Origin of the sequence: Paenibacillus kobensis NBRC 15729 (assembly GCF_004000825.1) — a bacterium.
Lineage (GTDB): Bacteria > Bacillota > Bacilli > Paenibacillales > Paenibacillaceae > Paenibacillus_T > Paenibacillus_T kobensis.
Genome location: NZ_BILZ01000001.1, coordinates 230,686 through 397,820, shown reverse-complemented (window position 1 = coordinate 397,820; position 167,135 = coordinate 230,686). Strand labels below are relative to the sequence as shown.

The 167,135-nt window shown below is 51.1% G+C and carries 108 protein-coding genes, 1 riboswitch and 1 other annotated feature (1 of these 110 running past the window's edge); of the genes, 84 read left to right on the top strand and 24 right to left on the bottom strand.

Going from position 1 to position 167,135, the window contains the following annotated elements:
* Positions 1 to 1,232 (bottom strand): collagen-like protein (locus tag PKO01S_RS29580; RefSeq protein ID WP_164779417.1); only part of this gene is annotated, 1,232 nt, incomplete at its 3' end.
* Between the two features lie 6 nt (positions 1,233 to 1,238).
* Positions 1,239 to 2,849 (bottom strand): glycosyltransferase family A protein, encoded by a 1,611-nt coding sequence (locus tag PKO01S_RS01655; RefSeq protein ID WP_127529528.1) that lies wholly within the window; start codon positions 2,847 to 2,849, stop codon positions 1,239 to 1,241.
* Positions 2,850 to 3,137: 288 nt separating this feature from the next.
* On the opposite strand from PKO01S_RS01655, the gene PKO01S_RS01650 reads away from it, so the two are divergent.
* From PKO01S_RS01650 to PKO01S_RS01635, 4 genes are all read left to right on the top strand, one after another.
* Positions 3,138 to 3,779, top strand: a complete 642-nt coding sequence (locus PKO01S_RS01650) for a hypothetical protein (RefSeq protein ID WP_127529527.1) — start codon at positions 3,138 to 3,140, stop codon at positions 3,777 to 3,779.
* A gap of 65 nt (positions 3,780 to 3,844) precedes the next feature.
* Positions 3,845 to 4,456 (top strand): histidine phosphatase family protein, encoded by a 612-nt coding sequence (locus PKO01S_RS01645; RefSeq protein WP_127529526.1) that lies wholly within the window; start codon positions 3,845 to 3,847, stop codon positions 4,454 to 4,456.
* A 151-nt stretch (positions 4,457 to 4,607) separates the two neighbouring features.
* The gene (locus PKO01S_RS01640; protein ID WP_127529558.1) at positions 4,608 to 4,925 is read left to right on the top strand and encodes a cupin domain-containing protein; all 318 of its coding nucleotides are present in this window, start codon (positions 4,608 to 4,610) and stop codon (positions 4,923 to 4,925) included.
* Positions 4,926 to 5,099: 174 nt separating this feature from the next.
* Positions 5,100 to 5,288, top strand: a riboswitch (Lysine riboswitch).
* Positions 5,289 to 5,450: 162 nt separating this feature from the next.
* Positions 5,451 to 6,842, top strand: coding sequence for an amino acid permease (locus tag PKO01S_RS01635; RefSeq protein ID WP_246070409.1), 1,392 nt, complete (start codon positions 5,451 to 5,453; stop codon positions 6,840 to 6,842).
* A 71-nt stretch (positions 6,843 to 6,913) separates the two neighbouring features.
* Here PKO01S_RS01635 and PKO01S_RS01630 read toward each other — a convergent pair whose 3' ends face one another.
* On the bottom strand, positions 6,914 to 8,545 hold the full coding sequence (locus PKO01S_RS01630) for an S-layer homology domain-containing protein (protein ID WP_127529524.1): 1,632 nt from the start codon (positions 8,543 to 8,545) through the stop codon (positions 6,914 to 6,916).
* A gap of 103 nt (positions 8,546 to 8,648) precedes the next feature.
* Between PKO01S_RS01630 and PKO01S_RS01625 the strand changes: the two genes are divergently transcribed.
* Positions 8,649 to 9,704: a D-2-hydroxyacid dehydrogenase family protein gene (locus PKO01S_RS01625; RefSeq protein WP_246070402.1), complete on the top strand. Its 1,056-nt coding sequence runs from the start codon at positions 8,649 to 8,651 to the stop codon at positions 9,702 to 9,704.
* Between the two features lie 59 nt (positions 9,705 to 9,763).
* On the opposite strand, the gene PKO01S_RS01620 is transcribed toward PKO01S_RS01625, so the two are convergent.
* On the bottom strand, positions 9,764 to 11,332 hold the full coding sequence (locus PKO01S_RS01620; protein ID WP_174818534.1) for an FMN-binding glutamate synthase family protein: 1,569 nt from the start codon (positions 11,330 to 11,332) through the stop codon (positions 9,764 to 9,766).
* Positions 11,333 to 11,480: 148 nt separating this feature from the next.
* Positions 11,481 to 11,746: a binding site (T-box leader), on the top strand.
* Between the two features lie 155 nt (positions 11,747 to 11,901).
* Here PKO01S_RS01620 and asd point away from each other — a divergent pair.
* Positions 11,902 to 12,987, top strand: a complete 1,086-nt coding sequence (asd, locus tag PKO01S_RS01615; protein ID WP_127529522.1) for an aspartate-semialdehyde dehydrogenase — start codon at positions 11,902 to 11,904, stop codon at positions 12,985 to 12,987.
* Positions 12,988 to 13,119: 132 nt separating this feature from the next.
* Here the strand turns inward: asd and PKO01S_RS01610 are convergent, their stop codons facing one another.
* Together PKO01S_RS01610 and PKO01S_RS01605 are read right to left on the bottom strand one after the other, a co-directional pair.
* Entirely contained in the window at positions 13,120 to 13,407 is a 288-nt protein-coding gene (locus PKO01S_RS01610) for a hypothetical protein (RefSeq protein ID WP_127529521.1), read from the bottom strand.
* Positions 13,408 to 13,545: 138 nt separating this feature from the next.
* Positions 13,546 to 14,409, bottom strand: a complete 864-nt coding sequence (locus PKO01S_RS01605) for a LysR family transcriptional regulator (RefSeq protein ID WP_127529520.1) — start codon at positions 14,407 to 14,409, stop codon at positions 13,546 to 13,548.
* 164 nt (positions 14,410 to 14,573) lie between these two features.
* Between PKO01S_RS01605 and PKO01S_RS01600 the strand changes: the two genes are divergently transcribed.
* Both PKO01S_RS01600 and PKO01S_RS01595 read left to right on the top strand, forming a co-directional pair.
* The gene (locus PKO01S_RS01600; protein WP_127529556.1) at positions 14,574 to 15,056 is read left to right on the top strand and encodes a GNAT family N-acetyltransferase; all 483 of its coding nucleotides are present in this window, start codon (positions 14,574 to 14,576) and stop codon (positions 15,054 to 15,056) included.
* Between the two features lie 167 nt (positions 15,057 to 15,223).
* A complete protein-coding gene (locus PKO01S_RS01595) occupies positions 15,224 to 17,125 on the top strand; it encodes a sensor histidine kinase (RefSeq protein ID WP_127529519.1) in 1,902 nt (633 codons plus the stop codon).
* A gap of 41 nt (positions 17,126 to 17,166) precedes the next feature.
* On the opposite strand, the gene PKO01S_RS01590 is transcribed toward PKO01S_RS01595, so the two are convergent.
* The gene (locus PKO01S_RS01590; RefSeq protein WP_127529518.1) at positions 17,167 to 17,409 is read right to left on the bottom strand and encodes an NHLP leader peptide family RiPP precursor; all 243 of its coding nucleotides are present in this window, start codon (positions 17,407 to 17,409) and stop codon (positions 17,167 to 17,169) included.
* Positions 17,410 to 17,658: 249 nt separating this feature from the next.
* Between PKO01S_RS01590 and PKO01S_RS01585 the strand changes: the two genes are divergently transcribed.
* Complete coding sequence (locus tag PKO01S_RS01585) at positions 17,659 to 19,542, top strand: sensor histidine kinase (RefSeq protein ID WP_127529517.1); 1,884 nt, start codon at positions 17,659 to 17,661, stop codon at positions 19,540 to 19,542.
* 61 nt (positions 19,543 to 19,603) lie between these two features.
* Here the strand turns inward: PKO01S_RS01585 and PKO01S_RS01580 are convergent, their stop codons facing one another.
* Positions 19,604 to 20,542 (bottom strand): hypothetical protein, encoded by a 939-nt coding sequence (locus PKO01S_RS01580; protein WP_127529516.1) that lies wholly within the window; start codon positions 20,540 to 20,542, stop codon positions 19,604 to 19,606.
* Positions 20,543 to 20,811: 269 nt separating this feature from the next.
* Here PKO01S_RS01580 and PKO01S_RS01575 point away from each other — a divergent pair, with 269 nt between their 5' ends.
* The 3 genes from PKO01S_RS01575 (at position 20,812) to PKO01S_RS01565 (ending at position 25,543) form a co-directional block, all read left to right on the top strand.
* A complete protein-coding gene (locus tag PKO01S_RS01575; protein WP_164779416.1) occupies positions 20,812 to 23,082 on the top strand; it encodes a CIA30 family protein in 2,271 nt (756 codons plus the stop codon).
* A gap of 356 nt (positions 23,083 to 23,438) precedes the next feature.
* On the top strand, positions 23,439 to 24,917 hold the full coding sequence (locus PKO01S_RS01570) for an Lsa family ABC-F type ribosomal protection protein (protein ID WP_127529514.1): 1,479 nt from the start codon (positions 23,439 to 23,441) through the stop codon (positions 24,915 to 24,917).
* 59 nt (positions 24,918 to 24,976) lie between these two features.
* The gene (locus PKO01S_RS01565; protein ID WP_127529513.1) at positions 24,977 to 25,543 is read left to right on the top strand and encodes a GNAT family N-acetyltransferase; all 567 of its coding nucleotides are present in this window, start codon (positions 24,977 to 24,979) and stop codon (positions 25,541 to 25,543) included.
* A gap of 53 nt (positions 25,544 to 25,596) precedes the next feature.
* Here the strand turns inward: PKO01S_RS01565 and PKO01S_RS01560 are convergent, their stop codons facing one another.
* Positions 25,597 to 27,078, bottom strand: a complete 1,482-nt coding sequence (locus tag PKO01S_RS01560) for a chitinase (RefSeq protein WP_127529512.1) — start codon at positions 27,076 to 27,078, stop codon at positions 25,597 to 25,599.
* 287 nt (positions 27,079 to 27,365) lie between these two features.
* Here PKO01S_RS01560 and PKO01S_RS01555 point away from each other — a divergent pair, with 287 nt between their 5' ends.
* The 4 genes from PKO01S_RS01555 (at position 27,366) to pyrE (ending at position 32,366) form a co-directional block, all read left to right on the top strand.
* Entirely contained in the window at positions 27,366 to 28,997 is a 1,632-nt protein-coding gene (locus tag PKO01S_RS01555) for an RNA polymerase sigma factor (RefSeq protein WP_127529511.1), read from the top strand.
* 75 nt (positions 28,998 to 29,072) lie between these two features.
* Positions 29,073 to 30,515, top strand: coding sequence for a VOC family protein (locus PKO01S_RS01550; RefSeq protein ID WP_127529510.1), 1,443 nt, complete (start codon positions 29,073 to 29,075; stop codon positions 30,513 to 30,515).
* Positions 30,516 to 30,723: 208 nt separating this feature from the next.
* Positions 30,724 to 31,782, top strand: a complete 1,059-nt coding sequence (aroC, locus tag PKO01S_RS01545) for a chorismate synthase (protein ID WP_127529509.1) — start codon at positions 30,724 to 30,726, stop codon at positions 31,780 to 31,782.
* A gap of 53 nt (positions 31,783 to 31,835) precedes the next feature.
* Entirely contained in the window at positions 31,836 to 32,366 is a 531-nt protein-coding gene (gene pyrE, locus PKO01S_RS01540) for an orotate phosphoribosyltransferase (RefSeq protein ID WP_127529508.1), read from the top strand.
* A gap of 95 nt (positions 32,367 to 32,461) precedes the next feature.
* Here pyrE and PKO01S_RS01535 read toward each other — a convergent pair whose 3' ends face one another.
* Positions 32,462 to 33,175 carry an MBL fold metallo-hydrolase gene (locus PKO01S_RS01535; RefSeq protein ID WP_307719798.1) on the bottom strand — a complete coding sequence of 238 codons (714 nt, stop codon included), beginning with the start codon at positions 33,173 to 33,175 and terminating at the stop codon, positions 32,462 to 32,464.
* A 235-nt stretch (positions 33,176 to 33,410) separates the two neighbouring features.
* On the opposite strand from PKO01S_RS01535, the gene PKO01S_RS01530 reads away from it, so the two are divergent.
* The 21 genes from PKO01S_RS01530 to PKO01S_RS01425 all read left to right on the top strand — a co-directional run bounded on the left by PKO01S_RS01530 (position 33,411) and on the right by PKO01S_RS01425 (position 58,696).
* Entirely contained in the window at positions 33,411 to 34,331 is a 921-nt protein-coding gene (locus PKO01S_RS01530) for an ATP-binding cassette domain-containing protein (RefSeq protein WP_127529507.1), read from the top strand.
* Positions 34,328 to 35,068, top strand: a complete 741-nt coding sequence (locus tag PKO01S_RS01525) for an ABC transporter permease (RefSeq protein WP_127529506.1) — start codon at positions 34,328 to 34,330, stop codon at positions 35,066 to 35,068. The genes PKO01S_RS01530 and PKO01S_RS01525 overlap by 4 nt, the downstream gene beginning before the upstream one ends.
* A gap of 17 nt (positions 35,069 to 35,085) precedes the next feature.
* Positions 35,086 to 35,769: a response regulator transcription factor gene (locus PKO01S_RS01520; RefSeq protein WP_127529505.1), complete on the top strand. Its 684-nt coding sequence runs from the start codon at positions 35,086 to 35,088 to the stop codon at positions 35,767 to 35,769.
* A 10-nt stretch (positions 35,770 to 35,779) separates the two neighbouring features.
* The gene (locus tag PKO01S_RS01515) at positions 35,780 to 36,688 is read left to right on the top strand and encodes a sensor histidine kinase (protein ID WP_127529504.1); all 909 of its coding nucleotides are present in this window, start codon (positions 35,780 to 35,782) and stop codon (positions 36,686 to 36,688) included.
* Between the two features lie 265 nt (positions 36,689 to 36,953).
* Positions 36,954 to 38,147, top strand: a complete 1,194-nt coding sequence (locus PKO01S_RS01510; protein ID WP_246070401.1) for a GTP-binding protein — start codon at positions 36,954 to 36,956, stop codon at positions 38,145 to 38,147.
* A gap of 219 nt (positions 38,148 to 38,366) precedes the next feature.
* Positions 38,367 to 39,044 carry a hypothetical protein gene (locus PKO01S_RS01505; RefSeq protein ID WP_246070400.1) on the top strand — a complete coding sequence of 226 codons (678 nt, stop codon included), beginning with the start codon at positions 38,367 to 38,369 and terminating at the stop codon, positions 39,042 to 39,044.
* Positions 39,045 to 39,415: 371 nt separating this feature from the next.
* On the top strand, positions 39,416 to 40,228 hold the full coding sequence (gene bacA, locus PKO01S_RS01500) for an undecaprenyl-diphosphate phosphatase (RefSeq protein ID WP_127529501.1): 813 nt from the start codon (positions 39,416 to 39,418) through the stop codon (positions 40,226 to 40,228).
* A gap of 109 nt (positions 40,229 to 40,337) precedes the next feature.
* Complete coding sequence (locus PKO01S_RS01495; RefSeq protein ID WP_127529500.1) at positions 40,338 to 40,850, top strand: metallophosphoesterase; 513 nt, start codon at positions 40,338 to 40,340, stop codon at positions 40,848 to 40,850.
* 100 nt (positions 40,851 to 40,950) lie between these two features.
* Positions 40,951 to 41,913 (top strand): acetylxylan esterase, encoded by a 963-nt coding sequence (locus PKO01S_RS01490; RefSeq protein WP_127529499.1) that lies wholly within the window; start codon positions 40,951 to 40,953, stop codon positions 41,911 to 41,913.
* A gap of 427 nt (positions 41,914 to 42,340) precedes the next feature.
* Positions 42,341 to 43,852: a malate:quinone oxidoreductase gene (locus PKO01S_RS01485; protein WP_127529498.1), complete on the top strand. Its 1,512-nt coding sequence runs from the start codon at positions 42,341 to 42,343 to the stop codon at positions 43,850 to 43,852.
* A gap of 136 nt (positions 43,853 to 43,988) precedes the next feature.
* A complete protein-coding gene (locus tag PKO01S_RS01480; RefSeq protein ID WP_127529497.1) occupies positions 43,989 to 45,383 on the top strand; it encodes a spore germination protein in 1,395 nt (464 codons plus the stop codon).
* Between the two features lie 45 nt (positions 45,384 to 45,428).
* On the top strand, positions 45,429 to 46,529 hold the full coding sequence (locus PKO01S_RS01475) for a GerAB/ArcD/ProY family transporter (protein WP_127529496.1): 1,101 nt from the start codon (positions 45,429 to 45,431) through the stop codon (positions 46,527 to 46,529).
* Complete coding sequence (locus PKO01S_RS01470; RefSeq protein WP_127529495.1) at positions 46,526 to 47,644, top strand: Ger(x)C family spore germination C-terminal domain-containing protein; 1,119 nt, start codon at positions 46,526 to 46,528, stop codon at positions 47,642 to 47,644. The genes PKO01S_RS01475 and PKO01S_RS01470 overlap by 4 nt, the downstream gene beginning before the upstream one ends.
* Positions 47,645 to 47,825: 181 nt before the next feature.
* Positions 47,826 to 48,335, top strand: coding sequence for a P-loop NTPase family protein (locus tag PKO01S_RS01465; protein WP_127529494.1), 510 nt, complete (start codon positions 47,826 to 47,828; stop codon positions 48,333 to 48,335).
* Positions 48,332 to 48,814, top strand: coding sequence for a GNAT family N-acetyltransferase (locus PKO01S_RS01460; protein ID WP_218031442.1), 483 nt, complete (start codon positions 48,332 to 48,334; stop codon positions 48,812 to 48,814). Before PKO01S_RS01465 ends, PKO01S_RS01460 begins: the two co-directional genes overlap by 4 nt.
* On the top strand, positions 48,811 to 49,107 hold the full coding sequence (locus PKO01S_RS01455) for a DUF952 domain-containing protein (RefSeq protein WP_281278821.1): 297 nt from the start codon (positions 48,811 to 48,813) through the stop codon (positions 49,105 to 49,107). Before PKO01S_RS01460 ends, PKO01S_RS01455 begins: the two co-directional genes overlap by 4 nt.
* 185 nt (positions 49,108 to 49,292) lie before the next feature.
* Positions 49,293 to 52,562: an NHL repeat-containing protein gene (locus tag PKO01S_RS01450; RefSeq protein ID WP_127529493.1), complete on the top strand. Its 3,270-nt coding sequence runs from the start codon at positions 49,293 to 49,295 to the stop codon at positions 52,560 to 52,562.
* 14 nt (positions 52,563 to 52,576) lie between these two features.
* A complete protein-coding gene (locus PKO01S_RS01445; RefSeq protein WP_164779415.1) occupies positions 52,577 to 54,589 on the top strand; it encodes a pentapeptide repeat-containing protein in 2,013 nt (670 codons plus the stop codon).
* A 411-nt stretch (positions 54,590 to 55,000) separates the two neighbouring features.
* On the top strand, positions 55,001 to 57,118 hold the full coding sequence (locus tag PKO01S_RS29220; protein ID WP_246070398.1) for a lytic polysaccharide monooxygenase: 2,118 nt from the start codon (positions 55,001 to 55,003) through the stop codon (positions 57,116 to 57,118).
* Between the two features lie 902 nt (positions 57,119 to 58,020).
* On the top strand, positions 58,021 to 58,290 hold the full coding sequence (locus PKO01S_RS01430) for a CD3324 family protein (protein WP_127529491.1): 270 nt from the start codon (positions 58,021 to 58,023) through the stop codon (positions 58,288 to 58,290).
* Between the two features lie 211 nt (positions 58,291 to 58,501).
* The gene (locus PKO01S_RS01425) at positions 58,502 to 58,696 is read left to right on the top strand and encodes a hypothetical protein (RefSeq protein WP_127529490.1); all 195 of its coding nucleotides are present in this window, start codon (positions 58,502 to 58,504) and stop codon (positions 58,694 to 58,696) included.
* 157 nt (positions 58,697 to 58,853) lie between these two features.
* Here the strand turns inward: PKO01S_RS01425 and PKO01S_RS01420 are convergent, their stop codons facing one another.
* Positions 58,854 to 59,669 (bottom strand): DUF2935 domain-containing protein, encoded by an 816-nt coding sequence (locus PKO01S_RS01420; protein ID WP_127529489.1) that lies wholly within the window; start codon positions 59,667 to 59,669, stop codon positions 58,854 to 58,856.
* Positions 59,670 to 59,776: 107 nt separating this feature from the next.
* On the opposite strand from PKO01S_RS01420, the gene PKO01S_RS01415 reads away from it, so the two are divergent.
* Positions 59,777 to 60,235, top strand: coding sequence for a GNAT family N-acetyltransferase (locus PKO01S_RS01415; protein WP_127529488.1), 459 nt, complete (start codon positions 59,777 to 59,779; stop codon positions 60,233 to 60,235).
* 140 nt (positions 60,236 to 60,375) lie between these two features.
* Here PKO01S_RS01415 and PKO01S_RS01410 read toward each other — a convergent pair whose 3' ends face one another.
* The 9 genes from PKO01S_RS01410 to PKO01S_RS01370 all read right to left on the bottom strand — a co-directional run bounded on the left by PKO01S_RS01410 (position 60,376) and on the right by PKO01S_RS01370 (position 83,886).
* Positions 60,376 to 61,977, bottom strand: a complete 1,602-nt coding sequence (locus PKO01S_RS01410) for a phytoene desaturase family protein (protein ID WP_127529487.1) — start codon at positions 61,975 to 61,977, stop codon at positions 60,376 to 60,378.
* 169 nt (positions 61,978 to 62,146) lie between these two features.
* Positions 62,147 to 65,878 (bottom strand): hypothetical protein, encoded by a 3,732-nt coding sequence (locus tag PKO01S_RS01405; protein WP_127529486.1) that lies wholly within the window; start codon positions 65,876 to 65,878, stop codon positions 62,147 to 62,149.
* Positions 65,875 to 68,178: a hypothetical protein gene (locus tag PKO01S_RS01400; RefSeq protein WP_127529485.1), complete on the bottom strand. Its 2,304-nt coding sequence runs from the start codon at positions 68,176 to 68,178 to the stop codon at positions 65,875 to 65,877. Before PKO01S_RS01400 ends, PKO01S_RS01405 begins: the two co-directional genes overlap by 4 nt.
* Positions 68,175 to 73,055, bottom strand: a complete 4,881-nt coding sequence (locus PKO01S_RS01395) for a DUF6603 domain-containing protein (protein ID WP_127529484.1) — start codon at positions 73,053 to 73,055, stop codon at positions 68,175 to 68,177. The genes PKO01S_RS01400 and PKO01S_RS01395 overlap by 4 nt, the downstream gene beginning before the upstream one ends.
* 5 nt (positions 73,056 to 73,060) lie before the next feature.
* On the bottom strand, positions 73,061 to 75,517 hold the full coding sequence (locus PKO01S_RS29025) for a hypothetical protein (RefSeq protein ID WP_174818531.1): 2,457 nt from the start codon (positions 75,515 to 75,517) through the stop codon (positions 73,061 to 73,063).
* A gap of 67 nt (positions 75,518 to 75,584) precedes the next feature.
* Positions 75,585 to 77,828, bottom strand: coding sequence for a hypothetical protein (locus PKO01S_RS01385; protein ID WP_127529483.1), 2,244 nt, complete (start codon positions 77,826 to 77,828; stop codon positions 75,585 to 75,587).
* Positions 77,829 to 77,843: 15 nt separating this feature from the next.
* Positions 77,844 to 79,805, bottom strand: coding sequence for a hypothetical protein (locus PKO01S_RS01380; RefSeq protein WP_127529482.1), 1,962 nt, complete (start codon positions 79,803 to 79,805; stop codon positions 77,844 to 77,846).
* 1 nt (position 79,806) lies between these two features.
* Complete coding sequence (locus PKO01S_RS01375) at positions 79,807 to 81,792, bottom strand: hypothetical protein (RefSeq protein ID WP_127529481.1); 1,986 nt, start codon at positions 81,790 to 81,792, stop codon at positions 79,807 to 79,809.
* A gap of 123 nt (positions 81,793 to 81,915) precedes the next feature.
* The gene (locus tag PKO01S_RS01370; RefSeq protein WP_127529480.1) at positions 81,916 to 83,886 is read right to left on the bottom strand and encodes a hypothetical protein; all 1,971 of its coding nucleotides are present in this window, start codon (positions 83,884 to 83,886) and stop codon (positions 81,916 to 81,918) included.
* A 286-nt stretch (positions 83,887 to 84,172) separates the two neighbouring features.
* Here PKO01S_RS01370 and PKO01S_RS01365 point away from each other — a divergent pair, with 286 nt between their 5' ends.
* The 4 genes from PKO01S_RS01365 (at position 84,173) to PKO01S_RS01350 (ending at position 86,503) form a co-directional block, all read left to right on the top strand.
* Positions 84,173 to 84,607, top strand: a complete 435-nt coding sequence (locus tag PKO01S_RS01365) for an NUDIX hydrolase (RefSeq protein WP_127529479.1) — start codon at positions 84,173 to 84,175, stop codon at positions 84,605 to 84,607.
* Positions 84,608 to 84,694: 87 nt separating this feature from the next.
* Positions 84,695 to 85,291: a hypothetical protein gene (locus PKO01S_RS01360; protein WP_127529478.1), complete on the top strand. Its 597-nt coding sequence runs from the start codon at positions 84,695 to 84,697 to the stop codon at positions 85,289 to 85,291.
* Between the two features lie 178 nt (positions 85,292 to 85,469).
* Positions 85,470 to 85,973, top strand: coding sequence for a DinB family protein (locus tag PKO01S_RS01355; RefSeq protein ID WP_127529477.1), 504 nt, complete (start codon positions 85,470 to 85,472; stop codon positions 85,971 to 85,973).
* 161 nt (positions 85,974 to 86,134) lie between these two features.
* The gene (locus PKO01S_RS01350) at positions 86,135 to 86,503 is read left to right on the top strand and encodes a hypothetical protein (protein WP_127529476.1); all 369 of its coding nucleotides are present in this window, start codon (positions 86,135 to 86,137) and stop codon (positions 86,501 to 86,503) included.
* 262 nt (positions 86,504 to 86,765) lie between these two features.
* Here PKO01S_RS01350 and PKO01S_RS01345 read toward each other — a convergent pair whose 3' ends face one another.
* Positions 86,766 to 88,337 carry a BtrH N-terminal domain-containing protein gene (locus PKO01S_RS01345; RefSeq protein ID WP_164779414.1) on the bottom strand — a complete coding sequence of 524 codons (1,572 nt, stop codon included), beginning with the start codon at positions 88,335 to 88,337 and terminating at the stop codon, positions 86,766 to 86,768.
* A 404-nt stretch (positions 88,338 to 88,741) separates the two neighbouring features.
* Here PKO01S_RS01345 and PKO01S_RS01340 point away from each other — a divergent pair, with 404 nt between their 5' ends.
* The 13 genes from PKO01S_RS01340 (at position 88,742) to PKO01S_RS01280 (ending at position 116,495) form a co-directional block, all read left to right on the top strand.
* On the top strand, positions 88,742 to 93,244 hold the full coding sequence (locus PKO01S_RS01340; RefSeq protein ID WP_164779413.1) for a non-ribosomal peptide synthetase: 4,503 nt from the start codon (positions 88,742 to 88,744) through the stop codon (positions 93,242 to 93,244).
* A 45-nt stretch (positions 93,245 to 93,289) separates the two neighbouring features.
* Positions 93,290 to 94,762 carry a SagB family peptide dehydrogenase gene (locus tag PKO01S_RS01335; RefSeq protein WP_127529473.1) on the top strand — a complete coding sequence of 491 codons (1,473 nt, stop codon included), beginning with the start codon at positions 93,290 to 93,292 and terminating at the stop codon, positions 94,760 to 94,762.
* Positions 94,763 to 94,771: 9 nt separating this feature from the next.
* A complete protein-coding gene (locus tag PKO01S_RS01330; RefSeq protein WP_127529472.1) occupies positions 94,772 to 96,025 on the top strand; it encodes a macrolide family glycosyltransferase in 1,254 nt (417 codons plus the stop codon).
* Positions 96,022 to 99,174 (top strand): cyclic peptide export ABC transporter, encoded by a 3,153-nt coding sequence (locus tag PKO01S_RS01325; protein ID WP_127529471.1) that lies wholly within the window; start codon positions 96,022 to 96,024, stop codon positions 99,172 to 99,174. Before PKO01S_RS01330 ends, PKO01S_RS01325 begins: the two co-directional genes overlap by 4 nt.
* 25 nt (positions 99,175 to 99,199) lie before the next feature.
* Positions 99,200 to 103,012 (top strand): non-ribosomal peptide synthetase, encoded by a 3,813-nt coding sequence (locus tag PKO01S_RS01320; RefSeq protein WP_127529470.1) that lies wholly within the window; start codon positions 99,200 to 99,202, stop codon positions 103,010 to 103,012.
* Positions 103,009 to 104,103 carry a MupA/Atu3671 family FMN-dependent luciferase-like monooxygenase gene (locus PKO01S_RS01315; protein ID WP_127529469.1) on the top strand — a complete coding sequence of 365 codons (1,095 nt, stop codon included), beginning with the start codon at positions 103,009 to 103,011 and terminating at the stop codon, positions 104,101 to 104,103. The genes PKO01S_RS01320 and PKO01S_RS01315 overlap by 4 nt, the downstream gene beginning before the upstream one ends.
* Entirely contained in the window at positions 104,096 to 105,391 is a 1,296-nt protein-coding gene (gene fabD / locus PKO01S_RS01310; protein ID WP_127529468.1) for an ACP S-malonyltransferase, read from the top strand. Before PKO01S_RS01315 ends, fabD begins: the two co-directional genes overlap by 8 nt.
* 5 nt (positions 105,392 to 105,396) lie before the next feature.
* On the top strand, positions 105,397 to 112,515 hold the full coding sequence (locus PKO01S_RS01305; RefSeq protein WP_127529467.1) for an SDR family NAD(P)-dependent oxidoreductase: 7,119 nt from the start codon (positions 105,397 to 105,399) through the stop codon (positions 112,513 to 112,515).
* Positions 112,516 to 112,532: 17 nt separating this feature from the next.
* On the top strand, positions 112,533 to 112,793 hold the full coding sequence (locus tag PKO01S_RS01300; protein WP_164779412.1) for a phosphopantetheine-binding protein: 261 nt from the start codon (positions 112,533 to 112,535) through the stop codon (positions 112,791 to 112,793).
* Positions 112,794 to 112,869: 76 nt separating this feature from the next.
* Positions 112,870 to 114,012, top strand: a complete 1,143-nt coding sequence (locus PKO01S_RS01295) for a radical SAM/SPASM domain-containing protein (RefSeq protein ID WP_127529465.1) — start codon at positions 112,870 to 112,872, stop codon at positions 114,010 to 114,012.
* A gap of 273 nt (positions 114,013 to 114,285) precedes the next feature.
* Complete coding sequence (locus tag PKO01S_RS01290; RefSeq protein ID WP_127529551.1) at positions 114,286 to 115,314, top strand: ROK family transcriptional regulator; 1,029 nt, start codon at positions 114,286 to 114,288, stop codon at positions 115,312 to 115,314.
* Between the two features lie 121 nt (positions 115,315 to 115,435).
* Positions 115,436 to 116,254 carry a protein kinase domain-containing protein gene (locus tag PKO01S_RS01285; protein WP_127529464.1) on the top strand — a complete coding sequence of 273 codons (819 nt, stop codon included), beginning with the start codon at positions 115,436 to 115,438 and terminating at the stop codon, positions 116,252 to 116,254.
* Complete coding sequence (locus PKO01S_RS01280) at positions 116,241 to 116,495, top strand: TerB family tellurite resistance protein (RefSeq protein WP_127529463.1); 255 nt, start codon at positions 116,241 to 116,243, stop codon at positions 116,493 to 116,495. Before PKO01S_RS01285 ends, PKO01S_RS01280 begins: the two co-directional genes overlap by 14 nt.
* Positions 116,496 to 117,172: 677 nt before the next feature.
* On the opposite strand, the gene PKO01S_RS01270 is transcribed toward PKO01S_RS01280, so the two are convergent.
* Positions 117,173 to 118,069, bottom strand: coding sequence for a tyrosine-type recombinase/integrase (locus PKO01S_RS01270; protein WP_281278825.1), 897 nt, complete (start codon positions 118,067 to 118,069; stop codon positions 117,173 to 117,175).
* A 505-nt stretch (positions 118,070 to 118,574) separates the two neighbouring features.
* Between PKO01S_RS01270 and PKO01S_RS01265 the strand changes: the two genes are divergently transcribed.
* Both PKO01S_RS01265 and PKO01S_RS01260 read left to right on the top strand, forming a co-directional pair.
* Positions 118,575 to 119,540, top strand: coding sequence for a hypothetical protein (locus PKO01S_RS01265; RefSeq protein WP_127529460.1), 966 nt, complete (start codon positions 118,575 to 118,577; stop codon positions 119,538 to 119,540).
* 19 nt (positions 119,541 to 119,559) lie between these two features.
* Entirely contained in the window at positions 119,560 to 120,090 is a 531-nt protein-coding gene (locus PKO01S_RS01260) for an SMI1/KNR4 family protein (protein ID WP_127529459.1), read from the top strand.
* 73 nt (positions 120,091 to 120,163) lie between these two features.
* On the opposite strand, the gene PKO01S_RS01255 is transcribed toward PKO01S_RS01260, so the two are convergent.
* A complete protein-coding gene (locus PKO01S_RS01255; protein WP_246070395.1) occupies positions 120,164 to 120,802 on the bottom strand; it encodes a TetR/AcrR family transcriptional regulator in 639 nt (212 codons plus the stop codon).
* Between the two features lie 192 nt (positions 120,803 to 120,994).
* On the opposite strand from PKO01S_RS01255, the gene PKO01S_RS01250 reads away from it, so the two are divergent.
* Positions 120,995 to 121,744: an SDR family NAD(P)-dependent oxidoreductase gene (locus PKO01S_RS01250; RefSeq protein WP_127529457.1), complete on the top strand. Its 750-nt coding sequence runs from the start codon at positions 120,995 to 120,997 to the stop codon at positions 121,742 to 121,744.
* Positions 121,745 to 121,810: 66 nt separating this feature from the next.
* Here PKO01S_RS01250 and PKO01S_RS01245 read toward each other — a convergent pair whose 3' ends face one another.
* Positions 121,811 to 122,395, bottom strand: a complete 585-nt coding sequence (locus tag PKO01S_RS01245) for a TetR/AcrR family transcriptional regulator (protein ID WP_127529456.1) — start codon at positions 122,393 to 122,395, stop codon at positions 121,811 to 121,813.
* Positions 122,396 to 122,541: 146 nt separating this feature from the next.
* Between PKO01S_RS01245 and PKO01S_RS01240 the strand changes: the two genes are divergently transcribed.
* The 26 genes from PKO01S_RS01240 to PKO01S_RS01115 form a co-directional block, all read left to right on the top strand.
* Entirely contained in the window at positions 122,542 to 123,942 is a 1,401-nt protein-coding gene (locus PKO01S_RS01240; protein WP_218031441.1) for an MFS transporter, read from the top strand.
* A 21-nt stretch (positions 123,943 to 123,963) separates the two neighbouring features.
* Positions 123,964 to 124,563: an isochorismatase family protein gene (locus PKO01S_RS01235; protein WP_127529455.1), complete on the top strand. Its 600-nt coding sequence runs from the start codon at positions 123,964 to 123,966 to the stop codon at positions 124,561 to 124,563.
* Positions 124,564 to 124,644: 81 nt separating this feature from the next.
* Positions 124,645 to 124,830 carry a hypothetical protein gene (locus PKO01S_RS01230; RefSeq protein ID WP_127529454.1) on the top strand — a complete coding sequence of 62 codons (186 nt, stop codon included), beginning with the start codon at positions 124,645 to 124,647 and terminating at the stop codon, positions 124,828 to 124,830.
* Entirely contained in the window at positions 124,811 to 125,110 is a 300-nt protein-coding gene (locus PKO01S_RS29710; RefSeq protein ID WP_407669603.1) for a DUF3888 domain-containing protein, read from the top strand. Before PKO01S_RS01230 ends, PKO01S_RS29710 begins: the two co-directional genes overlap by 20 nt.
* A 118-nt stretch (positions 125,111 to 125,228) precedes the next feature.
* A complete protein-coding gene (gene selD / locus PKO01S_RS01220) occupies positions 125,229 to 126,281 on the top strand; it encodes a selenide, water dikinase SelD (protein WP_127529453.1) in 1,053 nt (350 codons plus the stop codon).
* 29 nt (positions 126,282 to 126,310) lie between these two features.
* Positions 126,311 to 127,357 carry a tRNA 2-selenouridine(34) synthase MnmH gene (gene mnmH / locus PKO01S_RS01215; RefSeq protein ID WP_127529452.1) on the top strand — a complete coding sequence of 349 codons (1,047 nt, stop codon included), beginning with the start codon at positions 126,311 to 126,313 and terminating at the stop codon, positions 127,355 to 127,357.
* Positions 127,358 to 127,730: 373 nt separating this feature from the next.
* A complete protein-coding gene (locus PKO01S_RS01210) occupies positions 127,731 to 129,737 on the top strand; it encodes an extracellular catalytic domain type 1 short-chain-length polyhydroxyalkanoate depolymerase (protein WP_246070394.1) in 2,007 nt (668 codons plus the stop codon).
* 223 nt (positions 129,738 to 129,960) lie between these two features.
* Positions 129,961 to 130,359 (top strand): VOC family protein, encoded by a 399-nt coding sequence (locus PKO01S_RS01205; protein WP_164779410.1) that lies wholly within the window; start codon positions 129,961 to 129,963, stop codon positions 130,357 to 130,359.
* A 169-nt stretch (positions 130,360 to 130,528) separates the two neighbouring features.
* A complete protein-coding gene (locus PKO01S_RS01200) occupies positions 130,529 to 131,707 on the top strand; it encodes a copper amine oxidase N-terminal domain-containing protein (RefSeq protein WP_164779409.1) in 1,179 nt (392 codons plus the stop codon).
* Positions 131,708 to 132,160: 453 nt separating this feature from the next.
* Positions 132,161 to 133,252 (top strand): polysaccharide deacetylase family protein, encoded by a 1,092-nt coding sequence (locus PKO01S_RS01195; RefSeq protein ID WP_127529449.1) that lies wholly within the window; start codon positions 132,161 to 132,163, stop codon positions 133,250 to 133,252.
* Between the two features lie 283 nt (positions 133,253 to 133,535).
* On the top strand, positions 133,536 to 134,099 hold the full coding sequence (locus PKO01S_RS01190; RefSeq protein ID WP_127529448.1) for a histidine phosphatase family protein: 564 nt from the start codon (positions 133,536 to 133,538) through the stop codon (positions 134,097 to 134,099).
* A 71-nt stretch (positions 134,100 to 134,170) separates the two neighbouring features.
* Positions 134,171 to 134,641: a GNAT family N-acetyltransferase gene (locus tag PKO01S_RS01185; protein WP_127529447.1), complete on the top strand. Its 471-nt coding sequence runs from the start codon at positions 134,171 to 134,173 to the stop codon at positions 134,639 to 134,641.
* Positions 134,642 to 134,820: 179 nt separating this feature from the next.
* The gene (gene argC / locus PKO01S_RS01180; RefSeq protein WP_127529446.1) at positions 134,821 to 135,774 is read left to right on the top strand and encodes an N-acetyl-gamma-glutamyl-phosphate reductase; all 954 of its coding nucleotides are present in this window, start codon (positions 134,821 to 134,823) and stop codon (positions 135,772 to 135,774) included.
* A 77-nt stretch (positions 135,775 to 135,851) separates the two neighbouring features.
* The gene (locus PKO01S_RS01175) at positions 135,852 to 138,341 is read left to right on the top strand and encodes a choice-of-anchor A family protein (protein WP_127529445.1); all 2,490 of its coding nucleotides are present in this window, start codon (positions 135,852 to 135,854) and stop codon (positions 138,339 to 138,341) included.
* A 61-nt stretch (positions 138,342 to 138,402) separates the two neighbouring features.
* Complete coding sequence (locus PKO01S_RS01170) at positions 138,403 to 138,576, top strand: hypothetical protein (RefSeq protein ID WP_174818530.1); 174 nt, start codon at positions 138,403 to 138,405, stop codon at positions 138,574 to 138,576.
* Between the two features lie 90 nt (positions 138,577 to 138,666).
* Positions 138,667 to 139,650 carry an aldo/keto reductase gene (locus PKO01S_RS01165; protein WP_127529444.1) on the top strand — a complete coding sequence of 328 codons (984 nt, stop codon included), beginning with the start codon at positions 138,667 to 138,669 and terminating at the stop codon, positions 139,648 to 139,650.
* Between the two features lie 158 nt (positions 139,651 to 139,808).
* Entirely contained in the window at positions 139,809 to 140,579 is a 771-nt protein-coding gene (locus PKO01S_RS01160) for an aminoglycoside adenylyltransferase domain-containing protein (protein ID WP_127529443.1), read from the top strand.
* Positions 140,580 to 140,600: 21 nt separating this feature from the next.
* Entirely contained in the window at positions 140,601 to 141,209 is a 609-nt protein-coding gene (locus PKO01S_RS01155) for a GNAT family N-acetyltransferase (RefSeq protein WP_127529442.1), read from the top strand.
* 79 nt (positions 141,210 to 141,288) lie between these two features.
* Entirely contained in the window at positions 141,289 to 142,200 is a 912-nt protein-coding gene (locus PKO01S_RS01150; protein WP_127529441.1) for a permease, read from the top strand.
* Complete coding sequence (locus tag PKO01S_RS01145; protein ID WP_127529440.1) at positions 142,197 to 143,144, top strand: TIGR03943 family putative permease subunit; 948 nt, start codon at positions 142,197 to 142,199, stop codon at positions 143,142 to 143,144. Before PKO01S_RS01150 ends, PKO01S_RS01145 begins: the two co-directional genes overlap by 4 nt.
* Before the next feature lie 807 nt (positions 143,145 to 143,951).
* The gene (locus PKO01S_RS01140) at positions 143,952 to 146,612 is read left to right on the top strand and encodes an NHL repeat-containing protein (RefSeq protein WP_246070393.1); all 2,661 of its coding nucleotides are present in this window, start codon (positions 143,952 to 143,954) and stop codon (positions 146,610 to 146,612) included.
* Between the two features lie 2 nt (positions 146,613 to 146,614).
* Positions 146,615 to 148,528, top strand: a complete 1,914-nt coding sequence (locus tag PKO01S_RS01135) for a pentapeptide repeat-containing protein (protein ID WP_127529438.1) — start codon at positions 146,615 to 146,617, stop codon at positions 148,526 to 148,528.
* Positions 148,529 to 148,841: 313 nt separating this feature from the next.
* The gene (locus PKO01S_RS01130; RefSeq protein ID WP_127529437.1) at positions 148,842 to 149,066 is read left to right on the top strand and encodes a hypothetical protein; all 225 of its coding nucleotides are present in this window, start codon (positions 148,842 to 148,844) and stop codon (positions 149,064 to 149,066) included.
* A gap of 259 nt (positions 149,067 to 149,325) precedes the next feature.
* Entirely contained in the window at positions 149,326 to 156,867 is a 7,542-nt protein-coding gene (locus PKO01S_RS01125; protein ID WP_127529436.1) for a SpvB/TcaC N-terminal domain-containing protein, read from the top strand.
* A gap of 32 nt (positions 156,868 to 156,899) precedes the next feature.
* Positions 156,900 to 165,104, top strand: coding sequence for a Tc toxin subunit A-related protein (locus PKO01S_RS01120; protein ID WP_127529435.1), 8,205 nt, complete (start codon positions 156,900 to 156,902; stop codon positions 165,102 to 165,104).
* A 20-nt stretch (positions 165,105 to 165,124) separates the two neighbouring features.
* A protein-coding gene (locus tag PKO01S_RS01115; protein ID WP_127529434.1) for a Hint domain-containing protein crosses the window boundary here: on the top strand, positions 165,125 to 167,135 show its 5' portion. 146 nt of this gene lie beyond the right edge of the window; the window shows 2,011 of its 2,157 coding nt (coding positions 1-2,011); it begins with the start codon at positions 165,125 to 165,127; the stop codon falls past the right edge of the window.

Here is a 167,135-nt window from a genome sequence, read left to right as displayed (position 1 = left end):
GCACCTGTTTCACCAGTAGCGCCCGTCGCACCGGTCGCACCTGTTTCACCAGTAGCGCCCGTCGCACCGGTCGCACCTGTTGCACCAGTGATGCCTGTCGCGCCAGTTTCACCAGTAGTGCCCGTCGATCCGGTCGCGCCCGTTATCCCAGTGGTGCCCGTCGCACCAGTTTCACCAGTCGCACCTGTTGCACCTGTTGCACCAGTAGCTCCTGTCGCACCTGTTATTCCAGTGGTGCCTGTCGCACCTGTTGCACCAGTAGCTCCTGTCGCACCGGTCGCGCCTGTTGCACCAGTAGCTCCTGTCGCACCGGTCGCGCCTGTTGCACCTGTAATACCGGTGGTACCCGTGTTACCCGTGGTACCCGTCGTGCCTGTTTCACCAGTAGAACCAGTTGCGCCAGTGATGCCTGTCGCCCCTGTTGAACCAATGGCTCCAGCAGTTCCAGTCGTACCAGTTTCACCAGTGGTGCCTGTCGCACCAGTGGTGCCTGTCGCGCCCGTCGCACCTGTCACGCCCGTCGTGCCGGTTGCTCCAGTAGTACCTGTCGCGCCAGTGTCACCAACCCCGGGGCCTGTCGCACCTGTTGCACCTGTCGCGCCAAAGCCCGTTGCACCAGTAGCACCAGTAGCACCTGTCACACCTGTAGGCCCCATCGTTCCTGCGGGTCCAGCGGAACCGGGGTGTCCTGCAGCGCCAGGCGGTCCGGCGACCCCTTGCGGACCGGGCGGTCCTGCAAGTCCAGCAATACCGGGAGGGCCAGCTAAACCAGCAGGCCCGGCAGGGCCAGGAGGCCCAGTTGGACCTGTAGCTCCGCTGCTGCAAGGTGCACATTTTAATCCAAAAAAGATAGCTAGCTGTTGCTGATTAGAGCGAATTAGGCTGAACAGTAAATCCTTCTTGCCCGGGGTCGTGCAGAATAACAAAATCACGGCACCAAGCTCGTTCAACAAATCTTCAAGCAGAACAGCCATGCCGAGCGGGGCGAAAGGGTGCGTTTCGATCAGTGTGATCATATTTTCCAAATGTGCAAGCAGAGTGGCTTCTTGAGTGCTCGTGAAGTCTATTTCGAACACTAGAGCACGCAATTCACGCATTAGTGCGTTCATTTGTGCAATGGTAGAAGGCGTTGGCGAGTTAAGCACAGCCGGAGCAATTGCTGCTAAACGCCCCAGTATTCCCTTGAGCATCTCCAATTGGGCCAACGTAATCGGAATCGTGCCTTTCGCCATCTCCAATCACCTCGTGATTTCAATGGTGCCGGTTGGCAGGGTGAAGGCATCTATCATCTCCGTTTCTCGCCAATCGATTAATCGCGGACGGGAATCGAGAATCGATTCATATTGCTCTTTCCAACCGTATCGAGCATCTGGATCGAGCCTTGCGTAGCGGGCAGCCTTCAACTGCCTGTCGCTTTCCCGTGCCCAGCCCCAATGTTTGAGCCGAAGCGGCGACTGCGTTGACGGCATGTCGAACAGATTGCGCGGGAATCGCCCGCAATGCTGCCGCATCTCGTTCCATTGGTATGGATACCCGGCAATATACCGCAATAGAAATGGCCGATACGTTCGATGCGCCTGCCAAAATGAATCTTCCCGGTATTGCGTCTCGTTCCAGAAGTCATAGAGCCGGAAGCAGTACAGATGAGCGTCCGAATGATCGATCAGTCCGCGAACTTGATCAGTAAACCGGTCTTCGAAGTATTCGTCTGCATCCAAATTGAGGATCCACTGAGGATTCAGTTGAACGGTTTTGTTCCATTGCTGCAATCGGAGCTCAATCTCGTTCGTGAATTTAGTCCGCTCGTTACGAACGTAATAGAGTGGGATGCCTTGCAGACGGTCGTGAATAATGTCAGCTGTCGCATCTGTACTGCCGTCGTCTATCACGACGGCTGCGTCGATATATTCCCGGTGGCGAAGAAGAGCGTCGCTTAAGTATCGGCCTTCTTCATTGGCAGCAGACATCGATAACACGAGCCGCGGTCCAGCACGTTTTACCAAAATATCCGGAACTCGAATCACGGCATTGGATGACGGTTCTGTCTTGCGCATATAGTGTTGAGCATTTACTAATTCCGACTCGCGGTACATATGGAAGGCGGGGTAATGGGTATCGACCGCCAATGGAATCCCAAGTGAAGCTGCACGTACGCAAAAATGCCGATCCTCGCCCCATAAGGACAAGTTCGGAATACGGCGGAATGATATTGGCATTGCCAATGCTTCCATACGAATAAGCGTACAGGCGCCAAGTCCACCAACGGAATACACGCCTGGCGTTCGGTATTGTTCCAGCAAACGTACTTGCTCCGATTCGGCAGCCGAATCACCTGGGGGATGCTGCCATGGCCAATAGTGGTCCTTCAGCCACACTTGCGGCAGTTCTGGACTACCCGGCGTCCACTTCGTCCAGAAGATGCAGGAAATGAGCGGTTGTTCCGATGCAAGGAGCGATTCGATCGTGTCCGGATGGAGCAGCAAGTCGGAATCGAGCAGGAATAGCGCCTCGTAGTGGCCGTCTCTCGCTGCTGCTATAAAATCGTCTTTCCAATCGGCAATTTGATCGATTAACTCATCGTTCCAATAATGCGTCGTCTCGTCCCGATAATATGTGGGCTTCGAAAGTCGACCGGGAAGAAAAGTAACGCGAGACACCTGTTCTTCGTTCACAGCATCCGAGAACTGCCGAAGCAGTACGCTTGAGGCAGCATCATCGTTGTCGTCAATGAACAAGAAGTCGCACGTCCAAGTGCCTTGCCGCAGACGCAATAATGACTGCAGGAATAAGGCAAGCATGTCTTTGTTCAGACGAATAGGGCTGGCAATCAGAATGCGTCGTCGGCTCATTGCACCACTCCCGTCAATCATAATCTTAACGAAAGATATGTACCCTATAGTAGTGATATTCATGATTTTAGAGTCTTCTGGCCGAGCCGGATCGAAGGACAACACCAATTGCTTGATCATTTCATAATGATTCATAAGATGTTCTTGTACGTCTTGTTAGTTGTTCCTTGCCTAAAATTTGATTTAATTTGCTAGAATGCGATATGGAAATATAGTATACTTCTTCCATGTTTGCGTCGGTTGGTTTGTTTGTCAGAGAGAGAAAGGATAAGCGGGGAGGTTCAAACGTTGTTTGATTTTATAGCGGAACACATCTGGCAGTTTCTTGTCATTGCCGAGGCGATATTCTGGATTACGATGCTTACGGCGATTACATTGAAGTATTGGTTCGGCCATAAAAAAGCAGCCTTCTCAGTGTTTGTGTTCACGATCGTAAACGAACTATGGATTTTATTCCTCGGTATTGTGGATATGCGTCAGTCGAATGAGCTAACCGGCTTTCAGATCATCATTATTATTCTGCTGTTGTACACGTTGTTGCTAGGCAAGCATCAAATGCAGAAGATAGACCGATCCCTATATCGCGTCGTCGCACGGATTAAGAAAGAGCAGACTCCCGCGCATGTGCGTGAGGTGAAATACGGGAAGGACAAAGCGATTGAAGAGATGAAGCTGTTCGGACTGCACGTTCTTTTATTCCTGTCCGCGCATGCCGTATTTTATTTATTCGTCTATTTCGGTAACCGGGAGCTGAATCCCGTACCGTCCGGACATCTGATCGATTGGCTGCGGGGGCAATTCCAGCTTAATGAATCGCTAGTCCAGATGAACAAAATATGGTCTGTAGTTCTGCTATTGGATGCCCTAATCAGCTTCTCGTATCTCTTCTTACCTAAGAAGCCGGACGAGACGAAAGATCTGAGCCAATAGATGAAACAGATAGTTAAGATATAACTACCATTCGTAGACTCGAATAGAAGAAAGGGAAGAGCAGCATGACGACAACGATCTATTTAACGAGGCATGGCGAGACGCAGTGGAATATCGAGCACCGAATGCAAGGCCATTTGGATTCCCCTCTTACGGACAAGGGCAGACGGCAAGCGCAGTCGCTTGGCGAACGGTTGAGCGATACCCATTTCGCCGCAGTTTATACCAGTTCAAGTCCAAGAGCAGCAACAACCGCGGAGTTAATTATCAGTGGCAGGGATATTGCGATCCACAAGAGTGACGCGCTTCGCGAAATCCATATGGGAGAATGGGAAGGCCGCTCGGACGTTCGAGAGGCTTTTCCGGAAGACGACGTATTGTTCTGGGAGCGTCCTCACCTCTATGTTCCGAACAATGGCGGAGAAGGCTTCCAAGATGTTCTCAACCGCGCTGTACCATTCATGCAGACTATCGCTGCTAGACATGCCGGCGAGGAAATATTGGTCGTCTCTCATACGGTGACATTGAAATTGTTGATGAGTCATTATGAGGCGCGGCCGATGGAGAAACTATGGGAGCCTCCTTTTGTCCATCCGACAAGCCTTAGCAAAATCATCGTCTCCAGCAGTGGAGCCAGAATCGAATATTATGCCGATATGTCGCACAGCAAGGAGTAGCAGGCAGACAGATGGAAACGACTGATCTTGTGCGGATCGTATGCTTCCCATAGAATAAAATTCTACGACATAGCGTGACGGAACTTTCGCCGCAGCAGAACGCGTGATTGATCAACATGAAGAAGGCGGGAAGCTTATGAAGCAAGGACAGATGCACAGAATAAATCTATTCGAGGCGACGAAGAACATTCACGACTATTCGAACTTCGTCGTCAGTGAAGTGAACGATCATGTGCTTAGAGCAGCCGTCATCGACGGGGAATTTCATTGGCATAAACATGAGGAATGCGATGAGCTGTTCCTCGTATTGGAAGGCGAGCTGATTATCGATTTCGAGGATCGTACGGAAGTGCTTCAACCGGGTGATGTCTACACGATTCCGCGCAATGTGATGCACCGCACCCGTTCGAATGGCAGAACGGTTAACCTTTGCTTCGAGAAAGCAGATAACGATATTACAGGAAGTTAGTCCGATCAATCATAGAGTCTTGAAAGCCGCGTGATCACGCGGCTTTTTGGCATGTCCACGACTTCATACTAGGTATAGAATTGTTGGGAGGATTCACCTGTTGATTTGTTAACTGCACCTATTTAATATAATTAAATGTTGAATCACAATTAAATAATAGACCCTCATCTATTGAGATGAGGTAGAGGTCGCGATGTTGAAGAGTACGTTGGAGGAGGTCCAGTATTGACTGAGGATTCCGGCGAAAAGGCACCATCGCCGAAGCTGCGCGGCTTACTGGCCGTGCATGCTGGGGCCGTTGCCGAAAGGGACGGAACTGTCATCTTGTATGATCCGCATACAGGATGTTGAGCTATCTTGCATCAGGAGATATGAGAGGGAGTAGAGGCTGCCTTCCTATAATGAGAAGGGCAGTCTTTTTGTGTTTACAGCTGTACATTTCGGAGCATCTTAAGTTCAACACCTAGAGGGAGAGTTTAGAAATTGGAATCGAATAAATTGCGAAGAGGCTTAAAGTCCCGCCACATGGCGATGATCTCGCTCGGCGGTTCGATCGGAACCGGTCTGTTCTTGGCAAGCGGCAGCGCCATTCATACCGCCGGACCGGGCGGGGCGTTGCTGGCTTACAGCATTATTGGTATTATGGTCTATTTTCTCGTAACGAGTCTGGGCGAAATGGCGACCTATATGCCGGTATCGGGAACATTCAGCACATATGCGACCAGGTTCGTCGATCCTTCGCTCGGCTTCGCGCTCGGTTGGAATTATTGGTACAACTGGGCCATTACGATTGCGGCAGAGTTGTCCGCGGCGACATTGATCATCAAGTTCTGGCTGCCGGACAGCCCTTCGTTTCTGTGGAGCGCGTTGTTTTTGGCTCTGATGGTGGGCCTAAACCTGCTTTCTGTCAAAGGGTACGGCGAATCTGAGTATTGGTTCGCCTTGATCAAGATCGTCACTGTTATCGTATTCATCGGCATTGGATTGCTCATGATCGTAGGCATTTGGAACGGCGATGCCGTAGGGTTCCGGAACTTTACGGCAGGCGATGCGCCGGTGTCCGGAGGATGGCTGGCCGTACTCGGCGTCTGTATGGCGGCGGGCTTCTCGTTCCAAGGCACGGAACTCGTCGGAATTGCCGCAGGCGAATCGGAGAATCCGCGCGTCAATGTACCGCGTGCGATCCGCAGCGTGTTTTGGCGTATCTTGTTGTTTTATATTTTGGCTATTTTTGTTGTTGGCCTGCTGATTCCATTCACAACGGATACGCTTGCCAGCGACAGTGTAGCGGCAAGTCCGTTCACGATTATATTCGAGAAGGCCGGCTTGAGCATCGCCGCTTCCGTTATGAATGCGGTCATCTTGTCTTCGGTCTTGTCGGCTGGCAATTCGGGCATGTACGCTTCTACTCGGATGCTGTGGGTGTTAGCGCAAGAAGGCAAGGCGCCTAAGCTGTTCGCCAAGCTCAACAAGCGCGGAATTCCGGTCTACTCGCTAATCGCGACAGCCGCGCTGGGCATGCTCGCTTTCCTCGCGTCATTCTTCGGCGACGGCCAAGTGTATATTTGGCTGCTGAACGCGTCCGGCATGTCAGGGTTCATCGCATGGCTGGGCATTGCCGTAAGCCATTACCGGTTCCGCAAAGCGTACATCGCGCAAGGACACGATCCGGCAAGTTTGCCATACCGCTCCATATGGTTCCCATTCGGACCTATATTAGCAGGGGTAATGTGCATGATCGTCATTATCGGACAGAGTATCAGCGCCTATTCAGACGGCCAAGTCGATTGGATGTTTATGCTGGCTTCTTATATCGGCATCCCATTCTTCCTGCTCTTATGGCTCGGATACAAATGGAAGTATAAGACGAAGTGGGTGAAGCTGGAGGAGTGCAACCTGGATCCGACGATCGATTAACCTTCTATTCTCTGCAGCAAACAGGGATTGCCCGATTCCATCTAGATGATGGGGGGCAATCCCTGTTTTCTTTAAGGAGTGTAAAGGGTCGATTGAAACCGGATCGCATTGCGTACGCTTGTCCATAGATCGGCGCTTTCGCCACCCATATACCAATAAGCATATCCGGCGACGGCATGTGATTCCGTAAGGCTCATCTTACGCGAAATCGAGCGGCCGTCTTCCAGCCAAATCTGATGATGCGCTCCTAGCGAATCGTCGTATTCGGAGAAGTACTGGCCTAGTCGATCGTCCCATTGCAGCGTCGCGCGATTCGTAAGAATGAGCTCGTTCTGCTTCTGTAATTCGATATCGGATGCGACCGTGCTGCCTTCACTGGTTACGGTCCAGTCGCGCGTATATAGCGGAAAGCCGGCAATAATTTGACGGGAAGAAACCTTCTTTAACAAAGCTTCGAGCCCTTGCTGCAGCCAGGGAAGCGATGAGACCGAACCAGCTTGCGGCGAAGTGCTCCAATGCTCATCATAGCCCATAAGCACGATATATTCGGCTTGCAAACCTAATGCGGCATAATCGAATACGTCAGTCCAATCGGTACCGAAATCAGGCGAGACGTTCACCGATAGAACAGCGTGAACCGCGAGCAGTTGTTTATGCAGCTCGGTGATGAATAAGGTGAACGAATCCCGGTCCTGCGCCATCATATTCTCGAAATCGATATTTAGCCCGTCGATGCCGTAACGGCTGACACGATCGGTCAACTGCTGGACGAAAGCATTGCGCTGGTCCGGATTGGACAACATTTGATGCGTCGATCGCTCATCTGACCGGTTGCCGACCATGGCCCATACGTTCTTGCCTCTTTGGTGCGCCCAGTTAACGAGGGAAGAGTCGGTACAATCTTCGAAAGCGCCAGTGGGGCTTAAAAAAAACCACCGTGGAGACAACGTATTCACCTCAGACTGAAGGATTTGCTGTTCGAACTGTGCCGTCGTCAGGCCGTATTGCCAGCCAAGATGGATTCGAGACGGTGCGCTTGCGGTGATCTGCTTCGCCCAGTCTGGATGGGACCATACCCGGTCTAGAAGCACCGCAGCCTCCTGCCGGGTTATGGAATCGTGTGGACGGAACCCGTCCTTGTCGCCGCGCATCAGATTTAACTGATACATTCGAATCACAGACGGAAGTGCCCAATCCGCAATCGTTTTCTGATCTTTATAGACGGAGACGGAACGGTCCGATGCTGTGTCTGCTGGCTGCTTCAATGCGCGTGACAGCAGGACAGCCGCTTCTTCGCGCAATACCGGGCGATTCGGTTCGAACCGGCTCGCGGATATGCCCTGTGCGATGCCGAGTTGAACCGCTGGCTGAATCCATTCGTAATGCCAAGCATCAGATGGCACGTCTTCGTAAGTCAAGAGAGGCGCGGACAACGGCTGGATACCGAGCGCACGGTCTAGCATCGCTGTCATCTCCGCACGCGTAACCGGTTTATTCGGCTCAAACCGCCGATTGCCTGTCCCGTTCATAAGATGGTTCTCCGTAACACTGATAATGGCCGATTTCGCGTAGTTGTTTCCTATATCATCATAGGGCAGATCCGTCGCTGCCTGTGCCGCAAAGGTTGGAGCAGCTTCTGCTCCGATAACGACGATTCCCATTAGAGAGGCCAGCATGCCCAAGACGGTTCTAAGAACGGTCATTTCTTGTAATCTCGCTTTCGATTCAGAATTATAGAAAAGTCTATCCTTCTATCGTAATGATTCGGTCGCGGATTCTACACCCTCAATTAATGGGAACATAATTATGGAGGATTATTCCTATACAAAAGCACCGGTGCGTGAGATGATGTTGTCCAAACGATTCGAAATTCGGCAATCGAAGAAAGGGCGAGCAGTCATGAAGTGTGCGGTATTGGACGATTATCAGAACGCAGCAATGTCGATGGCGGATTGGTCTGTTATCACGGATCGTATAGAGTTGAACGTGTATCATCAGCATTTTGACGATGAGGATGAACTGGTCGCTGCGATCGAGGACTGCGAGATCGTCGTAATCATGCGGGAGCGTACGCCGTTTCGCAGCGGATTGCTGAAGCGGCTGCCAAGGCTGAAGCTGCTTGTGACGACGGGAATGCGCAATGCCTCGATTGATCTTGTTGCGGCAGTCGAACAAGGTATTGTCGTATCCGGAACGCGAGGGGGAGGAGAGGGGACGACCGAACTGACGTGGGCGCTCATTCTCGGGTTGACCCGGAAGCTTGTTCAGGAAAATGAGGCGCTGCGGACCGGCGGTCCTTGGCAAAGCACAATCGGGGTCGATCTGTCCGGCAAGCGGCTCGGTCTGCTCGGACTTGGCCACATTGGAAGCAACGTCGCTCGAATCGGACAAGCTTTCGGGATGGAGGTAGCTGCTTGGAGCGCTAATCTGACGGCGGATCGAGCGGCTGCGGTGGGTGCGACGCTTGCCTCATCCAAAGAGGAACTGCTCGCAAGCAGCGATTTCATTTCCATTCATCTCGTTTTAGGCGACCGGTCAAGAGGGCTGATCGGCGCTCGCGAGCTCAACCTGATGAAGAAAACGGCTTATTTGATTAATACATCGCGTGCGCCAATCGTGGACCAGGATGCCTTGATTCAAGCGCTGCGCAGCAGTTCGATTGCAGGTGCAGGATTGGATGTGTACGAACAGGAGCCGCTTCCGGCAGATGACCCGCTGCGCACACTACCGAACGTGTTCGCAACGCCTCATATCGGATACGTGACAGAGGCGGCTTACCGTAATTTCTTCCGCGGAATTGTTGAAGATATCGAAGCCTATCTGAACGGCTCGCCGATCAATGTCCTAAAGCCGCAAGTATAAAATGTAATAAACCTCCTGCGCCATAAGCTAATGAGCTGTGGCATCGGAGGTTTATTATTTTATGTCTCTTCAGGATAAGGGAATAAATCTGCAATTCGCGTCGTCTGGCCGTTTGTATTCACGAACACGACATGCTCGCGGCGCAGCTCTCGAGGGCTTGTCAATCCGCATGCTGCCGAGAGGGAAAACAATCCTTCGCGCATCTGCAAGATATAGTTCATGACTCGCCATTGCTTCTCTTCGGGGGCGAGCGCTTGCTGGTACTTGGAGTCGGTCGTCGTAATGCCGGTCGGGCATTTGCCCGTATGGCACTGAAGCGCCATGATGCAGCCGTTCGCCATCATGAAGCCGCGTGCGGAGTTGACGCAATCGGCTCCTAAAGCCAGCGCGATCGCTACTTTGTCCGGTGTAACGAGCTTGCCGGATGCGAAGATCCGGAACCGATCGCGAATGCCATATTTTCTGGCCGTATCGTCAAGAATAAGGAGGCCAGCAAACAGCGGTAAGCCCATGCTGTCAGCCATTGCTTTGAACGTTGCGCCCGAGCCGCCTTCCGAGCCGTCCACCGTTATAAAGTCAGGATAAATATCGAGTTCTTTCATCGCATTGAACAGCGGAACGAGACGATTGGGGTCGCCTACAACAATCTTAATGCCGACCGGTTTGCCGCCTTCTACCTGCAGCGTGCGGATGAACCGAAGCGCCTCGTCCGGATTGCTGAGCAGCTCGAACCGGTTCGGTGAGTTCACGGATTTGCCAACCGGCACCCGGCGAGCAGCCGCGATTTTCTCGTTCACTTTCGAGCCTTCTAGATGGCCGCCGCGAATCTTAGCGCCTTGATGGAACTTCAGCTCGAATGCTTTAATGTTGTCGATTGCTGCTTTCTGCTTAAACTCTTCGATCGAGAACCGGCCTTCGTCGTCGCGGAACCCGAACATGCCAGGACCGATCTGCGAGACGATATCGGCGCCGGTATCCAGATGGACGTCAGCAACGCCGCCTTCGCCCGTATTAATCCAAGAACCGCCTGCCATCTTGGCTCCGCTGCCGGTCGATTGAATATAGTGCTCGCCGACGGCTCCGTACGAGGTTGCGGATGCGCCGAACAGACCTTTCAACCGCCAAGGGTATTTGCGGTTCTCGCCGACAATGATGGCGTCATCGTCAGGGAGCAGCCATTTTTTAACTTGATCGTCAATCATTTTTTCTTTGCGTGTGAACACGCCTTCTTCGGTAATGACATATTTCTTACCCGGTACGGTTGTGTCATTATCGATCCGCAGCTCTTGGGCGAGCTTCGGAAACATCGCGTTGGACAAATAATAGCCTGGCTTCTCATAATCTCGTTTGCCCCCGAACGAGATCAGATCGGTCCGGTATTTGGCTGCGAATACGAGACCGACGAAATCAGCACGCGAGAACGGTCTGCCGTCCGTATCGTTATCGAACCAATATTGGCGGAATTCAGGTCCCAGTTTCTCGAGCAAATATCGAAGCCAGCCTAGAAATGGATGTGCACGAAGGATTGAATGTTTCGGTTTCTTCGACAGAACATACATATAACCGAGGAATCCGACGGGAACCAGCAGCAACAATACGACAATTAATATGATGATTAGAAGTACAATGGACACCAAAAACCCTCCCGCAGCTTATTGTTGTAAAGATGTGCCAGTTTTATTATCGCACATTTCCAGTTGGAGGGATGCAGAGTTTCTTTTTTTTCAAAATTTATATTTACCTGACCACCATTTTTTGATACGATATTCGCAACGTTCAAATGCGATGAAGAGACGAGTAAATAAATAAAATTCTTTTCCAGAGAGCCCCATTATGCTGAGAAGGGGTAAAGAATTGTTTATTGAACAAAGACTCTGAGCAGCGCGCCGGAAGCCGATTCGAGCAGGTGGCGTGCCAGGAGCTCCTGTTACAGAGCTAAAGTATAAGCATTACTGACGTAATGCCGTACTTGAAGAGGTTGATACGGTGACGTGTCGACGAATTTAGGGTGGTACCACGAGGAATCTAATCTCGTCCCTGAGACTATGGAGAAGTCTTGGGGGTGGGATTTTTTTGTTCATAGAAATTGGAAACTGCTTTGTATTTTCGACATAAGGTACATGAAGTAGTATCCATTGATAACGTTTAAGCAGTCTTGATACAATGAATATGCCTAAATGAAAGGATTGAATAGATCATGTCAGCAAAATTGAAAGTAGGTATCGTCGGAGGAACGGGTATGGTAGGGCAGCGCTTCGTCGAGCTGCTCGATCAGCATCCATGGTTTGAGGTAACGGGCATTGCAGCAAGTGCAGGCTCCGCAGGCAAAACGTACGAAGAGTCGGTTAAAGGAAGATGGAAGCTGTCCACTCCGATTCCGGAAGCAGTGAAGAACATTGTCGTGAAGGACGCTTCGAAGGTTGAAGAAGTAGCGTCTGAAGTTGATTTCATTTTCTGTGCTGTTGATATGAACAAGAAAGACATTCAAGCGTTGGAAGAAGCGTATGCCCGCACGGGAACGCCGGTTGTCTCCAACAACTCGGCTCACCGCTGGACAGCGGACGTGCCGATGGTTATTCCGGAAATCAACGACAATCATCTAGAAGTAATCGCTGATCAGCGCAAACGTCTGGGCACGACGACGGGCTTCATCGCGGTTAAGCCGAATTGCTCGATCCAAAGCTATGTGCCGGCACTTAACGCGCTGCTTGATTTCAAGCCTACGGAAGTTGTCGCTTCGACATATCAAGCAATTTCCGGAGCGGGCAAGAACTTCACTGACTGGCCGGAAATGCTCGATAACGTGATTCCGTACATCGGCGGTGAAGAAGAGAAGAGCGAGCAAGAGCCGCTGCGCATTTGGGGTACGGTCGAGAACGGCGAAATCGTAAAAGCAAGCGCACCGCATATTACGACGCAGTGCATTCGCGTTCCGGTAACGGACGGCCACTTGGCGACGGTATTCGTGAAGTTCGAGAACAAGCCTTCGAAAGAAGAAATTCTCGCACGTTGGTCGCAATTCGCAGGCAAGCCTCAGCTGCTTGAGCTGCCTAGCGCTCCGAAACAATTCATTACGTATTTCGAAGAAGAGAACAGACCGCAGACGAAGCTGGACCGTGACATCGAGCGCGGCATGGGCGTATCGGTCGGCCGTCTCCGTGAAGATTCGCTGTACGATTACAAATTCGTCGGCTTGTCGCATAACACGGTACGCGGCGCAGCAGGCGGCGCTGTCCTGATCGCTGAGCTGTTGAAAGCGGAAGGCTACATTCAAGCGAAATAATCAAGAATATACGTTATAAATACAATAGGGCTATCCCGTAAGTCATCTTCGAATGGCTTGGGATAGCCCTTTTTTCTATTTTATCAAGAAAAAAGCTCTGGAAACCACGTTCCAGAGCAGTCGTGTATACGGTTACAATTTGCTTTTCAAAGAAAGCAAATACTTGAGAACTAACCCAAGAGCACCGACATAATAGCCGACCGATACGAGCCAACCCGTCTTGTCAAGCGCGGAAAGGCTGGCAAGCAGCAGAAGCGGAAGGACGTAGTACAGCATGTCTTGCAAGTAATCGAGGATCAACGAAGGAGAGAATTTGCTAGTGCGAAGAGATTTGTAGAGGCCGGCCAGGAAGTCAAGAGCCATGAAACCAAGCACGATCCAAAGCGAGTAAAGCATCCAGTCTGTGAGCAACATTGTCATATTGATCACCTCCTCGCTGGAGGATCTATTTGTTTATGTGCTTTATCATATGCCGCTTGACACTGATTCGTAATAGGACATCGTCATTATTTTAATAATTTCGTTAAGAATAACGCTCCGTTAGGGCAGGACATACTGTCATTCCGCTTCAATTGGATATTCAATTCCAAGCATGCTTAAGCCAAGCTTCACATTCGCCTGTTTGAGTTGTTCCGTCAGCACGGTTGCATAACCCCGAATCTTCGGCATTTCGAATCCATGCTCCGCTAGGAACAGTTTCTTCTCATCGAGATAGGGCTGAACGGCAGTGCGGCTGAGGAAACCGAACATTTCGCTCTTGAGCATAAGTGTAACTATTATGCCGGTATGATCGAGCTGCATGGACGGGATATATCCAGGACCGACGATGCTCTCGAACCAATCTGGAATGTCGAAGCCGGCATGGCAGTAGTTCGGCGAGAAGAAATCGTCCCGTTCGACCTGAAGTCCTTCTTGTGCCGACACGAGTACAAGTTCATCTTCGAACAACGGGATATTCGTTATGCGAGGATGCTCATGCGGATCGAACCGGACCGCAATATGAACGATGCCGTCGAGTAAAAGATCGCGGATCATATACTCAGCATCGATATAGCTGAATATTTTCAGCGCGATGGTCGGATGGCTGCGGCGGAACGCAATCACATGTTTCAAATAACGATGATGCCAGACGGCTCCCGGGCCGCTAAGAACGATGTATTGATCGAACTGCTCGGACAGAGTCAGCTTGCTCTCCTCATACAGTTGAACCATTCTTTCCGCGTACGGATAGAAGGAGAGACCGGCTTGCGTCAATCGAACGTTGCGGTTATCCCGAGCGAATAATGGCTTGCCGACCGTAAGTTCCAATGCTTTGATTCTGGCGGTTATGGCTGACTGGGAGATGAACAAATGCTCGGCAGCTTTAGTAAAATTGAGTGTCTGTCGTACGGCAAGAAACGCCTCGAGCTGAGCGAAATCCATAAATCCACTCCTCCTATCATTCATATTATGAATGATTATAATGCGAATAATGCGTTGTACAAATAATAACCCAAAGCATTATGCTAGTCCAAGAAGCATCAAACGCAATGAAATTTTTGTGATTGGATGGTGGATGATTGATTAATAAGCCATATTCGATCGAGATGGTGACGACAAAGATGGAACGTCTTGATGAGTTAGCTCAGTTGCTCGTCGACGTCGTAGAGGATGGGGCATCGGTCGGATTCTTGCCGCCGCTGAGCTTGACTGAAGCGGCCGATTATTGGCGGTCCGCCATTGATCCGGACGTTAGTCTGATTATCGCAACGGTCGACAATCATGTGGCGGGTACGGTTCAAGTGCAATATTCCGTTAAGGCAAACGGAGCGCATAGAGCCGAAATTGCGAAGCTAATGACGAGCCCCAAGTATCGACGCCGCGGGATTGCCCGTGCACTTATGCAAGAGGCTGAGCGAATAGCGAAGGAGAGAGGCATATCGCTGCTTGTGCTCGACACAAGAGAAGGGGACCCTTCCAATAAGCTCTATCAATCGATGGGATATGTGGCTGCAGGATCCATTCCGGAGTATGCACGATCTGCCGATGGAGGATTGCATGCTACGAACTTTTATTACAAAAAACTGTAAAAGCTAAAAACAAAACAAGGCCGCGCGATGTACCCTGCGGCCTTGTTTTGTTTTTAATAAGGTCAGCTCGTGTCGAAAAATTTACTGGAAAATAATATCGAAAAGAGAAGGTTTGCATCGAAAGATGTCGAAAATGTCAGTATGACATAATTCAAGGGGAACTGACAGTGAACTTTTGGATATTTTCAACACGATTATGTATGGTCACCGTGATTTTATTCGTCATGCTAATGCCAGTAATGCATGCAGAACAGGCAGGCGATCAGTCTTCCGTTCGATACATCAACAATTGGCTTCAGCGTTGGCAGACCCAATCGCAAGATACGCCTGGCGGGCAATGGACATCGGTTCGATTGTCGGAAGAACGTGCACCTGAGCTGCCTAGCGACGCGAAATCGGTCTGGATCCGGTTCGACCTGCCCCCAAGCAGCGAAGAAGAAAGCCTCTTTATTCCGAATTTGTACGCGAAGGAAGTATCGATTACGATGAATGGCACGCTCGTCTATCATTCCTCGCGATCCTACTCGTATGACAAATATCGGATCGTCACCGCGCTTCCCGATCTGTCGAACGGCGGCGAAGTTATGATTCATGCCGAGACGGACCGCGACCGGGCAGGTCTTAGTAAAGGCTTCTATGTAGGCCCGCATGAATCGATCGAACAAATGAATGCGAGAGCGAACATTCGAGATATTGTGCTTGGCGGAGGCTTTATATTCGTCTCGCTCGTCATGTACGCATGTATGTGGTTTCTGAAGCGCAACCAATGGGGGCCTTGGCTGTCACTTAGTACGATGATTCTCTCCATCGGTGTGATGATGATTACCTATGCGCCATCGATTTATATGTATTTTAACAGCTTCGGAGAATGGTTCTATCAGATGTTCGATACATCGCTTGTATTCTTTCTTCCTGCTCTTACCTATTTCTTCGAACAAATATTCGGTCCGGGCAAGTACCGTTTCTTCACCCGGTTCCGGAAGGCGCAGATCGCTTACTCGTTGTTCTTATGCGCTGCATTGGTGACGAATATTTTGACGGACGGACAATATTTCTCCATCTATTACTTCTTCGCAGTAACCGTACTGGGCATTATTATGATCATTCAATTCCCGCTTATCTTAATCGCTACTATCGTCTATGCCAAGCGGGGGAATAAAGATGCAGGCATATTAGCAGCAGGAATCGGAGCGTTCGCCGTAATCGGTACGGGGGAACTGATCTGGTTCTATATGCAGGAGAAAGCTTATGATCTGTATCTGTGGAAGCTCGGAATCGTACTGTTTATCGGATCTCTCATTATTCTGCTCGGCAGAAGGATGGCGGACAACCATAAGAAAGTGATTCAATATTCGAAGGAGCTTCATGAGTACATCGGTAAGATGCAGCATTCGGAAAAAATCGGAGCCATACATGAGCTGGCGCCTTCGATTGCACAAGAAGTGAACGAACCGCTTGGAAAGACGAAGGAACTACTGCTCCAAATCGCTGGACGCGCAGAGCAGGCTAGAGAGAGCGGTCACATCAAGCTTGCAATCGAAGAACTGGAACGTGCCTCATCGATATTGAGCAACTACTTCAATCTGATGGACGGGTCTGAAGCCGAATCCAGCCATCTGCATATTCGAGAAGAGCTTGAACAAGTCAGTGATATCGTTCAGCCGTTTGCCATGCTTCAAGGAGGCTTCATTGAGTTGGATGCAGCGGACAATTTGTATGGGTACGGGAATCGTGACCAGTTCAGACAGTCTCTGCTTAATCTCATCAAGAACGGGTTGGAAGCTTTGGACGGAGAAGGACGAATTCGTCTCAGCGCCTACTTGGAACTGGATTCGATTGTAATACTCGTTGCGGATAACGGAAGAGGAATGGACGAACAATCCTTGAACCGGTTGGGGAATCCTTACTTCACTGCCGGTAAAGCCAATGGTACCGGACTTGGTTTGATGACGACTTTCCAACTGATCGAACGAATGAATGGGACTTTATCGTTCACCAGCACCATCGGGGAAGGCACTACGGCATGGATTCGCATACCGGCCGCCGCTGACAGCAAGGCAGCTCAATAAAATAACGCGCCAGGCGCTTAGCGCCTGGCGCGTTCGATTGATTACCACATTGCGACTTGGGACTTAAGATTGCTAATACCAGAAGTAGGTGCTGGCGGAATCACGAGATAAAGGCTGGATTCCGTTTCTTCAACGACCGTTAACTGAATGTCCGCAGGAATTTCAATACCGAATACAGCTAGAATCGCTTCTTTCGGATTGTCGAGCAGTTGTTGTTTGAAGACCGGGTCGCCCCATGCTTTCTCGATAATTTGAGCTTGCAGCTGTTCAGATGATAAGGACATGTCGTGTAACACCCTTTCTGTAAGGTATAGGTAAATTGTACCATGCCTCATCGACAAATTCTACTAAAAAAATCTATTTAACGCTAAATACATTGCTATTATACTAGAAGAACTAGGCCGAACATCCCGATCGAATAACCTGCTATTGCTGATCGTTGTTGTGTACCTAGCAATTTGCCAGCGTATAAGGCTTGCTTCATCATTTCGCCACCTAATTCGACGATTATTTACTGCAAGGGAGGTGTAATAATGTCTGCGCAACGCATAGCACTCATCTTCATGCTCTTCATTGTTCTCGTATGCTACTGCGGACAGGCGGCGGCCGCAAGTGCTGTTACTTCGACAACTTCGAGAATATCGTACGATATCAAATGGCTGGACACGCGTGACGAATCGCTTATACCCAAATTGGCGAATGAGCCGGGAGGATGGACCGGCGTATCTCCAATTTCTGGCCAGCCGTTCAACCATGAGGACAAGTACAGTTTTCTTGTCCGTATTACCCTGCCGAAGATAGCGAACGGCAGCGGTATCCTATTCGACGAATTGACCGGACTTCGCTTTAAGTTGATGAAGCGGGATATCGTATTATACGATTATACCGCACATGGGCGGTACCCTTATCACCGCATACTTGTACCGCTTCATCCTTCTGATTCAAATCAAACGCTCTATTTGTACGGCAAGACGACTAATCGAGCCATCAGCATCGGGATAGGTCAAGCGCCGCTTGTCGGGCCATACGATGAGCTTTCCTCCCGCTATACGAGAGCGGATATTTCGAGCATGACGTTAGGCGTCACCTTATTATTCGTAGCGACCGTCATGTTGATCTGCTCGATCTTCTTAACGCGCGAGCAGCTTAGAAATTGGCTGTCGCTCAGCATTATCGTGATGGCGATTGGTATGCTGATCGTGCTTAGCTGTCCGTTTCCTTATTTGTTTTTCAGTGATTTTACGGCATTCTATGATGTTCTGTACGATACGGCGCTCTATGTATGTCTTCCTGTAACGGTTTATTTCTTCGAGCAATGGCTTAACAGCCGTTGGCGGCGATTGATCCGGTATTGGCGCTATGTTGTCACATTGTGCAGTGCTGTAAGCTTGGTGGCAGCATTCTTGAACGAGTGGACGGCTGGCCGTATAAGCGGGGAATACATATGCCTTAAAGGCGACCTGCGTGATGTTCTTCTCATCGTTTCGGTTGTTGTCATTACCTTACACGTGTTGCGAAGCGCATGGGAACGCAACAAAGAGGCGATTGTGATCTGCATCGGCATTGCAGTTGCGCTAGCTGTGGCAGTCGCTGAGTTCTGCTGGCTGTTCGAACAATTTGGACCAAGTCCCTTTGAGCTATGGGAATGGCCATTAACCGGATTTATCTTCCATCTGATTGTGCTGTTAAGCAAACGTTATGTGAATGAGCATGCGCAAGCTGCATCGTATTTAAGAGAACTCGAAATGTATCAGCAGCAGTTAATGGTATCGACACAGATGGAAGCGGCCAGCCAGCTTGCCGCCTCCGTGGCGCATGAGGTACGCAATCCGCTATCGGTTACTCGCGGGTTCGTGCAGTTGTTAAGGCACCGAACCGCTTCGGAAGCAGAGCCGCTCCAAGAGGCGTTGGAAGAGCTGGACCATGCCCACGATGTCATTACGAATTACTTGAAATATGCGAAGCCGGAAGCGGACGATATCGATCTGCTGAATGTTCAGGAGCTACTGAAAGAAACGATTACGATCCTGAATCCGCTGCTCGTTGCGCAGCGCGTAGAAGTGGAATGCCACTCGGAAGGGACGCTGCTTATCCGGGGCAGAGCATCGCATCTGAAGCAAGCGCTCATTACAATTCTGATGCAGCGGATCCATTCCTTGGAAGGACAGGGGCGGATTGTGATGCATGTATACGCGGATGATGGGCAAGCCGTCATTCGCATGACAGACGATGCAAAGCCGTTCATCACGACTCCGCTATTGATGCCGGATGTTCCGCTCGCGAATCTGATGACGGATGCCGGACTCATCTTTGCTTTACGAAGCATTGAATCGATGAACGGCAAACTGATCGTGAAGAAGCGAAAAGGCGGCTCGGAATTGATCATCCGGGTTCCGATTGCACCAATTCTTGAATAAAGCAGGAACAAGCCGGCGGACAATCGCCGGCTTGTTGTCATTTTGCTATGTAAATAAAGGGTTATTTCGCGAGTCCAGACAAGTAGTGGATGAATCCGCCGCGCAACAACGACTGCTTTCTTGCCGCAATGCTGCTGCATGCTTCTTGCAGATGAACAAGAAGCGATTGATGAAACGCGATGAGATGGGGGAACGACGAACGGTGAGGCAGCAACGTCTCATGTTGAGCGGATACGTAGAAATAGAACTGGCTCATCACATCCGTCGTGAACAGGCAGCGGTTCGCAAGTTCTGGCGTTACGGTGTCCTTCATTGATAACTGCTGCTGCTGACGGATCATATCGATCAGGCTGTTGTCGCTCTCTTCGTGTAAATCCTCTTCCCAATCCATCCAGTCGTCTACCATCTGAAGGGTGGCGAGTACTCGATCGATCAAACCCGAGACTTCTTCTATACGTGAATCTTGTCCGCCGAGCAGCATCGCGCCTGTGCTGGCCAATTTAACGGGGCTGGCTTTGCCAGCCAGACTCTCCGGTGCATATTCGAAGCAGTTCCGTTCTTGTGCGGACGTGACACGAAGCGACCATTCCTCGACATACTGTCGATGATAACGCCAGAATGGCGAATCGGACGGAAACAGCTCGCGGTACAAGTCCGAATACGTGGTCTGGAACAAATTGCCGAGCGCAAGTTGATGCTTCCAGCCCGCCGGAGGATTATCCATTAAATCGTCTTGAATGAAGAAGTAGAGCATGACGAATACATTAGCCACGGACAACCTTCGGCTACTTTGTTGATCATTGCCAGCAGCCTCTCTTACCCAGTAGGGGAGCAGATAACAAATATAGTTCTTCGTGCTTTCTTTTGCAATCGGATTGAAACGGTTCATATAATCAAGCGCCTGTTCGCGAAAAGGAGACGGATACTGCTCTATTCGTTCGTTCGCGATTCGAAAAACATGTTCCATTTCGGTCTTGTACGAGACGTGCCATTCGGTCATGGAATGATCCAGCTCCCCTATGCATTTGTTGTATGCCTGTCACTCGGATTATAGCAATTCCATGTTCTATCGACTAGTAGTTGCCTCTTTTCAATCAAAAAATGGTAGCCAAAAGAATATCTAATTAGTGTCAAAAAGAAAAGCGGTGCCATTGCGCCCGTGTTATCGTAGGAGGGAATTGCGTTTTCCGAAGGGGAGCGCCGAGAGGAGGGAACGCAAGGCGGGTCGCTAGCTTAAGAGAATGTTCAAAGTAGAAAGGATGAATGTTTATGCGTAAAAGTTGGATTAGCAGTCTAATCGTCTGTCTGCTGATGTCGTTCACTCCGGTGCTTGGCGCGAAAGCGCATGCCGCAGATATGGAAAGCCTGATTGCGAGAATGGGATATGGCATTAACATGGGCAATACGCTTGAGCCTCCTTATGAAGGAGAGTGGGCAACGGAAGCGCGCGAATATTATTTTGACGACTATAAAGCAGCAGGTTTCCAGCATGTCCGTATCCCGATTCGTTGGGATAATCATATGAGCAAAACGTATCCGTACACGATCGATGAAAGCTTCCTCGACCGTGTCGAGCAAATTATCGATTGGTCGCTGTCCAGAGGATTGATTACGATAATTGATTCGCATCATGACGAGTGGATTATGGATGATTACGATGCTAACATTGTCCGGTTCGAGAGCATATGGAAGCAGATCGCCGAGCGGTTCCAAGGCAAGTCGAACGACCTGATCTTCGAGCTGCTGAACGAGCCGCACGGCAATATTACTGACACCCAAGTCAACGACATGAACAGTCGTCTCGTCTCGCTAATCCGGGATACGAATCCGGACAGGCCGATCATTATCGGTGCTGGCGGATGGAACAGTTGGCGTTCTCTCGTCTACAGCATGGAGGTGCCTAACGATCCGAATCTGATCGCTACGTTCCACTATTACGACCCGTACACGTTTACGCACGAACTGACCGGCACTTGGGGATCGGAATCGGATCAACTGGAAATTCGTCAGGCGTTCGCCGCCGTTCAAGCCTGGTCGGAGAAGAATCACATCCCTGTGTATCTAGGCGAATACGGCGCGAGAGTCGAGAATGACCGCGCGTCCCGTCTGTCTTATTATGATTTCGTTTCCGATCTTGCGGCACGCAGCGGATTTCCGTCAGCGGTGTGGGATGATGAAGGATGGTTCAAGGTCTATGACAGAGGCGTTCGTACGTTCGATGAGGATATCGTACACAACATATTAAACGAAGGGCCTTTCACATGGCCGGACATCGAACAGCCAGAAACGGTTTCGCCTCCGGCATTTCCTCCGGTTTACGCCTACGGCGAGCAGACGCTTGACGATTTTGATCAAGCCGGGGATGCGTGGGGATCTTACAGCGGCAACGAAGCCGCAATCGAAGCTTCTATTGTGCCTAACGGCTCGGGCCAAGCGATGCAGGTTGCCTATACCGGCTCGCAGTCGGGTTATTGGGGAGTCGTTCAAGGGCTGCCGACGGACTTGAGCCCCTGGGTTAAGCTGGCGGTAGACGTGAAGGGGTCGAACTCAAACAGTTTCAACCTCGTACTGACGGAGAATGGTAACGGTGGAGATGGAGAACAGTGGAAATATACGATTTCACCGACGAATTCGTGGTCGACATTCGTCATTCCGTTCGATCATTTTACGAAACGAACCGATTATCAACCGCCTGGCGAGGACGCGAATAACGTGTTGAACTTGAACAAATTGACCAATATCCAGCTGCTGCAGAACAATGCAGGTTCCGGCACGATTCAAGTGGACAACATTCGGGTGATCGGATTGCCGGAAGGTACCGTGCAGACGCCGGCCTTAACGGCGGAAGCAGGCAATGCGCAGGTTGCGCTTCATTGGAAAGCAGCGACGGGCGCTCAGACATATACCGTTCAACGCGCAGAAAGCAGCGGCGAATTCGTGACCGTTGCAGAAGGGATTACGGGCTTAAGCTATACGGATAGCGCAGTTACGAACGGCACCAGCTATCAGTATCAGGTCGTTGCCGTGAATACGGCAGGGACAGCTCTTACGAATACGGCTTCAGCAGCACCGGTCGCACCGTTTAAGCTTAAGGCTCAATATCGTGCGCTTGACCCTAATCCGTCTAACAATTCAAGCACTCCGAACTTTATTATCCGCAATGATGGAGAGAATGCGGTCGAGCTGAGCTCTGTTAAGCTGCGGTACTATTTCACGAAAGATAGTTCGTCCAACTTTAATTTCTGGACTGACTATGCTGCGATCGGGCGCAGCAATGTATCGGCCCGCTTCGTTGCTATGAGTAATCCGACCGCGAGTGCCGACACGTACGTGGAACTGACCTTCAAGCCGGAGGCAGGCACACTGGCAGCTGGTGCGAATACAGGTGAAATCCACGGCCGATTCAGCCCGGTAGATTGGATGAACATGAACGAGCTGAACGATTACTCGTTCCATTCAGCTGCGGCGAGCTTCGCAGATGCTGATCATGTAACGTTGTATGTGAACGACTCGCTCGTCTGGGGAGTAGAACCATCATAAAGAAATGACCGTGGCTGACGTACTGTGGGGGCAGTTCCATACAAAATTAAACAAGATCTTGAAATGAGTCGAACGGGTATGGTAAGATACGTTTAATTTATGACGGATAGGGATGAGAAGATGAAGAAGAACGTGTAATATTTCTTGCTGATGAATTCACGGATTGAACAGACGATGGCGAACACATTCGCGTATCAGACGTTTATTTGTGATGGCAAGAAAGTTACATGCTCTTCGAACTCAACCCTAATACCATTTCTATGCCCTGTTTTGGGCTGGATTTTGGTGTATATGGATTTGAGCCGCGAGAGGTAACTTTCTTGCGGCTCTTATTTTATATACAGGGGGACAACTCAATGTCACAAATAAAAGTATCGAACCTTACCTTTGCCCATTACGGCAGTTACGATAATATTTTCGAGAATGTCAGCTTTCAGATTGATACCGATTGGAAGCTTGGATTTACAGGCCGCAATGGACGTGGAAAAACAACCTTTCTGAATTTGCTGCTGGGCAAATACGAATACAGCGGGACCATATCGGCGAACGTTCAATTCGAGTATTTTCCATATTCGGTAGATAACAAGGATGACAATACGATCGATGTATTGGAGAGCATCTATCCGGACTATGTCCAATGGGAATTAATGCGCGAGCTCTCGCTGCTGAAGGTTTCGGAAGAGGTGCTGTACCGTCCGTTCAGCTCATTGTCGAACGGTGAGCAGACGAAAGTGCTCTTGGCCGCGTTGTTCTTGAAAGAGAACAGCTTCCTGCTGATCGATGAACCGACTAACCATCTAGACATGCACGCGAGGAAGTTGGTCAGCCAATATTTACGTTCGAAGCACGGCTTCATTCTGATCTCGCATGACCGGGCATTCTTGGACAACTGCGTCGATCACATTCTGTCGATCAACAAGACGAATATCGATATTCAACAAGGCAATTTCACTGAGTGGTGGGAGAACAAGCAGAGACAGGATAACTACGAGTTGGCTGAGAACGACAAGCTGCGCAAAGATATCAAACGGTTGGCGGATGCAGCGAAGAGGACGAGCGATTGGTCCGATGCGGTCGAGAAGACGAAGAACGGTTCAAGAAATGCCGGCTCCAAAATCGATAAAGGCTATGTCGGCCATAAGGCAGCCAAGATGATGAAGCGCTCCAAATCGATCGAACAGCGCCAGCTGGATGCGATCGACGAGAAGTCGAAGCTGCTTCGTAATATCGAGAACGCCGACAGCCTCAAAATCGCGCAGCTGCCGTATCATAAACAGCAATTGGTTGAGCTTGAACGTGTCTCGATCCTTTACGGCGATAAGAGCGTCTGCACGGATATTAGCTTGACGATCAATCAAGGCGACCGGATCGCGCTCTCAGGCAAGAACGGCTCCGGCAAATCCAGTCTGATCAAGCTGATATGCGGGGAAGAGATGGATTACACAGGGACGCTGCGCAGAGGCAGCCAGCTCAAAATATCGTATGTCTCGCAGGACACGTCTCATCTTCAAGGCAATTTAACGCAATATGCAATCGACCGGGGCATAGACGAAAGTCTATTCAAAGCCATTCTGAGAAAGCTCGATTTCTCCAGAGTGCAGTTCGAGAAAGACATCTCTGCATTCAGCGGCGGCCAGAAGAAGAAGGTGCTCATAGCAGCCAGCCTGTGCGAGAAGGTGCATTTGCATATTTGGGACGAACCGCTTAATTTCATCGACGTCATTTCCCGGATGCAGATCGAGGATCTCCTGCTCGGATATTCGCCGACGATATTGTTCGTTGAGCATGACCGGGTGTTCTGCGATAATATAGCGACGAAGGTCATTGAACTGTAGAGCCGACCCATTATCTGCTTGCGGGCGAACAGGATATGACACGAAAGAAGTGACCAGCATTGGACGAACTGGACTACCGGATAACGGACCGTTGGAATGAAGAGGAGTGGACCGAAGCCGAGCGAATCTATAAGGAAGCCTTTCCGCCTGAAGGCGCCAAAAGCCGGGACATCATTCGCGGCATGTTCGCCAAAAAGATGTGCCAACTGCATATGATGTCGCGGGACGGAAGAATGATTGCGATGGCATTGACCGGGATCGATTCCAGTCTGAACGCCTTGATTGTCGATTATATCGCGGTAGGTGAGGATGCTCGCGGCGAAGGAATCGGCAGCCGGCTGCTGGACCAAATCAAGGAGTGGGCGCGCGATACGGCGGGTTGCATAGGCATGATCGTGGAGGTTGAAGCTGAACCGACGGATGAGAACCGGCGAAGAATTCGATACTGGCTGTCGAATGGGTTTAGCCTGACGGATTATGTTCATTCGTATATTTGGGTTCCCGAGCCGTACCTTGCCATGTACTTGAACTTTGAGGAGACTGCGTATCGTCTGCCGGATGACGGCAAACGATTGTTCCGCAGCATTACGAAATTCCATGAGAAGGCTTACCGCCGAAGAGAATAGGTTAGAAGGCCATTCCGACGCTTCCTCGAAGCATACGGAATGGCCTTTATTCTTTATGGCATGCTGTTCAAATATGGCTTCACGGTCGTCGCAAACTTGTAGCCCGTTGTTGCATCCCAGTTGATCGACCACGTCATCGCGCCGCGAATGTCCGGGTACTTCGCAACCGGTTTATAGCTGCCGCATCCGGTGCCCGTTGCCAGACAACCGAGTGCTTGATTCACCACTTGCGGAGTGACGTAGCCGCCACCCGCAGCTGACGATGTTGCTGGGACGCCGATACCTAATTGGGATGGGGCGACCCATTGAAGCGTCAAATCCGACAGGGCGGTCAAGAAATCAACCGTTCCTTGCGAATAACATTTGCCGTCACGGCCGAGCATACAGCCGGAGTTGTAATATTGGACGTTGATAACGGACGTAATATCTTTCAAATTGTTATATAGCTGCAAGTAGGAAGAGGTCGCATATTGCATATCGATCGTCTGCGGCGCCATCGTCAGGACGAAGTTCGAGCCGACCTTCTGCTGCAGCTGACGTACGGCAGATGTCATATTCGCAACATTGAGGCCGTGCTCAAGATCGATATCGATGCCGTCAAAGCCGAATTGCGTGATGAGGCCGTACATACTGTTCACGAAGTTGCTCACATTCGGCGACGCTGTGCTCAGGTCGATGTTGCCTTTTTCCCCGCCGATGGACAAAATCACTTTCTTGCCTTGTGTATGTTTGGCTTGAATGTCACTGATCAAGTTAGCATTCGTATAACCGCCAAGCGCGGAAGACAGTCCGGAATCGACATTGAACGTCACACCGCCAGGTTTGCTCGAATCCATATCGGCGAAAGAGACGACGATAATGTCATATTCGTTAGGTACAGCGCTAAGCCGTACATTGGACGAACCGTTGACGAAGTTTTGCCAGTAGCCCGTCAGCGTATGTTTCGGAAGCTTGGAGCCGCCACCGCCGCCTGGGTCTGTAGGTCCGGTTGTCGTACTTACCGCACCGCTGGCAGCCGAAATGTTGCCAGCCGCATCTTTCGCTTTCACCGTGAACGTATAAGAAGTGCTAGCTGCTAATCCATAATTCGTGAACATGAGCGTGCTGCCGTTCGTGCTGCCTGCAAGCGTGCTTCCGCGGAATACATCGTAGCCGGCAACGGCAACGTTATCCGATGATGCATTCCAAGCCAGGGTGACGCTTGTTGAGGTCGTTGCCGTCACACGAACGTTCGTCGGTACAGAAGGAGCGGTTACGTCGCCGCCGCCACCACCGCCGGTACCGCCGCCTTGTGTAAGGCCCCATAGTGCAGGCACGTTGGATGGTTCCCAGCCGACTAGAGACGTGTGGCTTTGAATACATTTGTACGTTGCGCCGTTGTACGTAACCGTGTCGTTCACGGCATACGATACGTTAGGCGCCCATGCTCCCCGGTCGGCTGCGGATGCGGCCGGGATGAACGTGACGAGCAGTGCAACGGACAGTACAAGCGACAATACCATGGTGAAAACTCTCGAATGACGAGCAGCTTTCATAAACTTTCCTCCTGTCAGGTTTTGGAATGGTAAAGCTATGGGATTGCAAATTTATTATTGAGGAAAGGGAGAGAGTGCCTCAAGAGGAAAAACCTACAATCGAGGGATACAATTCGAGCATGTTAATACAGTAAATTGTTGCTATTGGTTATTCGCGGCCTTAATTAAATCATAGCTTGAAACGGAAATATTTCGTGTTGTTGGGTTGCTGTTAATGGTCTAAACTGGAAATAAATCAGATTCAACGAGAGTTCACGTCGGATTATGCGACAGGAGACCATAACAAAGTGAACGAAGAATATCTGCAAGCATCGTTAGTGAGAAAAGCGCAGCAAGGGGACCAAGAGGCGCTGTCCAGTCTCATTCGTCAGCACCGTATGAAGATGCTGAATTGGGCGAACCGTATTGTCCGCAATCCGGCGAAAGCCGAAGATATCGTGCAGGATGCGCTCATTCAGACGCTTCGGCGAATCGGGAGTTTGGACAATCCGGACAAGTTCTTGCCATGGCTTCGCACACTGGTCCGCAATCAGTCTCTTATGGCGATGCGCTCGCCGTCAACCCGGCTTGAACTGCCGGCGGACTTTCAAATGTACAATGAAAGTGAAAGCAGCCGTAGCGATGACACGCTGGAGGATCCTCTGTTACAAGCACTCGGTAAACAAGCGTTAGCAGAGGTTGAGACGATGCGGGGCAGACTCGGCCCGCGCGAAAGGGCCGTCATCGGATACCATGTGTTGGAAGGGCTTACGGTCCCGGAGACGGCCGAAAGACTCGCCATCAACCCTGGTGCCGTCTATACCGCTTTGTCGCGGGCAAGAACGAAATTGACCGATTTCCGGTTCGAGACGGAGATCGATCTCTATTTGTCATCTAAACGCAGGAATAACCAGCCGGAAACTGGGCATGCCGCCAATGCGCGATATGAACGGTATGCCGGTGCTTACGATACACTTTGCTCCATGATGTTGATCACGGCGGCAGCTTATGGATTTCGCCATTTAACGTTGACGGACATGTTCGCGGCCACCGGGCATGCTTTTCGGTTCCATGCTGCCCGTGATCTTGGGATAAGCGGTCCTTACAGCTACGATTGGAGGGCATCCTTATCGGCAGGATGGACCCATCTAGGCCTAGCGGCTGCGTTATTCGGAGGGCCGAATACGTTGCTTCAACAACCGGACGAGCTAATCGTATGCATGGACGAAATCCGTCAGGCATTGGCAATGGGGCGGCCGGTTATCGCTTGGGGGTTGAACAATGCGGAATTCGGCATTATTACCGGATTCGATGACAGCAAGCGGTGTTGGTCGATTACTGACACTTCTGCAAGCGGCAAGCTGCTCCCATACTCGAAGTTAGGACGGGGCAAGCAGCCGGTAGAATGGTTTGCCGCTGTTCCGCGGCAGCCGTTCGTAAGCAGTCATCGTCCTCATCCAATCGCAAGTATCTTAAAACTCGCGGTAAGTAATATTCGCGGCGGCGAGTCGAATCAGGATGCTGCAGTCAGCGGTGCAGCCGCTTATCGAATGTGGATCGATTCGTTCAACGCTCAGAAGCCGGCCTGCCGATTAAGCGTCGCATACAATATGGCCGTTGTGGCGGAAGCCCGCAAACATGCCGCCAAGTTTCTGCAGCAGACGTTAGATGGCACGAGCTTAGGCGGCAGCTTGCCGGAATGGACTAGGCTTGCTGTTCAACATGCAGCACGGCTCTTCGATCAAGCTGCCAAGCAACTGCATTCGGTCGTTAGTCTGTTCCCGCTTCCGTATGGCGCCGATCCGGCATCGCCGGGACCGGCTGACCGCGCGGCCGGTCTGCTCAGCCGTGCTGCTGCACTGGAGCTAGAAGCCGCCGCAGCGCTGGAGGAAGCCTCATTTCGATTGAACCGTCATTACCCTATCGAATGGAGGATGTAAGATAATGGCGTGCTGCTGCATCACATTCGATGAGGGCAAATACAGCCTATTCCAAGCGAGAGGAAGACGAGTAGAATGAATAACTATGCAGCGGCAACAAAAACAAGCTTCATCCACCCGATTCGCAATAAAATAGGGGGCGTATTCATCCATGTCAGCAACATGGAACGGTCCGTCAACTGGTACCACCGATTGTTCGGCATGCCGGAGCGGTCGGCCGCAACGGAGAAGGTACATGACATCACGATGGATGGCGAAACCGGGTTTGTATTAGATCAGAACGGCTATGACAGCGGCTTGCCTGCTGAGCAACGGGCGCTGCTCATGCTCGATTCGCCGGATGTCGGCGCAGCTTACCGGTTCGTTCAACAAAGCGGTATCGAAATCGTCGAGGATATTATGCAATTCCCCGGAATGGCATTCTTTACGTTCCGCGACCCAGACGGCAATCTGCTCATGGTTTGCGGCAATCCGGGTACTGAAGAAGAGACCGGGACGGAGGAGACTGCCGCTGAATCAACTAGCCAGAACGAACCGGTCCGTTACGATGCCGGCGGAACGGTCCTTCATGCAAGCGGGCAAGCGCAAGCTGCACTTGTAACCTCTTCCGGACTAGAATTGACCGGGCATGCCTATGCGGAAGGGGAGTACGAGACTCCGCTTCGTATCGAAACGACCGTCAAAATTAATCAAGGTGCGTTATATCTAACATATGGGAACGGCCTTGCCGCATTAAATTTCGGCAATTCACCGGAAGTGCAGGAGCATGGTACGGGAGACGATCTGTTCGTCGTTCACCCTAAGCTGAATAAACATTTTACGTTTCACCACAAAGGTTCCATCCCGGTTGGAGAGTGGGCGCGTGTGGAATGGACGATCGATGAACGCTGGATGGAAATTCATGTTGACGGCCAGTTGTTCCACCGCCAAGAAGGCTATTTCGGCAAAATGAACGGCAGGGCTGGCATTGCTGGCGTCATGGGGCAAGTTACCGTGAAATCCTATGCCGTTGAATCGCTGACACCGGAAGACCATGCGGTATGGCTGGCGGTGAGTGGCAGCGCCTCAGCCGAAGACCGGCTGATCGCCGATGCCGCTTGTCAAGCTGCAGCGACTAACGGAGGTTTGTGGCTGAGCGGCGGCGAAGAAGGAGGATTTGCCCGCACTGGCGGCGTTTATTCGGCGCCCTTCACGTTCGCTGCCGAGCTTCAGAGCTATACGCGGTCGGCTATTTTATATGGCGGTTTCTCCGCCATCATCAAATGGAATAGCGAAGGCAAGCTTTTGTTCACCGATCCGCAGTCGAGAGAAGAAGTATGGGTAGATGAGGCAAATCTTCCTTATGGGGATTTCGCGAAGATCGAGTGGAAGCTGGATCAAAGCTTCACTTCCTTGAGCATTAATGGTTCTGTCGTATTGGAGCGGAGAGGGAATTATGAAGACTGCCGCTTCAAATTGGGAATCGGAGCGGAAGCGGGCAGTGCGGTCACGGTGAGATCGTTATCGATAGACAGTTAATAACGATATTCAGAAGTAGGGGCTGTCCGATAAGTCATCTAATGACTTGAGGAGAGCTTTTTTTTATTGCTGGGGGATGGGATCGATAACGATTCGCTTCTTATGACATTAATATTATCTATGGCAAGATAATAAATTTACAATTTCACTTATTTCTAAGCAGAGACTACACTGTACGAAGAACAAAAACATGCGGGAGTGAATGTGGATGGCGGGAAGTACATTTGGCTTACAGTTGACCATGACGACTTTCGGAGAATCACACGGCGAGTCGGTAGGTGTTATCGTGGACGGGGTCACGCCGGGAGTCGAATTAGACGAGGCTTACATTCAGACTCAGATGGACCGAAGAAAACCAGGGCAATCGTCGGTTACAACCCCGCGCAAGGAATACGACAAAATCAGAATCGTGTCCGGCCTCTTCGAGGGACGCACGACGGGGACGCCGATCTGCATCATGCTGAACAATGCCGATATGCGGCCGTCAGCATATGAAGATATTAAAACGATGTATCGGCCTGGACATGCGGATTATGTGTATGAGAAGAAATATGGAATTCGGGATCATCGAGGCAGCGGAAGAGCCTCGGGAAGGGAAACCGCCGGAAGAGTGGCAGCCGGTGCAGTGGCCCGCAAATTGTTAGAGAACCGGGGCGTATCCATACTTGCTTATACAACGCAAATTGGCGGCATCCGTTCGGAAACTTTCGATGCCGCGCAGATCGAACAGAATGCGGTGCGCACATGTGATGCGGCAGCGGCGGAACAGATGATCGAATACATTACCAAGCTCGCGGCGGAAGGCAACAGCTGCGGAGGCGTTGTGGAGTGCCGAATCAGCGGCGTCGCAGCAGGCTTGGGAGAACCAGTATTCGATAAGCTGGATGCCGAATTATCCAAAGCGATGTTGAGTATCGGAGCCGTGAAAGGGATCGAGTTCGGGGCAGGCTTCCAAGCTGCCGCAATGCTCGGAAGCGAGCACAACGACGCTATGGATGCGAACGGGTTTCGGACGAACTATGCCGGCGGCATCGTCGGCGGGATTAGCACCGGAGAAGACATCATTTTTCGAGTGGCGGTAAAGCCGACTTCATCGATCTCCATCCCTCAGACAACCGTAGATGTCGATGGGAATGAACGAGAAATAACGACCTATGGCAGGCATGACCCGTGCATATGTCCTCGAATCGTTCCCGTCATCGAGGCGATGGCATGCATGGTCATCGAGGATCACTATAAACGACAGGCAGCATTACGGTTCGAGTAATCGCTGTGCATAGAGGTTTCATACGATTCGATTCGAGGAGGATTCACCTGACGATGGACAAGACCATGTTGGCAAAAGCGATCTATGACACGGCACGGTTAACCGGACAGTTCAAGCTAAGATCTGGCCAAGTATCCGAGCAATACTTCGATAAATATTTGTTCGAATCCGATCCGGTTTTGTTAAAGAGTATCGCCGAGCATCTAGCGAAGCTGATTCCGCCAGAGACGGAAATTTTGGCCGGACTTGAGATGGGCGGAATGCCGGTGGCGACGGCTCTATCGCTTGAGACGGGTATCCCTGTCGTATTCGTACGGAAGAAAGCAAAGGAATACGGCACGTGCAAGCTCGCGGAAGGCCAGAGCATCGAAGGGAAGAAGGTTTGCATTGTGGAGGATGTCGTGACGACGGGTGGACAGATCCTGCTCAGCGCGAAGGACCTCGTCCAATACGGTGCCGACGTTCAATATGTCGTTAGTGTAATTGAAAGAGAGGCGATAGGCCGCGAAAATCTTGAACAGGCCGGTCTGCACTATCTCTCACTGTTTCAAATGGACGAGCTGCTTTCTGCAAGTTCCGCCTAACATAGACCTGAGCGCAATAATGAACGGATGCCCTTCGCAGGCATCCGTTTTGCATTGAGCCGTCTATTCGCGAGACGCTGATTTCAGCAGCTTGTTCATATTTGCGATCCTCCCGCCTCAGCAATCGCCTGGTCCATTGCGTCTCCCGGATCGGCTAAGGAAGGGCCGTGTCCAACGCATAATAATGAAGGCGCAAGCGTACGAATCGTACGGGCGGACGTGAGAGAAGCGGCATTGCTCCACGTTCCTTTCGCATGCATGGGAATAGCTGGCCTGAACTGGCCGGCTACTGCAAGCCCGCCGATCGATTGAAATGCGTCTCCGGCTATCAATGTGCGAGTTCGTTCATCCAACAGTGCGATCGAGCCAGGTGTATGGCCGGGTACAGCGATAACCAGCAAAGAGCCGATTCGATCGCCGTCTTCCAGAAGGAGATCGAATGGCGTCCTCATTCGTTCGGGGTAAATCCCTTGAACCGGCATATCCTCTTCGCCATCCTCAAGCGACAAGTCGCCTTGAACGATCCGGGATTCCCGGCGCGAGATGCAGACGATGGCTTCGGGAAAGGCTTCTTTCATAAGGTCAAGTCCGCCGGTATGGTCATGATGGCCATGAGTGAGGATGATGCGGATGACCGGCAGTCCAATCTGATTCACTTCCTGTAAGATCGCCCCGGATGCAGGCGGAATGGCTGTGTCGATCAATGTCAGTCCGTCATGTTCTTGGACAGCGAATACGTTAACGGATAGACCGTCAGGGTTTCCGATCATCATTTGATATATGGATCCGTAACGATAGACGACAAACATCAAATCAGCTCCTAACGAGTTGTATGGATATCATGCTTAATCACGATTATATGGCCGATTGGAAGATGTGCCAGACACAAAACAGGCTAGAATATACGTTACGGGACACATTCTCTATATTTGTTCGTTATCGATAATGGCATTCTTTACTCTTTCTTTATATTTGCTACCTGTTTTCTTGGCAATTGAGCATTAGACTAAGCACATGAAGCAAGAGTGGAAGGAGTCATAAGAGATGAGCGAATATGTACTGCGAACGAGAGCCCTTAGCAAAAAATACGGCCGTGATTACGCGATACAGGAAATAAACGTCGAGATTAAGCGCGGCCAAATTTATGGATTGATCGGCCTGAACGGCGCCGGCAAATCGACTTTTATGCGAGCCGTTACCGGGTTAGTCCTGCCGACGGGCGGCGAGGTGGAGCTGTTCGGAAATACCGGTGACATTGCTCTTCAGCGCGGCAGACGGCGTATCGGCCAATCGATTGAGACGCCGGCCATCTATCCGAATATGACGGCTGAGCAAAATCTGGAAATTCAACGCATCATAAGCGGCGTACCGGATAAGAGTACGGTGAAGAAAACGCTGGAGTCCGTAGGGCTGGCCGATACGGGGAAGAAGAAAGCCAAAAACTTCTCCCTCGGCATGAAACAGCGGTTTTCGCTGGCAACTGCGCTCATCACGAATCCGGAGTTTCTTATATTGGACGAGCCTGCGAACGGACTAGATCCGAAAGGCATCATCGAGACGCGGGAGCTGCTCCGCCGGCTCGCGCACGAGAGAGGGCTGACGCTGCTCGTCTCCAGCCATCTGCTGGACGAGCTTGCACAAGTCGCGACCCATTACGGGATCATCGACAAGGGCAAGCTGGTGAAGCAGCTCTCCGCCGAACAGCTCGCGCTAGAGACGAAGCAGCATGTTCGAATCGTGACGAACGATTGCGCGCAAGCGATGGCGCTCTTGAAGGAAAGATTCGGCATAACAGATTGCCAAGCGGTATCGGCGAACGAACTGTGGGTTCGCGAGCAGATTCATCGAACAGGCGAGATGAACACGATGCTCGTGAAGCACGGGATCGTCGTGGAGAGCATCGGTGTGACGGAGCAGCGGTTGGAGCAATATTTTATGCAATTGACGGGGGGCGGGCACGCATGACGACGCTATTATCAGCGGAATGGTACAAATTATGGCGGGGAAAAGTGCTGCACGTCATTCTCCTTTGCATTACGGCTCAAATCTCTTTGCAAGTCTTTGCGGAGTTTTACGGCGGAGATAGTCCGATGCAGGGACAATACGGCGTAACCATGCCTGCTGGCATGTCGTTCATGATGCAGCTCTGGTTCTCGGCATTCGTCGGGTATTTCATTGCATCGGAATTTCCGAACGGGACGATGCGCAATTCTCTTGCATTAGGCAAGTATAGAACATACGTGTACGTGTCCAAACTGTTCGCCGCCTGTGTTGCCGTTGCTGTTATTTATCTTGTAAGCAGTATCGTGGCGACAGTCGGATTTAGCCTTGCGTTCGGGTTCGGCGATATGTCGTTGTTGGAATTCGCACGATTCTTCAGCTGGAATTATGGTATGCAGGTTCTGTTTCACTGGGGGTTCGCGGCACTGCTTACCTTGATCGCCTTCATATCCAGAAGCCCGATCATGACGGTATTGGTAAACCTTGCTTATGTGATCGGAATGCTGGCCTTGCCAACCTTCTTGACGGCACTAGGTTATTTTGACGTCTACAAATGTTTCCCGGATTACTATGTGATGTTCTTCGAGAATTTAAGCGGTGATTCAGCGTTCATCATACATGGAGCGGCTATGAGCGTGGCGTATCTCGTCATTACTTGTATAATAGGATGCATAGTGTTCAAACGAACCGACATCAAATAAAGGCGTTGATAGCCCCGATGAACGAACCGATTCTAGTCATCGAAGACGACCCGTCAATCAATAGCTTGCTGTGCGAAGCGCTCGCCGGAGCGGGATACCGCCCGGAAAGCTCTTATTCGGGCAGCGAGGCAGTCATGATGCTGCCGGCTCAATCGTGGAAGTGTGTCATACTCGATCTGATGCTGCCGGGCAGAACGGGCGAGGACGTACTCGACGAGTTGCGCAAAAAAGAGCATATGCCGGTCATTGTGCTGTCCGCGAAGATGGAGAAGGCCAGCAAGCTGGAGCTGCTTGCCCGGGGCGCAGATGATTACATGACGAAGCCCTTTGATATAGACGAACTGTTAGCGCGAGTGGCAGCACAACTGAGGCGCTATACCGTCTATGCCGAACATGAGGCTGCTGCGGCACTTGAATTTCTCGATATTCATATGATTCTGGAGACGCGTGAAGTATCGGTCGGCGGTGTTACGATCCAGCTGACCCAACGAGAATTCGACATCCTGGAGCTGCTGCTGCGCCATCCGCAAAAAGTATTCAGCCGAATGAACATTTACGAGAGCATATGGAACGAAGAGTTTATGGGCGATGAGAAAACGATCAATGTCCATGTAAGCAATTTGCGTGCAAAATTGCATGCTGCTTCGCCTCATAAGCATATCAAGACGATCTGGGGCGTAGGCTTCCGGCTAGTCGAATAGGAGCGGCAGCATGTACGGATGGATCGTTGTATTGTCGGCTCTATGCCTATGGTTCGCGGTACGTTATTATCTGCTGAAACGCGAGATGAAACGGTTGACCGTCCAGATCGGGGATCTCGGCGAGAACGCGCGCTACGGTCAAAGACTTTACCTGGAAGAAAATAACCGTACGCTATCCAAGGCTGTTCTCGAATTGAACCGCCTCGTGGACGGGTACGAGCAGAAACTCCGGCGTGTCGGCGAGATGGAACGTAATATCCGGTTGTCGGTATCCGGGATCTCGCATGATTTGCGCACTCCGCTCACGTCGCTCGCGGGTTATGTTCAACTGCTGAATAAGGACCCTTCTCCAGACAAACAGCGGGAGTATGTCCGCGTTATTCTGGACTCCGTCAATGTGCTGCAGCAATTGACGGAAAGCTTCTACGAGTTGTCGCGTCTCGAACTCGAAGAGACCTCGTATGCGGTTCAAAGCGTAAATTTGGAACATGCGGTTGCCGAATGTTTTCTGCGGTTCTTCGAGGAGTTCAGCAAGAGGAATCTCGAGCTGGACATTCGGGATGCCGCCGCGCCTCCGGTTGTACTTGCCGATCCGGTCGCTTTGCAGCGGGTGATCCATAATTTGATTCAAAATTTGCTGCGTTACGCGCACGGAACAATATCGGTTTCATTCACCGAATCCGGTGGCTGCTATGCCGTCACGATCGGCAACAAGACCGCAGCTCCGCTGCCGGATGATGCCGACCTTTTATTCGACCGGTTCCATAAGTCTGATGCAAGCCGAGGAGGGCAGGGGATGGGGCTCGGCCTCTATATATCCCGCAAATTGATGAACGGAATGGGCGGTTCGATAGGTGCAGTGAGAGCGGGGGACATGCTGTTCGTAACGGCAATGCTTCCGAAAGAAGACGGGGAATGACGCATAATTAACCTTATTAAATGTATTACTTAACAACATTAAAAGCCTCGAATTCGTGGCTTTTAATGTTGTTAAGTATAAAAGATAAGATCAGGGACGCTTGACATCCCTTTTCGTTCGATAGTATTATCGATTTTAATCGTAATAATTACGATTAAAAGAGAGGCATGAACATTTTTATTAAGCGTCTACCGAAAAGTTCTGCTCAATAATCTGAAGTTGTAACCTCTAATCGTAATGATTACACTTAAAGGAGATGGTTGAATTGGAAACTAAAAAAAGAACGAAACTGCCAGTCACCGTATTAAGCGGTTATCTCGGAGCTGGAAAAACGACGATTCTAAATCATGTTCTACATAACCGTGACGGTCTGAAAGTGGCCGTCATCGTCAACGATCTTAGCGAAGTGAACATCGATGCAGAGTTGATTCGAGAAGGCGGCGGTATTTCGCGAACGAACGAGCGGCTGGTCGAAATGTCGAACGGCTGCATTTGCTGCACGCTTCGTGACGATCTGCTTCAGGAAGTGGAGAGATTGGCCTTAGAGGATAAATACGATTACATCTTGATCGAGTCAACCGGGGTGGGCGAGCCGCTGCCCGTCGCGCAGACGTTCAGTTACCGGGATGATGAAGCCGGGATCGATTTGTCACAATATTGCCGGCTGGATTGCATGGTTACGGTCGTTGATGCTTACCGGTTCTGGCACGATTACGCTTCGGGTGAATCTCTGCTGGACCGGAGCCAGGCTGTGGGGGAAGAGGATGCGCGCGATGTCGTCGACTTATTGATCGATCAGATTGAGTTCTGTGACGTGCTTGTATTGAATAAGTGCGACTTGGTGAGTCAGGATGAATTGGCCAAGCTAGAAAACGTGCTTCGGAGTCTTCAGCCGAGCGCCCGGATGATTCGTGCCGAGCAGGGCCGAATCGCGTCTGCGGATATACTAAACACGGGGCTGTTCGACTTCGAGCGATCCAGCACATCGGCTGGATGGATGCAGGAAATGGCGAAGGAAGCTCATACGCCGGAGACAGAGGAGTACGGTATCGCATCGTTCGTCTATGAACGATGCCGTCCTTTTGAACCGTCGCGGTTAAAGAACTGGATGGAAGAATGGCCGGCGCAAATCGTCCGCGCGAAAGGCATTCTCTGGCTTGCGACCCGGAACAATATAGCTCAGCATTTCAGCCAAGCGGGGCCTTCTATTCAGATCGGGCCAGCGGGTTACTGGGCAGCGGCTCTTCCGGAAGAGGAACAGCAAGCTTTGCTTGCCGATGAGGCGGCGCAGATCAAGCATTGGGACGATACGCACGGAGACCGCGTTAACAAAGTTGTGTTTATCGGGATCGATATGGACCGGGATCAGATCTCGAAGTCGCTTGACCACTGTCTATTAACAGATCAAGAGATGAAGAGCGATTGGCGCCAGTTCGAGGATAGGCTGCCGAATGTGTGATACGAATATACGACGACTTGGGAAACTATGAGCTAAAAAGCATCGTTCGATTGACGAACTCTTGTGAATGCAGCTATCTTGGATAGATGATAAAGTTTCATCGGTTTGCTGCTCGCTGACGATAATCGAACGAGGTGCGTAATGGCTCAAGTTGAGTTAATTAATGATGTTAAGTTGTTAATGAATATGCACGCAAACGGGCTTCTGGGCGGTGAAGTAATGCCAGAAGATATACTGCTGGGCATCGTACCTGAGCACGAGTTCATGAATGTGATTACACTTGGTATGGCGCTCAATTATCAGCGGAATTCCTATGCATTATGGGAGGCTGTTGCAAGAACCTATCAGGAAGAACAACTGCGTTGGGTATTTGACCCTCGTGAGGCTTGGGGCAGAGACATAGAAGATCTGCGGGGAGCATTGCTAGCGCATCGGATCGCTCTGCAGCCCAATCGCCATCCTCAGATCTGGCAAAGCGTCGCAAGCGGGATTGTCAATTCATCGCCAGGGGCAAATGTGCAGGGGCTTCTCCAATCTGTTGATTATGATATAGCCCCATTGAAGACGATTGTTCAACAAAGCCGGAAGAAGGAATTCCCGTACTTGTCCGGACCGAAAATTTTTAACTATTGGTTATACGTGTTAGAGTCTTATACGGCAGTACAATGGAAATCTCGTGAGCTTATTACGATAGCGCCGGATACGCATATTTTACAAGCGACGGTCCGTCTGGGCTTATGTCCTGCGAGTATATTGGAAGGATCGGCGGAGAACCGTGAACAAGCCGCGCTTGCCTGGGAGCAAGCGCTTGAGGGCAGCGGGCTAGCGCCTATTGATGTCCATACGCCATTGTGGTTGTGGAGCCGGGCTGGCTTTCCTGAACGAATCAGTATCTAAAACTTGATATACAAGATTCAATCTTATGCTGCATTTGTCGTAGACTTATTAAGTCTACGGCAAATGCTTTTCGTATTATTAGGTCAGCCAGAGATTTCTGGTCGGCCTTTTTTTTATGGCCGATCTATGATGGAGGTAGCCGGGAGAACGTCAGCTTTTTTGGGGCAGCGACCCCGTCACCAATACTATACTCCCACTGCCCTCAATGACCATGTTCGAGCTGGTTGAGGCATTGACCTCGTATTACAAGCGAAGCTATGGGTTTTTGTGTTTCGATAAACGCGTAACCTTACGATATTGTAAGGAACAATTCGAAGCTTATTATCCGATCGGATCGTGATAGGAAGGACAATAAACCAAAGGAGAAGGTTATGGACATCTTAATCGGACTAATACTAGGCATCGTGGAAGGACTTACAGAGTTTGCGCCTGTATCTTCGACCGGACATATGATTCTTGTCGGACATTTGCTCGGTTTCGAGGGAACGGTGCGCGCCAGCACGTTCGAAATTATCGTTCAGCTTGGGTCGATCCTGGCTGTCGTCGTCGTGTTCTGGAGAAAAATGCTTGGCCTTATCGGGCTAAAGAGTACCGCCGCAAGTGCACAAGCAAACGGCGGGAGCCAAATGAACCTCATCCATATCATCATTGGAATGGTTCCGTTCGGAGTCGGCGGTATGTTGTTCTATGATACCATCAAGCACGAGCTGTTCAGTGCACGGACCGTCGTGATCACCTTGATTCTGGGCGGCCTGCTTATGATATTGGCCGAGAAGCTGAAATGGAAGAAGCCTGCAACCGAAACGATCGACCAGATTACTTACAAGCAGGCTTTCATTATCGGTCTGTTCCAGATGCTGGCGCTCTTCCCGGGATTCTCGCTTTCCGGCGCGACTTTATCGGGCGGTCTTCTCAGCGGCATGAATCATAAAACGGCGGCCGAGTTTACGTTCATCATGGCCGTTCCGATTATGGTAGGCGCTTCGGGCAAAGATCTGTATGAAAGCTGGAGCTCTTTGACATCGGATGATCTTCCTTTGTTCATTACCGGCTTTGTCACATCGTTTATTACTGCGTTGTTCGCCATTAAGTTTTTCTTGAAGTTGATCGAGCGTGTACGGCTCATCCCGTTTGCAGTCTACCGGTTCTTCCTCGCGGTGTTGTTCTGGATCTTCCTTCTGTAAGAAGGGGGAAGCATAAGCCTGCGCCGAACGCGGAATAGACAATAATAGACAATTCGAGTACGCTAATGTACAGGATTGGCTATTTGCTTCGGGTAAGGGAGTGGGAACTTTGCAGAACGTATTTTTTATATCAGACCATCATTTTGGCCACAAGCATATCATCGATTTCGAATCGCGGCCGTTCGCCAACGCCGACGAGATGAACGAAGTGATGATTGAGAAGTGGAACGCCGTCGTCGGCAAGAAGGACAAAGTGTTTCATTTGGGCGATTTCTCTTTCCTCAATAAAGAAAAGACAACAGCGATCGTATCCCGGTTGAACGGATATAAGCATCTCATACTAGGCAACCATGACCGTGGGCGGTCGCGTACGTGGTGGCTGGATGCCGGCTTCGACGAAGTGAGCGAGCATCCGATCATCTACAAGGATTTCTTCTTCCTGTCGCATGAACCGATGTATATGAACAAGCATATGCCTTACGTAAATGTACATGGGCACATTCATTCGCAGAAGTATGAAGGGATCAACTACTTCAATGTCAGCGTCGAGCATTGGGATTATACGCCGCTTACGTTCGAGCAGATCCGCGATGCTGTCGTACCGAGCGAGGAACAGGCTTGAGACGGCGTGCAATATTTGGTAATAAACGGAAGGAACAGCTCTTTTGAAATAGTGGAGTGGCAACTCCATTACCAAATGGCTGCTGCGAAAGGGTGTTCTCATGGGATATATCGATCAGGTAACCAAAGACTTGTACCAGTACTTGCCGCCGTTGACGCGGCAAGATGATTTCGACGCCTTCTGGGCGGCGACGCTGCAGCAGGCGCAAGACGTTCCTCTGCTGCCGGAGCGGACGCTAATCGATTATCCGAGCAAGCATGTTCGCGTCTACGATATTTCGTATAACGGGATGGACGAGACGAGGATTCGGGGATGGCTGATCGTTCCCGCATTTGCAGACCAGACAACCTATCCGTGCCTGATTCATTACCACGGATTTACAGCGAGCCGGGGAGAGCCGTCCGAGTTGATGCAGTGGGCGATGATGGGCATGGCCGTACTATCGGTCGACTGCCGGGATCAAGGCGGGGCAACCGGCAACAGTGCGGCTTATTCGCACGGGTTTCTTGCGAATGTGGCGAGCAAAGGCGTACATAACAAGTGGGAGTACTATTACCGCTATGTCTATATGGACTGCTTGAAAGCGATCGATTTCGCTTGCGCGCAACCGGAGATCAACCCCGATCAAATCATCATTGAAGGCGGAAGCCAAGGGGGCGCGATTGGCATGGCGGTCGCAGCGCTGGACGACCGTCCGAAGCTTGTCATGGTCGATGTGCCAAGCAACAGCAATTTGGTGTGCCGGATCGAGGGCAGCCACGGCGCATTCGGCGCAGTGACGGAATATTTGAAGCGTCATCCGGAGCAGACCGATCTGGTGATGGATAACTTAAGTTATTTTGATACGATGAATCTGGCTGATCGGATTACTTGCCCCGTACTCGCCTCTGTAGCGTTGAAGGACGAGACGTGTCCGGCCCAGATGTATTTTGCCACCTATAACCGCATCACGAGCGACAAGGAAATGGTCATTTATCCGTTCAACGGGCATGAGGGAGGGGGAGCTAAGCAGACGGAAGTGAAATTGCGTTATTTGGCCAACCAATGTCCTCAATGGTTCTAACCAGTCATTTATCATAGATCCGAAGCCGCGTTATGCGGCTTTTTTATTTGGTTATTTTCGGTCTTCTGGCGGGCTGAAAAGGATTGTCAATTCCAAATCGATTAAAAGTTCTAATCAAGCCTATACAAAAGATTCGTTTTACAAATAATAAAACTGGGAGTATCATCAACAATGCAATGCAAGCTTCATGCCGGACAAGTCATGCGCCGTCTTGTTTATGTTAGGGCCTGCAAGTAAAAGCTAAACATAAATCCGTCCGCAATTCTTGTCGTCAAGGTTTAAACTATCATATAATAGATATTAATTAATCAGGTTTAGTAATCAATCATTCCATCTAGATTGGTGTATGGCCGCCCGATGGCTTGGATGAAGCCTAATGGAGCGCCAGCACCTTTTCTTCAAATAATAGCGTGTAAGGAAGGTAATCATGAGCAACAGACAAACAAGTACAGACGTTATCTTAATTGGCGCCGGAATTATGAGTGCAACGCTCGGTGCTCTGCTGAAGGAATTAAACCCGGAGTGGGAAATTACAGTATTCGAGCGGCGTGCCATTGCAGGTGAAGAGAGCTCTAACGAATGGAATAACGCAGGAACGGGCCACTCCTCGCTGTGCGAACTGAACTATACCACGGAGAAGTCGGACGGCTCGATCGATATTAGCAAAGCGATTAAAGTCAACGAAGAGTTCCAAGTATCCAAGCAGTTCTGGTCTTACCTTGTGAACAGCAAGCTGATTCGTAATCCGCGGGACTTTATCGTACCCGTTCCGCATATGAGCTTCGTGCAAGGCGAGAAGGACGTTAAGTTTCTGAAGAAACGGTTCGAAGCACTTTCGAGCAATCCGCTGTTCCAAGGCATGGAGTATTCCGATGATCCGGCCAAGCTGAAAGAGTGGATTCCTCTCATGATGAAAGACCGGAACGTCGATCAGCCGATTGCGGCAACGAAGAGCGACGCCGGTACGGACGTTAACTTCGGCGCTTTGACGCGCATGATGTTCGATCATCTGAAGAGCAAGAACGTCGGCATTCAATTCAACCGCAACGTAGATGATATCAAGCGGGCAGGCGACGGCTCCTGGGAGCTGAAAATTCGCGATGTTGGCACCGGTACGGTCGAGCGCCATAAAGCGAAGTTCGTCTTCATCGGCGGCGGCGGCGGAAGCCTGCACTTGCTGCAGAAATCCGGCATCGAGGAAGGCAAAGGGGTAGGCGGCTTCCCGGTCAGCGGTCTGTTCATGGTGTGCCAAAAGCCGGAAGTCGTCAAGCAGCACAATGCGAAAGTATACGGCAAAGCACCTGTGGGTGCGCCTCCGATGTCGGTTCCGCATCTGGATACCCGCATGATCGACAAGAAGGAATCGCTTCTGTTCGGACCGTTCGCCGGCTTCACACCGAAGTTCCTGAAGTTCGGTTCGATGTTCGATTTAGTCAAGTCGGTAAAACCGCACAATCTGCTAACGATGATGGCTGCAGGCGTCAAGAACGTTCCGCTGACGACTTACCTGATCAAGGAAGTCATGCAATCCAAAGAAAAGCGTATGAATGCACTGCGTGAATTCGTCCCGAATGCGAAGAGCGAGGATTGGGATCTGCTCGTAGCAGGCCAGCGTGTACAGATTATTAAAGACACCGAAGCCGGCGGCAAAGGAACACTCCAGTTCGGTACGGAAGTTATCAGTGCGGCAGACGGTTCGATCGCTGCATTGCTCGGCGCATCGCCTGGTGCATCAACAGCTGTTTCCGTTATGCTTGAAGTGATTGAGAAGTGTTTCCCTCAGCAACTGAAAGCTTGGGAACCAAAGATCAAAGAAATGATTCCATCCTATGGCGTGAAGCTGACGCAGAACCCTGAATTGATTCAGGAGATTATGTCGAATTCGGCTCGCACGCTCGGCCTGCCCGACAGCGTTGCGTTAGAACCAGCAAGCCACTAAGAATAGAGTTAACACAGGATTCGCAGAGATGCGAGTCCTTTTTTTATGCAAGGAAACGGGTAACTGACTCGGAATAGCCTGCCTCTATATGGGGAAAATAGCTATAAATTCAGCTTAAGACTGAGGAGCGATCCGAATGAATTCCCACGCGTCCCTGGAACAGAACGAGAAGATGCTGCGGGAACGGTTATCCGAGAGCTCCGATTTCAAAGTGAGCTCTATAACGGTTAACGGCCGCAAACTATGCCTTTATTATTTGGAATCGATGATTGATACGTCAGCCGTACAGAATCATATTCTTCAGCCTCTGCTTAGCCTGCAATGGACCCAAATTCGTGAAGCCGTATCGATTTTGGATTATTGTGAGACGGATATTCTAGACGAGGCGATTACGGCGATCGTCGAAGGAAAGACAGTCGTCCAACTAGATGGCGCTTCGACCTTGTATGTGCTTGGAACAGAACTGAAAAAAGAACGGTCCGTGAATCTGCCTGTCAATGAACGCGTGCTGCGCGGCTCGAATGAAGCTTTAATCGAAAACTTGCAGACGAATCTGAATCTTATGCGGAAGATGGTGGCGACACCCGATCTCGTCGTTCGAACGTACAAGCTCGGCAAGATATCCAACACGAATGTCGCCGTCATTTACTTGCGTTCGGTAGTAAACAACGACGTTCTTGCGGAATTCGAACGGCGGATTGGCCGCGTGGATACTGATTTCGTCGAAGCACCTGGATTTCTTCAAGAGTTGATTCAAGATAAGAAGTTTTCTTTGTTCCCGAGAATGCTTGTCACTGAAAGACCGGACCGAGTTAAGGCCTATCTGATGAGCGGCAAAATAGTCATACTAGCGGACGGGGCGCCGGATTGTCTGATCGTGCCTGTCACGTTCTGGGCGTTCTTCCAGAGTGCCGACGACTATCAGCTGGGCTGGCTAATTGGCAGTTCCATGCGATTGTTAAGAATCGTCTGTTTTATGCTGGCAATCAGTATGCCGGCTGCATATGTAGCGCTCGTTACATTCGACCCGAGAATCATCCCATTCGATATTGCATTAACGCTGCAAAGCTCGATGCAATATATTGCGATGACTCCGATTATTGAAGCTGTCGTGATGCTCATTACGCTTGAAATCTTAAGAGAAGCAACAATTCGGCTGCCGAACCCAATCGGACAGACGATCGGTGTCGTAGGCGGTATCGTCATCGGTACGGTCGTTGTTCAATCGAATCTTGTTTCCAATATGATGCTCATAGTCGTCGCTTTCACGGCTGTCGCTTCGTTCCTGATCCCTTCTTACGAAATGAGCTCCGCGGCGAGGTACCTAACTTATCCGTTCATCACGCTGTCAGCGACTTTCGGTCTGATTGGATTGGAACTTGCATTTCTAATGCTCTTCACACATCTAGCCCGAATACACACGATGGGTATCCCGTACTTCTTCTCGGGTGTAAACGGCGAGACCGTGCTGGATACGTTAGTAAGGGGCCCGATTAAAATGTTAACCAAACGTCGGAAACTACGCCGGTAATGGTGCTGTAAGACAAAATCATGAGTTTATGGGGGGACGAACGAAATGATCCATTTGAATAAAATATCAATGGTACAGTTGTTCTGTCTCGTTATATTAACGCAGGTCGGCGTTCACATACTGACGATACCTTCTGAAGAATCCCGCCATTCCGGTCATGATGCCTGGATGTCGGTACTCGTCGGTGGGGTGATCGCTCAACTCGTCATTATGATCATTTACTGGTTGGGTACCAGACATCCGCATCTCCCGATGCCGCAATACATTATCTCGCTTGTAGGAAAACCGATCGGCATCGTGCTCAACCTGATCATTGCTGTGTATTGCTTAGAATCTAGTCTGTTGGTGGTCGTTTCGTATGCAGATGTTATTAATCGATGGGTGCTCTATGCGACCCCGTGGATCGTACAAGTCGGATTGCTGACTGCAATAGCGGGATACGTTGCTTCCTCTACGCTTCGATCCATAGCTGCTGTGACGCAGATCGTCATGGTCATGTTCCTTTTTTGCTTTGTGATCATATTCATTAGCGGGTTGGGTAAGGGAGAAATCCTTCACATCTTTCCGATCGGTTCGCATGGATTCGGTGCTATAATGAAGGATTCTCTTCCAGCGTTCTGGGCGTATGCAGGGTATGAGCTTCTGCTTTATGTCTTCCCGTACGTAAAGAGAAAGAACAAGAGATCCATATTGTTCATCATGTCTGCCGCGAACGGCTTCACAACGCTGTTCTACGTCTTGATTTCAATTATTGTGACGTTTAGCTTCAGCGAGAACCAGCTTAAAGCCATCCCTGAACCCATGATTTTTATCCTTCGTCAATTCCATTGGCCCGTCTTGCAAAATCTAGACATTGTATTCATAACGGTCTGGCTTTCGGTAACAACCGTGACGGTATATGTCTACTTGTTCTTATCAGCTCGTTACCTCGCGTTCGTCCATATACAAGAAATACGCAACCATTCGTTTCTCGTATGGATATTGGCCATCCTATGCTTTGCGGCCGCAATATGGGGGGCAGACCGGCAGCGGATTCTGCAGTTTTCAGCTTACCACAATACGGCGTCGATACTGATTGTTGCCGTCCTGCCCGCAATGCTGCTACTCATCTCACTGGCAAGGGGCAGAAGGGCGGGATTCGGATGAGAAAAACCGTTTTCATCCTATGCGTTCTCATGTGCCTAACCGGCTGTTGGGATCAACTGCCTCTGAGGGATCTGCACATGGTGGACGTGGTTGGGTTGGATCTGGACGAGAAAAGCGGCGAGGTCGTTCTGGATCAGGTCGTAACCGTCCTGCATAAACCTGGACAAGGAGAAGGGGATCCGCGATCGGAAACGACGGAATTGAAGGGGCCAAGCCTTGTGGAAGCAGGCGGTCAAGGCGAGTTTTCCGATAAGGGGCCATTCATTCGGATCAATACGAGAGCCTTTGTATTAAGCGAGCGTTTCGCATCTAAAAATCCGATTGAGGAGCTGGGCTTCTTGCTCCATTCTCCCTATACATCAATTAACGCACCGGTTGTCATTCTTGATGGTTCTATATCAGAGTTGTTGGATAGACCTAGCAGAGGTTTGACGGAAAAGCTCAGTAATTTTATTACGATGTTGGAGTCTAACGGCATCATGCCCAATGTGTCGATGATGCATTTTTTATTATCCAGCAAAGAGCCGTTGGAGGACTTCGCCTTGCCCGTTATTAAGCGATCCAATGGCGGAGTAGCTCTTGAAGGTGCCTTATTATTCAGCCGTGGCCAGAGTTCGAAGAAGAAGCTAAGCAGTGAGCAAGTCCGTGTCTTGAAGATGTTGTTAGGCAGTTCGAACGGAAGGCAGAAAATTTCGGCTAAATTCGGAGACGGGGTTAGGAGACCGTTTGCTGGTCATACACAAGATCACATTTTCGCTTTCTCGGTCAGGAGAGGGTCTTCGACGATCCGCATCAGCTCTCAATCGAAAGGGCTGCCGACTGCTGCCGTTAACGTTAATATGAAGATCGATATTTTTGATCTAGACCACAAGCTGCAATCGTTCAAGCCTGCTGCGGTCAATCAGATGGAGCTGGTATTGAAGAAGTATTTGGAGCAATTAGCGATGGGGACAATCAAGGAATTGCAAGCTGCTAATTCTGACGTGCTTGGAATCGGCTTGCATATACAGGCTTTTCATCCGAAACGGTGGAAAACGATGAATTGGCGCGAAGACTATCCACAGCTGCAAATCGAACCGAAATTCGATATTCAAATTCTTAACGCATCGGAGTGAATAACCGATGGAAAGTAATGACTCGAAAGGCTCGTCCATCAGATGGACGAGCTTTTTTGCTTATTAGTTATATCGAAGGATCATTCGTTCTTGTCGACAAGGAATTACAACATTTTTCTAGAATAGTTTATTCTTATTGAGTAGGTGTAGAGGCATAAGAGGCGAAAGGAGCCGACATAGGATGAACAAGATCCTTATTATTGGAATTGTAGCTAGCGGCAAGACAACGTTGGCTAAGAAGCTGGCGGGCGACCTGCATATCCCGTGGTATGAGCTCGATGCCATTGTCCACCAGCAGACTGCTGCAAGACGCTATAAGCGTACACCGGCAGAACAAATGGAAGTCATTCAAGCTATCGATCAAATCGGAGAATGGATTATGGAGGGTACGGATCGGGACTCCTATCAGTGTTTATACGAGATGGCAGATACGATCATTTTCTTGGATACGCCATTGCTGAAGCGAAGAATAAGAATCTTCACACGGTTTCTGAAGCAAAAGCTTGGGCTGGAGAAGTGCCACTATAAACCGGATTATTCCATGCTGAAGATGATGTATAGATGGACGCAGGATTTCGAACGTAATCGGGATCGGTTCGAGGCGAAGCTGCAGCGGTTCGAGCCGAAAGTTGTTCGATTAACGGACTCGAATGATCTAGATATTATCCAGAATAGGAGGAGCTTTTCTTGAAAAACTCGATTATCGTACAAATTGAAGATCCAAACAGCACGGATGCGGCACGACTAATGAATGCACTGTCGGATACACTGCAATCCATAACCGGCGACAGCGGACGCAACTCCTTCGACGTGCAGGATGTCTCCGTCCCTCGTTCCTTATTCGTCCTTGCGCGAGATCAATCCGGAGAGGCGATTGGCTGCGGGGCAATACGGCCGATCAATGACCGTGTCGCAGAAGTAAAGAGAATGTACGCCGGGTCGAAGGGGGCGGGGGTAGGAAGTGCCGTATTATCTTATCTGGAACAGCACGCTGCTCTTCTCGACTATTCCGAGCTGTGGCTGGAGACACGACTCATTAATCAGAGAGCGGTATCGTTCTACGAGAATAGGGGATACCACCGAATTGCGAATTACGGCAAGTATGCGGGCAACGAAGAGTCGGTATGCTTTGGGAAAAGATTGGCTTCGAACAATGAGGTGGACGAGTGACTATTTTTCATTTTATAACCATAGAAGAGTGGAGTAAGGCCCAATTGGATAGTCTTTACACTCCGCATAGTCTTGAGACGGACGGGTTCATTCACTGCTGCACGTCGGATCAACTAGACGGAATGGCGAAACGGTTGTCCAATGCAGGGAACAATCTGCTGCTGGAGATCGATGAAGATTTGGTTGAACCGCAGGTTATTTATGAAGACTTATATGGATTGAATCAATTGTTTCCGCATATTTATGGGGCATTAAACCTGAATTCAATCCGCCATATTCATCAAGTTGAGTGAAACGAATGAGAAGTTGCCCCATAAGTCGATTAGAAAATGACTTTTTCGGGCAGTCTCTTTTTTTTATGAGAATACTAGTTCTACCGAAACGCAGAAAGGTAAATAATAGTTTTATATGGTAAAATAGGCCTATGACCCTGCCATTTTGTGGTCGAATTTTGCAGCAGAAAGGATAGGTTCTCATCATGTCGAAGCACGAACAAGCAGTGCCTTTAGTAAAGCACGATTTTCATTTTGATCTACAGCATGTCGATGCGGAAGGGGAGTACACTCTCCAGATCGGACTCCGCGACTACCCGCTTAAGCGTCATAATGAAGACTCGATCATGAAGACGAGATCCAATCGTCCATTCTATCGCTTCATTCCGGAAGACCGTCTTACTCACTATGCCGACGAACTAGAGCTGCCGTCCGATCTGGTCGGATTAATGACCGTCACCCAAAAAGTTCAAGTCGACGGACAACTGCTCGATCTGCCGGTTGCGATGTCCGTTCATATTCCGGATGTAAGCTTTCAAAAGATGCAGTCCGCTGCAGCCAATCAGGCTGCGAACGGGTTCGCTCATCCGAAGCTGGAGCACTACGGCGTTGATTCAGCATTGCTTGCGGGGATAAACGAGCCGCAGCATCCATCATCGTTGCTCGTGCAAGCGTTCACCTTCAAAGAAGCGCGCGAAACGGCAATCGCGTTGTTATTTCAGCACCCAGGCTTGCTGCATCTGGACGGCAGTTCGGAATATCCGGCTTGGGTCCACGAACATCTATTGAATCAGAACCCGTACATACAGGATCTTGCTCTAGCGATTTATCAATTGAAGGACAAGTGGTCGGAATGGCAGACGGTCCTGGATGAGAACGGCGAGCCATATAAAGATCCGGACGACGACAGTAAGCTGCTGTACTCCCGCAAGCTGCATCCGTCTGTCCAAGCGGCAATCAGCGGCCCTCTGAGCTGGGCGCTTAATAAAGCGCAGGATGCGAAGCAGCTGGAAGGGCAAATGTGGGAGTCTCATTACGGTGTAACCTCGGATAGCTATGGTGCGGAAGCGGAGCATGTCAGCCGTGCTGATCATACGCCGCTGCAAGCAGGAGCCGTGAAGGACGATTCCGTTCGCTGGGGCGTGAAAGGAGCTAAAACATCATGGGGCATCTCGGTCGGCGATCCCATCATGACCGACATCAAAGACAATAAAGTGTTGAACGTGACGGGTTATAATCGACTTGCCCGCCATTTGTCTGCGTACGTTGAATTTCTTAATCCGAACGGCGAACGAATTAATCTGACCGATGAGCAGTGGGATCAAGTGTTGGATTCGACGCTCCGCAGCATTCTGCCGGAGAAATTTTTCGAAACGTTCGAGCCCCGCAAGGAGACCCGTTTCATTGGGACAGTAGGACCGGTAACGACCGTTTGCGGCATACCAATCGGCATGTTGATGCCTGATCCTACGCATTTCTCTCTGCCGCTGCTCGATGATCATATCTCGACAGTCCGGATTTTGTGGGGCGGATTAGGCTTTAATATTGCGGATGTGCTAGAAGATCCGGAAGTCCGGTGTGCGCTCGTCGGCGCATTGTTAACGGTCATTGTGGATATCATTGTGCCGATCGCGATTCTCATCATTGGCTCATCTTCTGTCACGAACAAGATCGTGAAAGAGATCATGAAGGACAAGGATACGCTGAAGGACATTATCATCATCGGGATGATGATCGCCACGGGCAAAATTCTGTATGACCTTGCACATGACCGCAATATCATTAATGCGGTGGCGCCATGGATTGGAATGGTGCTGCCGAAGCTGCTGATAACGAAGCTGGGGCCTTACCTTCTGGAGAAAATGGGCGAAAGCGCACTCGGAAAGTTACTCGGGCGTGTACTGCCGGGAGCCGATGTCGCGATGCAAGTTTTCAGCGTAATTACGACAGGTGCACAGCTTCTCGAGACGACGGTTGCTTGCTTATCGACACAAAGCATCTACAAGACGGACTTCACCCGTACGATTGATTTGAAAATAAACTTGAAGCCCGACCCGTCGACACATAAGTTTCCGGACCTTGCAACGAGTTACCGGATTGCCGTCGTATACGATACGAACGTCAACGCGCCTGCTGTCGATCATGATTATGACCTGTCGGGGCCTACGCGCAGCGATCCGTTCTCGGTCACGTTCAAAGATGTTCCTGCTGCCGGCAATTTGAAAATCTTTGTGTTCTTCTATGCGAAGAACGGGTGGCTCGCCGGTCAAGGCGAGAGCGAATGGATGAAAGCGGAGGGAACGAACGGGCCGCTGCTTACGACAGGAATCCAGATCAAAACCTATACGGTACCGTTGACGATCGACTCCGTCTACGAGCATAAGCAGAAGATCGTTTACCGCGATGGCAAACCGGCATGGGAAGCGACGGCTTCGGCGCCGAAGCAGACGATCAAGAACAACTCGGTCGATCCAGAGCATGCAATTGACGTTATGAATGGACATATTACGACGGCTCAGCGTCCTGCGATGATCGGTTACAGCTGGAAGGCAACCGGATTGCATCTGCCGGCCGACCGTCCCGGCGCGCCGATATCGGATCAAACGATGTATACGGTTCAAAATATATCCTCGCTCCAAGAGCCGTCTCGTTCGCATTGGCATCCAGAAGTCGGGTATAGACAGCCGAGTGGAATCGTATATGATGCCGCTAGTGCAGAAGACGCGAGCGGCCGCAATTTCTACATCGATTCCTCGAACGGGACTTATGATAAAGAGGCAAACCGCCGGGGCGGATTCCATCTCCGCAAGTTGGTATTGAAGCACGATCAGCTGCCGCAGGCGGACGGCAACCAAAGCTGGGGACGGTTTATCAGTCCGATTGACCGGTTCGTTGTTCATCCGCAAGGTTATGTGATAGGCATCAATTATACGATAAACAAGCTCGAGATTCTTCAGCTTCCGAAGACGCCTTCGAGTGACGAGCAAGCTACTTTTGCCGTACCGGCTTCCGGAGAGGGGATCCGTGATGGTCTCATTAACGGACCTTGCGGAATAGGCTGCGCTCTTGACGGACGCATTCTCATATTGGAAAGCATCAACAATCGGGTCCAATCGTTCGATATTCACGGCAATCCTGTGAAAAGCTTCGGCCAAGAGAGCAAAGAACGCTCTTGGTTCCCGCTCGTCGATGAATCCGGCAAGACGAATTACCTCGATCTTGCGGTTGAAGCGAAGGGATATATCTATGTGTTGTCTTATACAGGCGGCGGGGACAATCCGGACAACTATCATCTGGATATCTATACGCCGGACGGATCTTTCCTTGTCCGGACGAAAGGGATCGCCGCATCCAAAATTACGGTCGATCTGATCCGCAATATTTATACGCTGAATTACGAAACGATCTATGCTCCAAGCGGACGACCAGAGCCGTCGGTCAGTCTATGGATTCCGCCTGCGCCGAGCAAGTCATAAGGAGGAAGCAAATCATGGAAGCTAATCTTAATATCGATCTCAACCCCAATGAAATTCCGCTGTATTTCGTATCCCGGGGATATATCCGGCTGGCGACGGCAGTGGGCGTTGATCTTCACACCCGTTTCTTCATATGGGGTGACAAATATTTGTCGCTTGTCGGCTCCAATAAAGTGTTGTTTGCTGACCGGCCGAACGATCAAGATCAATTCTCGGTGTACGGGACAGGCGGAGTCTATTACCTGCGTGCTTCGAATGGAAGATGGGTCAAGTTCCGTGACTGGAAGGATCATATATTTGAAGGCTTCACGGTCTCCACACGAGAAGAAGCTACGCAGATTGCGTTGAACTACGAATCGCACAACGAACCTGAGAAAGGATACGTGTTCAAAGCCGAAATAGACGGCACGCTGCAATCTCTCTTCGGCTTCGCGCTGCCGACCGTACCGGAAGGATTCGTCCATTCCACAGAGCTGTCTCCGCGCTCGAATACGGAGTATACGCTTGCACCATTTGTTGCCGGACGAAGCTACAAGGGGAATAACTACAACGGATTGCCGTTCTCCGGCATGGTGATGTTCTCGCTTGATCTGACCAGCACGAGCTTCGAGCATGCCGAAATAATTCATACTTCTATGATGAAATGCAAGCTCCGTCAAGCGAAAATGAAGGGGATTCAGGCGACGGACTCTGTTCTGAACGGCAACGATTTCAGTGAATCCGATTGGAGCGAAGCCAACTTAAGCCGCAGTTATTTTGAAAGAGCTGATTTTACCCAAGCCAATCTGTCCCGCGCTACGCTGCAAGGCACGCGCTTCAACCATGCCAATCTTGAAAGAGCCGATTTGAATGGTGCCTTATTGGACGGAACGGAATTTTACGGTGCGAATCTGACGAAGGCGAGCTTGCGGGGCGTGAATTGGAGCCATGCCCGATTCGATACGAACACGTGCTTGAAGGGCGTCGATTTCAGCCATTCGGACTTGACCGGTTCGAGCTTCGCCGGTCTGGATCTAACAGACGCTATATTCCGGGGAGCGAAGCTGGACGACTGTGATTTCCGAGGTACAACGCTTGATGGCACGGACTTCTCGAATACGGATTTAACAAAAGTATTTTTTGATGAGTATCCGAAGTTTTCTTCCGAACCTGGGCGTTATACCAAGCTGTGCGGTGCTATCGTCCCGTTCCCGGTCATCAAGCGGAAGTGGAGCTTCTTGGATTTAAGCAACGCGAAGCTGACAGGGCTGCCGAAAATTTTATCTGACTCCGACAGCAAACTGGAAGCTCGAAATGCGGTATTAACGGGACTGGAGCTGCAGAAACAGACGATCCAATTCGCGAGCTTCCAAGACTCCGACCTTCGGGGAGTCAATTTCAGCAAATCCAACCTCGACAATTCAAGATTCACTGGTGCGCTCGCGGGCGGGATCGGCGACCAGCCAGCGGCGATGCTGTTCGGAGCAAGCTTGGTGAATGCAGACTTCAGCAGCGCGAATTTGACCGGAGCGGATTTCTCTCATTGCTACTTCTACGGCCACGAAGCAAGTGTTGCGAATGCGGAAATGCCGCTTGTGAAGTTCAACGGAGCTTACTTAGCCGGCATGAACTTTAAGAATGTGACCAATATGAAAGGCGCGAACTTCTCTGATGCTTGTCTTGTGAATTGCGTCATGAAGGGCTCTAATTTCTCCCCTTATTATGGCGCTAATGCTTCATTCGCCCGAGCATGCCTGCAGGGCGTAGATTTCGAAGACAGCGTGCTCTATGCGGCGAATATGAATGATGCGGCGATCGCTGACGTCGACGGGATTCTGCAGGTCACCATTGAAATTGACGATGAGCCGATTACGATGCCGGTCGTCTATACCGCAACCAGGATACCGGAGAAGGCGACGGACCACGCGACCAAATGCCCAAGCAGCCAAGCCGGTCCGTGCGTGGGAGAGAAGCTCCACAGCGATAAAGCTCCGATGCATGAATGGTCGGCTTTGAAGATTGCGCAACACGATTCGGGTATTGTATAACAATGGAATGAGACGTTGATGCGAAAGAAAAGTGCTAGCGATAGGCTATGTAAGGACTTCTATATGGATCCATCCAGAGCAGACCGATTCGGCTGCTCTTTTTCTTTTATTCAGTCGCTTACCAATATATAGTGCATTTCGCAACAAGGATTTGGTTACCAAAGGAACAATGCGATGACAGTCCAACTGTGTAAAATATGACTAGAGTTATTCCTCTGCGTTCCACCAACCGCGAAAAGATTACAATTCTTGCGCTTCGCCGTATCTATTCCAACCAAATCATGCCGAATCGCCGCTTTCGCCTTAGCTTTAATCATTTGGACTCTGAAAGGAGGTGAGTTATTTCGTAAGCTGCATGTAGGGAGAAAGAACCAACGTTTTCAAAACTTGAAAAATGAGGAGGAGTTATTCATGACGCTTCAATATTCATTGAAGCTGCAGCCGTCCAGAACGAAGCTATTGGTTGGCACGGGCGCGCTGCTATTGATTCTGGCTTGCTCGCTGGTGTTCGCGAACCGGGCATCGGCACACGGCTGGATTAACGAAAGCCGGGCGGGATTATGTAATACGGGACAGAACACGAATTGCGGCGCCGTTCAGTATGAGCCGTGGAGCGTAGAAGGCCGCGGCGACTTCCCTGAGATAGGTGTACCCGACGGCGAGATTACAGGCGGCGGCAAGTACGCCCCGCTGTTCGAACAATCCGCAACTCGTTGGACGAAGGTCAACATGACAGGCGGACCATACACATTCCATTGGAAAATGGTCGCCAACCACAGCACGAACCGTTGGGACTACTATATTACGAAGCCGGGCTGGGATCCGAACAAGCCTATCGGCCGCGATGATCTGGAGCTGTTCTGCCGTTATGAAGACAACGGTGCCATTCCTCCAATGGACGTTCTCAACGATTGCTACATCCCGAACGACCGGGAAGGCTACCATGTCATCATCGGCGTTTGGGATATTTTCGATACGGTCAACGCTTTCTATCAAGCGATCGACGTGAACCTCACGAAGAACGCTTCGCTGCCATCTACACCGCCGGCAGGCTTCCCGGGCGATCCGAACCGGTTCGGCAATATCCGCGACTGGAGCTCGATCCGTCCATATAATGCCGGTGAGCAGGTCGTGTGGAACGGATATATTTGGCAAGCTCAATATTACACGTCCGGTCAAGAGCCTGGCGTGAACAGCGTATGGAAGCAAGTGGGTCCAGTTGGCGGAACGACGACTGCGCCAGCCGCTCCAGCGGGACTGACGGCTACGGCTGGCAACGGCCAAGTGTCGCTTGCTTGGTCGCCATCGTCCGGCGCGACGAGCTACACGGTGAAACGCGCAACGACCAGTGGCGGTCCTTATACGAACGTCGCTACCAATGTAACGGCGTCGAGCTACGTCAATACGGGTCTGACGAACGGTACGACGTACTATTTCGTTGTAAGCGCTACTAACAGCGCAGGCAGCAGCGCGAACTCGACGCAAGCAAGCGCAACGCCTGCCGGATCGACGACAACGCAGCCGCCGGCAGCGCCGACAGGTCTCACGGCGATAGGCATGGACGGGCACGTTATGCTTTCTTGGAGCGCATCGACTGGCGCAACGAGCTACACCGTAAAACGTGCGACGACTACCGGTGGTCCTTACACGAACATCGCGAACGTCACGACGAATAGCTACACGGATATGAGTCTCACGAACGGCACGACGTACTACTATGTCGTAAGCGCATCTAACACAGGCGGCTCCAGCGCCAACTCGGCTCAAGCAAGCGGAACACCGACGGCTGGCGTAACGATGAACCCGCCGGCAGCGCCGGCAAGCATTACTGCAACGGCAGGCAACGCGCAAGTCGCACTCACTTGGGCAGCTTCGGCTGATGCGACGAGCTACACGGTGAAGCGCGCTACGACGACGGGCGGTCCTTATACGAACATCGCTACGGTCACGACGAACAGCTACACGAATACGGGCTTGACGAATGGAACGACGTACTATTACGTCGTGAGTGCATCCAACAGCAACGGCAGCAGTGCGAACTCGGCTCAAGCAAGCGCAACGCCAGCGGGCGGAACGACAACGCCGAGCAGCCTCGTTGTTCAGTACAAAACAGGCGATACGAATGCTTCCGACAACCAGATCAAAGCGCATTTCAACATCAAGAACACCGGCACTAGCGCTCTCGATCTTACGACGGTGAAAATCCGTTACTACTTCACGAAGGACAGCAGCTCGAACGTGAACGCCTTCATCGACTGGGCGCAAGTGGGCAATTCGAACGTGAAGGTGACGGTCGGCACGGCAACTGGAACGAACGCGGACACGTACGTAGAGATCAGCTTCACCTCCGGCTCTATCGCAGCTGGCGGTCAGAGCGGCGACATCCAAGTGCGTCTGGCCAAAGCGGACTGGTCCAACTTCAATGAGAGCAACGACTACTCCTACGACGGCACGAAAACCGCTTACGCGGACTGGAACAAAGTAACGGCGACTCAGGGCGGAACGTTGGTCTGGGGTACGACGCCTTAATATGAAAGATTTGATTCAATGAAAAAAGGCGCCTACATGGCGCCTTTTTTTGTAATGATCTGATTAGGGTGAAACCGCAACTTTTCCCATATAATGTCGTCTAATTTGTCGAATCTGATATCGATGCGCTTGGGGAGCTCAATATGACACCAATTAGATACCATTACCCGCTATTTGCCTCGCAGCATCCGCTCGAATTGTCGAAGGAAAGGTTTTTTCTAGAGGCCTCCGGACTGTCTTATGCCACGGACAATCTGGAAGCATTCCGGGAGCCTTATCATAATGAGTGGATTAAAACGAACATTCCAATGGGGTACAAGGCCATACTGGTACTTGAAAGACTTGTGTTCGTGCGAAACGGTGAGATTTTATTAGAAAACGAACCAACAGAAGATGCGCGGATCCAAGCTAACTTTAACAGGCCTGAAAGGTCGAGATATTGTGTGTACAGCAACCGGCCAATATCTTTTCCGAAATACAAGGCTAGCCTTAACCAAATGAGCCGAAATGAAGGATGGGCCTACTCGGACATTACCTGGAATAGTCTGGCGGATGCGAAGTCAAGTGCATTGGAGGCTTCACAATCGCCGGACCTTGATCTATTAATCGTTACTCGGGTTCTATGTTTTGAGAATTGGCATTAGAGGCAGGGCAGGGAATAATTGTATAGACGAGTGGATTATTTTGGGATACACTTATGCCATTTAGGAGGTGACGACCATGAAGAACTACGATCGCGGCACGCAGCTCTATGCAAAGTCTACACTATAGACTTCGGCGGTTGTTTGCATAGAGCTATACCATGATTTAATGTAACCGCCTTATCCTTAATGGTGAATCAGTTTATAGTGGGAGACTTTGCTGCCTTGAGATGAAATCTATTTTAAGGAGTAGAGTCGAACATGAAATATATGAACGCGGATATGATCCTGCCAGAGGAACTGCTTAAAGAAGTGCAGAAGTACGTGAACGGCGGCATGATCTACGTGCCGAAGTGCGAAGGAACGCGCAAGGGATGGGGAGAGAATACAGGAGGCAGGAGACTCATCCAGCTTCGTAATGTCGATATTCGCCAACAATTTGCCCAAGGCGCAACGATACCGCAGTTGATGGAGCGATACTATCTGTCCTGCGACAGCATTAAAAAAATCGTCTATACCAAACCTAAATAGAGGCTTAACACCAAGGTCGTTTCGGACTCGCTCCGATACGGCCTGATTTGGATTTTACATAGGATCTGAGATAGAGGCGTAGTAAAATTTTCCTTGGTATGTTTGAAAACACCATGACTCTTTTGACTTGGTTACGTAAATAATATTATGTAAACTAATAGACAATTCTAATTACTGATCTTACTACAAAAGACAAAAGGCGGAGATATATATGCTCAAACCGGCTTTTAACGAACAGACGATTTCTCAATTGAATGTAGTTCGAGAGATGAATGCGATATTCGCCTCAATGGGCGGTCAGCTACTGGAAGAGAAGCAAGTATACGAGCATATCGGTCGCAGCCTGCGGCCCAAAGATGTCGAGAGTATCGAATTATTGAGCAGCATTATTGCAGAGGGCGTTTGAACGGTCAGAGCCATGGAAAAGTACCGCATAATCGGCCAATGAAAAAGAACGCCCGTATGAGGTCGTTCTTTTATTTTGAATATGTTGGCAATCTTGAAGGACACAGATGGAGTGTGATAATTTGCCTTGATCGACTAGAACGATAAATCCAGGCAGGTCAGTGCCAAGCAACCTGGTTAAGCGGCGCGTTCCCTTTCAAGGAATTCTCGAACATATCGATAATAGCGAGGAAACGCTCGGCTTCGCGGTATACATGATCGGCAAGCAACGGATGGATGATGCTCTTGATTCGGCAAGCATTGATAAGATCTCGAGCCGTTTTCTTGAAGTCGCGCAGACTCGCCACAGATACGCGGTTCTGGTCGAGGAACTGGCCAAGCAACGGGCGGGTTTGCGACTGCGGCCGCATCGAACTGAGATCCTGGGCCTGCCACAGCAACTGATCGAAGTCGTGGCTGAACTCCCGGGATTGCTCAACCAGTTTGCGCTCAGACGGGTCCAGGAGATGCCCGATAAATTTGGCATGATCGGCCATTATTTTTAAGAAGAATACATTCTCATCGATTATGGCATCCGCGAGCGGCTCTAGTTGGCCATTATTCAGCTGGGCAAGGCGGTTCCGGAAATAATTCGCTTCTCGGCTTGTATGATCCACTAATAACGGGAAGTTGTTCGCCCCTGGAAGCTTGCAAGACAATATCAAGCCGAGCACTTTGCGTTTGAACACCCATATATGAGATGCGGCCGTATAAACTTCAATATTGAACTGCCTAATGGTCTCGGGGGCCGTATTCGCTTGATAAGCATGCGCCTTCGCTTCAATCTGTTCGAACAACGCGTAAAAGGCATTCGCCTCTTGGATTAATTGCGTATCCTCACATCGGAATCCGAGCTTTAAGAATAGTGAATGCTCTTTCATAATTCTTGACCAAAAACGGATTTCCTCAAGAGAACGAGCGACAAAGGCGTTCATTCGCAACCACCTCTCTTCAAAGTACACCTCTCCATAGTTATGATGTGAATGCTATATCTATTACTTGAAAAGTAGTAAAAAGACGTGACTAAGAAGGGGTAGAGAAAATGAGACAACTGAATATACGGCCAGCAACGCAAGACGATTTGCAGAACGTTGTGGAATTGTTTATTAAAGTGTTCAACCAGGAGCCATGGAATGATAACTGGTCAAAGGAACATGCGGAGCAATACTTGAATGATTATATCCTTTCGCCCGGATTTAATGGTGTTATCGCCGAAGATGAATCTTCATGCATTCAAGGATTTATATTCGGGATTCGCAAAAGATGGTGGGACGGCGATGAGCTTTTTATCCATGAAATGTGCGTGAACACCGATCTTCAGAGAAGCGGTATAGGTGCTGCTTTGCTGAAAGAATTGGCGGATATCGTTAGCAAGGAAGGGATCGTTCGGTTCACGTTGTTAACGAACAAAGGCATTCCGGCGGAATCATTTTATAAAAAACAAGGATTCGAGGAAATCGATCGGCTTATCTTTATGTATAAAGAATTAGGATCGGATTGATGAAATAAGCGCACAAATATAAGGGACCAAAGGTGCTGGTCTGAACTATTAAGCAGAAAAATCAAGGAGGTGTCTCTTAACGAGCACCTCCTTGATCTTTATATGACTGAACGATTACTGATGAATTACGTTCGATTCAACTAGGATGCCCCATGCTTATCAGACGCCAGAAGCTGCTGAGCGACGATGTACCCCGATCCGCCGTTGATGCCATGTCCCGGCCAAGTTGCGGCGCCGAGCATGTAGACATTCGGAATTTCTGACCGGTGACTCGGTTGGGAAGGAAGAGGACGGAACAAGTAGCTTTGCGCTAAATCGTGAGCTCCGCCGTATGGATCTCCAGGACCTGAGTTCGGATTGAAGCGGGCAATCGTATCCGGCGTGACGACATATTTGCCGATAATCACGTCAGGTACGTTCGGAATATGTTGGCCGACGACCGCGATGACGCGTTCCGCGAACCGCTCAGTCAGTTCCGGCGTCCACGAACCGTCTCCGACGTCGATCAGCCCTGCAGCATCTCCGCGAGGACGGCAAGGCACTTCAAGCACTTGAATCCGCATGATGGCCTGACCTGCAGGGGCGCGCGTCGGATCCAGATTCGTCGGACAATCGACCGTAAAAGTCGGTTTAGCCGGAAGCAAATCCGCCATTCCTTGCGCAATCGCCTGTGTGAAGCCGTCGAGTCCGTCGGTTAAGTGAGGCTGGCCGATTCGGTTGAACCGGGCATCCGGCCACTGCGGCGCTTCGCGCAGCGCAAGATGAATCTGCACGCAGCCTCTTCCGTATCGGAACCGCTGCGCTTGTCCGCGAATAACGGGACTGACTTCGGCTTCCGCAAGCAGCGACAAGTACAGTTGATCAGGCCCGGTCGATGCGATTACGGCATGCTTCGCTTCGTATTGCTCTCCGCCAGCCGTTCGGACGGCAACGGCTTTGCCGTTCTTGACGACAATCTGCTCGGCCTGCGTACCGGTAATGATCGTGCCGCCTTGATCCTGGATGAGTCTCGACAGCGCCTCGGCAAGCTTCTCGCTGCCGCCTTCGGGAATCGGCATCCCGCCGCCCAACAGAGCAAGCGCGGTAAGCGGAACCCAGATGCCGCTTCCAACCTCATCCGGCGTCCGTCCTAGGTGCGTTACCCATGATGCGAGCATGGCGCGCGTGACGGGCGACTTCAACCCGCTCACTGCATTCCGGGCGGTAGAGTAGAGGGAGGCTGCGAATTCGGAGTACCCCCGTTTGTTTGACCCGCTGCCACCCAGTAATTTCTCAATGATATTCGATGCAGGATGAGTCGATAAATCCAAGTTGAACAATTGAAATACGTCTCCCGTATATGGTGCAAAAGATTCGAATATGCGCCCTAATGCGGCGCCGTCACCGGGCATGAGCCGTTCTGCTTCGGCGGTTAGCTCCTCGACCGAGCGACCGAACACAGCGGTCTCGCCGCTTTCCATCGAGACGCCTGTCGGCAGATCCGTATTGATGTAGCGGAGCCCGCGTTTCTCCAGCTCTTCACGAAAGTCCGCGTAAGCGGGTCCTGTCAGAAACAGCGGGTGAGCAGCGGAGTAGACGTCATGCTTGAAGCCGGGCAGCGTCAACTCTTCCGTTCGAACGAATCCGCCGGGACGGTCATTCTTCTCGAGCACCAGCACGCTTCTGCCTGCGCGCGTTAAATAGGCGGCAGCAATAAGAGCATTATGTCCGCTGCCAATAATGACAACATCGTATTTGTTCAACCTCGACACCTCCTAACCAGTCTGTTAGCAAATCTAGTTTACCTTAGGCTTGTAACGAGGAATGGCGTTTGGTGTCGACAGTTGGACAAAATTATCCGCATGTACCGCTCATTCATCCGGGTTCCGAACGGGTTCCGAACTGCGAAGAAGCCGATGCCGGAAGGTTCGATTACGAATCCGAGCTTACTGGTGTTGAAGGTCCAAGACGAAGACGGCCTTCTTCGATCTTACCTGGAGAATAGCCGACGCCTGCACGGTCCGTTGCGCCTTGAACAAGATCCGCTGCCGTCCAAGTGCCGTTCTGCACGCCTAGCCAAGACCATGCGTAACCGTTAATTTCCGGAAGCGGAAGTCTGCGCTCCGAGGCACCGATGATGAGCGGACCTGAGCCGAATGAGAACTGCATCGCGGCTAGTGCCGCACGGTATTGCTCCGGCGGCAGCTCCAGCGATTTGACTGGCAGAATGCCGGACGTCGCATGAACTTTACCCGCTGGATCAAACAGCATGGTGACATACTGTGGGCTGCTGGAATCGTCGGAATCGAGAAATATCGGATGATCCCATGGTGCAAGGATGTCGGAATCCCCTTCCGCCGCACCGGTGGAATAGAACTTGTAGAAGTCCGATTCTGTGCCTTGCCGCTCGAAGAAATAACCGACCATACTATCGTCAGCCTGCTCCGGTTCCCCAAGCCGAACGCCGAACTGGACTTTCGTAAATCCGCGCGTATCCCGGACACCGTCCGCTCCGCGGGTAATGTCGCTTAAGAAGGATGGCCAGCCCAGATGCGGCGAAGGCAGCCCTTGCAATTCCAGCTTCAGTGATGCGCGAAGAACGGCAATCGGCCTGCCCAGCAGCACGCTAAGCTCAGGGTCGCGCTGGCCGCCTGTCGGCTGTATCATGCTAAGCGAACGGTCGAACGCCTTTAACAACCGTGTCAAATATGCTGCGCCGCCCGGTCCTTGCAAGAGGGCAAGCACGAGCCGCTGCAGATGCAGATTCTTAATATCCTGCACAACAAGTGCCGATTGAGCGTCTTTGTCTCCGCCTGTCTCGACTGGCCGCTCCGGCACCGGTGCTGGCCGCCACCGCACATCGGTGCCGCCGCCGATCAATTCCAGCGATCCCAGCGGATCGCCGCTGCCGGCGTAGACGTCCAGCGAGCTTGCCCAATTATTCGGTACGAGCCAACCGCAAAGGGGCGAGGTAGCCGGGTGATCGTTCATTTCGATCTGATCATCTTCGGCAGCAAGCCAGCGGAACAACAGCCTCGAAGGCTGGCTGATGCGAGGGGGAAGCTCAATTACGCCGCCCGTCCGGTCTTTCGGATCTTGGGGCATTAGACTCGATGATTGGCTAATGCGCACTGTACTTAAATCCAGCTCATGCATACGGCCGAATGCGTCGATTAACCGAAGCGCCGTCAACCGGGCAGCGCCTGCACGGATCGGATTATAAGCGTTGATCGGCTGCGGAGCGGTCTCGTTCTCGTCCAGAACGCCTGCAGCAACCCTCGCGTCGAAAGCCGCTTTGAAATCGTCCGCCATCGGATCGAACACTTCCATCTGGATGGATTGCTTGCCCATGCGGAGCGCATGATGAAAACCGCTGAGCGCCTGCGCAAGCATTGGAGCATCCGTCAGTTTCTTCGAAATGTCGGCCAGTTCGGGATCCGGATGCTGTTCCAGGTAGCGGGCAATTTGATCTTGCAGCTTGAGGCCGGCCCCTGCGGATAGAGCGATGGTTCCGCTATAGCTTTGTGCCGCCGCAGGGGACGTCAAGGTTGACGAGGTTCCATTGCTGCTCCAATCCGCGGCGTGCTGGCCCAGCTTGAACGAACCGGTAATGAGATTCGTTCGGAATGAACCATTCTGTTCCGATGCGCCGATAAGCTGGACAGGCGAATAATCGATCGACCATTGCAAGAATAATGGTATCCACGGTGAGCCTTCCAACCGGGTTAATGCAATCGGACAGGGAGCCGTTCCCTCCATACTAAGCTCTCCGCTGCTGGTCGACCCTTCGTTTAGCCCTGCTTGAAGGGAAGCGATTTCCGCTTGCAGCGCCGTCTGGTCGACTGCAGGCCAACCAGCATCGGACGTACTGCGGCTTAACACGGAAGCAAGCAATCCGTCTTGAGCAGAATCGGTCAATATCGCTTCAGACACGAGAGCGGCAATCGCGTCTGGCATAGGCGTCCGGTCGAACGTAACGCCGGTAAGGAGACGGGAGCCATCAACGGATACCGATTGACCGTCCCGGGTTAGCGTAAGGCGGTTCAAGATCTGATCTGCGATTCGGCAGGGCAGGTTGCCGTCTTGGCTGAACGAGCCGTCTCGTCCATATCGGACCGGCGGCGTGACAGCACTGCCTGCAAGCAGAACGACCGGATCGGAAGGCTCCCAATACCTTGGCGCGTCCGTCGATTCTAATAGCAAATCAGAGTCGATAGCAGCCAGCGCCTTCCGAAGTGCAGCAGCCGATTGAGTCACTTTATCGGATAATGCTGCTGCTTCGGCAAGCTTTTGCTTCATTAGAGTATCGGTTTCGTCTTGAATGAAATGCCGCATATCCGAGATGAGCTTATTATAAGTATCGGGGTCGTCAAATCCTGGTATTTCGGTCGATAGAACTGGATCGGTCGTGTAATAAACCTGCATATAGCGGAACCAGTCATGGAACAGCTGCTTGCGCAGCGAGCCAAGCGAATCCAAGCTGCGGTCCCATTGCTGCTGCAGTAAGTTTAAGTTGTTCAATTGTTTGCCGATCTCGACAGGCAGCGGCTTCGCCAACCGGTCGCCAACGGCATTCAGATCGGATGGCAGGGCAATGCCGCCGGGGCCGCTTATCGCTTCCTTCGCGCGTATCGACCACCGTTTGCCGCCGGGGCGGGAAGCGAACGACTCGGCATGCATGGCCGCGTCGATTGCTGACGCCCAGCCGGGTTGGCTGGACGTTCCCTCAAGCAATCCCATCTGGACGGCATTCAGCCAAAATTCCGCATGCGGATCGCCTTGCATCTCCGGACGCGCTGCGATCATGGCGGACAGACATTCCATCCGGTTATTCCCGACAGCGACTTCTAGCGATTCCGGCCGAGCAGGGAAGTAATCCTTGTACGGATCCCATTCGATACCTTGGACCGTCCCGCTGCACACGGTACGGTCTCGCGCTGTATCAGCCGTATAAGCCCATTTCAGATCGGATGGCAATTTGCCTGATGCCAGCGGATCGTCGCCGGTCTCCGCGAACCAGCCGGACACGACGTAAGCAATCCGGTTATTCGCCGGATCATATCCGGTCAACGTAGTCAGGTTATCGTAAAAACCGAAAACGCTGCGACAGTTCGGGTAATAGGCTGCGAAAGTGACTTCGCCGTACCCGACAGCGGTAAGCGAATGACCGGTCTGCGCATTATAATAGCTCTCGCTGCCTTCGATACCTTCTTGCCAACCATCGTAGTCAACGGTACGGCCTAGCGAACGATAGAAAGATTCGCCTTCCAGCGAGCGAAACGGTACTAATGCGGAGCCGGGCAATGCCGATTCGGACATAAAGTCACTTTCGACCACCCAGGAACGGGTGGACAACACAGGGGAGTCCGGATTCGTATTCGTCGTATGAATCCGAGTGACGAGCCACCGGTTCGGCACAGCAGGGAAGAGGATTCGATCCGTCTCTTCATCGCGGATACCGTGCGTGAACGCATCAGGAAGCGCCCAATGCAGATGAATGCCTCGTTCCAATGTGACCATTGGCAATGCAGCGACGGAATCGCTTAGGTAAGGTTTGCCGCCAGACAGACCGCCGAAATCGGCTGTCGGGCCGAAGAAGGTCTCTTGGGTTTGATTGTTGATGCATAGCGCCTCTACGCTCATCGGTACGATTAGCGGATTCATGCTGTACCTCCTTGTTGAACGACAAATTTAACGAGAGCGACGCCTTCCACCATCTCAAGTGCGAATTCAGCGGAGGTGAAAGGAGCAGCAGCGCCTGCTTTCTCTTCAAGCGCTTGCGCAAGATCGGCGATCCGTACGACATTGCCGGTCGACCGGTACGTGACGGGCACCTTATCATCGAGCGGGTCGCCGGCCGTATCTTGGGCAGCGCTGCGCAACTGCTTATAGAAAAGGGTTGGAGAAAGCGGACCTTCCGGCACATCCAATCCAAAATGAAGGCCCTCTGGCGGTTCATGCAGTTCAGCGGTGTCCAGAACGCCATCGAACAAGCAGAGGAGCACGCCTGGAGCAAGCCGTTCGAACCTTAGCACGGTAAGCGGCGCTTCGCTGCCAGACGTATAACCGTTCACTTCAAGTCCAGGCCAGCCGGTTACGACGGCGGACCGCAGAAGGAAGCCGGTTATCGTCTGCGGAGCGGATGAGGGAGCAGGGCCCTTGGCAAGTGTACTCCGTACAAGCTTCATGCTGCGGCCAGCGTAATGCTGAAGCGCACCGCTGCGTGCTGCATCATGGACCATGTCGCCTGCCGTTGTCCGGCCAAGACTGTATGCTCCGTCCGTTAAGCTGTCCACCCAGTTCCAGTCGAGCCGGAAGAATCGAATCGACTCCGGAGGCAGCATCGCTTCATCCGGAACCAGATACGGGAACGGCACGCCGTGCAGCAGACGGAGCCGCGCGATCCAATCGGCAACCGCGTCCGGCACGCCGAATTCGTTAGCGTGCAGCTTAGCGATTTGTTCGGCGCTGCCGAGCAAGTCCGATGCCCGAAGCAGCATGCTAGCGGCAGGTCGGGTAATTTCGCCGGCAGCCTCAGGGACCGGTTTCCCAGCCAGCGGCAGTGCTGACTTTAGCTTCCCGATGACCGCTGCGCGGTTCGCGGCATGCGCCGAACGAATTCTCGCCGCAGCCGAATAAGCAACTGAGCTGCCGATAAGGGCAGAATCGCCTGTGGAGCCGTCAATAACCGCATCGGATGAAACCATGTTCATGTCCGGCAACAGACGCTGCTGCAGGATTGCGGCTTCTGCGAGCGCGATCGATTGGCGCTTGCTCTCATTCTTCCATGCGTAGAGCGACATCGTGAAATCTCGGCTTTGCAGCGCGATAAGCTTCCCGAGCGACCAGGCGCTTGCATAGGAGACGTCAAGCAAGCCGGTTCCAGGATCGTAAATGGTAACCGCATCCATGCTGTTAACCGGCGTTGTGATCCAACGCGGGATATCGAAAGGAACGAGAGGTCCCCGATACCAAGAAACGGATTGCCCGCCCTCGCGCATCGAATGGTTCAACGCCGTATATCCCCAGCCTAGCGCATCCTCAATTGAACGTTCAGCTTCGTTGGCAGCCGATTCATGGCCCCGGTCGGGCAGACAGAGCATGCCGGTATCGAGCCCTTCGAGCAGCGTCGCGAACGTCTGCGGTTCCCGTACAGTGTCGAAGCTCCAACTAGCGAAAGTGAGCAGCCGGATTTTGTCTGCCGTATCCGGCCATTTCATTGATGGAGTGCCGTCAGCCGAAGGCAAATAATCTTCAAGCGCCTCCAGCGATACGAGATGCACGGTCGACTTGCGACCGGCGACTGGCAGCCGGTTGCCGATGATGACAGAATAATCGGTCTCTGCCGGCAGCGGAGCCATCGGCACGCCGGTCAACGCTTTCCCATCGCCGCGGACCTTGCGGGCATGTGCCAGCCATTGCAAATCAGCGAGCGACGGGGCTGTTGTGTTGAACAGGGCAGCAGTCACATCAATGTACCGGCAGGCATCTGCAGCGGTTTCGCCGTAATCCAATTCGGCGAACGGATAAGACAACGTCCGCTCTGGAAGTTTGCCGCCAAGTCCGGCTGTCAACAGATCGCCCGCCGTTCCGACAACAGCTTCGGGAGCCGGGTCATCGTGATCGAACAGCAGCAGAGCGAGCCAAGACAACACGGGACGGTCCGAGCCAGCTGCGGCTGCTTTATAGACAGAACGTTCCCAAGGCAAAGTTCTTCGCGACAGAACGATGTGAGGAAGCACGTTATAATATTCGCCTTGCCCGCCGGCAGGAGGGAAATAAGAATCGATCTCTGCCGGATCGATGCGGAATCTTTCGCCAAGAACGGCGAACCGAGCCGTGCTGCGAAACGTCTCGTGTACGTTCTCTCTGCCGGTCAACCGGACTTCCTGGTCGACGGTCACTTGATATTCGCCGGCCTCGAGCGGCGGCAGATGATTCTCGATAAACGTAACCTTGTTCATGACGTTCCTCCCAATGGACGAATAAGCGGCCAATCCGAGAGCATCGTATCGGTGCCCATTCGCTGCAAATCGACGTTCCCGTCGACCTTCATTCCTCTTGCCTGCATAGCTGCGATTGTATCCGACCGCCGCGCTGCAGCACCTTCATCAAGCATGCCGGATAAGACGAAATGCCGGTTTACGATCGGCTGCCCGCCGGTAATGTAAGTCAAGACGGATCCATTATCCGAGACAACCGGATTGTACGGATTCGCTGTTTCCGCCGATTCCGGCCATTCGTAATGTTTGTCCGGACTTCCGTGCGCATAGAGGAGTTTCTCCATATCTACATCGCATGTGACGTCCGGATCAGCTGTCCGTGGTACGATCGTAAAGCCGACCAGCGCGTCCTCCACAGTAGCCGGGTCGCCGAGCCCTGGCTTGTTATGGCCTGTATAAGCCCATAGAGAACCCGGTACATTGCGCAGCTGCGGCGACAAATTGACGCCTCCGTATGGCTTATAAGTGCCGGTTGACGGATCCAGCTTGCTGAACGCGATGCGATGGGCGGTCGACAGATTGCTGTTTGCTGCAGCAGCAGGCACGACGCCGAAGTCAGATGCCCATGGATTCGGCGAGTTAGCTTCTACAGCTGTACCGTTAAAGAAAGCGGTCTTGGCAGGTATTGTCGTCGCCGTTGTCAGAACGAGTTTCTCGGGAGAGACGACCCAGCTTAAATCACCTTCGTAACCGGGCGTGCGCGTCAAATCTTTCAGCATTCCTGCTGCTGGTTTAATCGAAACGAGACTGTCCGTCGGAATAATCGTTCCGGGATCGTCGCCTAACAGACCTTCATGAGAAGAGGGCGCCGTTGCTGCAAGCGCAGTAAGCTTGCTTCGGCCGTTCTTCGTGTCCGGAGGCGGGAGGAAGGTAGACTTGAACTCGCTCCAAGAAATCGGATTCACCTTCGGCTTGTCCGCCCCGAATCGAATCGTAAAGGATACGATGGATAAGTCGATCCGCGCCGCGCCTCCGAAATCCGGCCCATGCAGAGTGAGGTCGACGCCCGCATGAACCGTCACCGTCACTGTCGTCACTAGCAGCTTCAGCTTGACCGAGACGCCGATCTGGACACGGATGTCCGCTTCATATCGGAACGGCTTCCAATACAGCAAGAAATCAGCCATCGCATTGAACCATGCTCGAATATCTCCGCTTTGCCACACGGCTTCGAGCGATCCTCCAGCCATAACCGCCGTGGAGGTAAGCGCGAAATAGACGGAGCCTTTAATCCCCATGTTGTCGGATATTTGCCAAGTCAGGCTGAGCCGGGCTGGCTTCGGATAATGAAGCGGTACGTCAAAGTGAGGGTGATAGCCGCCTAACGTTACGACAAAATCATCCTTATGGTCGCCGCCGAACCATACACGCATCGCGAATCCGCCGGTTATTTTACACTGGTTGGACAGCACATACGATCCAGGCTGCAGACTGGCATCGACGGCGAAGACGCCGCCTGCCGGATCGATGGACGCTTCTAGTCCCAGCTCGCAATAAACGATTGGATTAGGCGCGAGAGAAGGTACGGTCAATTGCGAGACGCCCAGCAGCGCGATCTCCAGCTTCTGGCCGAACTCGGCCGTAACGAGAGCAAAGGACCGAAGCTGCTCGAACGTGCTGAACCGTATGCCGGCGGCAAGCCAGTACTCGCCATATTGCGGCTGAATGTCAGTGCCCATTTGACGAAGCACTGTGCTCGGATCGTCTGTCGGTTTGATCGAGCTTTTACCCGGCATAACAGCCTTAATCATCGAGAAATTGGACAGTCCGGTAACGGGCGGCAAGTTCAGGCTGCTGTTATATCCGAAGCCGGCCGCGAGCCCTTCGATGAAGAAATACGGTGGTCCGCCTAGCGGAGCTTCGAGCATGCCGAAGATGAACAGAGACGGATGCCCGTCAACTTTGCCATATTGTCCGAATGCCGTAATGCCGAATGCGGCAGCTTGAAGCTGCACTTGGCCGGCATACGTATCAGGGTCGATGCGCAGGAAACCACCGTCGATGGTCAACTCAGGCGTTTGGTAACCGATGTTGAGCCCGTCTAAGTTAAAGGACGGCTCGAACTTGGAAAGCGGCGATCCCGCCCCAAGGCCAAGCAGACCCAGACGGAACGGGCCGAGCGATACCGAGCCGTCCAGCAGAAGTATCAATTTGCCACCGGAGAAGCGCAGTCCGACCCGTTCCAACGCGACGGCACTGAACGACTTATTCACCGGGAACCATTTGGTCTGGTCAGTCGGCGGCGCCGGGCGGAAGTTCGTGACAGGATCGGGCGGTATAACCGGTGGAGCCGGTTGGTTCGGGTCGTTCGTCGTCTTGAACGGTACCGCCATCGCGACATCGGTGCCGCCTGTTTCCAGCAATGCTTGGAAAACGGGGCTTTTGCCTATCGGTTGCGCAGCGGGCTTGACGGCGCTTGGCGGCAGCAGTTGAAGCAGCTTGCCGACTTCATCGGCTGTATAATCGCGGGAAGCGGCAGTGAATTGAACGGCGTGCAGCTTCATCGGCGTGACGGAGGCTAGCTGAGAGCCGACGATCGGCAGATCCGCCAGTCCGATGTTCAAATCAATTTGGACGCTGAACGCGAAATCCCAAGAAGCGGCGGGCTTCGCTGGTGTATCCTGCTTCTGAGCGATGAGACTGCATTTGCCCCATTCGGTATCTCCGTTGAATACCGCCCCAGAGAGGACGAAGTAACGGCTATCGGCGCCTAGATTGAAGCTTAAATAAAGGTCGCGCAGGTTGATATCGTCGACCGGCAGCGGATAGTCGAGCCCGACCATGCCTTGAAGAGAAGAGAGCAAATGGCCGACCGGAACGGACTCGCCTTCCATCGACAGCTTGAACACCCATTCTTTCACTGGCGCTTGGCTGCCGCTTCCGCCTGTACCAGGTGTAATCTCGTTCTGTTCGACATGATAGGCCGCTGAACAGGCGACCGATTCGGAGCCCAACTTGAGAATCAAATCGATAGAAGCGGATTGATTGCGGGCGGCATCCCGTTGCACCTCGAAGTGGCTTAGCGTAAAGCCGAATCCATGGACGATGTCGATTTCATCTTTGGAGCCGCCGCTGATATTGAACTCGCCGGTCTTCGGCACGAGCCGAACATCGAAATCTTCCAGCGTGAAAGCCGGCATTTGATAGGGAAGATGGACGACCTGAAAAAACTCGTTCACTAGATCCGACACCGGTACTTCCGGAAGATTAATTTCAATCGAAAGTTGCTCCCCAAGCTCAACATCGACCTCTGCCGTATACCCGGCGACTGTTAGCGTACCAATGACACTGCCTGTGAAGGAGGCCGTGTCTTCACCGTCTGCCGAAGAACCGTCGTATTCGGCCGTAATCCGAAGATCGGTCAAGCCGATCGGCTTACCGCCGACGTCGAACGTCCAGTCGCTTCCGACCTCTACTTCGAACTCGATCGTTTTCGTTTTATAATTGCCGGCAAGCTCCAAGTCCCGCACTTCAATATCGGGTACTTCCATGCCCGGGAAGAGCTCTTCGAACATCTCGCCGATTTCGAGCGTTTCGCCTATGGCTAGCTGGGCGCCGACCTCTCCCGTCACGGTCGAGGCGTACATGTCAATCGTGGAAGTTCCCACCTGCCACGCCCCGTCCAGTTCCAGTCCGACCGCCGCTTGTCCGTCTGCATAAGAGGCATGGAACGTCAGCGTAGGCTGCAAGTAAATAAGCTCGTCTACGACGGTCCACGGGTACTCCGTGCCGATGCCGACAGACAGATCGGTTAGACCGATCGGGGACAGGGAGATCGTCGCCCGTACGAATTGCAAACCGAGCTCCCCGAAGAAATGCAGATCGTCGGGCAGATGCGACACTAAGTCGGACATGCCGAAAGCTTTCTCGATCTCGTCGAGCGTAATCGCTTTGCCATCTTCGAATTGGCCGATCAAGGTTACATTGCTGCTGCCGACCGGAAGCTCGATGCCCAGATCAAGCGCGATTTCGTCTCCGCCCAGCCGGACGTAGATGCCCATGCCGGGACCAATATCGGATGCGGCACCGAGTCCGGTGACGAGGATGAGTTGGCGCAGGGAGGCGCTTATCCGAGGGCGGGACAGCAGCTCGACCTCAGGAAACGCTCCCGTTTGTGCATTCTGGAAGCTGTGGCCGATTCTCAGCACGAGTCCCAGATCGCCGCTTGCTGCGATATTGCCGTAGACGCCAATCTCGTTCAAGCCTGGAAGGAATTGTTCAAGAGCCGACCAGAAATCGCCTTCTAGTGTAACTTGCGCATTAAAGTTAGTTCCTTGCCGAAGGAGCGCGCCTAGCAGCTCCCGCGGTTCTCCAAGCGAAGTGGTGAAACGCGCGGGAGGGGAGAGTTTGTTCGATTGATCCGCTGCATAGAAGTCGTAAGAGGAATAGATCAGCTTCATTTGTCGGAAATCGATTTGTTTAAAAAAGGATTCCTGCTGTCCGAGCGCGATTTGATCCGGCGAATAATTGATATAGTCCGGCAATTCGGGATAGCCTGCAGCAATATTCCATGAATCCGGCAGGTTAGCCGGTTCGATTAGGCAATGGACGGTATCCGCGTTCGGAGCAGATGCATCATGGGATACAAAAAATGTAATGGCAATATGAAGCTCCGACATGCCCAGAACCGCTGTCGTTCCGTTTATAATGAACCAATTGCCGCTTGGATCAACCGGCTGAACGTTAGCGCCAGCCAGCCGCAGCGTATCGGTCCCAAATACCGATGTCCAACCGCTTGTAATGATATCCGACTGAAGCGCCTCCGGGCTAAGAGCCAAATCGAATCCCGGAGTTTGAGGGAGTCTGGCATGCAGTTCGTTTAGTAGTGTCGTATTCATGCCGGCTACCTGATCTCGTATCCGCTTGACGCGAACAGGTCTTTAATCGTTTTATCGATTTCACCTTGAAGCCGTGTTTTTAACTTCATATTGACCGCCTCCACGAACTCGTCCTGAACGCCTTTGCTTGCGGCAATAACGCGTTTGACGGTATGTGCCAAAATATTGAATTGATTCAGATCGAAGCTCTCGCTCTGGGCAGAAAACCCGTGGTCGAATATTTTTTTGCCTCCGTCGTAAATTTTGTAGCGAACGAATAGGCCCAAAGGGTAGTGGAGAGTCAGGATGCTGCGGAACTTCTCGTATACGTCCTTCTTCACCCGCCATTGCTGGTACGGAGTCAGCTTCACATAAGCTTCTCTCGACAGTACAGGTCCCGAGGTCGCGGCGGGTGCGGATGCTAAGTAAGGGGTCAGATCCACATTCGGATACTGCTCGACGTAATCTCTGACCGCTTTTTCGGCATCGGCCGGGTCATTCAAATTGACCTTCGTCTGATCAAAATATTTGAGGTACGCGATATCAGCCTTCGTAGGCTCCTTCTTGGCGAATCCTTGGTTGGGCATCAGATAGGCGGTAATTTTGGCGGTCAACCCGTCGTACTTCTGGTACCGCTGCCCGGTCTCGATAGCCAATTGCTCCGTATTGCAATGCTTGCTGCCGGATATGAAGTTGCCAAGCTCCTCCGAACCGCCGTCGCCGTGGCCGAACAGGTGGCACCATTCCTGACTCGTCCGGATCTGCTTCTTCAAAGTGTCCAAGCTGTCGGTGCTATGATCGGAGAAAAGCTTTACTTCGGCGCTTGCCGATGACCAGTAGGTTATCGCTTTCGGATCGTTCTGGGCAACCCAGTTGGCGAATTGGGTGGCAGAGCCGAGATCGGTCCCGCTGACGGTAAATTTCATCTCCGTAAATGCATCGCGCATTACGGCGCCAGCCGATTCCCGGTCGGCGTTCATATGTTTCAGCACCTCGCCGGTTTTGCCGAACACGCTGCCGCCGAATTCCCAAGAGCCTTTCTTCTTCTTCACAAGATCTCCGACATTATGGAATCCGCCTTTCAGAAACCGACCTGGAGGAAGGGGGAGCGTTGCTTTCGGCATATTCTTCTTCCCGGGAATCGGATCGTTGAACTTCTTGAAATAGATGATTTCACTGTTCATCTTGCTGACAGCATCCGACGACCGGCCCACCTTTGCAGGCGTTTGCGCTTTCTGATAACCGTCAGGCGCAGGGAGCCAGTCGAGTGCATGGGAGAAGTTGAATATTCCCGACGTCGGCGGTATGTACGCTTTCATGTCTAGATTAAGGGCATAGCCGAGCGCTCTGTTGCCGCTCCATTTGTAATCGGCTTCTGTCACTCTGTCGGCGCGCATCGCACCTCCGCCTGCACCGCTGCGAACCGATTCCCCGCGCGCAGGGAATGGCTGGATGATTCCCGAGCTATCCATCGCATAGCAGGGGAGAATCGAAGCGCCGCCCTTGTCGTTCCGTGTATAGGCTCCGGCGGTACCGGCTGGCGAATAATAGTAGTCGGTCTCGTTAGGTTCCACATATACGTCCGGCATCGAATTCGGCACCCATAGGCACCATCCGCGACGGTCGTCTTTCACTCGATAAAAGAAGCGGAAGGGAAAACCTGTTGTATCGTTCCATGCTTTGTCGCTGCCAATCCGCAGCTTCAGCGCGGCAATGACGTCCCCATTCTTGTTCTGCGTATCGATGCCGATGAATTCCATATCAAACAGACTGAGCCTCATCATCGTATCGAGCGCGGGTAGTGGCGTAGTGGTACCGCTCGGCGTCCATGTAAGCGGGATATTCGTATCGGTCAGCCCTTTATAATAGATGCTCCGCAGCTGGTCGTCCAATATATCCATCAGCTCGGTAATGATTGCTGCTTGCTCTGTTGCCGGGATGGGCGTGCCTTTTGAGCTTTCGAGATAAAGCAACACTCCGTAAGTAAAATTGGCAAACTTTATGACGACCGGATTAGAAGGATCTTTAAAGTTCCCGTCTTGATAAGGGAGATCGTCCCGCTGCAATTTGTAAACGTCGTTACTAATGCGGTCGATCTTCTTCTTCTGATCGTCCCTTTTGGTGATGACGGTGGACTTCTCCGCTCTTAGCTGCTTTCTCTTATCCGCGCTCGGTTCCGAAGTGATTTTCTTTTGCAGAGCCGCACGCTCTTCTTCTAATTCCTCATACTTCTTATTAGCCGTATCGAGAGCCGTTTGCTGAATCGTCAATCGGACGGCCCGCTGGTCAGCGGTCAAAAAAATGGGAGTAAAGCACGGAATATTGCTGGCGGCCCCGCGCAGGATTGCTCGGATGAAGGACATATTTATGCCATCGGCATTTCCGCTCGGTCGTAACGGGAAAGAGTTCGTTCCGTCCGAATAGGAAGGAGCCTCGGGCGGAGCAGGCAGATCGTTCTGGATCCAGTAAGGCGACAGCTTCATCGTATCCTCCTTGCTGCGGCCATAGCGGCACGCATCTTGATAAATATTGAATGTCGAAGCAGCGCGCTCAATCCTCGTGGGACCATACCAAATCCTGCTGTACCGGACCGGCCGGTCCTTCGGCGATTAATCGGTACTTATGCGTGCCGTTAGCCTGCCTAAAAACGAATTGTCCGCTCTGGAATGCGACGGGGATAGGTACCTGATCGTTTATATCATATAACACGGCAGCGGCAGCATTCTCTACGGTCCAATGGACTTGAATTTTCGCCCCTGACCACATGCAATAGCCCTGCTGCTCTTCAATGCAAATGCCATACAGCTCGGTGATCTTCACACAATTGGTTGTCAGCGTGACTGATTTCGACACCGGACCGTTCGGTCCTGTGCATGTTAGCGTATAGGTGGTGTCCCTCTGAGGATTGACCGTCATGGAACCGCCAGGCAGAGCGAGCGGGGTTTGACCGTCCAACGATGCTGTCACCGCCCGGTTCGCAGCCCAACTCAATGTCGCCGGGGCACCTGGTTGTGTATTGCTCGGGCTGACGGAGAATTCTGTAATTTCCACCGAGTTGACCATGACGTGAACTTGCTGTTGGACGGGACCATTAAAGCCGGTTGCCGTTAAGGTGTAAGTCGTATTGTTTCTCGGTCGTACCGTAACGCTGTCCTTCGGCTGGAGTGCAGTATAGACTTCCGTATTCAAGCCGTCTGCAGGCACCAACATTAGCGTAGAAGGAAAATCTACATCCCACGACAGGAGAACTTCTGTTCCCGCATCGACGGGGCCGCTGTGGTTGGTGACGAATGAATTGATATGGACCGGCATGACGCTTACGGTCGTCTGGGCGACGGAGACAGGAGGCTGACGCTTGCTGTTCGTCGCTGTAATGGTGTATGAGGTCGTTGCGTCGACTTGAAGCTTATAATCGGAACCGGACAACGGGAGTTGAATTCCTCCGGGATCCAGCGTACAAGTTGCTTGGTCGGAGCCGGTTACTTTCCATGTCATTCTGGCGATGCCGCCCTGTTCGAGCGTTAAAGGTTGAATCACCATCGACACGTCCAACTCATTCACCGTAACCGTCAATTGCTTCTGGATGTTCTCTCCGGTTGCCGCGTACGCGGTCAACGTATAGGTTGTCGTCTTATCCAGCGGTAATTGATATCCGCTCTCCTGCAAAGCGATGTCTCCGTTGTCGCTGCTCTTTACGACGGTTTTGCCATCAACCGAGTACGACAGTTCCAAAGAATGGACGGCGAACGTGCTCCAGTTCAGCGCCGCCGAGTCACCGAGCTCAATGTTCGGCGCATCGGAATAGAAGGACATAATACCCGGTTCCGGGTTGCTCTTCTGTAAGTGAAGCGTGACAATGCTATCGTCGTATCCGGGGATGTCGACATATTGGATATGTACCGCCGTCGTAAATGGAGGCAGTACCGTTCGAATATGGTCGATCATCACTTCCACCGCTTGGCCGCCGCCGAGAATGCCCGGAGTGAGCGGCTTCAACTCCCAGACGAGCGATTCGTTGGATGAGCCGTAGGCAGGGGTCAGCGACCAATTGTTGTTGCCGTCTCCGATCACCCGCATCCCTATATCTTTCGCCAAGTCATCATAGGTGAGCGCATTCATGCCCGGATTCGGAAGCGGTTCATGCGGGCCAGGACGGGCAATCGTCGGGAAACTGATTAGAAACCTTGGATTGGAACCGGCACTGTCCGGATCCGCCGCAAGCGAGGAGTCGGACGTATTGCTCAGGAACAGACCGAGTGAGCTTGCGAGCAAATGGTTCGAGTCAGGAGATACGTACACGACGGCCGGCATGCTTGACAGCCACCCCGCGTTTAAGGGAAGAACCGGTTTGCCGGAAGGCGGCTTCAGAATAAAAAAGCGCAGAACGTTCTCGTCGTCATCCGTTCCTTCGACACCAGAGCTGAGGATCGTCAAGTTGCCGGAAGCAGGCTGCTCGCTGATGGAAGGGAAGGTCACATTGAGACTGAAACTCGCGTTGACGCCAAGCTGAACATCACTTACCGGACTCAATACGACAGCTGCGCCGCGCGAGGCGTTATCTTGCGCAGCCGACCATTCAGCATCTCTGTTGATCGTTATGGCATTCACCTCTGCAGCAGACAACAGGCTGCCGAAGCCAATGCGCAGCTTGCTGCTGCCAGCCGGGAAAGTAACGGCGCTGCCCGTATAGTTGCTTACCGTGAGCGTCAGTACATTCTGGGCTGGATCATTCGATTGGTAGAATGCCGGCTTTTTTGTCGTAACGTTTTTGAAATCAATCGAAAGTGAGTGCATGTCATCCTCCCGTCATTACCTATTTTTTACAATGATATGTGCTTCCATTGGGGGAAAGCCGTCACAGATCAGCAAATGCGTGCGAATTGTCATACCAGCCATTGGCTCTATGAGAATGGATCCGCTCTCGCTGCATAAGTTTCCGTCCAACTTTACACGATCTGCCCCTCTTGTCTCCCAGATTAGCTTGTACGGCTTATCAGTGACCGCATCACTCGGCTCTACTTTGAAGCATACAATCTCAACCGGTATGACTTGCACCTCGACCTTTGCTTGAACAGGGCCGTTGAAACCGTTCGCGGTCAAGGTGTAGGTTGTACTCCTTTGCGGGAGGACTTCGCAGCGGTCTACTGGCCGGAGCGGAGTTTCACGAGGAGGGATCATTAGTTCTATAGGGTCGAACTCGACGCTGGAAGCATATTCGACATTCCATGACAGTCTGATCGGGAGTCCCTCAAACTTAGTCGAATCGCTAGTGAACGATACGATCGATACCGGCGGCACGCTAACGGTCGTCTCGTTGGACAGGCAGGCAGGATTTCTCTTACTGTTGAAGGCCGTTATCGCGTAGGTGGTCGTTTCCATGACGGTCAGCCGATAGTCGGTGCCCGATAGCGGCAGCATTATGCCGCCAGGGTCAAGAATGCAAGTATCTTGATCCGATCCGCTTACCTTCCAGGATAACTTTGCGGTGCTTCCCTGTGCCAATACGAGCGGCTGAATGCCCATCGATATCGCTAACTGGTGAACGGTAATGATAAGCTGTTTCTGCACGCACTGTCCCATCATGTCATAAGCCGTTAACGTGAATGTCGTGGACTGGTTCAATGGCAGCTTATAACCGGTTTCGTCTAGCAAAATGTCTCCATTGTCGCTGCTCTTCACGATCGTCTGATCGTCAATGGAGTACGACAGCTCCAAGGAACGGACTGCGAACGTGCTCCAGTTCAGCGTCGCCGAGTCGCCGAGCTCTATATTCGTTGCTTCGGAATAGAAGGACATGATGCCCGGTTCCGGGCTGCTTTTTTGCAAATGAAGCGTAATAATGCCGTCGTCGTATCCGGGGATGTCGACATACTGGATATGCATTACCGTCGTAAACGGAGGCAGCGCCGTTCGAATACGGTCGACGATGACTTCCACCGATTGACCGCCGCCGAGAATGCCCGGAGTGAGCGGCTTCAGCTCCCAGACGAGCGATTCGTTGGAAGTGCCGTAAGCAGGCGTTAGCGACCAGTTGTTGTTGCCGTCTCCGATCGCCCGCATCCCAATGTCTTTCGCCAAGTCATCATAGGTGAGCGCATTCATGCCCGGATTCGGAAACGGATCATTCGGGTCGGGACGAGCAATCGTCGGGAAGCTGATTAGAAACCTGGGATTGGTACCGGTCGCATTCAGATCCGCAAGGGGCGAACCGGACGCATTGCTCAAGAACAGACCGAGTGAGTTCGCGAGCAAGTTGTTCGAGTCAGCAGATACATACACGACAGCCGGCATGCTTGACAGCCAACCCGCGTTCAAGGGGAGAACCGGTTTGCCGGAAGGCGGCTTCAGAATAAAAAAGCGCAGTACGATCTCGTCGTCAGTTGTTCCTGTTACACCCGACCAGAGGATCGTCAAGTTGCCGGAGGCAGGCTGCTTGCTGACAGAAGGGAGGGTCACATTGAGACTGAAACTCGCGTTGACGCCAAGCTGAACGTCACTTTTCGGACTCAATGCGACGGCAGCGCCACGCGAGGCGTTGTCCGGCGATACCGACCACCCGGCATCGCTGATCGTTATTGCGTTCGCTTCCTTAGTAGACAGCAGGCTGCCGAAGCCGATCCGCAACTGGCTGCTGCCTGCCGGGAAAGTAACGGGACTGCCCGTATTGTTGCTTACCGTGAGCGTCAGTTCGTTCTGAGCAGGATCATTCGATTGATAGAATGCCGGCTTTTTCGTCGAACGGTTGTTGAAGTCGATTGTAAGCGAGTACATATTATTCTCCTTTTATTGGTCCATACATGATGTAGACTTCCTCTGAGATCGTGCCAGGGTAACCCGTGCAGACCAGCGTATAGTGGACATTCGTCGGAAATCTCGGGGGCCAGATCGAGACCGATCCTTTCGCGGGGTGCGGAACGCCGTCCAGCATGACGGAGTCTGCCCATTTCGTCTCCCAACTCAACTTATAGGACTGTCCCGGGAGCGGGTCGTTCGGCTCCGCTCTGAAATAAACGATCTCAACGGTCTGGACCTTCACCTCGAGCTTCTTTTGGATCGTGCCGTTGATGCCTGTCGCTGACAACATGTAAGTCGTATCATGACGCGGCCGGATGGTCCTGCTGTCGACCGGCAGAAGCGGGTGTGTATGAATTGGCGGATCCAACTCTGCCGAAGGCTCCAGCTTGATGCTTGAAGCATATTCGGTCTTCCACGACAATACGACAGGCGCTTCCCCTTTGACAGGTGTGTCCATATTGCTGGCGAATGAAAGGATAGATACCGGCGGTACGCTGACTGTCGTCTGCGCGGTCAAATAATTGGGTGACCGCTTGCTATTGTAGGCTGTAATCGTGTAGGTTGTCGTTTGATTGACAGTTAGGCGGTAGTCCGTTCCGGATAAGGGCAGTTCAATGAAGCCGGGCTCAAGTATACATTTGTCCCGATCTGAACCGCTGACCTTCCACGTTAATGTCGCGGTGCTGCCGGGCGCTAGCGACATCGGCTGGATTCCCATCGAAATTTCTAATTGATTGACGGTAATGGTGAGTTGTTTCTGCACGCATTCCCCTGTGTTGGCATATGCGGTCAAGGTTAAGGTCGTCGTCTTATTCGGCGCCAGCCTATAGTTCTTCTCGTTCAGCAAAATATCACCGTTCTCGCTGCTCTTTACAATGGTCTTGTCATCAACCGAGTAGGAGAGCTCCAAGCAATCAACGGCGAACGTACTCCAGTTGAGTGAAACAGCTTCGCCAAGATCGATATTTACATCTTCAGCATAGAAGAGCAGGATACCGGGCTTTGGGTCGGTTTTCTGCAAATGCAAAGTGAGGACACCGTCGTCATAGCCGGGAATGTCAACGTACTGTACATGCAATGAAGTTACGAACGGCGGAAGCACGGTACGGATATGATCGATAATAATCTCCACCGATTGGCCGCCGCCTAGAATGCCCGGACTCAATGGCTTCAACACCCAGACAAGCGACTCATTGGAAGAGCCATAGGAGGGAGAAAGCGTCCATTGGTTGTTGCCGTCACCGATCACTTTCATCCAGATGTCTTTGGCTAGATCATCGTAAGTCAGCGCGTTCAATCCCGGTGCCGGTACAGGATCATGCGGATCGGGCCGAAGAATGGTCGGGAAGCTGATCAGAAACCGCGGATTCGAGCCCGCTGCGGCAGGCTTCGCGAGCGGTGTGCTGGAATCGTTGTAGATGAACAGACCTAACGAGCTCGACAGCAAGTGCTTGTTGTCCGAAGAGATGTACACGATTGGCGGCATATCCGTGAGCCAGCCTGTTTTTAACGGTATGGCCGGATTGCCGGATGGAGGTTTCAAAATAAAGAAGCGAAGGACCGTTTCATCGTCTGCTATTCCGATTACGCCGCTATGGAGAAGGGTCAGATTGCCGGAAGTCGGCTGTTTGCCAACGGAAGGAATCGTAACGGTTAGGCTTACGCATGCCTCAGCGGCGAGCTGCAGCGGTTTCGTGACGGTTAATACAACAGCTGCACCATGGGATAATGGAGCGGGAGCGCATTGCCATCCGGCCTCAATGACGGCTACCGCTTTCGCTTCCTCTGCGGACAATAGATTCGCAAAGCCGATTCGCAGCTTGCTGCCTGATTCAAACGTGACCGCTGTTCCCGTATGATTACTGACTTTCAATGTCAGCATATTCCGGGAAGAATCGTTCGATTGATAGAGAACGGGTTTATTTGTTTCGCGATTTTTAAGATCGAGAGTCAAGGCTTTCATTTATTTCGGCCTCCTTCATACTCTATCAACTGGTAATTGCTGCATGCGGAACAGATTCGGATTGATCATCTCAAATAAATAAACGCAGAGCAAGAGTCATTTGGCGTTCTCCCGTTTGTCCTTCTATGAACCGTAGTTGAGAACTAAAGTGGCAACAATCGCTTCATCCTGCCTTGAACAGATTAGATTAAAGCTGTAATTTCTTGGCTCAACTGCACAACAGAGAACCGATCCGCTAACATCGAGAGGTAATCCGTTCAACGTTACGCTGTCCGCCCATTTCGTTTCCCACCTCAATGTAAAAACGGTTCCAATAGCAGGAGCGCTTGGTTCCATCGTGAACGATACAATTTCTAATGCATGGATCTCTACCGCGGCATTCCTCTGAACAGCTCCGTTAATGCCCGATGCCGTGAGGGTGTAAGTCGTATCTTCGCACGGGCGAACGGTTCGGCTGTCGACAGCTTGGAGCGGATGAGTATCGATTGGGGGTTCCAGTTGATCGGATGGCTCCAAACTTATGCTGGAAGCATATTCGGTTTTCCATTCAAGTACGACGGGAGCACCACTTGCATTCGTCACGCTTGGACTGCTGGTGAATGAAACAATGGATGCCGGCGGTACGCTGACGGTCGTCTCGGCGGATAAGTAAGGAGGATTCCTCTTGCTGTTATAGGCTGTAATGGCATAAGTCATCGTTTCCGTGACCGTCAAGGGGTAATCGGTGCCGGACAAAGGCAGCGTAATGTATCCAGGCTCAAGAACACACGTATCCTGGTCGGAACCGGTTACTTCCCACGTTAATCGTGCGATGCCTCCCGGAGCCAGCGACAGCGGTTGAATGCCCATCGAAACTTGCAACTGGTTGACCGTAACCGTTAGCTGCCGTTGAACGCATTCCCCTGAGTCTGTATAGGCGGTCAAGGTGTAGGTGGTCGTGCTAGCAGTCGTAATTTTAAAACTCGACTCATGAAGCTGAATATCGCCATTGTCGCTGCTCTTAACCACCGTCTTGTTGCCTGTCGAGTAGGACAGTTCTAAAGAACGGATAGCGAACGTGTTCCAACTCAATATGGCCGACTCGCCAAGATCGATATTAGCGACTTCGGCATAGAAGAGCAGGATGCCGGGAAGAGGATTGCTTTTTTGCAGATGCAGCGTGAGGAAACCGTCATCATAACCTGGTATGTCGAGATATTGGATATGCAAAGAAGTAGTGAACGGCGGCAGAACCGTACGAATATGATCCATGATGATCTCCACCGACTGGCCGCCGCCGAGAATGTCCGGGATTAACGGCTTCAACTCCCACATCAGCGACTCGTTAGAGGAGCCGTAGGAGGGAGCAAGCGACCATTGATTGACACCGTCGCCGATGACACGAATCCAAATGTCTTGTGCCAGATCGTCATAGGTAAGGGCGCTCGACCCGAGCACCGGAACAGGATCATGAGAATCTGGGCGAGGGATGGTCGGGAAGCTGATCATAAACCGCGGATTTAACCCTGCTGCGCTAGACTTCGCCAGGGCTTCATCAGATCGGTTGTTTAAGTAAAAGCCTAGAGAATTGGCCAGTAAGTGATCGAGATCGGACGATACATTAACAACGGCCGGCATATTTGCGAGCCAACCGCAATCCAGCGGGATGACCGGGTTGCCGGATGGAAGCTTAATAAGAAAGAAACGTAATACCGTTTCGTCGTCAGCAGCTCCAGTCACATCGGTATAGAATAAGGTCACATTGCCGGATGTCGGCTGTCCGCTGACTGTCGGGACCGAAACCGTCAGCCTCTTGCTCGACCCATTGTCGAGCTGCAACGGGGTCCTGACGCTTAATTCAATCGCTGCGCCGCGAGACGAATGAGCGGCAGTACAGTGCCATTCGGCATCCGCAACGGTTATTGCTTCTACTTCGCCTGACGTTAGCAGATTCGCGAAGCCGATACGCAGCCTGCTGTCCGAATCAAACGTTAGCGTCGTTCCTGTATTATTGCTAATGATGAGCGTAAGCTCGTTCCGGCTAGGGTCATTCGTTTGATAGAGTACGGGCTTGTTTGCTTCACGGTTTATAAGATCGAGAGTCAAAGCGTTCATTTAATCGGTCTCCTATCATAGATTCCGTAATGGAAATTGTTACATAATTCGACTCGTATAGATCATCTCAAATTAATAGAAAGAGAGCAAGAAGCTTATGCTGTTAATCGCTGGCGGGAGCTTCGAAAGAGAGAAGGGCGATTCGATTCATATCCGTTTATTAGGTTGCTATAATTGTTTCAGATGGAATAAATTGATATTAGGTATTAAGAAAACAATCCTGTTTATTGGAGCTCGAAGCAGCATCAGGATTAGGTTAGCTCGAAGGAGGAGGGAGGATTAATCGATGTTCGTTGTCAATGTAGAAGGCGCCATCCGCCGCAATGGTCAATGGCTGCTTATCAGGCGCAGCGAGAAAGAAGAGCATGCGGGAGGCACTCTCTCGTTAGTTGGCGGAAGATGCGAAGCGGAAGGCTTCGCATCGGACATTTTAGAAAAAACTTTACATCGTGAAATATTCGAAGAAGTCGGCTGCGAGGTAACGGATTTGCATTACGTGAACAGCTCCTCATTCGTATCGGATTCCGGGGTTCATGTCATTGATATTGTCTTCTTGTGCCGGCATAAGTCAGGCGAGCCTTACTGTAAGAGCAGTGATGAGGTGGACCAAGTGTTGTGCAGAACGACTGAAGAGATTATTAATGATATGAATCTTCCGGGTTTTCTGAGAGAGAATATTTCTTTGGCGGCTAAGCTGCTGAAAGGGCAAGGTCTTGAATAGACGGTACGGAGGGTTATGGGATGTCGAAGTTATCGTTTAAACTAATCGATGATTTAGATAAATTATGCCGTGTGATGGAGGGGAAGTATGGAAGATTGGTACAGTTTATTACATGACCCTGAAAAAAATATTTATCAGAAATTTGATGAACAGGTCGATGCATTCTGGAACTGGTCTAAGACCACCAAGCAGGTAAAGGAATGGGAGGCCTTGTACCCCAATTGGACTCTTCTTAATACAATATTTGATTTTATAATTGAAACAACCATGTGTCATTCCTGGGATCAGGTTACAATTAATAATCTGTTGTACATTATAGGAAGAGATAATGAAACGGAAATGCTCATTCATAAACTGGCTGAGTTCCCTGAAAGCTTGCTCTTTTTAGCAAATGAAGGTATAGGCTATTCTGATTCCGATACCAAATGGCAACTGGCTCATTACTTAACGGAATGCTTTTCGACTCATCCAGAAGCTGAAGGATTAATTGTTCGGTATTATGAGGATCAACATGAATACGTGAAACGCAGATCGTTACTAGCGCTAGGCATAATAAAATCTCAGTTTGCAGTACATTGTGCACTACAATCTTGGCATTCGGGATTGAAGTATCAGAAGCTTGCAGCACTTGAAGTGTTTAAACAATTGGATTCGCCCTACTTCATTAGTCTTCAAGGTGAATAACGGTTCGAATAAATGAATGGAGAATAAAGTTCTAGACTGTTGGTACTGCGTTAATCTAATGGGCAGTGTAGCATGGTGGTCGGTTAATCCAAGATTAGGTATAACAGAGCCTTGTCATCCTTTACAGTCGAACATGCGTTTGGCAAACTTTGAAGAAAATATGGGAGCGTGAAGGGATTTGGATAGTTCAACTATAGTGATTGAGCTTCTCTTAAGGAAATACAAAGCAGACCAGAAATGGACTCGTATTGCCATTGAACAATTATCGGATGATGATATCGTATGGTCACCTACATCTGAGAGCAACAGCATCGCAAATTTAGTAGCACACATTTCGGGGGCTTTGTATCAATGGTTTGAAACCGCATACTTTGGTGCTCCTCATATTGAAGATAGGAGTACAGAATTCGAACGCGGACTGCAAATGACAAAAGAGCAAGCATTGGAACGTCTAAAGAAATCATATGACAGCGTCATACAAGTTCTTGAAATCATAAAAGCAAACCCAGAAAAGTTGCTGGATCAACCTTATTTAAACTTTCCAACGTTCAGCAGTGCCGGGTTAGATAATCAATCCACAATTTTAGAAATGCTTCTTCATCAATTCAGGCATTTACCTAGTCACACTGGACAAATCTTTTACATTGCAAAAATGAGGAAGGGGAAACTAGTCTGGGAATAACACTTAAATCGACATCAGGAACTTTCTAGAGGTATGTAGTTTACGAAGGAGAAGGATAGTGGGCAGGTTAGCGTGGCACCTATCTTGAATATATAAGAGTAGAGTTAATTCATTAGCCGGAATCGCGAATGGATCGCATCTTTAAGGAAAGCAGGCATTACATGAAACTCAAAGGGACTTTGACAGAAAAGACATATCGAGACGAATTAATGGCATCAAAATCTCACTTGTTCAATGATCTCTCCATGCATAGGTTTTTAAATATAATTAGAAAGACATTTCCCGAGATGAAGACAGCGCACGTTTTATCTTGGACACCTGATCAAGGTGAGGATATCATTAGTTTTCTTGTTGATACTCATTCAGTTATTAAAATTGAACTGAACCGTTATGACAATACAATTTCTCCGATAGTCGATGTGTATCCAATTGAGATTTGGATGAAGGGGCTTAGTAAAACGTTTCAGATTAAAATCGCAGTAGCTTTCGAAATGGCTAAGAACGATTTGATACAAGGGAATTTGGTCTAATTGTTGCAACAAGTTATTCCGCTAACGGAGAACGATAGCATAAAAAAGACATAAAGGCAGTCCGTCAGAAAATGATCGACCGCCTTAGTTCAACTCCCTATCGGGAAACGATAGCTTAATAATACAGCGACAGTATAGGGCCTTATTTTCTCGTCCCTAGCTGCCGCTGTTTTAATTAAACAACCCGCGTGGAAAAAAGTCACCCCGTCTTATACTTTCTGCTGACAATTGTAATGATTGCCCTCAAAAACAAAACTTCAGTTTAAGCCTCTTTCCACAAAGAAACAGCGAACACATGCAGATTCGGCATCGTCGGCATGATGAGCCGAACGGCTGGCGACTCGGTGCGCGTTAGTGAAGCTTCGTTCGCGAACAGATACACCGTATTATCTGTCGGGCCGACCGTATTACGAATCAGCGTTGCCGACAAGGCGATCTTCTCGCCTGCAATCGGGAAGGGGCTCCACCAATCCGCGAAACCGAGCTTCACTTGCTCGCTTGTTCCGTCTTCGTACTCGATCGTGAACATATCTTCGCTGCCGCCGTATTGGCTGCTCGCGAGAACCATTAAACCGTTATAGCGATCCTTCGGGATCGCGATACTCTGTCCGTAACAAGCAAAATTATCGCACTCCGTATCATCCTTGCTCGCAGGGAACAGGAAGGACATTTTCTCGATCTGAAGTAGCCTGTCTTCCGGAACATCGTCTCGTCCATAGCAATGACCATCGTCGTCGACATCTGCCGTTCCGCGTCCATTGTCGATTCCTCGTATGTTACAAAGGCTGCTAATGTCGACAGATGTGACGAATCGTGTCGATTGTTCATTGAGTGAAGAAGCCGCCACTTGTGCATTCGAGAATTGACTTTCGCCATCGAGGCAAGCAAGCACACGAAGCAGCACACCGATCTCCGTTTCTACCGCGTTGCGGATTTTGACGCCGAGGCTGGCCATCATCTTCGCATCTCGGCGTTCAGGAGGCATAAAGTTCAACTTGGCAAGCATGCCGCGCACCGTGCTCCAAGCATTGCTTAGCCGGCGAACTTCTTCTGAGCAAGACGCGATAGATGGAACGTCGAACGTATCTGCAACGTACTCCAACATAGACGCGTAGTTGATCCGTGCTGTGCTAAGGACGTTCAGCATAATGAACAGAGGGCTTGCTATGAAGCGGGAACTGCCTTCCTCGGCTTCTAACTCAAAGTCAATATCGCCGATCTCGTCCGCAAAGCGGTGAAAATGGCCCGGTGATTGGTCCAAATGCTCCTGTAGCAGGAAGCGAAGCCGGTTAAGCAGCCGTTCTCGGTCGAATGTCCAGCCGGGGGAGGGTTCGACGGTCATAATCCCAAGCAAACCGCCCTCGTAAAGTTCCATCGAAATCCGAAGATCCTTCTTCGAGAAGAAAGGATCGACGATGAGCAGCTCCTCTGTAGCCGGATCGATGCCAACGGCAATCATGACGTGCATAAAATGGTGAAATTTCCCGAAATGCAAATCCCACGGACAATAGAAAGTGTCGAAATTTAGACAGATTGGATTTCCTTTGTTTAGTTGTTCACGTATGAGATCCAATCCCTCTTGCGGAGAGAGATTACGGATCACCCGAGTGTCGAAGCCATGAAATTGACCCAGCAGCGTCATCGTATCTGCAACCCCAGTCTGCATCCGGCTGCCGAATGTAGCCCCCGGCGAAGGAGGCGCCCATTCGAATTTCAAGGCGTTCGCGTACATGAGCTGATAGCCTCTTCGGTACCAGCCGTCCAAGGTCACGATCACATCGTCGAAGCAGTCCCCGCCAGCGCTCTTGACGGGTTCAACGTCAAGCACTTTCATCCTCATCATGACCTCCTCACTAGTACAAAGGCCGCCTAGCGACCTCCGGTAATCAAGGTTATCTTAGCGGAGTTTCATAGGCTTGTAAATGTTTGGTCACATTGATTTATACTAGAAAATTATTACTTGACTGGTTCCTGAAAACGCAAGTATCATAAAAATCACCATCTGGATAAATACGTATGTTCATCGACATGATCCCCCAATTTGCCGCCTGGACAAGACACACAATGAGCGCTGAATTGACATTTTTTACGACTTGTTTTGTTAGCTGCTGCATCACGTTTGAACCCCACGAGCTTTCGTTTCCAACCGTCGCTATTGTACAACCGACCCAAGCACACCTGGCTTCGATTCGAATAAATCGGAGTACATTACTATTCTCATGCTGGAGGGGTTGCCAAATGGACGCCATGCGATACCCACTGTCGCATCCGCAGAAGCGCGTATGGTACACGGAGCAAGTCTATCCCGGCACCGCGCTGCATAACATTACCGGTTCCATCCGAATTCGGGGACCGCTCGATTACCAATTGCTTGCTCAAGCTATTCGCGAACAGAAACAATGTCATGAGGCGCTGCGGCTGCGGTTCGCAGAAGAGGAAGGAACACCCGTCCAATTTCTCATTCCGTTCAGCGAAATGGATCAAGAGGAGTCTTTTGTGGATTTTTCCCGATCAACTGATCCAGAAGCGGATTGGCTGCGATGGGTTGAAGAAAGAGCCGTCCAACCGTTCTCGCTGGAAGAGGGGCCATTGTGTTCGTTCCCGATGTACCGAATTGCAGAAGACGACGGAGGGTTCCTCGTCCAAGTCCATCATATCGTTTCGGACGGTTGGTCCAGCACGATGCTGATTGATCGAATCCGGGACTCGTATGAACGGCTATCTCGAAGTGAGTTGACACTGGACAAGCCCGAATCTTCCTATCTTGACTATATCAGGCGCGAAGCCGATTATTTGGAATCTGCCAGATTCCAGCGGGACAGGGAGTTCTGGAACGACAAGTTTGCGGGGTGGCCTCAGGAAGATCCTCCGCCGGCGCCTTCCGAATCGTTAGCGGGTAGGCGAAAGGTGTACCTGCTTGATGCCGCGCGCTCGAATGCGGTCAAGACGCTGCTTACAGAAGCAGGGTGCACACTTTCAGCATTGTTCCATTTGCTCGTCGCGCTCTACGTGCGCAAGACGGAAGGACGATCCGAGACGGTTATCGGCATGCCTGTATTCAACCGGACGGGGCCGAGAGAGAAGGCGACCGTCGGCATGTTCACCAGTACGATGCCGTTTCGCTGCGCCATTGACGGTGAAGCGTCCGTCATTGACGAACTGAAGAGGATTCAACGAGAGTTGACATCGGGCTATTATCATCAGAAATATCCTTACGATGTACTTGTGGCAGACCTGCAGTTAAAGATGCGCGGACTGGATACGTTGTTCAATATTAGCGTTAACGTTTACAACACGAAGGTTATAACCGAGTGGGCGGGTTCATCCGCAGAAGTCGTCGAGCATCATAGCGGAAGCCAGCTCCATTCTTTGCAGATCGTCGTCAAAGATTGGTCGGCTACTGGCGAATTACAAATCGAAATCGATTACAAGCATTCGGAGCATAACGAAGCGCAGATTGACCGAATATTCAGCAGACTTGCAACGCTGATCGATGGCATTATTGCCTCTCCTTCTGCGCCAGCGATTCACTTATCGATGATGTCCGCAGATGAGAAGAAGCGGCTTACCGCATACTTATCGACGCAAGCCCAGTATCCTCGGGATAAGACGATCATACAGTTGTTCGAAGATCAGGCACAGCGGACACCGGAGAAAATAGCCGTCACATACGGAGCCAAAAAGTTGACCTACCGCCAATTAGACGAGCGGTCGAACCGCTTGGCGGCGTGGCTCATCTCGCACAGCATTGGCCCGGAACATTCGGTCGGCTTATTCGTCCGGCATTCGATCGAAACGGTGACCGCTATTCTGGCTATCATGAAGGCCGGCGCGGCGTATGTGCCAATCGATCCGGATTATCCGCATGAGAGGATCGGTTATGTACTTGCAGACGCAGGCTGCCAGCTCCTGCTTGCTAATGTGCCGGTTCCGGAGGGGATTGGTTACGAAGGTCCTGTCGGCAATTTGGACGATCCCGGCTTATTCGAGGAAGAACCTCTTGCGAACATGAACCAAGCGGGACCGGACAATTTGGCCTACATCCTCTACACTTCAGGATCGACCGGCAAGCCCAAAGGGGTCATGATCGAGCATCGAGGACTCGTCAATTACATTTGGTGGGCCAAGCAGCAGTATACCCGTAACGAAGATGAGGTGTTCCCGTTATATTCGTCGCTGGCTTTCGATCTAACCGTCACTTCCGTGTTCACGCCGCTTATTGCGGGCGGAAGGATCGATGTATACCGGGACGATCAAGAAGAATATGTGTTGAATCGCATCATGAACGACAATCGCGCAACCGTGGTTAAGCTTACTCCGTCGCATCTGAGCTTGCTGCAAGACCGGGACAACCGGGATAGCTCTGTTAGACGATTCATTGTTGGGGGGGAAGATTTACGAACAGATCTGGCCAAGCGGATACACGACAGCTTCGGCGGACGCATTGAAATTTGCAACGAATATGGCCCGACAGAGACCGTAGTCGGCTGTATGATCCATCGCTACAATCCGAGCCGGGACATTCGGGCATCGGTTCCCATTGGCATACCTTCTGCTAACGCAGGTATTCATCTGCTAGACCGGGATAGGTGTCCGGTTCCCGAGGGCGTGCTGGGCGAAATGTACATTACGGGTGACGGATTGGCCCGCGGATACCGGAATTTGCCTCGGACGACAGAGGAGCGTTTCGTTCCGTGTCCTTTCATGCAAGGCGAGCGAATGTACCGGACAGGCGACTTGGCACGCCGGCTGGAAGACGGAACGGTCGAGTACGCGGGACGTGCTGATATGCAGGTGAAAATCCGCGGCTACCGGATCGAGTTAGGAGAGATCGAACGATTGCTGGTCGAACATCCGTTGGTCCGGGAAGCGGTCGTTATTGACCGGCAGACTGACGGCGGCAGCAAATATTTGTGCGCCTACATCGTACGGGACTCCGAACAACCGGCGGACTTGTTAGCTTATCTAGGCAGTAGTCTGCCTGTTTATATGGTTCCATCGCACGTGGTGGAATTGGATCGCATACCGCTTAATGTGAATGGCAAAGTAGATCGTTCACAACTGCCGGCACCTGACCAGAGCCGGAGCCGTTCATTGGCTGAACGGACAGGAGCCGGGACTTTTAGTCCATCGTTAACCCTGCTTCTTGCTGTCGCGAGGGACGTTCTGCAAGTGACGGGATTAGACGAACAAGACCATTTCTATACTTGCGGCGGAGATTCGATCAAAGCGATTCAGCTCGCATCCCGGCTTCGCAGTCGCGGGTATGTGATCAAGGTTGCCGATGTTCTGGCTCACCCTGTGTTAGGAGATATGGCAGGCTGTATGCGGCCAATCGGATCAGAAGGAAACAAGGCAGAGGAAAGAAGCGAGGGGGAACTTCGTCCGACACCGATCATGGACTGGTTCTTAGCTCAGCCGTTCACAGAGCGTCATCATTATGTTCAGTCCGTAATGCTTCGGCTGGACAAGGATTTAACAGCTGAACAACTGGAATCGATCATCCGCAAGCTGGTAGAGCGTCATGACTCGCTTCGTCTGAACCTGGAACCGGCGAGCGGAAAGCTGGTTTACAACGATAACGTTGTGATCGAAGACGTCACCGAATATGACTTATCGGATGATGCAGCGAATGTTCGGTTGGATCGCATGAAGGCGATTGGCGAAAGGCTGAAATCGAGCTTCCGTCTTGACCGGGATGCACTTTTGAAAGCGTGTTTATTCGAGCTTGGAACGGACGGGCGCCGAATCTTGTTGACCGCTCACCATATCGCCGTCGATGCGGTATCTTGGTCCGTCTTGCTAGAGGAGTTCGGTTTGCTGTACCGGCATGTTGCGTTGGCAGAAACGATTACGTTGCCGAACGCGACTACCTCCTATCAGCGATGGGCAGATCATCTCTACAGTCGTGCAGAGGCGGCAGAGCATGAGCGGGATTATTGGGAGTCCATGTTGGATGATGAGCCATGCATCCTGATTGCAGCGGATGCATACGAGACGAATAACGAAGGCCAAGGTGTTGTGACGGAGGAGTTATCCGAAGCGAATACAGAGCTATTGCTCAAGCAAGCATCTGCCGCGTATGGAACGAATGTTCAAGAACTGCTTGCTGCCGCACTTGCTGCGGCTGTGCGGGACGTATTCGGTATCATACGGCCTGTGGTCGAGTTGGAGGGACATGGGCGCGAGCCGTCCGATCCGTCGATCGATCTATCGCGAACCGTCGGCTGGTTTACAACCATGTATCCAGTTCGTCTGCAAGCAGCCGAAGACGGAGCATGGGAGTCGAGCATCAAAACGGTTAAGGAAACGCTGCGCGGAGTCCCGTCGCGGGGTCTAAGTTTCGGCCTCCTCACGAGGCTGAGCCGTACACTTAATGATCCGTGCGAAGGCCAACGAATCCGGTTTAATTACGTCGGCGAACTAGATTCCTCTCTTAACGGGGGCGATCTGTTCTTGCTGTCGGACGAACTGTCCGGCGCGGACAATAGTCCGGTTCATCCAGCTACTGCTCCTCTAGATATCGTAGCTATGGTCATTGGCGGCAGGCTGAAATTGACCATTGCTTATGACCGTCGCAGAATCCGGTCCGAGACGGCAGTCGCCGTCGCTGGATGCCTCGCGGGAAGAACAGAAGAGTTAATTCGCCATTGCTGCGGCGTTCGGGAAAGAGCGTATACGCCGTCGGATTTCGAGACAATCTCCTTGTCCCAGGAAGCTCTCGACAGCTTGTACCTATAGCGGATCGGAAGAGAGCCAGCCGAATAAACCGAAAGCGTGGGATCGATGATGAGCAATCCGGTGTCAACCGAGGTGGAGCATCTTTCCATCTTTCAATATACGAGGGGCCATGAATATGCGGGCAACCGGTTCAACACGAGTCCGCGGCCCGAACGATTCAAATCCTACAACGGACCGTGTGTCAGATTGAAGACGACGATTCGCAAAGGCGAAGCCGCTCATCCGCAAGTTGCAATGAACGGGATCGAATGGTTGAAGCAGCTGTTGCTGCCGGCTTTTGGCGTTACCTCTGTCAAATTCCACGGACACGAATCGGAACTGTTATGGTCGTACCCGTCGGCGGGAGGCTGCTATCCGGTTGAATTGTATGTCCATGTTCGCCGGTTGGCGGGGGTAGAGCCGGGGTTGTATCACTATAATGCGCTGTACGCGTCGCTCTATCGGATTGCAGGTGCTCAGACAGCGGAGCAAGACGGGCATGCGCTGCCAGATCAGGAAGCAGACGTCAGTTTTATTCTCACCATCGTCCCTTGGAGAACATGCTGGAAATACTCGCACAAGGGCTACAGATTCGGCTTGATTGACGCCGGCCATGTCGCGGCCAATCTTCAGCTCGTCCTTCGGTCGCTTGGCTGGCAGTCGGATGCGTATACGCGTCTTCGCTCCGAGGAACTTGCTGCAATGTTGAAGTTGGACAGCTACGAGGTTCCGATTGCAATGATTGCAGCTTCTTGCGCGGAACATCGCGAAGCCGAGCGGACCGAGGACGCAGCAACAAAATTGTCCCAGCGCGTACAGCTTTCCGAGCGGTGCGATTCGCAGGACGATGTAGAAGCCGAACTGTTCGATTGGGAACCGATATTAGGGTTTCAGAAGAAGGTGAACCGCACCATTCAGGAGCCTTCGGAAGGTTGGCTTACGCGAGCGGCATTGCCGGAGGACTGGACTAGTTGTGACCGGCTGCTTCCTCTCCTGATCGAGCGCCGTTCCAGTGCTGCTTTCCAGCGCTGCGAATTGCCCGCGGAGCAGCTGTTCACCATGGTCTCTTTCATTGAGCGGATCGGTCTCCACTCTGATTTTCATATGATTGTCAACGGGATAGAGGGGCTGGCTCCGGGCATCTACCGCAGCACGGAAGGCCGTCTGGACTGTGCAGAAGAAGGCGATTTCCGCGACATCACTGCCGGAATATGCCTAGGCCAAACTTTTATTCGCGACTGCTCCGCTATGTTTGTATTCACCGTTGATATGTCGCATATCCCGAATGATGATTTTTCCCTCTATCAGCAATGCACCATCGACGGAGGCGCCATGGGTCAGTTGATTCATCTGAAAACGGAGGAGATGGGCCTCGGCTTCTCGATCATCGGCGGCTTCTATGACGATGAGTTCCGTGAGCTGCTGTCGCTTTCATCTTCCCATCAGATCATATATGCAGGGGCTTGGGGGTTAAACGCTCTAAATGGAGAAGAGGTCCGTAAGGACGACAGGTACGTAATGAACAAGCCGCAATCATAGGAGGATATTATGACAAGAGGAATTTATTTTGGAATTGATCTGCACGGCCACGTCAATCCGACACTCGGACTTATGCGTGAACTGACCGATCGGGGAGAACAGATTCGGTATTATACGGGAGAACAGTTCCGGGAACGAGTCGAAGCCACAGGCGCAGAATTCGCCGCCTACCGGACTCCGCTTGGATTCGGCACGACCGACGGAGGAGGGATTGAGACTCTCCTCGTCACCGCAGAATTTATTCTGGAGCGCAGCCTCGCCATCGTCGATTCGATGTTGGAGGAAGTGCGGGATTTTGCGCCGGACTATATCGTGCATGACACGTTCTGTTATTGGGGTAAAGAATTGGCTGCACGACTCCATGTGCCGGCCATATCCTTATTCAATTATTTCGCGTATATCGACGAAATGGCAGACGTTGATCCCGAGTTCTTTATGGAGTATGTGCTTCGGGCGGGCAACGATCCACTCTACACCAAGTACAAAGGGAAGACGGATGTGTACCGCAGACTGGAAGCCAAGGTGAGCCAAATCATCGCGATGAAATACGGCATTCGCACACCGCAAATCATCAACGATATTTTTTGCAGCAAGGAGAAGCTGAACCTCGTGTCGACGTCCCGTGAGTTCCAGGTGTACGATGAATCGTTCGATGACAGCTACGTGCACACCGGATTCGCGATCGAGCCTCGTGCAGAGCCGGACGATTTTCCTTTCGATTGGCTGGATGGCCGTCCGCTTGTGTATATTGCGCTGGGCACGATTTTTAATGATGCGGAAGCGTTCTATGCCAAATGCTTGGAAGCGTTCAAAAGCAGCGACGTCCAAATCGCCATGTCGATTGGGCATCACGTCTCGCCCGAACGGCTCGGTCCGCTTCCGGAGAATGTCATCGTCCGCCCGTCGATGCCGCAGCTCGCACTGCTTCGGCGTGCAACAGCTTTCGTCACCCATGGCGGAGTGAACAGTATCCACGAGAGCTTGTGCAATGAGGTGCCGACGGTTGTTGTGCCGAAAAGCTTTGATCAATTCATCGGCGCGATTTCGGTGGAGCAATCAGGGACCGGCATTTACCTTCGCGGTGAAGAATGGCTGCCGTCTGAACTCGCAGAAGCTGTTCGCCGTGTCATGACAGAGCCATCCTTCCGCGAAGCAAGCAGGTATATTCATCAGACGCTCGAAGCTGCGGGCGGTCCATCGCGCGGCGCAGACGCCATTCTCGCGTTCGCTGCCGCAGAGCGCGGAGAAGCATTGACGTCATGATGTTCCGTTTTCGAAAGTTGCAGATGCTGTTGCTCGCTGTGGTGGCTTCCGCCTTGTTGCTTTCCGGTCAGGCCGTTGCCGCACCGCCAGCCCCGATAAGCGAGCATATGGACGAGATCGACGATTATATTAAGCGCCAGATGGATAAAGCGGGCATTCCCGGTCTCGGAGTCGTTATTGTGGAAGGCGACAAAACGGTGCTAAGCCGTGGTTACGGTTGGGCGGATAAAGCATCGGAAAAGCCTGTAACGAAGGACACGTTGTTCGAGCTCGGTTCGACGAGTAAGGCTTTCACGGCGCTTGCTGTGTACCGTCTCGAAGAGGAAGGACGGCTAAACCTTGATGCGCCGGTCAGCCAATACTTGCCTTGGCTTCGCTTTACGTATAAGGGAGAGGAGGCTAAGGTTACGCTGCGCCAGCTCATCCATCATACGAGCGGCGTGCCGTTCCGGACTATCGCCAGCATTCCTGAAGCCGACGACGCAGGCGCACTCGAGCGTACTGTACGGACCTTGGAGAATATGGAATTGGACTTCGAGCCCGGCGAGAAATACGAATACGCGACGATCAATTACGACGTTCTTGCGTTTATCGTTCAGCAAATAGCAGGTGTGTCGTTCGAGCAGTATATGCGCGAGCAAATTCTCGATCCGCTAGGAATGACCGGAACTTACATGTTCCAAGTCCCGGATGGAGCCGAGTTGGCGCAAGGATACAAGCCAGGGCTGCTCGCTGCAAGAGCCTACGACGCTCCCGCTTACCGCGGCAATACGGCAGCAGGCTATGTGATCTCAAGCGTATCCGATATGGAGAAGTGGCTGAAGATCCAGCTTGGCACAGCGACCGGTCTTGGGCTCGATCCGGAGATCGTCCGGATGACCCATGTTCCGGACGAGACGGTTGCACCGAATCCGGATGGATCCTCGTATGCGGCAGGCTGGGGCGTGTACCGGAAAGGCTCAGGGGAACTTGCTCATGAAGGGAATAACCCGAACTTCTCGTCCTTCGTTGTGTTTCGTCCGGCGGATGGGGTAGGCGTGGCGATATTGGCCAATCAGAGCAGCATTCATACCATGACGATCGGTAACGGCATCATGAGCTTGATTATGGACAAAAAGATGCCTGAGCCCGTCAAAGATACGTGGAAAGGACTGGATACGACTGCTTCTGCCGTATTATTCATCGCGGCTCCCGTCGTCTTAGTCACGCTGTGGCAGCTGGCAAGCTCATTCGTTCAACTGGCCAGAAGAGAGCGCAAGTTTGCAGGAGGCATTTCCAGAGTGTTGAGCGTTTGTGCGGCGCTAGCGGTTGGGCTTGCCGGCTTCGCCTATTGCATATTCCGGATTCCTGATGCATTGTACGGGGGATTGTCCTGGTCCTTTTTCTTCGTGTGGGCACCGTTCACGGTACCTGTTGCTGCATGGACGGTTTTTGGAGCTGCGGCACTGTTCAGTATCTACTATGCCTTAACAACTATAGCGCCTAAGCCTGGAGACAAATCGATGCTCCCGTTAATCGTACTGAGCTTGGCGAGCGGATTCGGAAATGCGCTCATCATCTTCATCGTCAATGCTGCGCTTGCACGTATCGATGACGATAAGTTCCCGAGCGGGCTGCTGCTCTATTTGGTTGCGGGAATCTTCTTGTACGTAGCCGGCCAGAAGCTCGTGCGTACCAGATTGATTCGAATGGCGAACGAGATGGTTTACCACAAAAGGGTGGAGTTAACGGAGAAGGTGCTGAAGGCGCCTTTCCGCCGGCTTGAACGGCTGGAGCAAGGGAAAATTCAAGCTGCGCTTAACAACGACACGGAGACGATAAGCGAGTTCTCCAATATCGTCGTAACCGGAGCCACCAGTCTCGTTACGCTCATCTTCTGTTTCGTCTATATGGGAACGATCAGCGTATACGGACTTCTTGTCGCCTTATTCGTCATCGTTACTGCGGCGGGCCTGCACTTCCTGTTCGGTCGTCAAGCACATCGAATTTGGGAGCAAACACGCGATATTCAGAACGTGTTCTTCGCCTTCATCCATCATATGACATCCGGGTTCAAGGAACTGGCGCTTCATGAAGGTAAAAGAAAACATTTCCAAGCGGACATGATTGCGAGTTCTCGCTCTTACCGGGACAAGCGCATCAGCGGCGATATGAAATTCGCTAATGTGAATGTCATCGGCGAACTGATGTTCTCGCTGGTCGTCGGCGTCGTCGCTTTCTTGTTCCCAGTGCTGTTCCCTGCGATGAAAGCAGCATCCGTCCAAACTTACGTCTTCATCCTGCTCTATATGACAGGTCCGATCCACGGTATTCTCGGCACGATTCCGAATATGATCCGAGTCCGCATCAGTTGGAGCCGGATTAACGGTCTGGCGGCTGAATTGTCCGATGGACGCGAGCAACCGGAGACATCCGAGGCATCGTCGTTGCTGTCGTCCGAAGCTGCCGCTTCGGGTCCAGCGAACGTTCCTTTTCAATCGTTGGAGCTGGAGAAGGTCATTTACCGACACCCGACTCGGGAAGAAGGAACGCCGTTCGAGGTCGGTCCGGTCAGTCTGTCGTTCCGCGCTGGCGAAGTAACGTTCATTACCGGGGGCAACGGAAGCGGCAAATCGACCCTTGCCCGGCTGGCAACAGGATTGTATGCGCCAGACGAAGGGGAGGTTCGGGTGAATGGACTGTCTCAGGAACCGGAATGGCTTGGCCGGCATTTCTCCGCCGTGTTCGCCGATTATCATCTATTCGAGAAGTTGTATGGAATCGACACTTCGGCAATGGGCGAGACGATCGAACGGCATTTGTCGCGGCTCCGTCTGAACGGCAAAGTACAGATCGGTGACGGTCCGATGGATACGCTTGCCTTGTCCACCGGTCAACGCAAACGGCTCGCGCTGCTCATCAGCTACTTGGAGGACCGGCCGGTCTATCTGTTCGACGAATGGGCGGCAGATCAGGACCCTGAGTTCCGGCAATTCTTCTACGAAGCGCTGCTCCCGGAGTTGAAAGAGCGCGGCAAATGTGTCATCGCCATTACGCATGATGACCGTTACTTCGGTCTAGCGGATAAAATCGTCAAGCTTGAGCTTGGACAAATCATCGGCATCGAAGCCGGCAACCGCTGGAGTGAACCAGCGAACGCGGCAGGATAACCGCAACCTAGAAGGAGGGATATTCATGAGTGACGCGGCCAAGCTCGACCGCGCCAGCATTGAGGACATCACCGCATTGACGCCCGCTCAGGAGGGGCTGTTGTTCCATTACCGCAGCGGCAGGGATGAAGAAAGTTACGCCCAGCAGCTCAGCATCCGGTTACACGGAGTGCTTCGAATGGACGCGCTGCGTACCGCCTGGCATCATGTGGCACAAGCGAACGAAATGCTTCGTACCGTATTTCGTTGGGAGAAGCTGGAGCATCCTGTCCAGATTGTGCTGCGTGAAGCGAACGTCAAGGTTACGGAACGTGATTGTTCGGCCCAATCCGCAGAAGAGAGGGAACGGCTTGTTGACCAAGAGATCGAGGACGAGCGGCGGATTCCGGTTGATCTTGCATCGGCACCGCTGCGTGTACATGTCTGCAAGCTGGATGAGCATGGCTTCGAAATGATCGTCAGCTGGCATCACATTTTATTCGACGGTTGGAGCAATGGCATTGTGCTGAAGGAATTTATGTTAGCCTATGATGCTTGCTTGGCTGGTTCTGAGCCGCAATTCCGGCGCAAAACCCGGTTTCGGGAATTCGTGGCTTGGCATAAACAGGCAGACCGAGTGGCGAACCGGACCTATTGGACGAGCGAACTGGCGGGATTCGGGGACCGGGCGCTGCTGCCATTCCGTTCCGGGACAGGTACAGAGGCCGCGCACCGGCGTGCAAGCGAAAGCTATGAGGTTTCGTTCGAGCCGGAAACGACGGAGCTGCTTACGAAGTATGCGAGACAGACGGGGGTAACTGCCGCTACGGTGCTGTATGCCGTCTGGGCGCTGCTGCTCTACAAGTATAGCGGTGCTCGAGACGTCGTCTTCGGAACGACCGTATCTGGCCGTACGCCAGATCTCGAGGGCGTAGAAGAGATGGTTGGCTTATTCATTAACACGATTCCGCTTCGGGTTGCTATTGAAGAGAATGCTGCGGTTGAACAGTTCGTCCGCGCCGTGGATACTGCACTTCGCAGCAGGGAGCCGTATGAGAGCGCGCCTCTTACGGACATTGCCGCATGGAGCGGTGCAGCTGGAGCAGACGGATTGTTCGAGACGCTTGTCGTCCTCGACAATTACCCGATTGATACGTCGGCACTGCAGAGTGCGAATCTTAAGGCTTCCGGGTACCGAATGGATGAATCGACACATTACAAGCTGACGTTAGGCATTCGCACATTCGGGACGTGGGCAGCGGAATTCGATTACGATGCGGCATGCCTGTCTGCCCGTGAGATCGAACGGATGGCGGGCCATTATCTGTTTCTGTTAGATCAAGTTGTTCGGCAGCCGGAGTGCTTGGTCGCGGATCTTGAACTCGCTACGGCTTCCGAGAGGGAACAGATATTAACGGTATTCAACCAGCCGATTGAAAAGATTGGCCACGAGCTGGTTCATCGTATTTTCGAAGAGCGGGCACACTCGAACCGTGAACTTACGGCGGTCATCAGCGGGGGAAAGAGCTTCACCTACGGTGATATCGACAACCGGGCTGAAAGCCTGGCGCGCAGACTCCGGCAAGCGGTGTTCACAAGCAGCGATCGTCTAATCGCCCTGCTCGCGGACCGGTCGGACGAATGGATCGTCGCCATGTTGGCCGTGTTGAAGGCAGGATGCGGGTATATCCCAATCGATGCCGCTTACGCGCCTGCCCGGATTGCTTATATGTTGGAAGACAGCGCGGCTGAATTGCTCTTGCTCGGAGGCGGCATCGAGGTCCCTCCATCGTTCAATGGGCAGGTGATTACGCTTAGCGGAGAGTCCTACAAAGAAGATCAAGAAGAGACGGCAGCTCTGGAGCAATTATTGAGGGCCGATCAGATCGCATATGTCACGTATACTTCCGGTTCTACCGGCGCGCCGAAAGGGGTCATGACCGAACACCGTCAACTGCTCGCTTATGTACGCGCCTTTCAGCGGGAATTCGGAATCGGTCCTGGTGACGTCGTACTCCAGCAGGCTTCCTGTTCCTTCGACCATTTCGTTGAAGAAGTATATCCTGCTCTTCTGAGCGGTGCCGCTATCGTCATTGCCCAGCGGGAGGAAGTGCTGGACCCGGACCGTCTCGTGGAGCTGTTGAAGTCGACCGGTGTTACGGTCGTCACCGTTCAGCCGCTGCTGCTTAGTGAGTTGAACAAGCGCGGCGGCGTTCCGGAAGTGCACACGTATTTAAGCGGGGGCGACGTACTGAAGGCAGCACATTACGACCGTTTGACTGAAAGCGCCCGTGTTTACAACACGTACGGTCCAACGGAAGCAACCGTATGCGCGACTTACTGGCGGTGCGATCCGAAGATCGAGTCGAACATTCCGATCGGTTCGCCGATTGACGGCTATAACGTCTATATCTCTGATCGGCATGGGAAGCTGCAGCCCATCGGCGTGCCGGGCGAGATCTGTATATCCGGCAATGGCGTAGCGAGAGGGTATTTGCACAATTTGGAGCTGACGAGGAGCAAGTTCGTACCGGATCTTTATCGGCCTGGTGAGACCATGTACCGAACCGGAGATGTCGGGGTATGGCAGGAAGACGGTACGATCCGATTCGAAGGACGAACCGACGAACAAGTGAAAATTCGCGGCTACCGAATCGATCTGCGCGAGATCGAGCTCGCTCTGCAAGGGCACGATGCAGTCGCGGAAGCTTTCGTGATGGCGACGGAAGATGCAGCCGGCGAGAAGCAAATCGCTGCTTATCTCGTGACGGCAAGGGAGATAACCGCCTATGAGCTCAGGGAGCATCTTGCAGACCGGCTTCCAGCCCATATGCTGCCTTCCGTCTACTACCGGATCCAAGCCATTCCACGGACTGGCAACGACAAAGCCGACAAGAAGGCGCTGCTGCAATGCACGGACCGTTTGCCGTCGGGACGGAAAAGAGATGAAGAGCTCAGCGAGACGGAGAAATCCGTCATTGCGGTCTGGAGAGACGTGCTCAAGCTTACGGATATCGGAACTGGCGATCATTTCTTCGATATCGGAGGCAATTCACTGCTGCTCATGACGTTGCAATCGAAGCTGGAACGTACATTCTCAGCCGGTATTACCGTCACCGATCTGTTCTCGCTGCCGACCGCCGGCAAGCAGGCGCGTTGGCTCGATGAGAAGCTGACGCGCCGGGAATCGTACCCGGTCGACGGTTATCAGCCGCTGCCTGAGGATTGCTTCGAACGGCAATCCAATACCGAAGTTGCCAGCGGCGAGCCGATCAGAATGCAAGTGCCGTCCGAAATCGCGAATGCGTTGAACCGGTTAGCCGCAGAATGCAAGGTCGAACGCTACGATGTTCTCGCCTCGATGTGGGGATATCTGTTCGCAGAGGCTGCGGGAAGCAAATCGTCCGTGTTCCATACTGCTGTCCATGACGGCCGGGGAGCGATAACGATCCGTCTGGATCTGGATGCGCTGCACAACTTTCCTGGTTTATTCGCACATGTGGGCATGAACCGGCAGTTGGCGGAAGCGAGTACAGATACCGCTGCGCAATCGGGTCCGACCGGACGGAACATCATTCCGCTTGAACGGGTTGGACAGTTCATCCCGGAGCGTGGAATGTTCGAGACATTACCATTCATGTGCCGTTCAAGAGAGTTGGAGCGCTATGACCGTCGAGAACTTCTCGGTTTGTACGAGCTGGTGCTAGTTGTGGATGGGGAACAAGCGAGCGGGGATAACGGCATAAGCATTACGCTGCTCTTCTGGAAAGGCCGGTTCCGGAGTGGAACACCGGAATGGCTGATCCAATCCTATCTTGACCTTTTGCGTCAACTGTCTGGAATCGGGGTGGCGACATGAGCCTGTCATTCAGTTTATTCTTTTTCTCATCCGACAGCGAGGAGAAGGAGCGCGGCAAATACGCTGCGCTGCTGGAGCTTGCTGAAGAAGCAGACAAGCGCGGGTTCGAAGCGGTGTGGACGCCGGAAAGGCATTTTCACCGGTTCGGCGGCCTGTTTCCGAATCCGTCTGTGGTAGGCGCAGCAATAGCTGCTAGAACACGGCGGATCGGCATTCGGGCGGGCAGCATCTCGCTGCCGTTCCATCATCCGCTCCGCGTAGCGGAAGATTGGTCGATTGTTGACAATCTCTCAGGCGGCAGGGCCGGCATGTCTTTCACCTACGGCTGGCATCCGAAGGAATATGTTTTTGCTCCGCACCTGTACGCATTAAAAAGGGACGAGAACCGAGAAGCGATGTACGAACGGCTGGCCTTGTTACAGCGGTTGTGGCGCGGAGAGCCGGTCGCCTTCCCGACGAGCGAGGGCGATCAGATGATTGAACAGTTCTACCCAGCTCCCATACAGCGTGAATTGCCCGCTTGGATTACGACGGCCAGATCACGTGACAGTTGGCGGCGTGCGGGCGAAATCGGAGCGAATGTGCTGACGGCCCTTTATTCAATTGACAAGGCCGACCTCAAGGAACACATTGCCGTATACCGGGAAGCACGCCGGCTTAACGGCTATCCGCCAGATGGACGCGTAACCGTCATGCTGCATACGTTTCTCGGTGACGATCCGACAGAAGTCCGGGATAAGGTTCGCGAGCCGATGCTCCGCTACCTGTCGCAACAGACCGAGTTGTTCGATGCGGCGCATATTGCAAGGGAGTTCCGCATCGATCCGTCCCGTATTACGGATAAGCACCGCAGAATGATTGCTTCTGCTGCGTTCGAACGGTATTGGAACGACAGTGCCCTATTCGGCACAGCGGATTCCTGCATGCCGATGGCCGCCGAACTTCAATTAATGGGAGTGGATGAGATCGCTTGTTTGATCGACTTTGGCGTATCGGAACGGGACATGGCCGACAGTCTGACTCGTATCGACCAGCTTCGACTGCATTACGCCGATTCGTATGTGAAAGAAGGGAGCGGAATTGATGGGTAAATGGGCGATGCTGTTCCCTGGTCAAGGATCGCAGTATGCGGGAATGGGCAAGGAGCTGTACGACGAATGCGAGACGGCGAGGCGAGTGTTCGAGGAAGCGGACGACACGCTTGGTTACAAGCTGAGCGAGATCGTGCTGGGAACGGATACGCAGCAGTTGACCCGGACGGAATTCACGCAACCGGCGCTTCTAACCGTTGGCGTGGCCGCTTACCGCATCTACATGGAACGCATCGGCGGCTCTCCCGATTATGCTGCGGGTCATAGTCTGGGTGAATGGACGGCACTCGCTTGCGCAGAAGCGTTGACGTTCCGGGATGCCCTTCGGCTTGTGGCGCTGCGCGGAAGGTTGATGCAGGAGGCTGCGGATACAGGAGATGGTGCGATGTGCGCCATTATTGGAATAGATGCCCGCGATGTCGAAGCGGCTTGTATCCTGCGTTATGCCCCCGGTGCGGAAGTGGTCGTATCAAACTACAACTCGCCGATGCAGACGGTTATTTCCGGACGGGCCGAAGCCGTTCGGAGCACTGCTGCTGAATTAGAGAGCCGCGGAGCAAAGACGGTTTATTTGAACGTCGGGGCAGCCTTTCATAGTCCGCTGATGATCTCGGCTGCTGAACAACTGGAAGCGGCAGTACGCGAGGCGGCTATAACGGCTCCCCGCTGGCCAGTATTATCCAATGTCACGGCTCAGCCGCATGAATCGCCGGATAAGATCGCTAGCCGCTTGGTCGAGCAGATCGTCTCGCCTGTCCGCTGGGAAGCGACGATGAAGTATCTAGAACAGTCAGGGGTCAGCCAAGCCATTGAATTGGGACCGCAAACGGTGTTAACCCGGTTATCCAAAGCTAATACACCTGGCATTCACGCCTACTCGTTCGAGAAACCGTCACAAGCGGACGAGCTTCGAGAGAAGCTGAAGCCTGTAAGTTCTGTTAGCTCAGGATCGCGAAGCTTTATTGCCGCTTGTTTAACCGCTGCGGCTGCTACCCGCAACCGCAACTGGGATGAGCAGGCATACCGCGAGGGGGTTATTGAGCCCTATCGTACGATCGAAGCAATTCAGGAACAGCTGGATACAGACTTGCGGCAACCAGAGCCGGATGAAATGCGCGAAGCGATTCGTTCACTGGTTCAAATCTTCGAAACGAAAGGCGTACCGGATGGCGAAGCGAAGGAACGTCTGCATGAAATTATCGCCCGGACGGGAACCGGCGGCTTGTTCCCGGAATACGCAGAGGCAACAGCTAGCCTGGATCGAACGGCGGCTGCAACCGGGAGGTGATCGGAATGGATTTCGGAACGGTTCGTCTGCAAAGCAGAGGGAAAGAAGATAGTTCAACATCTGCGGTACGAAAAGCCGCGGAATCGGATATTGCGATCGTCGGGATTGGAATGCAGTTGCCACTCGCGGAGAACGAGTCGGAGCTGCTGCAGCTTCTGCGGGAAGGAACCGACGCCGTTCGGACATTGCCGGAATCACGCCGGGCGGACACGGACCGTTACTTCCGCGCGGCTGGCACCGATCCGGCCAGCCTTCGCTACGGTGAAGCAGCTTTCCTCGAGATGATCGACCGCTTCGACTATACGTTCTTCAAACTGTCGCCCAAAGAAGCAAGTCTGCTCGACCCGAACCAGCGGCTGTTCTTGGAGACGGCTTGGCGGGCGATTGAAGATGCCGGTATGGGAGGCCGCCGTCTAATCGGCAGCAGAACGGGCGTTTATGTCGGCTACGGCTCCGATTCGGAGTATAAACGGATGATCGACCAGGCGGAGCCGGAAGCGGCTTCCATGGCGATGCCAGGCAACGTCAAGCCGATCATCGCCAGCCGGCTGTCCTATCTGCTCGACCTGCGGGGCCCAAGCTTACTCGTCGATACCACTTGTTCGTCGTCTCTAGTCGCGGTTCATCTCGCATGCCAGGCGATTCGAAATGGAGAATGCGATCAGGCGATTGCAGGCGGTATTCAACTCCATCTGCTGCCTGTCCGGGATTTCGAGGTCGGTATCGAATCGTCTACGGCCAGAACAAGAACATTCGACGATGAGGCAGACGGAACCGGGACGGGCGAAGGGGCGGTCGCGATCGTACTTAAGCCGCTCGCCCGCGCGCTGCTGGACCGCGATCCGGTATATGCGGTCATTAAGGGGAGCGCCGTCAACCAAGACGGAAGCTCGGTCGGAATTACGGCTCCGAATGCGGACGCACAGGCGGATGTGATTGCGGAAGCATGGCGTCAAGCCGGCATCTCGCCTGACACCATCGGCTATATCGAGACGCATGGCACCGGCACCAAGCTTGGCGACCCGATTGAGCTGGAGGGCATTCGCCGAGCGTTCGCGAGATACACGAACCGCAAAATGTTCTGTGCCGTCGGCTCCATTAAGAGCAACTTTGGTCATCTGGACAATGCAGCTGGCATCGCCGGTCTGCTGAAAACCGTTTTGTCGCTGAAGCACCGGCAGCTGTTCCCGACACTGCACGTCGAACGGCCGAACCGCGCGATTTCTTTCGTCGATTCCCCAGCGTATATCAATACGCATCTGGAAGTCTGGGAGGAAGGAAATAACCCGCTCCGCTGCGGGGTCAGCTCATTCGGCATTAGCGGGACGAACTGTCACGTCGTGTTGGAACAAGCACCAGCGCCTCAGCCTGATTCTGCGGTTGCGGAACCGTCGTTATTCGTATCGAGCGGAAGGCTAGAACTGTTGCCGCTCTCGGCGCGTTCGGAGGCCTCTTTGATTGAATTAGCCGCACGGTATGCCGACTACTTGGATACGAATTCCGATGTTAGCCTCTTTGATATTTGTCATACTGCCAGCACAAGCCGCGGCCATTATCCATACCGACTGGCAGTTCTAGCAAGGGATCGCAAGGAGATGTCCGCGTCGCTGCGGCGAGTGAATCCCGTGCATATTCACGGACCGGTCACCTCAGACGGTGAGACGAACCGGTTAGCTGCTGTAGCACTAGAACGCCTACGGCAGGAAACCTATTCGGATTCGGTCCGAGAGCTCAGCAGGCTGTATGAAGCGGGTGCCGACATTCGTTGGGAGCGGCTTTATGAAGAACGGAATGCGGCTCGAGTGAACCTTCCCGCAACACCGTTCGAGCGGCAGCGGTGTTGGATTCGATTGCCTGAGGATGATGCACCGAAGGCTGCAATTCCTATGTATCATCGGTTGGAATGGCGGGAGGAGCCGCTGCCGATTACTGCGGATCGGACTACGGCGAGAGCCTGCCGGCTGCCGGACATCATCGCAGGTACCAACCGTGGCCTTATCGCTCGTGCGGCGGCACGACTTCGAGCATTAGCACGGCAATCGGATGCGCTCGAGCCCGGCTTAACAGAGATGGTTCTGTCTGCAGTGCCAACCGGCCTCGCTGTAAGCACTGAGGCGACGATCGAAGCATGGGAAGCGGAGTTTCATCAGCTTTTCCAGCAATCGGACGGGGCAGATGGGCGTACAATGGTACTGCTTCTTAACGGAGAAGAAGCTGACGCCATCGAGAGCTTGAACAGTGAAGCTTGCCGGTTGCTAGGGCTGCTGCGGGCTTTGAAGGCAGAGAAGTACAATAAACCGGTAAGACTTATCCTTGCTGCTGCTGGTGTATATCGGGTCATCGGAAACGAAGAGAGTTCGAATCGGAATGCAGCTGCGCTGTTCGCAATGGGCAAGGCGATTCAATGGGAAATGCCGCACATTCAAGTTCGCACGGTCGATTACGGCTGCTGGGCAGATGATGTCGACGGACTTGCGGCCGCTATAACACGGGAACAGGACAATGCCGTGCCTTATTCGACAGCTTGGCGAAGCGGGAAGCGATATGTAGAACGAATGTGCGAACTGCATAACTTCTCGGAAGACGAAGCGCCTTACACTTGGCGTTCGGAAGGTGTATATCTCGTGACCGGCGGGCTTGGCGGCATTGGTCTTCGCATCGCACAGCAGATCGCTGCCAAAGGCGACGTAACGATTGCGCTGCTGAATCGATCACCGTTCCCGCCCCGCGAGGCGTGGGATCATATCGTTTCCGTTCAGTCAGAATCATCCGATGCGCAACGGATAAGGAACATTCGCAGCATAGAACAGAATGGCGCTCGCGTGGACATTATTAGCGCTGATGTTGCAGATGAAAGCTCTTTGCAAGAAGCACTGCAGCTTCTTAGGCGGCGATATAGGCGCGTGAACGGAATCGTGCATGCGGCAGGCAGCGGTGCCGGGAATTATTTAACCGCTCTAACGGAAAAGGACTTCCATACATTTACCGCAGCTAAGGTTCAAGGTACTCGGCTGCTTGATGAGTTGACTCTACCGGACGACTTGGATTTTCTCGTTCTATTCTCTTCCGCGATTACGTTGGTTGGCGGCGTCGGTTCAGGCCCTTATACGGCAGCAAACGCATGGCTGGATGCTTACGCAACTGCACGCCGTGCGGAAGGCGGCCGAGTTCTCTCGATCGGCTGGCCTGCATGGGAACGGACGGGTCTGTCCGCTACTTCCGAGCCGGATGAGCGCAAAGAGCTGTTCCGGATACTGCGTCCCGAAGATGGGATGGAAGCATTCGAAAGACTGCTTCGCGCAGATGCCCCACATATTATCGTGGGAGAGTGGAATCGGGAGAGCGCGCTGTTCGAATTGGGCGATCGGCTGCCTTTCCGCTCGGATGTTGCAGCGGCCGCGAGCGGGAAGCTGCTTGAGACGAGATCAGCCAACACGAAGCGAACGGCACCGGTTAAGCTGAAGGGGAAAACCGAAGGCGCTTCGTACACGGATGTGGAACAGAAGGTCGCACAAGCATGGATGGCGGTGCTCGGGTATGAGGAGCTTGGCGTTAACGACAACTTCTTCGAGCTGGGCGGTGACTCGATTCTCATTGCGCGGTTGCATGCCAAGCTGCAAGACGAGTTTCCCGGCAGAACGAAAATAGCCGACTTGTTCAGTCATCCGACGATTGCCAAGATTTCGCTCTTTCTTCAGCCGGAAGATAACCGTTCGGTTGATGATTCAACGATGGGTACAGAGGACAGCCGTCCAAATTACAATGCGGACGAAGCAACCGACATCGCCATCATCGGAATGACCGTTCGAATGCCGGATGCGCCTGACTTGGATTCGTTCTGGGCGAACCTGATCGGCGGCAAACAATCGATCCGGGCATACCCGGATGAGCGACAGGCAGACGGACGCCGGTTCATCGCTCATTTCACTGACGTGCCGGATGAAGAGATCCGCTTCAGTCATGGCGGTTATTTGGATCACGTGGACCAATTCGATTCCGAATTTTTCGGTATCTCGCCGAGAGAAGCGTCGCTCATGGACCCGAACCAACGGATGTTTCTGGAAGCGAGCTGGGAAGCGATTGAAGATGCCGGGTACGGAGGCGGGAAAATCCGAAGCACGCGAACGGGTGTTTATCTCGGCTACGCGGATTGGCCAGTCTATGGGCAGTACATTACGAAAAAATTCCCGTCGTTAATCCACGCAGCTGGAGCAGGCAATACGCCATCTCTCATTGCAAGCCGAATTGCGTACATGCTTGATTTGCAAGGGCCTGCATTCCTTGTGGATACGGCCTGTTCCTCGTCGCTCGTTGCCATCCATTTGGCTTGCCAGGCGATTCGCAGCGGCGAATGCGACATGGCGCTTGCAGGCGGAGTGAAGGCTTGTCTGATGCCGGTTGATGGGGTGTTCGAAATCGGCATCGAATCGTCCCATAGGCAGACGAGAGCATTCGATGACGATTCTGACGGGACCGTGTGGGGCGAAGGCACAGTCGCCTTGCTGCTCAAACCGGTCGAGCAAGCGTTGGCGGATGGAGACCGGGTGTATGCGGTTATCAAAGGTTCAGCTATTAACCAGGATGGCGCATCCGCCGGCATTACCGCTCCGAATGCGGTCGCACAAGAGAAAGTCATTGTGCAGGCTTGGAAGAATACCGCGATCGATCCGGCGACCGTCACCTATATCGAGACACATGGAACGGGCACGAAGCTCGGCGATCCGATCGAAGTGGACGGTATCCAGCGGGCATTCGAGCGGTATACGGGCAAAAAGCAGTTCTGCGCGATCGGCTCGGTGAAATCGAACATCGGCCATCTGGACAGCGCTGCCGGTGCAGCCGGGCTTGCCAAAGCTGTCGCATCCCTTCTGCATAAGCAATTGGCGCCTACGCTTCACTTCGAGCGGCCGAACCGGAACATCGCTTTTGAGCGCTCGCCCGTATACGTCGTTGACCGTCCGCAGGAATGGGATACGGACGGCACACCGCGCCGATGCGGAGTCAGTTCGTTCGGCTTCAGCGGGACGAACTGCCACATCGTGCTGGAGGAGGCACCGCTTCATTGCAGCCGTACGGAGGCAATCGAAGAGGAACGGGAGCAATGGCGGATTCTCGCTCTATCCGGCAAGTCAGAAGAGGCGCTGCGTTCACTTATGCGCAGCTATCGTGGTTTTTTACGTTCGAGCAGCGATGCACTTGAAGATATATGCGCAACAGCGAATACGGGAAGAGGGCATTACGCTTACCGCGCAGCGCTCGTCTTCCGCAACCGCTCCGAACTGCAGCAACAACTCGAACAAGGGGAGTCCGGTGCGTCATCTGATTCGGATCTTGGAAAACGCAGCGTATATCAGGGATTCCACAGAGTGATCACGGGCGAGCGAGAGGGAGCTGAACCCGGCATGCTGACCGTCTCGGAGCATCGGAAGCTTAGCGCTCAAACCAATGCATTGTTGGAACAGCTCTTTACCCGTCCGAATTCGGACATGATCGATGAAGAGAGTGTTATGAACGAATTGGCTCAGCTTTATGTGTCGGGAGCTGAAGTTGGTTGGGAACAGATGTACGAAGGCGGGCAGACGCGTAAGGTGCGCGTGCCGACATATCCGTTCCAGCGCCAACGGCATTGGATCGGACCAGAGCCGGAAGTGCTCACAACCGAAGCAAGAACTCGTCCATCGAGAGAACGAGCGGCTGAACGAGCGATGGCGAAAGTAACGGTTAAAGGTTTAAGAACGAATGGTGCCGGCTCGCTCGAAGACCGGCTGGGGCAATTGTGGGGAAGCTTGCTGGGCATAACGGAGCTCGGCGTTGATGACGACTTCTTCGAGCTCGGCGGCCATTCGCTGCTTGCAATCGAGCTGGAGAGAGAACTGGCCCGCCGCAGTGTCGAGATTGACGCGGACGATCTGTATCAACATCGTACGATTAACGCACTTTCCCGCTATATCCGGCAATCCGGTGGCGAGATGAACGCAATCGACACGATGAATGCCATACCTGCGGGCGAGCGAGTCTCCCGTTCATTACCGGCAACATCATCGTTATCCGCAAGAGAGACGGTATCCCGAACGGTGGAACCGCTGATGGATGAGCATTCGGGTTCTGCACCGCTTCCGGAGACGCTGATTTTGCCTGGTATCGAACCGTTTAACGACATCTTCTACCGCAACTGCTTCTACAATTCGATGTTCCCAGTAATCCGCAGCTTCGGGCGAAGTATAGTGCCATTCTTGGCCAATGACCTGGTCGTGTACGAGGAAGCAGACGGCGAATACGCTGCAACTTATTCCGCTGTGCAGACGATGGAAGCGATCTTCGCTCAATCGGGTGTGCGTGCAGAGACAAGGTATGGCAGCGATGATATTGTTCGGGAACTGCTGGACGGTCTCGCTGGCGGCCAACCGGCTGTCGTCTGGGTGGACTGCCATGAACTGCCGATTCGGCAGGATGCATACGGTAAGCGGCATATCGACCATACGCTGCTTATATTCGGATTTGACCGGCGAGAGAGACTGTTCCACATCGTCGAGCATGACCGGATGGAAAATTTGTCGTATCGAAGGCGAACACTGCCGTTCGATGACCTGACCCGCGCGTTCGACAGCTTCATGGACCGGTACGTCCGTACCGGTCAGCACGAAGCTACGCATTATTATTTTGCTCCTGCGCCTTTGCCGACGGGATCCGCTTCCGATCCGGCTGTTCAATGGGCCCGAACCTGGCACGAAGGCAGACACACATTGGCGGACAGTGCAGCAGTACTCGACCGTTTCATTGCCGACTATTGCAGGATAACGGCTGATGAGGAAAGCTTGCGGACTCATGTGGACCGGTTAGTTGCTTTTCTGAATGATGCGGCGACGGCCAAGCGAGTCGAGATCTATCGGTTGGATGCGCTGCTGCCTGAAGCGGAGGAAGAACGGGCGGTTCTAAGCGGGATACTTGCAGATTGGGAATATGTTCGCAAAGGAATGGCTCGGTATATGTACGGCGACGCTTACCGGCAAGCCGCTTTCGAGGTTGGTGCAGAGCGGCTCAGGCGGATTGCGGAACAAGAGCGCATGCTCCAGCAAATGATCGTCGCTAAGCTCGATACAAGTGCAGAACGGACTTTGAAATGAACTTAGGAGGAATCGATATGACAGCAGAAATTCGAGACAAGGTAATGGATTTGTTGAAGGACGTATTGGCGGATGAAGGGGATCGAATCGAAACGATCGGCCCGGACGACGACTTGTCTGAGTTCGGTGTTAACTCTGTCACTTTCATCCGGCTCGTACTCGCTCTGGAGATGGAGTTCGGTGTCTCATGGGAGGACGACGACTTGCAGTATCAGAACTTCCTCACCATCAACAACATTAGTCGATATGTCGAGTCGACCATGGCAAGCACAACGTAAGCTAATGCACTTTAGGAATCAGGAGCACCTGCAATAACACTTAACCATATTAAATAGAGGGAAAGGTGGGCGCCTAATGTGGACGAATGCCGGAGCGCTTCGGGAAGAGAAGCTAGTCGAGCATGTGCAAAGCCTGACGCCGGTACTCAAACAACTAACGATTTTTCCGTCTGAGATTTGTAATTACCGTTGTTCCTTTTGTCATATCTGGGGCGATACGGGATGGGCACTCAAAGAGCCTCAACGTGTCATCCGCGAACAGCTCGACATTGAGGTGCTGAAACGGTTTATTGACGAGGTGCCGAAGGGACGCAACCCGATCGGAGTCATTCTGACCGGGGGCGAAGTAATGCTGTACAAGCATTTCGAAGAGCTGGTCTCCCATCTGCGCAGCAAGAAAATGAATGTATACGTGAACACGAACGGCTCCTTGATCAAAAAACGGATCCCGTTCTTGATCGACAACACGGTTGTCGTGAACATTTCGATCGACGGTCCAGAGGAGTACCACGATGCAATTCGAGGCAAGGGCAGCTACCAGACGATCTGCGAGAACATCGAGGCGCTGATCGCCGAGAAGAAGCGGCGCAAGAAGATGTTCCCATTCATCAGCGTCAACATGGTGCTCTCTACCTCCAATTACAAGAGCGCTAAGGATTTTATCCCGACACTTCGGGAACGGTTCAAGGATGCGACGGTCGTGCTTCATGATACGAAGAACCCGTGGACTAAACGCCGGGATATTTCGGTTAATTTTGCCCCGCTGCTGTACACGACGCAGGATAGAGGGCTCGCTTATGCGCATCAGATGAAAGAGCATTTGGACTGCGATGTGTCTCCCGCGTGGCAGGGGTTTGTCGAAGAGTCGATTCCGATCGATACCGAATGGCTGAAAAAGGATCTGCAGGCGATCTGGGATGCGGAAGGCGTCGATTATTCCGATTACGTCGATATTCATGACTATTACACGGACATTGACAATGTATTCGGCCGGTCCAAATGCGTTGCGCCTTGGCACGAGCTCATTATTCGCCGGACAGGCGATGTATACCCTTGCATCGATCTGCCCGACTACAAGCTGGGCAACATTAATCACGATCGGTTCGACCAGATTTGGGAAGGGGAACGGGCGGTTCGCTTCCGCGATTATTTGCGCAACGATAATCTGATGATGTGCAACCGCTGTACGCGCCTGTTTGCCGATCCAGAAACATTTTAAGCATTATAGGAATGAAGCAACCATTATCCATCGGATGATGGTTGTTTCTTTGTGCAGCGGTTTTACGCGATTATATTTCGTTACATAATAATGGTAACATGTAGTTGTGCATCATAAGGCCGAATTTCTCCGGGCTAGTCTGTTAGAACGTCGCAACATAAAGAAACAGCATCATTCCATATTGCTCCTAACTGTTATCTCTGCTAAAATAACTTTACTTATTAAATTGATTTAATAAGTAAGAACTATTCAACCATGAAAGGCATGATCCTCATGACGGATTTATATACATCGCCGAAAGAAAAGAAGAAAGCGATCATTCAGCGCATCCGTGCTGCGCTCATTATGCTCGGAAGCGCGACGAAAGCGGAGCTCAGCCAACGGCTCGGCATCAGCTTCCCGACGATCAGCAAGTTTCTCGCCCAAATGGAGGCTGACGGGGAAATTATATATTCCGGCGACGATGATTCCAGCGGCGGCAGGAGAGCCAAACGGTATACGTACGATCCTGAATATATGCTTGGATTGGCCATTTTCGTCGAGAAAAACGAAACGACGTTTAATATATTCGACTGTATCGGGGAGATCAAAGAAGAAGGAACAATGCCAAGCATTCTGCAGCAGGGAGCCCATGTACTGGAGGATCTGATCGAAACCTTGATCGAGAAATATCCGCGGCTTCGTTCTATTGCGATCGGCGTGCCAGGTGCGGTCAAAGACGGCAGAATCATTTTTATCCCGCCATATCCGCAGTTGCTCGGATACGATCTGCAAGGGACACTCGAATCCCGGTTTCAAATCCCAGTCGTCATCGAGAACGATATGAATGCTTCGGTTCTCGGATATGCTTCGAATATGGAGATCGAGAACGAATCGCTCGTCTATCTCTATTTCGGCCAGAACGGCCCGGGCTCCGGTATTATGATTAACGGCGACGTCGTTCGCGGGAACACTTCTTTCTCGGGCGAGATTTCGTTCGTTCCGCAATATGACAGCCGGTCATTCCGGCAAGCGCTGTTGCAAGGAGACGACTATCGCCGAACCGTATTGGCAGATGATGAGCAGATTGACTCCGTCGGCCGTCTAGTCGCCACGTTCGCAGCCATTACGAATCCGAGTGCCGTCATCTTTTGTGATGATGAAGTCGATGATGCTCTGCTTGCAAAGATTAAGGAGAAGAGCGCTGCGTATATCCCGCGGGAGCATCTGCCGGTACTGCTCGCCAGCGATTGGCGACAGGATTATTTGTACGGTTTGCAGCAATTAGCGATGGATCTTATGATTATGGAATCAGACTATTAGTAGCATTAAATATCGATGTTATTAATTTATGAGACTGCGATGAGAATCGTAGTCTTTTTTCGCTTTCCTTCCTATTAAAATACGGTATAATATTCCTCTGAATACGATGTCAGGAGGATCGATGATTAACAAAATAGTCAATGGTGTCTCATTCGAATTAAAAGAACCGTTTGATTTTGATTTTCTTTCCGAATACGGCCGTGTTTTTGCTGTTTTTGACGATCAAGACTCCGGGTATTTATGCTTCGGTGTACATAACGATAATAGAAAGCTGTTTTTGAAGCTGGCAGGAGCAGCAACGAAGAGAAGCAGTGTTACCAAAGAAGAAGCTATACAACGATTGAAATCGACTTTGAACATATATGAACAACTGCGTCATCCAAATCTTATCGACATTATTGAACATAAGGAAGTAAAGGACGGATATCTCGTCGTAAATGAATGGTTCGAAGGAGAATGCATGGGCCGGCAATACGCTGCTCATGAACGAATCACCGCATTACCGTTAGACGATAAAATGAGCATCTATCAGGTGATTCTCTCGTTCCACTCTCATGTGAACTATAAAGGTTACATTGCCCTTGATTTCTATGATGGCAGTATTATGTATGACTTTAAGACGAGACGGACCATGATCTGCGACATTGAATTTTATAGGAAGAGTCCCGTTATCAATACGATGGGACGCATGTGGGGATCGAGCCGGTTCATGTCACCGGAAGAGTTCCAGCTCGGTGAGCGGATCGATGAACGGTCCAATGTGTTTGTAATGGGCGCAACTGCGTTCCAGTTGTTCGGAGGCGGTACGGAACGTTCCTTCGACAAGTGGGAGGCGAATGCAGGCCTGTATGCGATCGCACTGAAAGCGGTCAGTCAGAATAAAGACGATCGTTATCCATCTATTGATGCATATATAGAAGCTTGGAATGCAGAGCGGTAAGGCGAGGTTCAGCCGCATCAAAATTTACGAATCGGAGTTTCTCAAAGCGTTCGATAAGTTGAAGGACATTGAAACAAAACAGACTATTTATTACGCGCTTAAACTGGTTGCTTGCTCGGATCAAGCCGTCTCCAAACCCGAGCGTAAGCTGTTAGAGACTATCGCCGTCAAAATAAGCCAAGATAAACGCGAGTTGAAACAGGAACTCGAGGATATGATTAAAAATGTATTTGCTGTTTAATACATCTCGCTCTGGTATTTGAGACCATATTATGGGATAGATAAAAGCATAAAGGCAGCCGAGATTGACTCGGCTGCCTTTATATCCCTTAAAAGTCCGAATAAGCAGCGGCATTCAAGCTTTCCGGACCGACCCGAAGCGGTGAAGAACTATTGGAACTTATAAATGCGGAATACGTTAGTTGACTGTTAAGAGGAGCGGGAACGTTGAAGTCGGAACCCGTAACGCTAAAAGGGATAATCGTGGGTCCGCCCACTGGCGCTGTTGCGGGTAAGGTAAGGGTTGCAGAGTACACCAATGGGTCGGAGATCAACGTTCCTCTTACGATATAGATAAAGACAGCTAAGTTGGTTGCGGCCCCTGGAAACGAAATGGTCGTTGTCGCCGTAAATTGAACGCGAATCGATCCACCAGGATTTATACATTGCAATCCTACTTGTCCGAATATCGCTGGAGTGGTAGGAGTCGGCGAACTAATGGATTGTTGATAGCTTGCATTTTGTGATGTTCTTGCATCCAGTAATCTTGACATTGTGATACACCTTCTTTCAGCATACTATATGCAACTGATAGAAGACATACTTGTGTGAATGCCTTGTCCCATAAAATAATAGCGACAGCCCAGGGCTTCTTAGGCCCCAAACTGCCGCTCATATGGCTAAACTAACGAACTCGAATTACATTTCCAGATCGACATAATCGCTCACATCGCGATCCTTCTTCAATTGCCGGCTCAAATAGTTATCTTTCGTTATCTTCGTAGAAGAGTGATCGACCGTCTCCGAGATCCAATCGAGCGGAGCGCCTTTCGCATAAGCCGTCTGAGCAAAATAATGTCTCATAAAATGCGGCGTGACCCGGTTCCCATGAATGGTCGTAAGTCCAGCGGCCGCTATGTACTTCGACAGGTAGGAGGACAAGCTCGATAACGTATACCGCTGCCCGTACCGGTTCGGATAGAAGGGAGTTTCGTCTTCGCTGTTCAGTTCGGTGCTGAGTCCGACTCGTTTCCGATATTCAAGCAAGACGTTGAGTGCATAATCTTTGATATGAACATGCCGGATTTTATCCCTCTTCGTGCGAGTGATCAGATAGTGTCTCTTCTGGCGCCGGTCCCAGTATAAATCTTTCCAACAGGGGGTGATCACTTCATTCAACCGCATACCGCTTGTCGCTAAGATGAGGAGGAGGGACTGCACCTTCGGATTATCCTTATAAAATAAGATCGCATCCTTCAGATCCAATTCGTCGATATCCCGTTCCGGAATTTCCTCTTTCACGAGCTTCACCGGCCGAAGTCCGCGCGCAATATTTTTGCTCAAATAGCCTTCCTCATAACACCAGCTAAGAAAGGAATGCACGATGACCACTTTCTTCGCCAGCGTGCTCGATTTCGTGTACCGCTGTTCAAGATGAAGCTGGAACGCCTCCATGTCGAATCGGGCAAACTGCCGAATGTCGCTTTTGCCAACCGCCGCTGTATATTGCAAAAAAGCAAGCAGCATCCTCGTGTAATCTTCCTTCGTTTTAGCCTTTCTCGCTTTCTCCCTATTATGAACATACAAATACACCATGCCTACATTCGACACTCGGGAATAATTGTAATTGCCTTCCTCATCCTCATCCTGAGATACGATCTCCCGCAAACCTATGTAATGACTGTTATTCAATAATTCAGTGATTAACTTATCCGTAGTATAGGAATTCGATAGAGCGGGAGACATAAACATTGATGATTGATCTAAATTGAGCAAATCGTTCATGTTTTATTACCGCCTTATTAAGTTAGATTATTTCTAATAATATTATTATAACTTTCGTTAACGAATTAGACACGCCGAAATTGAAATTATAAATGAAAAACAAATAACCGTACATTCTTTTTGTTTGGACATAAAAAACTAAAACATAACAAATCTGATCTCAAAGTATGAAGGTTAAGTGAAGTTAAAGATAAAGTATAGAGTTAGTATTTTAATTCCATAGATTAAGACAGGTAGTAGATAACTATGATAAAATGAATAAGACCAATATCAGTTTATCCATACATACAACTAGGCCAGAGGTGTACAATCCAAAATGATCGAATACATCAACTTAACGCAAGCGGCTCAAGAGATTGGGATTACGTCCACATCGCTATATAAGATCATCAATCATGAAGATCCGGAGAAGAGATTAGATCCGGTCAACCGGTCGACGCACCGTGGAGACGGAGGCTATCGGTTTCGTCTGGATGATGTTCTCGAATTCAAGAACAATTATGTCAAACAAGATTTAACCTCTGTAGAGGCTGCAAGGCGAATCGGCAGATCGACTACTTATGTCCATAAGCTCATCCGTGATGGATGGATTGCGTACTATGAAGAGGAATACCGCGGGAAGAAAACGTACTTTATTAAGGAAGAAGAATTAGAGCGGTATAGAAGAGAAAATCCGGACGCCGGCAAATCCGAGACGGTATATGATAAACGCACGGGACTGTTCATCTATCAACCCTTCGCTCGTAACGGGGAGATAGCCCGAATCGTCGAGCTGAAACGAGTTAATAACCGTAAGATTGAAGCGAAGCTCAGAACGAATGAAGATCAGTTGTTGACGTATGATGAAGCCGTAATACAAGGCTGGCAGCCGGCACTTTCCATTACGGAGCGTAAACCGGTGAACGGATACGGCTATGCCTGCTTTGAATTCCCGGCGCCCAAATCGCCGGACTCCATCATTTTTTCGATAATAGAAGAGTTATTTAAGCATGCGGGTCCAGCCAATATGAAGCTCACCAATGCCGACGGGCGACTGACGGTTGAGGTTCGCAAGTGCGTGTTATCCGGGGTTATGCCTGCTACGCATCCGGATCTTATTGATAAGCTGAAGTTGTTCATGAAGTCGGGAGAAATCATTTCGAAGTACGATGGGACGCTCATTGATACCGGTTTATTGCCGGTTACCTTATTCCTTACAGAAGACAAGAAGAAGGATTGGGCACGCCGGGCGAAAGAGCGCAACCTGACGCTGCAGGAGTGGATTATGGCACGTATCGACTAGTGATGAGAAGGAGAACAGGATGGTCAATCAAGCGGAACAGCTATGGAAACGGATAATCGAGAAAGGTTCAAAGTCGGATGCGAACTTCATGGCATCCATGAACTTGCAACCCGGTGCGAACGAAGAGGATTTTCAGCGGCTAGAACAGACGTTATCCATCACGATGCCTGAACAATTGAAAGTACTGTACGCGATTTATAACGGACAAGTATGGAATATCGGATGCAACCCCTTCTTACGAAATCTTACGCTTTCACCAATTTCGAACATTATAGATAACTGGAATTTTATGCAGGAAGAGTTTGATCCCGATGGTGGTTTGGAGCTTTCGAATGATCCTCGAATTAAGCCGTACCTATGGCACTCGAAGTGGATTCCGATTGCCGAGAATGGGGGCGGGGATTATCTCTGCATCGATACGGATCCATCCGAATCGGGGACGGTAGGACAAATGTTATATTGTTGGCATGATTGGGGCAATCGCTCTGTCGAAGCCAACAGTTTGTTTGAGTTTATTGAGATTTGCTTGAATGAGGAAGATGAAATGTAATCGCAATGGAAATCATACCGCCCGCCTTCAGCGGTAAAGCGAACAGGCAGTTCTAAACGAACTGCCTGTTTTTTTATGGGCGAATATACGTAAGCAGCATTTCTTTCAAAATCCGCCGCTGATTGGCCGGGGCAATATCGTCCTCGAGATAGGAGATAGGGGATTTCAACGCAATATTATTGCCGAACGTTCCATAAGCGTTAATGATCGTGATCAGCGTTTCTTTCACGGGGATGTTGGTCCGGATGGAACCATCGGTTCGGCCGTCATCAATAATGCTCATGAAGATCCGGGCAATTTCCTTCTGTGTGTCGATATAATCCTGAATATCATCGAGTGGACTCTTGGCGAAGGAGGCGTAGCTTTCGAACGCTTCCCGGAACTTTACCGCACTCTGTAATTGATCGTCTTTTGTCAAAAAATCTAAAACTTGCTCGAGTCTTTCATACGCCGTTTGGTTAGATCCCGCGAGTTCCTTGTACGTTTCAATGTTCTTCTCCAGATTGGCGACGGCAACTGCTACAATCAGCTTATCTTTCTTGGGAAAATAACGGAACAGAGTCGCGATTCCAATGCCGTCCGCATCGGCGATATCCTGCATTTGGACATGGTCCAGCCCCTTGTCTAGAAACAGTTGCTCCGCTTTATTAACGATGCTGCGGTATCGCGCATTTTTTTTCTTCTCACGCAGTCCAGTTGATTCCATAACCATTTACCTCTCACCTTATATGATCTGTATCTGTTTAGTGTTTGAATGCTGCATCTCATCTCAGTATCTCATGAGTGTTTCCATTATAACGTGTTATGAAATGGATTTGCATTACGCTAAGAAGTCTCGTATACTCAGAATATGATAGTTTAACTATCATTTTATTCAAAAACATCGTGAAGAGGTGCACATCTTATGAGACTGTCCAACAAAGTAGCGATTATTACAGGTGCGGCCGGAGGCATGGGAAAAGCAGACGCTCTGTTGTTTGCTAAGGAAGGTGCGAAGGTTGCGATTACGGATTTGCAAGAGGACAAGCTTCAGGAGGTCGTTCGTGAGATTACCGAGATCGGGGGCGAAGCGATCGGTTTCAAGCATAACGTTGCTTCCGAAGAGGATTGGATCCATGTCGTAAACGAGACGATCGCGAAGTTCGGCAAGATCGATATTCTTGTGAACAATGCCGGGATTTCCAATGCAACGCCATTTCTAGAGCTGACAATCGAGAGCTGGGAGAAGACGATGTCGATTAACTTGACGAGCATTTTCCTCGGCCAGAAATATGTCATTCCGCAAATGATTGAAGCGGGCGGAGGCTCCATTATTAACATCTCGTCTATTGCCGGACTGACCGGGGGCAGCGGTACGGGTCCCTATACGGCAAGCAAAGGTGCTGTACGGATGCTGACCAAAGCGACTGCGGTCGATTACGCCCGCTACAACATTCGGGCCAATTCCGTCCATCCCGGATTTATCGAAACGCCGATGACGATCGATATGTTCAACGACGAGAATATGCGTCAATGGTTCCAATCGCAATGTCCGCTGCCGCGACTCGGCAAGGCGGAGGATATCGCGAACGGCGTCTTGTTCCTTGCTTCGGACGAGTCGTCTTACATTACAGGAATCGAGTTGCCGATTGATGGTGGCTACTACGCCAAATAATTAAGAACACTAGCCATCTTATTAACTCTTCTCTAACGATAAAAAAACCAGCTTCCGGTTAGTTGACTAATCGGAAGCTGGTTTTCTTTGTTCGCACAAAGCGATAATATCGGCTATCATGATCTGAAAACTCTCCTCGGTGGATACACCTCGTTCGGTCTGCAAAAAACCCAACATATTTAACGATATAAATCCATGAATGGAGCTTCTTAGAAACCGGCTTCTGTGAACGAGCGTCGCCCGGTCAAGCTCGAAACTCTCCAGTATTTGCCTCAGTATAGCCGTATGCTTGGACGATTCTTCGAACAGCGCTTCATTGCTCTTCTTTGGGATGGAAGTAAGCAACTCGTATGATCCGCGGTACTTCATCGACAAGCCCCGATATGCATTCGCATACAGCTTGACAGCTGCGCCTCTCGTCTTGCCAATTAACAAAGGACCAACCTCTTCATTGAGCATTCGGAATAGCCGAGTGGCCATATCATCACGCAATTCGTCAGCATTGGCATAATGGTTGTACAGGGAAGGGTACTTAATTTCGAGCTTCTCAGCCAGCTTCGGGAACGTAACCTCTTTAACCCCGATGTCATTGGCAAGCTCTAAGGCGACGCTAATAATTTTATCTTTCGTTAAGTTTCTTTTCTGGACCACGGCACACCTCGCATAACGATCTACAAATAATTTATCACTATATAAAATAGTTTACAAATCGTTTGTCGAAGTGTACGATATGTGTTGTCGACTAAACTATAAAAAATAGTTTATATCTATCATTCATTAACAAGGAGTGGATCGCCATGCCTTTGTTCAAGAAGGGAGGCCTTCGGAACAAGGCTGCAGCCGATGGCTTTAATCGTAAATTGATTGCTCCCATGATACTCGGATCGATTATTAATCCCATTAATTCATCGATCATATCCATTGCGCTGATACCAATCGGGACAGCGTTCCATGCGTTGCCTTCCGAGACCGCGTGGTTAGTGTCGGCGTTATACTTAGCCACCGCCATCGGGCAGCCGGTTGCAGGGAAGTTGATTGACATGTTCGGGCCGAGATTGATGTTTCTAGCTGCCACTTCTATTGTAGGATTGTCCGGTATTCTGGCTATATTCGCTCCTAATCTGTGGTGGATGGTCGCGGCGCGGGTATTGCTTGGCTTCGGAACATGCGCAGGCTATCCAGCAGCCATGTATCTCATCCGCAGCGAAGCCGATCGAACGGGACATAAGAGTCCGGCTGGAGTATTGACCGTTCTGGCCGTATCCAACCAAACGATAGCCGTCATCGGTCCGACGCTCGGGGGAATTCTGATCGAATGGTGGGGATGGCAAAGCGCATTCCTCATTAACGTTCCGTTGTCGATTGCTTGTATTTTGCTCGGGTATTATCGCTTTCCGAAGACGGAGAAGATGGGCGGTCGCGAACGAGCGGAAACCATTGATCTTGCAGGGATGCTCTTTTTCGCATTCACGCTGATCTCTGCGCTTCTGTTCTTAATGAATCCGCATCTTCGAACTCTCTACTTCATCGGACTTGCAATCGTGTTCGGATTGTTGTTCGTATATCGAGAGAAACGAGCCGAACAACCGTTTATCAACGTTACCGTCTTGGGGGGCAACGTCCCATTGTTATTGACTTACGGGCGGAGCTTGCTATCCGCAACGATTACCTATAGCTTTCTGTACGGATTTACTCAATGGCTGGAAGAGGGCAGAGGCTTGTCTCCATCTAATGCCGGATTGATCCTGCTGCCGATGTTCGGGACGGGGCTAATCGTTTCGAGTACAACGGGGAAAAATCCGGCTCTGCGCGCCAAACTTACAGTAGGCGGCTTCCTTGCCGTCGCGACATCCGTGCTGCTGCTTGCCGTTCGGGGCAGCAGTCCGATCATTCTGCTTGTCGGAATCGTAATGCTTATGGGGATTCCGCAAGGTTTGCTCAATCTGGCCAATCAGAACGTGCTTTATTACCAAGCACGTCCTGAACATATAGGAGCTTCGTCCGGTCTTCTGCGAACGTCCGCCTACATCGGAGCGATGCTCGCTTCCGCTGCGAACGGCTTATTTTTAAGACAGGGCGCGACGACGGCTGGCATTCATCATCTTGCCTTGTTATGCGTAGCAGTAGCTGCACTTCATCTTGGAATAACTTTGTTTGACCGCTCAACCGTGAGGCTTGGCATGACATCGAATACTTAAAATTAGGTGGGAGAGATTGATATGACAAATGATAATACGAAAGCAACAGATCGGTTGGATGCACAAAAAACAGCGCTGGTCGTCATCGATCTGCAGAAAGGAATTGCTCATCCTGGACGCTCGTTCAGTCCGCATTCCGTTGATCAAGTCATCGGCAAAGCCAGCCAAATGGTTGAAGCGTTCACGAAACAAGGCGCATTCGTTACCCTGGTGAGAGTATCGACTACTGACGGCAAGGACATGTTAATACCAATAACGGACGCTGAGCCGAATCCGATGCCATTCCCGGAAGGCTGGGACGTCATCGTTCCCGAACTGGCCGGCTATTCCAATGCCCATATTGTAACCAAGCGGCAGTGGGGGGCGTTCTTCGGTACGGATCTGGACCTTCAATTGCGCCGACGCGGCATCGATACCATCGTGCTATGCGGCATTTCCACTTCGATCGGTGTGGATACGACAGCAAGAGAAGCATACCAACACGGCTATAATCAAGTGTTTATAGAAGAAGCGATGACAGCCGGCACGAATGAAGAGCATGATTATGTCGTACAGACTATGTTCCCTAGAATGGGCAAAATCCGCACGGCGGAAGAAGTTATTGCAGCGCTGAAAGCGTAGAAAGCAATTTACTAATCACAGGGCCAATACATGGAATGATCGTAAGGCGGGAAGATTACCCTCCATCGGGGGGGAACATGCATGAGAAGGCTCATCGTATCGTTTATCATGATCCTCTTGCTGTCGGGGGCGATTGAATCGAAGGCAGGTTGGCATGCAGCAAGTTCGATTAATCTCATTAATGATCAGGAAGACTCAAAGGAATTAATGCTGCAGGATATGTTGATCTTACTTCTTCTCCCGCATATTGATAAAGCAAATCGATAAGATTTATGCCGGCATTTTGACCTATTCGCCAGAGGTATACCCATACTTTGTCGACGTCATCGATATGCAAAGAATCAATGGATTTCGAGGGTATCGTTTTCGGCTTACGTTAGAAGTTCATCCGACCGTCGGCCCCCATATTCCAGTAGGGACAGACATATTGTACTTCGAAATATCAGCGAAAAATACAGATTATGTTAAGCTATGGGGTTGGCGGCATGTCAAGGGGCCTCAACTCTCGGATTTTCCTCCCAACTGGAAGGATGTATTGAAGGAATAAAACGATATTAAGAACCGCCTGGAGCGGTTCTTTTTATTTTGACTTGACTTTGCGGTGCTGCATTAAATCATGGTACGATTTATACATAGAGGAACCACATTGAAGGGGAGTAGTGAATATGACCGAACAACAATCAATCAAATTGACATCGTTGTCCTCCAAGGGCGGGTGCGGCTGCAAAATCGGACCGGCCGATCTGCAGCAAGTGCTTCGTTCGCTCCCGCCAGCCGTATCGAATCCGAATTTGCTGGTAGGTCTCGATACAAGCGATGACGCAGGCGTGTTTAAATTAACGGATGAGCTGGCTATCGTACAAACGGTCGACTTTTTTACGCCGATCGTCGATGATCCTTATGCTTTTGGGCAAATTGCCGCAGCGAACGCTATCAGTGACATTTATGCGATGGGCGGCAAGCCTTTAACGGTATTAAATATTGTGGCATTCCCGATTGCAACACTAGACAAGCAGATCTTGGCTGATATATTGCGAGGTGCTGCAGATAAGGTAGCCGAAGCAGGCGCTACGCTTGTAGGCGGACACTCCATTGATGACAAAGAACCGAAGTTCGGGATGGCGGTTACAGGAATTATCCATCCGGAGAGGGTCAAGACGAATGCAGGAGCCTTGCCGGGCGACAAGCTTATTCTCACGAAGCCGATTGGCGTAGGCATAATGACGACTTCGATTAAGAAAGATCAATTAACGGAAGAAGAGATCGCCCGGGTTACTGCTGTCATGGCTGGCCTTAACAAAACAGCAGCCGAAATCATGGAAGGGTACGACGTACACGCTTGTACAGATGTGACGGGTTTCGGGCTGATGGGGCACACTTTGGAGATGGCTAAGGGCAGTGGAGTTGGCATTCATATCGTGAAATCGCAAGTTCCGGTACTGCCTCGGGTAAGAGAGTTGGCAGAGAATGGTTTTGTACCCGGCGGGACAAAAAATAATTTCGCTCACGTATCGCCTTCGATCCGCTTCGCAGAGGAAATGGATCAGATCGACCGTTTTATTCTATGCGATGCGGTTACATCCGGCGGACTATTAATCTCGGTTGCACCAGAGCAGGCTGAAGATCTGCTTACTGCGCTTCGTCAAGACGGCGTAGAGGCGGGCATCGTTGGCGAAGTTTCTGACCGGCATCCCGGTGAAATCGAAGTAACGCTATAAGAGCCGAAGTGGAAGAAGGGGCGAATCATTTGTTTCAAGACATCTCATTAGAAGAACTGCACGCGCTCCGCAACCGGCATGAATTGACGGTTATCGATGTCCGGTCGGAATCCGAATTTGCGGACTCCACGATCCCGGGCAGCGTCAATATTCCGTTATTTACCGACGAGGAACGTGCTGAAGTCGGAACGTTATACAAGCAGACCAGCATCCAGGCAGCCAAACAAAGAGGGCTCGAGATCGTATCGGCGAAGCTTCCAGCCTTCATTCGTCAATTCGGCGAAATCAAAGGGAAGAAAGCGGTATTCTGCTGGCGCGGCGGCATGAGGAGCCGTACAACCGCAACCGTGCTATCGTTGATGGATATCCATGCCTACCGGCTCGTCGGCGGATTTCGGACTTACCGTAAGTGGGTTATCGAGACGCTTGAGAATTGCGAAATGCCGCAGGAAGCGTATGTTCTTCATGGCCATACTGGCACCGGCAAGACTGCACTGTTGAAGAAGCTGAGTGAAGCGGGACAAGCGGTGCTCGATCTGGAAGAACTGGCTGGTCACCGCGGTTCTATATTCGGAGAGGCGGGATTGAAGCCCCGGAATCAGAAGACATTTGAAGCGCTGCTGCTGGAGGAACTGCTCCGGCTGAAAGATCAGCCTTTCTTCTTCTTCGAAGCGGAAAGCAAACGGATCGGCAGAGTCGTGCTGCCTGAATTTCTCGTCAAGAAGAAGTTAGAGGGCACGCCGGTTCAACTGGTGCTGCCGCTTGAGGCTAGAATCCAGCAAATATTGCACGATTATGAGCCTGCCGTATACAAGGAACATTACATTAAAGCCTTTCATCAAGTAAAGAGGCGCATTCATACACCTGTAGCTGCCGAGATCGAATCCAGCTTATTGGAAGACCAATTCGAGAACGCCATCCGGCTGCTGCTCATCCATTATTATGATCCGCGTTACACTTATTCGGAAGAGCAATACGAGACGCAATCGAAGGAAGTCAGGATCGAAGCGCCAAGCGTGGAAGAAGCTTTTGTTCAGATTATGGATAAACTGAACCTTAAGCAGGGAACAGCATAATAATAAGTTTACATAACTATCATTATGTAAACTTAAGCATAGATATCACATCATGAACCCTATGTATGCTTCTGTTCTGTAACGGAGTGCAGCATTGGAAGAGGGACGAACCTTTCATATTCCAGTCATCCGAAAGAGTCCGCGTTATTCGCGGGCTTTTTTATTTTATGCAATAATCAAACTGTCCCAAATAGCGAAGGAACCAATGTGTTAAATTATCGCAGTATAATCTATATTTTGTAGCGTTCAGATTTCCGGCAAATGATAATAGCATAAAATTTGTAGCCGTTTACAACCAATAGAAAAGAAAGGGGGACCGGGACACAAAACGGAATGGAGCTGAACCATCTTATCATTGTGAGGAGGTATATTTATGCTTCTAAAGTCAAGAATGATTAGCTTGTTCTGCGCGCTTCTGCTGTTGACCTGTCTGGTAATTCCCCCGTCTCAATCTCAAACCGCATCCGCTTCGCCGGCAGGTGTAACACCGGGAACGCTATCGCGCATTACAACGTTCGGGAACAACCCTGGCGGCTTGAACATGTACGTCTATGAGCCGCGTAATCTAGCTGCCAACCCGGCTTTGCTCGTAGCGGTTCATTATTGCTCCGGCTCAGCATCGGCCATGTATAGCGGGTACGCCCGCGACTACGTCACGGCGGCTGAGCAGTATGGTTACGTGATCATTTTCCCGGAGAGCACGCACAGCCAATACAGCAATTGCTTTGATGTATGGAGCCCTCAAGCGCTCTCTCGCGGCGGCGGCAGCGACCCAGTCAGCATTTTGTCGATGGTGTCGTGGGCTAAGACGAATTACAACATTAACAGCAGCCGAGTATACGCGATAGGTGCATCTTCCGGCGCTATGATGACTAACGTCCTGCTAGCCGAGTATCCGGATGTCTTCGCCGCAGGTACGGCGTTCATGGGCGTTCCTGCAACTTGCTTCGCCACCGGCTCCGCCACCAGCTTCTGGAACAGTCAATGTTCGGGCGGCCAAATTTCCAAGACGGCTCAACAGTGGGGTGATGCAGCCCGCGCTATGTATCCAAGCTATACCGGCAGCTATCCGCGCATGCAAGTCTGGCATGGAACAGCGGATACGACGCTTAGCTACAACAACTTCGCAGAAGAAATTAAACAGTGGACCAACCTGCACGGCGTCTCCGCAACTCCAACATTGACTGACAGCCCGCAATCGACTTGGACCCGTACCCGGTACGGCAACAGTACCGCGCAACCGCCAGTCGAAGCCATCAGCGTACAAGGCGTTGGCCATAGCATTCCGCAGACCGGGATGATCGCTTACTCGATTGCTTTCCTTGGATTGAACAGCGGCGGCGGTACAACGACAGCGCCTGCAGCGCCGACAAGCTTGACGGCTTCAGCGGGCAATGCAAGCGTATCTTTAAGTTGGGCGGCCTCTTCAGGAGCAACTAGCTATACAGTTAAACGGGCTGCGACGAGCGCCGGACCGTACACGAACGTAGCAACGGGAGTAACGGCGACCAGTTATACGAACACAGGTCTTACGAACGGAACGACGTACTACTACGTTGTGAGTGCTTCGAACTCGGCTGGCGAGAGCGCGAATTCCTCGCAAGCAAGCGCAACGCCGACTTCGGGCACGCAAGTACAAGTGCCTGCCGCACCTGCAGGGCTGACGGCTACAGCAGGAAATGCCCAAGTGGCCTTAAGCTGGACAGCATCAACCGGCGCGGCGAGCTACACGGTGAAGCGTTCTACGACGAGCGGCGGTCCGTACACGAACGTGGCGACAGGAGTAACAACGACTAGCTATACGAATACGGCATTGACGAACGGCACGACGTATTATTATGTTGTGAGTGCAGCGAACAGCGCGGGCGAGAGTTCGAATTCCACGCAAGCGAGCGCAGTGCCAACAAGCGGCGGAGGCAGTACTGGCACGGGTACGCTCGTTGCCCAATACAAACTGAACAACGCCAATGCAACGGATAACCAAATTTACGCCACGTTTAATATTAAAAATGCGGGATCATCCGCCGTTAATTTGAGCGGTCTGAAACTGCGCTATTACTTTACGAAAGACAGCAGTGCAAACTTGAATTTCTATGCCGACTATGCCCAGATCGGAACAGCTAACGTAAGCGGTGCTTTCGCAAGCGCTAGCGGAACGAATGCCGAAACGTATCTCGAACTTTCGTTCAGCGCTGGTGCTGGATCTATCGCAGCAGGGGGTCAGACGGGCGACATCCAGGTGCGAATCTCGAAGTCCGACTGGTCGAATTTTAACGAAAATAATGATTACTCGTTCGACGGGACGAAGACGGTTTTTGCCGATTGGAACAAAGTGACGCTTTATTCCAGCGGAACGCTGGTGTGGGGGACTACGCCGTAACGTTATGCTCGAATTATGAATGATCCGGAAGTGTTGATCAAATAAAAAGTCTAGGAGCATGTGCAACTGGCATATGCTTCTAGTTTAATAAAATAGTTAACATAATAATAAGTATGTAAACTTAAATTCACTCACCTTACATATGCTAGTCCCATTGACCCGGAACATATGTTCTTTTATAATGATTAGTGATTCATCCAAATATAGGGAGGAATTAGTCATAATGAACGAGCGTTTGTTTGATTCCATTTGCAATGTGTACGTTCCTGTAAAGGATCTGGATGAGGGAATCGATTGGTACTGCAATAAACTAGGGTTTCAGCTTCTTTTTAAAGAAACTAGCGGCCGGTTCGCGGCTATGAAAGTGGATCCAGCGCCTTCCTCGCCTGGTTTTCTCATTGTGAAGACGGATGATGACACGACTGCCTCATTCACTCGCAACGGTCAATCTCATCAAGTCGTCTGTTTCAACGTGAATGATATCGAGAGGACCCATCAATGCCTTGTAGAACAAGGAATTGAAGCGGAAGCAATCGTGAGCGAGCATGGCGGAACGCTGAAGTACTTTGTTTTCAAAGACTTATATGGCAATCGGCTTGAAGCATTGCGTTATATCGGGTAAGAAACAACTGTAATTTAACTTCGCGTTCTTTTATAGGACTTAAGGAGCGGTTTTTCCGTTATCCGATCATAACCGATTCAATCTAAGTAAAGGTGTCCAAATAGAGTTCATGCGGTTCGCAGCCGTAGCCTATGACAAGCAAGAACGAACTCGAAAGGCGATGAACACGATGAAACAACTGAAGTGGCTGGTCGGAACAGCGCTTGCCGTCTCGCTGATGGTACCGGTCGTTGCTCAAGCAGGAACGCCGGCTTATTCGCGGCTGACTTGGGAAGACGGAGGGAGTACGCTCAGCAATGCAATCGTCAAAAATGGCACCGTCTACGTGCAAGCCGATACGCTTGAACAAGCTGGATTGCATCTGAAATGGGACAAGTCTCATCAGCGTGCTGAATTCACAGGCAACGGTAGGAGTCTCGCCGTACGACTTGGCAGCACTTCTGCTGTATTGGACGGCGGACAGGTCAGAGGAATGCCCGCTCCGTTCCTGTACCAAGACAAGCTATACCTTAGCGGCCGATTCGTCGTTATGGTGCTTGAGGGCAACTCTGTCTCCTGGGACGCGAAGAGTCATGTCTTCAGCGCCAAACAATTGCATACGTACAAGAATGACAACGATGTTGTATTAGGAACCGTAAGTGAAACTTATGCGGGCCGGACGTACAGCGTAGATAGAAGTACGGGAGAGTTGTTCGCCGGCATAGGCAAGAACGGTGCTAAAGTGAAGCTTGCCGATCTCGGTTCTCCATTAAATGACCTCGTGTCGATAAAATTTGAGCCGACTAAGGGCGGACTTGTCTACTTGACCATCGAAGACGTGTACGGCGAGCCGCATATCAACCAACATTTGTACACGCTCGTGTTGAAGAACGGGGCCGTTATCCGTAAGGCGGACGCAGGTTATTGGCAGCGCTTCGGGCAGAACGTGACCTCGTATGATCAGCATTTGCTGCTGACGGATGGCAAGACGCTCCGTATTATACAAGACGGTACGGGCAATGTGGAACAGACGCTCAATCTGGTCAAGCTTGGCGGCGAAGAGGAGTCCTATTCCATCGAGAGCATCGCGGACGATTACTTGCTCATCCGGCCGAATCGATCCGGGCTGCTGACACTTGTCGACCGTGAATCCAGGGCTAGCGTCAAGCTGTACGAAAAGCTGCTGAACGCCGAAGGCCAGGAATACGCGACGACGAATGATGTACCATACCACGGCGACGAGCTGCAATTTGTGAAACGGGACGGCGGCACGCTTTATTTTAAAGATAACAGCCCGTTGGCGAATCATGATGGCCTATTAGCCTATAAGTTATCAGATCTGACTAAAAGCAGCTTAACTGCCGAGTAATCGAATATGTAATAAGGGGGCAATGACATTGTCCTGCTAGATTAGTTCTATCGTCTTATCCGTTTGAATCGGAGTAGGTAGGTACGGACTATCGTCACAATCAGGAGCAGCCGGTCAATCACCGGCTGCTTTTAATATGCGGATGAGTAAATATCAACAGGGTATAGGTTGCCATCAAATCAGTGCTATTTTGTACATGCTGAATGGTTTTCCTGTCTAAATCGCTAAGGTTTTTTCGGTAAAAGCTTAAATTTTTTAGGTGATAAAATAACGGTTCCTTTGATAAAATCACTAATGCAATCGCTTACAAATATAGTTATGGAAGGAAGTGGTCGATTCTTCCGTGTACAGGGTACACCTCACCATAGAAATATCCCTGATGCGGTAAAGAGAGTTGGAGCGGCTCGGAGTGACGCGATCAACCATACTCACCATTCACAAGGAGGTAGAATAATGTTTAAAACGAAAGTAAAGCGATGGGCGGCAATCGGTACGCTCGCTGTGTCCTTAATTACGGGTTCGCTGGTCGTCTCCGGTGACGAAGCGTTCGCAGCGGATTGTTCGAACGGGTATGTTGGATTAACCTACGACGATGGTCCTAATCCTAGCAACACAACCAATTTGCTTAATGCACTGAAACAAAACGGTTTGCGCGCGACGATGTTCAACCTTGGGCAGAATGCTGCAAACAATCCGTCTCTTGTTCAAGCTCAAGTAGCGGCGGGAATGTGGGTCGGCAACCATTCTTACACTCACCCGCATATGACTTCGCTTAGCAGCGCACAAATGTCGTCGGAGATTACGCGCACGCAGCAGGCGATTCAATCGGCTACAGGATCGGCACCGAAGTTGTTCCGTCCGCCATACGGCGAAACGAATGCCACTCTCAAATCCGTTGAAGCTCAGAATGGACTGACGGAAGTCATCTGGAACGTCGACTCGGGCGACTGGAATGGCGCAAGCACGGCTCAAATCGTTGCAGCTGTAGGCAGAATGCAGAACGGTGATGTTATCCTTATGCATGATCAATATCAAACGACGCTTCAGGCGATTCCTCAAATTGCTCAGAACCTTGCCAGCCGTAAAATGTGTGCAGGTATGATCTCGACAAGCACCGGCCGTGCAGTCGCACCAGACGGCGGAAGCACGGGCGGCGGCGGAGGCACGACAAATCCTCCAAGCACAGCCACGAGGACGGAAGCCGAGAGCATGACCAAAGCCGGCCAATACACGGGCAATATTAGTTCGCCGTTCACAGGTGTCGCGTTGTATGCGAATAATGATCTGGTGAAGTTCACACAGAACTTTACGACTGGCACTCATAGCTTCTCGCTTCGCGGGGCATCAAGCAACTCTAGCATGGCCAGGGTGGACCTGAAGATAGGCGGAGTGACCAAAGGCTCGTTCTACTATGGGGGAAGCAGTCCGGCGGTCTACACCATTAACAATGTGAGCACAGGGACCGGCAATCAGGAAATTCAGCTCGTGTGTACGACGGATAACGGCACTTGGGATGTTTATCTTGATTATTTAGAAATAAATTAATGTAATTAATTAAGACGTTGTTATAAACCATCGTCCATAGGGATGATGGTTTTTCTTTTTACCACATTCGGATCATCTATCCGTTAAGAGACAGTTTGTTCAATGAAACAACCTTCGAATCGCTCGTTGTCATGTCTGTTCTTCGACCTGAATAGGTAAGAAGGACTTAAAATCTTGATATTAGCCTGCTCAATAGCTGTTAATCAAATTAATGAATCCAATTAATGGATGCGGTATGATACAATTTCTCAAATTTCACTTATGGGATTGGAGGATAAACATAATGGAGTTTCTATTTATTCGGCATGGCCATGGAGAACATCTTCTGAATTATCCTAGTCAGTTGAACACTGTACACCCCAGTCTCACGGAGTATGGCAAGCATCAGGTTACACTGCTGCGCCGTACCATCCATATCCAAGCGGATGATCTGGTTCTGGTCAGTCCGACGAGACGGACGATTGAAACAGCGGCTATGTTGACAGAGGGGATGAAGTTTATTATTACTCCGTTCGTAGGACCGAGAATGTTCCCGCAAAGTCCAGAACTGCCGACACTGACCTGTGATCACATTCTTACGAAAAAGGAAATTACTAATCAATATGAGGACGTCAGCATTATCGACTTCGATATAGATTGCTGGACCGAAGGTATTAACCGGATTGAACAGGACATCTTCGAACAATATGCTAACCAATTGCTGGATTGGATCGGAGACCGCTATAAGAGAATCGTTGTGATCTCGCATGACGGTACGATTACGAATTATCGGATATTGCTTGGAGAAGAAGGGTTAACGAGAGAGGATTTTCTTGGTGAGGCCGGCGTCTATCGGATGATTGTGTAAATCCGTTTGTATATCCTCCATTTCACTTGTATTGTATACTACAATTACTTTGAACTTCAGGAGACCTCAACATGGAAATTAAAGTAGACGATCTTACAGGTGAGAAAATAGCCGAGCTCATTAAGGAGCACTTCGAAAGCATGCAGGCCGATTCGCTAGAAAGCTGTCATGCGCTCGATCTGACCGGACTGCGGAGCCCAGAAATTACGTTCTGGAGTGTATGGGACCGTGAAGAACTGCTCGGCTGCGGAGCTCTGAAAGAACTGAATAAGACACATGGCGAAATCAAATCAATGCGCACCGCATCGGATCATCTTCGTAAAGGTGTGGCTAGAACGCTTCTAGAGCATATCATTGGACAAGCCAAGGAACGCGGATATACTAAAATCAGCTTGGAGACGGGTTCGTCCGATTTGTTCAAGCCGGCTGTTCATTTGTATGAGCGTCTCGGATTTGAATATTGCGCGCCTTTCGAGGATTATACAGAAGATCCGAACAGCATCTATATGACGATGGATTTAGGATTGCCGAACGTTAAATAATAACACGATATTACATATTCATCAGAAGCCGCATTCTATGCGGCTTTTTTCATTTTGGGAAACAAAAACGGCTGATAGTAACTCGCGATTAAGGAGATAGAAATGATTGACTAAAAAAAGATATAAACGTATATTTATACACTGTAACGTAATAATATTCACTATTTAGGAGGAGACCTATGAAACATAAAGTGTTTATCGACGGTCAAGAAGGAACGACTGGCTTACAAATTTACGAGGAGCTGTCGGGCCGACAGGATATTGAAGTTCTTCGAATTGATTCGGCTAGAAGAAAAGATAAGGATGAGCGAAGCCATTATCTCAATGAGGCCGATATCGTGTTTCTTTGTCTGCCGGATTCGGCTGCGAAAGAATCAGTAGAGCTTGTACGGAATCCCAAAACAAGAATCATTAATTCCAGCTCCGCGTTTCGAACGGATCAACGTTGGGTTTACGGTATACCGGAGTTGAAAGGTCATAGGGAAGCCATACGTTCTGCATCGAGGCTTTCCGTACCTGGCTGTCACGCGACCGGTTTTATCCTGATGGTCAGACCGCTAATTGAAGCCGGTATCCTGCAGCGGGATTATCCTCTTACGTGTTATTCCATAACCGGCTATTCGGGAGCGGGGAGAAGCGGGATCGAGGAATACGAGAACGAATCCTTCGCTGCTTCCAAGCAACTTCATGTGCCCAGACATTACGCGTTGCAACATCAACACAAACATTTACCCGAGATGGCTCTCTATTCAGGACTTGAATTTGAACCTTTATTCACGCCTATTAAAGCGAACTACGCGCAAGGTATCGCGATGTCCATCCCCTTATTAAGCCGAATATTGCCCCAAGATTCTACTGCCGCAGACGTTCATGAAGTATTAGCGGAGTACTATGAATCGGAGCGATTTGTAAAGGTCATGCCGTACGACTCAGAAGCGTACTTGGATGAAGGACATTTCAAGATCACGGAATGCAACAACACCAATCGGTTGGAGATCTTTGTATTCGGACATAAAGACAAGATCCATATTATTTCTAGATACGATAACTTAGGCAAAGGAGCCTCCGGCGCCGCGATCCAGAACATGAATCTCATGCTAGGTTTTGATGAGGGATATGGTCTGGAAAACTAACTTCTATGCCTGATCCCCATTGAATATGCTTAGTTAGCATCCAATGCTTTGATTGGCATTGAGGAGGGGAGAAGCTGATGGCCTGTACGAATCTAGGCATCGCCAATGATTTTAACGTATTTGTGTTTGGGGATCATACCCAGTCGTTCGTCGATTCAGAGGGAAGGGTTGCAGTCGGAGGGAACGCAACCTATGTGAGCTACGGCGTAGGCGATAAGATTCCAGTATCGACGACAAGACCCGATCTCATTGTGCAAGGCAATATCAATATTTCGCAAGGAACGAATTTCTCTGGCAATACGATCATTTATCCGACGGGCACCGTTATAACTTACACGATGACCAACAATAACGGGGTACCGGGACAGCCGCTTGTCGATAGCCCGATCGATTTCAATGCGGTACAGCAGCAATTGGCTCAACTATCTCTCGACATGGCTGCCATTCAGCCGAACGGTACGGTTACCGAAAACTTCGGGCAAATCGTGCTGACGGGCAATGACCCTGACGTAAACATATTTACGTTTAACGGTAATAATGTGGACGGGCAAGGGCTGCGTCTGGACACCGCCAACGGCATCAATATCGTGGCCCCGGCAGGTTCTACAATCGTCATCAATGTCTCAGGCGATAACGTCGGATTCGGGAGCTACACGATCTTCCGCAATGGCGTGACAGCTACGCCGCAAGACGGAGCCTTCATTCTATGGAACTTCTACCAAGCCGTTACCGCATTCAACCAAAATCTTTCGATTATCGGTTCGGTATTGGCCCCTTATGCGGATTGGGAGGCGATAGGCTTCGGCAATATTAACGGTACGATCGTAGCGAACTCGTTAACGAACGTAACCGGTACTTTGGAGGCGCACAATTTTCCATTTCTTGGCTGTCTTCCGGGGTTTCCGTTTGTTCCGCCTACTTCCACAACGACAACAACGGCTTCCACAACCTCGACGACAACAACAACAACGACGACTGCATCAACAACATCGACCACTTCAACTACCGCAACTTCTTCAACTGCTGTACCAACGACCACGACAACAACATCCGTTCCAACGACAACGACGACTACATCCACGACAAGTTCCACCACGAGCACAAGTTCTACCACGACGCCGGCCGTTCGAGGACCTCTCGTTACTGCAACGAAAACCCCGAATGTGACAACCGCACAGATCGGGGATACGATTACTTACACCATTCAACTTTCCAACTCGGGCACTGTGCCTGCTGAAGCAATATTGGCCGAAGTGCTTCCGCCGAATGTTGTTTTTGTCCCGTCAAGTCTAATTGTAGCGGGTGGGCGCTTCAGCGGGGTTGAAATTACGGATCAAGTCGTTATCGGCACCTTGGCTGTCGGTCAGGTCGTAACGATTCAGTTCCAAGTCTTTATTGCAGGCTTCCCGCCAAATGGACAGATCAACAACCGGGGAGTCGTTATAGCGGTTCCGCCGGGTACGATACCTGCGACTTGTACCCCAGGAGAAATCTCCTTCCCGGGCCTGCAAGGAGTCACGCCGGTAGTCGGTCAGATGCTGCCTGTGCTGCCGGTGTTCAAGCCAGGGATTACGCCAGCTCCAGGCCAGACGCCGGTTCAGGGACCGCTTACGACCTCTAGTGGCAAAATACTGTTGAATCAATCGGTTACCGTGCCTGGCATTACGCTTCCGCCGATCATTGGATTGACGGTTCCGATCATGAACGGTAATGTACAGCCTATCGTAACTACAAGTATAGTGACGGTGCCGATCACACCAGTCAAAGCATTTCCGAGCCTCCAAGTATCTAAAACATTCTTCGATGTTACGTTATTTGTCGGGCAGCGCATCACATACAGCATTTTTGTTGTGAATGACGGTAATGCCGTATCCGTGCGGACGAAGCTGACGGACGCTTTTCCTGCGAACGCTGTATTCATTCCGGGTACCGTTCGCGTCAACAATGAACTGCGTTTGAATGCCGACCCGAACCAGGGCATAAGCCTTGGACCTATCATCCCGAATCAAGGCGCATTCGTACGATTCGACTTGCTTGTCAAAGGAACCGGCAATCTCGTTAACAGCTGTCAAGTCAAAGGCGAATTTCTGCAACCGAACCAGCAGGTGTCCGCTCAAACGTTCAATTCCAACACCATTTCGAATCCTGTAGCGGCAATTCGGGTATCAGACTTCGCTAATTTCGTGAAAGCGGCTGACGTGCAATTGATTAAGGTAGGCGAAAGCTTTACGTACAGCGCGATCATTACGAATCTGTCGCCTGATGTAACCGCAACTAATGCGATCTTCTATGATAATTTGGATCCTCAGCTGCAGTATATTTCGGGAAGTCTGATCGTAGACGGAGTTCCGCAAATGGATCCGCAGGTCGGCGTTCCCCTAGGTACGATAGGACCCGGCACGACTAGAACGCTGTCCTTCCAGGTCAATGTTATAGCAGAGCCGGCAAGCAGCATTATTCTGAATCAGGCAGCGATATTATTCGAATTCCGATTCGGAGCTTCTTGCTTCCGTGCAGGCTTAATTTCAAATGTGGTACGGGTTAATGTCGAGGAAGAGGAAGAGTGACCAGATAAGAGCCTTGAAGTGCGAAGAAAGACGCCCGCCTCAAAGAGGATGGGCGTCTTTTTTGGTTTACGACAAACATGCTAAGGCGATTAAGAATGCCGTAGCGATGGCGAAGGATGGCGATATTATTGTTATTGCAGGCAAAGGGCACGAGACATACCAGATCACGCAGGATGGAACGATTCATTTCGACGACCGCGAGGTGGCAAGAGAAGCGTTGCGAGAGATGCTCTAGCGCCGCCAATTCGAGATAGCGCATTCAACCCATCATTTGTTACAATACATTCGATACGATAACGTTGTTAGGATTAGGGAGGATGCGCATATGAATAAACGTCCGCTCGGCAGAACGGGCTTGCAAATTAGCGAGATCAGCTTCGGCACATGGGCAATCGGAGGCTCTTGGGGGCAGACGGATGACGCCGAATCGCTGCGCGCCTTGGACAAGGCGATGGATGAAGGCGTTAACTTTTTTGATACAGCTGACGTCTACGGCGACGGCAAGAGCGAGCGGTTGCTTGCCCGTGCCACGAAGGGGAAGGAAGACCAAACCCACATCGCCACGAAATTTTGCCGTCAGGGGGATATCCACGATCCGCAGACTTATTCAGAGCAGCGCATTCGCCAGTGGTGCGAGGATAGTCTGAAGCGGCTGGAGCGCGATACGATCGATCTGTATCAAATTCACTGTGCGCCATTTGAAATATTGAAGCAAGGCGCAGTATTCGAAGTACTGGACAAGCTTCAACAGGAAGGCAAAATTCGTGCTTATGGCGTCAGCGTGGAGACGGTGGAAGAAGGCTTGTTCTGCTTAGAGAAGTCCGGCGTGCAGGCGCTGCAAATTATTTTCAACATTTTCCGTCAGAAGCCAATTGCGGAGCTGCTTCCACTGGCAAGCGAACGCGGTGTCGGACTGCTCGTTCGGCTGCCGCTCGCTAGCGGACTGTTGACCGGTAAGTTTACAGCTAATGCGACTTTCGAAGCGGGAGACCACCGGAACTTCAACCGTGACGGTGCGGCGTTCAATGTGGGCGAGACGTTCGCTGGGCTGCCATTCAACAAAGGCGTTGAGCTTGCCTCTCAGCTCGGCTGGATTGCAGAAGGCCGCGGCAACATGACACAGGCTGCCCTCCGCTGGCTGCTGGACTTCAAAGAAATTACTTGCGTCATCCCGGGCTTCAAGAACACTCGCCAGGTCGAGGACAATCTCGGTGCGCTGGCTGTGAAACCGTTCAGTGCCGAAGAACATAAACGGCTGCAGCAGTTTTACGAAGAGCAGATCCACGAATATATTCGCGGCGCTTATTAAGCCCGTATGTGTTGTATGAAATTAATAATGAAGAGACTCTCGGCTGCTTCCTTGCACCGGAGTCTTTTTTATTTATATGCGTTCTTTGCCTATATGGCTTTACCGAGAGAAAGTATACTTTGAAGCAATGACATCAATCAATCAAGGGGAGTTGGCGAGTGAATACAGAGAGGATATTACATCAATTATCTGCAAGATTCAGCGAGATTTTGAAAGAAAACGTAGTCGGCGTCTATCTGCACGGCTCTTTAGCGATGGGGGGCTTCAACCCGGATCGAAGCGACATGGATCTATTGGTCGTCATTCAACATAAGCTCACGAAGGAAGTGCAGCAACAGCTCGCCAAGATGTTGCTTGCCGCACATGATGAATTACCGGGCGGAGGAGGATTTGAACTCAGCGTCATTCTGGAATCCGTAGTTACGGATTTTATCTACCCAACTCCATTCGAATTTCATTATTCGGGTTATCATCGGGAGAAATATCGGACGGATGAGGACTACATCTGCGGGGGATTCACGGACCCGGACCTTGCTGCACATCTTACCGTTATCTATCATCGAGGCCGTACTATAATAGGCAAGCCGATACATAGTCTTTTTCAACCGATTAAACGGGACTATTATATCCAATCCATCATGAATGATATCGAAGAGGCTCCGAAATCGATCGTGGACTCCCCGGTTTATTACACGTTAAATCTATGCCGAGTGCTTATGTACATGAGGGAGGGAGCCGTGTCATCAAAAGAAGAAGGCGGAGAATGGGGCATCGCAACGATACCACAATACGCAGTGGTGATAGCTGGTTGCCTGAATCAATATAGGGGCGAGGAGAACGTGGATAACAATGTACCAAGCAGTGAATACATCCGGTTTGCTGAGTACATGTTGTTTGAGATTGAAGTCGCTAGAACAAGTAACATTTAATTGAAGCAGAGGAGGGGTACGATGCTGCAGATGGATTACAGCCATTACTATTGGCAAGACGAAGCAATAAGATTGCGTGCGATCGCACCGGAAGATTGGGAAAGCTGTTATGCGAGTGCATTCGATACTCCTGCAAGGCAAATGCTCGAGTGTGCAATCGAATTGCCGCCTACCCTATCAAGTGCGAGAAGGTTTGCAGAGGAGAATGCAGACTTTCTTTCATCAAATAGAAGAATTATGTTTACGATTGAAAGCTTGAATGAAGATATCATTGGCGGCGTTAATCTAAACAGTATGGACGAGAGGAACGGAACATTCAGCATCGGGATCGTCATTGATCAGCCGCACCGCGGCAAAGGCTTCGGTACCCGTGCCGTTCATATGCTTCTGAAATATGCGTTCTTCGAGCGGAGACTTCATAAGTTCAATGACTACGTTCTTGAAGGGAACGAGGCATCGGCTGCCATGCTCCGTAAGGTAGGCTGTGTCCAAGAAGGGGTTCGGCGCCAAGTGTTCTACCTCAACGGCAAATATCATGATTCCATCTTGTTCGGACTAACCAAGGATGAATATATCGATCAACTTCGCGGTCTTCCTGTGCAGGACTCAACCTTCCCGCCGATCACTTGAGTTTCTTGGAAAAATCTATGATAATAGTAAAGCTGTTCGAAGGAACCGCTACTATAATAGAAATATCAGGTGAGCAAGAATGAAAACGTTTCTGCAATTGAACACGGTCTTTATCAGCATGGTCATGGAAGCGATTCCGTTCATCTTAATCGGCGCGATAATCTCGGGGCTTATCCAAGCTTTTGTCTCCGATCGGATCATCGCACGTATTATGCCGAACAACCGTTTTCTGGCCACGCTTCTCGGCTGTTTCATCGGTTTATTCTTCCCGGCATGCGAATGCGGGATAGTGCCGATAACGAAGCGGTTGCTGTATAAAGGCGTACCGCTTCCGGCTGCAATCTCCTTCATGTTGACCGGACCCATTATTAATCCGATCGTGCTGTACGCTACATTCATCGCCTTCGGCAATACCTGGCAGATGGCACTCATCCGTGCCGGCTCCGCTGTCGTTGTTGCCACTGTCGTTGCTCTTGCTCTGTCTTATATGTTCAAGACAGTTCCTTTGAAAGAGGGGACCTATCCGGTTGAGGCAGCCGCCGCTTCAGATGTTGCAGTGGTAGTCAAACCACGAAAAGCATGGTACTTGCGAGTCTATGAAGTTATGGTGCATGCGATTGAGGAGTTTTTCGCTTCAGGCAAATTTCTTGTGCTTGGCGCTTTTATCGCTGCCAGCATGCAGATCTTTATTCCAACCTCAACGCTGCTTCATTGGGGCGGCAATCCTGTTACAGCTTCGCTTATTATGATCGCTCTTGCCTTTGTCATGTCGCTCTGTTCAGAAGCAGACGCCTTTATCGCATCGTCGTTCCGAACCACCTTCTCCGTTGGCCCATTATCAGCGTTTCTTGTCTTTGGACCAATGATAGATATTAAAAATACGTTAATGTTGCTCGGTGTTTTCCGTACCAAGTTCGTCGCAGCATTGATCGCGCTTACCGTCATTTGTACACTGAGTATTTCGCTTGTAGTTGAGGGGGTATTCGGATGATTCGGATGGCGATACTGGTAGGTCTAGCGTTAATGTTTCTGCTTATTCATCTCGAAGGCAATTTGAACAAATATATTAATATCAAATACGCTTATCTTTCGATCATTGCCATTGTGTTATTGCTCATTCTATTTATCTTCGAAATTATTCGGCAGTATGATCTGGACCGTAAGAAACAGAAGGGAGCAGCAGCTTCTGACGAACATTCGCACGCCGAGCACCCTGCTGTTGAATGCTGCTGCAGTCATCAAGAGGCTCATGCATGTGATCATGAACACGAACATGATCACGGACATGATCATGGACACAATCATACTCATGCCGGCCGGACGAAACTGTCGCGTGCTTTTACTTATGCCGTGCTATTCTTTCCGGTTGTGACTGGCATCTTCTTGCCCATCCAGACACTCGATTCCAGCTTTATCAAAGCGAAAGGCTTCACATTCCCGAAAATCAATGTGTCAGAGAACAATCCAGGGTTCCATCAATTCTTGAAGGCGGATATGAGTGTTTTCTACAGTGATGAGAGTTATAAGGAAGTGTCGAGAAAAGATTTACAAGACTTTCAATTCTTGTCCGACATCCAGCTGGCGGACGAGAACTACTTGAAGGGGCTTGAGTCCATCTATAACTATCCGAATCTGTTCGTCGGCCGGACGATAAATTTCACAGGCTTCGTGTACAAAGGCGAACAAGCTGATCCTGTGCATGCTTTCGTATTCCGTTACGGTTTTATCCATTGCGTCGCTGACTCTGGTGTATTTGGCATGCAGGTTGAGTTCCCGAGCAACGTAACCCTCAAGGATGACACGTGGGTTGAAGTATCCGGGAAGATGGCTCTCGAATTTTACCAGCCATTCAAGCAGACGATTCCAGTACTGAAGGTGACCAAGTGGGAAGAAATCGAGCAGCCGAAGGAACCGTATGTCTATCGCAATTCATAAAAATGCCACTTGGATTGACCAGTGAAAGTTGGCAACTCAACTTAATAGCCAATTGCAAAAGGAAACCACTAATCTCAATATAGTCAAAGAAAAGGAACCGGTAAAGCAAATGGAAACCGTGTTAGGTAAGTCTGGAGAGTTCATTTCGTTAACAACCGAATTAAGTTAATTTCATGGACTGCTCAATAGAACGAAGATATTAGAAGAGCGCTTGCTGCATGCGATCCAATACACCCGTTAAAACCCGCAGGTCACTAGACTGGCGGGTTTTATTTATCTTATTTTCATAGTGCTTTAGACTCAATACACACGAACAGCCTATTTACTATAATGAGCTTGCAAGGACAGGATAACGCTTCCAGAGATACCAATTCAGGAAAGGGGTAATTTATGAATCTGAGTGCACAAACCGTCAGAAATCTCGATATTCATTACGATCTCCGATTTCTTGGCGAAGAAGGACAGGAAGGTCCGTTTATTGTAAAAGTAGGATCTGTCTCGTACCCCCTTATCAAGCACGACAGCAGCTCATTGAGCGTCAGCAGCTTCATTTCTAGTTCGAATGGTCTATATCCTACTCATTATTGCGCCTCCGTGCCGCATGACAGCGACAAAGTCCAAATGATACGTGTTTATGGCCCGCCTGATCATCAAGGTATCCCAACACTTAAAGCAACCGCCATCTCCACCTCCACTTCGGCTAACGGTAAGGTATTCACGGAAACCGATATAGCCAAATCTATATTATTCCTCAATCCTAGCATTACGGTCCTCACGCCAGTTCACTCGGAAACGGTCCTCCAGCACATGGACGATACACCGGAACTAAGCGACATGGTCTTTATGCTCGAAAGTCTTAAGGACAACTGGAATACACCGACGATCATGAAGGACGAGAATGGCCAGACCATTCTCGATAAGAATGGCAAGCCTTACTTCACCTATGAGCTGCATCCTTACTTGTTGAACTTAACCGCAGGCGCATCTGCTGGCATTAAGAAGAGGATATACAGCGATTCTTCCTTGCGAGGTGTGCGCTGGAATGTTCAGCAAGGCGTCAGCCATATTCAGCAGACGGCTCACACTAATCTGACCGATTCAGCAGTAAGCACAGGCGGCTATCACTATAATCTGAAAGACAGCGGACCGCAGTATGGCGTTTCCGTTAAGGTAGACAAGCTGAAGGATTCATTCGAGATTGACCTGAAAGTGACGAATTCATTCATCCGGCATATGTCCGTCTATGCGACCTTCTACAAAGGGGACGGCGTCACGCCAATCGAGATCAATACGGATGCACTTCTGAACATCCTCCAAGGTGAGAATCTTCTCGATGTACAGCAATGGTTGGAGGCATTGGATGAAGCAGGGCAGCTCATATTGGGCAGCAAATCAGTGAAGTTCATCAGTACCGTCAGTGCAGAAGGTACCTTCTTGGGCATTCCTGTAAGCGAAGCCTCTTCCATCATCTCGATGAAATTGCCGTCCGCTGAGCCCATCGGCAAGCTCCGTCTATCCATCGGGAGCCTCGGCAACAGCAACTCTCATTCCGATGCGGACCCCATGGCGGCATGGATTGGGATCGGGGCGACCGCATTGTTGGACTTGGTCATTCCAACCGTGTCTTTGATCATGACAGTAGGTACCGAGAGCAGCAAGATGTTCGACACGCTATTCAAGAAAATTTCTTTTATCGCGCCTACGGTCTATTCGATCTATACGGTCGTCAAAGATATCATCGATGGTTCGAGCAACACGGGCAACGACGTGAAGAACATGATCTCCTCGATCGCGGATCGGATTGTCTCCAAGCTGCTTACCGGTACCGAGTTTGCCGCCGAACTGGCAGCGATACTCGCAGTGGAAGAAGTCGAAGAAGCGATCCCCGTTGTAGGGTGGGGTCTGAAGGCTCTGGCGCTGGAGGGAACCGTCGCTCAGCTAGCCCAGACGGTAGGTGAAGTCATCGCTGCACCGAGAGTGGTCGATTTTGAATTGACCCTCACGATGGATGCTTCCATAACGTTGAATGCCGCAGCAGATGACGGTCAGCAGCCCGAATTCGCAGCTACCGCATCTTATTACATTGTAACGGCTCAATATAGCGACAACACGACCCGTACTTACAGAGGCGACATTCCGGATCCGAAGGCGGCTAGTGTTTCATTCGAACTAAAAAATATTCCGGTCGGCGGCAAAGTGACGTTCCTCGCTGCGGTTTATTCCGAAGAAGGATGGCTGGTTGGCGGAGGCAAGTCGAAAGAAATGGATAATCTGCTTACCCCTGGCAAGGAACAATTGATCGCCTCGGTAGCTGTGAAGCAAATGCTGTATCCGCTGAGCGAACAGACCACCTACGGCCACAGCCAGCTGCTGGTCCAACAAGGCGGCCAGTATTCCTGGCAGCAAACTCCTAAAGCGCCAACCGAGACGGCAGAGGATCTCGGAACGGGGGGGACGGGACATGTGCTGGAGAGCTTGGCGGGGCTGACGCTCAATTCGAATCTCGGCCTGCTCGGCTACGCGTGGCAAGCTTCCGGCATGAATATCCCGCCTGTCGATGGCGACGACGGGAATAGTGAGCAGCTGTATGCATTCAAGAACATTGCGTATGGTCCGAACCCGAATGCAGGCGTGATGAACGTCCCTGCCGGCTTTAACAAAGCACCGCTGCTTGCATACCCGCAGTTCGGGACGGACAGCGGATCATCTACACAATATTTCTATCTAGACCCGACAGGAGATACAGAGAGCGGTTTCCATCTTCGGCGCATTAAACCGGTAAACGATGCATCGATCCCGCAAGACAGCCCACAGCGCGAATTCGATCTGGCGGCAACCGAGAGCTGGGGCCGATTCAATCTGCAGCCGGTATCGATGGCGTACCACTCCAATGGTTATGTCGTTGCCGTTAATCCGGATTATCCGGTCATGCAGATTTTACATTTGCCTGCCAGCGGAAGCCCGGATGGACAAGCACCTTGGGCGACGATCAATCTCGGACCAGGCACAAGGGAAGGGCTCCTTCTGCAGCCGGAGCTCGTAACCATCGCGCCGAATCAGACGATCTATGTGCTGGAGAAGGGCAATCAGCGAATTCAAGCGTTCAGCCGCGGCGGACATCCGGTCGCAGCCTTCGCTGATTCTAGTCACCCGTACTGGATTACTCTGATCAATCATGACGCTTCACAGGACGTGAAATACCTTGCCATGAGCGTGGAGATTGAAGGCCATATCTACGTCTTAAGCCAATACGGCAACGGCTATGAAGCCGATCAATATAACTTGGATATTTACACGCCCGCCGGCAACCACTTGCTTACTCAGCGAGGCTTGGTCGCAGCGTCGCTCTCCGTGGACTTGTGGCGCAATCTGTATACCCTTAATTTCCAACAAATCAGTTCCCCTGCGGGGCGGACGGAGCCTTCGGTCAGCGAATGGACACCGCACACGCCAAGAAAGGATGGATGAGGATGGATCCAATTACAAGATGGTCGCTGTCCGTTGACGGACTCGGCTATGCAAGCAGATATGATCATGAATGGAACTACGCAGGCGGATTTTCTGTCGTGTGCGCCGGCTATGGCAATCCCAACAATTCTATCGATATCATTCCTTTGGGCGGCGATCTGATCGCGTTGAGGGAGCCTGGTCACGGGTTGTATTGGAACAGCCACTTTGATGACAACATGCATCTGTGGTATGACTATTACAAATACACGTCCGATCAGATCGGTGACGAGCAGAAGTTCCGGCTTATTAATAAAGGGCACGGCCAAATATCCCTGCAGTGCGCCGCCGGCCATTTGAACGGCAAGTATGTGCAAGTCACTGAGGGAGGCTGGTATCCGAGAGAATTTGGTTACGGCAAAGGCACTGTAGCAATCGGACAAGAAACGTCCTTCCATGTAGATGGTGATCTGCTGCCGATTCTGATTATTACCAAATCGGCCAAAGATCTGGATCTGTCCGGTAAAAATTTCTCCGGCTTGAACCTGGACGGCGCGGATTTCACCAATGCCGTGCTCAGCAGGACTAACTTCTCTCAAGTGCAATCCTTTCAGAACGCAAGATTTCCTTTCGCGAATCTCCAGCAAGCAATCTTCGACGGTAAGAGCTTGCACGGCGCCGATTTCACCAACGCCGATTTTACTGGAACCGATTTAAGGAAGATACTTCCTTCGGAGGCGCAGCTATCCCATGCGAAGTTGATCAACGCCAAACTTCAGGATGTCAATCTATCCCGGTCGAATCTAACGTACGCGAATTTCACCGGCGCGGTATTGGACGGAGCCGATCTGAGAGGGGCGGACTTGACCGGCGCGATTCTGACCGGCGCATCGCTGGTCAACACGAAGCTCGACGGCGCAATTATGCACAATACGATATTCGATCATTGCGATCTGACGACGGTTACTTACCAGTATCCGCCGGACTTTACGCGAGGCGAGTCCGGCCGCACTTCCTTCGTGCAGGCTGTCGTTCCTTATAAGCTTCTCGGCGACAATTGGTCCTATTTGGAACTGTCCGAAGCAACGATAAAGGACATTCCGGATACGCTGAAATCGTTGAATGCGAACTATGCGCTGCTGCCGAGCGGATTGGACTTGAGTAAGAAAGACTTACAAGGCGCTTCGTTCATTGGGAGCCGCATGTACGAAATGCAGCTCCAGGGGGCCAACCTAGAGAGAGCACAGCTTATGCACGCGCGGTTGAAAGGAGCGAAGCTGGTCGGCGCCAATCTTTCACTTGCAAACCTGGACAGTGCTTATCTGATCTCCGAAAGCATGGTACAGGGACAACACGGCGATCCCGGCAAGCGTGAAGCCGCATTGCTCACGGAAGCGTTCATGATCGATACGAATTTGAACGGCGCCTTCTGCGACGGAGTGGACTTCTCCGGCGCCTTGTTCATGACGTATGCAGCACTCGATCCAGACGCCAAGGCGAATGCGAATGGCGCGATGATGAATATGACCAAATTCAATAAAGCGGTCCTCATTCAAGCCGATTTCGATTACGCGCAACTGTCCGGCAGCAATTTCAGTGAAGCAACTGTCATTAGTGCTAGTTTCAAGAAGGCGCAGTTAACGCCAAGCACACAACCGCCTAACGAGGATGCCAGTTTCTATAAAGCGGATATACGTGGAGTGGATTGTACCGGTGCGAATATGGATGGGCTTGATATGCGGAATGCCGTAATATCGACTGCACCGGGCGATTTCAAACAAGTGTACACGGATTACTATGGCAAACCAATCCCGTTCATTGTCCATTACACCGCTACTGTGCTAGGTGACACGACTTCAGGCACCACATGCCCGGATGGATCTAGAGGTCCGTGCCATTTGAGTCTGATGGCAACCGGGGCGAACGAAGAGAGCTAGTTACGCGCTTAATGACGTTAATCAACCGAATCCCAGCGGGATCTATATTTCGTTGGGATTCGGTTGAAAAGAAAACAGAGCAAGCAAAGCAATAAACGGAAGCCATTTTAGAACGGGAACCTTCTGGAACGATAAACGTATCTTGTCCCATTGAACATGGACCGCATGAATGAGAACTACATGAATGTGTGCAGGCACAGTTGAAAGAAGCATCGAATAAGGTGATATATGCGGATAGGGAGACGCCTGCTGCAGCGATCGAACTCGGATTTCGGTCCGAAGAATCATACTTCCAGGCAAAGAGGTAATTAGAATGGATTTGGACTTTTTCGCCAGATTGACTGACAAGGAACTTTGTGGCGCATACGAAGGTGACATGGAGTGGATGGAGTCCAATTTTTTGGCCGACAATAATCCTCTTAGATTGCTGTGTGAACAATATGAAGCGGAGACAGGAGGGGACATCGTGATTACGGATGCGATAGAAGCGATTCTGTATGAGATGTCGACCCGGTTTTATAGGATGAAAGTAAAGTAATCTGTATGTACGTCTTGGAATGGAATGAGAGTCGCATGGAATGCGGCTTTTTGTTTTTTGCGTTAACGAATCTATCCATTACATCGCTAGATATCCTCGTTGCACCGACATTAATCTTTTAACAAAAACATACATTACACAAGCCTATACAGCATATACACTTTCTGTTATATTCAGTTTGAAAAGCTTGAATAATGTCGAATATTGTAATTCTGTTTGAGTCTCAATACTCTTATCTGATCCGTATGGGAGGGAAGTAATGCGAAGCAAGTCATGGAATGACGTTGAACCCCAATCCGTGCCATTGTCCCAATCGGAGCTAACTCTTCCGAAAGGAGGAGGCGCCGTTAGAGGAATTGGCGAGACGTTCGAGCCGGATTTATTTACAGGCACCATGCATATGAGTATTCCCATCCAATCATCGCCCTGCAGAGAGTTTGAGCCTGATCTGCAGCTTCGATACAGCTCAGGAAGCGGGAACGGTGTATTCGGATTAGGCTTCTCCTTGTCCGTTTCATCGATCTCCAGACGAACGGATACCGGCATCCCCAGATATGACGGCACAGACCGTTTCCTGTTAGATGGCGAAGAAATGATTCCGAAGCTTGATCCCGACACGAGTAAGCCTCTTAGCCGAATGGTACAAACCGGGGATCAGATTTGGACCGTTACGGATTATATGCATCGATTAGAAGGGTCCTTCGCGAGGATCGAATATTGGCAATCGGCTGAATCATCCTATTGGACCATTGTATCGAGCAACAACATTTGTTCCGTCTATGGTCAGAGCGTTTCGGCTCGAGTCGCTGATCCGGTACGTCCCTTGCGTGTATTTCAGTGGAATCTAGAACAGGACGTCGATGCCAAGGGCAATAAGCGAGTATATACGTATAAGCCCGAGAACGCAGACCCAATTCCTAACGCGCTTTCCGAGCTGAATCGACAACCTTCAGCAGCTGTTTATCTGCACAGTATTGAGTATGGCAATTATTTCGATGACCATAAAGAAGAGAATTTCGCCTATCAACTTGTGCTTGATTACGGTGAATACAATACATCCGATGACGCATTACATCAGGCTGGCAGTACCCCCCATATCCCAAACACCGACTGGGCGGTACGGTCTGATTCATTCTCCAGCTACCGCAGCGGCTTTGAAGTACGGACACATCGGCTTTGCCGGCAAGTGCTGATGTTCCATCGGTTTACAGAGCTTGGTCCAGATCCTTGTCTCGTTCGAATGACTAGATTCTCTTACTCTATCGATCCGATTATTCAGTTGAATCGGCTCGTTTCCGTCGAAATGATCGGATGCCGGAGACAAACAGATGGCAGCTACATCACCCTTTCTACACCACCTTTGGCCTTTACATACGAAGCCTTTCAACCAACACAGCAGCACTTCAGACTTCTTCACACGGAAGAAGACGATACGATTCCGGGCTATCTGGACGGAACATCCTACGACTTCACCGATTTGTTCGGCGAAGGATTGGCTGGCATCATCCAAATTCGCTCCAATGCAGCAACCTATTGGGAACCGCAAGGGGAAGGAACATATTCTCGTCCCCGTATGACTGACAGTTTCCCGTTAACTGAAGAACCTGCAACGGATTCAAGGACATTCACGCTAACGAGTCTGAATGGCGACGGTATTATGGACTTGGTCGTTGCCGATTCGCAATGGGCTGGGTATTACGAGACGGAATACGGACGCACTTGGAGCGGTTTGCAACCATTCAGAAGCTATCCGCTAGAGTATATTCAAAGCCCTTTCCCGAAAGAAATGTCAGACATGCAAGGAGACGGCGTACCGGACCTGGTCGTTTTCGAAGACCGTCAACTCAAGTTTTATCCCTCTATGTCTGAATTAGGATATGGGGCTCCATCTTACGCCGATTACCCGGAAGGGGACTCATCCCGCTTTCCGCTAAGTTCGACGGATCAGGCGACGGAAGTCGTAGCGTTTGCAGACTTCGTCGGCGACGGGCTTGCTCACCGGGTCCGAATTCGCAACGGCAGTATCGAATATTGGCCGAATCTAGGCTATGGTAGGTTCGCATCCGCCGTTCGGATGGAGCGAGCGCCATATTTTGATGACGATTTCGATGCTTCCCGTTTGTTTCTGGGTGATCTGAGCGGTTCTGGATTGACGGATCTTGTATACGTTTTCCCGGATCGGGCGGACATCTATTTCAATCAAGGCGGGAATGGATTCTGTGCACCTGTAACTATCATACTGCCGGAAATTTTCGGTGAAGGGGACCGCATTCAATTAGCCGACATACTCGGCAACGGGTGTGACAGCTTGCTCTTTACGAAGGTCCGTACGGATACCGTAAACCATTATTATTATGATTTCTCCGGAGGACAGAAACCGAACCTGCTGATCCAGACCAATAATGGCATTGGCGCCATCACAGCTATTCAATACGCAAGCTCGGTGAAGTACTACCTGGATGATAAGAAGGCAGGGCAGCGATGGGAGTCCGTTCTTCCATTCCCTGTTCACGTCGTGGAACAAGTTACACTGACTGATGCATGCACCGGCAACCAGTTCGTAACCCGCTATAAGTATCATGAAGGGTACTACGACCCAGTGGAGAAGGAGTTCAGAGGCTTCGGATTCGTGGAGCAGTGGGATGCAGAATCAGGATTGGAGCTGCCGGAAACCGCACCTGTGTATTGGAAGAGATGGTATCATACCGGCTCCGCTTTGAACCCGGCCACCTTATCCCGTCATTATCATGAACAATATTACAAGCAAGATTCGTTCGCATATGTCATGCCCGATAGTCAATTGGATGGAGCATTGCATGAGGCTGACGGCGAGACGTATCGTCAATGCTGCACCGCTTTGAAAGGGCTGTCATTACGGGAAGAAGTGTATGGATTAGATCAGCCTGGCGGAATATCCGAGCATCCGTATACGGTGCACGAGAGCAATTATACGGTGGAACTCATCCAGAGCAGGCAAGACATGCTTTGGGCTTCGCTGCTCGTACATCCTCGAGAGTCGATCGACTATGAATACGAACGGAATCCGAACGATCCGCGCATCGGGCACGATATGGTGTTGGAAACGGATGCTTATGGCCACGTGACCAAAGAAGTTCAGATCCATTATCCGCGCCGTACAACGGCTGAGGCATCGTTGCCGGAACAGCACCAACTGCATGTATCGCTCCAAGTGAAAGAATACATCAACGTTACAGATTCGTTCCATCTTTTGGGCGTGGAATCCGAGGTCCGTTCCTATCAATTGTCGGAGCTCCAGCTTCCAGCTTCGGGCTACTACAGCCTGACAGATATGCAATCTCTGGTGACAGACGCATTGACGCAGACGATCCCTTATGGCGAGGCGCAAACCGCTGGCATCGTTCAAGCGCAGTTGCTCACTTGGGACCGGCATTTCTATTGGAACGCAGATCAGACAGATGCACTGCCGCTCGGCCAAATGACGGGTACGGCGCTTCATCATCACAGCGAGCATGCGGTCACGACGCCAGATCAAATTAGTCGTATTTTCGGATCGCAATTGACTGACCAGATGATGAACGAAGATTGCGGTTATGTTCTGCAAGAGGGGTATTGGTGGAGCCGGGAGCTTGTCCAGCATTATGCATTAGACGCGGATCAGCGTTTCTTCCTGCCTTGGAGAATTGATAACACAATGGCCGCTGGGAACGGGAATCTCTATCACCGAACGGAATTCAGCTATGATCCTTATGGTTTGGTGCCGATTTCCACTGTCCAGTATGTGAACGATACCGTTGCGACCGCGATGTCCGTCGTACTGGATTACAACGTTATCAAGCCGAAGATCATGACGGATGTCAACGGCAATACGGCTCAAGTTCTGTATGATCCGCTTGGAATGGTGATTGCATCATCTTTATTCGGAACTTATCAGAACCAGCGAGTAGGAGACGGCGATCTAACCGAATATGTCCCCGTGAAGGACGGTTCGTTTGAAGATGTGCTGGCTCAACCGGAACGTTATCTTCAACATGCATCTTCTTTCACTTATTACGATGTGTTCGCATGGGGGCAGGGGGAGGGGCCGAACCGTACGGTGGAGCTTTACCGGGAAACCACTGTATCGGAGGAAGCCGGCGGCGCGGCCACGACCCGAATTCTTATAAGTATAAGCTACATGGACGGTTTGGGCCGGGTCATCGAATCGAAGAAAAGGGCGGATGGCGGCGAAGCGATTTCAATGGATGGCTCAGAAGGGATGGCTGCGGTTCCGAAAAAGGTGACCGCGACCGTACGCTGGCTCGTCTCCGGAAAAACCGTATATGACCATAAAGGCAGACCTGTAGAGCAGTATTTGCCTTATTATTCAACCGTTCCTTCGTATGAGGACCAGGCTCTTGCAGCCGGATTGCTGCCACCGCCAACGGTAACCCATTACGACCCGCTCTCTCGTGTATACCAAGTGGATTCGCCCAAAGGGTTCTTCACCAAAACCATCTTCACCCCTTGGGAAGAGGCCCATTACGATTCGAACGATACGATCGCGGATTCCGAGTATTACTTCCAGTTTATGCGGGATTACCCGAGTGAACCGGATACGCGGCAGTTGGACGAGAAGGATGCGCTTCAGAAAGCAGCCCGGTTTCAAGACACGCCGGTCATTCAGTTCAAGGATTCTGTAGGGCGCACTTTTATGCAGCTGCAAGACAACCTGGGGGAAACCTCGAGCGATCTGTTCTCCGATATGGTTAAGGGTAGTGCCGTAAAGGCAATGGATGTTTGGAATGAGCTGCTTCGTCAAGGCTATGTGGACATTACCGATTCCGACAAGGGAAGCGGCCGTACCTCAGCCCGGTTCCGGCCTTATGCTCCGGATTTCCAATTGAAAGTTGCAGACCCATTCGTACCCTTTACCGATGAAATTATTGTACTGCTCAGACAGAGCTGTCTGCCTCAATATACCGGATATGACAGCAAGGACAACGTCCTCTATCAGGTGGGTGCGAGAAACTATTATGCGGGCTTGTCTCAATCTGAAGGCTTAGACAGCTTAAGGAAAGATGTTCAATTTACCTATGATATGCAGAATCGCATCCTGTGCACCGACAGCCAAGACGCTGGCGTTCGGATGGGAATCGACAATATGTATGGCGAGCCCGCACATTCATGGGACAGTCGCGGCTTCCATACCAGCCATCTGTACGATGGATTGCAGCGCGTCCTGCAGATTAAGGTGGACGGTTCGGATCATGCTTCCGATCTTCAGTTGGCACAGACGGTCGAGAAGTACGTCTATGGGGATAATGCCGGTCTAAGCACGGTCGACGCCCAGAACCGCAATCTTTATGGCAAGTTATACACTTCTTATGATCAATCAGGCGTGACGCATCATCAAGCGTACAGCTTGCAGGGCCATATCGTGGCAACGGAACAGCTGTTGCTTACAGACTACACATCAGAACCGGATTGGGGCGGGGAAACGGACCCAACAGTGAACAGCGAGTCCTTCATTACCTCGTTCGCTTACGACGGACTGGGAAGGTTGACAGCAGAGACCTCTGCGGATCATACGGTCTATAGAACGAATTACAATCTTAGCGGTCAATTACAAAAGGTTACCGTCGATTTCCCGGAACAAATGAGTGTGCCGTTCATACAGGACATCCAGTACGATGCGGACGGGCAGCATACGTTGATTACCCGAGGCAACGGAACGACAACCGCCTTTACTTACGAAGAGACGACCCGCAGGCTGCTCGGTATCATAACGAAGCGGTCAGCCTCCGATGCGAAAGGACAGGCAAGGACTGAGATCTTGCAAAATCTGTCATACGCGATGGACCCGATCGGAAATATTACAAGATCGCGTGATTACAGCTTCCAGACGGTATTTCAAAACCAACAGATCGTGGAGCCTTTAAGTGACTACACGTACGATGCGCTCTATCGGTTGATTCAAGCTTCGGGCAGACAGCATCCGGGAATATTGCCTGACACGCATGCGACTGGTTTTAAGCAAAGTCTGTGGATGTCGGCGAACCCGCCGCATCTGAATGACGCAGAGAAACTTGAAAACTACACGGAAACCTATGCTTACGACGAGGCAGGCAACAAGGTCCAGACCCGACATGCGGCTGCTTCCGCCAGTTGGACGCGGACCATGGAGGTGTGTGACGACTCCAACCGGTTAAAACAATTGACCTCAGGCAACCAATCAGGCGAGCCGATCCAGCTCCAATACGATAACAACGGCAACCTGCTCGCATTGGAGAATTTAAGCTCGATGCAATGGAATTACCGCAATAACCTGGCTAACGCTACGGTCATAGCGAGAGACGGCGATCAATCCGACCGTTCTTACTTTGTGTACGACAGCGGCGGCAAGAGAGTCCGTAAAGTGCTGGAGCGCAAAATAAGTGATGGATTAACCGAAATTCAAGAAAAGATCTATATCGGCCGAATGGAAATCAAGAGAATTGCGCGCGTCCAGAATAATGTTCGGACACTGATATTGGAGCGCTATTCTTATCGAGTCATGGAAGATGACCGAACGGCAGCTCTCGCGAATTACTGGACCACGGATACCATGGGACGCGAGACGGATACGCCTGGCAAGCGGCAGCTGCGGTATCAATTAGACGATATTCTCGGTTCGTCCGCCATGGAGGTGGATGAGACTGCTTCCTTGATCAGCTATGAAGAATACTTCCCTTACGGCGGGACGGCCTACTTGACAGGACCGGACCAGCGAGAAGTACAGCTCAAGGAATACCGCTACAGCGGCAAGGAGAGGGACGATTGCACCGGTCTGTATTATTACGGTGCACGCTATTATCCGCCTTGGCTGGGACGATGGATGAATGCTGATCCAGCCGGAACAGTGGACGGGTTGAACCTTTATGCTTTTGTCGGCGGCAATCCTATTCGATTCGTCGATCCGGAAGGAATGGCGAAGCACAATAATAATACGAAGAAGACTAAAGGGAACGGACCAAAGAGCGGCAAAGTCTCCAAGAAAAAAATTGCTGCCCATATGAAAGCCAAGCAGTTGAAGAAGGATCTTACGAAGTTTACCAATGGCGATGCGCTCACCCAGGCGAAGACGATTGAATCGATGAAGGGGCGGCGGCTCCGAGTAACGAAGGAGCGAGCGGATCATATCCGCAAGGTGCTTCACAAGGCAGCGGATCGAGCGCAAGTAGAGCTGGATCAATTCGATGTGCCGCCAAGCTCAGGCAATTCCTTGCCGACCAAGGTGGCCAATCCGCACGGCGTACAAGGCGGGCTTTTTGTCGGCAAATCGGACTACATCGAGAAGCAGCAGATCGTATCCAAAGCCAGCCTCAACGTAGACGGGCGCGATTCCACCAATGACACGATGGGCAAAGCGAGTGCGTTCCATGCTACGAACAACTTGCCCGCCAGTCTGTACTCCAAGAGGGACGATTCCAATATCGGCGGCTTAGGAGAAGCTTGGTGCCATCTCATTGCCCACTGTCTGGGCGGCGCGGAATCATCCGATAATCTGGTAGCGGGCAGTCAAGGCTCCAACCTTGTCCAGTTAGGTGTAGAGCTAGCCGTAAAGGATTTTGTCCACGCTACGGGCGAGAAGCTGCACATTAAGGTTGGCGCAAAAGTTCGGCTGAAGAACGACGGCACGATGACGCATATAGCTGATGAATTCTTCTATCAAATCTTTGACATGCATGGCAAGCAGATATACGCAACCAAGTTCCAAGCGAATATACTTCGAGCCGATACGCTCCAGAAACAGAAGAAGACGGAGGCTACCAAGAGCTTAAATAAGCATTTCGGTTATTAAATCATTCGGGTATAAAGGTGGTTCATCTATTCATGAATATTCGATCGTTTTTAAGCGATTCGCATCCGAGTGTAGCACAATTTTATACCGACAACCCGAATTTCGATATTAACACTTTCAAATTCACGAATGCATCCGACGTGGAAGCGTTGAACGGGGCAGGCGATCTGCATTCGGATGCTGTGCAGCTGCTTGGCAGCTATCAAAGGCTGATCCGGCTTACGAACGATCCGAAAGCTGCCAGCGTGCTTCTAGCTGGCAGCGCTAACAGCACAGCCGGAACCGGCAACCCGCCGCTGCATTCCGCACTGCAAATTGCGGCCATCAATCCCGATCACTTTGCCGCTACTTATGGGCCGCTGCTGGGCGAGAATGGAGAAGCTCAGGCGGCTGACATTCACGCGCAAGCCAAGCATGTCGAAGCGCAGATGATGCATCAATGGGCGTCCATTTCTCAGCTGTCCGCGCCTCATACGAAAACTTTTGCCGCTAATTCCATCTCGGAGAACATCGTTCAACATTATGAAGGTCTGCCCGATTATCAGCAGATCTTCGGCACACTGAACTATTGCGAGTGCGATGAATGCAAGTCGATCTTCGGACCGGCCGCGTATTTCGTCGATCTAATGCGTATCGCCGACCAATACATTACACAGCCGAACCACACGACCATTCCGGCTAATATGGCCTTGGCCGTACGCCGCCCGGATCTGGCGAACATCGAACTGACTTGCGGCAATACGAATCAGACCATGCCTTACTTGCAGATCGTCAACGAACGGCTGGAAGAAACCGTCCGCACGGCACTCAACATCTCCGGGGATACTTATCAAACGTTAGCCGGTCAGGTATTTCCTTTTAACTTGCCTTTTCAATATCCGTTGGAACAAATGCGCATTTATGTAAGCCGGATGAACGTGAAGCTAGCGGATTTGTATACGGCGTTGGGTTCTGCGGCTGTTGGGACAGCGGCCGAGACGCTGGGGCTGTCCCCTGAGGAATTCTCGCTCATCTCAACTTCTAACCTAGACGAGAAACAGCTTCAAGCTTACTACGGAGTAACGGATCTCAAGTCGTTGAGCGACGTCACGACATTCTGCAAACAGACCGGCCTTACGTTAGTGCAGCTGCAGACGTTATTGAACCAAGATCTTGCTACTGCAGAGATTGAAGCGGGATTAACGAAGTCGTTCTTCATTAACTTCGGACTATCACAGCCTCTGCAAGTCAACAGTCAAGGCGATGCCTTGACGATTGAGAACCTGACCGACGATTCCATGGACCGGATTCACCGGTTCCTAAGGCTGAGCAACAAGTTAGGCTGGAGCTATGCCGATCTGGACTGGGCTCTGCGGTCGATTAACAACGGTGAGTCGTCACTCGATTCGGAGACGCTAATCAGTCTGGCCAAGTTGAAAACCGTCACAGAGCAATGGAACCTGACGGTAGAACAAGCGTGTGCGCTGATCTTCGATGTGAAGACGTATGGATGGGGAGACGACGTACGATCTAATACCGCTTTCGACAGGCTATTTAACGGACCGGAATCCGCTTCATACCATCCTGTGGATGAAGGGAAGAGCAGTTATGCCTTTAACCCGATGTATACCGGCGAATTGTGGCACTGGAAAGCAGGTGCGCCGGATACGGATCATATAAACCTAGCTTCCCGTCTTGCAGCAGCACTCAAGGTTAGCCAAGACGATCTCAATCTACTTGGAGCCAAGTTGTTCGGGGGACAGGAGAGTACAGCATTAACGGTAGGAAACCTATCGGTCCTTTACCGTAATATTTTGCTCATGAAGATGCTCGGCATGACCGCGGCGCAGTTTGTCCTTTATTTATCGCTGTTTCCTTCCTTCACCGGAGGAACGAATATGGATGAATGGATGCAAGCGAAAAAGAATGCGGACCGGCTGAAACGATCACGACTCAACGTATATGAAATGGATTATGTTGTTAACGGCAATGTGTCGGACTTCGTTGACATTCTGTACCGCCCCGAGGATTTAGACAGCTGGTTATCCAATTTACGTCAGCTCCTTGCAAGCAAAGGTACGAGCCTTTCGCCGGAAGATCAGCAATCCCAATTAATCGGGCAGATTGCGGCACTGTTCCGTGTTCAGACGGTGCAAATAACGGGCTTGGTTGCCTTGTTGAACGTTACCGATATGGTCAACATGTTTACAGATCCAGATCGGCAAGAGACGGCAAAAACCCAGATGAAGAAGTTCTCGCAGTGGCTAGTGCTGGTACGCAAATTTATGTTATCGAGCGATGATCTGGCAACTATCCAGAACAGCTTGAGCGCTTTTGGAATTGCAGATTCTTCGAAGTTAACCGCAGCCAATGTACTGGATCTATACGCTTATCAGGAATTGAAAGTACTCTTTGGTGATGTAAAAGGGGCCATTGCGCTTTATATGGTCGCTTCTGTAGACGAAGAAGCAGCGGCGGCAATAACCGGAATTACAGGACTCGCAGTCGCCGATATTGTTTCGATCTTCACGGCGTTTCCGCAGGCCTCCCGCATCGAACGGCTCTATTTGCTGCAGCAAGTGTTGAATGTGATGAAATCGACCGGCGCAAGCTACAGCCTGCTTACACAGGTAAGCGCAATGGCAGGCCAAGATGCCATCGCGCATTGGACGGATTATGCTGCTGCAGCCGACAATCTATTAATGGCATTAAGAGCTCGATTGGGCGGCAACGATTGGGATACGCTGTTCCTTCAGGTTAACGGGGCTGTACAAGAGAAGCAGCGTACGGCACTTATATCGACGGCTCTGAACGCTTTATCGCAGAAAGATGATCTTGGATGGATTAAGAACAGCCGTAATCTATACGAATATTTGCTGATTGATGTAGAGATGAGCGGCTGCGCAACGATTTCTTATATCAAAGAAGCGTTGAATGCCATTCAATTATATTTGCAGAGAAGCAGGGAGCGTCTGGAGCCGGGCATCGTCAACTTCGACATCCCAACGGTATGGTGGACCTGGATGATCAATTACCGGATATGGGAAGCGAACCGTCAAGTATTCGTATACCCCGAGAACTACATCAGTCCTTCTTACCGGCAAAATAAAACCGCGCTCTTCGCCGAGTTCGAGAATTCGCTGAAGCAGGGCGACATAACGAAAGATACGGTGGAAGCCGCGTATCGCAAGTACTTGGACAGCTTTGCGGAATTAGCGAAGCTGAAGGTCGTTGACACCTATCATACGCATGTCACCGATCCGACCCATAACAATGCGGAAGTGACGTACCTTTTCGCCAGGACGGAGACGCAGCCTTACAAGTACTACTATTTGACGCGGGATGAAGGCAATGTCTGGTCGGAGTGGAACGAGATTAAAGTCACGATCAACTCGAACACGGTGTCCCCGGTCTATATATTTAATCGTCTCTTCCTGTTTTGGGTGGAGCAGAAAGCCGTCAAAGACAGCGGCGGCGGCTCTACCCAGCAGAAGTCAGTGAAAGCAACGATTCGTTATACGTTCTTAAATTTCAGCGGCACTTGGGTCGCTCCGCAGACGCTGGCGGAAGATGTCGTCATCTCGGCAGATAACAGTACTTTCATAAAGGAAACCGGGGTTAACACGCTATTCAGCACATCCCAGTTCGATCCTTCCCAGCTGTGGTGGAACAAAGTGTACCCGCTCAAGATCGAGCGGAACAACTATTTGACCCCGAACGTTGGAGCGAACCGGTTCGAGAAGCTGGTGCTGTTATTCGGCCCCATGATCGACATCGGACAATTGTCTGCATTTGACATGCCGGCAGCGCCGCAATCTTCTACGGATGCGCTCCAGCAATTCGAGGATCGTCTATTTACCGTGGCCAGCCAATTTAATTTGGCAAAATACGTAGGGCATGCCGGCTTCCTGCCTGTGTTCCAACCGATCGTCATCAATGACGATCTGCAGCCTGGCTTTATCGTCAACCCGGATGAATATATCATTTCGACCAAGGAAGCGTTGATCAGCCAGACGTATTTCCGTCCTGAGATCGACCGCAGCTCCGGCAGGCTGAATCTGATTGATACGGCTCAGATCTTGTATGACAATTATGCCGCCGATTCCAAACGGAGTCCGTCGCCGGTCCTTCCTGCAAAGTCATTGAGTGCATCTTCCTTTGTTAACGCGGCAATAGGCATCGACGCAACGCAATCGACTGCAATCTGGAACGGACTGGTGAAATCCGGCTATTTCAATGGGAGAGGGCTCGCTACTGGCTCCTTTAACTATAACCAGCTTACAACAGACATAGGCAGCTATCTGAATGGCCAGAGCGGCATTCCGGCGAAAACTTCGTATGTGCTGCAGCAGATTAGCCAGAACATCGGAACCGTCTTTTTGTCGAGCAATATGAGAGGCAATGAGTATGAAGTGGTTACCGTTAAGAATCATCCTGCAGCGTTCTTGTTCAAGGGGGACAAGGAGGCATTCCTGCTCCTCGATACGGATCCGGACGTACAGGATCATGTGCCAACCATTAGCGAAGCGCTGCTGAATTCGGATACGATTTTTACTGAACAATCGTTTATCTCTACGAATTTGAAAATCGATGAGAACGGTTCAAAAGCTATCTATGATCTGCTTATTCAATCCGGATACTTGGATCAGCAAGGCGTCCTGATGAATTTTGCGGATGCCCAAAGTCTGACAGAGTACTTGCAGCCGCAGCTGGAAGACAACACTTCAGCGGTCGTCAACGTGTTAATGAACAGTCCGATGTTTACCAATCAGTCCTTCGTGGCGCCTTATCCGATCGACATTGAAGGAACTGGCTCGATCGAGGTCTTCAATCAGCTCATCCCGGCTTATCTCGATAAGAACGGAAGAATGATGGCGGATATCGATTTCTATGAGTTAAACCAGTTCGTCAACAATTTGCTCGAGGGCCAGCCGAATGAGGATCTGAAGGTTCGGCATGTCATGGATACGTTATACCAGTGGCCTTATCCCGTATCGATCGGCTTCCTCGACCGGAACCAAGACGGCATCGGCAGCATGAAGTACCAGTTCACCGCCTACCGTCTCACGACGGCCGCGGTGCACAGGCTAAGCTCGACGCTCTTCACAGGCGGTATCGATAAGCTGCTTAGTTTGGAATCGCAGCAAATTCCGGTCGAAGCGGAGCTGCTGTTCAAGCGGTTTCAATTCGACAGCCATTACGTCATCGCTCCGGAAGCATCCGACGGCGCACAAGTTGATTTCGAGGGGGCATACAAGCCTTATTACTGGGAACTGTTCTTCCATGCTCCTTACTTCGTAGCAGACTTGCTGAAGACGAACCAGCGCTATCAAGATGCGGAGAAGTGGTACCAGTATATCTTCAATCCGACGTTGCAGCCATTCCAGATTGAACCCGGCGATTTCCAGACTTCGACGATCGGACTGACGAGTTCACAGCGCATTTACACCATTTTGGTCGACCAGCAAATCATTACAGACGAAGGTGAGGTTAGCGACGACTTTACGGAGACGACGCCGATCAATCCGTACTTCAATTTTCTCGACGACAAACAGATCGATTCGGTTCGCAACCGATTGTTGAACGACAAGATAAGCAATCAGTCGGCCCGATTCTGGCAGTTCAATCCGTTCCGGAACCATACGCTGGAATCGTTGAAAGACCAATTGACCAATCCGCAAGAAATTGCAGCTTATAATATGGATCCGTTCGACCCGGACGCAATCGCCGGACTTCGGATTGGCGCTTACGAGAAGGCAGTTGTAATGGCATACATCGATAACTTGCTGCAGTGGGGCGACTCGTACTTTGCCCAGTACACCTGGGAGTCGATCGTGACCGCAACGATGATGTATGTATACGCTTATGATCTCCTAGGACCAAGACCGGAGAATTTAGGGAAATTCCCGGAGCCTGCTCCTAAAACATTCGCTGATCTGCTCGCTCAATACAAAGGAGATATCCCGCAATTCCTGATTGCGCTGGAGCAAGAGGCGCCTGGCAACAAGGCTTTGATGGCTTATGCGCCATTCAATGCGCTGGACACCTACTTCTGCGTACCGGAGAACGAACGGTTTATCGCCTATTGGGACAGGGTAGAAGACCGGCTGTTCAAAATCAGACATTGCCTTAATATCCAAGGCATTCCGCAATCGCTGGCACTGTTTGAACCGCCGATCGATCCTGCGCAGTTGGTTCGCATGGCAAGCGCAGGCGTGAACCCATTGGCCGTGTTGACGTCGGGCAGTCAAGGGGTACCGTACCGATTCTCCGTCCTGCTGGAACGCGCCAAGTCGTTGGCAGGCACGTTAACCCAATTCGGGGGCAGCCTGCTAGCTGCGCTGGAACGCAACGATGCGGAAGGGCTTGCGCTGCTCCAAAGCACGCATGAGAGCAACATTCTTAATCTGACAACCATGATTAAGGAGAAACAATTAGAGGAATTGAACGATTCGCTTGCGTCATTAACGGAAAGCAGAGCCAACGCTTCGTTCCGTCATGACCATTACAGCTCCTTGTATGACGAGAACATCAGTGCGCTCGAAATTACCGATATGACGCTGCGCGGCGTGTCAGCGGATCTTCAAGGCGCATCGATCGCCATTCATGGACTGTCCATCGCCGGTTACTTGGCACCGAACATATTCGGATTGGCGGACGGCGGGATGCAATTCGGCGATGCGGTTAATGCAGGGGCCGCGATGGCGGATGGAGCGGCGAATGTTTTGGACAAAACAGCCGGCTTGATTAGCACAGGTGCACAATATGTCCGCCGCCGCGAGGATTGGGGGCTGCAGCGGGATATAGCTGCTTCTGAGATGAAGCAGCTGGATTTGCAGATTGCTGGAGCTAATGTTCGGGCCGCTATGCTGCAAAGGGAGCTCGATATCCATCAGCTAACGATTAAGCAGCACGATGAGATGGATCAGTTCCTGCGCGGCAAGTTTACCGGCCAAGAACTGTACCAGTGGATGATTAGCCGGTTATCGACGGCTTACTTCCAATGCTACCAGCTCGCGGTAGATATGGCGCTGGTAGCGCAAACCGCCTATCAATATGAACTGGAGCGGCAGGACCAATTCCTCAAATTCGACTACTGGGATAACCTTCACAGGGGGCTTCTTGCCGGGGAAGGATTGCTGCTTTCCTTGAATCAGATGGAGAAATCCTATCTGTTTAACAACTCGAGAGACTTAGAATTGGAGAAGACAGTGTCCTTGCTCCATCTCGATCCAGTTAAATTTATTGCATTTAAAGGGGGGATTCCGGGCAGTACGGGAACACAAGGCAAGCTTGATTTTGAATTCACCGAGAAGCTGTTCGACTTTGACTTCCCTGGCCATTACTGCCGTAAAATTAAGTCTATATCGATATCCATACCGGCTGTAGTCGGACCTTATCAGAACATCAATGCAACACTGGTTCAAAAGCAAAATGCAGTCGTCGTTCAACCCTCCGACGGGTCGGCAGTTAAGTATCTCTTGAAACAAACAGATTCGGTTCCGGGATCGGATGTGTTAAGGCAAAATCAAACGTCGCAGCAGGTTGCCGTTACTCGCGGTATGAACGATTCCGGGCTGTTCGTTCTCGACTTTAAGGATGACCGGTATTTGCCTTTCGAAGGGACGGGGGCGGTTTCCTCGTGGACGTTGAACCTTCCGCCGGAAACGAATCGCTTCGATTTCAACAATATCTCGGATATCGTAGTCAAGATTCAATACACGGCTAGAGACGGCGGGGCTCCGTTCGCCGACCAAGTCAAACAAATGCTGCATGGCAACGAAGTGCCATATCCGTACACGCCAGCCAAAATTATCGACCTGAAGCAAGCTTTCCCGAGTGATTGGTTTGCTTTGTTCAGTCAGCCGGCAAGCGGGGGCGTGCAGCAGATCAGCTTCCCAATAACGGACCGCACCATTTTGACCCATCTGTCAGATGTAAGCTTGCTGTCCGCCACCATTCTTATTGGAACATCGAATATGTCGACGGTGTCCGATAAGGACAAGGGCACACCGTTCTTGAACTTGAAGCTGGGGGATAATGCTGCGATTCCTATTAACGTCACGAACAATTCGGGGATTTGCGATCTAAGCAATATCACGGGTACTGGATTTAATGCCACACTGACATTTACGTTATCGAATACACCGGACTCGCTTCTGTTGAATGGGGCGTTAAATCCGGATGCCTTTTCGGGAATTACCGTTATTATGACCTATCAATCGAACGTATTCGCGAAGACCAACACAACTAATTAAATGAAAAGAGGTTATGAGGAATGGAATGTATAGATTCTCTTAAACTTAACTTAGGTGCGGCACAAAATTTAACGGATGTCGATTGGTCGAAAGTGGATCCGACGGCTATTAACAACAATACGTTTTCACTCGGCAACCCATTCTATCTCGTATGTCCAGGACAGCATTGTCAGGACAATGTCAATTTCTCGCCCCAGGCGCACCGTATTTGCCAATGTACGGATATTAACGGAAACTCGATCCCGGGCTGCTCGCCGCATGATTATCTGTATCCGTTCGCTGCTCAGGTATGCTTTAACACAGCCAATCCTTCCGATATGAGCCACGCAACACTTGGCAATAGAGGCTGCATGAATTTGGGCGATACGTGGAACGTGGTTACTTGCTACTGCTGCTGCTCCTGCTTCGCCCATGGCACCCAAATCGGTACGCCAGACGGCACCAATGCCATCGAGAAATTCAGTGTCGGCGACAAAGTCATTACAGCCAGCGTGCAGCTGGGAGCACAAGGCCTCCAGCTGGAGTGGAAGAAAGCGAAGCTGAACTTCAGTAATGGTACCGGTCCGCAAAGCCATCAACCGGCCATGATCTTTATCCGCTTCGGCGGTCACGGCAGCATTGTTGTTACGCCGGACCATCTGTTCCTATTGCCAAGCGGCAAGATGAAACGTGCCGACCGTCTCGTACCGGGCAAAGATATGCTCGTCTCCTATAACGGTACGGAGGTCGAAATTAACGAAATCAGCGTCGGTGAATATACAGGCGGCGTGCATCATATTGCGACGGATGTTTCCTTCAGCGGTTCGCTGGATGGTCACTTGCTGCTGTCCGAGGGATTAGTATCCGGCGATTTCAATCTGCAAATCCATCAGCGGGATCTTGTAAGCAGCGGTCTGGTGGAGGATGCAGACGATCATCCAATCGTAGGAACCAAAGAGTACGAGGCCGCTCATTCCCACTTAGTCACCGGTACTTATATGTCTTTCAGTGCCCCAACGCTTCAGGCATCGGATGCTTCTGCTCCTGTAGCGGATGCGAATCAGAGCAAATTTTATGTACACGGATCGAATGTGGCGTTCGTGCCGGACAATGCGGCATCCTTCATCAGCCCGCTGCAAGCGATTGATGTCAACGATAATGCAGACCGGTGGAACTTTACGGAAGTCAGCATTGGCAATGCGATGGTCAAATATTTGATCAACCTATTCCAAGGCTTCAATCCGGACATTACGTTCTATCACGACATTGGACGTCTTGAGCCGAATGCTTATGCCTTCACCCAGTACGGCAAGCAATATGTTGTGCTTTCAGGCGGGTTGACGCGTATTAAAGGACTTGGGATGGAAGGTATGGCATTCATCCTAGCGAACATGGTGAGCCGTCTCCAGAAGAGCGCACCATTGAACGCAGACGGATTCACAACGGTCGGCATGAGCGACTACTATACACCGGCTATTCTGCAAAATATGTTCTTCGGCTCGCTCTACGCGCCATTGATGACAAGCGCACTGCAACAAATCCAAAATGTAATCATTAACAACATTAATGTTAAGTTGCATGATGCCTTTGAAACGGATCCTTACCAGCCGACAACAGGCACCCGTATGGATGCGGTTGAAGCTGGCAACAGTATGAATTTCCCGCCTAACGGCATTGGCGGTCCTGAAGCGAACGGCTTGAAAGTGATCGGAGCGAAAGTAACCGGACCGACGATCAGCGCGTCTTCGCTGGTTACGGCAGATATTACGTCTGACATCGCGGCGGAGGCATTCAAGCTGCTGCAAGATCATAAAATAGTGGATGAATCCGGATTGATCGCGGCTGATTTCTCGGTGTCGACCGATTTGTCGTTCTTGTTCGCTGATCTGACAGAAGAAAAGAAAAACTATTTAACGGAAGAAGTGCGCTATACCTTGCTGCATACCAGCTCCACGGTTGAATTGCAGTTCAACACGGCCGTCAAAGCGCTGAGCATGGCGGATGAAGACGATTTCTCCATCGACCCTGATTCGGCTATTACAGCTGTAACGC

Bases quoted from the DNA above. Each gene is read 5' to 3' on its own strand.
- PKO01S_RS01575 (WP_164779416.1), top strand. From the start codon at position 20,812: ATGCGTAAAAGTTGGATTAGCAGTCTAATCGTCTGTCTGCTGATGTCG.
- PKO01S_RS01120 (WP_127529435.1), top strand. From the start codon at position 156,900: ATGAATATTCGATCGTTTTTAAGCGATTCGCATCCGAGTGTAGCACAA.
- PKO01S_RS01340 (WP_164779413.1), top strand. From the start codon at position 88,742: ATGGACGCCATGCGATACCCACTGTCGCATCCGCAGAAGCGCGTATGG.
- PKO01S_RS01300 (WP_164779412.1), top strand. From the start codon at position 112,533: ATGACAGCAGAAATTCGAGACAAGGTAATGGATTTGTTGAAGGACGTA.
- PKO01S_RS01165 (WP_127529444.1), top strand. From the start codon at position 138,667: ATGAATAAACGTCCGCTCGGCAGAACGGGCTTGCAAATTAGCGAGATC.
- PKO01S_RS01425 (WP_127529490.1), top strand. From the start codon at position 58,502: ATGCTCAAACCGGCTTTTAACGAACAGACGATTTCTCAATTGAATGTA.
- PKO01S_RS01450 (WP_127529493.1), top strand. From the start codon at position 49,293: ATGTCGAAGCACGAACAAGCAGTGCCTTTAGTAAAGCACGATTTTCAT.
- PKO01S_RS01590 (WP_127529518.1), bottom strand. From the start codon at position 17,409: ATGTCCTTATCATCTGAACAGCTGCAAGCTCAAATTATCGAGAAAGCA.
- PKO01S_RS01260 (WP_127529459.1), top strand. From the start codon at position 119,560: ATGGTCAATCAAGCGGAACAGCTATGGAAACGGATAATCGAGAAAGGT.
- PKO01S_RS01265 (WP_127529460.1), top strand. From the start codon at position 118,575: ATGATCGAATACATCAACTTAACGCAAGCGGCTCAAGAGATTGGGATT.
- PKO01S_RS01525 (WP_127529506.1), top strand. From the start codon at position 34,328: ATGACGACGCTATTATCAGCGGAATGGTACAAATTATGGCGGGGAAAA.
- PKO01S_RS01470 (WP_127529495.1), top strand. From the start codon at position 46,526: ATGAGAAAAACCGTTTTCATCCTATGCGTTCTCATGTGCCTAACCGGC.
- argC (WP_127529446.1), top strand. From the start codon at position 134,821: ATGAAACATAAAGTGTTTATCGACGGTCAAGAAGGAACGACTGGCTTA.
- PKO01S_RS01175 (WP_127529445.1), top strand. From the start codon at position 135,852: ATGGCCTGTACGAATCTAGGCATCGCCAATGATTTTAACGTATTTGTG.
- pyrE (WP_127529508.1), top strand. From the start codon at position 31,836: ATGGACAAGACCATGTTGGCAAAAGCGATCTATGACACGGCACGGTTA.
- PKO01S_RS01250 (WP_127529457.1), top strand. From the start codon at position 120,995: ATGAGACTGTCCAACAAAGTAGCGATTATTACAGGTGCGGCCGGAGGC.
- PKO01S_RS01190 (WP_127529448.1), top strand. From the start codon at position 133,536: ATGGAGTTTCTATTTATTCGGCATGGCCATGGAGAACATCTTCTGAAT.
- PKO01S_RS01415 (WP_127529488.1), top strand. From the start codon at position 59,777: ATGAGACAACTGAATATACGGCCAGCAACGCAAGACGATTTGCAGAAC.
- PKO01S_RS01530 (WP_127529507.1), top strand. From the start codon at position 33,411: ATGAGCGAATATGTACTGCGAACGAGAGCCCTTAGCAAAAAATACGGC.
- PKO01S_RS01585 (WP_127529517.1), top strand. From the start codon at position 17,659: ATGTCTGCGCAACGCATAGCACTCATCTTCATGCTCTTCATTGTTCTC.
- PKO01S_RS01195 (WP_127529449.1), top strand. From the start codon at position 132,161: ATGTTTAAAACGAAAGTAAAGCGATGGGCGGCAATCGGTACGCTCGCT.
- PKO01S_RS01205 (WP_164779410.1), top strand. From the start codon at position 129,961: ATGAACGAGCGTTTGTTTGATTCCATTTGCAATGTGTACGTTCCTGTA.
- PKO01S_RS01335 (WP_127529473.1), top strand. From the start codon at position 93,290: ATGATGAGCAATCCGGTGTCAACCGAGGTGGAGCATCTTTCCATCTTT.
- PKO01S_RS29025 (WP_174818531.1), bottom strand. From the start codon at position 75,517: ATGAAGCTGTCGCCTTACTGGATCCAGAACGATCTGCCTGCTCCGCCC.
- PKO01S_RS01200 (WP_164779409.1), top strand. From the start codon at position 130,529: ATGAAACAACTGAAGTGGCTGGTCGGAACAGCGCTTGCCGTCTCGCTG.
- PKO01S_RS01570 (WP_127529514.1), top strand. From the start codon at position 23,439: ATGTCACAAATAAAAGTATCGAACCTTACCTTTGCCCATTACGGCAGT.
- PKO01S_RS01295 (WP_127529465.1), top strand. From the start codon at position 112,870: ATGTGGACGAATGCCGGAGCGCTTCGGGAAGAGAAGCTAGTCGAGCAT.
- PKO01S_RS01550 (WP_127529510.1), top strand. From the start codon at position 29,073: ATGAATAACTATGCAGCGGCAACAAAAACAAGCTTCATCCACCCGATT.
- PKO01S_RS01560 (WP_127529512.1), bottom strand. From the start codon at position 27,078: ATGAAAGCTGCTCGTCATTCGAGAGTTTTCACCATGGTATTGTCGCTT.
- PKO01S_RS01655 (WP_127529528.1), bottom strand. From the start codon at position 2,849: ATGAGCCGACGACGCATTCTGATTGCCAGCCCTATTCGTCTGAACAAA.
- PKO01S_RS01155 (WP_127529442.1), top strand. From the start codon at position 140,601: ATGCTGCAGATGGATTACAGCCATTACTATTGGCAAGACGAAGCAATA.
- fabD (WP_127529468.1), top strand. From the start codon at position 104,096: ATGGGTAAATGGGCGATGCTGTTCCCTGGTCAAGGATCGCAGTATGCG.
- PKO01S_RS01610 (WP_127529521.1), bottom strand. From the start codon at position 13,407: ATGACAATGTTGCTCACAGACTGGATGCTTTACTCGCTTTGGATCGTG.
- PKO01S_RS01635 (WP_246070409.1), top strand. From the start codon at position 5,451: ATGGCGATGATCTCGCTCGGCGGTTCGATCGGAACCGGTCTGTTCTTG.
- PKO01S_RS01490 (WP_127529499.1), top strand. From the start codon at position 40,951: ATGGGATATATCGATCAGGTAACCAAAGACTTGTACCAGTACTTGCCG.
- PKO01S_RS01325 (WP_127529471.1), top strand. From the start codon at position 96,022: ATGATGTTCCGTTTTCGAAAGTTGCAGATGCTGTTGCTCGCTGTGGTG.
- PKO01S_RS01420 (WP_127529489.1), bottom strand. From the start codon at position 59,669: ATGAACGCCTTTGTCGCTCGTTCTCTTGAGGAAATCCGTTTTTGGTCA.
- PKO01S_RS01315 (WP_127529469.1), top strand. From the start codon at position 103,009: ATGAGCCTGTCATTCAGTTTATTCTTTTTCTCATCCGACAGCGAGGAG.
- PKO01S_RS01345 (WP_164779414.1), bottom strand. From the start codon at position 88,337: ATGAAAGTGCTTGACGTTGAACCCGTCAAGAGCGCTGGCGGGGACTGC.
- PKO01S_RS01395 (WP_127529484.1), bottom strand. From the start codon at position 73,055: ATGAATACGACACTACTAAACGAACTGCATGCCAGACTCCCTCAAACT.
- PKO01S_RS01255 (WP_246070395.1), bottom strand. From the start codon at position 120,802: ATGGTTATGGAATCAACTGGACTGCGTGAGAAGAAAAAAAATGCGCGA.
- PKO01S_RS01645 (WP_127529526.1), top strand. From the start codon at position 3,845: ATGACGACAACGATCTATTTAACGAGGCATGGCGAGACGCAGTGGAAT.
- PKO01S_RS01370 (WP_127529480.1), bottom strand. From the start codon at position 83,886: ATGAACGCTTTGACTCTCGATCTTATAAACCGTGAAGCAAACAAGCCC.
- PKO01S_RS01240 (WP_218031441.1), top strand. From the start codon at position 122,542: ATGCCTTTGTTCAAGAAGGGAGGCCTTCGGAACAAGGCTGCAGCCGAT.
- selD (WP_127529453.1), top strand. From the start codon at position 125,229: ATGACCGAACAACAATCAATCAAATTGACATCGTTGTCCTCCAAGGGC.
- PKO01S_RS01640 (WP_127529558.1), top strand. From the start codon at position 4,608: ATGCACAGAATAAATCTATTCGAGGCGACGAAGAACATTCACGACTAT.
- PKO01S_RS01330 (WP_127529472.1), top strand. From the start codon at position 94,772: ATGACAAGAGGAATTTATTTTGGAATTGATCTGCACGGCCACGTCAAT.
- PKO01S_RS01605 (WP_127529520.1), bottom strand. From the start codon at position 14,409: ATGGATTTCGCTCAGCTCGAGGCGTTTCTTGCCGTACGACAGACACTC.
- PKO01S_RS01505 (WP_246070400.1), top strand. From the start codon at position 38,367: ATGCCAGAAGATATACTGCTGGGCATCGTACCTGAGCACGAGTTCATG.
- PKO01S_RS01520 (WP_127529505.1), top strand. From the start codon at position 35,086: ATGAACGAACCGATTCTAGTCATCGAAGACGACCCGTCAATCAATAGC.
- PKO01S_RS01270 (WP_281278825.1), bottom strand. From the start codon at position 118,069: ATGGTGTATTTGTATGTTCATAATAGGGAGAAAGCGAGAAAGGCTAAA.
- asd (WP_127529522.1), top strand. From the start codon at position 11,902: ATGTCAGCAAAATTGAAAGTAGGTATCGTCGGAGGAACGGGTATGGTA.
- PKO01S_RS01445 (WP_164779415.1), top strand. From the start codon at position 52,577: ATGGAAGCTAATCTTAATATCGATCTCAACCCCAATGAAATTCCGCTG.
- PKO01S_RS01280 (WP_127529463.1), top strand. From the start codon at position 116,241: ATGCAGAGCGGTAAGGCGAGGTTCAGCCGCATCAAAATTTACGAATCG.
- PKO01S_RS01365 (WP_127529479.1), top strand. From the start codon at position 84,173: ATGTTCGTTGTCAATGTAGAAGGCGCCATCCGCCGCAATGGTCAATGG.
- PKO01S_RS01150 (WP_127529441.1), top strand. From the start codon at position 141,289: ATGAAAACGTTTCTGCAATTGAACACGGTCTTTATCAGCATGGTCATG.
- PKO01S_RS01535 (WP_307719798.1), bottom strand. From the start codon at position 33,175: ATGTTTGTCGTCTATCGTTACGGATCCATATATCAAATGATGATCGGA.
- PKO01S_RS01580 (WP_127529516.1), bottom strand. From the start codon at position 20,542: ATGACCGAATGGCACGTCTCGTACAAGACCGAAATGGAACATGTTTTT.
- PKO01S_RS01360 (WP_127529478.1), top strand. From the start codon at position 84,695: ATGGAAGATTGGTACAGTTTATTACATGACCCTGAAAAAAATATTTAT.
- PKO01S_RS01145 (WP_127529440.1), top strand. From the start codon at position 142,197: ATGATTCGGATGGCGATACTGGTAGGTCTAGCGTTAATGTTTCTGCTT.
- PKO01S_RS01130 (WP_127529437.1), top strand. From the start codon at position 148,842: ATGGATTTGGACTTTTTCGCCAGATTGACTGACAAGGAACTTTGTGGC.
- PKO01S_RS01430 (WP_127529491.1), top strand. From the start codon at position 58,021: ATGAAATATATGAACGCGGATATGATCCTGCCAGAGGAACTGCTTAAA.
- PKO01S_RS01290 (WP_127529551.1), top strand. From the start codon at position 114,286: ATGACGGATTTATATACATCGCCGAAAGAAAAGAAGAAAGCGATCATT.
- PKO01S_RS01625 (WP_246070402.1), top strand. From the start codon at position 8,649: ATGGAGGATTATTCCTATACAAAAGCACCGGTGCGTGAGATGATGTTG.
- PKO01S_RS01235 (WP_127529455.1), top strand. From the start codon at position 123,964: ATGACAAATGATAATACGAAAGCAACAGATCGGTTGGATGCACAAAAA.
- PKO01S_RS29220 (WP_246070398.1), top strand. From the start codon at position 55,001: ATGACGCTTCAATATTCATTGAAGCTGCAGCCGTCCAGAACGAAGCTA.
- PKO01S_RS01600 (WP_127529556.1), top strand. From the start codon at position 14,574: ATGGTGACGACAAAGATGGAACGTCTTGATGAGTTAGCTCAGTTGCTC.
- PKO01S_RS01140 (WP_246070393.1), top strand. From the start codon at position 143,952: ATGGACGATACACCGGAACTAAGCGACATGGTCTTTATGCTCGAAAGT.
- PKO01S_RS01375 (WP_127529481.1), bottom strand. From the start codon at position 81,792: ATGAAAGCCTTGACTCTCGATCTTAAAAATCGCGAAACAAATAAACCC.
- PKO01S_RS01320 (WP_127529470.1), top strand. From the start codon at position 99,200: ATGAGTGACGCGGCCAAGCTCGACCGCGCCAGCATTGAGGACATCACC.
- PKO01S_RS01210 (WP_246070394.1), top strand. From the start codon at position 127,731: ATGCTTCTAAAGTCAAGAATGATTAGCTTGTTCTGCGCGCTTCTGCTG.
- PKO01S_RS01125 (WP_127529436.1), top strand. From the start codon at position 149,326: ATGCGAAGCAAGTCATGGAATGACGTTGAACCCCAATCCGTGCCATTG.
- PKO01S_RS01405 (WP_127529486.1), bottom strand. From the start codon at position 65,878: ATGAATCCGCTAATCGTACCGATGAGCGTAGAGGCGCTATGCATCAAC.
- PKO01S_RS01230 (WP_127529454.1), top strand. From the start codon at position 124,645: ATGAGAAGGCTCATCGTATCGTTTATCATGATCCTCTTGCTGTCGGGG.
- PKO01S_RS01400 (WP_127529485.1), bottom strand. From the start codon at position 68,178: ATGAACAAGGTTACGTTTATCGAGAATCATCTGCCGCCGCTCGAGGCC.
- PKO01S_RS01630 (WP_127529524.1), bottom strand. From the start codon at position 8,545: ATGACCGTTCTTAGAACCGTCTTGGGCATGCTGGCCTCTCTAATGGGA.
- PKO01S_RS01350 (WP_127529476.1), top strand. From the start codon at position 86,135: ATGAAACTCAAAGGGACTTTGACAGAAAAGACATATCGAGACGAATTA.
- PKO01S_RS01480 (WP_127529497.1), top strand. From the start codon at position 43,989: ATGAATTCCCACGCGTCCCTGGAACAGAACGAGAAGATGCTGCGGGAA.
- PKO01S_RS01465 (WP_127529494.1), top strand. From the start codon at position 47,826: ATGAACAAGATCCTTATTATTGGAATTGTAGCTAGCGGCAAGACAACG.
- PKO01S_RS01135 (WP_127529438.1), top strand. From the start codon at position 146,615: ATGGATCCAATTACAAGATGGTCGCTGTCCGTTGACGGACTCGGCTAT.
- PKO01S_RS01185 (WP_127529447.1), top strand. From the start codon at position 134,171: ATGGAAATTAAAGTAGACGATCTTACAGGTGAGAAAATAGCCGAGCTC.
- PKO01S_RS01305 (WP_127529467.1), top strand. From the start codon at position 105,397: ATGGATTTCGGAACGGTTCGTCTGCAAAGCAGAGGGAAAGAAGATAGT.
- PKO01S_RS01475 (WP_127529496.1), top strand. From the start codon at position 45,429: ATGATCCATTTGAATAAAATATCAATGGTACAGTTGTTCTGTCTCGTT.
- PKO01S_RS01385 (WP_127529483.1), bottom strand. From the start codon at position 77,828: ATGCACTCACTTTCGATTGATTTCAAAAACGTTACGACAAAAAAGCCG.
- PKO01S_RS01285 (WP_127529464.1), top strand. From the start codon at position 115,436: ATGATTAACAAAATAGTCAATGGTGTCTCATTCGAATTAAAAGAACCG.
- PKO01S_RS01485 (WP_127529498.1), top strand. From the start codon at position 42,341: ATGAGCAACAGACAAACAAGTACAGACGTTATCTTAATTGGCGCCGGA.
- PKO01S_RS01515 (WP_127529504.1), top strand. From the start codon at position 35,780: ATGTACGGATGGATCGTTGTATTGTCGGCTCTATGCCTATGGTTCGCG.
- PKO01S_RS01380 (WP_127529482.1), bottom strand. From the start codon at position 79,805: ATGTACTCGCTTACAATCGACTTCAACAACCGTTCGACGAAAAAGCCG.
- bacA (WP_127529501.1), top strand. From the start codon at position 39,416: ATGGACATCTTAATCGGACTAATACTAGGCATCGTGGAAGGACTTACA.
- aroC (WP_127529509.1), top strand. From the start codon at position 30,724: ATGGCGGGAAGTACATTTGGCTTACAGTTGACCATGACGACTTTCGGA.